Source organism: Agrobacterium sp. SORGH_AS_0440, assembly GCF_031453135.1.
In the GTDB taxonomy this organism is placed as follows: domain Bacteria; phylum Pseudomonadota; class Alphaproteobacteria; order Rhizobiales; family Rhizobiaceae; genus Agrobacterium; species Agrobacterium pusense.
The window spans coordinates 459,166-689,851 of record NZ_JAVIYR010000002.1 but is presented as its reverse complement, the minus strand read 5'-3'; the positions used below and the strand labels follow the sequence as shown (position 1 = coordinate 689,851).

The following is a 230,686-nucleotide window of genomic DNA, read 5'->3' as shown; positions in this document are numbered from 1 at the left end:
AGAACGAGGTGGATGATATTATCAGCCGCGTCGTGTTCACCCCAGGTGATGAAAATCTTCTGGCCGAAGATGCGGTAGGTGCCGTCACCATTGCGCTCCGCCCGGGTCTTCAGGACACCAAGATCGGAACCCGCATGCGGCTCGGTCAGGTTCATCGTACCGGTCCATTCGCCGGAGACGAGTTTCGGCAGATAGCGTCGCTTGAGATCGTTGCTGCCGTGGGCAACGATGGCTTCCACCGCGCCCATTGTCAGCGTCGGTGCCAGCGCAAAGGCCATGGAGCCGGAATTCCACATTTCGAGCGCTGCAACATTCAGCATATGCGGCAGGTTCTGGCCGCCGAATTCTTCCGGGGCAGTCAGGCTGTTCCAGCCCGCCGCCGCCCAGCGACGGTAAAGATCGGCCCAGCCATCGGGCGTCGTCACCTTGCCATCGGCAAGTTTTGCGCCCTGACGGTCCCCGATTTCGGCGAGCGGCGCGACCTCTCCGGTGGCGAAACGTCCGGCTTCCTCCAGAATGGCATCGACGAGATCTTCACTCAGATCTCCCAGCACACCCCTGGAAAGCGCGTCTCCGAGACCCGCTACATGTTTGAGTGTAAAGGCGATATCATCCACCGGCGCGCTATACATGCTGCCTCCTCCCGAAGCTCTTGTATCCTGCTACTGCCTTCGGGCTAAATGATTTTTACGTAAACGTCAATTTGAAAATTCCCGGTATTTCGACGGGCTTGTTATAAAACTGTCATATGAATTTGCTCAGCATGTTGACGGTGCCCTGACGCGCTCCTTTCGCCTCCTCCTGGTGCGACGGGCACCCATCTCCTCCCATCCCGCCGATCAGGACTGCCACGATGGACCTCATAACGCCCACCATTCCCGGCCTCGTGTGGGCCTATCAATTTCAACCCGGGAAGGCCCCATGCCGCAGGCTGGCGCCCGATGCCGGCTTTGACGAGATGGCGGGACGCGATGGGTTCTTCTGGCTGCATCTCAATCTCGCCGATCAGCGCGTGGCGGGCTTTCTGGAGACGGTTGAGGGGCTCGATCCGGCAGCACGGGCAAGCCTCACCACCCACGAAACGCATCCGTCCATTGTTGTCGACGAAAAATCGCTCTACGGCACCCTGGTCGATTTCCAACGGGAATTCGACAAGGAAACGCGCGATTTCGGCTGGCTGCATTTTGCGGTGAGCGACCGTTTCATCATCACCACCCGCCTTCAGCCGCTGCATTCGGTAGACCGGCTAAAGGCGGCAGTCGACAAGAACTCCAACCGCTATCTCACACCTTCCCACGTCTTCGAAGGCCTTGTCGCCGAATTCCAGCGCTCGCTGATCAATCTGGTCATGGAGACGACGGAAGAACTGAACGCCATCGAGGATCTGGTCTATGACAGCGAGACCCGCGACGAAAGGCGACGACTCGCACCGCTGCGCCGCACGGTGGTGCGCCTGCACCGGCATTTGCGCACCGTCCTCACCCTGATGCGGCGGGCTTCGGCCGCGGATGACGACGAGATGCCTGACGGTTTCGAGGATGTCGCCTCACGGCTGATGGGGCGCCTCGAGGCTGTCGATCATGACGTCTATGCCCTGCAGGAGCGCGCAAGGCTGCTTCACGAAGAAATCGATTCAAAACTCTCGTCTGAAACCAACCGGCATCTCTATATACTGTCGCTGATGACGGCGTTCCTGCTGCCACCGTCGCTGGTAACCGGCTTTTTTGGCATGAACACGGATGAGCTGCCGTTCACGGTCGGTACCGGTGGCACCATGGCGGCCAGCATCTTCATCGTCATCTCGGTCGTGCTCGCCTGGTTCGTATTGAAACGCGCGCGTATCCTGTGACAGCAAAAAGCCGTCCGGTCGAAACCGGACGGCTCTGTCAATCTCGGTCTTGGCCAACCTATCAGCCGTAGGGCGAATAGCAGGTCTGGCGCGGACCGTTATACGGCTGGAACGTGTTGCTATAGGCGTCGTAGGAGCGATAGCGGCCATAGCACCAGTTCACATGCGCCTGGCTCATGCCGCCACGGCGGACCGGACGATACTCACGATAGACCGGGCGCGGGCGATATTCCGGCACCGGACGGTAGACTTCGCGCGGCTGCGAAAGAGCGCCGCCGATGATTGCGCCCGTTGCAAATGCTGCGAGCGGGAACCAGTAACCGTCATGGTGGCGGTAACCCGGACGATAATCGCGGTAACCGCGGTGACCGCGATACCAGCCGCGACGATCGCCCCAGCCGTCACGGTCACGCCAATATTGCACGTTCACGATATTCTTGCTGGCATCGTTGCCCGAGGTCTGAACGCTCTTCGGCGCTACAGGCAGGGGCATGGCGGCTTCGGCCGGAACAAACGCTCCTGCAACCACGATTGCAGAAAGACCGACAGCCAGGATATTCTTCACATAGCTTTTCATCTGACTTCCTCCATTCACGACGGTCGACAGGCCGTAAGACGTGAATTTCTGTTGTTCTATTCCGCCTTTGTCCGGGCGGTGTCGTATACTTCTACAGCCTAGGGACGTGTGGCTGAACCTACGATTAACGGTCCGATCACGCTTCGTTTATCAAAACCACGGCGTTTCAGGGCCAGACAAAAGCCCGGTAGAGACCGGGCTTCTGCTTGTGCGATTAGCGGCTGTAAGGCGACACGCAAATGCGGCGCGGACCGCTGTTGGGCTGGTAGGTGTTGTCGTAAGCACGATACGAGCGCCAGCGATTCTGACACCAGGATACATGGCTACCGCCATAGGCCGGACGGGGTTGCTGAATCGCGCCGCCGATGATGGCGCCGGTGGCGAAAGCGGCAAGCGGGAACCAGTAGCCGTTATGATAACGGTAACCCGGACGGCGGTCGCGGTAACCACGGTGGCCATTATAATAGCCGTCACGCGGCGGGCGCGGGCGATACATGCGGTCGCCGTGACGGCGATCGTGTCGACGGTCCCATTCGCGATATTGCACCTGCACGACATTGTCGGTGGAAACCGCCGGCTTCTGGATCGGCACAGGAACCTGGAACGCCTGCGACGGCGTAAAGCTGGTCAGGAACACGACGAGGGCCGTGGCGACACTCGTTGTCCGGAAATTTATCATGATCTTCCTCCGTTTGCTTCAGCGCGTTGACCCACGCTTTTCACCCACTCACTCTTTTCGGAGATTAGGGTCAGCCCCGCTTCATGCCCGAGAAGAATTGGATGACGTGCAAACGAATTTACGGAAATTTGGTTCCAGACAATGGTGATGGAAGGAAAGCCTCAAACGCCTGCCGGCATCATGCCTCCACCTTGACATCGGTCAAAGGCCGCGAGCAGCAGGCGAGAATATAGCCCTCCTCGATTTCCTCATCGAGAATGCCACCATTGTGGTTCATCTCCACCTCGCCGGAAAGTTTCAAGACCCGGCAAGTCCCGCAGATGCCGGATTCGCAGGCTGCGCCGATCCGCACACCGGCTGCACGCGCCGTCATCAGAACGGTCTGCCCGGGCTGGCAGGGCATTTCTTTCCCGGAAAGGGTAAAACCCACCATCGACAACGCTTCGCCATCATCGGTGAGAACACTCTCGCCGACGGCGACGGGAGCAGCAGGCGAGAAGCTTTCCTGATGGTAACGGCCCATGTCGAAGCCGGAGGCTTCAAGCATGGAGCGGACGGCGGCCATGAACGGCTCCGGCCCGCAGCAGAAGACGGTACGCTCCATGAAGTCATGGGCGAGCAGCGCGATCTTGGCCTTGTCGACCATGCCCTTCAGGCCGGACCACAGATCGGTGCGTCCACATTTCTCGACAATGAAGCCGAGCGACAGGTTCGGCATGAAGCGGGCGAGATATTCCAGCTCGTGACGGAAGACGATATCGCCGGGTGTACGCGAGCAATTGATGAAGGCAATGTCGCTTTGCGGGGCGCGGTCGCTCATGTCGCGCACCATCGACATCATCGGCGTGACGCCGGAGCCCGCGGAGATGAAGAGATACTTGTCCCCGGGATGCTTGACGTAGGAAAAATCGCCGAGCGGACCAAGCGCCCGGATCTTCATGCCGGGCTTCAGATTGTCGAACATCCAGCGCGTGCCGATACTGTTGGCCTGCGCCTTGACCGTGACCGACAGCGAATAGGGCCGCGACGGGCTGGAGGACAATGTGTAGGTGCGGTAAAGCGGCTCCTTGCCCACCGGCAGTTCCAGCGTGACGAACTGGCCCGGCAGATAACGGAACCAGTTCTGATCCTCGGAGCGGAACAGGAACGTCATCACATCCTGTGTTTCGGGGGTTACCGAAATACATTCCAGCAGCTGGAGCTTGTCGCTCCACGGCTTCATCTCGTCAATATGCTTATATGTCACGACCATGTTCATCTTCACGCTACAGCCGAAAGCCGGGCCTTGTCGCCGGACAGCCGGTCGATCATGAAATCGGCGTACCAGTTGACGAACTGCATCACGCCGCCCTCGTCCTCCATGGAGTAAGGGCCGGGCTCATAAGCGGGCGAGCGGATGCCGAAGGCATTTTCCTCGACGATGCGGCGGTCCTGATCGTTGGTTTCGTTCCAGACATGGGTGAGATCCTCAAGATCGTAATCCACGCCCTCCGCCGCATCCTTGTGCACCAGCCATTTGGTGGTGACCATCGTCTCGTTGGCGCTGAGCGGCAGCACGCGGAAGGAGATGGTGTGGTCGCCGAGGAAGTGGTTCCAGGTCGTCGGGTAATGGAACAGGAGCAGCGCGCCGATATGGCTGATGCTGACATCGTCCGACAGCGGCCGGCGCACGGCGCGTTTTCCCGACATTGTGTAGCTTTCCGCTTCGCCGATCAGCGGCATGCGCGCCACGCGGAACTGGCCCTTCGGGTCAATCTTGAAACGGCTGGGCAGGCCGGCTGCTTCGCAGCGTGCCCAGTGGCCGCCGATCTCGGGGTCGCTTGCCCCGCCATCCGTTCCCGTCACGCTCGGGTTTTCGGGATAGGTACGGCAGAGTTCCGGATGGTTGGCGGCGCAATGGTAGCACTCGCGGTTGTTTTCCCAGACGAGCTTCCAGTTACCCTTTTCGATGATGGTGCTCTCATGCGCGACCTTGGCTTCCCATATGCGGTGCGGCGCCATGTAGCTCTCCACTTCGGCGCGCATGGGCTCAAAATCCGCCGGCTGATCGGCGAGGCAGATGAAGACGTAGCCAGCGACGGTTTCGCAGGCGACAGGCTTCAGGCCGAAATCGCCCTTGTCGAACTCCTCGCCCATGTGGCGGGCAAAAAGCAGCTTGCCGTCAAGATCGTAGGTCCACTGGTGATAGGGACAGACCAGACGCGCCGACTGGCCCTTCTGCGTGGTGCAGACGCGGGAGCCGCGATGGCGGCAGGAATTGTGGAACGCGCGGATTTGCCCGTCGCGGCCACGAACGATGACAACCGAATAGGCGCCGATCTGCACGGTGAAATAGCTGCCGGACTTCTGTACCTCACAATCATGGCCGACAAACAGCCAGTCGCGATACCAGATGGTTTCCATATCCAGCTTGAAGTAATCCGGGTCCGTGTAGAAGGGCTGTTCCAGGCTAAAACCTTCGCGGCGGTTTTTCAGCTGGCGCAATACGGTATCACGCAATTCCATGGCCAAATCCTCGATCAAACCGCCCTGCCCGACACCATTTGCGGGGGCTGCGGAAGCATGTCCTCATCTAATCATCGGCGGTCATTTGCGGCAGCACAGACAGCGACATCGGCTTCCGCATTGGCGACAAATTGCGACATGTCCGAACGGCGTCTTCAGGCCATTCCACTGCAAAATCCGGCAACTATTTACCGCCTGCAACGACGTCGCAATATGACGCATGATGGCGCAGCCACTGCCCACCCATCAAAAAACAGGGGCTGCAGCGCAACGGAGTATTAACGCACCCTAAATTATCTTACCGGATCGACAGCAACGAGGGTGTTCCCGGTGGAGAAGGCGACACGCATACGCTATTTCGATGCGAGCAGGCATTCGGTCACACCGATACGCTCGAAGACCGCGCATTCCGATTTTTTGCGGACAGGGCGCATCAGCCGTTACGAAGAGCGGTGGCTGCCGAAAGAACGCGTCTACTACAGCCATGACGAAGTGGCTGCGCTGACCGGGCGAAAGCTGGAAGCTGCCGCCGATGCCACCCACAGCCGCCTGAACGGTTTTCACCAGTCCATCCGTTTTCCGAAAATGGTGTTTCACCATCTGCTGAATGACCGGCCGCATCTGGGTTATTGCCACGTCACGGCGGCGACGACCAGCTTCGATGCAGAGCGTCACGTGCTATGGTCCTTCTATTTCGCGAATTTCTTCGCGGAACTGAGCGGTGCCGAAAACTTCTTCGAAAATATCGATGCGCGTTATTCGCGGATGTATTTCGCTGTCGCCATCAACGCCCTTCCCGATCAGGAAATCGCCGTCGATACATCCGTCCATCGCGGCGGCCTGCTGTTCCAGACACACGATCCGCGCGTGGCGCTGAAAAACGTCCTCATGCTCGGCGCGCGCTCGGAGGAGATGCGCAGGATCATCAAGGCGATATAGCAGCGACAAAGCCCCCAGGGACTTCATCTTTCATTCTTAGGCATGTCGTTCTCCCGAAACCGACGACCCGTTTCGGACAATGTGCATTAGCGCTTTCCATTCTGCCCGGAAATACGCTATTGACCGCCCTGAAAGGCAGCATCATGGCGCGTCACATCCATATTGAAAACGAGCGGGAAACCGCCCTTCAAGCAGCCGTCACGGAGCTTGCCGCCGGCCAGCCGATCGCCCTGCCGACGGAAACCGTTTACGGCCTTGCCGCCGATGCCACCAACCCTGCAGCCATTGCCCGTATCTACGAGACCAAAGGCCGGCCGCAATTCAACCCGTTGATCTGCCACATGGCAGATATCGCCATGGCGGAACGTTACGCCATTTTCGATCCCATATCGCTTGATCTTGCAGAGGCCTTCTGGCCCGGCCCGCTGACACTGGTGCTGCCGCTGAAACCGGCAAGCGATATTCATGCGCTGGCGACGGCCGGGCTCGATACGGTCGGCATTCGCGTACCGCAAGGTTTTGCCGGCGATCTTATCCGCCGGTTCGGCAAACCGCTCGCAGCCCCCAGCGCCAATAGTTCCGGCAAGATCAGCCCGACAAGCGCCGCCCATGTGGAGGCCGATCTCGGTCAGAAAATCAACCTCATTCTCGACGGCGGGGCGGCTTCGGTCGGCGTCGAATCCACCATCGTCAAGGTGGAAGAAGATGGAAGGGTGCGCCTGCTTCGTCCTGGCGGCGTCGTCACGGCCGAAATAGAGCGTGTTGCGGGCAAGCGGCTTGAACGTTCTGAAAAAGCGTCGGCGGCCATCGAGGCGCCAGGCATGCTCGCTTCGCATTATGCCCCCGGCGCCGCCGTGCGCCTCAACGCCACATCGGTTTCGCCTGGCGAAGCGTTGATCCGGTTCGAAGGTATCCCGGTTTCGGGTGAAGAGACCGCCCGCGCCGTTTTCGATCTCAGCCCCTCCGGCGATCTTTCCGAGGCCGCCGCCAACCTGTTCGATTACCTCAAGGCCGCCGATGCAAGCGGCGCAGACAGCATCGCCATCACCAGCATTCCCACTCACGGTCTTGGAGAGGCGATCAATGACCGCCTTTCCCGCGCCGCCGCACCGCGGAGCTGAGGCCCGCCGACCATTCGCCCACCGTTTCAAATGACAGAGAGACGCCTGATGACAACCGTCCCCTCCTCCGACATCCTCGACCGCTTTACCGCCATTGTCGGAGACAGGAATGCGGTGCGCGATGCGGCAGAGATGGCGCCGCGGCTGGTGGAAAATCGCGGGCTTTATCGTGGCGCTTCGCCATTGCTCCTCAAACCCGGATCGGTCGAGGAAGTATCGGCCATCCTGAAGTTCGCCAGCGAGACGGGTACCCCAATCGTGCCGCAGACGGGCAATACCGGCCTTGTCGGCGGGCAAACGCCCCGCGCCGGGGGAACTGACATCATTCTTTCGCTGGAGCGCATGAACCGCATTCGCGATATTGATCCCGTCGCCAATATCATCGTTGCCGATGCCGGCTGCATTCTCGATGACATCCATAAAGCCGCCGATTCGGTTGAACGCATGTTTCCGCTGTCGCTCGGCTCTCAGGGGTCCTGCCGCATCGGCGGCAATCTCGCCACCAATGCCGGCGGCACCGCAGTGCTTGCTTATGGCAATATGCGCCAGCTCTGCCTCGGGCTCGAAGTGGTGTTGCCGACAGGCGAGATCTGGAACGGGCTGCGCCGGCTGAAAAAGGACAATACCGGTTACGATCTGCGTGATCTCTTCATCGGCTCCGAAGGCACGCTCGGCATCATCACCGGCGCGGTGCTGAAGCTTTTCCCGAAGCCACTCGGCCATCAGGTGGCCTTCGCCGGGCTGACCTCAACCGAAGATGCGCTGAAGCTGTTCGAGATGGCGTCAAACCTCTGCGGCACGGCGCTGACCGGCTTCGAGCTCATGCCACGGATTGGCGTGGAGTTTACCGCCAGACATATTCCCGGCGTGCGCGATCCCCTGGAACAGCCCCATGACTGGTACGCACTCATCGACATCTCCACCTCCGATTCGGCCGAGACGGCGGATACGATGATGCAATTGCTGCTGGAGCGTGGTTTTGAGGCCGGACTGGTCGAGGATGCCGTGATCGCCGCCTCCGAAGCCCAGCGTCAGGCACTGTGGCACATGCGCGAGAGCATGTCGGATGCGCAGAAGCCGGAGGGCGGCTCCATCAAGCACGATGTCTCCGTCCCGGTTTCCAGAATACCGGAGTTTATGGCGACGGCGGAAAAGGCGGTTCTTGCTGCCATCCCGGGCGCCCGTGTCTGCGCCTTCGGCCATCTGGGCGACGGCAACATCCATTACAATATTTCCCAGCCGGTGGGGGCGGACAAGGCGCAATTCCTCGCCCGCTGGCGGGACATGAACGAAATCGTGCACGGCATCGTGCTGTCGCTGGGCGGTTCGATTTCCGCCGAACACGGCATTGGCCAGTTAAAGCGCGACGAACTGGCCGCCATCCGGCCCGGCATCGAAATGGAGCTGATGCGGCGCATCAAACACGCATTCGATCCCGCCGGAATCATGAACCCCGGTAAGGTGCTGGCGGAATAACCCTTCCCGCCTCAGGCCGAAGCCCGCAATGCCCAGGCGGGCACCATTTCCGCATTCAGCCGGCGCGGCTTCTGCGCGCCGACAAATTGCGTCAGGCTCATGCCCGATTTCGCAATCGACATCGCGTGCTTCTTCGGCAGGAGATAACCATGCTCCAGCGGCGGGGTGCGGCGCAGGACACGGCTGAAAACATTCCGCCGGTGATAACGTGATGGGGAAAAGCGCGCTGGCTGTTCGCAGATCGCGACATATTCCAGGATTTCATCGATCCAGCCTGCCTGCGGGCGTGCGCCCGGCTCGATCAGCAGCAACCAGCCGCCACGCGCGGACTTGACGATATCCTCCAGTTCCCATTGCCCATAAAAACGGCAGCCGGCCGCAACGGCCACACGCGACGATCCATCGCGCGAACCGTGATCGAGAATCACAACATCGCTTACAAGCCCTTCCACGGCACCGGTGACAAGCGCAGACAGCGTATGCGCCAGTTCCGGCTCCTGATCCCGGCATTCCATTATGACTGTCAACATGTGCATAGCTCTAACGCATCGCACAATAAATTGCCACCATGCTCGTCGCGGTAAAATCCGCGGGGGTTGATGTCGCTCTCCGCGATCTCAGGTGCCGGCGTGCCCGTCCTGGCGCTGGCCCCGGCAGTACAAAAGGAGCCAAATTTACAATTTTGTTCTTGTAATGTTCTCATTCGTGATGTAGGAATTTAATCATTCGAGGGGCGATGAGGCCTCTCAGGATGGAAACGGTTTAGGGCGTTCAGCGTGCCTCGAAAGGCGTGCGACGTCTTGGGAGCATCCAGATGAGAAATCATTCGCTTTCGGGGCAGGCTGCCTTCCAGCCGAGCCATATGCCTGACATTGCCAATGCGCTGGCCGATGCATCCGGCCTGCGCATCGAGATTGACCGTCGCCGCGGCCGTGGTGCGGGGCTCAATCCCGACGGACGTTTCGAAGCCTTGCAGCGTGAGGTCTTCGACGATGGCTGGCAGACGCTGGAAGAGATGCCGGAGTTCCGCACCGAGGTGCAGGTGGAAAAGCCACGCAGCATCATCACCCGCAATGAATCGCCCGATATCCCCTTCGATCGTTCCATCAATCCATACAGGGGCTGCGAACATGGCTGCATTTACTGTTTTGCCAGACCCACTCACAGCTACATGGGCCTTTCGGCCGGACTTGATTTCGAGGCCAAGCTGTTTGCCAAGCCTGATGCGGCCAAGCTTCTGGAACGGGAACTGGCGAAACCCGGCTACAAGGCGCGGGTAATCGCCATCGGCACCAATACCGACCCTTACCAGCCGATTGAGCGCGAATGGCGCATCATGCGGCAGATACTGGAAGTGCTGGCCAAAGCTGATCATCCCATCGCCATCGTAACCAAATCGGCGCTGATCAAGCGGGATATTGATATTCTCGCGCCAATGGCAAAAAAGGGGCTCGTCAAGGTCGGCATTTCCGTCACGTCGCTGGATCGCAAGCTTTCGCGCACGATGGAGCCGCGCGCCGCCACGCCGGAGAAGCGGCTGGAGGCCGTCAAGGCGCTGACGGATGCCGGAATTCCGGTGGCGGTGATGATGGCACCCGTCATCCCGGCGCTTAACGATCATGAAATCGAGCGCATTCTTGAGGCCGGCAAGGCTGCTGGCGCGACCGAGGCTTCCTATGTGCTTTTGCGGCTGCCGCTGGAGGTAAGCCCGCTGTTCCGTGACTGGCTGCTGCGCAACTATCCGGACCGTTACCGTCATGTCATGTCGCTGGTGCGCTCCATGCGCGACGGTAAGGATTATGACGCGGAGTTCGGCAAGCGCATGAAGGGTGATGGCCCTTATGCCTGGCAGATCGGCAGGCGATTCGAGATGGCGACCAAAAGACTTGGTCTCATCCGCCGCGGCATCAACCTGCGTGACGACCTGTTCGTGCCTCCGGGCGGTGCCGGGGTGCAATTGTCTCTGCTTTGAGAGCCGCATGGTGAAAGTGACTGAAGGTAACGAATGCCCGTGATGAACCAGACGCTACCCTCGGGCTCGCCCTTGGAACGTGAACCGAGCGCGACAGGATCTCGGGTCAAGCCCGAGAGGACATCGAACATGGGGGATGACTTGCCGACAATACGAGGTGCTGTGAGCTTTTAATAAACGGAATTCAAAATGACAGGAGCAACCGTCTCATCGTGTTGCTCTCGACGAAATGCCCGGCTGGTTTTCCCTGGCCCGCCGGACATCGCCCCTGGAACCGCCGCCTCGCGTGCGATCGTTTTTCCTCCGCCGCCCTGCTGGAGGATAAAAGGTCATGACGACCTTGGGCACGGTGAGCCACGCCCCTTGACCCCGGCTCATCGTGCCTGTCATCGCCCGCTTCCGGGGGCTTGCAGGAGATCGGGTGTGTGTGCCAGTTTCGCCGCATGAAACGCACGGCCACACCCGATTCTCCTGCCCTTTTTGATCTTGCCGATACCGGCCCGGATTTCTCGTTCGAACTGGAAGCGCGAAAGAAGGGCCTCTGGCCGGTCGCCGGCACGGACGAGGCAGGGCGTGGCCCGCTCGCCGGCCCTGTGGTTGCGGCCGCCGTCATTCTCGATCCGGACAATATTCCTGACGGAATGGATGATTCCAAGAAACTGACGAAGCAAAAGCGCGAGAGCCTGTTCGTCCAGATCATGGAAACCTCGATCGTATCGGTCGCCTCCTCCGGCCCGGGCCTGATCGACACGATGAATATCCTGCGCGCCAGCCTCGACGCCATGCGCCGCGCCGTCCTCGGCCTCGAAATTTCCCCCGCCCTCGTACTGGCCGACGGCCGCGACAGGCCGCCAGGCATCACCTGCGAAGCCAAGGCCGTCATCAAGGGCGATTCCCGCTCCCTCTCCATCGCCGCCGCCTCAATCGTCGCCAAGGTGACCCGCGACCGGATGATGGAACGTGCGGGTGTCGTGCATTCATCCTATGGCTTCGAAGGGCATGCCGGTTACGGCACACCGGCCCACCTGCGCGCCATCGAAAGCCACGGGCCTTGCGCGCTGCACAGGATGAGCTTTCGGCCACTGAAGCGGGATTGATGACAAATGGTGAAGTTCTGGCCGCAGCGCGGACGTGACGGCGGCGCCACCTGAGGACATCTCTAGTCCGGCAGTCCAAAGAAATGCTCACTTCATTTGCTTTGAGACGCGGTGATCACTTGGGCCGGAGCAATGTCCTCGGCCAGAAGCGCGCTAACGGAATCCCCCGAATTAATCCGGCGCATTGCTTCGGCGAGAGCCGGTGCGACAGACAACACGGTAAGCTTGGGAAGGCGCTTTTCGGCAGCGATGGGCACCGTGTTGGTGCACACGATCTCAAGCACGTCCGGTTCCGCGGCAAGCCGGGCAACTGCAGAGCCAGCGAGAATTCCGTGCGTGGTGGCGATCCGGATGGTGCGTGCGCCGTGGGCCCGCAGATGTTGGAGCAGCTCAAGAATGGAGCCACCGCTGGCGATCTCGTCATCGAGCACAATGACGTCGCGATTTCGGATATCGCCGATCAGCGCCGAGATGCGCACTTGGGTATCGCTCACCCGTTCTTTGGCGCCGGCCGCGACAGGCACATTCAGCCGCTTTGCAAAGGCGGCCGCGTTCTTGGCATTGCCAAGGTCGGGGGAAACGACGACGGCCCGGCTGAGATCATAACGGAAGAAATAATTGGCGAGCTCGCCCAAGGCGTGGAGCTGATCAACAGGCACGCTGAAAAAGCCGTGGACCTGGGGGGAATGCAGCGTCATGGTGAGCACGCGGCTGGCACCTGCCGTAACTAGGAGATCTGCGACCAGCCGACCGCCGATGGAGATCCTTGGCGCATCTTTCTTATCGGAGCGAGCATAGGAAAAGTGCGGAATGACTGCGGTGATGCGTGAGGCCGACGCACCACGCGCCGCATCGAGCATCAAGAGCAGCTCGATCAGGTTTTCCTGCACAGGCGCACTGAGCGGTTGGACGATAAAGACATCTTGCTCCCGGCAGTTTGCCTGCAGCTGGACCTCAAGGCAATCGTTGGAGAAGCGCTTAGTGCGCACCGGATGCAACGGCACGCCGAGGTGGGAACAAATTTCCTTCGCAAGTTCGGGATGCGCACTACCGCTGAAGATGGCTATCTGGTTCAACGAGAACTCTCCCCTTAACTGTCCGGCTTATGATAGTTGCCTCTGTCATAGTCAACCCTTTGCGGGCAGTGTTTGCTAAGGGCCTTCCGATGCTTTCGGTGCGTCCAAACCATGCCAAGTATTGGAGCAAAGCGATGAGAAATCTGCATCAAAAACATTGCAGCCAGTTACCGCCACCCTAAGAGAAATGCCTGTTAGCGAATGCCGCATTTTCGTAGTGCAGGCGGCACCCAATCCTAACCAGCTTTACCATCTCAAACAAAAAACCCCTCGCGGCGGGGCCGGAGGGGTTTTGAACAATACCGAGATAAATCTCAGTTCAGCTTCGACTTCACTTCGCCGATCGTGGCGGTGAAAAGCTTGGCCTTTGCGGCAGCTGTCGTCTTCTCCGCCAGCAGCTTCTCTGAAGCGGCAATGGCGATGTCGACGGCGGCGGCGCGGACGGCGCCGATGGCGTCTTCTTCGGCCTGCTTGATCTTCTGTTCCGAAAGGGCCGTGCGGCGGGCGACGAATTCTTCCGTCTTCTGCTTGGCCTCTTCCGTCAATGCGGCGGCTTCGCGTTCAGCGGCGGCAACGATGCCGGCGGCTTCGGCTTCGGCTTCCTTGCGCTTGCGCTGATATTCGGCCAGCAGGTGCTGGGCCTCTTCACGCAGGCGCTTGGCTTCGGCCAGTTCGTCCTGAATGTTCTGCGCGCGCTCGTCCAGAGACTTGGAGAGCATGCCCGGAACCTTGAGATAGGCGATCAGGACGAAGAAAAGGACGAGACCGACGAGAGCGAAAAATGATGCATCAAATGCCATATCAGGCTCCCTTCACGTTCGAAGCGGCGGCAATCGCTGCCTTGACGTCCGTGTCCTTGACCTTTGCGCCAACCAGCTGGTCGACGATTGCGGTCGCGGTTTCTTCGGCGATGGCGCCGACGTCGGCAAAAGCCTGGTCCTTGATGCCGGCAATGCGCTTTTCGGCGGCGGCAAGCTTTTCGGCGAGACCGGCTTCAATAGCGGCGCGATCGGCATCGGCCTTCGCCTTGGCGGCGTCACGGGCCGCGGCGCCGATCGAGCTTGCCTTGGCGCGGGCTGCCGCGAGTTCTTTTTCATAGGTTTCGACGGCCGCGTCAGCTTCAGCTTTCAGCCGTGCCGCTTCGTCGAGATCCTGTGCGATGCGTCCATGACGGTTTTCCAGAATGCCGCCGACGCGCGGAACGATGACCTTCTGCATGAGCAGGTAGAAAAGGCCAAACGTAATCGCCAGCCACAGGACCTGCGATGCATAAGTAGACTGGTCGAACGGCGGGAAAACGCCGGAAGAACCGTGCTCGGCGCCATGCGCTACACCGGTTTCCGTGTGCCTGGCTTCCGGTTGCGGCTGGCCAACGGCCGGAGTTTCCGTATGCGTTTCACCTACGGTCGGTGCTGACTGGGCATAAGCCTCGGTCACGAACATGCTCACCTCCAGGGGGACTGCAAATGCGAAGGATCACGGCACGCTATGTTGCGGGCCGTGATCCAGACCTGATGCCGATATTAGACAGCGAACAGGAGAAGGAGAGCAACGAGCAGCGAGAAGATGCCCAGAGCTTCCGTAACGGCGAAGCCGAATACCAGACGGCCGAACTGGCTGTCGGCAGCAGAGGGGTTGCGCAGTGCGCCGGACAGGTAATCACCGAAGATACGGCCGAGTGCGAGGGACGTACCAGCCATGCCGAGGCATGCGAGACCTGCGCCGATGTACTTTGCTGCTTCCGCTTCCATGTGAGACTCCTTGAGATATTGGTTGTTGCGGCTGTTTTTGACGCCCGTTGCCGGGGCCAGCGACTTTACTTCTCAGTGACCACCATGCACGGCGTCGTTCAGGTACATGCAAGTCAGTACCGCGAAGACGTAAGCCTGCAGGAAGGCAACGAGAAATTCGAGAGCGGTCATGGCGACCGTCATGATGAGAGGCAGGACTGCACCGCCGACGCCGAGCGCGCCAAGCGCGCTCATGGAGGCGACGAAGCCTGCGAAAACCTTGAGCGTGATGTGGCCGGCCAGCATGTTCGCGAAAAGACGAACGGAAAGGCTGATCGGGCGCGACAGGAAAGAGATCATTTCAATCGACGCCACAAGCGGCAGAAGCGCCTTGGGCACGCCGGAGGGGGCGAAAATGCCGAAGAAATGCAGACCGTGCTTATAAAAACCGTAAACCACGACCGTGCCGATGACGAGGCAGGCGAGCGCGAAGGTGACAATGATCTGGCTGGTGACCGTGAAGAAATACGGGAACATGCCGAGCAGGTTTGCCGTCAGCACGAACATGAACAGCGAGAAAACAAAGGGGAAGAACACCATGCCCTTCTTGCCGGCGCCTTCGCGCAGCATGGAGGCGATGAACTCATAGGACATTTCGGCAACGGACTGCATGCGGGTGGGGATCAGGCCGCGGTTCGACGTTGCGAAATAAAGAAAACCCGAAGCAGCAGCCACGGTCGCGACCATGAAGAGCGACGCATTGGTGAAGGAAAAATCGACGCCGCCAATTTCGATCGGAATGATCGGCTGCACCAAGAACTGATGGGTCGGATCGTTTGCCACCGGCTGCCCTCTTTACCTGTCGCCGCCTGTCGCGGCATCTCAACTGTAAGGAAAAACAGCCTCAAAGGCCGCGTTTTCCACCCTCGTCTCGTCTGTCCGCCTTCTCAAGCAGCGGCGGCTTGGCCACCGCGCCCGTCGAACGCAACACATTCAATACGCCTGCGCAGAAACCGAGAAGAAGAAGAACGATCATCCCCCACGGCGTCGTGCCGGCAAAATAGTCCAGAAGATAACCCAGCATAGCGCCGACCACGATGGCCGAAATGAACTCCGATGAGAGCTTAACCGCCATCGCAAAGCCCTTCCGGCTCTCCGCAGCGTTGGTCTCCGCCCTCACTTCCGCCTCATCCTCCGCCTTCACCTTTGCCAACTCGTCAGCAAGGCGTTTGCGGCGCTCGTCCAGACTATCGTCACGGTTGCCAGTCATCCTAAAATCCCACCCATTTTCTCCGTTCCAGCCATGCCAGAACCCTTTGGAGTTGTAAACGGTGACGGATTAAGCCTGTTCCAGCCCGCTCTGAAGTCGCGCGCAACATAGTTTTAGGGGCTTCTCTAGTCAAGGCACTGCGAGCGGTTGTTTAGGCACAAATTAATCATGCAAAAACAATGGCTTGACTAGAAATCACGGTTTGAGGGCGATGTTTCACCTGGGAATCGGCATTTTTGACACGCAAAATGCGACAAATTGGCGGTGGTATCAGCTCCAGCCGCCACCATAGGTACGGTAAAAGACGTGGAGGCCGATTCTGCCGACCTTCTTCATCGACTTGCCCCAGGCGGGACGCACGTAAACGGCGTGATAGTGGGTGGCAGAGCCAACTTCCTTCAGCCAGATCTTGCCGGCCGTGGTCGCCATGGCCACTTCGCGGGCCATCTTCCAGTGGCGTTCGGAATTCACCCGGTCCTTGATATTATCGCAGGCGAAGGAGAACTGGCAGCGATTGCGCCAGTCCTTGTTCTGGTAGACAACGCCGCAGATGGTTTTCGGATAGGCCGGATTGCGCACCCGGTTGAGGATGACCTGCGCCACCGCCGCCTGACCTTTAACGGACTCACCGCGCGCCTCGAAATAGATGCCCGATGCAAGGCACTGCTGTTCGGCCGGAGAAAACACGGCTGCCGGCAGCGGCGTTGCGGCCCAGGCGTGGTCATCTGGGTTGATCTGCGGTACGAAGCGGCCGGCCTCGGGCTTCTTCAGAATGGCGTCGAAGGGAGACTCGCGGGCAAAATCCGGTTCGGCGGGCGCATAGGCAGTCGCCAGGATGTCCGGCGTGCGGTTAGTGACGAGTTCCGCCAGCATCGGCGAGACGCTCTTGTCCGCCTTCTTTTCCTCGCGGCGGAAATAGAAAGAGGCGAGTTCGACATCCTTGCCGCGCTTCGGCTTGACGAAGGCGGTGCGATCCTTGCGCTTCAGCGGCTCGATATCCAGCATCGAGGTGCGCTGCAGCACCGAACCGGCGGTGAAGGCCTTCGGCGGCTGCATGATTTCGGTGGCGACGATGCGGCCCTTCTTGGCGGCGCGGTTCACCCGCTCGCTGTCCGGCGTCGTTGCCTCGCCCTTCTTGTTGGTGACGAACGCGACCTTGCTGCCATTTGGCAGGGTCATGCCGCCGCCATGCAGCGCCTCGTCCCCTTCCGCATCGTTGAATGTCAGGGAGGCGTTATGCGTCGAGCCCGCCGGGGAGGCAGTCAGCACCATGCGCCATTGTTCGCCGCCCTTGTCGAGGCCCGCCAGAAGCGAGGCGAGATCGGCACGCGCAGCGAGGGAGGGAAAGACAAGCCAGGCGGCCAGGCCGAAGACGACGGGTGACGTCCACTTGGACGCCCATCCCTGAAAGGACACGGGGGACCGACGACGCATTACTCTTTTCGAACGCAAAACCAGCACTCCGAACACCGACAACCGAATTTTCTACAGGTGTTCGAGAATCTCTTATTAACCTTGATGGTTGGTTAACGCCGCGCAGGAAGGTGTCTTCACGTTAATGTGTGAGGGAATGCTAATGAGTGTGGCGTGGAGTCGAGTTCGCATGTGCCGATCAGAACTGCGCCGCAGGGCATCTCCTCATCCGTCATTCCGCCTCGAGCCGGAACCAGCCGTCGCGCGTCGGCGCGGCGTAAAGACCCCTTCACCCCAAGGACTTGGGCTGGCTGGATACCGGCTCAAGGCCGGTATGACAGAGAGAACGAGATCGCCCAGCTACATTGAGGGCATGCCACTTCGTCACACCACGACGTGCGAACCGAGTTCCACCACCCGATTGGCAGGCAGGCGGAAATAGTCGGAGGGATCGGCTGCCGTTTCGGCGAGCGCGATGAACAGGCGGTTCTGCCAGCCCGGCATGCCCGATTTCGGATCTGGAACCAGCTTGCGGCGACCGAGATAGAAGGAGGTCGACATGATGTCGAACTTGTAGCCCGTGCGGCGCAGATAGCCCAGCGCCTGGGTAACATTCTGGGTTTCCATGAAGCCGAAATGCAGCTCGACCACGGCGAAACGGTCGCTCATCTTCGTCAACGTATAACGATCTGCCGGATGAACGCGCGGCTGATCCTCGGTGCGGATCGTCAGGATGACGTTCTTGTCGTGAAGGACGTGGTTATGCTTCAGATTATGCAGCAAAGCCGCCGGCGCCGTTTCCGGATCGCCGGTGAGGAAAATCGCCGTACCCGGTACGCGCACCGGCGCATGGGCGCTTTCCTTTTCCACCGAGGCGATGAAGGCCTTCAGCGGCACATCGATGCGGCGCGTCTTGGCGAACAGGATTCTCGAACCGCGCTGCCAAGTCGTCATGATGACCGTGAAGGCAATCGCCAGCAGCACCGGCACGTAACCGCCATCGTGAATTTTCAGAAGGTTTGCGCCGAGGAAGATCAGTTCCAGCACCAAAAGCGGGGTCAGCACCGCAAGGGCAAGCCAGATCGACCATTGCCAGCGTTTGCGCACGAACTCGAAGAACATCAGGCTGGTGACGACCATCGCACCGGTGACCGAAATACCATAGGCGGTGGCCAGCGCATCCGAGCTCTTGAAGGTGAGCACCAGGGCAACGACACCGAAAAGCAGGATGGTGTTGACCGCCGGAAGATAAATCTGCCCGGTATTGGTTTCCGAGGTGAAGAGAATTTCCATGCGCGGCAGGTAGCCGAGGTGAATCGCCTGGCGAACCAGCGAGAAGGCGCCCGTTATAACGGCCTGGCTGGCAATGATTGTCGCGGCGGTCGCCAGAATGACGGCGGGCAGGATCGCCCATTGCGGGAACATCAGATAGAAGGGATTGGACATGGCCGCCGGGTCTTTCAGCACCAGCGCGCCCTGCCCAAGATAGTTCAGCGTCAGCGCCGGGAATACCAGACAGAACCACGCCCACTGGATGGGGCGGCGGCCGAAATGGCCGAGGTCTGCATAAAGCGCTTCTGCGCCCGTGATCGTCAGGAACACCGCGCCGAGTACGACAATGCCATAAAAACCTTCATTCGCCAGAAACTCGACCGCGTGCCACGGGTTGAAGGCAAAGAGAATGCTGAAGTCGTCAGCAATATGAATGAGGCCTGCAAGGCCCATGACGATGAACCAGACCGCGGTGATCGGTCCGAAAAATTTTGCCACCGTGCCGGTGCCGTGGGACTGGATGGCGAAGAGGCCAATCAGGATGCCGACAGAGATCGGAATGATGAAGGCGTCCATCTCCGGGGTGACGAGCTTCAGGCCTTCCACCGCCGAAAGCACTGAAAGTGCCGGGGTGATCATGGCATCGCCGAGAAACAGCGCCGCGCCAATCAGGCCAAGCACGATAAGAACGCTGCGATGGGTGCCGGCCGTCTTCATCAGCAGCGCCAGCAGCGACAGCGTACCGCCCTCGCCGTCATTGTCGGCGCGCAGCAAAAGCGTGATGTATTTGAAGGTGACGATGATCGTCAGAGACCAGATCATCAGCGATGTGAGGCCGATGACCTCTTCCTGCGTCACCCCGTCATAGGCGATGGGCCGCAGGGCTTCGCGAAAGGCGTAGAGCGGGCTGGTGCCGATATCGCCGTAAACGACGCCAATCGAACCAAGGATAGCGGCGTAAAGCCCCTTGTTCTTGTGAGCGTCGTCTGCATCCGGCTTCTCGGCAACATCCTTGTCAGCGATCTGGGACATGATGATCCTGGCTCCTCAGAGCCAGCCCTTCCAACGAAAAAAGAGAAACGGGATGATTGCGGACATCACCATGACGATCAGCGCAAGTGGATAACCAAATGTCCAGTTCAACTCCGGCATGAGCTGAAAGTTCATTCCGTAAACCGAAGCCACCAGCGTGGGCGGCAGAAAAACCACCGAAGCGATGGAGAATATCTTGATGATGCTGTTCTGCTCGATGTTGATGATGCCGAGCGAGGCATCCAGCAGGAACGTAAGATTGCCGGAAACGAAGGATGCGTGCTCCGTCAGTGACTGTATGTCACGGGAAATCGACTTGCCCTGTTCCCTCGCGCCCTTGTCTTCCCGAACCTGGCTGCTGGTGGACAGGAAGGTCTGCAGGCGCGCCAGCGATGCGAGGCTATCGCGGACCTTCGAGATCAGCCGGTGATACGCGGCGATGTTGGTCAGGCGGTCTTCGAGATAACGCGGCGCCTTGCGCTTGGAACGGGCCTGGCTGCCGAGAATGTCTGCGGCGAGATTGTCGATGCCGGCGACCGAGTTCTCGAGAATTTCGGCCGTGCGATCGACGATTGTCTCGAGCAGTTTCAAAAGCAGCGCCGTGCCGCTGCGCATCTCGTGCGGCGCGCGGGTGATGGCGGCAATGAAAAGGTGGAATGATTTCGGCTCCGCATAACGGATCGTCACGAGGCGCGTGCCGGCGAGGATGAAGGCGACATCTGTGAGGCGGGGGTCGTCCGAATCCGCCTTCCACACCAGCGATGCGGTCATGAAAACATTGCCGTCTTCCATGTAGAGACGGCTGGAGGGCTCGATATCCTTCAAATCCTCACGCGTCGGCAGATCGAGCTGCAGCAGCTTTTCCACATGCTGCTCTTCCGCCCTGTCCGGGTTGACGAGATCGATCCAGACGATGTCATCAGGAATCTGTACGGAGCCGTCGTCTGACGACAGGCTGATCGCCTCGCAATTGGCGCGATAGGCTTTTATCAATCCGTTTCTCCGCTCCACATTGCAGGCCTTAGCCGCAATGCTGCTTAACATATCCTGTTTGCTGTCGGCAAACCTTTGGACGACACTTCAGGGACCACCGAAACAGGCGCAACGTCATATCGCGCCAGCCCGATGGACCAAGAGCCAAACGGCGCAGGCGTATGCGCCCAAAGCGAGATGCAATCAAGCAATATTTTTTCGCGACAGCTTTGCAGACGAAGCACTTCTGGATTTCATGGCCAGAAACCGCACCGTTACTGGCCACCAATCTTCTGTTTTTACAGGACTATTCACAGCGCAGGTGCGCTTTGCGGTTTTTCCGGCCGTCCGTAGCTTATTCGAAAACGATCTTTGGAGCCGCTTTTCTTTCACCGGCGCCAATACGCTCCCAGACTTTTTTCGCTATCTCGCGGTAGATCGCAGCCTGTGGACCATCCGGGTCGGCAACGACGACAGGCGTTCCGGCGTCCGACATTTCGCGGATGGCGATGGTGAGCGGCACCTCGCCGAGGAACGGCACACCGATCCTTTCGGCTTCCGCCTTCGCGCCGCCGTGGCCGAAAATATCGTAGCGGGCGCCGGTATCAGGTGCGATGAAGTAACTCATGTTCTCGATGACGCCGAGCAATGGCACCTCCACCTTGCGGAACATGGTGATGCCCTTGCGCGCGTCGAGCAGCGCGAGGTCCTGCGGAGTGGAAACGATGACCGCGCCGGCAAGCGGCACCTGCTGGGCGATGGTCAGCTGCGCATCACCCGTGCCGGGCGGCATATCCAGCACCAGCACGTCGAGCTCGCCCCAGGCGACTTCACGCAGCATCTGCATCAGGGCGGACTGCACCATTGGCCCGCGCCAGATCATCGCGGCCTCCTCATCCACCAGAAACCCCATGGACATGACCTTCAGCCCATAATTCTCCATGGGAAGAATGATGCGGTCCTCCTGCTGTTTCGGACGACCGGAAATCTTGAGGAGCCGCGGCAGCGAAGGCCCGTAAATGTCCGCATCCAGCATGCCGACCTTCAGGCCAAGCGCCTGAAGGCCGAGCGCAAGATTGACTGATGTCGTCGATTTGCCGACCCCGCCCTTGCCCGATGCGACGGCGATGATGGCGCGGACGCCGGGGACGCCCACCTTGGACGAGCCCGGCTGCTGTGTTGGCCGGCCCGCTGCCGCGGCGGGACGCGCCGGCGCCGGCTGCTGTTGGCCGGGCTTGCGATCGGCAGTCAGCGCCACGACCGCGCCGACGATACCCGGAACGCCCTTCGCCGCCCGTTCGGCGGACAGGCGCAACGGCTCCATCTCGGCCGCCCTGTCGGCCGGGACGGTGATCGAGAAATAGGCCTTTCCATCTGCGATGAAGATTTCCGAGACCATGCCGAGGGAAACGATGCTTCTGCCGCTGCCGGGATAGATGACGGCGTCCAGAGCCTTTTCCACCTGGTTCTTGCTGACCTCTGCCATTGTCTTACTCCGTTACATCGTCCGGCCTGATCGGGAAATAATTTGCGCCATCCATAGACAAGCGGGAGCGGTTCGCCAATGCCAAAGCGCAAACAGGAACCATTCGCGACGATTTAGCGCTGCGATTTCAAATCTCGTCATCCATATCGAGCGTCTCCGGATCGAAGACGCGCCCGTCGAAGAAACAGTCGGGTCCCAGAACGAGGCCGGTGCGCGATGCGCCGACATGAACAGGTTCCCTCAGCGTGCCTTCCAGCTTCAGATTGGCGCCTGGCACCGGCACGAAAAGTGGTTTCATCGCCTTGCGAAAAATATCCGGCCTATACGCATTGCGTGCGGCTTCCACCACCGCGGCATCGAAACGGCAACCGGCGGGTATTTCCCCCCAGCGCAACATCTGGCTGAAGAACCAAAGAGCCTGGCTTTGCCATGGAAAATTCGCCGCTTTCGCGCTGATGACGAAAAATTCCTGAAAACGCTGCATGTCCTTCTGCGAAGTCGAAATATAGCCCGTCAGGGCCGGAAGCAGGAATTCGCCACTGACGTTCATATAATGGGGGGCGGCCAGAATACCGGCAAGTTCCTCGATATTGGCGGGGTTGGCGCACCACTCGCCCGCGCGGTAAAGTGCGCGCAGCAGCCCCTCCAACAGGCTGGCATTCGCATCAGCCCAATCTCGCTTCACGGCAAGTATTTTTTCCGGGGCATTGTGCCAGATGAGCGCGCCCGTCGTCACGATACGCCCGGCGCCACCCAGCACCGCTGCGCTGCCCGCGGGTTCAGCAGAACAGAGCGCATCGACGTCGCCGCTTTCCAGAAGCCCGGGCATCGCCTTCGGCAGCGCTTCGACGATTTCCATGTCACGGCCAAGCAGCACACCGCAGCTTCCGAGCAGATAACGCAGGGCATAAAAGGAGGTCGAGGCGATATCCTCAACCGCGAAGACGGGCGGATTTTCACCCGCGGCCCGGCGTGCGGCGCAGACGCGGGCCATCGCACGGCCGAAAGCCGCCGGGTCCGGCAGCTTCAGTCCCTCACGGTAAAGTTCATCATAAAACCCAGGGGAAACGGTGGTCGCGGAGCCGCCGAGGGAAAGCGTGAAAACGCCGATGATATTGGCCGGCATATCATGGAGACCAACGGCCGACCCCACGGGAACGGGAGCGGGCAAATGCGCGATCTGAACGCCGTCCTCGCCGAGCACCGAAAGAACACCACGTGCGGACTGCTTTCGGACCAGTTCCAGTTCTATGCCTTCATCGGCGGCAAAGCCTTTTTCGGCAGCGACTATCAGCACGGCGCAATCGACAGTCGGAGAAAATCCCGCTTTTACACTATGCCGCTCCGGCAACGATTTCTCCTTTCCGGTGATTCGAAAAGAGGATCGCCCAGGAAGGGCTTTATCACAATGATAAAATTGCGAGTTTCGCTATTTAATCAGTCCGACGCGCAGGGCCTTGGCGACCGCCTGGGTGCGGTTGACCGTATCGAGTTTTTTCGTCGCGCGGTTCAGGTAGTGATTGATGGTATGCTCCGACAACATCATGATCTCGGCGATTTCGGCACTGGTCTTTCCGGCTGCCGTCCAGTTCAGGCAGTCGATCTCCCGTTCGCTCAATGTTTCCGGCACGCGGAGATCGAGACGGCGGATTTCGGACAGCCGGGCAAAGACGTGGCTGGAAATGTAAAAAAGCTCCGCAAGCCGGGCTTCCGGCAGGGCCGTCTTGTTGCCGGAAAAGGATACGGCGCCGCGCCTGAGGGTGACATCATGCACCGGGAACCATACGGAATTTATCATCTCGAACCGTTCGAAAAGCGCGACCACGTTTTTCTTCAGGACATGCCCCTCGCCTTCGACCAGGAAATCCAGCGACACGGAAAAGGGTACAGTGGATTTTCTTAGCCGCGCCATGACGCGGCTGTTCTGCAACTCGCCTTCTTCATCATAGCGTTGCAACAGTTCGGCCGGCCAGCTGGTGATGACGGTATAATGCGACAATTCGCTTGAGACCTCTGTAGTGAGGTCGAGTACCATGAAGGCCCTGAATTCCCACGCCTCCGTCAGCCGCTTCAGGAAGCGGAATATATCGAACTGCGTATTAAGATTGGCGATCTCGCGAACGCAATCAACACCAATCGACTGAACGCTGGCCGTTTCTGTTTTCTGCATGAAAGCTGTTCTTCGAGCATGAGGAAATGCCGCCGCAAAGGCCCGCCTCTGCCCGGAATTTTGAGGATGTTACTCAGCAAATCGATTCATGCAAACAAAAGTTGAAAATTAGATCAGAATATTCGAAAATTAGCGTTATCTCGCGTAAGCCGGTCATGTCTCCTCTTTTTCGCGGGCGGGCATCCCCATAAGCGGCATCGCCTTTTCGTCAATCATCCGCAACCGGCGATAAGCGATAGACAAGTTCTGCCGAAATTTTATCGGCGGTTGCACGCACCAGCGGCGCCCAGGCGCGGAGCTGTTCCACATCCACCCTGTAGGCGGGGCCGGTCACTGAAATCGCCGCGCGGAAACTGCGTCCCGGGGCCGGTAACGGCGCCGCAACGCAATGAATGCCGATCTCGTGCTCCTGAAGATCGAAACCGTAACCGAGGGTGCGAATGGCCGAAACATCCTCCATCAGGGCCTGCGGTGTGGTGATGGTGTTGTCCGTGAAGCGCTTAAAATCCAGCCCGGCCGCGAGATCTTCGAGATCGCCGGCGGGTAGCAGCGACAGCGCGGCCTTACCCACGCCTGTGCAATAGGCTGGCGAGGTCTTTCCAACCTGCGAATGCATGCGCAAGCTGTGCTTGCCCTCAATCTTGTCCAGATAGGTCACTTCGCGGCCGATCAGAACCGCGAGATGCACCGATTCCTGCGTTGCCTCCTGCAGCGCCGCCAGGTGTGGGGCGGCTATGCTGCGCAGATCGTTGCCACTCCAGGCCTTGGCTGCAAACTGCAACAGCCTCAGGCCAACAACGTAGGTCTGGTCGGGGGCCTGCTCTATCAGGCCTTCGGCAAGCAGATGTGCGAGCTGGCGATGGACGGTGCCTCGCGGCTGCCCGCACGCTTCCACCACATCGGTGAAACGCATCTGCCTTTCAGAAAGGGCGATCAGTTCTAGGAGCGAGATGGCCTTACCAAGTGTACCGGTGTCGCTATCGGTTTTTTGCCGCGCGGCTGGAACTGCGCTGCGCATCCTCCCATTGGGTATTTTGGTATCAGGCATGGCAACATCCATTGTCATTCACCTTGACATGAGGCTTGCGCCAAGGGAATAATTCCATTTATTAAAATCTAGTTCCAAATAATGGAACAATCAAGCCCCTGACGGATGAGATCATGCCGATGACGACAGCCCAATTTCCGGACCTCAAGGATGCGGGCGTGCTGATCACCGGCGGCGGTTCCGGCATCGGGGCTTCGCTCGTGGAAGCCTTTGCCATGCAGGGCGCAAAGGTAGCATTCATCGATATCGCCGAAGAGCCGAGCGAAGCGCTGGTCCGGCGGCTTTCCGGGGTGTCGCCCCACCCGGTCCATTTCTTCAGGGCCGACCTGCGCGACGTGGCGGCCATAGCCGTGACCGTCACTGAGGCGGCCGCGGCGATCGGCGGTATCAAGGTCCTGGTCAACAACGCCGCCTGGGACGACCGTCATGACATAGATGCGGTGACGGAAGCCTATTGGGATGCCAACCAGGCGGTCAATCTCAAGCAGATGTTTTTTACCGTTCAGGCCGCGCTTCCCTACCTCCGGCTCGCGAAAGACGCCTCCATCATCAATTTCTCGTCCATCTCGTTTCTGCTCAACATGGGCGAACTTCCCTCCTATGCGGCGGCGAAGGCAGGTATCATCGGGTTGACAAAAAGCCTTGCCGGCCGGCTGGGGCCAGAAAATATCCGCGTCAACACGCTGCTGCCGGGCATGATCGTGACCGAGCGGCAGAAGGAACTGTGGCTGACGGATGAGGGCATTGCGACGACCACGGCGCGACAATGCTTGAAGCGCATGCTCGTCGCTGCCGATTTGTCTGGGCCATGCCTGTTTCTCGCATCCTCGGCATCAAGCGCCATCACGGCGCAATCCATAATCGTAGACGGAGGCCTTCTATAATGTCTGAACCCGCTTTTATCGCCGTTGACTGGGGTACGACCAGTTTCCGGCTCTGGCTCATGAGCCGCTCGGGTGCGGTGCTGGCGGAGCGCAGAAGTTCGGAAGGCATGACCACGGCCATGCGGACCGGTTTTGCCGAGGTTCTGCAAGCGCATCTCGACGCCATCGGCGCGCCTGAAGATTTGCCGGTTCTCGTCTGTGGTATGGCAGGCGCGCGGCAGGGTTGGGTCGAAGCGGGTTACATCGACGTGCCGGCATCGCTGTCGTCGGTGCTGGATGGCGCGGTTCGCGTGCCGGGTCAGGCGCGCGATGTGCGCATTCTGCCGGGGCTGGCGCAGCGGGATAAAAACGCGCCCGACGTGATGCGTGGCGAGGAAACGCAATTGCTCGGCGCTCTTGCCTCCTCGGACACCGGCGAGAAACTTGTCTGCATGCCCGGCACGCATTCCAAATGGGTGACCGTTCGTGATGGCGACGTCAACGGCTTTGCCACCTTCATGACCGGCGAACTGTTCGAGGTCATTTCCAAGCAGACGATCCTGTCCCATGCGGTGGCCGAGGCGGAGCCTTTCACCGGCCAACACGAGGACTTCAGAGCGGCCGTGCTCGACATTTACGCCAATCCGCAGCTCGCCAGCAACCGGCTGTTCACACTGCGCTCCGGTCAATTGCTGCATGGCCTCGCCGCCACGGATGCCAAGGCCAGGCTTTCCGGCGTCATGATCGGGCTGGAGATCGCCGGCGCGCATTCGACGGCGCGGCGGGAGACACCAGTGGTGCTGATCGGCTCCGGCGCGCTTGGCGCGCTTTACGAAGGTGCCTTCACCGCTCTCGATATCCACTATACGGTCATCGACGCAGACGAAGCCGTGCGGCGCGGATTGCTGGCCGCTGCAACAGCCATCTGGCCATAAGAAGAAAGATCGACCATGCGTATTCCCTTCCCTTCCATCAAATATCCGCTGATTGCCATCCTGCGCGGCCTGAAACCCGAGGAGACAGAAGGCGTTGTCGGCGCGCTGATCGAAACCGGCTTCCGCGCCATCGAAATTCCGCTGAACTCCCCCGATCCGTTCCGCTCCATCGAGATCGCGGCAAAGATGGCGCCCGCCGATTGCCTGATCGGCGCCGGGACCGTGCTGAGCGTGGAAGACGTCGCATCGCTGGACGCGGCAGGCGGCAGGCTGATGGTTAGCCCCAATGCCGATGCGGAGGTCATTACAGCTGCACGTGAAAAAGGCATGGTGACGATGCCGGGCGTTCTCACCCCCACCGAAGCGCTGGTGGCCGCAAAAGCCGGTGCGACCGGGCTGAAGTTCTTCCCCGCCAGCATCATCGGCCCCGCCGGCATCAATGCGATCCGGACGATCCTGCCGAAGGATCTGGTCATCGCCGCGGTCGGCGGTGTCTCGGATAAGAATTTTGCCGACTATACATCGGCCGGCATCATGGCGTTCGGGCTAGGAACCAGCCTCTATAAACCCGGCATGACCGCAGCGGAGGTACGCGAACGCGCCACTGTCACACTGTCGGCCTATGATGCAGCCATCGGAGGATAAGAGCTTGGCGACTGTTTTTCCCTTTACCGGACGTGTTCTTGACGAGACGCCGATGCTGCTCGGCGAAGGCCCGACCTTCGACCCTGCGACCGGCACGGCCTGGTGGTTCAACATTCTCGAGCGGGAATTGCATGAACTGCGCCTCGCCTCCGGCCGCAAGACCGTCCATGCCCTGCCCTTCATGGGCAGCGCTCTGGCGAAAGTCAGCGACAGCCAACAGTTGATCGCCTCCGATGACGGGCTTTTCCTGCGTGATACGAAGACTGGTGTGCTGACTCTGCATGCGGAGCTGGAAAAGGACCTGCTCGGCAACCGGTCCAATGACGGGCGCATGCACCCTTGCGGCGCGCTTTGGATCGGCACCATGGGCCGAAAGGCGGAAACCGGCGCGGGCAGCATCTATCATGTTTACAAAGGCACGGTGACGAAGCTGTTTGCCGATATCAGCATTCCGAATTCGATCTGCTTCTCGCCCGATGGCGCGACCGGATATTACGTCGATACCAAGGTGAACAAGCTGATGCGCGTGCCGCTCGATCCCGAGACCGGCCTCCCCTCCGGCAAGGCTGAAGTCTTCATCGATTCGACAGGAGTCGATGGCGGTATCGACGGCTCGGTCTGCGATGCCGAAGGGCATATCTGGAACGCTCGTTGGGGCGAAGGCGCGGTTGATCGTTATGATACCGACGGCAACCATATTGCCCGATATGCGGTGCCCGCGGGACAGACGACCTGCCCGGCCTTCGTCGGCCCGGAAGCATCGCGCCTTCTCGTGACGTCGGCGCGTGAAAATCTTGACGAGGACGCCCTAGCCGCCAATCCGCAGCACGGGTTGACGTTCGAACTGGGGGTTGAGGTCAAGGGCCGGTTTGAACCGCTTTACAGGCTCTGAGACGAGGCACGCACCGCCTTCGCCTCATTCCCGTGCTTGTCGCAGGAACCTAGCCAGCCGAAGTCTTGGACCGAAGGGACTCTCTTCGCCGCGCAGACGCGCGTCGGCCGGGTTCCCGTGACAAAGACAGGAATGAGGGGTGTTGGGGGCGTCCCCACCACCTCGTCCAAGGTCATTCCGTTTCTCAGGAAATATCCGACAATATCTCGCGGTAATTCTCGTGTAGATACCGCTGGGTCGCCGCGGCGTCGGCGGGGCGGCCGTAGAAGTAGCCTTGTCCCATGGCGCAGCCGAGCGCGCGCAGTTTTTCCTCTTCCGCCCGCTCCTCTATCCCTTCGGCCACGACTTCAAGATCAAGCCCTTCGCACATGGCGACGATGGCCTTGATGATATGTTCGGAAGGGCGGTCGCTGCTGATGCGCGAGACGAAAGCGCGGTCGATCTTCACCTTGTCGAATGTGAAATCCCGCAGGCGGCCGAGGCTCGATTGGCCGGTGCCGAAATCGTCGAGAGAAATACGAACGCCCGCGCTCTGCAACTCGCTGATGATCCGCTGGGCGGTATCGGCGGAGGTCATGACCGCCGTTTCGGTGATTTCAAGCTCCAGCCGGTGCGGGTCGAGGCCGACACGCGAAAGTATGGACAGAATATTGTCGGCCGTGCTGGGGTCCATCAGTTGCGCGGACGACAGGTTGAAGGACAGAAAGAGCTCACGCGGCCAGAAAAGCGCCGCTTCCGCGGCTTTTCTGAGCAGGGCCTCCGAAAGCGCATCGATGAAACCGCGTTCTTCGGCCAGCGGCACAAAAACCGCAGGCGATACGAAGCCGAGATCCGGATCGTTCCAGCGCGCGAGCGCCTCGAAACCGATGACCTTCGCCTCCTCCAGCCGGACGATGGGCTGGAAATGCACGTCGATCGCGTCGGTGATGATCGCGTTTCTGAGCGCCTGCTCAAGCTGCGTGGCGCGCTTCATCTCCTGCGCAATCTCACGCGAATAGACGGTGATCTGGCCGCGGCCGCGCCGCTTGGAGCGGTAGAGCGCCGTCTCGGCGCTTTTCAGCAGATCCTCAAAATCATCGCCGGCGAAGGGATAGATGGCAAAGCCGAACGAGGAGGAAAGCCGGACGTTACGATCACCAAGATCATAGGGAGCGGAGAGCACGTCCTTGATCATGTTGCCGACACGCTCGGCACCGGTGCGTTCGAACACCAGCGGCAATACGAAAGCGAATTCGTCGCCATCATGGCGCGTCACGATGGCGCCATCGGGAATGCAGGCTTTGAGGCGGTGAGCAACCTGGCAGAGGATTTCATCGCCCGCCTGCACGCCGAAAAGGTCATTGATGGGTTTGAAGCCGTCTATATTGGCAATGCCGACCGTGAAGGGTGCTGGATCGCTGGAGCGTTCGCTGGCGAGCATGCGGATCTTGTCCCGCAAACGGTAGCGGTTGCCGAGCCCTGTCAGCGGATCGCTGTAGGCCATCGCCTGAAGCTCGTTCTGGCTAACCTGCAACGTTTGCGGCTCTGCCCGTTTCATTCCTGCATCTCTTGAATCCTCTATCGACCGCGATCACAATGCAGGGCAAGTATTAAAAAAGCCATAGAGCGACGAACCGAAAAACGCAGACCGCCCTCGTTGAGACCCGCTGCCAGCGCAAAACGGCCGAGGCGGCGGCAATTAATTGTATGTTTACGCCACGCGGTTCGATGGAGGGGGCTATCACGCCTGCAGCTGCAGCACGTCCTTGCCAAAAAGCCGCACAAAAACAGCCTCCACCATATCGGGGCTGACAGGTTTCAGCAGCATGTCCTCCATCCCGGATGCGAGGCATTTGTCGAGGTCGCCTTCGAATGCGTGGGTAATGACGCCGACAACAGGAATGCGCTTTTCACCCGAAAGATCGCGCATGCGGCGGGCGACCTCGAAGCCGTCGATATCGGCAAGCGTCGTGTCAAGCAGGACGACCGACGGAGCCTGTTCCACGAAGAGACGCAGCGCTTCCTCGCCCGACGTGGCGAGCCGCCAGGAAAGCCCGAGACCCTCAAGTATCTGCGAAAAAACGATCTGGTTGACCCGGTTGTCCTCGACGAGAAGAACGTCGCACACGCCGCCGTTGCTGAGGATTTTGGGCAGGTCCTGCGTCATGATCTCCCAGTCCTCCTCTACCGATTTCTCCTTCGGCACCGAATGGAGCCCTACAGCCACATGATGCAACAACGACGCGTCAATCTCGTCCTCCTCGATGCTGACGACGGGCAGATGGTGTGCCGCGGCAATATCGAGGCATGCGATGCTCATCTGGGCGTCGATGACAACAACATCGATGGCAACCCCGGCGGAGGCGGCGACATCGATAAAGGCGCGCTGCTCTTCCTCGCTCGTCACCGCTGCATGGTCCATGCCACCTGCCGTGAGCTGGCGGCCGGCGGCCTCTGCAAAGCGGCTGTTTTCGGAGACGACCAGCACCGCCTTGCTTTTCAGCAAGCCGTTACGGCCTTCCTTCTCATCCTTTCCATAGGTTGAGGACACAAATGCCACATGCTCCAGAGAAGGGATGACGGGCATGCCGTTCGCATCAAGCGTGGCGAGCGCAGTCACATCCTCCATCGTCGTCACCAGGAAATAACGGCCTGGCCGTCCTACGCGCTGTTTGCGCGTGATCGTCAGTATCTCTTCGCCGTTCAGGCGTCTCACCCTTTCCGGAATGACGCTTGGCGTGCCGCTCTCCAGTACCGTCCGGTCGGCCGCATCGATCCGCCCCGCAACCTTGCGTGAATGGAGATCGAAGACCGTGCGTCCGAGCAGGCTCTCGGGGCTGGTTTCGACCAGGGTGCAGGCGGATTTATTCACGGCGGCATAGGCCAGGTTCCGGTCCTTGACGAAGACGGGAAACGGCAGATTGTCGAGAATATCCTCGAGGAGCTGTACGCGCTCGAGATCGATACGCCATTGTTCTTCGCGCTTCTTCTGTTCAGAAATATCCGCGAGGACACTAATGCCGAGACCGGATGGCAGGCGGTTCATGACAAAGCGCAGGAACCTCTCCCCCTTCAGCCGTTCGGTTTTTTCAGACCGTTCCTTCCAGTGCAGAGCCAGCCGTTCGCCGATCCACTCTTCCCGACCGAGCTGGCGGGCATTGGCGACAGGATTTTCCGTCTCGATATGGTAACAATCGTACAGGGCGCCCAGATAATCGCGCAGGCGCGCGCCGGGGCCGATGACGGCCTCTTCCAGCGGGAAAAAACTGAGGAGCTTCCGGCTTGCGAAAATAATGTGATCGTTACGGTCGTAAACGACGATCGCCGCGCCAAGCGCGTCGCAAAGGGCATCAAGCATCACCGTATGAACGCCCGCGCCGGAGGACGCCAAATCACTCAACTGCAAACTCCCGCCTGTTTTAATGGGTCAGGCTTTTGTTTCTATTGGAATCGTCCAGGGCAGATGCCGGGATGAAACGAAAATTCCGGAAAACAGACATCAGGGTTTGCCGCTTGAAGCAGTCTTGAGGAGAAGATGACGCTCACCCATAGTCGACGTCACACACCACCCGGCAGAGGTGGCCCCGTTTCTGCGGTCATTTCAAGCTGCCCCACCATAAACAAGGGCGATTAAGGGCGGATTAACGCTTAAACTGCATTGGCGGAAATGGTCCGATGCCATGCAACCCGCAAAACATGTGCAAATTTCCGCGGTCTCAGTTTTTTGCTTTCGAAGCCGGCGCGAATCCGCGAAAATGGCGATCATGGCCATCAAGCAGCTCTCAGAAACCCTTATCAACCAGATCGCCGCCGGCGAGGTCATCGAAAGACCCTCCAGCGCCACGAAGGAACTGGTGGAAAATGCCATCGACGCCGGGGCGACGCGCATCGAGATCGCCACGGCGGGCGGCGGCAAGGGGCTGGTGCGGATTACCGACAATGGCTGTGGCATGTCTCCGGCCGATCTCGAGCTTGCGGTCAGGCGGCACTGCACCTCGAAGATTTCCGATACACTTGACGATATACGCACGCTCGGCTTCCGCGGCGAGGCACTGCCCTCCATCGGCTCCGTGGCCAAGCTGACGATCACCAGCCGCCAGCAGGGCGCGGAGCAGGGTTCGGTGATTTCCGTCACCGGCGGCAAGGTTTCCGATGTGAGGCCGGCCGCCTCGAATGCCGGCACCATCGTCGAGGTGCGCGACCTGTTCTTCGCCACACCGGCACGGCTGAAATTCCTGAAGACGGAACGCGCCGAAGCGGCCGCAATCACCGAAGTCGTCAAACGCATGGCAATCGCCTTTCCGCATATCCGCTTCGTGCTGTCAGGCACGGATCGGTCGACGCTCGAAATTCCGTCGACGGGTGACGATCATCTGGCCCGCATGGCGCAGATTCTCGGTGCGGACTTCAAGGACAACGCCATTGAAATCGATGCCGGGCGTGAGGATGTGACGCTGACGGGCTTTGCCGGCGTGCCCACCTTCAACCGTGGCAATTCGGCGCATCAATATGTCTTCGTCAACGGCCGTCCGGTGCAGGACAAACTGCTTTTATCCGCCATTCGCGGTGCTTATGCCGAAACCGTGCCGCATGGGCGATATCCTGTCGCGGTGCTTTCCATCACGCTCGATCCCGCCTTTGTGGATGTGAACGTACACCCGGCGAAATCCGACGTTCGTTTTCGCGACCCCGGGCTCATTCGCGGGCTGATCGTCGGCGCGATCCGCCAGGCGCTGACGCGTGACGGCGACAGGGCGGCAACGACGGGCGCCAGCCAGATGATGAACGCCTTCCGCCCCGGCTATAGCCCTTCTGGCCTCAGGCCATCGCCTTTCACGACCGCTCCCGCGCCATGGTCCGCCGCGACCTCGCCGTCACGGCCGCTCGCCGTTTCAGGCGCAACGCAGTTTTCGGAGGCGGTACAATCACATTTCTCGGACATCACCACCCCAACGGCGCGGGCCGAGTCTCGGGAAACTTATGAAGCCGGCGCGGGCTCCTCGCCCGAGCCCACGCTCTACCCGCTCGGGGCTGCGCGGGCGCAGCTGCACGAGAACTACATCATCGCGCAGACAGAAAACGGCCTTGTCATCGTCGACCAGCATGCGGCGCATGAGCGGCTGGTTTTCGAGCAGATGCGGAATGCACTGCATTCCAAACGGCCGGCTTCGCAGGTGCTGCTCATCCCCGAAATCATCGATCTGCCGGAAGAAGATTGCGACCGGCTGATGGATCACGCCACCGGTTTCGATGCGCTGGGGCTCGTCATCGAGCGTTTCGGGCCGGGTGCCGTCGCCGTTCGCGAAACCCCGGCCATGCTGGGTGAGGTCAACGTGCAGGGATTGGTGCGCCAGCTTGCCGACGAGATCGCCGAATGGGACGCCGCCTCGACGCTTGCCAACAAGCTGGAATATGTCGCCGCCACAATGGCCTGCCACGGCTCGGTGCGTTCCGGCCGGCGCATGCGGCCGGAGGAGATGAATGCGCTTCTGCGGCAGATGGAAAATACACCGGGTTCGGGCCAGTGTAATCACGGCCGTCCGACCTATATCGAACTGAAGCTTTCCGATATAGAACGGCTCTTCGGCCGCAGCTGACGCCCTCTTACATGCAAGGGCGTCGGGGCTGGCCTTGCGCCACGCCGGCCTATATAAATTCAGGATACTGGAGCATCCGGATTGTTCAGGAAAACGCTACGCCGTTTCGGACTGGGTGCCCCGACAGGACAGAGCAGGAGACGAAAACGGATGAACAGATTTGAAGGAGGCGGCAATCGCCTCGCCGTCATCGAATATCTCGACGGTGACTTCCGCATCGTCCAGACCGGCTCGCATGTCATCTGCGCCATGACAGGCAAGAGCATTCCGCTCGATGAGCTGCGCTACTGGAGCGTGGCGCGGCAGGAGGCCTATGTGGATGCCGCGGCTTCTCTGGAAGCCGAAAAGAAGGCCGGTACTTTGCCGGCATAAGGAGGGAAGCGACGCGTTGAGTGTCGCGCGTGTGCCTCCCTCGTCCCTGTGCTCGTCACGTCAGTGAGGAGAAACCGGCGCACGACGGCTTGTCTTTTTCGGTGCCTTATAGCGACGTCCGCGAATTATCCCGAAGCAAACGGGCGCGGCAGTTCGCCACGGCCGTATCGATAATCGTTCCAGCCGCATTGGGATCGTCGAACACCATGTCGACCTCGATCACCAGGCTGTTCCAGAGCAATTCCTCTGCCCGGCCGTGGTGCCCGTTAAGCCGCACGGCATCCTTGGCCGTGGTGACAAGTTGCAGATCCGCCTTGCCTGCGTCCTGCAGAAGATCGGCAATCTCGTCATCGCTGAAGTGGTGATGATCCGGGAAAGAGCGCTGCATCACGATATCGCCGCCGAGCGCTTCGACGGTTCGATAAAATTTGGCCGGGTCGGCTATGCCCGCATAGGCCAGCACACGCCTTCCCCTGAAATCCTGCGGCTCCTGCGGCGTGATCGCCGCAACGAAAACGGGTTTGGCAGCCTTTGCGGCTCGCCGCACAAGGGCATCGGCCGCGTGACCATTACCGACCTTCAGGAGCCCGGTCATATGCCGCATCTGTTCGGCGAGCGGGGCTCTTACCGGACCGCCCGGCACCAGATGGCCGTTGCCGATGCCGCGCATTGTATCGATGACGACAAGCGCATAATCCAGCGTCAGACGCGCGCTCTGAAACCCGTCATCCATGATGATGAGATCGACGCCCTCTTTGATCAGGCGATGCGCACCCTCAACGCGGCGGCGCGAAATCACCGTCACCGCTTCGCGCGCCAGAAGCAACGGCTCGTCTCCGACATCGGCAGAGCGATGATGTGCGGGATCGACAAGGGTGGTGACATCCAGTGTGCCGCCATAACCGCGGCTGAGAAATCCGGGTTTCAAGCCTTTCGCAACGGCGGCCCTTGCAATTGCCATTGCCGTCGGCGTCTTGCCCGCGCCACCCACGGTAAAGTTGCCGATGCAGATGACTGGAACGGTGACACTTGCCCTTTTTGCCGTCCGCATGCGCCGGCCGGCGACCTTGCCGTAAAGAAGCGAGAAAGGAGACAGGAGCCACGCCTGCCAGCCCGCTTTCTGCCACCAGAAGGGCGGCGCTTCAGAAACCATCTATTCCCGCTCCCGGCCGGGTCGCCCACGGCATTGCGTTCGCCATTTCACGTCTGGGAGGTTGTTTGCCAGAAAAAACCGTAAATTGCAAAATCCGAATAGACGGCTTTACGCACCGGTGCTGATACGGACTGGCCGTGATTTAACATGGAACTTCAATCTGCGCGCCGCGATATCCATTTTCTCCGTCATACCGGCTCAAGGCCGGCATGACGGGACGTGGAGAGTGCCGCGACAATGCAAACCGTGCGGCACCGCTTCAAACAGCCCGTTCCGGCAGCAGCGCTTCGAGCCCGGTGATGTCATCGAAACAATAATGGGCATCCGCACCCAGGCTTTCGCGAGAGCCGGTGCCGGTGAGAACGGCGACCCTTAGACCCGCGCCGGCGTTTTTCGCCATATGCAGATCGTGGTTATTATCGCCGACGACGGCCACGCGGTCGGGAGAGATACCGATCGCCTGACAGAAGCCGAGGACCATGCCGGGCTGCGGCTTGGTGCCGTAACCGCTGTCATATCCCGCAACGAAATCGATATCGTTTTCGAAACCGAAGCGGATGGCCGTCTGGCGGATGGAGTTTTCGTTGTCGCTGGAGGCGATACCGAGCTTGTAGCCGCGAGCCTTCAGCCTCGCGAAAAAACCCTTGAGATCGGTCACCGGCACGGATTTATCCGCGGCCTCGGTAAAAAGCCGGTCGAGACGTTGCGTGAGCTCGACAACATCGCAGGGCGAGCCGGCGGCGACGAGACCGGCGGCGATCTCCGCCGTGTTGCCGGCGGCCAGAAGACTGTCGGGCACGACATGACCGGTAACGGGATCCATGCCGCAGGCGGAGAGAAGCCTGTCGGCGAGGACGGGATCTCCCTTGGCCGCAATCGACGCGAGTTCGCGGTTCACCGGTCCCCAGCTTGCGTCATAGCCCAGCAGCGTGCCGTCCTTGTCGAAAAGCACTGCGGCGATTGACTGCGCGGCGTTGAGTTCTATATCCGCTACCATGATCCGATGGCGCTCCGCGGCTGCAGCTTGGCGGAAACGGTGAGCGGGTTGATATAGGGCTCCAGCGCCTTCACCGTGGAGGACAGCGCGCCGCGCATATCCTGAATGACCCGATTGCCCGCATCGATCATCTTGTAGCGCTCATTATCGTTGACCAGCAGATAATGCACCGCCTTTGCCAGCATCTCCACATCACGGATGATGCGGCCACCACCTGCGCGGATCAGCTTCTGATAGGCCTCGCGGAAGTTCTGCACATGCGCGCCCGACAAAACCGCACAGCCAAGCATGGCAGGCTCCAGCGGGTTCTGCCCGCCTTCGGCCGTCAGCGAGCGGCCAACAAAGGCAAGCTCGGTCAGCCGCAGGTAAAGCCCCATTTCCCCAATGGAGTCCCCGAGGAAAATATCGGTTTCAGGCGTTATCACATCATTGCGGCTGCGGCGAGCAACGGAGAGATTCATGCCCTTCAGCATGGCCTCCACCTCATCTCCACGCTCGGGATGGCGCGGCACGATGATGGTCAGTTGCCCGTTGCGCGACTTGATCGCCGCATGCACGGTGGCCGCGGCCTTCTCCTCACCGTCGAAGGTTGAGATCGCCGCCCATGTCTTGCGATTGCCGACCTGCTTGCGGTAGCTCTCCAGCAGCGCCTCGTCACAGGGCGGCGGGTCGGTGTCACCCTTGAGGTTACCCGATATCACCACCGGCCAGGAGCCGAGATCGCGGAAACGTTCGGCATCGAGATCGGATTGGGCAACCACCAGCGCCAGCTTGGAAAACAGCGATTCAGCAATGTCGTGGCGAGCTTTCCAGCGATCGAAGGAACGGTCGGAAAGGCGTGCATTGACCCGGATCTGCGGAATGTGCCGACGCTCCAGTTCCATCATCGTCACCGGCCAGATTTCGGACTCGGCCGTGATGGCGGCATCGGGTGCCCAGTAGGTCAGGAAACGGTTGACCGCGATCTTGATGTCGAGCGGCACATATTGGTGGATCACGTCATCGCCGAGCCGGGTGCGGGTCAGTTCGGCCGAGGTGACCGTACCCGTGGTCAGAAGCACGAAGATGTCGCGTTTGCGGATTTCGCGGATGAGCGGAATAAGCGCCAGCGTTTCGCCGACACTTGCGGCGTGGAACCAGACGAGCGGCCCGCGCGGGCGCTCGGCACTCGCATAACCGAAACGTTCGAGCCGGCGGCGTTTGTCTTCCTTGCCCTTGGCGGCCCGATAGGAAAGATAGGGCTTGGCAAACGGGTAAGCGGCGATACCGGCAATGCGGTAACCGGAAAGAGCGAAACGTGCGATACGGCTGCTCATGACAGTCTGCCCTTGATCATTCCGCGCAATGCCCTGCCCCTGTTCTGGTTGTTATCGCCGCCTACTTCTTCTCAAATTGCGTCATTTTTTGTCATCGGAAACGAAAGCGCGATCACATTTTCTCGTAACGGCATTCCCGGGCCGCGCCGCTCGCGCAGGAATCACGGGAAAGCGGGCTTTCATCCAATAGTATTACAACGCAAGGGCAAAGGGACTCAAATTTTGTCGTCAGGATTGAGAAGACGGTGCATATGCACGATAAAATAACGCATATGGGCGTTATCGACAGTCATCTGTGCCTTCGACTTCCAAGCCGTGAGCGCGGAGGCGTAATCTGGATAGATGCCGACGATGTCGAGCGCGCTCAAATCCCGGAACTGAACATCCTGAAGGTTTTCCAGTTCGCCGCCGAAGACGAGGTGCAGCAGCTGTTTCGGTTTGCCAGTTTCCGTCATGTCTTATCTCTTTCTTGAACTCTGAGAGAGGCCTTCATCTGCGGGATTTCCCGCCAAACGTCAACTGCCAGACGGATGTGAAAACGCTTTCAAAAGTGCAGGCAGCGCATAATTTGCTGCGGCGCACAATGCGGGGTGGTTCACCCGGCGGCGATTATACATCAGAGGTTTGCCATCCAGACCGGCAAGCCGGCCGCCGGAGCGTTCGAGAATGAGATCCGCCGCGGCCAGGTCCCACTCGTGTGAGTTGGGCATGACCAGCGTACCGTCGATACGACCATCCGCCACCATCGCCAGCCGGTAGGCCAGCGACGGCACATGCGGGACACGCTCGACATTGTTGCGCATCGTTTCCGGCAGATGCGTGATCGCCTCTGCCGCGGCGGCGAGATGGAAGGTGCCGGTATTGCCGCCGCTTGCGGAGATGGGGCTTCCGTTTTTTAACGCCACGCCACCCTCTATCGCGGTAAATTCCTCCGACAGCGCCGGTGCGACGAGCACGCCCACCACCGGTCGCCCTTCATGCACCACGGCAACGCTGATGCACCAGGTATCCCTGCCGCCAATGAAGGCGCGGGTGCCGTCGATGGGATCGACCACAAAGACGGTGGAACGGGAAAGCCTGTCCGTATCGTCATCCGTCTCTTCGGAAAGCCAGCCATAATCCGGCCGGGCGGAGCGCAGAATGGTTTCGAGGATTTCATTTGCGGCGTAATCGGCCGCGCTGACCGGCGAAAGCCCGCCATTCTTCCACCAGACCTCGGGATCCTTGCGGAAGAAACCGAGGGCTGTCTCGCCCGCCTTGCGGGCGGCTTCGAGGACCAGCCTCAGATCGGAGGCCCAGCGGGCCTCATCCATGTCGTTCATCTTGCCGTCTTTTCCGCGCGCCTCAGATGGCGCGCCCGTTTTTCTGTTCGCACTTGCATATGAAGCGCCAGCGAAAACCCCGCAGGTCGCCTCACTTGCCTGCGATCGTCATGCCTTCGATGGCGAGCGTCGGGGCCGCGATGCCGTATTTGCGATCAATATCATTGGCTGGCGTGATCCGCATGAACATGTCCTTCAGGTTCGAGGCAATCGTGACCTCGGAAACCGGAAAGGTCTTTTCGCCGTTCTCGATCCAGAAACCGCTCGCGCCGCAACTATATTCACCAGTGATCATGTTGGCACCGTGGCCGATCAGCTCGGTGACGTAAAAGCCCGACCCGACCTGCCCCAGCAGGTCCTCCGGCGAGAGATCGCCCGGCTCCAGAGCAAGGTTGGTGGAGGCCGGCGAGACCGAAGTGCCGCCACGCACGCCGCGGCCGTTGGTTTCCAGGCCGAGTTCCCGTGCCGCGGAGGTGGAGAGGAACCAGTGCTTCAAAACGCCATCCTCAATCATCGTCATCTTTTCGCCGCGAACACCTTCGCCATCGAAAGGACGAGAGGAAGGGCCACGCACGATCTGAGGATCGTCGGTGAGGTACAGGCCATTTTTCAGCACCTGCTGGCCCATCTTGTCGCGCAGGAAGCTGGTCTTACGGGCAACGGAAGCGCCGTTGATCGCGCCTGCAATCGCACCGACGAAGCCGCGGGCGATGCGTGGATCAAACACCACCGTGATATTGCTGCCGGTATCGACCTGGCGCGGACCGACGCGGCGCACGACTTTTTCACCGGCGCGACGGCCTATCTCTTCGGCGGCATCGAGATCTGCATAATAAAGGCGGCTGTCGAAATCGTAGTCGCGCTCCATCTTCGTGCCTTCGCCGGCGATGACACTGACGGAACGGCTGAAACGGCTGCCCATATAGCTGCCGGCAAAGCCATGCGAGGTGACCAGCACGAGCCCGCCCATGCCGCTCGACGCGCCAGCACCCGAGGAATTGCTGACGCCCTTGACCGCCAGCGCCGCCTCTTCCGAAGCAAGGGCCGCCTCGCGCAATTGATCCGCAGACACGTCCGTTGCATCGAAAAGCTCGAGATCGTCATAGGAAGTTGCCAGCCGTTCCTTGTCCGCAAGGCAGGCAAAGGGGTCTTCCGGCGAAACCTTCGCCATGGCCACTGCCCTTTCCGCCAAGGTCTTCAGATCGAAGCCGGGATTGGCCGAAACGCTTGCCACCCGGCGGCCAACGAAGACACGCAGGGAAAAATCGTCGCTTTCGGAGGATTCGGTGCTTTCCACCTTGCCGAGCCGCACGCCGACCGATTGTGAGCGCGAACGCACGACAACAGCATCCGCCTCATCCGCGCCGGCGGCCCGGGCAAGATCGACAAGCTGGCTGGCGCGCTCGAGAAGTTTGGAAGAATCTATTTCTGAGGACATGAGTTGGCCTTTCATTCCTGTTCCATTTATTGTGCCAGCAACCCCGCATCAAGGGCGAAACGTCGCTTTCTCCGTCCAGAGGGCGCCATCGCCACCCTATTCGAAAGTTCGCCCGCATGACCGAGCACGACGCTCTCTTTTCCGAACCCTTGCTGCTTCTGGCCGGCGCGGTCATTGCGGCCTCCGTTTTCCGCAAACTCGGACTTGGCACCGTGCTCGGGTATCTGGTGGCCGGCATCGTCATCGGGCCGTTCCTGCATCTGGTCACCGATGCGAAGGACATCTTCAACGTCTCGGAACTCGGCGTCGTTTTCCTGCTCTTCATCATCGGGCTGGAACTCAAGCCGTCGCGCATCTGGCAGATGCGGCGCGATATTTTAGGGCTGGGGCTGGCGCAAGTACTGGTGACGGGCAGTGTGCTTGCGGCGATTGTATGGTGGGCGGGGCTGATCGACTGGCGCGGCAGCCTCGTCGCAGGTTTCGGCCTTGCGCTTTCCTCCACCGCCTTTGCACTGCAGATCCTTGCCGATGACGGCGACATGAATACAAGGCACGGCAACCGGTCCTTCTCGATCCTGCTGTTTCAGGATCTCGCCATCGTGCCGCTTCTTGCCCTTGTCACCATTCTTTCCAACCGGCCCGATGTGCCGACGGACTCCATGGTGTCCGATCTCATCGCCTCCGTCGTCGCGGTGGCCGGAATGATCCTTGCCGGGCGGTATCTTCTCACCCCCATGTTCCAGATCATCGCCCGCACCGGCGCGCGGGAGGTGATGATCGCCGCCGCCCTCTTCGTCGTCATCGGCGCCGCCGCGATCATGGAGGCGGTCGGCCTGTCGATGGGCATGGGCGCGTTGCTGGCGGGGTTGATGCTGTCGGAATCCTCCTATCGGCATGAGCTGGAGGCCGATATAGAGCCGTTTCGCGGGTTGTTCCTGGCATTGTTCTTCATGGCCGTCGGCATGTCGCTGCACGTCCATATCGTTTATGAGAACATCGTGCTTATCCTGATCGCCGTGCCTGTCATGATGGCGGTGAAGGCGGCGCTGATCTATGGCCTCTGCCGCATCGCAGGCTCATCGCGTTATGCATCGAGCCGCATCGCGCTGCTTCTGGCGCAGGGCGGCGAATTTGGTTTCGTGCTTTTCACCACGGCTGCCGCCTCGGGGCTGTTTCCGCAGGCAACGGCCTCGATCCTCGTTGCCGTCGTTACGCTCTCCATGGCGCTGACGCCGCTTCTTGCGGTGATTTCACGCCGGCTGACGGCGGAGGATGCGGAAGAAGACAAGCTGGAAGAGGATTTCGACGGAGCCGGCGCGGATGTGCTGATGATCGGCTTTTCCCGTTTCGGTCAGATCGCCTCGCAAATCCTTCTCGCCGGCGGGCGCGACGTGACCGTGATCGACAGTTCCGCCGATCGCGTGCGTCAGGCCGCCCGTTTCGGTTTCCGTATCTTTTTCGGTGATGGCACCCGCAAGGACGTGCTGATCGCCGCCGGCATCGAACGGGCCGATCTGGTGGCTGTCTGCACCCACAAGAAGGAAGTCACCGACCGTATCATCGACATGATCCAGTCGGAATTTCCAAGCGTGCGCATCTATGCCCGCTCCTATGACCGCATTCATTCGATCGACCTTAGAAAGAAGGGCGTGGAATATGAGCTCCGCGAAACGCTGGAATCCGGCCTGCTGTTTGGCAGGCGCATTCTCGAGGGGCTCGATATGGATGGCGACAGGGCTCTGGCGATTGCCGACGACATTCGCGAACGCGATGAGGAGCGACTGCAGTTGCAAGCCGTGGAAGGCCTCGCCGCCGGCCGGCAGATGCTGCACAACAAGCCGGTACGCGAGGTGAAGCCGGAACCGCTGATGAAGCCGAAGAACAAGGCGGAAAAGCGGGAGGAAGAAGAGGATATGGAGGACAGCGAGACGGAGGTGTCGTTGTGAAATGCGTTCTTCGTAGTGGCTGGGATAGCGCCACTTGTCTCTTCTCCCCGCCGGGCAGAAGTCCGCGGCAGCGGGATGAGGGGGCAAGGGTTCTGTCAATCGCTGGCGTTGCCCCCTCATCCGACCCTTCGGGCCACCTTCTCCCCGGCGGGGAGAAGAAATGCGTGGTACCCGCTCGTTCCTAGCGAATACTCAGGGATTGCTGCTTAAGCCTCCACGCCGTGCCCGCGATGAAACAGCTCCACCTGCAGCTCGATCTGCCGTTTGAGATCGTCCTTGATGCCGGACGACGCGTTCAGCACCTCTTCCGACTTCAGGAAGTCCAGCACGCCGAAACGGTGAACCGGAGGGCGTAGGAAAATGTGTGGCGGGCGCAGTCTGAGCTTCAGGGCAATCGCCGCCTGCATCATCAGCTGGCTGGCGCCGAACAGGCTTTCCAATCGGCTGGGCATGGTGGTTCCATCCCCTTCCGGGCCACCGACGACATCGACGCCGATAACGATATCGGCGTGATCCAGCAAATGTTCATAGGGAACCGGATTGAAGATACCGCCATCGATCATGATGCGGCCATCGATACGAACAGGCATGAACAGCGCCGGAATGGCGGCGGAAGCCGCCAGCGCCTGGATGATCTCGCCGCTCTCGACCACCACTTCGGTCTGGGCGTAATAATCCGTGGTTATCACTTTGAGCGGAATGGCGAGTTCGGAAAAATCCTTCGGCAGCGCCTGTGGCATCAAGGCGTGGAGAATGAGTTCGAGATTGAACTGGCCGAGACGAAAACCGTCCACCGCATGGCGCATCGATGCCGGGCCGAGGCTCCAGAGCCGGTTGGCGACCGAACCTTTGCGTCCCATGAGTTCCAGCGTGTATTCGCGGATTTCGCGGCCAGACATGCCGGCCGCCATGCCCGCGCCGATGATGGAGCCGATGGACGAACCGGAAATTGCCACGGGCCGGATGCCGAGTTCGTCGAAAGCCTCGATAACGTTGATATGGCAGATGCCGCGTGCGCCGCCGCCGCCGAGCGCCAGTCCGAATGTCGGCTCATGATTGCCCGCACCATCGCCTTCGAGAACTTCTTCTCCGGCGCGGACGATCGTGACGCTTTCGTTCCCAGCCTGATCCATGCGAAACACCCAAAACTGGTTACCACGGTGAAGGGGTCTGCCTATCCGGCAAACAAGACAAGACCGTGGCGTGACGGGGCACTCCCCGTCAGGGCTCGTAGCGGTAGAAATGCATCTTCGTGTCGCCGAAGATACGGCTTTCAAGCAGCTTGAACGCCGGATCGACATTGACCGTCACATCGCCGCGCTCTTCCAGAATGGCAAGCGCGCCGGCGTTGAGCCAACCGCCACTATGGGCAGCCGCGAAAGCCTTTTCGCCATGGCCATAGCCATAAGGCGGATCGGCGAAAAGAAGATCGAACGGCTCGATATTGTTGACGCCACCGAGCTTGGTGGCATCACGCCGCAAGATGCGGGCGCGGCCATGCAGACCCAGCGCATCGATATTTTCCCAAAGCAGCCCCCTGCCCTCGACGCCGTTTTCGACGAAAAGCGCCACACGACAGCCGCGCGAAAGCGCCTCCAGCCCGACCGCACCGGTTCCGGCGAAAACGTCCAGAACGCGCGTGCCATCCAGACTTTCCGGATAGGCATGGCTCAGAATGTTGAAGAGGCTTTCCCGCGTCCTGTCGATGGTCGGACGAATGGAATTTGTTTTCGGCGCGGCCAAGGTCCGGCCGCGGAACTCACCGCCTACGATCCGCATTACGTGTCATTCCCCTGCCTCCAGAAGGTTTGCCACCCGGGCCCTTGCCGCCCGGCTTATTACCGCCGGGGCCCTTGCCGCCAGCGCCTTTTCCGGAAAACCCCGAACGTTCGCCACGCTCGCCCGATTTTCCGAAGGACGGCTTGCCAAAGCCGGGTTTGCCGCCCGGCTTGCCGCCGCGGGGCTTGTCACCCGCTGGCCGCTCGCCGCGGGCGCGATCACCGTCGTCACGGGGTCTGTCTCGGAACGGACGGTCACCAGCGGGTCTTTCCCCCCGGGCGGTGCGATCGCCGAAACTCTTTTCGCCACGTGGGCGGTCGCTGCGCGGACGGTCACCGTCTTCGCGCGGGCGGTCACGGAAGGGCCGGTCGCCAAAGGGTTTGTCGCCCCGGGCCGGACGGTCACCAAACGGCTTGGCACCACGCGGGCGGTCGCCATCTTCACGGGGACGGTCGCGGAACGGCCGATCGCCGAACGACTTGCCGCCGCGTCCGCCACGATCGCCAAAATTCTTCTCGCCACGTGCGGAGCGATCGCCACGGCCCTGCCCGCGGTCATCGTCGCGGGTGGGTTCGGAACGAATCCACTCACCGTCTTCATCGGCATGGCGCACGAGGCTGCGGCGGGCTTCGTCCTGCGCAGAAGGCTTCTTGAACAGGCTTTCCGCCTCAGCACGGGCCGAAGACTTGCGTTCCTTGCCGTCACGGGTCGGCTTCGCACCAGGCGCCATCCAGACATTGGCCGTGCGGCTTGTGCCGGCAGGCTGGCGGGGGCGGCGGTCGTCACCCTCGTCCTCGGTGCGGCCCTTGGCGCCGAACTTGCCGGCAGGCTTGGAGCCGAACTTGCCGGCGGGCTTGTCGCCCCGCTTGGTGTCGAGGCGGCCAAGCGCCTTTTCACGGCGGTCCTCGGACTTGCCGCCTTTTTCGAAGCGTGGCTTGCCTTCCGGCGCATCGCTCTTTGCCCATTCGGCCTTCGCGGGCCGCTTCGGCGCGTTGTCTTCCGCGTCCTCAACGGGGGCATTGTAGATCGGCGCATCGAAATTGGCGCCCGCCTGTTCGATCAGGCGCGGGCCGAGCTGGTCGCGCAGCATCCGGCCACGCACTTCCAGCACCTTGCCTTCGGGCAGATCACCCAGCTGGAACGGACCGTAGGAAACGCGGATCAGACGGTTGACCTCGAGGCCGAGCGCGCCGAGCACGTTCTTGATCTCGCGGTTCTTGCCTTCGCGCAGGCCCATGCTGATCCAGACGTTGTGGCCCTGGGTACGGTCAAGCGTGGCGTCGATCGCGCCGTAGAGCACGCCATCGACGGCGATGCCTTCCTTCAGCTTGTCGAGCGCCGCCTGATCCACCTCACCATGGGCGCGCACGCGGTAACGGCGCAGCCAGCCGGTGGTCGGCAATTCCAGAACGCGGGAAAGACCGCCATCATTGGTAAGCAGCAGCAAGCCTTCGGTATTGATGTCGAGGCGGCCGATGGAGAGGACGCGCGGCAGGTCGCTCGGCAGATTGTCGAAAACGGTCGGGCGGCCTTCCGGGTCGGAATTGGTGGTCACCAGACCGGCGGGCTTGTGATAAAGCCACAGCCGCGTGCGCTCGGCGCCGCGAATCGGCATGCCATCCACTTCGATCTTGTCCGACAGCGTGGCGTTGACGACAGGCGTATCCAGCTTGACGCCGTTCAGCGACACGCGGCCCTCCATGATCATGCGCTCGACATCGCGGCGCGAAGCCACGCCGGCGCGCGCCATGATCTTGGAAATGCGCTCGGGCTTCGAGGCGCCAACGGTTTCAGGCACCGGGGCGGCCTTTGCCTCGGCAGGTTTCTTTTCGCGCTCGGCTGCGGGTTTGCCGGGGCCTTTCGGCTTCCTGTCTCGGCTAAATGTCTTGCCGCCGTCACGCTTCGGCTTGTCTTTAAAAGTCATTTGCTGTTTGCCTGTTGTTTGGGCTGTCCTATCAGGTCCAAGCACAAGGGTTAAGAGGAAATTGAAACGCAATGGCCGAAAGGACGCATTTCATGGAGCTGGCGCTTTGGGAAGCCCGTGCCGCCGGCGAGCGGCAGGAGGTTCCAATCGGCGCCGTACTGGTACTGGACGGTCGCGTCATCGCCCGTTCCGGCAACCGCACCCGTGAATTGAACGATGTGACGGCGCATGCTGAAATCGCCGTGATCCGTATGGCCTGCGAGGCGCTGGGACAGGAACGCCTGCCCGGTGCCGATCTCTATGTGACACTGGAGCCTTGCACCATGTGCGCGGCGGCAATTTCATTTGCCCGTATCCGTCGGCTCTATTATGGCGCGCAAGACCCGAAGGGCGGTGCAGTGGAGAGTGGCGTGCGGTTCTTCAGCCAGCCGACATGCCATCATGCGCCGGATGTTTATTCGGGACTGGCGGAGAGTGAAAGTGCTGACATCCTGCGGCAATTTTTCCGCGGGAAACGTCTCGACGACTGAGCGACTCGCGGGAGGCGTAAGCCTTCCCGCCAGCCATCAACCATTCGCCATTACTGGAAGGGGTTCCACCAGCTCTTGCCGGTGCCGGCCATTGCCGCTTCTTTCTTGCGGCGCTTTTCCTTTTTCTGCTCCGGCTCGCCGAGATCGGTCAGCTGATCCTGCGGAACGCTGCGATATTCGGCCGGCGGATCGGTGAGGAACTTGCGCTGGGCGTTGACCACAGAGCCGCCCTGGGCTTCGGCCTTGGCCTTGCGGAAGGCTTCCCACTTCTGGCTTTCCGTCATCTGACCGGCGGTGCCGTTGCCGGCGAGCAGCGGCGAACGATAATGCGGGTTGTTCTTGTTGGCATCCGCCTCATCGCGCAGGCGTTCGCGGGTTTCTTCCGGCGATTCGACCCATTGCGGGTTGTTTTCGCGGCTCGCCATGTTCTGCTGCGGCTGAGCCAGCTGCTCGGCACGGGCCTGGGCGGGAACGACGAGGCCCGGGCGAGGACCATATTTCAGGTTGCGCTTGGTCTGGTCGCCGGTGATCGAGGTTGCGTTGCCGAGATCGTCGACAAGCTGTTCGGCTGCCGTCTTGCCCGTACCGTAGGTCGGGCTCGTGCACGCGCCGAGCAGCACGCCTATCGTCGTGACGCCAACCACCGTGCGAAACATGCCCAAACCCTGCGCATTACCCTGCATCGTCTTCATTGAAACCCTTCCAGCCGTCCGTCCCACTTCGCCAGACATCGTCTTTCGGCAGGCGGCAGCCCGCATTGCCCTGTAAATCCGGCCATTTTCAGGCAGGTGTACCGGATGAAGAGGCAAAGCGCAATTCATCCGGCCATTTTCATTATGCCAGGGCCGCAAGCTCGCGCAGGGCGGCCGCATCGCGCGCCGATACATCGGGATAATCCGGATCGGAGCCGACATCGGTGGTGATGCGCCACGAACGCGCGCATTTTTCACCTTCCGCGAGCTTCTGCTCGACCACGACCTTCGGAACTTCCGGCAGGCGGAAACCGTCGGCAGGGCCTTCGTCACCCACAACCGTGATGGCCGAGGTGATGCAGATTTCGGCGAAGTCCTGATCCTTCAGCGCGGCCAGAAGATCGGCGTCGGCGATGTGGACGACCGGAGCCGCTTCCAGCGAAGAACCGATGCGCTTTTCACGGCGCTCGACTTCAAGCGCGCCCGTCACGACGGTGCGGACCTTGCGGATTTTCTCCCACTTCGCTTCCAGCGCATCATTCTTCCAGTTTGCCGGGATTTCCGGGAACTGGGCGAGATGCACAGACTCCGCATCCGGGTAGCGCGACAGCCATGCTTCTTCCGTGGTGAAGGGCAGCATGGGGGCAAGCCACGTCACCAGGCAATCGAACAGCTTGGCGATGACCGACAGGGCCGCGCGACGCTTCAGTGACGACGGCGCGTCGCAATACAGCGTGTCCTTGCGGACGTCGAAATAGAAGGCCGAAAGCTCGACATTGGCAAAGTCGATCAGCGCACGGGTGATCTTCTTGAACTCGAAGCCGTCATAACCTTCGCGAACAACGCCATCCAGTTCGGACAGGCGGTGCAGCACCAGCTTTTCCAGCTCCGGCAGATCGTCATAGGCGATCTCCTCACCCTTGTAATGGGCGAGCGTACCGAGCATCCAGCGGATGGTGTTGCGCAGCTTGCGATAGGCATCGACATTGGTCTGGATGATGGCCTTGCCGAGGCGCTGGTCTTCCCAGTAATCCGTGGTCATCACCCACAGGCGCAGGATGTCGGCACCCGACTGGCTCATGACTTCCTGCGGAGCAACCACGTTGCCGAGCGACTTCGACTGTTTACGCCCCTGCTCGTCCATGGTGAAACCGTGGGTCACAACGGCATTGTAAGGCGCACGGCCGCGCGTCGCGCAGCTTTCGAGCAGCGACGAATGGAACCAGCCGCGATGCTGGTCGGAGCCTTCGAGATAGACATCCGCCGGCCACTTCAAGTCCGGGCGGTCTTCCAGCGTGAAGGTGTGAGTGCAGCCGCTGTCGAACCAGACGTCGAGGATGTCCATGACCTGCTGCCACTTGGCATGGTCGTGGTCATTGCCAAGGAAGCGTTCCTTGGCGCCTTCGGCGAACCAGGCGTCCGCGCCTTCGGCCTCGAAAGCCTCGAGGATGCGGGCGTTGACGGCTTCGTCGATCAGAACTTCACCTTTCTCGTCGGCGAAGACGGCGATCGGCACGCCCCAGCTGCGCTGGCGCGACAGAACCCAGTCCGGGCGGCCTTCGATCATGGCGCGCAGGCGGTTCTGGCCGGAAGCCGGCACGAAGCGGGTCTGGTCGATGGCGGAAAGCGAACGGGAGCGCAGCGTCGTGCCGTCGCCCAGTTCCTTGTCCATATAGACGAACCATTGCGGCGTGTTGCGGAAGATGACAGGCTTCTTGGAGCGCCAGCTATGCGGATAGCTGTGCTTCAGACGGCCGCGGGCAAACAGGTTGTTTTCCGCGATCAGCGCCTTGATGACTCGGTCATTGGCGTCACCCTTCTTGCCGTTATCGTCCATGACACGGGCGGCACCGCCTTCGGCCGACGGGCCGAAACCGGGGGCGTCTTCGGTGTAGAAACCGTCATCGCCGACCGTGAACGGGATCTTGGACGAGATGCCGCGCGCTTCCAGATCGCGCGCCTGCGCCATCCACGCGTCAAAGTCCTCGCGGCCATGGCCGGGGGCTGTGTGCACGAAGCCGGTACCTGCATCGTCGGTGACGTGATCGCCATCGAGAACCGGAACAGGGAAGGTGTAACCCAGCGATGCCAGCGGGTGGGCGCAGGTAACAGCGGCGAGCTCCTCCGCCTTCACATCGCGCAGGCGTTTGAATTCGAGCTTCGCCTTGGCAAAGCATTCGGCTGCCAGCTTGTCTGCGAAGACGAGCTTTTCGCCCGGCTGCGGTCCGAAATCATTGGCCGCCGCCGTGACCTCATAAAGGCCATAGGCGATGCGTGACGAAAACGAGATGGCGCGGTTGCCGGGGATCGTCCACGGCGTGGTCGTCCAGATGACGATGGAAGCGCCATCAAGCTCGGCAGAGCCTTCAACGACCGGGAACTTCACCCAGATCGTGTCGCTCTCGACGTCATGATATTCGACTTCCGCTTCCGCCAGCGCCGTGCGCTCCACGACCGACCACATGATCGGCTTGGAACCGCGGTAGAGCTGGCCGCTCTTGGCGATCTTCAAAAGTTCGCCGGCGATGCGGGCTTCCGCGTGGAAATTCATCGTCGTGTAGGGGTTTTCGAAGTCACCCTCGATGCCGAGGCGCTTGAACTCCTCCGACTGGACCTTGATCCAGCCGGCCGCAAACTCACGGCACTCCTTGCGGAATTCGTTGACCGGAACCTCGTCCTTGTTCTTGCCCTTGGCGCGGTAGGCTTCCTCGATCTTCCATTCGATCGGCAGGCCATGGCAATCCCAGCCGGGCACGTAATTGGCGTCGTAACCGCGCATCTGGAACGAGCGGGTGATGACGTCCTTCAGGATCTTGTTCAGCGCATGGCCGATATGGATGTTGCCGTTGGCATAGGGCGGGCCGTCATGCAGCACGAATTTCTCGCGGCCGGCGGCCGAGGCGCGCAGCTTCTTGTAGAGACCCATTTCCTGCCAGCGCTTCACCGTTTCCGGTTCTTTCTGCGGCAGGCCGGCGCGCATCGGAAAATCCGTCTGCGGAAGATAGAGGGTGGTGGAGTAGTCCAGTTTTTCTGCGGTGTCGCTCATGATCATACCGTTGTTGCGCGCCGTGCGGGCCGCGCCATATCAATTGCAAAGAGGGCAAATTCGGAAAGCGCCACGTCCGTCTGTCACAGAAGCGCCAAAATCCCGGACCTTCCGGCTCTCTCAGAGCGGGCGGAAGGCCGGGCCAATAATTCGGCCAATCTGAACTGCAAATTTCAACCGGTATTGGGACATGGCCGGTTGTTTATGCGGTTTTCCGGTAAAAAGGAAGAGAAAAGCGACGGCAAGGGGCGGGCGAATAAGGACATGCCCCACAGCCTGCTCAAAACGCGATCTTCGCATCCACTTCGCTCAGCGGCTGCACACCCGACAGCATCGCCCTCGCCTCTTCTTCATCCCGCTTGATCTGCGCCACGAGCGGATCGAGACCATCGAATTTCAACTCATCGCGCAGATGCCCGAAGAAAGAGACCGAACAGACCTCGCCATAAAGATCACCGGAGAAATCGAAGACGAATGTTTCGAGCAGCGCCGCGCCGTTGTCCGTGACCGTCGGGCGATAACCGAAGCTCGCCACGCCGTCGCGGATCGAGCCATCGGGTCGGCGGAAGCGGACGGCATAGATGCCGGCCTTCAGTTCCGTTTCCGGCGCCAGCGCCATGTTGGCGGTGGGGTAACCCAGCGTGCGGCCAAGCTTCTGGCCGCCGATGACTTCGCTTTCCACCGTGAAACGGTAACCAAGCAGGCCTGCGGCGCCCGCCACATCACCCTCGCACAGAAGCGAGCGTATCCGGCTGGAAGAGACGACATCCGCGCCCTCGTCGCGGAAAGCGTCCACTAGCGTCACATCGAAGCCATGGCGTTTTCCGGCTTCCATCAGGAATGCCGGCCCACCTTCCCGGCCCTTGCCGAAATGGAAATCGAAACCGGTGACGACGGCGCTCGCATGCAGCCAGTCAATCAGGATGGACTGGACGAACTCTTCCGCCGAGCGCTGCGAAAACTCGCGGTCGAACGGATATTCGATGACCGAGCGGAAACCGATGGCCTCAAGGATGCGCGCCTTCAATGGCGCAGGCGTGAGGCGAAAGACCGGCGTATCGGGCCTGAACACGGAACGGGGATGCGGCTCGAAGGTCAGCACCAGCGCGGGGACGCCGCGGGCTTCCGCCAGTTCCAGCGCGCGATCCAGCACGGCCCGGTGGCCGCGATGCACGCCATCGAAATTGCCGATAGCGACGACGCCGCCACGAAGAGCTTCGGGCAGCGGCTCTTTTTTTTTCATTGCGGTGAAAGACGGTCATGACAGTCGATCCATTCCAGCGCCAGCTATTCCCGAGGCGAGACGTAGAAATGCGTCCTCAGGCAAGTCGGGGCATCCACCAGCCGGGTGAAGCGCCCTGCCCCTTGAGATAGGCATTGAGAAGCGCCTCGTCCGTCTGGCCGTTCAGCGTATATTCGGCGACGTGAATACCGCCGCTGATATAAAGAAGGTTGAGACCGCTCGCAATCGCGCCCTTCACATCCGTCGGCATGCCGTCACCGATGGCGAGAACGCGATCCTTGGCGAAGGCGCCGCGCACTTCCTTGGCCGCTGCAAGGCACGCCTCATAGATCGGCGCATGCGGCTTTCCGGCGATGCGAACCTCGCCGCCAAGCTGTTCGTAATAGGCGGCCATGGCGCCGGCGCAGGGAATGATGCGCTCGCCGCGCTCCACCACCAGATCCGGGTTGGCGCAGATCATCGGCACGTTGCGGGCAATAAAGCCCTTAAGCATTTCGGTATAGTCCTCCGGCGTCTCCGTCTCGTCGTCGAAGAAGCCGGTGCAGACCACGGAGTCCGCGTCGGCCTCGCCAACCACCTCGACATCGAGACCCTCCAACAGCGGCATGTCTCGCTGCGGTCCCAGCAGGAAGACTTTTCTGGGGCCTTCCGCGATCAGGCCACGCGTTACATCGCCCGAGGTGACGATGCGGTCATAGGCCTCGTCGGGCACGCCGAGCACACGCAGCTGGGCGATGACGCCGGGCGCGGGACGCGGTGAATTGGTGATGAGAACCACGGTCTTGCCGGCTTCGCGCGCGCTTCTCAGGGCAATGGCCGCGTCCGGAAAGGCGCTGACGCCATTGTGCAGCACGCCCCAGACATCCGACAGGATAACGTCGAACCCATCAGTGATTTCGCCGAGAGTTTGAATGCGGTGGGCCATGAGATGCTTTCCGGATGCGAGAAGAGTGTGTGCGTCACATCGCAAAGCGGGACGCCGATGGCAAGGAAAAAAGCGCCGCCGGTCCGGGCTTCGGACTGAACGGAATGGCGCGTCACACTCGACGTCATCCTCAGACTTATCCCGCGCATCCAAACCCGTCACGAAAATCAATGCGTTGTCAGATCATATTCACGGGACAAGCCTGAGGAAGACAGCAGCGCGCTTTTCGAGCCTTCCAGCCTCCCGATGTGAAGCTTCATAGCATCGCGCAGACATAGAAATTCCTGTCATGGAACGCTGGTAACCATAAGCCATGAAATTTTTCAGACAGGGCGTTCTTGACTCCGGAAGAAGCCCTCCTTATCTCGGTTCCGCTGGCACTCGATAAACGAGAGTGCTAACACCCATCAGGCGAGTTCCAAAAGCTCGCGCAGTCATTTGATCGAGGGATTAGACAATGACAAGCACCAATTTCCGCCCGCTTCACGATCGCGTCGTTGTTCGTCGCGTTGAGTCCGAAGAAAAGACCAAGGGCGGCATCATCATTCCCGACACCGCCAAGGAAAAGCCGCAGGAAGGCGAAATCGTCGCCGTCGGTTCCGGCGCACGTGACGAAGCCGGCAAGGTCGTCGCTCTCGACGTCAAGGTTGGCGATCGCGTTCTGTTCGGCAAGTGGTCGGGCACCGAAGTCAAGCTCAACGGCGAAGACCTTCTGATCATGAAGGAAGCCGACATCATGGGCATCATCGGCTGATTTCGGCCACCCCATCCTTCCTTAAATTTCAAGCCGGACCCCGTCCGGCCATTCGAAACCAGGAGTTTTGAAAATGGCAGCCAAAGAAGTAAAATTCGGCCGCACAGCACGCGAAAAGATGCTCAAGGGCGTCGACGTTCTTGCTGATGCAGTGAAGGTAACCCTCGGCCCGAAGGGTCGTAACGTCGTTATCGACAAGTCCTTCGGCGCTCCGCGCATCACCAAGGACGGCGTTTCGGTCGCCAAGGAAATCGAACTGGAAGACAAGTTCGAGAACATGGGCGCACAGCTCGTTCGCGAAGTTGCCTCCAAGACCAACGACATCGCCGGTGACGGCACCACCACCGCGACCGTTCTGGCCCAGGCCATCGTTCGCGAAGGTTCCAAGGCAGTTGCTGCCGGTATGAACCCGATGGACCTGAAGCGCGGTATCGATCTGGCCGTTGCTGAAGTCGTCAAGGACCTTCAGGCCAAGGCCAAGAAGATCAACACCTCTGAAGAAGTTGCGCAGGTCGGCACGATCTCCGCAAACGGCGAACGTCAGATCGGTCTCGACATTGCTGAAGCAATGCAGAAGGTCGGCAACGAAGGCGTCATCACCGTTGAAGAAGCCAAGACCGCTGAAACCGAACTCGAAGTCGTCGAAGGCATGCAGTTCGACCGCGGCTACCTGTCGCCCTACTTCGTGACCAACCCTGAAAAGATGGTTGCGGACCTCGAAGACGCCTACATCCTTCTGCACGAAAAGAAGCTCTCGAACCTCCAGGCCATGCTGCCGGTTCTCGAAGCTGTCGTTCAGACCGGCAAGCCGCTCGTCATCATCGCTGAAGACGTCGAAGGCGAAGCTCTTGCAACGCTCGTCGTCAACAAGCTGCGTGGCGGCCTCAAGATCGCTGCCGTCAAGGCTCCTGGCTTCGGCGACCGCCGCAAGGCCATGCTGGAAGACATCGCCATCCTGACCGGTGGTACCGTCATTTCCGAAGACCTCGGCATCAAGCTCGAAAACGTTACGCTCGACATGCTCGGCAAGTCGAAGAAGGTTTCGATCTCCAAGGAAAACACCACGATCGTTGACGGCGCCGGCCAGAAGTCCGACATCGAAGGTCGTGTTGCCCAGATCAAGGCCCAGATCGAAGAAACCACCTCCGACTACGACCGCGAAAAGCTGCAGGAACGCCTTGCCAAGCTCGCTGGCGGCGTTGCCGTTATCCGCGTTGGCGGTTCGACGGAAGTCGAAGTGAAGGAAAAGAAGGACCGCATCGACGACGCTCTCAACGCGACGCGCGCTGCCGTTCAGGAAGGCATCGTGCCTGGTGGTGGCGTGGCTCTGCTGCGTTCGTCCACGAAGATCGCCGTCAAGGGCGAAAACGACGACCAGGAAGCTGGTATCAACATCATCCGCCGCGCCCTGCAGGCTCTGGTTCGCCAGATTGCAGACAACGCTGGTGACGAAGCTTCCATCGTTGTTGGCAAGATCCTCGAGAAGAACGAAGACAACTACGGCTACAACGCCCAGACCGGCGAATATGGCGACCTGATCCAGCTCGGCATCGTCGACCCGGTCAAGGTTGTCCGCACGGCTCTGCAGAACGCAGCTTCGGTTGCTTCGCTGCTGATCACCACCGAAGCCATGATCGCCGAGCTTCCGAAGAAGGACGCTCCGATGCCGGCAATGCCGGGCGGCGGCATGGGCGGCATGGACTTCTAATCAGTCCTGTCACCGGAATAATGAAAGGGCGGTCTTCGGATCGCCCTTTTTCGTTGGCCGCCCATGCCCCTTGAGTGGTCCGGCGTCGCCAGCGCGCCGGACGGGCGGCAGGGACTTCTAATCAGTCCTGTCTCCGGAATAATGAAAGGGCGGTCTTCGGATCGCCCTTTTTCGTTGGCCACCCATGCCCCTTGAGTGGTCCGGCGTCGCCAGCGCGCCGGACGGGCGGCATGGACTTCTAACCAGTTCTGTCATCGGAATAATGAATGGGCGGTCTTCGGATCGCCCTTTTTTCGTTGGCCGCCAATGCCTCTTGAGTGGTCCGGCGTCGCCAGCGCGCCAGACGGGGCGGCATGGACTTCTAATCAGTCCTGTCATCGGGATAATGAACGGCACTCGTCGGGTCGGCCTTGTCCCCTGACCGAAGAGAAAAGAGCGCAGTTTGTGAACCTCGACGCCAGACTGAGCAGAACGTCGGCACTTCCCAGAGAGATGCCTCGTAAAATCAACCGGTTGCACAATTTCGAAGGCCCACGCGGAAGGGCTCAAATATTGTCCCGTTTTGGAACAGCGCCGCATTTATCCCGCCGTTTTTTTGCGGCTCATGGAATATTGCGGTGGCGCTGCTGCGAATCATCATCACCACGGGACTCGATATCGGCGCCAAGTGACCTGTAAGTACGCTATTTAGTTGTGGCTTTTCACAAGTCTCGCGGTTTTGAAGAAGAAATACATATTATTTTTATATTTCTCACTGACTGGTTGTTGTAGGTAGAAGAAAATAAACTATAAGCAGCCCCCGTAAGGGTGCCGCGACGGGACGCAAGCATTGAAGGGGTTTCGATGCCTGGCAGATACGTCCGACTGCGGATGGCGGTGGAAGTTCGACCCGGCGATAACGCTTCAAAAGCGGCGCCGGCGCGATGTTCATACGGGGGCGCGAATTGTTCGAAATATCAAGACGCAACGATGCTTTGCCCGCGGCGGCTCCCACCACACCGGATCCACGGACTTTGGCGCGTTTCTTCATTTCGGAAGAATGGAGCAGTGAGCTTTCGAGCGGTGTCATCCGGCTCGGCGAACACGCATCTTTCATGCATGGGGTGCCGCCGGGTGAGTGCGGCCTGCTCAGCCTCGTCCGCTGTTACGACCGCGCTGACCACGCCCGGGTGCTGGAACTATTCGAACAGGCTTCTTCCGCCCCCTCGCGTTTCTGCTTTTCAACCGGCATCTCGATGTTGCCGGCCCTGCGGCAACCGGTCATCTGCATGGGTGAATCCTTCAATTTTGAAGATGGCCAGCCCGGTCGTATCACGGGACTGTTCCTGTTTCCCCGTTTCGAAGACATGCGCTTCGCCGCCTGATATCCTGTTTCCAGTTTCACCATCGTTCACAAAATAAAGACAATTCGTCTTCTGTTGTTCATCTTTATGGGCGAATGATTTTCAGTCATTGATATCTCCAGACATTGCCCCAACCGGCGAAACGCCGATCATTTACCGGAGATTTCCATGTCCAGCAGCCAGAACGTTCTCGTTCTTATTGCCCGCATTCTGCTATCCTTCATCTTTATCTATGCCGGCTTCGGCAAGCTTACCGATCCGGCCGGTACGGCCGGCATGATCGCCGGTGCCGGCATGCCTGCCGCAACCGCGCTTGCATATCTCGCAGGCCTCTTCGAACTCGTGACCGGCCTTGCCATTCTCGTCGGTTTCCAGACGAAAATCGCCGCCTGGGCGCTTGCCGTCTTCTGCGTCTTCACCGGCCTCGTTTTCCACAGCGGCACCGTTGCCGTTCCCGGCTGGCCTGACCCGGCGCTTGGCTGGATCAATGCGCTGAACGGCATCATGCTGATGAAAAACATCACCCTGGCCGGCGCTTATATCCTGCTCGCCGCCTTCGGTCCCGGTGCTTATTCCGTCGATGCAAAGCGCGGCGTCGCTCTGGCTCACGCTTGATTCAGGCGTCCCGCTAACGAAAAAGCCGCTGGAGCGATCCAGCGGCTTTTGTGTTTTGACGCTCAGACCGCCGCCCTGATGCGCGACGCTATCTCCTCAATCCTTCCATCGCCGTCATGCTCCGGTTTGCGGGCGCGGACAAAGCAGGCTTCCGAACGCACGATGATACCGTCGGAGAGAATTTTCAGATGGTTGGCTTTCAGCGTCGAACCCGTGGAGGTGATATCAACGATGATATCCGCCTGCCCCGCCGCCGGCGCGCCTTCGGTGGCACCGAGGCTTTCGACGATGCGGTAAAGCTGGATGCCGTGCTGGCGTGAAAAGAACTGCTGCGTCAGCCGCCAGTATTTGGTGGCGATGGCGAGCCTTCGACCATGGCGGGCGCGGAACTCCGAAGCGACATCACCCAGATCTGCCATGCTGTCCACATCCAGCCAGATTTCCGGCACGGCGACCACGACGTCGGCATGCCCAAAACCGAGACGGGCGCAGAATTCCACCTGCGCATCGGCATTGGTCAGCCCTTCACGCACAAGGTCCTCCCCGGTCACGCCGAAATCCACCGTGCCGGCGCCGATCTCGCGGGCGATTTCTGACGCCGACAGATAGGCGATCTCGATATCGTCGCGCCCTTCGACGCGGCCGCGATAGGAACGATCATTGCCGACGGCAGCGACTTTCAGCCCGGCGCGTTCGAGAACGGCGGAGGAGTCTTCCTTCATCCGGCCCTTGGAGGGCAATGCGATGGTGATCATGGCTTACTCCCGCGCACCGTTTCGATGCGATCCAGCCAGAGCGAGAAGCCCACGGCCGGTATTTTTTCCTGTGCGCCGAGCAGCGTCAGCAGCCGGTCGAAACGGCCGCCACCGGCGAGAACACTATCTCCACCCGCTTCCACCACCTCGAAAACAAGGCCGGTATAATAGTCGAGCGGACGACCGAATGCCGCGCCATAGGTGACGGTTTCGAGGTCAACGCCAGCGTTAGAAAGAGCTGCGACACGCTTATCGAAAGCGGAAAGCGCCCCGTCCAGTTTCAGCTTCGCCTTTGCAGCAAAATCGGCCAGAACCTGCGAGGCTTGCAGCAGAGGCGCCTTCAAAGCGAGGAACTGCTTCAGCAGCGCAAAACTGTCATCCGGTAGACGTGTGCGCCGCAAGGGCCAGTTTTTCCCTCAGGCGGCGGGCGATTTCCTGTGGTGAACGGCTTGCATTGGTGGAGTAGCCGGTTTCCTGCATCACCGTATCGAGATAATCGACCAGCACCGCCTCATCCCCGGTCGCCAATAGCCCGGCGACGCGGGCGTCCAGCCCGGTCATCGGCTTGGGATGCATGAGGCTTTCCAGCAACGCGTCAAGCTGCGCCATGTCACCGAAGGCCTGTACCAGCCGCTTCTGCCAGCCGAGCGGCAGGCCAAGGGCGGCAACAACCGCCTCGAACACCTGTTGATCGCCCAGGGTGACGGCAAGCGCCCGGCCCGGCAGCAGGCGCTGCAGAATCCCGGTGGCATCGATGACGGCACGCGCATCGGCGGCAGCAATATCGGTATCGCCGAGATCCTCGATGCCGGCCTGATAAAATTCGTTCGCACCTTCGCGGCGCTGGCGGAAGACTTCACCGAGATAGGAATAACGTTTGGGTGTGCCGGTCGCCGTCTCGATATGGCGCAGGCAGACGGGAATGGTGAATTCGGGCCGCAGGCACAGGCTCTCACCCGTCTCGCTTTCCGTCATGAAGATACGGCGGCGCAAATCCTCGCCAGCCATATCCAGAAACGGTTCCGCAGGCTGGATGACGGGCGTGTTCACGCGACTCGTGCGGCGCGCGGCGAATTCTTCCAGTAGCTCTCCGGAAAACTCCGGCATGTCGATCAGGGGCATGGAACGGTACTTTTCGTCACGGTTCGAGCGGCTGCATCATTTCGATGCGGTTTCCGAAGGGATCATGGACATAAAACCGGTGATATCCCTCAAGCGGTTCATCCTCAACCACATGGCAGCCCGCTGTTTCAAGTGTTTTTCGCAAGTCTGCCAAGTCATCGACCAGAAACGCCGGATGGGCTTTTTTCGCCGGTCGGAAATCCTGCTCGATGCCCAGGTGCAGTTTTATCGAACCCCGGCTGAACCAACAGCCGCCGCGGGCAACCAGATTGGCCGGTTTTGCCTGTTCCGCAAAGCCGAGCAGGCTCCCGTAAAAAGCCCGCGCCTCTTTTTCACGGCCAGCCGGCATCGCCAGTTGAACATGGTCGAGCGCCAAGATCCCCATGGCTTCAGCGCCCTTCGGCGGCGCGGCGAACGTCCTCTGCCTGATGCTCCAGAATCTCGCGGACCTTTGCCACCAGCTCGGCCTCCGGCACGCTGACCTGGGCCACACGCGCCTCGCGCCAGCTGGCATTGTCCTCGATCTCGCCGGAGAGGCGCTTGCCTTCGATCAGGTCCTTGATCTGCACCACGCCTTCGGCGCGCTCGTCACCGCCCTGAATGATGGCAATGGGGGAACCGAGGCGGTCGGCGTATTTCAGCTGGTTGCCGAATTTCTTCCAGTTGCCCTGATACATTTCGGCGCGGATGCCTTCGGCCCGCAGCGCCTGGGTGAAGCGCTGATAACGGCTCATACTCTCCACATCACCATCCATGACGGTGATGAGAACGGGTGCGAGCGGCTTCACCTGGCCGAGCTTACCGAGGTTCTTGAGCGCCGTCATCAGGCGAGAAACGCCGATGGAGAAGCCCGTGGCGGGAACCGGCTGGCCCATGAAGCGGGAGACGAGGCCGTCATAACGGCCGCCGCCGCCGACGGAGCCGAACACGACCTTTTCGCCCTTTTCGTTGGTGACGTCGAAGGTGAGCTCGGCCTCATAGACCGGGCCTGTATAATATTCGAGGCCGCGAACGACCGAGGGGTCGATCTTGATGCGATCCGCATCGTAACCGGCACTGGAGACCAGAGCGCCGATGATGTTTAGTTCATCAACGCCCTCCTCGCCTTTCGAGGTGCCCGCGACCAGTTTCGCCAGATCATCGGCGCTCGCCGCATAATCCTTGATGCCGACGAAAAACAGGACCTTTTCGATCTGCTCGTCACCGAGACCGGCACCCTTAGTAAAGTCACCGGACTCGTCCTTGCGGCCGGGGCCGAGCAGCAGCTTCACACCCTCAGGGCCGAACTTGTCGAGCTTATCAATAGCGCGCAGCACGTTCAAACGACGACCGGCATTTTCCTCGCCACCGAGACCGATGGCTTCCATGACGCCATCGAGCACCTTGCGGTTGTTGACTCGGATAACGTAATCTCCGCGCTTGATGCCGAGTGCTTCCAGCGTATCTGCCATCATCATGCACATTTCGGCATCCGCCTGCACGCCGGATGCACCCACCGTATCGGCATCGAACTGCATGAACTGCCGGAAACGGCCGGGGCCGGGCTTTTCATTGCGGAAGACATAACCGGCGCGATAGGTGCGGTATGGCAGCTGGATTTCGTTGAAGTTTTCAGCCACATGGCGTGCGAGCGGCGCCGTCAGATCGTAGCGCAGGCTCATCCACTGGTCGTCGTCATCCTGCAACGAAAACACGCCCTCGTTCGGACGATCGCTGTCCGGTAGGAACTTGCCGAGCGCATCGGTATATTCGAACTGCGGCGTTTCGATCGGGTCGAAACCGTAAAGCTCATAAACCCTGCGGATCTTGTCGATCATCTCGTTGGTGGCATGGATATCGGCAGCCGAGCGGTCCACGAAGCCGCGCGGCAGGCGGGCTTTCAGTTTCTGAGGCTTTTTTGCTTTTTCGCTCATGGTGCCGATCCGATATTTTCCTGAAATTATGCCGGTGTTAAAGCGCGCCGCGCTTTAAATTCTGTTTTTACGCATGTCTTTATCCCAAAACCGCTGCGCACTTTTGGGAGACATGCTTTAGAGGATGAAGCCCTGTGCGGCAAGCCGCAAAGGCTCCGGTTTTACTGGCCGCGAAGGACAAGCGATGCTATATGGGATGCATGTATCCCATTTTAGTCGGAAAGGACGCAAGCGATGAGCAAACAGACGGCCATCCGCCTCCCGGATGAGACCTATGAGCGGCTGAAAGCGCTTTCCGAGCGCACCGGACGCACATCTGCCTATTACATTCGCGAGGCGATCGAGAAGCATATCGAGGACATGGAGGATCTCTATCTTGCTGAAGAGGCGACGCGGCGCCTCCAGCGCGGTGAATCAAAGGTGATAAGCGCCGAGGAGTTCTGGCGTGATCTGGACAATTGAATACGATAGTCTTGTCCAGAAAGAGATGCGGAAAATCGATCCGCAGGCCCGTCAGCGTATCCGCGCTTTCCTTCAAGAGAGAGTAGCGGCGCTAGACAATCCGCGCCAGACAGGTGCCGCCCTGCAAGGTTCCGAACTTGGAAATTTCTGGCGTTACCGGGTGGGCGATTATCGCATCATCTGCGATATACAGGATCATAAGCTCGTCGTGCTGGTGGTCGAAATCGGCCATCGCCGCGAAATTTACCGTTAGGCATTCATGATCCTCGAAGCCCTGCAATATGCCGCGACACGCGCGGTCACGCCGAAAGAATTCCGGCCGCATATCCGCTATTCCGTCAATCTCTGGGCACGCGCCAATCGTTGCGCCAAAGCCTGGGCGGAGCATGAAAACAACAGCCGGCAGTTCGTGCTGCAATCGGCGAGAAAGCTGAAGCAGAGACGGACCGCCGTGGTGCTGGGGTCCGGCCTGTTGCGGGATGTACCCCATGAGGCGCTGGTGGCGATGTTCGATACCGTCGTTCTGGTCGATCTGGTACATCTCGCCAGCGTGCAGGTGAAGTTGCGGCTCAACGCCAAAAAGAATGTCCGCGTCGCCAATCGCGATCTTTCCGGCTTCGATGATCTCATAGCCGGCCGACCGGCGGAACCGCTCGATTTCCTGCGGCGGGTGCCCTATCTCGATTTTGTCGTCTCGGCCAACCTGCTGTCGCAGATCGGTACGGGTGCACAGCATCGGCTGGAACGACAGAAAATAGCGGCTGCGCCTGATGATCTCCTGCCGAAACTCATTCATACGCATCTCGATGCGCTGGCCGGTCTGCCCTGCAAGGTGTGCCTCGTGACGGACACCGCCTTTGACGTCATCGGCAAGGATGGAAGCCTGCACCAGCACGAAGACCTGCTGCACGGCATTGAGCTTCCCGCGCCAGCCGCTGCATGGGAATGGCCGCTCGCGCCGCTTGGCGAGGAAAGCGGGGACTATCGCATCGTGCACCACGTCATTGCACGCGAACTTACCTGATCGTCATGCTTATTCCATAATTTCAGCGGTAACTTCACATCATGTCCCATGTGGTCCGCACATTGATGTTCCTTGCCTGCCTGCTTTACGGCGCGATGCCGGCGCAGATGGCGATGAGCATGCCGACAGGCATGGTTGTTTCCTCGCATTTGCCGATGAAACATCAAGATACCCAATCACACCCGCAAGGTCACGGTTCTCAAACGCCTGCGGAGAATGCCGCTCATGAAGCGGGAACGGGCGGTTGCTGCCCCCACGGCAACGATGCTTCGCATCCGGATTCCTGCGCCGCCTGCCTGATCGTGGTTCCACGAATGATCTTTGCCGATGCCGGGCGGATGGCATTCGCCTATGCGAAGCCGCAACGCGGCACTATGTTTGACGGCAAGGCTTTCGCGCCGCCGCTACCGCCTCCCCGCGCCTGACCACAGATTTTTCAGACCGACTTTCGAAAAATCCGTCAGACACAGGAAGGATAATCCATGTCTATCAAGACCATTACGCTCGCCGCCGCTTTTGCGGCCTCTCTCGCCATGCCCGCTTTTGCACAGGACGCGGGCGGCCATGCCGGACACGACATGTCAAAAGGCAGCATGAGCGACAGCGCCTCCACCCAGGCGTTCATGGAAGCCAGCAAAAAGATGCATGGCAATATGGCAATCGATTATAGTGGCGATGCCGACGTCGATTTCGTGCGCGGCATGATCCCGCATCATCAGGGGGCGATCGATATGGCCAAGGTCCAACTGCAATACGGCAAGGACCCGGAAATCCGCAAGCTGGCCGAAGAAGTGATCAAGGCGCAGGAAGGCGAAATCGCCATGATGAAGGCCTGGCTGAAGTCCAGGGGCAAGTGATTGCTATTGTTGAAGGGGAGCGCCGGCTATGGCGCTCCTCCGGCAACTTTGCTGCATATTTCTTCCCCCGGCGGGGAGAAGAAACTTGCGACAGCTTTCCCATACAACGGCGAACGCGCGAACGCCGCCTGCCACCCCGCGCTTTACTATAACCCCGCAAGACCGGCCTTGTAATCCTCCGATGCCGCGCGGCTGAGGCGTTCCAGCTCCATGGCTGCCCGGCTGGTGTGGCGTTCCTTGTGGCGCAACAAAGCGAAGTTGCGGGCGGGCAGATCAATACCAGCGCGAACGAGCAGCCCTTGCCGCAGGAAGAGGGATGCCACTGAGGCTGAAACCGCCGTCGCAGCCCCGCCGGAGCGTGCCGCCATCACCACCGCCTCGTTGGACGGCAGTTCAAGCATGACCGAGAGTTCACCCGGATCCACGCCCATCTGCCGCACCGCCGCCTCGAAGGCGGAGCGGGTGCCGGAGCCCTGCTCGCGCAGAACCCATGAAGTGCCGTAGAGGATATCCAGCGCGGTGAGATAACGGCCATCGGCAAAGGGGTGGGCGGAGCCCGTGACGACCAGAAGCTTGTCAGACACCACCGGCTGCACCATCAGAGCCGGCTCATCGATCCTGCCTTCAATGAAACCCACCTCCGCAAGACCGTCCAGCACAGCCTGCGTCACGGTCTTGGTATTACCGATATCCAGCCGCACGGTGACACCGGGATAGAGCTTCTTAAACTGCATCAGGATCGGCGGCAGCCAGTAGCTCGCAATGGTCTGGCTGGCGCAGACGGTGATTTCGCCGCGCGTCAGCCCGCCCATTTCGGAGAGAATTAGTTCCGCATTGCGCACACGCGCCAATGTCGCCTTTGCTTCACCCAGAAAAACCCGGCCGCTTTCAGTCAACTCAATGTTGCGTCCGACGCGGTGGAACAGTTCGACATTATAAAAGGCTTCGAGATTTTTGATGGCGGAGCTGACGGCGGAGGCGGTCAGACCGATGGCTTCCGCAGCCCTTGTGAGGTGCTCGCGTTCGGCTACGGCTATGAAAATACGGAGCTGCTCAAAGGTCATGGTTTTTCATTCGATTTTATCGAATAATATATGCCATATTATTTGATAGAATAAAACAGGCTGCTGCGGCATGGTCTGGTCATGGCCCAACATCGCACCCTTGCTCATCCCTTCCAGTTTTCGCTCCGCTGGCTCGCCCCGCTTCTTCCGGGCATTCTCATCTGTTCGGCCGTCAGCTGCGCCGCCATTCTGGCGGAGCGCTTTCAGGTGCGGCTTGCGGGCCATGCCTGGCTTGGCGATCTCGTTCTCGCCATTCTGATCGGGACCATGCTGCGTTCGCTGGTGGCTCTGCCCGCAGCCGCTTCCGCCGGCATAAAGTTCAGCGCCAAGACCCTGCTTGAAATCGCCGTGGCGCTTCTCGGTGCATCACTCAGCCTGTCCATCCTCAAGGGCGCGGGCGGTCTGCTGATAGGCGGCATTGCGCTGATCGTCGCGCTGTCACTGGTCGTCAGCTATGCCGCCGGGCGGATGCTCGGCCTCCCGCCCAAGCTCGCGACGTTGATTGCCTGCGGCAATTCCATCTGCGGCAATTCCGCCATTGCCGCTGCGGCACCTGCCATCGGCGCCAAGCCGGAAGATGTCGCCGCCTCGATTGCCTTTACCGCGGTTCTCGGTGTCGCCGCCGTGCTTTTGATGCCATTCCTGCCGCAGCTTCTCGGGCTCGACGCCACCCAATACGGCATCTTCGCCGGGCTTACGGTCTATGCCGTGCCGCAGGTTCTGGCCGCCACCGCCCCGCTTGGCGCGATTGCCGTGCAAACCGGCACCATCGTGAAGCTCATCCGCGTGCTGATGCTGGGACCTGTCATCGCCACCCTCTCCGTCGTCCACGGCCGGTCCGACAAGGGACGCCTCAGATTGCAGCAGATGGTTCCGTGGTTCATCATCGGCTTCGTGCTGATGATCATGGCCCGGTCATTCGGTCTCATCCCTGAAGTCCTGCTTGCCCCCGTCGCCTCTCTCTCAAACATCCTCACCATCATGTCGATGGCGGCGTTGGGCCTGTCGGTCGATATCCGCAGCCTTCGCCACGCCGGCGGCAAGGTCATCCTCGCTGCCAGCCTGTCTCTCTTGCTGCTGGGTATCCTGAGCTTTGGCCTGATCGTATTAACCCAGACGGCCTGAGCCAGCTTCCGGCTTTATTCGCCGGCGCTGACAGTAAGTGTATAATGCGCACCGAGCCCGCGGCGCGGCGAACCGAGAATGAGCGTCGGGCGAATCAACCACTCGGTATCTGCCTTTGGTGTCAGCGTCGCCACCTTGCCCTGGGAATCGCTGAAGAAAATCGCATCTTCATCCGGGGTCGAAAAATCGAAGATCGCCATCAACACGAATTCGCTCGAGGCGGCAAGCTCGACCTTCACCGTCTGCCCTGCCTTCACCTTCAGACGATAAACATCGCCGCGCCCGCGGCGCGTCCAGCCCTCGAGCTTCAGCGGGCCGGCCGGTGGCAACGCCACCTCCTTAAGCCTTTCGCCGTCATCCAGCCAGATACCGTCGACGTTGCGGCCTTCCGCAAAGGAGGGGTGCGGCACGGCGGCCATGGCCATGGCAAGCGCCAGGAGAAGGGGGGTTACCTTCATGGACGTACAAACTCCCGCCGCATGACCTCTATCGGCTGGCGGCAATGACAGCCTTCGATATGGTCGTTGACCATACCCATGGCCTGCATGAATGCATAGACGGTCGTCGGGCCGACAAAGGTCCAGCCCCGCTTCTTCAGATCCTTGGAAAGGCGGATGGAGGCGGCGCTAGTGGGATTGGCCCTTAAAGTCGCATAGTCCAGCCTTTGCGGCCTTTCTGCGGCAGCCGGTTCGAAACCCCAGAAATATCGGGCGAGCGACCCGAACTCGTCCCGCAGAGCCACGGCGCGGCGGGCGTTGTTGATGGTGGAAACAATCTTGCCGCGATGGCGGATAATGCCCTTGTCGGCGAGGCAGCGCTCGATATCGGCCTCGCCGAACTCGGCCACTTTTTCGAACTCGAAATTGGCGAATGCAAGACGGAAAGCCTCCCGCTTGCGCAGCACCGTCAGCCAGGAGAGGCCGGACTGAAAGCCCTCCAGGCAAATTTTCTCAAACAGGCGGCGATCATCGGTGACGGGATAACCCCATTCCTCGTCGTGATATCGGCTGTAATCCGCAAGCCCCTGCTGCCAGAAGCACCGAACAAGGCCATCCGCGCCCGTTTCAAGTCCCGCCTCGATCATTTCCGCGACCACCTTTTCCACTCCGCCTGCGACCACTTAAAGACTGCACTTACCACTCATTCACCACGTTTCAAAACGGGGTGCTAACCCTAAAATCAGCTTTCCTTAATCAAGCGCTTTTTAATGAACAGCCATTTACGATTCGCTGGCGTCAAGGTGCGAACGTGTTCGGCAAAGCGGGAGAATGATCCCGCAAATCCATAGTTGCGACGTCCCGCAGAGAGAGTCCACCCGATGACGATGAAGTCCGTTTTCCTGGCGTTGAGCCTTGTTTCCACCCTCGCCGTCCCTGCCGCCATGGCCAATGAACGTTATCGCGAGCGTCCGCCCGTCGTCGTCAGCCCGGATCTTTCCGCGCCATGGGTAACCCAGCTCGGCGGCCGCGGCAACGTGCGCCCCGTTGTCTATCCGCGCGCACCTGCCGCGCGCCAGCCGTTCTTCCAGCAGCGTCAGGCCGCAATGCCGCAGCGACCCAGCTCCGGCGTCACATCGCAGCGCCCGGCACGGGTGCAGAATGCCGCCGTACGCCCCAATCCGCCGGTGCGTACCCAGATCGCGCCGCAATTCCTGCCGCAGATCGTCACCTATCCGACCAATGAAAAACCCGGCACTATCGTCATCGATACGCCGAACCGTTTCCTCTATCTCGTGCTTGCCGATGGCAAGGCCCGGCGTTATGGCGTCGGCGTCGGCAAGCCCGGTTTCGAATGGGCTGGAACTCACAAGGTGACCCGTAAGGCGGAATGGCCGAGCTGGACCCCGCCGAAGGAAATGATCACCCGAGAGGCGGCAAAAGGACATTACCTGCCGGCCTTCATGGAAGGCGGCCCCGCCAACCCGATGGGCGCGCGCGCCATGTATCTCGGCTCGACGCTTTACCGGATCCACGGCACCAACCAGCCCTGGACGATCGGCAGCAACAATTCCTCCGGCTGCATCCGCATGCGCAACGAGGATGTCACCGATCTCTATGAGCGCGTCAACGTCGGAACCAAGGTCATTGTGATATGACGGCAACGGTTCAGCCTTTCCGGCCGCTTCGGAACGGGCGTATCGGCTTATCCGCTTGAATTACCGCCCTGCGGCGGTACAATCCGGCTCACTTCAGCGGAATGAGACTTGGCGGGGGACGCCAGGCGCCGAACCTCTCTCAGGGGGATGACGGAACGGCCTTAAAGCGGGTGGTCAATCGACCGCCCGTTTTTCGTTTCTGTCATTCAAATGTTATCAAAAAACGGTTTGGTGAATTACTGATATCAATCTGGATTCACTTCATGCCGCGCCATACTTCATTTGTTTGCGCCCTGCTCTTCAGCGGCGTTTCCTTCTCTGCCGCAATCGCGGGCGAATTCGAAATTTCCGGTTACGGCGGCTGGCAAAGCGCACCGCACAGCGATGTGAAAGTTTCCGACGGTCCGGATTTCCGCGCCGGATGGGAAGGCAAGTCCTTTTCCAACCCGCCCTACTGGGGCGTGCGCGGCACCTACTGGTTCGATGAGGGTCAGCTCCGGAATTTCGGTATCTCGCTCGATTTCACCCATGACAAGGTCTATGCCGATGACCAGACGCTTGCCCGCTCAGGCTGGTCGCATTTCGAATTCACCGACGGCCTGAACCTACTGACGCTGAACGCGCTCTACCGCTTTCCGCTGGAATCCCTGCCGATCACCCCTTACGTCGGCGCCGGCGTCGGCATCAACGTGCCGCATGTGGAAGTGTACCGCCCCTCCGGCAAGACTTTCGAATACCAGTTCGGCGGCGCAACGCTGCAGGCGCAGGCCGGCCTCAGCTACCGCATCACCGACAGCTGGTCGACCTTCGTGGAATATAAGGGCACCTATTCCTTCGTCGATGTCGATATCGACAATGGTGGCTCGTTGAAGACCGACATCATCACCAATGCGGTGAATTTCGGTGTGGCGTATAAGTTTTAGTGGTGGCTTGGGAAGCGGGGCACATCTGGCAGCCGATGGGCATCCCCTCAACCTCATTCCTGTGCTTGTCACAGGAATCTGGCCGATGCGCGTCTGCGTGACGGAAAGAATCTTCTCGGCCCAAGGACTGGCTGGATCCCAGTGACAAGCACAGGGATGAGGAAACGAGAGCGACGACGCTCAGGCGAAACTTTTCTCATGCACGACGGGCTTTACTGGTGCGCGGCGTTCTAAACCGAGAGTCTAGCCGGCTTCGGCCCGCCATAAGCCCAGTCCAAAAGCTCGACAGTGTGCAGGATCGGCATGTCCGTGCCGGTTCCGATCTGCGTGATGCAGCCGATATTTCCTGTCGCGATGACATCTGCCCGCGTGGCCTCGATGTTCTTCACCTTGCGCGCCTTGAGCTTGCCGGAAATTTCCGGTTGCAGGATGTTGTAGGTTCCGGCCGAGCCGCAGCAGAGATGCCCTTCCGCCGGATCACGCACGGCAAAACCCGCCGCCTTCAGCAGTTGTTTCGGCGCAAGCGTGATCTTCTGACCGTGCTGCATGGAGCACGCGGAATGATAGGCGACCGTCAGCCCCTGGCTTTGCTGTTGCGGCAGATCGAGCGTGGCGAGGTATTCGGTGATGTCCTTTGCCAGAGCCGAGACCCGCGCGGCCTTTTCGGCATAGGCCGGATCAAGCCGAAGCATATGGCCGTAATCCTTGATGGTGGTGCCGCAGCCCGACGCGGTGATGATGATGGCGTCGAGACCGCCATTCTCCATCTCGCGCGTCCAGACATCGACATTCCGCCGAGCAGAAGCCAGCGCCTCTTCCTCCCGCCCCATATGATGCACCAGCGAACCGCAGCAGCCCTCCCCTTTCGGCACAACGACCTCGATACCGAGCCGCGTAAGCAGCCGCAGCGTCGCCTCATTGATACCGGGATCAAGCACCGGCTGGGCGCAGCCGGTGAGAATGGCGACGCGCCCGCGCTTTTCACCTTCGGCCGGTCGAGCGCCCGGGCGGCTTGACGCCGACGCTGGAGGGACCGCGGCCGGCGTGAGAGCAAGCATGGACTGCAGCGGTTTCAGCGCGGGAGCCTTTGCAAAAAGACCGGCGAAAGGCCGTGCCAGACGGGCCAGATGCAGGGCCAGCCGGAAACGGGCAGGATGGGGTAATATGCCGACCAGAAGATTGCGGATCAGCCGATCCATGAAGGGGCGCTTGTATGTCTGCTCGATATGGGCGCGGGCATGATCGACCAGATGCATGTAATCCACGCCGGAGGGACAGGTGGTGGTGCAGGCAAGACAGGAAAGACAGCGGTCGATATGGGTGACCACCTCGCGGTCGGCCGGACGGCTGTTTTCCAGCATGTCCTTGATGAGGTAGATGCGGCCGCGCGGGCCGTCCAGTTCGTTGCCAAGCGTGACATAGGTGGGACAGGTGGCGGTGCAGAAGCCGCAATGCACACATTTGCGCAGGATTTTTTCGGATTCCGCCACATGTGGATCGGCCAGCTGCTCAGGCGTGAAGGATGTTTGCATGGTTCAGACGGCCCTTTCCATCGTTACGGCCATCTTGCCGGGATTGAAGATGCCCACGGGATCGAGCTTTTCCCTGATACGCGCGGAAAGCAGCGCTTCCGCCGCCGGGCGCGGTTCGAAGGCCGCGACTTTGGCGCGCACAGCATCGCTCGCCCTTACCAGCGTGGCATGGCCACCGCCGAGCGCACGGATTGCGCCGCGCAGCAGATGGGCTTCGGGGTTCGCCTCCATCTGCATCCAGACCAGGCCGCCCTGCCAGTCATAGAAGGCGTCGATGCCTGCCTCCATGCGCAGCGCCGCAACAAGCTGGTGGCCCATCGAAGGCGCTACCGAGACTTTCCAGAGCGGCTTGGCGGATTGGCCGGCATAGGGCGCGACATCCCGGACCTGCCGCCACAAAAGACTGCTTTCCTCGCCCTCCAGCAGCGCCCAGGGTCCGACGCGATCCATGACCGACAGGAGTTTAGCCGTGCGGGCCTCCACCGAGGCCGCAAGGCCTTCCAGACGCAGAATGGTGGCCGGTCCTTCCGGCAAGCCGCCATCGATAAAGCGGGAGCGCACGCTTTCAGGCAGATGCGCCGCGCCGGAGACCTCGACGCTCATCGCCATCGCCGCCGCCATGATGCGCGTCGCCGCCTCGTCATCAAGGCCGGACACGACAACGGTTTTTTCGACGGGCGGTTTCGGCAGCACGCGGAATGTGACTTCGGTGAGGAACCCAAGCGTGCCGAAAGAACCAGCGAGAAACTTCGACAGATCGAGACCGGTGACATTCTTCATCACCCGGCCGCCGGCCTTGATGATCTCGCCGTTACCATTGACGAAACGGATGCCCAAAAGGCTGTCACGCGCCGCACCCGCCACATAGCGGCGCGGACCGGAAACATTGGCGGCAAAGACGCCGCCAATGGTCGGTTCGCCATGGGTGCCCATGATGGGGCGATGGTCCATCGGTTCGAAGGCCATCATCTGGCGATTTTCTGCCAGCGCCGCTTCCACAGTTGCGAGCGGCGTGCCACTCTTGGCAGTCATGACCATTTCGGCGGGGACGTAGGAAACGATACCGTTCATCGCACGGGAGGTTAGCACGGTCTCCGCCGTCACCGCATTGCCGAAACCGGAGCGAGTGTTGCCGCCGAAGATTTTCAGCGGGGTTTTGCGCGTGGCATGATCGCGGATGATGTCGGCGACCTGGGTTTCTGCGTAGGGCGTCAGCATGCGATTATTGCCTTCGAGCAAGTGATACCCCCCTCTGCCCTGCCGGGCATCTTCCCCTCAAGGGGGGAGATCGATATGCCGCACTCACCCGTTCCATGGGCAGGGTGTTCTCCCCTTGCCGATCTCCCCCCTTCAGGGGAAGATGCCCGGCAGGGCAGAAGGGGGTAAGCCACACCCTGCAACATCATAAAACCAGCGCCCATCAACCCCTCCCCTCAAGCGGAAACACCTTGGAAGGGTTCATCAGCCAGCCCTCGTCAAAGGCTGCCCGCACCGCCATCTGCTGTGCGAGATCGGCCTCGCCATATTGGTGGCGCATCAGGTCACGCTTTTCGATGCCCACACCATGTTCACCGGTCAAACAGCCACCGGCATCCACACAGAGCTTCAAAATTTCGTTGCCCGCTTCTTCCGCACGGGCCGCATCGTCAGGGTCATTGGCGTTGAACAGGATCAGCGGGTGCATGTTACCATCCCCCGCATGGAAGACATTGGCGACGCGCAGGCCGAGGCGATCGGTGATCTCACTCGTCTTTTTCAGCACATGGGAAAGCTGGGAGAGCGGCACCGTGCCGTCCATGCAGATATAATCCGCGATACGACCCGTTGCGCCAAAGGCGGATTTGCGGCCTTTCCAGATCGCCGCCGCCTCCATTGCCGACTGACATTCCTTCACCGTCTTCACGCCATGTCGTCGGGCAATGGCCACGATATCGGCCAGCATGGCGTCCATTTCCGCCTCGGAGCCTTCGACCTCCACGATCAGAAGCGCACCGACGTCAAGCGGATATCCCGCTTTGGCGAAGGCCTCGCAGATTTCGATTGCCGGTTTGTCCATGAACTCGATGGCAACAGGGATGATGCCCGCGCCAATGATATCCGCGACGCAGGAGCCCGCTTCTTCGGAAGTTTCGAAACCGAACAGCACCGGGCGCGCGCCCTCCGGCTTGGCGATGAGGCGCACCGTTGCCTCCGTCACGATACCGAGTTGGCCTTCGGAGCCGCAGGCAAGCGCGAGCAGGTCGTAACCTGCAGCATCCAGATGCTTGCCGCCCAGCTCCAGCACCGTGCCATCGACCAGCACCATCTTGACGCCAAGCAGGTTATTGGTGGTGACGCCATATTTCAGACAGTGCGCGCCGCCGGAATTCATACCGATATTGCCGCCGATGGTGCAGGCAAGCTGCGAGCTGGGGTCGGGTGCATAAAAGAAACCCTCCGCGCCTGCGGCATCGGAGATGGAGAGATTGGTGACGCCCGCCTGTACCCGCGCCGTGCGATTGTAAAAATCAAGCTCAAGGATCGCACTCATTTTCGACAGGCCGATCACCACGGCGTCTTCCTGCGGGATAGCGCCGCCGGAAAGCGAGGTGCCTGCCCCGCGCGGCACGACCGGAATGCCGGAGCGATGGCAATATGTCATGACAGCCGCCGCCTCCTCCGTCGTTCTCGGCAAAGCGACGGCGAGCGGCAGACGGCGATAGGAAACGAAAGCATCGGTCTCGAAAGGCACGAGTTCGCGGGGCTCGTGCACAAGACAGTCATCAGGCAGGACGGTCTTGAGGTCGGCGATAATTCGTTCGCGATCCGCCAAGACCTGAGCGCGCGGCTCCAGAAACTTTATAGGCTGCGTCACCGCCGCTCCTCCGTGCCGATAACTGGTATTGTTTCTTTACCACTTTGAAGTCGCGCAATCAAATGTTATGGATTTTTTCTATTCTGGAAACAATCGAGGGCAACTATGACAAATCTGGGTGATCTCGAAGTCTTTGCCAGCGTTGCCGCCTCCGGCAGCATGTCGCTTGCTGCCAAGGAGCTTGGTTATTCGCCCGCCGTCATTTCCAAGCGCATCAAGCGATTGGAAGAAAAGCTCGGTGCCCGGCTGTTCCAGCGCACCACGCGACAAATCTCTTTGACCGAAGCGGGGCAAGGCTTTTACGAACGGGTGCTGGCTGTTCTCGAAGGGCTGGAAGAGGCGGAGGATTTCGTCTCCGGCCGGGCCAATACCGTCAACGGCACGCTAAAGATTTCCGCACCCACCTCTTTCGGGCGCATGCATATCGCGCCACATCTGAAGACATTCATGGAGCGGCATCCGGACCTGTCGGTCAATCTGGTGCTGAGCGATGAGTTCATCGATATTATCGAGGGCGGTTACGATCTGGCGATCCGTATCGCCGATCTCAACTCCTCCAGCCTCGTGGCCCGCAGGCTGGCACCGGTGCGGCGCGTGCTTTGCGCCTCGGCGGAGTATGTAAAGGCGTACGGCATGCCGGCCACGATCGAAGACATCAGGAAGCATCGCTGCCTGCCCGCGCATAATAACGACATCTGGCGACTGGAAGGACCCGGCGGCGCGCTCAGCCTTCGCCCGGAGGGGATGCTCATCACCAACTCAAGCGAGGTGATCCGCGAGGCCGTCATATCGGGCCTCGGCATTGCGCTGCGCTCCACATGGGATATCGGCCACGAATTGCGCAGCGGGAAGCTGGTGCAGGTCCTGCCTGACTATGAAGGGTCGCGCAACGTGACGCTGTCTGCGGTCTACCCAAGCCGGCAGTTTCTGCCGGCAAAGGTGCGGCTGTTCATCGATTATCTCGCTGCGCTCTACGGTCCTTCACCCTATTGGGAGCAGGGCTGACACTCAGTGCCCGCCCTCCGCATGAGAGCGGCGGATGCGGCGCACTACCCACCAGACGCCAAGCACGGCGAAGGGCACAGAAACGCCGGTGACCACGGTCGGGTCGACCGGCAGCACATCATGGCTGATTGCCTTGGTGAGATAACCGATAAGCCCGACGACATAATAGGAGATGGCGGCGACAGACAGGCCTTCCACCGTCTGCTGCAGGCGAAGCTGCATCGCGGCGCGCTTGTTCATGGTGTTGAGCAGCACGGTGTTCTGCCGTTCCAGCTCCACATCGATCCAGCTTCGAACCAGAGCCGTGGCGCGATAGAGCTTGCGCGACAGGTTGGCCTGCCGCTCTTCCACCGACTGGCAGGTGCGCATGGCGGGCGCCATACGCCGTTCCAGAAAGCTGCCCATCGTCTCATGGCCATGAACAGGCGTTTCCGCGAGCGCCCGTATGCGTTCGCGCACGATGCCGTCATAGGCGCGGCTGGCGCCAAAACGATAGAGGCTGAGGGCGGCATTGGCTTCGAGTTCCGCAGCAAGCCGGGTCATTTCGGCCAGCAGCGCATCCGCCTCGTCACGCGCGCCGTTTTTCATGCGTTGGGTGATGCCCGTCAAGCCATCCTCGATGCGGCGGATTTCCGGCGAGAGCGTCTGCGCCATCGGCAGGCCGAGCATGGCAAGCGTGCGATAGGTTTCAATATCCAGCAGCCGCTGCACCAGCGCGCCGCGGCTGTAATCGCTGAGGCCCCGGTCGATCACCAATATCTGCGTCAGCCCGTCGCGATCCTGCCTGAAATCGGTGAGGATGGCCGCCTGACCGTCGCGCACGTCGCTATGACAGAGGCTGGTCGGCTCGAAGATTGTTTCCGCCTGCGAGGTAAAACCACTCTCCGGCCGAATTTCCAGCCGCACGCCCGAGATCAGCGAGCCGGGCGGCGAAAAGCCGTCACCGAAGGGATCGCCGGCAATCTCCCCGCCAAATTTTTCCGGCGCAGGGCCATCCCAGAACCAGGTCGAAAATTCGGTATGTCGCTCCCAGCGCAAGGTCCCCTGCCCCCACGGCATGGCGTGGTGACGCGCATCGCGTTCCGGCGGCGCAACACCGCGGCTGCGCGACATTTCCGCAATGACGGAATGGTGCACGGCCGAGCCGCCATCCATCATGAAGGCAAGCTGGATGATGATGCGCGACGGGGCAAGCAGCACCGTCGGCCGCGCATGCACCTCGCCCAATGCCAGCGACCGTTCCGGCGCGCTTGCGAATGCAAATCTACCCTTTGCCATTGCGATATCGTCCCCGCTTTTATGGCTGATGTCTAAGGCATCGTTTGTGATGACAACACCACGATCGACGCCGATGTCACTGTTTTGATCCACCTGACAGAAAAATCCGCTGTAGTGCCCCTGTCGGGACCGCTTTAACAAAAGCCAATTCAAAAAGGCAGATGCCGTGTTGCCGCAGGCATTGATACAGCGAGCGAGAGAACTGGACAGAATATTTGACCAGTGCGAGACTTGCCTGATACTTTATACGATATCAAACACGGGCGGATTTCGCCGGGGACTTCTGCGATGGACGAAACGCTTTTTGCGCGCATCGAGCACAGCCGCACATCGCAGGAGGTGATCTTACGTTTCGAAGAACTGATACTCGACGGCATATTGCGCGATGGCGACCGGCTGCCCGGCGAGCGGGAACTGGCGCAGAAACTCGACGTCTCGCGGCCTATTCTTCGGGAAGCGTTGAAGGAACTCGAAAGCCGAGGCCTTCTCGTGAGCCGGCATGGTGGCGGCACTTATGTCGCCGATATTGTCGGGCCGGTCTTTTCCGATCCCTTGAGCGCGCTGATCACCCGCCACAGCCGGGCGACGCGGGATTTTCTCGAATATCGCCGTTATATTGAAGGCATGACCGCCGAACTTGCCGCGCAGCGGGCGACAGAACCGGACAGGCGCAACCTTGCCGCCATTGTCAACCGGATGCGCGATGCGCACGAGGCAGGCCGCTTCGAAGAGGAACTGGCGGGGGATGTGGAGTTTCACAACGCCATCGGCGAATCGGCGCACAACATCGTCCTTATGCACACGCTTCGCTCCTGCTACCGGCTGTTGAGCGACGACATCTTTTATAATCGCCACATCATCTTCAGTATCGCAGGCGCCCATGACGAGGTGCTGAGACAGCATGTCGCCATTTACGACGCCATCGTCGCCGGCGATCCGGCATCGGCACGGGCGGCGGCAGAGGCCCACATCGACTTCATCGTTGAGACGACATCCAGGGCGCATCAGGCGCGGGAATGGGACCGGATTTCCCGTTTGCGGCAGCAGCAGCGGAGTAGTTAAAAACGCCCTCAGGCGAAATACGCAATCCATTTTATTCAGGTTTTGATGGAACCTTTTGTGCTCTTTGGTCTTTTTATCGGGTTAATTGGAAAAATTTACCAAGATGGGACCCATGACAACCACGAGCGAAACTGAACGCTATCCGCGGATAGCTCTCATATCGACGCATGGCTATGTCGCCGCGCATCCGCCACTGGGCGCGGCTGATACCGGGGGGCAGGTGGTTTATGTGCTTGAGCTTGCACGCAAACTCGGCCAACTCGGTTATACCGTCGATCTTTATACCCGGCGCTTCGAAGACCAGCCGGAATTCGACGAGGTCGATGAGCGCGTCCGCGTGGTGCGCATTCCCTGCGGCGGGCGTGACTTCATTCCCAAGGAATATCTGCACCGCCACCTGATGGAATGGTGCGAAAACGCCCTGCGTTTCATCAAGAAAAACGATCTCAACTACTCCTTCATCAACAGCCACTACTGGGACGCAGGCGTCGCCGGTCAGCGGCTTTCCGAGGCGCTGAAAATCCCGCATCTGCATACGCCGCATTCACTGGGCATCTGGAAAAAACGCCAGATGGAAACCGACTATCCGGAAAAGGCCGATACGTTCGAACTGGAATTCAATTTCAAGGAACGCATCCAGCACGAACTCATCATCTACCGTAGCTGCGACATGGTGATCGCCACCACGCCGGTGCAGCTCGATGTCCTCATTGAAGACTACGGGCAAAAGCGCAAGCACATCCACATGATCCCGCCGGGTTATGACGACAACCGCTTTTTCCCGGTATCGGATGCGACACGGCAGATGATACGCCAGCGTTTCGGATTTGAAGGCAAGGTGGTGCTGGCGCTCGGGCGACTTGCTACCAACAAGGGCTATGACCTGCTGATCGACGGCTTCTCGGTTCTTGCCGAGCGCGAGCCGGAGGCCCGCCTGCATCTTGCCGTGGGCGGCGAGAACATGGACGAGCAGGAAACCACCATCCTCAACCAGCTCAAGGAGCGGGTGAAATCGCTCGGACTGGAGGACAAGGTGGTATTCTCCGGCTATGTCGCCGATGAAGACCTGCCCGACATCTATCGCGCGGCCGATCTCTTCGTGCTGTCCAGCCGCTACGAGCCCTTCGGCATGACGGCCATCGAGGCGATGGCAAGCGGCACACCGACCGTTGTTACCATTCACGGCGGATTGTTCCGAGCCGTCAGCTATGGTCGCCATGCGTTATTCGCCGATCCTTTCGACAAGGAGGATCTTGGCATCACCATGATGAAGCCGTTCAAGCACGAGCGACTCTATGGACGCCTCTCCCGCATGGGCGCGCATAAGGCGCGCAGCCTCTTCACATGGACCGGGATTGCTCAGCAGCTTCTGGCCGTGGTGGAAGGCAGGACCATGATGCCGGTCCTCGAGGAAGCCGACTGGGCCGAACCATGGAATGACGGCGATTGAAACCGCTTCGCCTTTTTTCAACGGATCTCGATGGCACCGTCGTGGGCGATAATGACGCCACGCGGCGGTTCCGGGATTTCTGGCAGTCATTGCCGGACGATCGCCGTCCGGTTCTGGTGTTCAACAGCGGCAGGCTGGTGGATGACCAGCTCGCCCTTCTGGAAGAAGTGCCGCTGCCCCGGCCCGATTACATCATCGGCGGGGTCGGAACCATGCTGCATGCCAAGGAGCGCAGCGACCTGGAGAGCGCCTACACACATTCCCTCGGCACCGGATTCGACCCAAAGAAAATTGCCGATGTAATGAGCGCTGTTCCGGGCGTGACGATGCAGGAGGAGCGTTACCAGCATGGCCTCAAGTCCAGCTGGTTCCTGCATGACGCAGATGAAGCGACACTGGCCGATATCGAGGCTGCGCTGATCGGGGCCGATATCGAAGCCCGGATCGTCTATTCCAGCGGGCGCGATCTGGATATATTACCGAAGGCCGCCGACAAGGGCGCGGCGCTCGCATGGTTATGTGGACAATTGCGTATCGGCCTCGACGAATCAGTGGTCGCAGGCGATACTGGCAATGATCGGGCGATGTTCGAGTTAACGGACATTCGTGGCGTCATTGTCGGCAACGCCCTGCCGGAGCTTGTATCGCTGGCTGATCTCGACAGCCGTTATTTCCGCTCGGGCGCGTCCGAAGCGGACGGCGTGGTTGAAGGCCTGCGCCATTGGGGACTGCGCCCCGCCTGAAGCGTTCCGTTATCGATGCTTTGGTTGCGAGCGGTGTGAAAAGGACGCATCCGTGAGACCGCAATCGGGCTGTTCGGCCGGGGAACCACCCGGTCGAAACTTTGTTCGCAAATCTGCCGCATCATCTTTTCCGCAGGCTTCATCAGCGTGAAGACAGTAGTGGGTTATGGAGGTTGGGGGATTGGCGGAATTTACGGGATATCTATATTAGCAATTATCATAGGCAGGCAAAGAAGGACCTATTCGGATTGAAGATTTTGAATCGATTGGCGACAGATGTTGGCTTGATGTTGCGCAGACCGCCGCGGCAGCAATATGCGGCGCTGTGCTATCGGTTCTCCAAGAAAAATCCGGGGCCTGAAGTGCTGCTGCTGACAAGCAGGGATACGGGACGATGGGTCATTCCCAAAGGCTGGCCCATGGCGCATAAAAAGGCCCATGCGGTAGCCGAGCAGGAAGCCTATGAGGAAGCAGGCGTCAAGGGCACGGTGGAGAAGGCCCCCTTCGGTTACTACGAATACGAGAAAAAACTGAACAGCGGCATCAATGTGCCATGCAGGGTTCAGGTGCATCTGCTCGAAGTTTCCGAAATGCAGGATAGCTTTCCTGAAAAGGAATCCAGGCGACTGGAATGGGTCAGCCCCCAGGAGGCGACCAGACGGGTCAATGAGCCGGAACTGAAAGCGCTGATGCTCGCTTTCGACAAACGGATGACGCATTCAAAATAGTGCGGCCGCCCCAGGTGTGGCAATTTGCAGTTTGTTTTTCCAACACGGCTTTTATCGTCTTTCCTTTTGGAAAGATGTACGAGATGTAACAGTCTTTCTGTAAATTGCCTTCAACCTGCGACACTGCCGGACGAAAGGGAATGCTGGCAAACGAGGTCTGAATGGCATTGAAGCCGCCATCAAACATGAAGCCGACGCTCGACAAGGATCTCGACAAGATTACCCGTGTCGAAGAAGCGACGCTGCATGTCACACAGCAGCTTGCGGGCCTTGGCGCCGGCTTCATGTTCGTCGTTCTGGCGGCGGTCTTCGCCGGTGCTTTTGTCGTGGGCACTTCGGGCGCCGTCATCATCATCGCCGCCGTCGCCATCGGCGCCTATATGGCAATCAATATCGGCGCCAATGACGTGACGAACAATGTCGGCCCCGCGGTCGGCGCCAAGGCGATGCCGCTTGCCGTCGCGCTCATCATCGCCGCGATCTGCGAGATTGCGGGGGCGCTGATCACCGGCGGCAATGTCGTCGAAACCATTTCCAGCGGCATCATCAACATCGAGACCATTCCCGACAGAACCGTTTTCTCCTGGGCAATGCTGTCTGCGCTTCTCGCCGCCGGCCTTCTCGTCAATATCTCGACCTGGACCAGAGCACCGATTTCAACCACTCATACGGTCGTGGGCGGAGTCGCGGGCGCGGGCATGGCCGCCTACGGAGCAAAAGCGGTGGACTGGCTGTCGCTCGGCAGCATCGCCTTCGCATGGGTCCTCGCGCCTTTCATCAGCGCCGCCATAGCCATCATCATCCTTGCTTTCATCAAGGAATTCATCATTTACCGCGAGGACAAGATTGGCGCGGCGCAGCGGTGGGTGCCGGTCCTCATCGGTTTGATGGCGGGTGTTTTTACGGCTTATCTCATCTGGGTCGGGTTGCGGCAGCTCATGCATGTGTCGCTTGGCCACGCCAGCCTGATTGGGCTGGTGACCGGGCTTGTCGTCTGGCGGCTTGGCGTGCCAATCATCCGCAAGCAGTCGGAAGGACTGGAAAACCGCAACCAGTCGCTTCGCATCCTGTTCCAGTGGCCGCTCGTTCTCGCCGCCGGCCTGATGTCCTTCGCGCATGGGGCTAATGACGTTTCGAACGCCATTGGCCCAGTCGTGGCCATCGTGCGGGCCCTGCATGACGAGGCGGTGAGCACCTCTGCACGTGCGCCGCTGTGGGTGATGCTGGTCGGCGCCTTCGGGCTCTCCTGCGGTATCCTTCTTTATGGCCCGCGCCTCATCCGCCTCGTCGGTGAGCAGATCACCAAGCTCAACCCGATGCGCGCCTTCTGCGTTTCGGTGGCAACTGCGCTCACCGTTCTCGTCGCCTCGCGTTTCGGCCTGCCGGTCAGCACCACCCATACGGCGATCGGCGCGGTGTTCGGCGTCGGCTTTTTCCGCGAATGGTACACGCAATCGTCCCGCAGGCGACAGGATCTGGTCCAGGTTGGTGACGGCCGACCCCGCCGGTCTGACAAATATGCCGACAATCCTTCGGAGATACGCCGCCGATATCTTGTCCGCCGCTCCCACTTCATGACGATCATCGCCGCCTGGCTGGTCACCGTTCCCTCCAGTGCAGCGCTCGCGGCGCTGCTCTACTGGTTCATGTCCTTCCTCTTTCTCTAAAGCCGAAAAATCCCATGCGCGCCAATTTCCGGATGCAACGCCTGTATATCGAAGCCAGCCTTGCCGAAGGCGTCGCGCTGGAGGCGACCGCCGAACAGTTCAACTATCTCGCCAATGTGCTGCGCATGACCGATGGTGCGGAAATCCTGCTGTTCAACGGTCGCGACGGCGAGTGGAGAGCGAAACTTGCCTTTCCGAGCCGCAAGAAGATCGTGCTCGTCCCGCTCGAACAGACGCGGCCTCAGCCAAACCCCGCGGACCTGCATTATCTTTTCGCGCCGCTGAAAGTCGGGCGCATGGATTACCTGGTGCAGAAGGCGGTGGAGATGGGGGCCGGCCTGTTGCAGCCGGTGATGACACAGCATGTCCAAGGCAAGATTCACAACACCGAAAAATTGCGCGCCAACGCCATCGAAGCCGCCGAGCAGTGCGGCATACTGTCCCTGCCCGAGGTGGCCGAGCCGGTGAAACTGAAGGACATGCTGGACACCTGGCCCCACGACCGGCGCATCATCTATTGCGACGAAGGCGACACGGGGCAAAACCCGCTGCCGATCCTGCAGGCAGTGAAGGAACGCAAAATCGCATTGCTGGTCGGTCCGGAAGGTGGATTTTCGGAGGAAGAAAGGGAGCTTCTGCGCAGCCTCGACTTCGTCACCCCCATTCCGCTCGGGCCGCGCATTCTGAGGGCAGATACGGCTGCGGTTGCCGCACTGGCGGTCATTCAGGCCACGGTCGGCGACTGGAACTGAATGCTCCGTTGCTCTTCATGCATCTTTAAAAGAAATTCATTTGCCTCCAGCTACGATACGGCCCTATCTGCCAATCATATGCCTCGCCGCAACAGAGACGTCATAACAAGGTAAGCCATGGCACGCGACACGACCGACCAGACCCCCCTTTCCTCCGTTACGGAGCTTACAGATTATCTGGCGGGCGGTAACAAAGCTGAAGCCGATTTCCGCATCGGCACCGAGCACGAAAAATTCGCCTTTTTCCGCGAGGACAACCGGCCGGTTCCTTATTTCGGCAATGCCAGCATTTCCGCACTTTTGAAGGGCATGCAGGAGAAGCTCGGCTGGGACCCGATAATGGACGGTGAAAACATCATCGGCCTCGGCGAACAACACGGCATGGGTGCCATCTCCATCGAACCGGGCGGGCAGTTCGAACTTTCGGGCGCGCCGCTTGAGAACCTGCACCAGACCTGCAAGGAATCCAACCAGCATCTGGCGACGCTGCGCGAAGTGGCAGAGCCGATGGGCATCCGTTTCCTCGGCATCGGCGGCAGCCCGCTGTGGACCTTTGACGAAACGCCGCGCATGCCGAAATCGCGCTACGCGATCATGACGCGCTACATGCCGAAAGTCGGGACCAAGGGTCTCGACATGATGTACCGCACCTGCACCATTCAGGTTAATCTCGACTTTTCATCCGAAGCCGACATGCGCCAGAAGATGCGCGTTTCCATGAAGCTGCAGTCTCTGGCAAACGGCGCTTTTCGCCTCGTCGCCCTTTACGGAGGGCAAGCCGAACGGTCTTCTCTCGTGGCGCGGCGATATCTGGCGCGATACTGACAATCGCCGCTCGGGCGTCTTGCCCTTCACCTTCAACGAGGATTTCGGGTTCAAGGACTATGTGGAATGGGCGCTCGACGTGCCGATGTATTTCATCGTGCGCGACGGCAAATACCATGATTGCACCCATGTCACCTTCCGTCAGTTCATGAATGGTGCGCTCAAGGGCGAAATCGCCGCATGGGAACCGACCATGGGCGACTGGACGAACCATCTCTCCACCCTGTTCCCCGATGTGCGCCTGAAGCGTTTTCTGGAAATGCGCGGCGCCGACGGCGGCCCGTGGAGACGCATCTGCGCCCTGCCAGCCTTCTGGGTCGGCCTTCTCTACGATCGGCAAGCGCTGGACGCTGCCGACGCACTGACGGCGGCCTGGAGCTTCGACGAGGTTATCGCCCTTCGTGATGCGGTTCCGGCCAAGGGACTGAATGCCGAAATCGCCGGCAAGCCACTTCTCGGTATCGCGCGCGAAGTGCTCGATATTTCCCGCACCGGACTGAAAAACCGCAACCGGCTGAATGGCGAAGGTCAGGACGAGACCGTATTCCTGTCCTCGCTGGACGAGGTATTGGCGAAGAAAACGACACTCGCCGAAGACTTGCTGGCGCTTTACAATGGCCGCTGGGGCGGCTCGGTTCTTCCTGTGTTCGAGGAATACCAGTATTAAAACCAGCGGAACCGCTTCGGGTTTCGCGAGAGCGCCAATCGCAGACATAAAAAAAGCCCGGTGCGGCCGAGGGGGCCTGACACCGGGCAAAGGCAGGGCTATTGGCAAATCACCCTGCGGGGAAACCTTTCGGCTGGAGGGCCTCTCCGGCAGCTGGAGGCCTGCCGGATGGCGCTATTTCAAAGGGTCTTGAACCGTGTTACGGCCCGTCGACGTGCCGCGCGGGTCAGATGAGCGGTGGGATCTTCCAGCAGGCCCGTGTTGAGGGCGTCGCTGACGTCCGATCTTGCCAGGCCGATATCGGCGAGAAGACGATCATCCAGCTCGGTGAGGCCATTCGCCACGATACGATTGTAGATGCGCTGCACGAAGGTCTTGACGGGGAAAGCCACGCGGCGGAACGTATCGTTCGGCCGTGCTGTTGCAAGTTCCAGTTCCATTCTCCGTTCTGCCGTGCGCATGACACTTATCCTTTCGTAACGGCACGATGCGGCACCGCCCCCGGCGCACCACGCGCGAGAAGCTGCCTCGGGTTGGGGGCCTGACGTTTCGCCGGCCCGGGGTTGAGATTGATTTGCTTGGTGGCAAAATGTCGCAAGACTATTGATCAGTCCAACGAATGTTTCTAATGTAAGACATCAATCATTCTGATGGATGACCATCCATGTCCGCACCTCTCGACATAGACCAGCTGCACACCTTCATCGCCATCGTCGATACGGGCAGTTTCACCAAGGCCGCAGACCGCGTTTTCAAGACACAGTCCGCCGTCTCGATGCAGATGCGACGGCTGGAAGAACGCATCGGCAAACAGCTCTTCGCCAAGGACGGGCGGGGCAACCGCCTGACGGCGGAAGGCGAAAAGCTGATGAACTATGCCCGCCGTATCATCCGCCTCAATAACGAGGCGATCGCCGCCTTCGATGACAACCGGCTGGAGGGCACGCTGCGCATCGGCACGCCCGATGACTATGCCGACCGTTACATGCCCGAGATCATCGGGCGTTTCGCGAAGACTCATCCGAATGTCGAGCTTTACATCGTCTGCGAGCCGTCGGTTAGCCTTGCGGAAAAAATGGCGCGCGGCGAACTGGATATCGCTCTCGTCACCCACAATCCGCGGGCCCGCTCGTCGGATGTGGTGCGCACCGAACCGCTGTGCTGGGTCGCTTCCGCCAACCATCCGCTGAAGGACGATGCCCCTGTGCCCCTCGCCGTCGGACGACGTGACTGCCACTGGCGCCAGCTCGCCTGTTCGGCGCTCGATGCCGACGGGCGCGATTACCAGGTGCTTTTTACCAGCTGGTCTTCAACCGTCGTTGCCGCCGCCGTGCTGGCGGGCATGGCTGTTTCGGTGCTGCCGGAATCGGCGCTGCGCACCGGCATGAAGGTTCTGACCGGCGCAGACGGCTTCCCGCCGCTGCCGCCGGTGCAGATCGGCCTTATGAAACGACCGGGCCTTTCCCCATCGCTGGTGAATGCCATCACCGACCATATCACCGCCTGCCTCGACAATATCTCACCGATGAGCGTGGTCGACGAGATGGACAGCGATGTGAAGACCTATCCGAAGATGCCGCGCCTGCGCGCCGGGAATATGCTGCCGGGCTGGTAGTCCGGCGGCGGATCGTGGAGCGCCCCCTGCTGACAAGCCGGTCTGAACGCGCCTATCGCGCGCGCAGCGTCGCTACCGCCAGCAGCGTATCGCCGCTGATTCCCGCAGAGCCGCTGCCATTGAACAGCATCATGATGGGATCTGTGGTGTTCTGCGCGTTGTCATACATGACGGTAAAACGCGCGACGAGCTTCTTTACCTTTTCCGGGTCCTGAAAATCCTTGATGTCGAAATATTTCTTCATCATCGCCACCTGCGTATCGACCGGGGCATTGCCGAGTTCGTCAGGAATGCCGAAGGTGGTGTTGATGAAACTCTGGATCGCGGTATCGGCAAGAATGGAATAATAGGACGTCGTGCCTGCCGCGATGCGCTTGAAATAAAGCGCCAGACGGACGCCGGCATTCTCTTCGCCCGCCTGCGTCTCCAGGGTCTGGGTCAGATAATTGTCCAGTGTCTCGTAGAGACCGCGCCGTGTCTGGATCAGGCTGCGGTCTTCGTGAAGGATATTGCCGTCAGAATCGAAGTTGAAGGCGGTGACGAGACGGCGGAAGACCGGATCCATTTCCTTGTTGAGATAGCTTTCGCCATCATCCAGTTTCGACGAGAACATCTTCTGCAGCTGTTCCTTCGTCACAGTTTTGGGATCGATGCCAAGCGATTCCATCGCGAATTCCGTGAGACGATCATTGCTCAGAAAATCCTTGAGCGTCTTGATCTTCTGCATCTCGCCCGTGAAATATTCCGCCTCCTTCTTGGCGGTTTCCTTGTCTTTCTCAGTGCCGAAAGCCGACTTCTTCTTGATGTAGTCAGCCGACATGGTCTGCATCTCGATTTCCGACTGTGCCAGCACCGGGGAGCCCAGACTTCCGTCCGGTGCGAAGTTGAAAAGCTCCGCCAGTTTGACATAGCGCTCGTCTTTCAGCGTATAGACGTAGCTCTTTTTGTCCTGAAGGTCGCTGGTGAGGACCTTGCGGATATCCGCCGCATTCACCTTGGCCGGATCGAGGCCGACGGCCTTCAGCGCATAATTATAGACTGCGCTGCTGTCGAGGAAATCCTTGACGGACGTGACGCTTCTAATGTCACTCTTGAATAAGGTCAGCGCCTTCTCGTCGGCGGCGTCATCCTTTTCGCCGTAATGGGTCATGTAGCCGCTTGTCGTGGTCGCGGTCTGCAGCGTCGTCTGCGGCGTCGTGCCGTCGGCAAGTGTTCCGTCCGTCTTGAAATTGAACGCGTTCCTCATGGCGAGGTAGCGCTTGTCGTTCTTGCCGAAAGTCGCGATGTAATTGTTCGGGTCGTTCAGGTCGCTGGTCAGGATGTTCTCGATCGTCGCCGTCACGATCGTCAGGTCGTTAAGGTCAAAGGCAACCTTGATATAGTTGAGGAGACGCGTATCCGAGAGCAGTTCGTCCACGGTCTTGATCGAACCGATCTTCGATTCGAAATAGTCGCGGTTCAGCGTGGCGACCGTCGGTGTCACGCGCGGTGCGCTGCTGATGTAGGCATCCGTCATCACCTTGATATTGTCAGCTTTCTGCGCTCCGCCGGCGGCAACGGTGCCATCGTTTTTGAATTCGAAGGCGGCGGCGAGCTGTGCCATCTTGTTATATTGGGTAACGGCATTTGAAAGCGTCGTCTGTTCTGCGGTGATCGCGGCAAGCTTCGCTTCCCACTCGCTCTTGGGTGGCAACACGGCTTCGAGCTGCGTCAGCTGGTCCTGCCTGGTAACTTTTTCCGCCTCGAGCGCCGTGCGCTGCTCGTCTGTCAGTTCCGTTCCCGCGAGCGAAGTGTCGATTGCGGCGATCCGCGCCGTGACCTCCGCGTGCAGTTCGATATTACCTTTCATGGTCAGCTTTTCGACCGCATCATTATAGGCAGCGCCAAATTTCTGATTGAGGTAGCTGTCGGGATCGGCGATGTCGCTCGTCATCAATCCCCGGATATGGGAATAGGTATAGGTCTTCTCATCGATGCTGAAGACCTGAAATATATAGGCGCGGGCCCTGTCGTTCTGGAGCAGCTGATCAACGTTGGTGACCGTGCCGATGATCGCCTTGTAATAGCGGGTCTCTTCGGCAAGGCTGTCATCCATGTCGGTGATCGACGTCCCGTAGAGCCCGATCATCTTGTCGAGCTGTGCCTCCGTCTGAACCGTCTTTGTCGACGCCGTGAAATTGAAGGCAGCGGCGAACTCCCGATACCGCTCGTCGGTCAGCTTGTTGGCGAAGCTGTTCTGGTCGTTCAGGTCGCTCTCCAGCACCTTTTTCATGAAAGCCTTGGCATAGGTCATCTCGCCGAGGCCGAAGGCATCCATGGCATAGGAATAGAGCTGATAGTTATCGAGGAATTCATCGACGCTTTTCACATTGCCGATGTTTTCCTTGTAATATTTCGTCTGACGCTCGGTGATTGCCTGCTGCGACACGCGTGAAATGCTTGTCTTCATATCGCGGTTGATGAGGTCGTAGCTGAGATAAGTCGATACCATCCGAATGCCCCCTGGAGCCTCGCTCGTCCCCGTGGGACGTCGAAACTCCGCTTGAATCCGCCCCACCATGCCTCCATCCGGAAGCGCGGCAGGGCCCGACGCGACTATGCAGGACGCGCCTTGCCCGGAGCTTGAAAGAGCACAATTTCGACCGGGATAAAAACCGCATTGTCCCGATCTCCTTTACCCAAGCGAAACCATGCCACAGTGTGTTTTGCTAACCATTTGGGAATGCAAAGTTTTCTTAACCGCGATTTTTAAGCAGTCTCGAACAGGCGGCGGATATTCTCCTGACATCAGAGGACGAAAAGTCCCGATGAGAAGACCGGAAACCGGCTCTCAGGTAAAACAAGGGTAGAATAAACATGACCAAGACCGTTCTGAAGCCCGACTGGGCCGTCGCCACTCTCAGGTTAGACCCGGCACGTTTTCCGCAACAGGTCACCTATGGAAAAGGCAATGGCGCGACCGATGTCGCCGTCACCCTCGATGAACGGGGCGCCGTTCTGAGAAAGGTTCTGTCCTCTTCCGGCCTGCCTCTGTCCTTCGCCCTGCCTGCCCGCGCCTTCAAGGGTGTTGCCGCCCGCGCCATCGACCATGGTGACGGGCAGGTGACGGTGACTCTCGAACTGCATCACGACGATCCGGATCTTTGCGTTCCGCTTCTCGTCGCCCACGATCTGTGCGATATCGCCGCCGACTGGCGCAGCTGGTCCGAGGCCTACCGCATTCCCATGCTGATGGTGGAAGCCGATGGCGTCGCCCGTCCGCTGGAAGAACATCTCGGCAAGGTGCGCACCCAGAATACCCGTCCGCGCCGCCGCCATTCCTATTTCGCGGAGCGCCGCCCGCGCTTCCTCGTTCGCCGTTCCACCGGTTCGCTCGGCATGAGCATGAAGATCGAGGGCAAGGAAATCATCGCCCGCAACTGATCTTCTTCAATCCAGAACACAAAAGCCCGGCGCGGATGACGCGACCGGGCTTTTTCGTATTCGCTATTCCAGCAGCTTACACCAGCAGCAGCGGCAGAATGAGCCCTGCGAAAATCAGCACGCCGACGCGGTTGTTGGATTTGAACAGCACGAGACACTGGTCAACGTCATCGATATCAAGCACCCATACCTGCCGGAACAGCATGAGAGCCGCGGCGGCAAGTCCGCTATAAGCAATGACGTTAACACCCGCCGTCCAGAACGACAGGAACATCATGGCAAGGGCTGTGCCATAAAGGAAAACCAGCCAGCGATGTGTGTTTTCTCCAAACAGGAGGGCGGTAGAACCGATGCCCACCGCCGTGTCATCTTCCTTGTCCTGATGGGCGTAGATTGTATCATAACCGATCGTCCAGGCGATGGAGCCGACATAAAGCAGGACAGCCGGCCAGGCAATTGATCCGAACTGCCCCGCCCAGCCCATCAGCGCGCCCCAGGAAAAGGCAAGACCGAGGAAAAATTGCGGCCAGTTGGTGAAGCGCTTGGCGAAGGGATAGATCGCCACGAAGAACAGCGAGAACATACCGGTTGCGATTGCGAAACTGTTGAACTGCAGGAGGACGACCAGCCCGGCAAGCGCCTGCAGGACGATGAAGACCTTGGCCTGTCCGCGGCTCACCCGGCCCGACGGCAGCGGTCGCGAGCGGGTGCGCGCCACTGCCATGTCGATCTTGTGGTCGGCCAGATCATTATAGGTGCAGCCCGCGCCGCGCATCGCCACCGATCCGATGAAGAACAGCACTAGGTGCCAGAGCAGCGTGCCCCAGGAAAAGCCGCCGGTCGACACCGCCGCGTTGGCCGCGAGGGCTGCGGACCAGAAGCATGGCCACATCAGCAATTGCCAGCCGATGGGTCGATCCCACCGGGCCAGCTGCGCATAGGGCCAGAGGGGCCTCGGCAAAATCCGATAGACCCAGTTATTGGATGGCGCGTCGGAGACGCGGTCTGACAAATCGCTGTGGTGAACCATGGGATGGTTCTACAGCATCAGCCGCAAAATCGGAATGGATTTCAGCAGCCGACCGTACACGCAGAAAAGCCCCGCAGCTGTTCGCGGCGGGGCTTTTCAGGAGCATATCTCCACTCGTGTCAGGGCAGGGAGAAATTGAATTTGTAGCTCGCCTGAACCCCGATGATGAACTGGTTCTTCGAACCGCGCTCGCGCACGAGCGAACTGTCCGCGGCATCGCCGGTCAGGCGGCGATATTCCGCAAAGGAGCCGACTTCAGCATTTTCGGTGACTTTCCAGGTGATGGCGGCGCCGATACCGGCCGAATGCAGGCCGCCGCCCGGGCTATAGGGCGATGGCGCGCCGGCGGCCGTCTGTGCCGCACTCACACCGTAATAACGTTCATTGTATTTGCTGCTCACCCACGTGGCGCGCGGGCCGGCCGAAATCTGGATGCCGGGGGCGATATCGGTGAAGGCATCGACAGCGACATCTCCGACCACGCCGCTGTGGCTGCGGATGCCCTGACGAACTTCGCCGCGAACGCGCAGCCAGTCGGTCGGATAAGCCTCGGCAAAACCACCAAGCTCGCCGCCGCGCTTGATACGCGTCATGCCCTTCAGATCCGCAGAATCACCCTCATCACGTGGAGAAATCAGGCGGCCGGCGAGACCCATGCTGATCGGACCGTTATCCAGAAGCGAGATGGAGGCGCTGTCGTTCCGGGAGGTGAAACGGGCGCCCTGCCCCTGACGGCCGAGGGAAATGATGGGCGAAAAGCCGAATTCATTCTTGTTATCGCCCTGATATTTCGGCGCAGTGAAACCCGCGCCGCCGAGTTTCAGATACCAGTCGCCGGAAAACCAGCCATCCGCATGGGCATTGCCCACGGCAAAAAGCGACAGGATACAGGCGGCGGCTGCCGCTGATGGCTTGAACATGAAAGAACCCCAGAAACGCAATACAGACAGGTGTCCGTAGAATTAGAGGGATTGTCTTTCCATTCGATTAACCAGTGCGTTAAGAAGCAGACGCCACTGCGAGGCTCACGACACGGCGCCAAACCTCTCGTTCGTCATGCTCGGGCCTGTCCCGAGCATCTGCGACCGAAGGACTTTACGCAACGTGGATAGATCCTCGGAACAAGCCCGAGGATGACCTCGAGATAGCGGAGACGCTTGTCAACACTCTCCGCAATTCGGTCACTCGCCGCCCACACCGTCGTCAGAATGTCACCTTCTCCAGCGGCGCCCGAGTCTTCTCAAACTCCAGCAGCTTTGCCTCGTTCTGCGCAATGTAGTCGCGATTATGCGGCACGGCATCCCGGTCCTTGGCGATCTGGATCTGGAAGATGTGGAAGTTCTCGTGGGTGAAGGCCATTTCCGACCCCGCCAGATAAAACTCCCACATGCGGAAGAAGCGCTCGTCATAAAGTGCTATCGCTTCCGCCTTGCGCGCCACGAAACGCTCGCGCCAGTGTCGCAGCGTGTGGGCATAGTGCATGGGCAGAATTTCGATATCCTTTACCAGCAGCCGCGACTTCTCGAGGGCCGGCAACACTTCCGCGAGCGATGGGATATAGCCGCCGGGGAAAATATATTTTTCGATGAAGGGGTTGGTCGCCAGTGCCGGATAGGGCTGACCGATGGAATGCAGCACCATCACGCCCTTGTCATCAAGCACCTCCGCCACCTTCTCGAAATAGTCGCGATAATGGGTCGGCCCGACATGTTCGAACATGCCGACGGAGACGATGCGGTCGTATTTTTTAGAGGCAGGCAGATAACGATAATCCTGCAACTCGAAGCGGACATTGCCCGCAAGACCGCGTTTTGCGGCTCGGTCACGGGAAACGCGCAGCTGTTCCTCGCTAAGCGTGATGCCGGTGACATCGGCTCCGGCGCTCTCGGCGATATACATGGCCATGCCGCCCCAGCCGGAGCCGATTTCCAGAACACTCTGGCCCGGCTCGGTCATCAGCTTGGCGGCGATGTGCCGCTTTTTCGCGACCTGCGCCTCATAGAGGCTGATGCCGGGCGGATTGAAATAGGCGCAGGAATATTGCCAGTCCTCATCGAGAAAGAGGTCAAACAACTTTGCGCTCAGATCATAATGGTGGGCGACGTTGCTCTTGTTGTGATTGACCGGCAGATGCATCTTGATGCGGGCGGCGATGATGCGAGCCATGCCACGCCAGATCATGCCGAAGGACAGGGCTTCGCTCAGCGTATTGCTTTTGACCAGCGCCAGAAAATCATAAATGTCGCCTTCCGCGACCTTCACGCGGCCTTCCATGTACATTTCAGCAAGCTTGAGCGCCGGATCGGCGGCAATCTCCTGCATGGCGGCTTCGTCGGTGAAGTCGAGAACCACCTTTTTTCCGGCACCATTGCCGAATGTGCGGCTGCCGCCGGGGCTGTTGACGGTCAGATCACCGTTCTTGATTATCTTTTCGAGAAGAACATGCAGAGACGACGCCATGGCACCCCCAATTGCTAAGTCTCACTTATCAATTTTGCTGACCGTATTCCTTTCGGCATAAGTTGCAAGATAGTCTTATTTCAAAAAAATTGAACGATTTCATCAAGCAAAAAGCCCTGCCGAGGTGTATGGCAGGGCTTTACTCAGAAAAATCATTTCAACCGCAGGTCAGCGCCGCTTCATGGCTTCAGCCAGGGCAGCTGCCAGTGCACCACCGGATTGCGACCCCTCGTTGCGATCTTTGGGCTTGGCTGTCGCGTGGCGCATGGCGTTTGTATTGCCCCTCTCCCGCATCGGCTGCGGCGCAGCCTCACCACCATCCTTACGCATGGTCAGCCCGATGCGCTTGCGCTTCACATCCACTTCAACGACTCGCACCTTGACGACATCACCCGCCTTGACGACCTCATGCGGGTCTTTGACGAAACGGTCGGCGAGCTGCGAGACATGCACCAGCCCGTCCTGATGCACGCCGATATCCACGAAAGCGCCGAAGGCAGCCACATTGGTAACGGTGCCTTCCAGCAACATGCCGGGTTTCAGATCGGTGATCTCGTCCACACCCTCGGCAAAGGTCGCGGTCTTGAAGCTCGGGCGCGGGTCACGGCCGGGCTTTTCCAGTTCGGCGATGATGTCCTTGACGGTCGGCAGGCCGAACTGCTCATCGATGAACTTCTTAGGGTCCAGCGACTTCAAGGTGGCGCTATCGCCCATCAGCGAGCGCAGATCGCGGCCGCAGGCGGCGACGATCTTCTTCGCCACGCCATAGGCTTCCGGGTGAACGGACGAAGCATCCAGCGGCTCCTTGCCGTTTGGAATGCGCAGGAAGCCCGCGCATTGTTCGAAGGTGCGCTGGCCGAGGCGCGGCACTTTGAGCAATTCCTTGCGGCTCGCGAATGGACCGGTCTGATCGCGATGGGCAACGATGGCATCGGCAATCGAGGCACCGAGACCGGAAACCCGCGCCAGAAGCGGCGACGAGGCCGTGTTGAGGTCTACGCCGACGGCATTCACGGCATCTTCCACGACAGCATCGAGCGAGCGGCTGAGGCGGCCCTGATCGACATCGTGCTGGTATTGACCGACGCCGATAGATTTCGGCTCGATCTTCACCAGTTCCGCCAGCGGGTCCTGAAGGCGGCGGGCGATCGAGACCGCGCCGCGCAGCGATACATCGAGATTGGGGAATTCAGCCGCCGCCCGTTCCGAAGCGGAATAGACGGATGCGCCCGCCTCCGACACGATTACCTTGGTGGGCTTTGTACCTGAAGCGGAAGCCGGCATCTGGGCCAGAAGATCGGCCACCAGCTTTTCCGTCTCGCGGCTGCCGGTGCCATTGCCGATGGCGATCAGCTCGACATTGTGCTTGCGAATGAGCAAGGCGAGTTCCGCCTGCGCGCCGCGCACGTCGTTCTTCGGCTGGAAGGGGTAAACCGTCGAGGTGTCCAGCAGCTTGCCGGTGCCATCGACCACGGCCACCTTGACGCCGGTGCGGATGCCCGGATCGAGACCCATGGTGGCGCGCGATCCGGCGGGGGCGGCCAGCAGGAGATCCTTGAGGTTCCGTGCGAAGACATTGATCGCCTCTTCTTCCGCCCGCTCACGCAACTCGCGCATCAGGTCGAGCGATAGCGACATGGAGAGTTTCACGCGCCAGGTCCAGCCGGCGACCTCCATCAGCCATTGATCGGCGGGGCCAGCATTGCGGATATCGAAGGCGGCGGCGATGGTGCGCTGCGCCGGCTTCACCGGTGCGGGATCGTCTGCATCGACATCGATCGTCAATGTCAGAATTTCCTCGTTCCAGCCGCGCAGCATGGCGAGCGCCCGGTGGCCCGGCACCGTCGCCCAGCGTTCGGAATGGTCGAAATAATCGGAAAACTTCTCGCCGGCCGCCTGTTTGCCATCCACCACCTTGGCGCGGAAGGTGGCGTTCTGGCGCATGTAATCGCGCAGGCGGCCAAGCAGATCGGCATTTTCCGTCATGGTTTCAGCCACGATGTCTCGCGCGCCCTCGAGCGCCGCCTTCACATCGGCCACCTCGCCCTGCACATAGGCCTCCGCCAGTTTCGCCGGATCGGCGGCGCGGTTTTCCCATATGGCTTCGGCAAGCGGGCCAAGACCCCTTTCGCGGGCGATTTCGGCACGGGTGCGGCGCTTCGGCTTATAGGGCAGGTAGAGGTCTTCCAGCTCGGCCTTGGTGCCCGCCTGCATTATCTTGACCATCAGCTCATCGGTCATCTTTCCCTGCCCGCTGATGGAATCGACGATGGAAGAGCGACGGGCATTGAGTTCGCGCAGATAGACAAGGCGTTCGGAAAGCGTGCGCAGCTGGGTATCGTCAAGCCCTCCCGTCACTTCCTTGCGGTATCTGGCGATGAAGGGAACGGTCGCGCCCTCGTCCAGCAGGGTCACCGCCGCCTTTACCTGATCGGGGCGGGCGTTGATTTCGGAGGCGATGAGCGTGGCGAGGCGGGCGTTGTCTGCGGTCATATGGGTCTCTGCTGTCATATCTGGAGCGGCGACCATAATGTCTGATTGTGGCGTGACAACAAGAGGCGACAACGATTCCACAGGAAAGGCTGACTTCAGGGGAAAGACAGGCAATTCATCGTAGTGACCGCGGCGTCTCGAAAAGCGATTTCTGATGCAGAACGGCACCATCCGCACACAGTCACCCCGGACTTGATCCGGGGTCCAGTGCAATCAAGTCCTTGATCGCTTAAGACTCTTTCACGGCGCAGACGCGCCGTGGCTGGATGCCGGATCAAGTCCGGCATGACGGAGGAGGGATTTGCAGCCTCTATTCGCAGGCTAAACGCGCGGCAATCGCCACATATTCGTCTTGACCTTTCGCCCCCCTGCCCTTAACGCCCCTGACACAAGGTTACTGGCGAATTTTGCAGGGGTATTGACCATGAAAGTTCTGTTGATCGGTTCCGGCGGACGCGAACATGCGCTGGCGTGGAAAATCGCCCAGTCTCCCCTGCTTGATGCGCTCTACGCAGCCCCCGGCAATCCCGGCATCGCCGACCATGCGACGCTAGTGGAGCTGAACGTGGAAGATCATGCTGCCGTCATCGCCTTTGCAAAAGAAAAGGCAATCGACTTCGTCGTCATCGGCCCGGAAGCGCCGCTGGTCGCCGGTCTGGCGGATGACCTGCGTGCCGCCGGCATCGCCACTTTCGGGCCATCGAAAGCGGCAGCGCAGCTGGAGGGTTCCAAGGGTTTCACGAAGGATCTCTGCGCGCGCTACGATATTCCGACCGGCGCTTACCAGCGTTTCAAATCCGCAGAGCCGGCCAAGGACTACGTCCGCGCACAGGGTGCGCCCATCGTCGTCAAGGCCGACGGGCTTGCCGCCGGCAAGGGCGTGACCGTGGCCATGACGGAAGCGGAAGCGCTTGCCGCGATTGACGACTGCTTCGACGGCGCTTTCGGCGCGGCCGGCGCCGAAGTGGTGGTGGAGGCCTTCCTCGATGGCGAGGAAGCGAGCTTCTTCTGCCTTTCCGACGGCAAGACCGCGCTGGCGCTCGCAACCGCGCAGGATCACAAGCGCGTCGGTGATGGTGATACCGGTCCGAATACGGGCGGCATGGGTGCCTATTCGCCCGCCCCCGTAATGACCGCGACCATGGTGGAGCGCACCATGAAAGAAATCATCGAGCCGACGATCTCGGGCATGGCGAAAGATGGTAATCCCTTCTCCGGCGTGTTCTTTGCTGGACTGATGATTACCGCCAAGGGCCCGGAACTCATTGAATACAACGTGCGCTTCGGCGATCCAGAATGCCAGGTGCTGATGATGCGCCTGAAAAGTGATCTCCTGCCCATCCTCTACGCCACGGCCACTGGCACACTGGACAGGGTTGACGCGGAATGGCGCGACGAGGCTGCGCTGACCGTCGTCCTGGCTTCCAAGGGTTACCCCGGCGCATACGACAAGAACACGCCGATCGCGCATATTCCTGAAGCGAGCGAAGAAGCGAAGGTGTTCCATGCCGGGACTGCGTTGAAGGACGACAGGCTGGTGGCTACGGGTGGCCGCGTGCTGAACGTTACCGCCCTTGGAAAGACCGTTACGGAGGCGCAGGCCCACGCCTATGCGCTGGCGGACAGGGTGGAGTGGGAAAACGGCTTTTGCCGGCGCGATATCGGCTGGCAGGCTGTGGCGCGCGAAAAGGCCTGATTTTTAGATCAAACGGGCCGGCAACGAATATTTCGTTCAATTTTTACCAAGTTTGCTGACCCGATGGAAACGAAACGCCGGTAATACTTGCCCGAACATGGAATGGCGCACTTTGCCCGTATCACGAGGCGGCGCCGTTATTTGGGGGCTTTTTCGATGCGGCGTCTTCTTCTGACAGCGATTGTCGTGCTGACCGGCGGGTCTGCCATGGCGTCTTCCATCGAATATATCAACGGTGTTCATACCACCAATGGCAGTTTCATCCGTCGCGACTGCACGGGTTGCCAGCAGATCAAGGAGAAAACCGCGGCGCAGGTTTACAGTATTCCCTCCATAGAACCCGGGACCCAGCACACGGAAATGCGGGAAGTGGATGGCAAGCAGACGCTGGTGCGCACGGAAGCATGGCTCGGCGGCGCGCCCGTGACATTTGTCAGCACCAATCCGGCATGGATGCCGAAGGAAGCGTCTGGCACCGCAATCGCCACCTATGACGACGTGGAGCCAACGGCGCACACGCAGGAAACCGCTGCGACGCCCGGCGGTATAGACATGACGACCACCACTGCGGCTACGAGGGAAATTTCGAGTACCGATGCGGCGGCCTCCTCACGCGCGTCTGCCTTGCCCGCTCCGACCAACTTCCCGGACTTCCAATTGCGCGGCAACTGACCTGCGGATTGGATGACGCGTCAGCGCTGTATTTTTCACGGCCGTCAGCAACCATTTGGGGAATTAAGAATCCTCGAGGGGTTATTCCGCCGGCTGGCTTGATAAAGCTTCCACTAATTAAATATATCTTCAAATTTTTGGCTGCTAAGTCATCTCATGGTGCAATGCAGCACAGCATGAGGCCTTGGGCGGATACCGCTCTTCGGGCCCTTCCCGGCGCATCATGCGCTTCTCCCTTTTCCGAAACACCGGCAGCGCGCGGCAAAGCGAGGCGCGCGAGGCCAAACGCTTGTGAGCGCCCATGAAGAACCTTTCCATTTCCCGTCAGTTGATCGTTCTCGTAGTGGCCCTGATGGCCGCCTTCGCCGTGGCAACCTTCTACCAGCTGAAGTCCGCCACCGACGCGATCTATGAGGAACGCTACGGAATGCTGCGGACTCAGGTGCAGTCGGCAATCTCCATCCTGCAATCCTTCCACGACAAGGAAAAGGCCGGCACCCTTTCGCGCGACGAGGCCATGAAGCAGGCTTATGCAACCGTCAGCGCCATACGCTTCACCCCGGATGGCTACCTCTTCGGTTATGATTACGATGTGACGATGAAGTTCCATCCCGATGCCAAGCGCGTCGGCGAGAACTTCAAGGGCAAGCCTGACAGCAAGGGTTTCGCTTATCGTGACGAGCTGGTGCGGCTTGGTCGCAATGGCGGCGGCCAGACAGATTTCTACGGCCCGAAGCCCGGCATGGAAGGCAATGACTACGCCAAGAGCTCCTATGCACTTGCCTTCGAACCCTGGCAGGTGGTGGTCGTGACCGGCGTTTACATCGATGATCTGAACGCACAGGTGCGCGGCGAGGTGATGAAGGCGCTATCCATCGGCGCGTTGATCTTCGTGCTGGCGCTTGCAGCCGCTTTCTATGTCATCCGTGGTATCTCGAAGCCCCTCGGCGATATTCACCGCGCGCTTGGCGAAGTCGCCAATGAAAACGTCTCGCTCGCCATTCCCCATACTGGCCTCACCAACGAAGTGGGCATGATGGCGAAGGCTACTGCCTCGCTTCAGGACAAGGTACGCGAGCGCCATGCCATGCAGCGCCGTGAGGAAGAACAGCAGCAACAGCTCAATGCCGAGCGCCAGAACAACCTCGACATGCAGCGCGACGAGGCAGAATTGCAGGCGCGTGTGGTCGCCACCATCGGCGAGGCGTTGGAAAAGCTGGCCGGCGGTGATCTGACCGTGCGTTGCGGCGATCTCGGCAACCGATACGCAGCGCTGCGCGCCAATTTCAACGAAGCCCTGACCCATCTCGATGCCGCCATGGCCAAGGTGAACTCCAAGAGCATCGACATTGGCGGCTCAAAGGAAGAAATCCGCAAGGCCTCCAACGAGCTATCACAGCGTACCGAACGGCAGGCTGCCAATCTGGAAGAGACCTCCGCAGCGCTTGACGAACTGACCGTTGCGGTGCGCCAGACGGCGGAAGGAGCAGCTGACGCCGCCAAGCGTGTCACCACCGTCAGCTCGGAAGCCACGCGCAGCGACCGTGTGGTGGAAGAAGCGATCATGGCGATGAGCGGCATCGAGCAGTCTTCCGACCAGATTTCCAACATCATCGGCGTGATCGACGATATCGCCTTCCAGACCAACCTTCTGGCACTGAATGCCGGCGTCGAAGCTGCTCGCGCGGGTGAGGCTGGCAAGGGCTTTGCCGTGGTAGCGCAGGAAGTGCGCGAACTCGCACAGAAATCCGCGGCTGCCGCCAAAGAGATCAAGGACCAGATCGCCCGCTCTTCCGCCCAGGTGGAAAATGGCGTGCGGCTTGTGGGCGAGGCCGGCGATGCACTGAAGCGTATCTCCGACCAGATCAAATCCGCTAACGAGATCGTCAGCAAGATCGCCCACTCGGCAGCCGAGCAGGATACGACGCTGCGCTCGATCTCCTCATCGCTCAACCAGCTCGACGTCGCCACCCAGCACAATGCGGCCATGGCGGAAGAAACCACGGCTTCGGCGGAAGCGCTTGCCGTGGACACCGAAGAACTGCTGAACCTCATCCGCGGCTTCCGCGTGTCGTCCGGTCACCAGCTTCATGCCATGGCGCATGAGCTGCGCATGGCGGGGTGATACGCCGCAAGACTATCGATGAACAAAGGCGCCGGGGAACTCCGGCGCTTTTCTTTTAACGGGTCAGCATATCCAGCCTGTCGATATCGGCAGGTGAAAAAACGGCAATACCGGCTTTTTCGAGCAGCGCCGCCGTCACCCCATTGCCCGCATGTTTGACGCCAGAAAACGAACCGTCATAGATGGCAACCGACCCACAGGACGGGCTGCCATCGATCAGAAGCGCGTATGTGCAGGCATTGGCCCTCGCAAAGGCCAGCGCTCTTTCTGCGCCGGCAATGAATTGCGCCGTGACATCGCCGCCGGTCACCTCCAGCACGCGGGCGCGGCCCTCCAGCACATCGAGACCGGAGGCACCATCTTCGATTTCCGCCGGCGGGCGCGGCACGGGCATACCGCCCGCCATCTCAGGACAGATCGTCACCAGCCTACCCTCGCTTCGCCAGCGGTCTATCGCCGGGTGGGCGAAGGGTTTGCCTCTGCCGTCGTAACGGACAGGTTGGCCGAGGAGGCAGGCGCTGATGAGGATTTTGGAGGTGGGGTGGGTCAATGGGAGGTTATCCTGCGGGAGTTGAGGCTGTGGCTTACCCCCCTCTGCCCTGCCGGGCATCTCCCCCTCAAGGGGGGAGATCGGCGAGAGGAATGCTCCCCGCTCTTCCCGAAACGTTCAATGTGGCTGAGAGCTCGCCACAGGTCGATCTCCCCCCTTGAGGGGAGATGTCCGGTCGGACAGAGGGGGGGTGAACCGCGCACACTGACATGTACGGCTGCCCCAACCCCATCACCCCGTAATCTTCGAGAAATCCGCAACCGTACCAGTCGCTTCGCGAATAGCCTTCAGCAGCGCCAGACGATTTGCACGAATGGCCGCGTCCTCATCGTTGACGAGCACATCCTCGAAGAATTTATCGACAGGCGCGCGAAGCGTCGAGAGCGCCTGCATGGCAGAGCGGAAATCTTCGCCTGCAACAGCCTTTGCGGCATCTGCAGAGGCGGTCTTGATTGCCGCATAAAGCGCCTTTTCGGCATCGAGCTTCAACAACTCTTCCGAAACGCCATCGGCCACCACGGTGCCCTTCTTTTCTTCCGCTGCAAGCAGTTGCGTGGCACGCTTTGCGCCTGCCAGCAGGTTCTTGCCATCCTCGCCGGTGATGAAGGCGGTGAGCGCCTCGACACGGCGGGCGATCATCAGCAGATCATCGGATTCCGGCGTCAGAACGGCGTCGATCAGATCATAACGCGCGCCGAGATCGCGCAGATAGACCTTCAGGCGGTCGTGGAAGAAGGAGAGAAGGTCGGGGTCCTTGGCAACGCTCAGCAAAGGCAGGCGCACGTTTTTCTCAAGCAGAATACGCACCACACCCAGCGCCGCACGGCGTAGCGCGAAGGGGTCCTTCGAGCCGGTGGGCTTCTCATCGATGGCCCAGAAGCCGATGAGGGTGTCGAGCTTGTCGGCTAGAGCGACCGTGATCGCCACCTTATCGGCCGGCAGGCGGTCGGAAGGGCCTTGCGGTTTGTAGTGATCTTCGATGGCGGCGGCGACGCTTTCGTTTTCGCCCTGAAGCGCCGCATATTTGCGGCCCATCAAGCCCTGAAGCTCGGGGAATTCGCCGACGGCTTCGGTGCGCAGGTCGGCCTTGGCCAGAACAACGGCGCGGTCCACCAGCGCGGCATCGGCGCCGACGATCGGGGCCAGCGTCTTCGCCAGGTCGCGGATGCGGGATACGCGCTCGCCCTGCGTTCCGAGCTTGGCGTGAAAGGTGACGTTGAGCGCATCGAGCTTCGCCATGCGCTGGTCGAGGGGCTTTTTAAGATCGAGGCCGAATTTTGCAGCCGAGTCCTTCAGCGTCTCAAGATCGGGCAGATCACCCTGGTCACGGGTCCAGAAATGGCGGGCATCGGACAGGCGCGCGCGCACGACCTTGCCATTGCCGTGGATGATTTCCTTGCCGCCATCACTCGCTTCGATGTTCGAGACAAGGATGAAGCGGTTGGAAAGGCCCTCTTCCGCACCCTGGTTGCGGGTGACGAAACACTTCTGGTTGGTCTTGATGGTGAGGCGGATGATTTCTGCGGGGATTTGCAGATAGTCCTCTTCGAAAGTGCCCATCAGCACCTGCGGCCATTCGACCAGGCCGGAAACTTCTTCCAGCAGGCCTTCGTCTTCCACAAGGTCGAGGCCGTTGGCGAAAGCGAGGTCCTTGGCGTCGTGCAGGATGATGTCCTTGCGGCGCTCGGCATCGAGAATGACCTTCGCCTTTTCGAGGCTCGAGACATAATCCTCGAAACGGCGCACGGTGATCGGACCCGGCGCATGGAAACGATGGCCATAGGTGACGTTACCGGCAACGATACCATCGATGGCAAACGGGATGACCTGCGTTTCATCGTGTTCGGGGCCGAACAGGCAGACAATGGATTGCAGCGGCCGCACCCAGCGCAGGCTTTCCGAACCTTTGCCTTCGATACCGGCATAGCTGGAGCCTTTCGGCATCGAAGCGGGGCCGGAGCGCATGGATTTCGGCCAGGGGAAAGAGCGGATGATGCCGGGCATCACCTCGGCGATGATCTCTTCCGCCGGACGGCCCGGCTTGTTGATGATGGCGATGTAGAAATCACCCTTCTTCGGATCGGAAACAACCTGCGCTTCCGAGATATCGTTGAGGCCCGCGCCACGCAGAAAGCCTTCGATGGCCTTTTCATTGGCATCGGTGCGCGGACCCTTCTTTTCCTCACGCACATCGGCCGAGCGGGCGTTGAGGCCACGAATATCCAGCGTCAGGCGACGCGGTGTCCAATATTCGCGCGCACCTTCATAGGTCAGCCCTCTCTCCACCAAGGCATCGGTGACGAGTTTCTTCAAATCGCCCGCCGCCTTGCGCTGCATGCGGGCAGGGATTTCCTCGGAGCGAAGTTCAAGCAGAAGATCGGGCATGGGATAAGGACTTTAATCTGTTGCAAAAGAGTGTCGCGGACTTAGCAAGACCAGCGGCAAAAGTCACCAGCTATCGGTTAAATTACCGCGGCAGGCATCACCAGCCGCCGCCACCGCCACCGCCGCCGCCAGAGCCGGAAAAACCGCCCCCGCCCCCGCCTGAGAAGCTGGAGCCGGAAGAGCTGACAGGCTGCGGAATGGTGGAGGCGATTGTGCTTGCCATAGAGGTTGAGAACCCGCCGATCCTGTCGCCAAAGCTGCCGTAATTGCTGCCCAGGTACCAGCCCGGCGCATAACTTGCCGCGGCGGCACCGGCGGCGGCGGTCGCGAGCCAGGTCTCGAACGTACGGCTCCAGGGCTTTTCGACGCCGAGCGCCACGGCATAGGGCAGCAGCGTTTCGAAATGTTGCGGCGACATGGCCGGCGCGCCCGCCATGTTCATCCGGTCCTTTTCGGCCAGCGTCAGATAGGTCCGCAGGCCTTCGATGCCATCCATCAGCTTGCGGCCGAGCGGCGTCGGTGCGCCCATCAGAAACAGGAACAGCGCATTGATGAGCACGATTCCGCCGATGGCGGCGAGCGCCAGTGACTTGGTGTCATGTGTAACGTCAAGCAGGATTTGCGTGGCGATGCCGCCAATGGCCGAAAAGGCCACGAAACCGGCAAAGGCGAGCATGACGATGCCGCCGATCCGCTTGCGCAGCGGTGCGCCGCGCGAAAACTGCCGGCCGATGCCAATCGAAAGGATGCTGAAAAAGAAAGCAAAAAAGCCAAAGACCAGCACAGCGGCGATGGCGCTCTCATCCAGATCGCCGAAGACCAGCGTCGCAACGATGAGGGCGAGGCTGAGGAAGATACCGAACACGGTGTAGCCGGCATTGCTGCGGTAATACTTGCCGCGATGTTCTTTCTCTATCGCTGCGCGAAACTGTTTGCCGACCTTCTCGACCTCCGCCCCATGGGCCTTGTCGATGGTTAGCGTCTCCCCCGGCCCACCGATGGAGGAAAGCAGCGTCTTCTGTCCCGTCGGCAGGTTGTCGGCCGTCGCCTTTTGCGTGCGGCGGATGACGATGGCGTTCTTCAGGTCCTCCAGAACCACATAACCTTTTACGGCCAGATCAAGTGCCGAAGCGGAAAGCGCCGTCCAGCCTGCGCCGGAAAAACCGCGGTTATCGACGTAATTGACCAGCGCCGGGGAAAGTCCATCCGGCGCGTCCCAGCGCGGCACGACGACGCCTTTTGCCGGATCGCGGCCCACGGCGAACCAGGCTCGCAGATAATAGAGGAGCACGACGAAGAGACCGCCGCCCGAAAGGAGGATGGCGAGATTGTCCCGCAGCCACCACCCCGCCTCCTGCGTGGTGTCAGGAGCCGTGATAGCCCCCTTGGGCAGTTTCACCGCAACCGTCATGCCCTCGCCCACCGAAAAGGGGCGAGTGGAGGCGAAGAAAACCTCGTTGCCCTCACTGAGGATGCGGGCGTCCTTGCCTTTTGCGCCAAGCGGACCGGTGAAGACGGCGGTATCCGTCGCCTTGACACCATCAGGCAACGTGATGGTAGCGGAAATCTCGCCCATGGGGAATTGCCAGCCATTGCCGGTAACATTCCAGGTCAGCTCGTCATAATCGCTGAAATAACGGATCTGCCGTGCGGTGGTGTAGGTGATCTGGAAGATATGTTCGCCGGTCGGCAGAAAACGGTCGGCGCTGCCGGTATAGATGCGGATGCCGCCATCGATATTTTCGGTGCGCCAGTTCTCGGGCGCACCATCGCGCTCCACCGAAACGACGCTGAAATCCACCTTGGTGCGGCGGTTATTCGCATCCAGCGCATAAAGCGGAAAATCGCGGAAAATGCCGCGCTTGATGTTCTGGCCTTCGGCGCGGGCGGTGATGGTCTCCGTCACCGTCAGCTTTCCGTCTCGCGCAACCTCGATGACGGAATGATACGAACGGATGAACTCTTCCGCGAAAGCCGGGAAGGCCGCGCCCAGGAAGACGAACAGCGCGAGAAATCTTGCGGCGATGGTCTTCACGAGCGATCCCTCCTCAATGGCTCAGTGCTGCGGCTCGGCAGCGCTTTCCTTTTCGGTATAGTCGACGCCCAGCGAGGCGAGCGCCTTCCAGTAACCGGGATAGGTCTTGCCCACGCAGGCCGGATTCTGGATGGCAATGCCGCCGATCTTCAGTGCGGCCAGCGCAAAGCTCATGGCGATGCGGTGGTCGGCGAAAGTGTCGATGGAGGCCTTGACCGTCTGGCCCGCAAGCGAGGGATCGGAATGCACAATCAAGTCGTCGCCTTCCTCATGCGCCAGACCATCGCGGATTTCGTTGAGGCCGAGTGAGACGGCGCGGATTCGGTCGCACTCCTTGACGCGCAGATTGGCGATGCCGACGAAACGCACCGGCGTTTCGTTAAAGGCGGCGAGAACCGCAATGGTGGGAATGGCATCCTGCATCTGCGAACCGTCGATTTCAGCGGGCAGGTGGGGAAACTGCGCCATGACCTCATGGGCCTTGGCATCCGGCTGGGTGAACTTATCGGCCGGCGTGCCGATATCGATGGCGCCGCCGGTCAGAAGTTCAGCGCCCCAGAGATAGGTGGCGGCGGAGGCATCCGGCTCGATGTGGAAATCGGTCGCCGTGTAGCCGGTCGGATGCACGCGCCAGATGGCGTTGCTCACCCGCTCCACCTTTGCACCGAAGGCTTCCATGGCCGATGTGGTGAGATCGATATAGCCCTTCGCGCCGATATCCTCACCTTTGAGGATGATATCGACAGGCTTGTCGCCGCAGGCGGCGGCCATCAGAAGTGCGGACACATACTGGCTGGAAAGATTGGCGTCGATCGTGACGCTGCCCTTCGGGAAGCCAGTACCCTTGCCGCAGACGGTGACGGGCGGGCAGCCGGTCGGCGCCTCCGCCTCAACGCCGAGGGAGCGCAGGGCTTCCACCAGCGGCATGATCGGGCGTTTGCGCATATGCTCGTCGCCATCGATGATGACGGCGCCATCCACAAGGGCGGCAGCGGCGGTGAGAAAGCGGGTGGCTGTGCCGGCATTGCCGAGGAAAAGCGGCTTTTCCGGCTGATGCAACCCACCTGAACTCTCCACCACGAAGGTGGTGGCGTCAGGCTCGGTTACCTTGACACCCATCTCACGCAGCGCTTCTGCCATGTAAAGCGTATCGTCGCTTTTCAGCGCGCCCGTGAGACGGCTTTTGCCCTTGGCGAGCCCGGCCAGCAGAAGTGCACGGTTGGTAATGGATTTGGAACCGGGCGGCTCCACCTTGCCGGAAAGCGGGTGGCCGGGCGGGGTGATGGTCAGTTCGATCATGATCGTCGTCTTGTCAAAGAATGCGGCGCAAAGCCGGGCTATCGGAATATCGGCGGGAATTTGTGAGCCGGTGCTTAGAACTTCACCGTCGGCACGGCGCGGTCGGCCGGGTTGTCGATCTCGAAATAGGGCGCCTTGGCAAAACCGAACTGCCCCGCCACGAGATTGGACGGGAAGCTCTCCACCTTGACGTTAAGATCGCGGGCAGCGCCATTGTAATAACGGCGCGACATCTGGATCTCGCTTTCGATGGTTTCGAGCGAGCGCTGCAATTCCAGAAAGTTGGTGTTGGCCTTGAGGTCGGGATAGGCTTCGGCAAGTGCAAAAAGCTTGCCGAGCGCCTGCGACAGCAGCCCTTCCGCCTGGGCGCGGCCTTCAACGTCTCCCGCCGGTACGGCCTGCGCCCGGTTGCGCAGGTTGATCACCTCCTCGAAGGTGCTTTTTTCATGGGCCGCGTAACCCTTCACGGTCTCGATGAGGTTGGGGATGAGATCAGCGCGGCGCTTCAGCTGCACGTCGATGCCTGACCACGCCTCTTCCTTCATCTGCCGCGCCTTGACGAGACCGTTATAGATGAAGACGACATAAAGCGCGATTGCCGCGATGATTGCCAGCGTGATGAACATTCCCTACCCCTCCTCAAGAGGTGCGGACACCAGAACGGCGTCCGCACGTTAGACTGTTGCCCCGCCTTACATAAAGGTTCAGGCGGCCCTGTTCCAGTTCAGCCCGCCGGCATCCGTCAGCAGGAAGGCTTCGCCGCAGGCTTTCGCCAGCGTGCGCACACGCAGGATGTAGCTCTGGCGCTCCGTCACGGAGATCACGCCGCGCGCATCCAGAAGGTTGAAGACGTGGCTAGCCTTGATGCACTGGTCATAGGCCGGGAACACACATTTGTGCAGGCGCTGATTATCGTTGTCACCGGGCGCACCGGCGGCGAGAAGCGCCTGGCATTCCTTTTCGGCGTCGATGAAATGGCGATGCAGCATGGCCGTATCGGCGAATTCGAAGTTGTGGCGGGAATATTCCTGCTCGGCCTGAAGGAAGACGTCGCCATAGGAAATCTTCTCTTCGCCCTCGCGGCCATTGAAGTTCAGGTCGTAGACATTGTCGACGCCCTGGACATACATGGCGAGGCGTTCCAGACCATAGGTCAGCTCGCCCGCGACCGGCGAGCATTCGATGCCGCAGACCTGCTGGAAGTAGGTGAACTGCGAGACTTCCATGCCATCGCACCAGCATTCCCAGCCGAGGCCCCACGCGCCAAGCGTCGGGCTTTCCCAGTCGTCTTCGACGAAGCGCACGTCATGCAGCAGAGGGTCGAGGCCGATCGCCTTCAGCGAACCGAGATAGAGTTCCTGCAGGTTCGAAGGGTTGGGCTTCAGGATAACCTGATACTGGTAATAATGCTGCAGGCGGTTGGGGTTTTCACCGTAACGGCCGTCGGACGGGCGGCGCGACGGCTGCACATAAGCGGCCTTCCACGGCTTGGGACCAAGCGCGCGCAGCGTCGTCGCCGGATGAAACGTACCAGCGCCCACTTCCATATCGTAGGGCTGCAGCACCGCGCAGCCCTTGTCGGCCCAGTAATTATGCAGCGTCAGGATCAGCGCCTGAAAGGAACGCTTCGGGTTCATATGGTCGGGAACATCGGTCATTTGCAGTCATCGCGGCGTTAGGAGGACAAGTAAGCATTGACTTACTTCGGATGCGGACACGTGCCACGGCATGGCCTGAGGGTCAAGGTTTTATGCGAAGCGGCGATCAGCCCACGGCCTCGGCACGTTGACCACCGATGCCACGGTCTGCGAATTTCCTGAGAAGCCTGATCACCGGTTTTTCAAACAGGAGATGTGCTGCAACCGAGACAGCCAATGCCGCAAAAACAACCACGATCCCCGCCGTAGGGCCCGGCGCTATGATCTTGTAGACCACGGAAATAACCAGCCCGTGCAGGAGATAAAGCGCATAGGAGGCGTCCCCGATTATTTCAAAGGGCTTCAGCCACGCGATGGGCCAGCCACCCGCTCTTTCGATCCACACAAAGCCTGCCACCAGCAGAAAGGCTGGCACGCCCCAGCTCGCGATGCGCAGAAGGCCGGATTGCTCACCGATACCGGCCGCGAAAGCGAAGCCGACAAAAGAAAGCACGAGGGCCGCAGCGCCGCTGCGCACGCCCGCAAAGGCAATCTGCGACAGGACAAGACCGGCGAGGAATTCCAGCAGCAGCGGCGAGGCCCAGATCTGCATAAAGGGAGACTGCCAGTCCGCCAGTTGCCCCAGGCAGACCATGCCCGTCAGGACAATGATCGTCACGGAAATGGGCGCGCGCAGTGCAAGACCCAACGCAAAAACGAGATAAAAGAACATCTCCATATTCAACGTCCAGCCCACCATCACGAGAGGCGTGACCTGGCCCGAAGCATCCGCATAAGGGATGAACAGCAAAGATTTCCAGAGATGGTCCATGGTAAAGGTGAATGTGGAAAACACGCCTGCCAGCGCGCCAAGGCACATGAGCAATGTAACGGCCCAGTAGAGCGGCACGATACGGAAAAGCCGATGACGCAGGAATTTGGTGGGTGTCGCCTTATCGCCGACCATGCCCATCACAAATCCCGATATTACGAAAAACACATCCACCCCGGCGGCGCCTATCGTCAGAGGCGCCCCGACAATGTGAAAAAACATGACGGAAAGCGCGGCGACCGCCCGCAAAAACTGAATGGAATGAACTTTTTGCAAAACTACCCCGTCCGGCTGCGCAATGCGAGACTTCAGCCGGCTTAGGCCGAAGCAAAGCAGATCACCCTAAAATTTGTGGATCACTAATCGCACAATCGGGACGAAAATACTCGGCGAATTTCAGGGCTGTCCCGAAAAGCTGATTTTTGGGTTAACCCCCAATCCTTCAGGACTGGCAAACGAGATTGTCCGGGATGACTGCGCCTTACGCCTCATCCTCACGCTTCACGCGGTACTCCCCCGTCTCGGGATCCTTGATCAGCGTGCCGATCGCTCCGGTCTCTCGTTCCTTCTCGCGCTGTTTCGATTTTGCCGAGAGCTTTTCCGCATCGCGAACGAAGCGGCGGTAGAGGATGATGGCCCCCACCACCAGAAGAATGATTGTAATAAGCTGCGCCATAAGGCTTTATTCCCGCGACATCATAGACCGAAACGCGACCACAATGCCTTTTCTTCGGCAACCTCCGCAAGACCCGCGACGGCGCCCGCCGCCAGCTTTGGGGTGTCGAGGCCAAACGCAGCATTCACACCAGGTACTTTTTTACCGAACAAAGTGCGCCCGCCGCTGACGAGCTGGAGCTTGACCTTTTCACCATAACGGCGGCGCAGAACCTCGCGCATGTCACCCAGCCCATCGATCAAGCCAAGGTCGAGGCCACGCATGCCGGTCCAGAACAGGCCGGAGAAGATCGCCTCGTCGCCCTTTAGCTTGGAGCCGCGGCGCATCTTGACCATATCAATGAAAACATTGTGGATTTCGACCTGAAGCGACTTCAGGTAATCGATGTCGCCTTCCTTTTCCGGCTGGAAGGGATCGAGAATGACCTTGTTTTCGCCGGCCGTATAAACGCGCCGCTCCACACCGATCTTCTTCAACATTTCCGGAAAACCGAAGCCGCCGGAGACGACGCCGATCGAACCCACGATTGAGGTGGGGTCGGCGATGATCTCGTCGCCGGAAAGAGCGATCATATAGCCGCCCGAGGCCGCGACGTCCTCCACGAAGATGAGGACTTTCTTGTCCTTTTCCTCGGCAAGCTGGCGGATACGGTTATAGATCATCCGCGCCTGCACCGGCGAACCACCGGGCGAATTGAGCGAAATGGCGACGGCCGGAGCATCCTTGACGGCGAAGGCCTTTTCGAGAAGCGGCGCATAGGAAGCGAGATTGAGGGCGGGGCGGAACTGGTTGCCGCCGGCCATGATCGCGCCATGCATGCGCACCACGGGAATGACGAGCTCTTTTTTACGAAAGCGTTTCGGCACAAGAAGCTTCAGCAAACCCACCAATCAATCCTCACAGCAATGACTTCATCGACACGGATGTATGTATCACCGGGCAAAACACAATGGCATGCGGCTAGCGTCACAGTGATTTTATAAGCCGGGTCTGATTGCCCTTACATTACGGGAATAGGCCGCACGACCATTGTTGAGGTCATCAACGAAGGGGGTGAAGGCGTGGCTGCCGGTCTCATGCATGATGAGCGGCGCGCGGAAGGACAGCCGTGCGCGCGATCCCTTGATGGCGGTTACGAGCATACGTACCGCATCCTCGCCGGGACGCGGATGGATGAGGGTGATTTCGATACCGCCGAACCGGCTGCCGCAGGCAGCAATGATCTCCGCCACTGATTGCGGCCTCGAAATCAGGGAAAGCTGCCCGCCCGGGATCATGATCGCACCCGCGGTCCTGATCCAGTCTTCGAACAGACCCTCCGTCATCGCATGGGCCTCGGCCTTCAGAGCATCCGGCGTGCGGCGGTCGCCCGCATCATTATAGGGCGGATTCATGATGACGTGATGGAAATGATCGTCGGGCAAACCCGCTTCCACACGGGCTTTCGCGCGCAGCGTCACATCCGCTTCGCGCACCTCGACGCGGGCCGAAAAGGCTGCATTATCAAGCAGTTCCAGACTGCGGCGGGCAAACTGCGCCATTTCCGGCGAGCGCTCATAGAGCGTCACCCTGGCCTTTTCGAGCCGCGCCGCAACCGCCATGCCGGCGGCACCGGCACCGGCACCCAGATCGGCAATCCGGCAGGGGCGGTCATCCGCCACCAGCGAAGCCAGAAGCATGGCGTCCATGCCGGCCCGATGCCCCCTGCCCTTCGGCTGGATGATATGAAACCGGCCCCGATGAAAGGCATCGATCGTTTCGGAAATGCCGTCGTCCACCGTCCTTCAAGCCTCTTCGTTGCGCAACTCGTCGCCGAGCCCGGCATCGATGAGGATACGGCGGGCCTGAGCCGCCCGATCTTCCTCTACCAGAAACCGGCGGGGCAAAAGGCCGAGAGATCCCTCCAGAATGCTCATTGCCTGATCGGCAATGAGGCAATGGATGCCGGCATCCTTCATCAGGCTTTCGGCGAAGGAGAGCAGCACGGCATCGTTGGTACGGATCAGTTCACGCATGGATAGACCTTAAATTCCCATCTTTTTGAATGGCTAGCGGCAATTCGCCCCTTGCCGCGCAAGGCGTCAGTTTTTATTGTCGAATTCAAATTCGAACTGGAGTCCTGTCCCTTGGGCGTCGTCATACCGCTTGAAGAAAGCAAAAACAAACTCGCATCCGTCAAGCCGCTTGTCGACCTGACCCGCCCCGACATGGAACGGGTGAACCAGCTTATCCTTTCCAAGGCCGGTTCCGACGTGCAGATGATACCTGAGGTGGCCAACCACCTCATCTCGTCCGGCGGCAAGCGCCTGCGGCCGATGCTGACGCTCGCCTCGGCCTCGATGTTCGGTTACGAGGGCGACAACCACATCAAGCTCGCCACCAGCGTGGAGTTCATGCACACGGCGACGCTTCTGCATGACGACGTGGTGGATGAAAGCGATCTGCGTCGCGGAAAATCCACCGCACGCACCATCTGGGGCAACCAGGCAAGCGTTCTCGTCGGCGACTTCCTGCTTGGCCAGGCCTTCCGCATGATGGTGGATGTCGGCTCTCTCGATGCCCTCGACGTGCTCTCCACCGCCGCCTCGGTCATCGCCGAGGGTGAGGTGCTGCAGCTTTCGGTCGCCAAGAACATGGAAACGACCGAGGACGATTATCTTCAGGTGATTCGCGCCAAGACGGCTGCCCTCTTCGCCGCCGCCGCCGAAGTCGGCCCCATCGTCGCCAAGACCGACAAGGCGACCCGCAGTGCACTGAAGTCCTATGGCATGAATCTCGGCCTCGCCTTCCAGCTGGTCGATGACGTCTTGGACTATGGCGGCAAGTCCGCCGATCTCGGCAAGAACACCGGCGACGATTTCCGCGAAGGCAAGATCACTCTGCCGGTCATCCTGTCCTATCGCCGCGGCACGCAGGATGAGCGTGCTTTCTGGCGCAATGCCATCGAAAATGGCGAGAGCAGCGACGAGAACCTCGAAAAGGCGCTCGGCCTGATCACAAAATATAACGGCCTCGGTGATACGATAGGCCGTGCAACGCATTATGGCACCATTGCCCGCGATGCGCTTGCACCGTTGCCGCAGAGCCCCTGGAAAAATGCGCTTCTGGAAGTGATCGACTTCTGCATCGAGCGTCTGAACTGACGCCGCAGGCCAGGCGAAAGGCGGATGGAACACAGCATCCGCCCGAGGTTGCGGGCCTGACTCTCCGCGAGGCGTGATTGTGGCCGGGGCCATAATTTCTTGCGGGGTTGCTTCAAAAAAGCCATTCTGTAGTGACCAAACAATGGAAACTGATTTTTCCGTGCTTCTGCACAAAGGCAAAGGTTCCCTCATGCGGCGTAAACCAGCACTCCGTCTTCTCTGCAGCGCGGCTCTTGCCGCCGCTCTCGCAATCGGCGCGGGTGCAAGCCCCGGCTTTGCGGAGACGAAGGCGACACCGGAAGACAAGGCCGTTACGTTCGACCCCGGCAAGGTCAACACCTTCTCCGGCGCCTTCCTCGCCGGACGCAATGCCGATGTCGATCAGGATTATCCCACCGCAATTTCGCTCTACAAGAAGGCGCTGGAATTCGACCCTGCCAACTCGGAAATCCGCCAGCGGCTGATGATCGCCGAACTTCTGAGCGGCAACTTCGAAGCCGGCGCCAAGATCGCCGATTCGATGAAGGACGATACCTCGGTGGAACGCGTCACGACCATCGTGCGTGGCCTCGACGCCATCAAGGACAAGGAATTCGCCAAGGCCGAGAAAATCCTGAAATATTCCGGCCCGAACGATCTGGACCGCATGGTCAACACGCTTCTGACCGCCTGGGCGCGCGCGGGTTCCGGCAAGCCGAAGGAGGCTCTGGCGCTCGTCAACAACATGAAGGGCCCGGGCTGGATTTCGATCTTCCAGAAATACAATGCGGCAGCCATCGCGCTTGTTTCCGGCAACACCGAGGCCGCCCGCAAGAGCCTGAACGAAGCGGTAACCGACCGCGAAGGCGGAGCGACCGCCTCCGATACCTATATGCGCGCAGTGATGGCGCTCGCAAGGCTGGAGGCTTCCGCCGGCAACAAGCAGAAAGCGCTGGATGCGATCGCGGTCGGTGACACTTTCGCGCCGAATTACGCACCGCTGAAAGCGCTCCGCCAGTCCATCGAAAAGGGTGAGAAGCCGGAGCAGCAGATCACCAATGCCGTGGAGGGCGCCGCCAGCGTCATGTTCTCCATCGCCGGTGCGTTGAACCGCGAAGGCGCCGAAGAGATCGTCACGCTTTATCTGCAGACGTCGCGCGCGCTCGATCCGAAGAGCCCGGATACGCTCATTCTTCTCGGCGGACTTGCAGAAGCCATGAAGAAGCCGGAACGTGCCATCGCCTTCTATCGCGAAGTGCCGAAGGACTCGCCGATGTATCGCATCTCCGAGCTGCAGCTCGGACTGACGCTGGCGCAGACCGAAAAGGTGGAAGAGGCACGCAAACACCTCAAGTCGCTCCTCGAATCCGACCCCAAGGATATTCGTTCCTACCTCGCCTATGGCAGCGTGCTGTCCGATGCCAAGGACTACAAGGCCATGGCGGAGAATTACGACAAGGCCGTTGAAGTGATCGGCGCCGTGCCGCAGAAATCCGACTGGACGGTGTTTTTCCAGCGCGGCATCGCCTACGAGCGCCTGAAGCAATGGGACAAGGCCGAACCGAATTTCAAGCGGGCGCTGGAGCTGAACCCCGAGCAGCCGCAGGTTCTGAACTATCTGGGTTATTCCTGGGTGGACAAGGGCATCAATCTCGATGAAGGCATGAAGATGATCAGTCGTGCCGTCGAGCTTCGTCCGAATGACGGCTATATCGTCGATTCGCTCGGCTGGGCGCATTATCGCCTCGGCGATTTCGGCGATGCCGTGACCGAACTGGAACGGGCAATCGAACTCAAGGCCGGTGATCCCACCATCAACGACCATCTGGGCGATGCCTATTGGCGCGTCGGCCGCAAGATCGAGGCGGTCTATCAGTGGAACCGCGCATTGATCGGCGACAGCGACGACGTGGACAAGGCCAAGGTGAAGGAAAAGATCGCCAACGGCCTGCCGCCAGTCGAAAAGGATGCCGAGAATACGGCCAAGAAGGAAGTCGCGCCGCAGCCGCCGGCTCCTCCGGCCCCGGCGACCCCTGCTCCGGACAAGAAATCCTGACGCCGCATGGCGATGCAGGGAATTTCCGGGGCGGCCGAGACAGTCGAGGCGGCCCCGGCCAAGGTTAATCTGGCACTCCACGTCACCGGGCAGCGGGCGGATGGCTACCATCTGCTTGAATCGCTGGTGGTGTTTACCGAAGCCGGCGACACGATCCATATCCAAGACGCCGATGTCGACAGCTTCTCCATCTCAGGACCGTTTGGCGATCTTCTACACGCCGGCGACGGCGGCAATAACCTCGTCACCCGGGCCAGAGATTTACTGCGCAACGCGCTCGCATCAATGGGTCAACCAGCGCCCCCGGTCGCCATTCACCTTGAAAAGAATCTGCCCGTTGCATCAGGTATAGGGGGCGGCTCGGCGGATGCGGCGGCAACGCTGCGGGCGCTTCTGCGCCATTGGCGTGCCGGGATGACAGCGGATAGGATTTCGTCCATAGCGCTGACGCTCGGCGCGGATGTGCCTATGTGTCTTGAAAGCCGATCGCTGATCGCACGCGGCATCGGCGAGGACATCGAACCGGTCAATGACCTGCCGGAACTGTTTCTGGTGCTGGCCAACCCGCTGAAAGCGGTCTCGACGCCGGAGATTTTCCGGCGATTGCAGAACAAGGCCAACCCGCCTCTGCCGACGCGCAGCCAAGGTTGGCGAGGTGACAATCGGCTGGATGGATTTTCTCGCGGAAAGTCGCAACGATCTGCAACCGCCGGCCCAGACGCTTCTGCCTGACATCGGCGAGATCATCGGGTTGCTGTCTGAGGAGGGCGCCACCCTTGTGCGCATGTCCGGCTCCGGGGCAACCTGTTTCGGGATTTTTCATTCCTTCGATGCCGCCCAAAACGCGGAAACATCGCTTCGGAAGAAGCGCCCAGGCTGGTATTTTCAGGCAACGCGGACCATTTGAGGGCCGGATATTTCGAGGACAAGGCCATGGCAGGCGATAGACCCTTCATTCCCCTTGGCATTGCGGTTCTGACCGTTTCGGACAGCCGCACGCTGGAGAATGACAAATCAGGCGATACGCTGATCGCAAGGCTGCAGGAGGCAGGCCACAGGCTCGCCGCCCGTGCCATCGTGCCTGACGACAAGGCGGCGATCGCAGACACGGTGCGCGAATGGACGCTCACTGACGGCGGTGGATGTGGTCATCACGACAGGCGGCACCGGCTTTACCGGCCGCGATGTGACACCCGAGGCGCTGGAACCGCTGTTCGAAAAGCGCATGGACGGGTTTTCGGCGCTGTTCCATCGCATTTCTTATGACAAGATCGGCACCGCCACCATCCAGTCACGCGCGACCGGTGGTGTGACGAATGCGACCTTCATCTTCGTGCTGCCGGGATCACCGGGGGCTTGCAAGGATGCGTGGGATGGCATCCTCAAGGCGCAACTCGATTATCGTCATCTGCCGTGTAATTTCGTGGAAATCATGCCGCGGCTGGATGAGCATTTGAAGCGTGGGGCTGGTGGGGTTTAGGGCCGGATTCAGGGTTGTTGGACCGAAGATGCGTGGGGTTCACCCCCCTCTGCCCTGCCGGGCATCTCCCCCACAGGTGGGGAGATCGGCAAGGAGCGCTTTCGCAGCTCAATCCTCAAACATCGAGATGGCCGAGACATCGCCGCAGATCGATCTCCCACCTGTGGGTGAGATGCCCGGCAGGGCAGAGGGGGGTGAACCCTACGCACCTTCGGTCCATTGTCAGTTGCCAAACCTGTCCGCCTCCCCCGCCGGCGAGAAGAACAGCTGCCCGCTCAAAACCCAATCACCCCAGATATTTCCTGAAAAACTCCACCGTCCGCCCCCAGGCGAGATCAGCAGCCGCCCTGTCATAGCGCGCCGAAGACGTGTCATTGTTAAAGGCATGGTTGACGCCGTCATAGACGAAAATCTCGAAGGTCTTGCCGTTCTCCTCCAGCGCCTTCTTGTAAGCATCGATGCCGGCATTGATGCGCTCATCGAGACCGGCATAATGCAAAAGCAGCGGTGCCTTTATGGCCGGCACATCGGCCGCCGGGACCTGCTGACCGTAATAAGCGACGCCGGCATTCAGGCCCCCCGATTTGGTGGCGAAACGGTTGACCAGCCCGCCGCCCCAGCAGAAACCGATGGCGCCGACCTTGCCATTCGCCCCTTGCCTTGCCGCAAGCCAGACCCGTCCCGCTTCGGCATTGGCGACAGTTGCATCCATGTCGAGACCACTGAACATCTGCCGCGCCTTCTCCTCATCAGCGGGCGTACCACCCTGCGGCGAGAGGAAATCGACCGCGAGCGCCCGAAATCCGGCGAGCGCCACGCGTCTGGCCACATCACGGATATGGTCGTTGAGGCCGCGGTTCTCGTGAATGACGATGACGGAACCGATGGGGCCGGACGCCGATTTCGGCGTGACGAGATAACCCTTCATCTCGCCCCCGGGCGCCGGATAGGTCACGTCTTCCGCGACAATGCCAGCATCGTCAGGCGCGACGATGGCGGCGCGGGCGCTGTTGGCGGAAAGAAGGGGCGCAATTGCCGCCGCCGCCGCGCCGGAGCCGGCCAGCACGGTGAGCTTTTCCATGAATTTGCGGCGATCAAGGCTGAGATGGGTATACTCATCATAAGCGTCGATCATGGCCTGCGTAATCTTGGGCTTGTCCATCGCTCTATCCTCCTTGGACGCACGGATGCGGGAGGATAACGCAGATCTAAGGGCGGGGAATAAGGCAGTCGGAAGGGGCGCCACACATTTGCGTGAGCGCCGCTTCCGGATTTTCACATCAGGCGGCGAGGTCCACGACGATACGGCCGTCGATCTTGCCCTCTTCCACGCGGTGGAAGATATCGTTGATGTTTTCGAGCTTATCCCACGAGAAGTGAGCAGCTACCTTGCCTTCGCCGGCGAAGGTCAGCGCCTCCTCCAGATCCTGTCGTGTGCCGACGATGGAGCCGCGCACCGTGATGCGCTTCAGCACGGTGTCGAATACCGGAATGGAGATGAAGCCCGGCGGCAGGCCAACAAGCGCCATGGTGCCCTTGGAGCGCAGGAAGCCATAGGCCTGTTCCATGGCCTTCGGCGATACCGCCGTCACCAGCGCACCATGGACACCGCCGGTCGCCTTCTGCACCTGCTCCACGGCGTCTGGCGCACGGCCGTTGACGACGACATCGGCGCCGAGTTTTTTGGCAAGCGCCAGCTTGTCATCGAAGATATCGGCGGCAACAACATGCATGCCCATGGCCTTGGCATATTGCACGGCCATATGGCCAAGCCCGCCAATGCCCGAGATGACCACCCATTCACCGGGCCTGACTTCGGTTTCCTTCAGACCCTTGTAGACGGTGACGCCGGCGCAAAGGACAGGTGCGGCCGGGCCGAAATCGAGATTATCCGGCAGGCGGCCGACGAATTTCGGATCGGCAAGACCATATTCGGCGAAGCTGCCGTTGACGGAATAACCGGAATTCTTCTGGCTCGGGCATAGCGTTTCCCAGCCCGTACGGCAGGGGACGCAGCATCCGCAGGCCGTATAAAGCCAGGGCGTGCCGGCGCGATCACCTTCCTTGATGCCCGTGACGCCAGCGCCGATCTTTGCGACATAACCGACACCTTCGTGGCCGGGGATGAAAGGCGGGTTGGGTTTGACCGGCCAGTCGCCCGGTCGCGGCGTGCAGGTCGGTGTGGCAAATGCCCGTCGCCTTGTAGTTGATGAGAATTTCACCGGGGCCGGGATCCGGTATCGCCACTTCCTCGATGGTCAGCGGTTTTCCAAATGCGCGGACGACTGCCGCTTTCATTGTCTTAGCCATGACATACTCCCTAATCTCTGCTCGCCTGAAATCCTCGACGGCGAGGCAGAGATTAACGGGGATGGGGCGTCATGGAATTGACCCATCGCAAATCGCACCATTTTGCAGGCCGGGATTGTCTCACTTATGAAGCAACCTCACGGTGCTGATTTACTCCAGCGCCAACCATATGGCGAGCCATCCCCACAGGCAGACGACCAGCGCAAAACCAATACCAAACAATGCGCCGCGCTGACGCAGGCGGTTGCTGGTGACGTGGACATAGGAATGAGCATAACGCGAAAGCACAAAAAGCCATGCCAGGACAACGGTCACGATATTGTCCGCATCCGTGATGTAGAGCAGCAGGCAGGCGATGTGGAACAGGACCGGCACTTCGAACTGGTTGGCGATGTTGCGGTTCACCAGACGGCTTTCGCGTGCCTCCTCGCCGTGATCCCGGAGGCGGATCGCCGATTCGCGATCCTTGAATGCATATTTGTTGCGCCGAACGATCAGAAGCGCGTAAAGCCAGAAGACCAAAACGACATGGGCGATCATCGGCCAGAACATTGCGGTCGTGGGTGACATGCTTTTCTCCAATCATGAAAACGCTCCCCGATCCGGCATGAATCGGGGAGCGCCAAATAACTAGCCTATCTTTTTACGGATTCGGCTCGAAAGATCAAACCGCGCCGGGGTAGTTCGGGCTTTCGCGGGTGATTGTCACGTCATGGGCGTGGCTTTCACGCAGGCCAGCGCTGGAAATGCGCACGAAAGTGGCGCGTTCCTGGAATTCCTTGATGTTGCTGCCGCCAACATAGCCCATGGCAGCCTTCAGGCCGCCGGCCAGCTGGTGCAGAACGCCGGAGACCGGGCCCTTATAGGGAACCTGGCCTTCAATGCCTTCAGGCACGAGCTTCAGTGTGTCGCGCACTTCAGCCTGGAAATAACGGTCGGCAGAACCACGCGCCATGGCGCCAACGGAACCCATGCCGCGATAAGCCTTGAAAGACCGGCCCTGATACAGGAATACTTCGCCCGGGCTTTCATCCGTGCCGGCAAGCAGCGAGCCGATCATGACAGCCGAGGCGCCGGCGGCGATCGCCTTGGCCAGATCGCCCGAAAACTTGATGCCGCCATCGGCGATGACGGGGATATCAGCCGCGTTGGCGACTTCAACCGACGACATGATCGCGGCAAGCTGCGGCACGCCGACGCCGGCGACGATGCGGGTGGTGCAGATGGAGCCGGGGCCGATACCGACCTTGACGGCGTCCGCGCCGGCATCGATCAGAGCCTTGGTGCCGTCGGCAGTGGCGACATTACCGGCGATGATGCGAACCGAGTTCGACATCTTCTTGACCTGAGAGACGGCATCCAGCACGCGCTGCGAATGGCCGTGCGCGGTATCGACAACCAGAAGGTCGACGCCGGCATCTATGAGGCGCTCGGCGCGCTCGATGGCGTCAGCACCAACGCTGATGGCGGCAGCGGCGCGAAGGCGGCCCTGCGCATCCTTGGTGGCATTGGGGTTCAGCTGCGACTTCTCAATGTCCTTGACGGTGATGAGGCCGACGCAATTGCCCTTGGCGTCCACCACCAGCAGCTTTTCAATGCGGTGCTTGTGCAAGAGGCGGCGTGCTTCCTGCTGATCGACGCTGCTTTCCTTGACCGTGACCAGGTTTTCGCGGGTCATCAGTTCGTAAATCTTCTGCTGCGGATCGGAGGCGAAGCGCACGTCGCGGTTGGTCAGGATGCCAACGAGGCGGCCGTTCTTGTGGCCGCCGGCGCCGCCGTTTTCAACCACCGGGATGCCGGAAATGCCGTGCGCCTTCATCAACGCCTGTGCTTCTGCAAGCGTCGCATCCGGGCCGATGGTGACGGGGTTGACGACCATGCCGCTTTCGAACTTCTTCACCTGCCGGACTTCTTCGGCCTGTTCGATAGGGGTCAGGTTGCGGTGGATGACGCCGATGCCGCCGGCCTGGGCCATGGCAATCGCGAGGCGACCTTCGGTGACCGTATCCATGGCGGAGGAGAGAATTGGAAGGTTGAGATCGATATCGCGGGCGATGCGGGTGGCGATATTCGTCTGTCCCGGCATGACTTCGGAATGTCCGGGCTGCAGCAACACATCGTCAAATGTGAGAGCGTCCAAACCAGTGGGTGTTTGAATGATGCGTGCCATGACCAAATTCCTTCATACTGAAAATGCGTGGCCGCTCCGGAACGAAAAGTTCACCCCGGCGCCCTGCAAGGATTGCTTGGAAGTTGGCGAGGGCTGGTAACACGTTCATGACAGGAAGGGAATAGAAAAAACCCGGAATCGGCTTCCGGGCTTTTCCTGTTGCTGCATTGCAGCAGATATCAGATATCAAACTGGTAAGATTTCGGCACGAAACGATAGCCCGTATCCAGCTTCTCTGCGTAACCGACAGACGGGAAAGGCATATGGTAGCCGAGGAAGGGCAGCCGGTCGGTGGCAATCATGTCGAAGACCTTCTTGCGGGTCGCAGCGGCTGCCGTCTTGTCCATGTCGAACTTAACTTCCCAGTCAGGTCTCTGCAGCGACAGGACGAAATGATTGGCCGTATCCGCCGTCAGGATCAGCTGCTTGCCTTCCGATTCGACACGGAAAATCATGTGCCCCGGCGAATGGCCGAAGGCTGCGATGCCTGTGATGCCAGACACCACATCTTGACCGTCGCCGATGAAGGTCGCCTTTTCGGCCAGCGGCTTCACGTTGGCGAGAACACCCTTGTGACCGCCCTCTGCCGGCGTGCCGACGCGCTTTTCATCCGTCCAGAAATCATATTCCGTCTGGCCGAAAACATAACGTGCCTTGGAAAAGGCCGGCGCGCCCTTCTCCATCAGGCCGCCAATATGGTCGCCATGCATGTGGGTCAGCACCACCACTGTCACATCTTCAGGTGCGTAACCGGCGGCTGCCATGCCCTCGATCAGGCGACCATTGCCCGCACCGCGCCCGGCCTCACCGAAACCGGTGTCGAACAGCACGAGGTCGGACCCTGTATTGACGAGGACGGGGGAGAAGGAATTGACGAACTGGTCCGTCGGCAGAAAATTGTCTTCCAGCAATTTACCGACCGTCTCGGCCGACTGGTCTGTGCCGAAGGTCTCGCCGGGATTGGGGGCCGCGCGCGCGCCATCCTTCACCACCAGCACTTCGAAATTACCGAGCTTGAAGCGGTTGGTTTCGGGCGGCATGGCGTGCTCTATCTCCATCGAGGTCTGCGGCTGGTTGGTCTGGGCATTTGCGCTGCGCGCCATCAAAAACGGCGCGCCGAGAACGCTCGCGCCGGCCGCACCGATGAGGCCGCGTCTGCTCATGTTCAAGGATTGGGTCATCATCTTGTCTCCGATATCGCCAACTGGCCGTGATTGCCAACTGAACTCACCCAACGGACAATAGAGCGAGAAAGTTGCAAGGAAACCGGCCTCACGCAGGTTTGATCGGAACATCAGAAATTGGTAATTAACGTGTTGGCAAGCCCGCTTATCAGGCGTAGGACGGACGGCGATATCCCTTGTCGCAGCGGAAAGCCGCAGGCAGCCTCATGAACCGCATCATTCCCCTCATCCTGGCAGTCGCTCTCTTTATGGAGCAGATGGACTCCACCGTCATCGCCACCTCGCTTCCGGCAATTGCCGCAGATCTCCACGTCGGCCCGATTACGCTCAAGCTGGCTTTAACGGCCTACATGGTGGCTCTGGCGATTTTCATTCCCATCAGCGGCTGGATGGCCGACAAATACGGCGCGAAGAAAATCTTCCGTTTCGCCATTGGCGTCTTCGTCGTGGGGTCAATCTGCTGCGCGGTCTCGTCTTCGGTGTTCGAATTCGTACTCTCGCGTTTCCTGCAGGGTATGGGCGGAGCGATGATGACACCCGTGGGCCGCCTTGTGCTTTTGCGCACGACGAAGCGCAGCGAACTCGTCTCCGCCATGGCGCTGCTGACAATACCGGGGCTCGTGGGGCCGCTGACCGGTCCGCCCATCGGCGGTTTCATCACCACCTATTTTTCTTGGCACTGGATCTTCCTGATCAATGTGCCGATCGGCATCATCGGCATCTGGCTTTCGACGATCTTCCTGCCGGAAATCGAAACCACCAACCCGCCGCCAATGGACGGAAAGGGTTTCGTGCTATCTGGCATCGCCGCCTCCGGCGTGGTGTTCGGCCTCTCCGTCGTCAGCCTGCCTGCGCTCCCGCCAGCCATCGGCATCGCGTCGACCATCATCGGTTTCATCTGCGGTTTTCTTTATATGCGCCACGCTGCGCACCACCCCGCCCCCATTCTGGACTTTCGAATTTTCCAGAACGCGACCTTCCGGGCCGCCTCCGTCGGCGGCACCATCTTCCGCATCTCCACGGGCGCCATTCCCTTCCTGATGCCGCTGATGCTGCAGATCGGTTTCGGATTGAACCCGTTCCAGTCGGGCATGATAACTTTCGCCGGCGCCATCGGGGCGATCACCACCAAGTTCATGGCCAAGCGGGTGTTTGCGGCGACCGGATTTCGCTCGACGCTGATCGGCGCGGGCATCGTCGGCGCGTTCACGACGCTCGCCAACAGTTTCTTTACGCCGGAAACGCCATACCCGTTGATCATGATCTTTCTTGTGACGGCCGGATTTGCCCGGTCCTTCTTCTTTACCGGATCGAACGCGCTCAGCTATTCCGATATCGAGGACAGTCAGGCGAGCCAGGCAACGTCCATGGCCTCCGTGCTGCAACAAATCAGCCTGGCGCTCGGCGTTGCATTCGCCGCTTCCATTCTGGAAGTCAGCAGCATGATGTCGGGCACGCATCTGCAGCTCGCCGATTTCCACATCGCCTTCACCATCGTCGCGCTGGTATCGCTCTTCGCCATCGTGCCGATCATCCGCATGGACGCACAGGCGGGTGCGGCCGTTTCCGGCCACCGCGGCAAGGTCTCGCAACCGGCGGAGTAATCAGTCTTTCGAGGCCTCTTCGGCTTCAGATGCATCCGCCGCCTCGGTCTTGCGACCCTTGAAGTGTTTGGCAAGCAGGAACATTTCCACCGATTCCGAGCGTGACGACGCCGGCTTGATGTGGAGAACCTGCTTGAAGTTCTTCTTCAGCATATCCAGCAGCTGCTTTTCCGTGCCGCCCTGGAAGGTCTTGGCAAGGAAATGGCCACCTTCCGCAAGCACCTGAACGGCAAAATCGGCCGCGACTTCGCATAGGTGCATGGTGCGGATGTGGTCGGTTTTCTGGTGCCCGGTGGTGGGTGCTGCCATGTCCGACAAAACAAGATCGGGCGTGCCACCAACGGCCTCCATCAGCTTTTCCGGCGCGCTCGGGTCGAGGAAGTCGAGCTGCAGAATTTTCACGCCGGGAATGGGATCGATCTCGAGGAAATCGATCGCTGCAACGCGGATATCGTCCTCGGTCGAATCCGTCACCTTGGCGGCGATCTGCGACCAGCTTCCGGGGGCGGCGCCAAGGTCGATGATGCGGGTTGCCCCTTTCAAGATCTGGTGCTTGTCGTTGATTTCCAACAGCTTGAAGGCGGCGCGGGCGCGATAGCCTTCCAGCTTGGCGCGCTGCACATAGGGGTCATTGATATGACGTTCGAGCCAGCGGCGCGACGAGGCCTTGAGCTTGGTCTTCTTGACCTTCTGGCCGATCTTGCGGCCGGTGCGATTGGTGCTTGTTGGCGCCTTGCTCATGTCAAACCTTCCGTCCTGTCCTGCCGTACCATCTGCATGCGCCTTATGCGGTTGCGCCGCCATGCGCCGTCATCCGCCATCATATCCGTCAGCAGGCCTTCGCGCAGACCGCGATCCGCCACGCGCATTCGGCGCGCCGGCCAGCGGCGGCGAATGGCCTCGAGAATCGCGCAGCCGGCGAGAACCAGATCGGCCCGGTCAGGCCCGATGCAGGCATTGGCGGCGCGGCCGGCGAAATCCCATGCAAGCAACTTGTCCTGCATCGCCGTCACCTCGGCATCGGAAAGCCAGAGACCATCCACCTTGCGGCGATCATATCGCGGCAGATCGAGATGAACGCCCGCAAGTGTCGTCACCGTGCCTGATGTGCCGATGAGGTGAAAATCCTCGTGATGCGTTTGCGGCGCGAGCGGCGGGCAATGGAAGGCGTCGAGCAGACCTTCGACTTCCCGCACCATCGCAGCAAAAACGTCGGGCGTCACATCACGGCCGCCATGGCGTTCGGAAAGCGTGACAACGCCGACGGGCAGCGAGGTCCAGTGGGTGATGTGGTTGGCAAGCCGGTTCGAGCGATTCTCCCCGACCTTGATGACGGCGATCTCCGACGATCCGCCGCCGATATCGAACAGCACGACGGAACGCGCTTCACGGCCGACGAGGGAGGCGCAGCCCGAAACCGCAAGGCGGGCTTCCGTCTCGCGGCTGATGATTTCGAGTTTAAGCCCCGTTTCCCGCGTAACACGCGCCAGAAACTCCTCGCCATTCGACGCAGCGCGGCAAGCCTCGGTGGCGATGAGCCGCATGCGCCGGATCGGGCGGCCGGAGAGTTTTGCGGCGCAGACCTTGAGTGCTTCAACCGCGCGGTCCATCGCATCATCGGAAAGCCGGCCGCTCGATACCAGCCCTTCACCCAGCCGCACGATGCGCGAAAACGCATCGACCACCCGGAACTGGCCGGGCCGCGTCGGCTGCGCAATCAGCAGGCGGCAATTGTTGGTGCCGAGATCAAGCGCGGCATACATATCCGCCGGCGCGTCCGGGCCATGCTCGTGCTGCCGCCCTGGGTGACGGGCTGATGTTTCCGATTGCTGCCGATGCTGGTCCTGAACGGAGCCGCCGGCGCGACCGTTCTGCTTGCCAACGTGTTTCGGTGCATGGCTGGGGACAAGCGGGCGGCCCTGTGGATCACGTCCACGCGGATCGCGATGCCCGCGTTTGCGGTTACGCGACTTACGCCCGCCACCGGGTGGTACGGAGGATGGATTGGCCGGGTCAATTGCAGCTGAAGCCTGCACCTGCACAGGGGAAGCCGCAGATGCCGGCTGAGACGCACCTTTGCCTCGAGAACGCCTGCGACGTTTTCTCTTGCGCGGCTCGGCATCCGGCTCGAGCGCCGATACATAGGAGGAACCGGCCGGAACATCCGCGGCAACATCATGCAACAACACAGAGGCGTCACGGGGCTTACCGTCACGCTTGTGTTTCTTGCCACGACGGGAACGCTTCGCTTTCCCCTTGTTTGCCACCGACGCCCCTTGTTCCGACGGCTTTGGGCCGTTTCCGGGGTCGATCACTGTCTTGTCCATTTCGCCGCGCACAAGCGTAGACGCTATGCTGCAGGCTTTCATAAGGTTTCGTTGGGCAGACAATACCAGCGCAAGAGATTTTAGCCAAATGGTTTTTGCCGGACTGAAACCGCAGGGCCCCTGACACGACCGCGCGCCGTGTGACCGCAAAGATTATTTTCCGGGAAAACGGGATATCTGACCAGCGGCGGAACAGACTTTCCCCTCTCCCGGTAAGTCCTTGTGACATATAAACTTACTGGGAGAGGGGAATGGTACGGTTGAGTGGGGTCGAACCACCGACCTCAGGTGCCACAAACCTGCGCTCTAACCAACTGAGCTACAACCGCACATCAAACGCCAAAGCGGCGCCACGGGGGGTCACATAAAAGGTGTTTTTCCCATTTGCAAGTCCCTATCCGAATTTTGCGAAAAAAGGCAGCGAAAGGCAAGCGCTTTTCCAGCGCGGGCTGACACCGGAAAGCCGGCATTGAGGCTGTTGATGTTAACTCTATTTGGCGATTCATAAGCCGGGCGGTGGACCCGGCGACCCTGTGAAGTTATTTAAAATTCTGTTAACGTGATGCCTCGGCGGGTTTACGTTTCGGTTTCATGAGGAAGCCGGGAGCCCGCAAGGTCCGGTAGTGCCAGAATAGGTTTCGACATGCCCGCCGTCCAGTATCCCTTTATCGATATCGCAGTGCATGAACGGGTGCGTGAAGGTTTCGGGCGCGGTGAAGCGATGGCTTTGTTCTCGCTCGATCTTGGACATGTTCTATGGGCCAATGGACGCGGCGCTGCCCTGTTTGGCACGCCGATGGTTTATGACTTTCTGGAACAGGGACCGAAGCGGCAGGACGTGACGTTCCGCCAACTGGCGGCTACGGCGGCGCGACTTTCAAAGACCGGCGACAGCCTGCCTTTCACGATCCGCATCACCTCCGGTTTCCGCAGCATTGCCGCAACTGCGCGCGCGGAGATCATTGAGGCCGAGCCCGGCCAAACCGCGATACTCTTTTCTGCCCGCGCCGATCAGGCCGAGCCCGACATGGCGGAATGCGCCCGGCGCATGATCGAAGGCTTCGACGACCCCGATATCCATATGGCAGTCACCGATGGCGACAACCGGGTCGTTGCCGCCTCGCCCGGCTTCTCTACACTCGGCATCACCCCGCATACGGCCAGAACACTGGTTGGAATGGCGGCGCGCCAATCGGGGCATCTCGTCAAACGCCCGGTACCCACCGGAAAGGGTTATCTGCCCGCAGCCGCCGGCCAAATCACCACCACGCCCGAACTCAACCTGATCTTCGTGGTCGAAACCGCACTGGGCACACTCGACCCCGATGGTTTTGCCGAGGACAAGCCGCAGGACGTCCCGGTCGCCGAACCTGCGTCGCCGGTTGCAGAGACGGCGCCTGTTGTCGCAACGGCTGCCTCTTTCGACGCCGTTCTCGATGCTGTTGCAGACATCGAAGAGGTGGAAGACCCGCAGGAGCAGCCGTCCGACGCGGAGGAAGAAGCGGTATCCGGACAGGATGAAGACAGGCTTCTGCCCTTTGCGGAAGAGAAGCCGGAGGTCCCCGCAGCGCTTTTCACGCAGGACGCCGATGCGGCTGCGGACGTGGCGATGACTGACGACATTGCCGATCTTTTTGAACTGGATGAGGATGAGGCGGAGGCGCCCTTCACCAAGAAGACGGACGACGAACCCGCCGAAGAGGCTCTCGATGCGGAGAGTTTCGTCGCAAAGGACGAGATAACCGAAAACGCGGCATCCCCGGTTGCGCCACCGGCGGACGAGGATGCTGCAATCGAGACCGAAGCAGTCGAACAGGCCCAGCCTTTTGCCTTCAACGCCGGCGCCCGTGCATCCCGTTTCGTCTGGAAAATCGACGCTGAAGGACGGTTCAGCTCCATCTCTCATGAATTTGCCGAGGCCGTGGGTGCCAGGGCTGCTGCGGTGGAGGGCATGGGCTTTGCCGACGTCGCCGCCCTGTTCAATCTCGATCCCGACGGAAAGATCCGAGAGCTTCTAGGCCGCCGCGACACGTGGTCGGGCAAGACAATCCATTGGCCCGTGGAAGGCACATCGCTGATGGTGCCGATCGATCTCGCCGCCCTGCCTACCTATACCCGCTCACGGGAATTTGACGGTTTTCGCGGTTTCGGCATCGTGCGCCTGGCCGACGCCACAGAGGACCCGCACGCAATCGGCCTTACCTTCTTGAAGGGCGAAGAGTCTGATCCGGCGGAGGCTTCTCCGGAGCCAACCGTCGACAGCACGAGCCATGAATTGCTGGCCTTCATCGATGAGGATGACGATGCGGAGGACACTCCCGGATCGGCTACTGACGATGAAATCCCGGCCGCGGAGGTCGGAGCGGCAGACGATGCAGCGGACGACGTTTCGACCGACGAACAGCATCATGATTATACCCCGCCCGAATTCGAAGCCCCGGCAACTGCACCGGAACCGTCTTCCTCCGACAAGATCGTTCGTCTGGAAGAGCGCCGTTCGCGCTCCCGCGAAGGCCTGACCGCCGGTGAGCAGGCCGCCTTCCGCGAAATCGGCCGCGCCCTGGCGCCAGCGGATACTGCTTTCGAAGACGGCCGGGAAACGGATGCGGAAACCGTTTCCATCGATTCGGACACGCATGATATTAAACAGGACATGGATACGCATGCGCCTGACAGCGCACCTTCCGATACTGACCTCAAGGCCACGGCGCCAGCCCAGGACGACGATCTTTTTGCCGACTATGTTCGGGGTGAACAGCCTGCGGCCGTCAGCGAACCCGTGGCGGAAAGCGGTTCGGACGAAATGCAGCAGCAGGCCATCGGCGAAGAGCGGCCGGTTGCCGAAGTCGCGGCAGCAATGGTCAGTCCTGTACCTCGCCCCGCCGACGCGCTGACGGCCGAGACGCTGGACCAGATGCCCGTTGCCCTTCTCGTGCATGCCGGCGACAGGCTGATCCACGCCAATCCGGATTTCCTGCGGCTGACGGGCTATGACTCTCTGGCCGAACTCGAAGAAGTGGGTGGGCTGGAAGCCCTGCTGCAGAGGCAGGAGCTCGAAGACATGCCTGACAATGAAGGCGGCATGGTGGTTGTCAGCGCCGAAAACGATATCATTCCTGTCAGAGCGCGGCTGCAATCCATCCGCTGGGAAGAGACGAAGGCGCTGATGCTTTCTCTCGTTCCGCTGGAAGAAAAAGCAGGGCCGGTTGCCGCCGCCAATGAAAACACCGCGGCGCAGAGCGCGCAAGCCGCCCTGCTTCAGGGCGAAGTCGAGGAACTGCACTCCATTCTTGAAACGGCCACTGACGGCGTAGTGCTTTTGGGCGACGAAGGCGAAATCCGCTCCCTCAACCGCTCGGCCAGCGCGCTGTTCAACTATGACAATGGCGAAATTGCCGGCAAGCCTTTCGTCACGCTCTTTGCCCATGAGAGCCAGCGCGCCGTGCTGGACTATCTCTCCGGCCTCGCCAATAACGGTGTTGCGAGCGTGCTGAACGATGGCCGCGAAGTGATCGGCCGCGAAGCATCCGGCGGTTTCCTGCCGCTGTTCATGACCATCGGGCGGCTCAAATCCTCACATGGCTATTGCGCCGTAATCCGCGACATCACCCAGTGGAAGCGCACCGAAGAAGAACTGCGCAACGCCAAGCGCGCGGCGGAAACCGCCAATGCCCACAAGACCGACTTCCTGGCGCGCGTCAGCCACGAAATCCGCACGCCGCTCAACGCCATCATCGGCTTTGCGGACATGATGGCGACCGAACGTTTCGGGCCGATCGGCCATCCGCGTTATGTGGAATACGCCAATGATATCGGCCGTTCCGGCCGGCATGTGCTCGATATCGTCAATGATCTCCTCGATATATCCAAGATCGAGGCGGGGCAGATGGATGTCGATTTCATCGCCGTCCCGCTCAACGAAACGGTGGCCGAAGCGGTCTCGCTGGTGCAGCCGCAGGCAAACAACCAGCGCGTCATCATCCGCACGGCGCTTGCGCAATCCGTGCCGCAGATCGTCGCCGACCTGCGATCGATCAAGCAGATCGTGCTCAACATCCTGTCGAACGCCATTCGCTTCACCCCGTCAGGCGGGCAGATCGTTGTATCCACCGCCTATGAGGCCAATGGCAGCGTGTCGCTTCGCATCCGCGACACCGGTATCGGCATGACGCGGGCGGAACTGGAACAGGCGATGAAGCCGTTCCGGCAGGTGGCTTCTTCCGGCAAACGTGTACGCGGTGACGGCACCGGGCTCGGCCTGCCGTTGACCAAGGCCATGGTGGACGCCAACCGGGCGAATTTCTCCATCACCTCGACACCCAACGAAGGCACGCTGGTGGAAATCACCTTTCCGTCACAGCGGGTCCTTGCCAACTGAGGTCATGCGGGCGTAGCAATGCGAAAGCCGCCGGCTGGAGAACCAGCCGGTCAAGGCCTATGCAGGACAGCAGGCTCGCATGCCCATGACGGTTCCCCTTCCCGCGACAAAACGCGTTTCTCTATTGCCGATTGCGGCCATCATTGTTTCGGCCATCGCCGCCATGCCAGTTCTGGCGATCTTCTGGCTGGCGCTGACCGGCAGCACGGAGGGGTGGCGACATCTTCTCGTCAACGTCCTGCCGCGAGCCGGATTTCGTACGTTCATGCTGCTCGGAGCAACGGCAGCGACGACCGCTTTCTTCGGCATTGTCTGCGCCTGGCTTGTCACCACGTTCGAGTTTCCGCTGCGGCGGCTGCTGTCGGCGGCGCTCGTCCTGCCGCTCGCCATTCCATCTTATCTCGCCGCTTATGCGTTCGGTGAGTTTCTCGACTTTACCGGGCCCGTGCAGAGCTTATTGCGTGCTGCTTTCAGCTATCACAGCATACGCGACTACTGGTTTCCTGATATCCGTTCCCTCGGCGGTGCGGTCATCGTCCTGAGCTCGGTGCTCTATCCCTATGTCTATCTCTCGGCCCGTGCCGCCTTTTCCATGCAGGGGCGTTTTGCAGCCGAAGCCGCACGCACGCTCGGCGCAAAGCCTCTCGACGTGTTCTTCTCCGTACAATTGCCGATGGCGCGACCGGCGATTGCCATCGGGCTTTCTCTGGTCTTGATGGAGACCCTCAACGATATCGGCGCGGTCGAATATCTCGGCGTACAAACGCTGACCTTCACCATTTACGAGACCTGGCTCAACCGCGGCAATCTCGCCAATGCAACGCAGATCGCCGCCGTCATCCTCATCATCGTCGGCGCGCTCATCGTAATCGAACGCAACGCCCGGGAAAAACAGCGCTTCGGCGCACCCAAGGCGACAAACATGAAGCAGCGCCATCGGCTGAAGTCGCTGACCGGCTGGCGGCGCGGCGCGGCAACTGTTTTCTGCTTCCTGCCCGTGACGAGTGGCTTTCTCATTCCCGTCATCGTGCTGGGTGGTTACGCGGCCAAACGGTTCGATGCGCTGCTTGCGCCGAAACTTCTCAAAGCACTCGGGCACAGCCTCGAAGTTTCCTTTGCCGCGGCCCTGGTAACGCTGGTTGCGGCTTTCGTCTTTTCATACGCAATCCGCACGGGGCGGTCACGAACCTCGAAGTTTGCCGCCCGCTTCGGCTCCATGGGATATGGGGTGCCGGGAACGGTGCTCGCCATCGGCGTGCTCATTCCACTCGCGGCTCTCGACAATGGGGTGGACGGGTTCTTCCGTACACATTTCGGCTTTTCCACCGGCCTGCTGCTCTCCGGCACCGCGTTTGCCATCATCTATGCGCACACCGTGCGTTTCATGACCATGGCGGAAGGCACGCTGGATGCCGGTTTCCAGAAGCTTTCGCCGCATATCGACATGGCTTCGCGAACGCTTGGGCGGAACCGGGCGCAGACGCTGTTCAGGGTGCTGTTGCCCAATATGCGGCCCGCGGCGTTGACCGCTTTCCTTTTGGTCCTGATCGAATCCATGAAGGAGTTGCCGGCAACCATCCTGCTGAGACCCTTCGGCTTCAATACGCTTGCCACGCTTGTTTACGAGAATGCCTCACGCTCGAAGGTGCAGGATGCCGCCGTACCGGCGATCATCATCATCATCGCCGGGCTTGTCCCCGTCCTTCTCGTTTCCAGGTCGATGGATCATCCTGAAAACCGATGAACGTCCCGCCAATGAGACAAAAAAAGAAAGGCGGCCTTGCGGCCGCCTGGATAAGGTGTGCTTTTCAACGAGAGAAAGGGGGACAATCTCGCCAGATGGAAATTATCAATCCCGGCCATCAGACATATGACGACCCTGCGTTGGATTTACTTTCCGCCAACTCCCATTAACAAGCAGTTAAAACCAGAATCGATCAATCACCGACGAAAATTCCTATTCTGGAACCGTAAAGCCCCGAAACTAAATTACAGGTTTCTGATTTTATTGGCGTTTCAACAGTAACGCGAAAAAATCGTAGAATTCTCTCCGGTCAGTTTCGCGCCGCGGCGTGTTCATCGCGCATCCGCTGCAACTCCGTGCGCTTCGAGGCGATTGAGGCGACGATGACGCCGACGGTCACAAGCCCGATCAGGATGGTGCAGATGGCGTTGATTTCCGGGGTCACGCCGAGGCGAACCTGCGAATAGATCTTGATCGGCAGCGTCGTCGCACCCGGTCCGGTGGCGAAGCTGGCAATGACGAGATCATCGAGCGACAGGGTGAAGGCCAGCATCCAGCCGGCAATAACGGCGGGAAAGATCAGCGGCAGGGTGATACGGAAGAAGGTCTTGACCGGTGGGCAACCAAGATCAAGCGCGGCTTCCTCGAGACTTCGATCAAAGGTCAAAAGACGCGACTGCACCACAATCGCCACATAACACATGGTAAAGGTGGTGTGCGCAATGACCACCGTCCAGAAACCGCGATCCACTCCGACGGCCACGAAGAGCAGCAGCAGCGACAGGCCGGTAATCACCTCCGGCATGACGAGCGGGGCATAGATCATGCCGGAAAACAGCACCCGGCCCGGAAAACGCGCAAAGCGCGTCAACGAGAGCGCCGCGAGTGTCCCGAGGATGGTGCCGATGGTGGCGCTGAGGATACCCACGCGCAGCGTCACCCAGGCGGCATCCATCAACCCTTCATTCGACCACATGGACCTGTACCATTGCAGCGAGAAGCCGCCCCAGACGGTGACAAGCTTGGAAGCATTGAAGGAATAAACGATCAGGATGATGATCGGTATGTAAAGAAAGGCAAAACCGAGTGTGAGGACGGTGATGTCAAATTTTCCGCGCTTCATGGCCTCACCCCACCTTCTTTTGCTGGTTCTGGAAGATGGCGATAGGCACGACCAGCAACAGCAGAAGCAGCACGGCAACGGCTGATGCCAGCGGCCAGTCGCGGTTGCCGAAGAATTCCGTCCAGAGCGTCTTGCCGATCATCAGCGTCTGTGCGCCGCCGAGGAGATCGGGGATGACGAATTCACCTGTTATCGGGATGAAGCAGATCATCGAGCCGGCGACGACACCCGGCAGGGAGAGCGGGAACGTAATCTTCCAGAAGGCTTTCCAAGGCGGGCAACCCAGATCGGCGGCCGCTTCCAGCAGCGTATTGTCCAGCTTTTCCAGCGCGGAGTAAAGCGGCAGTACCATGAAGGGCAAGTAGGAATAAACGATACCGATGAAGATCGCGGTTTCGGTGCGGAAGATGTTGACCTGCTGGTCCGGCCCGAGCAATCCGAGCCACTGGAACAGCACCGTCAGCAGGCCTTCCGGCTTCAGAATCCCGATCCAGGCGTAAACGCGGATCAGGAACGAAGTCCAGAACGGCAGGATCACCAGCATAACCAGCGTCGGCCGCACGGAAGACGGCGCGCGGGCCATGGCCAGCGCCATGGGATAACCGATCAGCAAAAGCAGGAAGGTGGAAATGAAGGCGATGCGCAACGACGACAGATAGGCGTCGATGTAGAGCGGGTCTTCCGTCAGGAAGAGGTAATTTTCGAAATCCAGCTGCGAAAAGAAATCACCGAGCCTCGAGAAGCCTTCGAAGACAGGGGTATAGGGCGGCATGGAGATCGCCGTATCCGACAGCGAGATTTTGAAGATGATGAAAAAGGGGGCCGCAAAAAACAGCAGCAGCCAGAAATAGGGAACCGCGACGACCAGCCAGCGCCAGGGGCTTTGCCGGTTTTCGGGAGTGGTGATCGCCATCGAAGCCTCCCTCAGCGCGTCAGGACGAGGCCGGAGTCCGGCTTCCAGTTCAGCCACACCATATCGCCGAAGGTAATCGGGCGATCCACGAGACGCGAGACATTTGCCTGTGCGGCGCGGATGACGCGGCCATCGGCAAGCTTGACGATGAAGACCGAGAAGTCGCCCAGATAGCCGATATCCCATACCTCGCCATAGGCGGAGTTAATGCTGCTATCGGCAGGCTGATCGAGCGAGATGCGCACCTTCTCCGGCCGGATGGCGAAAGCCACCTGGCTACCGGCGGCAGCGGCACATTCCTGCTCAACCGCCACCTTCAGCCCGTCGCAATCCAGTGTCACGAGGCCGGGCCTGCCGATATCGGAAGCATTGGCGACGACATTGGCGTCGAAAATATTGATGTCACCGATAAAATCGGCCACGTAGCGGCTGTTCGGCGCTTCATATATCTCGGCGGGCGTCGCCACCTGCACGACAATGCCCTTGTCCATGACGGCGATGCGGTCCGACACCGTCATCGCCTCTTCCTGATCGTGGGTGACGATGAGGAAGGTGAGACCGAGATTGGTCTGGATATCCATCAGTTCGAATTGCGTTTCCTCACGCAGCTTCTTGTCGAGCGCGCCGAGCGGCTCATCGAGGAGAAGCACCTTCGGCCGCTTGGCAAGCGATCGGGCAAGCGCCACGCGCTGCCGCTGCCCGCCGGAAAGCTGGCTCGGCTTGCGTTTGGCGAATTCCGTGAGCTTGACGAGGCGCAGCATTTCCTCGACGCGGGCGACGATATCCGCCTTGGGCAGGCCATCCTGCTCCAGACCGAAAGCGACGTTCTTTTCTACCGACATGTGCGGGAAAAGCGCATATGACTGGAACATCATATTGGTCGGGCGCTTATAGGGCGGCACGCCGGAAATATCCTTGCCCTGCAGCAGGATACGGCCCTCGGTCGGCTCCTCGAAACCAGCCAGCATGCGCATCAGCGTGGTCTTGCCGCAGCCCGACGGACCAAGCAGCGAGAAGAACTCACGCTCGTAAATATCAAGCGTCAGATTGTTGACGGCGACGAAATCACCAAAACGTTTGGTGACGTTTTCAAAGCGGATGAAGGGCACCGCATCGGGATTGTCCCAGGGGCTAAATTTGCGTTTGACCGGCCCTAGAGTTTTCGCCATTCACCCTACCCTCAAATCCCGTTGGTCTGTCGATCGATGCTTCGGGGCGGGCAATACCGGCAGGTAACGGACCTGCCGGCAAAGTATCAGAGGAACAGGCCCGCCGGCCGTTCCTCAACCAGCGGGCGGAGGTGTCAGCTGCCGGTCTTTATCTGCGTCCAGACGCGGTTCAGCACGCGCTGTTCCTTCGGTCCGTAAGGCGAGATCGTGAAGAGCTTCTTCATCGTCTCGGCATCGGGATAGACTGCCGGGTTCTTGGCAACAGACTCATCCATCAGCGCCTGCGAAGCAAGGTTGCCATTGGCGTACTGAACGTAGTTCGACGCCTTGGCAATGACTTCCGGCCGCATCAGATAGTTGATGAAGGCGTGCGCTTCTTCGACATTCTTGGCATCCGCCGGGATGGCAAGGTTGTCGAACCACATGTAGGTGCCTTCCTTCGGGATGACGTAATTCACCTCGACGCCATTTTTGGCTTCCTCGGCGCGGCTCTTCGCCTGGAGGATGTCGCCCGACCAGCCGATGGTGATGCAGCTGTCGCCATTCGCCAGTTCATCGATATAGGCGGAGGAGTTGAAGGTCTTCACATAGGGGCGGATCTTCATGTAGACATCGCCGCCCGCCTCGAGATCGGCGGTTTCTTTGCTGTCCGGGTTCTTGCCGAGATAATTCATGGCAATGGCGAAGGTCTCGTCCGACGCATCGAGAATATTGATGCCGCAGGATTTCAGCTTTTCAGCATTTTCCGGCTTGAACAGAATATCCCAGCTATCGACCGGAACATCGCCCAGCGCAGCCTTCACCTTGGCGACGTTATAACCGATGCCGGTGGTGCCCCACATGTAGTTCACGGCATATTCGTTGCCGGGGTCGTATTTCGCCAGACGCTCGGAAACCTCGGGCCACATGTTTTTCAGATTCGGCAATTTGGACTTGTCAAGTTTCTGGAACACGCCGGCATTGATCTGGCGGGCGAGAAAGGGGCCGGTGGGCACGACGACATCATATCCGGAGCTGCCGGCCAGCAGCTTGGTTTCCACAAGTTCATTGCTGTCGAAAACGTCATAGACGACCTTGATGCCGGTTTCCTTGGTGAAATCGGCGAGGATCGATTCGTCGATATAATCCGACCAGTTATAGACGTGGACGACCTTTTCCTGGGCCATTGCCGAGCCTGCTGCAACGAGCGCGGTGGTGAGAGCCAAGGTCAGGCGGAGAGAACGGTTTTTCATGATGTCTCCTGTTAACGCATCCTCACGACGGGAGCGTGATCCCCTTTTTTCGGAGAGACTAGAAAGGAAAACAGAAGGGAGCAAGGGGGAAATGTGCAGCACAGCATTTTCAACCAAATGTGTTCCGGTCGCAAAAAAGCGAATGAAAACACCTACTGGAAGTCGAAAACACTGAGGCCGGTGACCATTTCATCCAGCCCCAGCGGCCGCGTGAGCGGCGCTTCCGCCCGCGAAAGACAGCCCTGTCTTTCGCACAGCCGGCACGAAGGACCGACGGCGACGGGCGCAGCGCCCGAAGCGGCCGGGCCATAGACGGTCTCTGCCGCCTGAGCGAAATCGCAGCCCAGAAGCACCGCCGTTCGCCGCACCCTCTCGCCGAAACCAGCCTGCGGACCTTCCAGCGTGCGCGAAACCGTGAGGAAAGCATCCCCGTCGGGCATCTCGACCGCTTCCACGAGCACTTGTCCCGGCTGGGCGAAAGCCGCATGAATATTGAGACGCGGACAGAGGCCGCCAAAACGCGCCCTTGGAAAACCGCCGGCCCCCGCAAGGCGAAAACGGTTACCGGCATTGTCGATTTCCATCAGGAAAAACGGGATCGCCGCGGCTGACGGCCGCTGCAGGCTGACGATGCGATTGGCCGCCTGTTCGAACGATACGTTGAAGCGCGACCGCAAGACTTCGAGATCGTACTTCGCCCGCTGGGCGGCGCCGAGGAATGCGCCATAGGGCATCATCAACGCATGAGCGGCGTAACGCGCCAGTTCGAAGCGGGCAATGCGTCTCGCCTCTTCCCCTTTCAGGCCAAGCCCTTCAAGCTCCGTACCGATTTCTTCGCGCAGCGCCAGAAGGCAGGTCTCCATCGCCATTTCCCTCAGCTGATCCGGCTGCGACAGGCGCTCGGATAAAAAAAGCCGCATGGAATGCCGGTCGTAACGTCGCCGGAGGTTCGGCATAGCGTGAACCGGCAGGGTGCGGACCACGATGCCGTGGTTTTTCTGGAGCCATGCGCGAACGCCGGAGGCGAGATCATCGCCCGTCGACAAATGTTTGTGGAGGTCTTCCGCAGCCGCATCGATGGAATGGAAGTAGGCCGGGCGGTTTTCAATGACGTGTCGCACCTCGTCGATCGGCAGGCGGGTGGAGGAAAGCATCGTTTCATGACCCTCCCGCGCCAGAAGATCGGAGAGATCGGAGAGGCGCTGCGCCTGTTCCCGGTAAGCCCGGTATAGCTTGAGAACACCGCTTGCCGCATTGGGCGCGGCATCGGCAACCTCAATCAGTTCCTGCGGCGACGGCACTTCGCCGACCAGCAGCGGATCGGCGAAGACCTCGCGCAGCTGCCCGGCGGAACCGGCGCTTTCGCCCTGCAGGTCATCCAGATCGACCTTGTACACAGAGGCGAGCTTCAAAAGCAGCTGCACCGTCAGCGGCCGCTGGTTGCGCTCGATGAGATTGAGATAGGACGGCGAAATCGCCAGCGCCTCGGCCATGGCCGTCTGCGTCAGCGCGAGACCGTTGCGAATGCGGCGCACGCGCGGGCCCGCAAAAATCTTGTTTTCCGACACAGCCTTTCCCCTCCACCCCTGTCAACACATACAATTCCATTACAAAATAGACGGATCATACCCTTTTACAAAATTTACATTTTTACAGCGTCGCTTTGTCACGCACACTACAGGATAACCTCTTTCAAGTCACTGTTTTTATGTTTGTTCTGGCGATCAAATCTCGAAAAATGTAAATGTAGTCACATCAAGCGGCGCCATATGATGTTCAAGACGGCCCGCTACGAAAACCGCATTTATCATGGGAGAGAGAAGTATGACGGATTTTTACAAACTTGTTCCGGGCGCACCGCAGGGACGTTTCGACGGCATCGAGCGCACCTATACCGCCGCCGACGTGGAGCGGCTGCGCGGCTCCGTCGAAATCCGCCATTCGCTGGCCGAAATGGGTGCGAACCGGCTGTGGAAGCTGATCAACGAGGAGAATTTCGTCAATGCGCTGGGTGCGCTCTCGGGCAACCAGGCCATGCAGATGGTTCGCGCCGGGCTGAAGGCGATTTATCTCTCGGGATGGCAGGTTGCAGCGGATGCGAACACGGCCTCGGCCATGTATCCGGACCAGTCGCTCTATCCCGCCAATGCAGCGCCGGAGCTGGCCAAGCGCATAAACCGCACCCTGCAACGCGCCGACCAGATCGAGACCGCGGAGGGCAAGGGCCTTTCTGTCGACACCTGGTTCGCGCCGATCGTTGCCGATGCGGAGGCCGGTTTCGGCGGGCCGCTCAACGCCTTCGAGATCATGAAGGCCTTCATCGAGGCAGGTGCAGCAGGTGTTCACTATGAGGATCAGCTGGCATCGGAAAAGAAGTGCGGCCATCTCGGCGGCAAGGTTCTGATCCCGACGGCGGCGCACATCCGCAACCTGACGGCAGCGCGGCTTGCGGCCGACGTCATGGGTGTACCAACGCTGGTCATCGCCCGCACGGACGCGGAGGCCGCCAAGCTTCTGACCTCTGACATCGACGAGCGCGACCGTCCCTTCGTGGATTACGATGCCGGGCGCACCGTTGAGGGCTTTTATCAGGTCAAGAACGGTCTGGAGCCCTGCATTGCCCGCGCCGTGGCTTATGCGCCCTATTGCGACCTGATCTGGTGCGAAACATCAAAGCCGGATCTGGAACAGGCGCGCAGGTTTGCTGAAGGCGTGCACAAGGTGCATCCGGGCAAGAAGCTCGCCTACAATTGCTCGCCGTCGTTCAACTGGAAAAAGAACCTCGACGACGCGACGATTGCGAAGTTCCAGCGCGAACTAGGCGCGATGGGCTACAAGTTCCAGTTCATCACGCTCGCTGGCTTCCACCAGCTCAACTACGGGATGTTCGAACTGGCGCGCGGCTACAGGGACCGGCAGATGGCGGCTTATTCCGAGCTTCAGGAGGCGGAATTCGCAGCAGAGGCCAATGGTTACACCGCCACCAAGCATCAGCGCGAAGTCGGTACCGGCTATTTCGACGCCGTGTCTCTGGCGATCTCTGGCGGCGCGTCGTCCACCACAGCCATGAAGGAATCCACCGAGCACGACCAGTTCCGCCCGGCGGCCGAATAAATCAAGAAAACCGCCCTTCCCCATCGCGGGAAGGGCTTGCAAAGCAGATCAAAAACCCCTGACAATAACGAGAGGAGAAATGCCATGAACGCCCACAATCCCATCAAGACGCACGTCAAGGAACGCGCCGAGGAGCAATCCTCCGCCATGACGCAGGATCAGCAGGCTGCCATCCGCATGCTGGCCAATGACCTGCACCGCCTCAACCAGGCCGTCATGAAAGCCGTCGAGGCCGGCGTTTCCGTCGAGCTGGTCCGCTCGGCCCGCCACCATGGCGGCGGCGGCAACTGGGGTGATCTGCTTATCCCCGTCATCGTTGCGCAGGGGCGTGACGCCGCGTGAAACGAAAGACCGGAACATCATAATCGATGTTCCGGCCTTCAGTGCAAACGTCAGAAGTGGCCGCCTCAGAAGCTCGCCGACACGGAAACGCCGATGCTTACATTGACGCCCATCGCCTCCACGTTACCCTGGAGTTGGGGCGCATAGGGAGCGAAGCAGGCAAGTTGCGTCAGGGGAATCGGGTTCAGAACGGCCGGCGATTCCCACGCCAGATGCATCGCCACGCCTCCCACGAGCTTTTCCCAGCCTGCGATCTTGGTGCCTGAGGCTGCCGGCGCAATTGCCGTGACGGATTGCGAAAGAGCATCGGCAACAACTGCCGCGAGCCCCTTACTGACTGCTGCATAAAAGAGCTTTGCTGCTTCTTCCGGCGTTCCTGCTGCGGACATCGCATTTACGTATGATGCTGAAATTATCATGGCGGCCTCAACCTGAAAGGGTTAAACTTACGAAAAGCAACCTATGAATATTTTGATGCGCACGCAACTATAAATTATTAAAATTTATTTATACAACTGAACGTGATTTCATCTATGCCGGGCGGCCCTTGCGTCCGGCGTAGAGATCGGAATGGCTCTTGATCAGACGGGTCATCCGATCCGCCACCGTCCTGATATCGGGTCGGTGGCGATCGTCATTATTCATGACGATCCATTGATTGTGGCGCAGCGGTTCGATTTCGCCGCCCTCCCGGACGATGCGCGCATCCGCATCGCCCACGAAACAGGGAAGCACCGCGATCCCCGCCCCTGACAGGACAAGATCGAGAAGCGCCGTTGGCCGGTTCACCGTTACGACGATCTCGTTGCTCCGGTTTTCATGCGGCCAGCGAAGATAGGTTGAAATGGCGTTTTCCTCGGCTACCGACAGCCAGCGGTCAGCGACAGTGGCGGCGGCATTGCGCAGCCTGTAGGGAGCGTAGGCAACCTCCCCCGTCTTGATGGCGGCGAGATTGCGCTCCTGCGGCTCGAAAGCGCGGATACCGATATCGTTTTCGCGATGCGCCAGAGACGCCCTCTGCTCGGCGATAAAAAGGTCGATGCGGAAATCATCGCGATCCGTGCAGATAGCGGAGAAGTTGCTGGTCAAGAGCCAGGCATTCCAGGTGCCCACGGCAATCCGCACGATGGACGAGGCCGATGACGCCTTCTGCCACCCCTCGATATCCCTGGCCGCATTCTCCATGGCCTGAAGTCTGTCGAACAACGCACGGCCGTCCACTGTGAGGGCGTATCCCGTCTGGCTGCGCTGGAACAGCGCCTTGCCGATCCGCTCCTCCAGCTCGACCATGCGCCGCCCTATGGTCGCGGGGCTTAAGCCCGTCAGCGCGGCGGCACCCGTCAGGCCACCGCTGCGTGACACATCGAGGAAAAGCTGGTAGGAATCCCAGGTGACGTTTTTCATAATTGAAAAACGTAGCGCATTTTCTTGCGCAGATAAATCAAAAAACGGCGTGCATCATGGCCCTCCGCAGTAAGAAGGAGAGCGAACATGCACGCGATTTTTGCCGCACGGGCCATTATTGAAAATCAGCGACCGCGCACACGGCGTGAAGCCATTCTGCAGGAAGAAAAGTTTTACAGGGATATGGCCGAGGCATCACGGATGTCACGGTTTTTCAGCGCGCTTATCAACTTTGTGAAGGCGAGAAGCCGTCGATCAATGGAAGAGGGCGATAAGGGCTGCGAAAGCACCGGCTGCGATGAGGCTCAGCCGAAAGGCCAACTGCCGGCTCTCGTTGTCAGTGCGGGCGATGGCAATGGCGCGAGGGCGGCGATGTGCAGATCTGTTCATGCGCGGGCTCCAGACGAAAAACTCAACCGACCCATGCCCTGTTAAGGGCTTCCAGCGTGACATCATGTGCAGCGGGATCATTGAGCGATCCGGCCTTGCTGGCATTCGGTCAGGATGACTCCTCCCCCGTTAACAGATTATTAAAAAAGCGAGGAAGGGCCACAACTTTACCAACTGAACTGGGTTGGCGAACAGGTCTCATCAGCTCCGTCACCCCGGACTAGTTCCGGGGTCGAGCGCGATCAAGTCCTTAATCGCGAAAGACTCCTTACGGCGCAGAAGCGCCATGGCTGGATGCCGGATCAAGTCCCGCATGACGAAGGAGAGAGGTCCGATCTTTTCCACGGCCAGAGACGATCACGCGAATTCGCCGGCCGCCTGGCCGGACGCCCAGGCCCACTGGAAATTATAACCGCCGAGCCAGCCGGTCACATCGACACATTCGCCGATGAAATAGAGGCCGGGCACGGATTTCGCCGCCATGCTGCGGGAATCGAGGCCGGTCGTGTCCACGCCGCCGAGCGTGACCTCCGCGGTGCGATAACCTTCCGAACCGGCGGGCTTGATCTGCCAGTCCTGCACCTCTGCCGCCAGCTTCGCCAGAGCCTTGTCGGACATATCGGCAAGATGGCCGGTGAGGCCGGATTGTTCGACGACATGCTGGGCGAGCCGCTTCGGAAGGATCTCCGACAGGGCGGTCTGGGCGGACTGACGGCCGTTTTTCTGTTTGGCCTGCTTCAACACCGCGGCCAAATCGCGATGCGGCTCAAGCTTCAGGCGGATGGGATTGCCCTCGCGCCAGTATGAGGAGATTTGCAATATGGAAGGACCGCTCAAACCGCGATGGGTGAACAATAGCGCTTCCTCAAACGAGGTTTTGCCATGGGAAACCTCAGCCGGAACAGCGACACCGGCAAGCGGGCTCAGCTTCTCCAGAAGACCGGGATCAAGCGTCAGCGGAACGAGGCCGGGGCGGGTTTCAATGAGCTTGAGGCCGAACTGTTCGGCGATCTGGTAGGCAAAACTGGTCGCGCCCATCTTCGGGATAGACTTGCCGCCTGTCGCGACGACGAGGCTCTCCGCCTCGATGACGCCACCCGAGGTCGACACCCGAAAACGGCCGCCGTCATGGGTCACGGCGGAGACTGACGTTTCGAGCCGAAGCTTCGCATTCACCGCCTGCATTTCAGCCAGCAGCATGCGGATGATATCCTTGGCGCTGTCATCACAGAAAAGCTGGCCGAGCGTCTTTTCGTGCCAGGAGATACGGTGTTTTTCGACAAGGGCGATGAAATCGCGCGGCGTATATCGGGCAAGCGCGGATTTGGCGAAATGCGGGTTGGCAGAGAGATAATTCCTCGGCCCGGCGTAGATATTGGTAAAGTTACAGCGACCGCCGCCGGAGATGCGGATCTTTTCGCCCGGCGCTTTCGCATGGTCGAGAACGACGACGGAGCGGCCGCGCTGGCCGGCGCGGATGGCGCACATCATGCCGGCGGCGCCCGCCCCCAAAATCAGCACGTCACATTTATCTGCCATCATTCCATCCGTTTCGTTTCCTTTCCTCTTTTCCAAGTGCCGCCGCTTGTCAATGGCGCTTTCCCCCTCGCCAATTGCCAAACTACGGTTATGATGGCGACAGTCGAAACACAGACCCGGTGATACATGCCCGCCAAGAAAACCATGCTCCGCCCGAAAAAACAGGCAACCATGGCAAAGAAGACCCCTCCCCTCGACCTTTCCTCCACCCGTGGCGTTTCCTCCTGGCGCGAAGCCGCGCAATGGCTGAGGGCGCGTGGGATAGAAGACATAGAATGCATCACGCCCGACCTTGCCGGCGTACCGCGCGGCAAAATGATGCCGACGGCGAAATTCACGGGCGATACCTCGCTTGCTCTACCCTCGGCGCTCTACCGCCACACGATATCGGGCGAATATCCCGATGAGACCGCCAATTTCCGCTACGAGCCGCGCGACAGCGATCTGAAGCTGGTGCCTGATCTTTCTACCCTCTCCGTCGTGCCCTGGGAAACCGACCCGACCGCGCAGGTGATCTGTGACGTGGTGGATGCGGAAGGCAATTTCGTGCCCTACACGCCGCGCAACGTTTTGAAGAACGTGCTTTCGCTCTATACCGAAAAGGGCTGGAAGCCGGTGGTGGCACCGGAAATCGAATTCTACCTCGTCGCCATGAATGACGATCCGGACTATCCGCTGCATCCGCCAAAGGGTCGGTCGGGACGCTCCATCGTTGGAGGTCAAAGCTATTCCATCGCCGGCATCAACGAGTTCGACGAACTGATCGACGATATCTATCACTTCTCCGAAAAGCAGGGTCTGGAGATCGATACGCTCATCCATGAGGAAGGGCCGGCACAGCTGGAAATCAACCTGCGCCATGGCGATCCGATCGAGCTTGCCGACCAGGTGTTCCTGTTCAAGCGCACCATTCGCGAAGCCGCGCTGAAGCACGGCATCTATGCCACCTTCATGGCCAAGCCCATGCAGGGCCAGCCGGGTTCGGCCATGCACATCCACCAGTCGGTGGTAGAAATCGATAGCGGCCGCAACATCTTCTCCAATGAAGATGGCAGCCCCTCCAAAGAATTCTTCTCCTTTGTCGGCGGCATGCAGCGTTACGTTCCGAATGCGCTGGTCATGCTGGCGCCCTATGTGAATTCCTACCGCCGCCTGACGCCTGACATGGCCTGCCCGGTGAACAATGCCTGGGGTTACGACAACCGCACGACGGCCTTCCGCGTGCCGATTTCCGGCCCGCAGGCGCGGCGCGTCGAAAACCGCCTGCCGAGCTCGGACGCCAACCCCTATCTGGCGCTCGCGGCCTCGCTCGGCTGCGGCTGGCTCGGCATCGTCAACAGCATCGAGCCGACCGAACCCACCGCCGATACGGCCAATGAGGGCTCGATCGACCTGCCGCGTGGCCTGCTTGAAGCGGTCGCCTTGCTGGAGGGCGAAGCACAGTTCGACCGGATCTTCGGTCACGAATTTGTCGGCCTTTATGCCGGTCTGAAGCGGGGGGAATTCGAGACCTTCATGCAGGTCATCAGCCCCTGGGAGCGCGAGTTCCTGCTTCTCAACGTGTGAGGAATCCCGAGCATGACATGGCAAAGCCCGATTGCGCCGGGACTATCCTGGTATCAGGCAACCATCGGTGAGCGGCCGGACTATCCCGCGCTCGATGGGTCGAAGCAGGTGGATGTCGCGATCATCGGCGGTGGTTACACCGGTCTTCAGGCCGCCTGTAATCTCGCTGAAAACGGCGTCTCGGTCGCCCTCATCGAAGCGCATCGTTTTGGCGATGGTGCTTCCGGCCGAAATGGCGGCCAGTTCGGCACCGGCCAGCGCTCTTTCCCCGATGAGCTTGAGGAAGAGATTGGCTTCGAGCAATCGAAGCTGCTGTTCGACATCGCCGAAAACGCCAAAAATTATGTGCGCGATTTCGCAAGCAGCCGCGGCATCGACATGGATTATCTGCCGGGCCAACTCTATGTGGCGCACAAGGCAGGTTACGAGGACGACTATCGCCGCAGCGTCGATGCGATGAACAACCGCTACGGCTATCCGCATATTTCCTACATGGAGCGTGGCGAAGCGCGCAAACGCGTCGGCTCCGCTCATTATTTCGGCGGCACCCGCGACACCGGCACCGGCCATATACACCCGCTTAAGCTGCTGGTCGGGCTTGCGAAAGCCGCGAAAGATGCGGGTGCTCAGATTTACGAGATGACGCCTGCGAAATCCATCCGGCAAGTGGGCGGCAAGACCATCATCGACACCCCTTTCGGCACCATCACTGCGCCACGGGTGTTGATTGCGACCAATGCCTATATCGGCAATCTGGAACCGATAACGGCAGCCCATATCATGCCGATCCGCTCCTTCATCGGCGCAACCGCACCGCTGGATGCCTTCCCCGGCATCATTCCAGACCGGGAGGCCGTGGCGGATTCACGGTTTGTGGTGCGTTACTTCCGCAAGACGGCCGATAACCGGCTGTTGTTCGGCGGCCGCGAAGCTTACACGGCAGATACGCCGCGGGATATTTCCAGCCACATCCGCCGGCAGATCGCGGAAATCTATCCCGAGCTGAAGGACATCGACATCACCCATTCCTGGGGCGGCTCCGTCGGCATCACTCTACCGCGCAAGGTCTTCGTGCGTGAGGTCATGCCAGGTGTCACCTCCATCGGTGGATATTCAGGCCACGGCGTGATGCTGTCGAATTATTGCGGCAAGCTTTATGCCGATCTGGTGCTCGGCAAAAAGGACATGCTGGCGCCATTCGCGCGGCTTAAAGTGCCGGCCTTTCCGGGCGGAACGTCACTGCGCGCGCCGCTGCTTTTCCTGGCGCTTTCGTGGTTTGCATTGCGAGACAGGTTTTAGTCCAATGTTTACAGTCCATTACCGGCGGCAAGCACACCGGCAAAAGCAAAATTCATAATTTCACATAACTGAGTCTGGCATTTTTAAATCGATTAGATTATTGATGCCCCAACCCTTGAAGATCGAGAGAATCGATATGAGCAGTCAGATCATTCCTGTTGAACCTTTTGATTGTGTCGTTTTCGGCGGCACGGGCGATCTTGCCGAGCGCAAGCTTCTGCCGGCCCTTTATCACCGGCAGATCGAAGGGCAGTTCACGGAGCCGACCCGCATCATCGGTGCGTCGCGTTCGGTCATGACCCATGAGGAATATCGCAAATTCGCACAGGACGCCCTGAAGGAGCATCTGAAGGCCGGCGAGTATGACGACGCGCAGGTTGCCGTGTTCCTGAACAGGCTTTTTTACGTGCCCGTTGACGCCAAGGGCAACAATGGCTGGGACGTGCTGAAGAAGCTGCTGGACGAAGGTAAAGAGCGCGTGCGCGCTTTCTATCTCGCCGTCGCGCCCGGAATTTTCGGCGATATCGCCGACAAGATCCGCGAACACAAGCTCATCACCCGCTCGACCCGTATCGTCGTTGAAAAGCCGATCGGCCGCGACCTCGCCTCGGCGCAGGAACTCAACGACACCATCGGCCATGTCTTCAAGGAAGAGCAGATCTTCCGCATCGACCACTATCTCGGTAAGGAGACGGTGCAGAACCTGATGGCGCTGCGTTTCGCCAACGCGCTTTACGAGCCGCTGTGGAATTCCGCGCATATCGACCACGTGCAAATCACGGTTGCCGAGGCAGTCGGTCTCGAAGGTCGCGCCGGTTATTACGACAAGGCCGGCGCGTTGCGCGACATGGTGCAGAACCATATTCTCCAGCTGCTCTGCCTCGTCGCCATGGAGCCGCCGGCTTCCATGAACGCCGAAGCCGTGCGCGACGAAAAGTTGAAGGTTCTGCGTTCGCTGAAGCCGATCGACACCAGCAACGTCGAAAAGCTGACGGTTCGGGGCCAGTACCGCGCCGGCGCTTCCGCAGGTGGCCCGGTCAAGGGCTATCTGGAAGAGCTCGAAGGCGGCGTTTCCAACACCGAAACCTTTGTCGCCATCAAGGCTGAGATCGCCAACTGGCGCTGGGCCGGCGTTCCCTTCTACATCCGCACGGGAAAACGCCTCGCGACCCGCGTCTCGGAAATCGTCGTCACCTTCAAGCAGATTCCGCATTCGATCTTCGACGACGCGGCCGGCAAGATCGAGGCCAACAAGCTGGTCATTCGCTTGCAGCCGGATGAAGGCGTCAAGCAGTCGCTCCTCATCAAGGACCCCGGTCCGGGCGGCATGCGCCTGCGCCAGGTGTCGCTGGACATGAGCTTTGCCGAAGCCTTCAACGTGCGCAGCCCCGACGCCTATGAGCGCCTGCTGATGGATACCATCCGGTCCAACCAGACGCTGTTCATGCGCCGCGACGAGGTCGAGGCCGCATGGGACTGGATTGACCCAATTCTCAAGAGCTGGGAAGAGCTTGGTCAGGGCGTGCAGGGTTACACGGCAGGAACCTGGGGGCCGAGCGGCTCGATCGCACTGATCGAGCGTGACGGTCGTACCTGGCACGATGCCGACTGAGGGCGCGCGGATGAGCGAAACAATCCACGCCTTCGATAGCGCCTCCGATCTTGCCAATACGCTTGCGGCTGATGTCGCCCAGCGGCTCGACGCGGCAACCAAGGAACGGGGGACCGCAAGCATTGCGGTCTCTGGCGGCTCTACACCGAAGCTGTTCTTTCAGGCGCTTTCCCAGCACGATCTCGATTGGCCCAATATCAGCGTGACGCTGGTGGACGAGCGTTTCGTGCCGCCGGAAAGCGATCGCTCCAATCATCGTCTCGTCGCCGAGAATCTTCTGCAAAACAAGGCGAAGGTGGCTTATTTCGTGCCGCTGTTCCAGCCGGCGGCCTCGCCGGAGGATGCGGCAACGCTTGCGACCGTAAAGACCGAAGCGATCTGCGATCCCTTCGATGTTGTCATTCTCGGTATGGGAACGGATGGCCACACGGCCTCGTTCTTTCCCGGTGGAGACAATCTCTACGAAGCGCTTGATCTCGATGAGCCGCGCGGCGTTTTGACCATGGCGGCCGAGAATGCCGGCGAGGAACGGTTGACCTTCAACTTCTCCAGCCTGCACGATGCCGGTTTCCTGGTGCTGCACATCGAAGGCGCCGCCAAGAAGGCGACGCTGGAGAAGGCGCAGTCGGGCGAGGATGAGGAAGAAATGCCCGTCCGTGCCGTGCTGAACCGGGCAGAAACGCCAGTGGATATTTACTGGGCGCCGTAAGCCGACGCGACGGCCGCTCCTGCGGCCCGCGACAAGCGCCCCGAAGACATGAAGACTGAAACACGACAACCGGCATTCGCCTCCCGGAACGCCGGTTGTCGACCAACGAACAGGATGAACGCCCATGTCCGCCGATTCCCGCATTCAGGCCATCACCGCCCGCATCGTCGAACGTTCCAAGCCCTATCGTGAGACCTATCTCGAGCGGCTGCGGCTGCAGGTCTCAAAAGGCGTTCACCGTTCCGTTTTGTCCTGCGGCAATCTCGCGCATGGATTTGCGGTCTGTTCCCCCGCCGACAAGGACATCCTTGCCGGCGACCGGGTTCCCAATCTCGGCATCATCACCGCCTATAACGACATGCTGTCGGCGCACCAGCCCTATGAGACCTTCCCAGCCATCATCCGCGATGCAGCCAAGGAAGCGGGCGGTATCGCTCAGGTTGCCGGCGCCGTACCTGCCATGTGTGACGGCGTCACCCAAGGGCAGCCCGGCATGGAGCTTTCGCTGTTTTCCCGCGATGCCATCGCCATGGCTGCGGGGATCGGCCTCTCGCACAACATGTTCGATGCCGCCCTCTATCTTGGCGTCTGCGACAAGATCGTGCCCGGCCTCGTCATCGCCGCACTCGCCTTCGGTCACCTGCCCGCAGTCTTCATTCCTGCCGGTCCGATGACATCAGGCCTCCCGAATGACGAGAAGTCGCGTATTCGCCAGCTTTACGCCGAAGGCAAGGTCGGTCGCGCCGAGCTGCTGGAAGCGGAATCCAAATCTTACCACGGTCCCGGAACCTGCACCTTCTACGGCACCGCCAATTCCAACCAGATGCTGATGGAAATCATGGGCTTTCATATGCCCGGTTCCTCCTTCATCAATCCCGGCACGCCATTGCGTGACGCGCTGACCCGCGAGGCTACCAAGAGAGCGCTCGCCATCACCGCGCAGGGCAACGAATTCACCCCCGCCGGCGAGATGATCGACGAACGATCCATCGTCAACGGCGTCGTGGGTCTGCATGCGACCGGTGGTTCCACCAATCACACCATGCATCTGATCGCCATGGCGCGCGCCGCAGGCATCATCCTCACATGGCAGGATATTTCTGATCTCTCTGACATCGTGCCGCTGCTGGCCCGCGTTTATCCCAACGGGCTGGCCGATGTGAACCATTTCCACGCTGCAGGCGGCATGGGCTTCCTCATCAAGCAGCTCTTGAAACAGGGCTTCGTGCATGACGATGTGCGCACCGTCTTCGGACAGGGTCTGGCCGCCTACACCGTGGATGCACTACTGGACGAGAAGGGCGCGGTCACCCGCCAGCCCTCCCCCGAGCAGAGCCACGATCCGAAGGTGCTTTCCAGCATTGAAACACCGTTCCAGCCCACCGGCGGTCTCAAGATGCTGACCGGCAATCTCGGCAAATCCGTCATCAAGATTTCCGCCGTCAAGCCGGAGCGCCATATCATCGAAGCACCCGCGATTGTTTTCCACGACCAGCAGGAGCTTCAGGACGCCTTCAAGGAAGGCAAGCTTAACCGCGACTTCATTGCGGTCGTCCGCTTCCAGGGGCCGAAGGCGAATGGCATGCCTGAGCTACACCGCCTGACACCGCCGCTCGGCGTGCTGCAGGACCGCGGCTTCAAGGTGGCGCTTGTGACGGACGGGCGCATGTCCGGCGCATCCGGCAAGGTGCCGGCCGCGATCCATGTTACGCCTGAGGCTTCCGATTGCGGGCCGATCTCGCTCATCCGCGATGGCGATATCATCCGTCTCGACGCCGTTTCCGGATCGCTCGAAGTGCTGGTGTCCGCCGCCGAACTGTCAAAACGCGAACCGGCGCGCGCTGATCTCTCCGGCAATGAATGGGGCATGGGCCGCGAACTTTTCGCCCCCTTCCGCCGTAATGCCGGTCCTGCCGATCAAGGTGCCAGCGTCCTGTTTCATTGATTTCCAAAGGCGAAGGCTGGATGCGGCTTTCGCCTTTAAACCCCGCTCTGCGGCATCGTCCCACCGCACTTTCACGCCCGGGACGGGCGGACGCAGAAACAGCTTTATTTCCCATGCCTTAAACGCCAAACTTGTCATGCGGCTGTGATGATCGCCTCTTAAGGCGTTTCCGACCAGCCGTGGGATGACGGCGCAGTTTCGGATAATGGGGCATGACATGACGATTTTTTCAAGCAACCGCCGCGATGTGCTGAAGCTTATGGCGGGCACCGCCATGCTGCCGCTGATGGTAGTGGCCATGCCGGCAGCGGCGCAGGATGTAGCCCTGCGTGCCATCGTCATCTCCGATCTGCATTCGGCCTATGAGCGTATCGGCCAGCTTCTCGCGGCCATCGAAACGCGTATCGCGGCCGACAAGGCGCCCCACATCATCCTGCTAAATGGCGACCTTTTCGAACTCGGCAACGCGGTGGCCACACGTTCGGCCGGCGAAATCGAATGGACCTTCCTTGCGGCGCTCGCCAATCTTGCCCCCACGGTCATCAATATCGGCAATCATGAGCCCGACATTGACAATGACCTCGCCAATTTCGTCAGCCGTGCTCAAGCCCTCGGCATCACCGTGCTTTCCAACATCATCGACAAGCGAAGCGGCAACCCCTATGCGCCGTCCAGTGCCGCGGTGAAGGCCGGCGAACGGGCGGTCATCGTCGCGGGCCTCGCGACCAATGCGATCAATACCTATCCGAAGGCGACGCGCGAGATGCTGGACATTCCTCAGCCGGTGGAATGGGCGAAGGCCAATCTGCCCGAAATCGTCAAAGCGGATGCGATCAATATTGTTCTGAGCCACGCCGGCGTTGTCGCCGACCGCGATATTCTGCCGGTGCTGCCTGACGGCACGCTGCTGGTGGGCGGCCATGACCACCTGAATTTCGTGCACGAAGAGGGCGCGACGCGCTATGTCCACACCGGCTCCTGGTGCACCTCCATGACGGTCGCGACAATTACCGGTCCCGGCAAGGCCGCCGCCATTGAGACGGTCACCATCCATCGTGATGCTCCCGCCTCGCCGGCTCTCAAGACCCTCATCGAGCAGACGCTTGAAAAGCACCTGACCGCAGAAGAACGGGAAGTTGTCGGCAAGGCCGCCAAGGCGATGACCGTCGACGAAGCAGGGCGCCATGTGGCGCATCTGATCGCCGCGAAGACCGGCGCCGATGTCGGTTTCATCGGCCACACCTCTTTCGGCGCAGGCCTGCCTGCAGGCGATATTCGCCGTTATGATTTCAACGCCTCGCTGCGCTTCGACGGTAAGCTGATGGTGACCGAAGTGGACAGCGAGACGCTCGTCCAAATCCTAAAGCGATGCAATCAGGACAGCAACATTCCGCTCGCCGCACGCACGGGCGACTATCTCTACGCCATGCCGGAAAAGCCGGAGAAGAAAGGCCGTTACAAACTGGTCTGCAACGACTGGTCCGCTACCAACCAGAAATCCTATTTCGGCCGCAGCGATCTCGCCTTCATCGAAGTGCCGGATGTGAAGCTGAAGCAGACCGTTCTGGGCGGGCTTTCCTAAAGCCGCAAATCGTCAGGGTCTTAGAACGACCGGATATCCAGCTTGCGGTCCTTGTGGGCCGGGTGCGTGCTGAACACGAAAATTCGATCCAGCTCCTTCTGCGTCAGCATACGCAGGAAGCGGACATGGATGGTGTTGTTGGCGTTGACGCGCAACATCACGCAGCCGATCTTGGTGATGCGGGCATCGGGGATATCGAGATAGAACTGGTTCGGCAGGTTGTATTTGGTCAGTAGCGCCAGCACGGCCTCTGTCTGGGAGATGCGAATGACGTCGCAGCGGCGTGCCGCCATGTGCATCACGGCCTTTTCGGTATATTCGATGCGCGCCGCGTTCATGGTGTCTTCCATGCGGAACCGGCTTTCGCGGTCATACATGAAGGACTCTTCCTTGCTCAGATAATGATTTCTGATGACACCCGCACCGCTCTGCACGCCCGAACTCCCAATGCTTACCAATAGGACGAGACTAGGCCATAGTCTTTAACAATTCATATCAGCGTCAGCTTAAACAGGACGGAAGCGGGACATTTCCGACGTTTTTCCACACGGCTGATAAGCAGTAAAAAGCCCCGGAACGGACAGTTCCGGGGCTTGTTTCAGTATCGCCACTGTTTACTTGCGGTAGGCTTTGCCTTCCGCATCGAAAAGATGAAGCTTCTCCTGCAGGGCGGCAAAGCGCAGGGTTTCACCCTTACCCACGGGAACAATGCCCGGCACCTTTACGATGATCGGCTCCTGGCCCTTGGGCGCTTCGAGATAAAGCAGGGTCACCTCACCCAGGGCCTCCACGATCGCGACTTTTCCCTCGAATAGATAGTCGTCGCCCGTCGCGATGCTCAGGTCTTCCGGCCGAACGCCAAAGCTTGCGGCCTTGCCCTGCTCAGATGCGGATGTGGGAACATCGACGACCAATGTCTTGCCGCCGGCAAGTTCGATGGAGGTCCGTTCACCCGTGCCGGTCACTTTCGCACCGATAATATTCATGGCGGGCGAGCCGATGAAACGCGCCACGAAAAGATTGGCCGGCCTCTCATAAAGCTCAAGCGGCGCGCCGACCTGCTCCACCCGCCCAGCGTTCAAAACGACGATGCGGTCAGCGAGCGTCATCGCCTCCACCTGGTCGTGGGTAACGTAGATCATCGTTGTATCGGCCATCTGCTCGTTGAGCTTGGCGATTTCAATGCGCGTGGCAACACGCAGAGCCGCATCGAGGTTCGAGAGCGGCTCATCGAACAGGAAGACCTTGGGGTTGCGGCAGATCGCGCGACCGATGGCGACACGCTGACGCTGGCCGCCGGACAGCGCCTTTGGCAATCGCTCCAGATATTGCGTGAGCTGCAGGATTTCGGCGGCGGCGCGAACGCGGCGGTCGATCTCCTGCTTGCTTTCCTTGGCGATCTTCATGCCGAAGGCCATGTTGTCGTAGACAGTCATGTGCGGATAAAGGGCATAGGACTGGAACACCATGGCGATGCCCCGACGCGAAGGCGGGATTTCGTTGACAAGCTGGCCGTCAATATACATCTCGCCGCCGGTGATTTCCTCCAGCCCGGCGATCATGCGCAGAAGGGTCGATTTTCCGCAGCCAGAGGGGCCAACAAAAACGATGAATTCGCCCTGTTCGATATCGAGATCGATGCCGTGCAGCACCTTCACCTGCCCGTATGATTTACGGATATCCTTGAGAACGAGACTTGTCATGGGTGTTCCTCCCTCATCTGTCAGGCGTAACGGGCGAAGAAAGCGCCCCATGCCGGAAGTTCGACGCTTCTGCCCTTCAGTCCGCTTGCAAAGCCATGGCCTTCAAGAACCTGCCAGCTCCCTTCCGGCAGCGTGGCCTCTGCTGGCGTCGCTGACAAGTTAAAGACGCAAAGAACGGTTTCGTTGCCCAGCTTGCGGGTATAGCTCAACACCTCACCCTGCACGGGCTGAAATTCGATGCCGCCTTTTGCGAAAGCCGGGTGCTGCCTGCGGAACGCGAGGAAGCGGCGGTAATGCTCCAGCACCGAAGCCTCATTGCCCCGCTGGGCGCTCACGGCGCGCTGCTTGTGCTCGGTCGGAATCGGCAGCCACGTCTTGTCGGCCGTCGAGAACCCGGCCTGCGCATGGCCGGCGTCCCATACCATCGGCGTACGGCAACCGTCGCGGCCCTTGAATTCAGGCCAGAACTGAATGCCGTAAGGATCCTGCAAATCTTCGAAAGCGATATCGGCTTCGGTGAGGCCGAGTTCTTCGCCCTCATAGATGCAGACGGAACCGCGCTGGGTCATGAGAAGTGCCGACAGCACCTTCGCAAAAGCATCCTTGTCCTCGACATGCTCGCCCCAGCGGCTGACATGGCGCACGACATCATGGTTGGAGAAAGCCCAGCAGGCCCAGCCTTCCGGTGCAGCTCTCGCAAAATCCGCCTGTACATCGGCAACACGCTGCGGGGTCAGCGCATCGGGCGCGAGGAATTCAAAGGCGTAGCACATCTGCATCTTGTCATCGCCGGAGGTGTATTCGCCGACGATTTCGAGGCCACGCTGGCTGTCGCCCACTTCGCCGACGGCGGCGATATCAGGGAATTCGTCCAGCACCGCGCGGAAGCGCTTCAGGAAGGCGATGTTTTCCGGGCGGTTCTTGTCGTAGAGATGCTCCTGGAAGTTATAGGGATTGACCGCAGGTGCGGTGGAGGCATTGCGGCGCTCCGGCGCCAGCGCCGGATTATCGCGCAGCTCAAGGTCGTGGAAATAGAAGTTGATGGTGTCGAGGCGGAAACCATCGACGCCGCGCTTCAGCCAGAAACGGGTGATGTTCAACAGCTCTTCCTGAACTTCCGGATTATGCAGGTTAAGGTCCGGCTGCGAGGTCAGAAAGTTGTGCATGTAATATTGCATGCGGGTCGGATCCCACTGCCAGCCCGAGCCGCCGAAAATCGACAGCCAGTTATTGGGCGGCGTGCCATCCGGCTTGCTGTCCGACCAGACATACCAATCCGCTTTCGGGTTGTTGCGGCTGGCGCGGCTTTCCACGAACCAGGGATGCTGGTCCGAGGTGTGCGACAAGACGAGGTCGATCATGACGCGGACGCCGAGGCGGTGGGCTTCGGCAATCAGCCCATCGAAATCGGCAAGCGTGCCGAACATCGGGTCGACATCGACATAATTCGAGACGTCGTAACCAAAATCCTTCATCGGCGAGGTGAAGAAGGGCGAAATCCAGATCGCATCGGCACCGAGGCCTGCGATGTGATGGAGGCGATCGGTAATACCCTTGAGATCGCCGATGCCGTCGCCATTGGAGTCCTGATAGGAGCGCGGATAGATCTGATAGATAACAGCGCCGCGCCACCAGTCCTTGTTGGGCGTCAAAGCGGAAGTCACCGAAGCGGTCATGGAAGTGTCCTGTGTGGTATGGGCGTTCATGGAATGATCAGCCTCCCTTGACGGAGCCTGCCAGCAGGCCACGCACGAGATAACGTTGAAGAGCGAAGAAGACGCCGAGCGGCACGACGATGGTGACGAAGGCCGAGGCGGTAAGAATTTCCCAGTTGCCGCCGCGCGAGCCGAGCAGCGCGTTGAGTGCACCCGTCAGTACCAGCTCGTCCTTCTGTGTGCCGAGGAACACCATGGCGACGAGCAGGTCGTTCCAGGTCCACAGGAACTGGAAGATGGCGAAGGAAGCGAGCGCGGGGAAAGAGAGCGGCAGGATGATCTTGACGAAGATTTCGAAATCGCTTGCGCCATCGACACGGGCGCTTTCGATGATCTCTTTCGGCAGGCCGGAAATATAGTTGCGCAGCAGATAGATGGCGAGCGGCAGGCCGAAGGCGGTGTGCGCCAGCCAGATACCGGCATAGGTCTTGGATGGCACGCCGAAGATGGTGCCAATTTCATTATACAGTCTCAGAAGCGGGATCAGCGACATCTGCAACGGCACGACGATCAGGCCCACCACCATGGCAATCAGCAGATTGCGTCCGGAAAAGCTCATCCATGACAAGGCATAGGCGGCAAAGGCGGCGATGAGTATAGGGATGACGGTTGCAGGTACGGCGACCGTCAGCGAGTTGACGAAGGACTGGCCGATGCCTTCCGATGTTAGAACCGTACGGTAGTTGTCGAGAGTGAAGACGGGCGGCGTTGCGACAGAGATGTAGACGCGCTTGCCGCGCGAACCCTCGAAGCTTGCGGCTTTGCTATATTCGTAAGTGCCGTCTTCATTGATAAGCAGCGTCTCGCCATCGCCGATGTCAGCGGCTTCACCTGCCTTGAAAGCTGTCGGCTCCTGCACGCGCACGCCGAAGGCCGCAACCTTTCCGCCCTGGCCGTTTTCGAAGACATTGCCTGATATGACGTAGCGGCTGCCATCCTGCTTCTGAGCCGAGGCATCGGCCAGACGAACGGCTTGCGTTTGTTCGGAGCTCGAAAAAGCGGTCCACCAGCCCGACACCGTGATCTGATCCTTGTCGCGCAGCGAACTCACGAGAATGCCGAGCGTTGGCAAGAGCCAGAGCAGCACGACGATCAGAACGCTGGCGTGAACGATGAGCCGCGGCAGGCCGACGCGGCGGAGGCGTTTGACAATATCCATCTCAGCGGCCCTCCATCTCGCGGTTTGCCTGGCGGATGTTCCAGACCATGATCGGGGTGACGGCCGCCATGATGATGAGCGCGATAACAGCACTTCGGCCGCTATCACCGCCGCCGCGGAACATCCAGTCGAACATGAGATTGGCCAGAACCATGGTGTTCCATTGCCCGTTGGTCATGGTCAGCACGATGTCGAAGACCTTGAGCACGAGAATGGTGATGGTCGTCCAGACGACGGCGATAGTGCCCCAGATCTGCGGAACCATGATCTTCCAGAAGATCTGCCAGCCATTGGCGCCATCGATGACAGCCGCCTCGATGGTTTCTTCCGGAATACCGCGCAACGCCGCCGACAGGATGACCATGGCGAAACCGGTCTGTATCCAGATGAGGATGACCATCAGGAAGAAGTTGTTCCAGAAGGGCATGGAAATCCAGACCTGCGGATTGCCACCGAAAAACTCGACGATGGCGTTCAGCAGGCCGATCTGCACCTGACCCTCGGCGCGGTATTCATAGATGAACTTCCAGATGACGGAAGCGCCGACGAAGGAGATCGCCATCGGCATGAAGACGATGGACTTGGCGATGTTGCCCCACCAGATGCGGTCCGTCATGACGGCGATGACGAGGCCGAAGAAGGTGCAGGCGGCCGGCACGACGGCGAGCCAGAGAATGTTGTTAAAGATCGACTGGCGGAAACCGGCGTCGAAAAACGCCCAGCGATAATTGGCGAGACCGACGAATTCACTGCCCGTCCGGTCGTAAAAGGAGAGGATCAGCGTCGCGATGACGGGATAAACCAGATAGACAAGCAACAGGATCAGCGCAGGGCCGACGAACAGCCACGGCCGGACGGCGGCGCGGCGGTTTAAGTTGCGGGATGCGTGAATGACGTCTCCCGAGCGGACGGGAAAGATTGCCTGCAACGCCTTATCGGATAGCCAGTAATAGGCAGCACAGGCAAAAACGCCCGCTACCATAACGCCGATGGCGGACACCAGTTGTTGAGCCATGTTCCCTCCCTGATCCTCTCCGCGCCGCGTTGATTTATGCAGCTGTCGGGCCGTTCCTGCGGAAGAGGCCCGGCAGCGAGCCGCCAGGCCTCGTCTTAATCCGTGTTACTTCAGGCCGTCCCAGGCCTTCTGGATATCGGCGGCGACCTGATCGGCAGACTTGCCACCGACGAAATCGATCATGCCGGTCCAGAAAGCGCCGGCGCCGATCTTGCCGGGCATCAGGTCGGAACCGTCAAAACCGAAGGTCGTCGCCGTGGTCAGGATTTCACCCTGACGCTTCATCTGCTCATTGGCATAGGTTTCGACGTTCACACCCTTGTACGGCGTCAGGAAGCTGGACTGCGCCATCCACACTTCATGGGCGATCGGCGTCTGCAGGAATTGTACGAATGCCTTGGCAGCGGGCGCTTCCTTAGTGATGGTGACGAGCGTGCCGGCACCGAGAACCGGCTTGCCGAGGTCAGGCTTTGAGGCATAGGTCGGCATATAGAAGAAATCCGCATCCGTTCCAACCTTGGTGCCCTCAGGGAAAAAGGAGGGAATGAACGATGCCTGATGGTGCAGGTAGCACTTCGGCGGAATGTCGAAGAGGCCCTTGGGGCTGTCGCGGAAGTCGGTTGAGGCCACGGCCGCAACGCCGCCACTCACATATTTTTCGTTCTTGGCGAATTTGCCGAATTCGTTGATCGCGGCAACCACGGCCGGATCGGTGAATTTCACCTCGTTGGTCGTCCACTTCTGGTAGACATCCAGCGGCTGCGTGCGCAGCATCAGGTCTTCCACCCAGTCGGTTGCCGGCCACCCGGTCGCACCACCGGAGCCGAGACCAATGCACCAGGGCGTGCCGCCATCAGCGACGATCTGATCGGTGAGCTTGAGCAGGTCTTCCATGCTCTCGGGAACTTTATATCCCGCTTCCTCGAAATTCTCGGGCACATACCAGACGAGCGACTTCACGTCGGCCTTGAAGGGGAAAGCGAAATAGGCCTTGTTGCCGTCCTTGCCCTTATAACTGCCGAGATCGACCCAGGATTTACCCGCGCCGTAATTTTCCTCGACCCATTTGGCCGTGTCGTCGCCGAGCGGCACAAGAAAACCCTTGGCGGCGAGATCGGCGAGAAGGCCAGGCTGCGGCAAAATGGCAATATTGGGCGGCGAGCCGGCCTGTGTGTCGATGACGATCTGCTGCTCGTAGTTTTCCGACGAGGAATAACGGACATTCACGCCTGTCGCGTCAGCAAAATAGGCGAGAACGGACTGGAACAAAGCCTCGTCCTCACCACGCCACGGGCCGAAAATCGTCAGCGTCTGGCCTTTAAGGTCAGCATGGGCCGCCTTGAAGTCTTCGTAGCTTTTCCAGTTGAACTTGGCGTCCTGGCCCGGCGCGAATTTCAGATCGGCGGCAAAGGCCGAACCCGACAGCAGCACGATTGAAGCAGCCGTCGCCAAAAGGGTCTTCCGCATGTGATTTACCTCCCATCACATAAAAGGCTCAAAGCGTCCTCTCCAATCAAAGCGCTTTGGCTGCCTATTCATCTCATTGTCATCAAGATGGAGTCAAGAGGCTCTTTATTCGGAAACGCTGCCTAACCTTCGAAATAGTCATATTGATTTAGGAAGGCGGCTATCATTTTCGATTGAGAAAAGCGGATGGGGCTGTTAAAAATCTAAAGCGCTTTGGGAAAATGAGGAGTGGCTTTTGGCCTTTTCCGGGCGCGCGCATGGAGGAATGACAGACATGAACCTGAAACAGCTGTCGCAACTGCTGGGCATTTCGCAGACGACCATCAGCAGGGCGCTCAACGGCTATCCCGAGGTCAGCGCGGAAACGCGCCGCCGCGTCATGGAAGCCGCGGAGAAGACGGGATATCGCCCCAATGCCGCGGCACAGCGGCTGGCAACCGGCAAGGTCGGCTCCATTGGGCTCGTGATGCCGATTGGCGAACATCACCGTTCGGATGTGCATTTCGGCGAATTCCTGAGCGGTCTTGGTGAGGAAGCCTCGCGCAGCGGCTTTCATCTCGTCATCATGCCCACCGAGCCGGAAAAGGAACGCGAAGCCCTTCGTGGGCTCGCCGCTAGCGGCAGCGTCGACGGCATCTATCTCGCTTATATGAAGAATAACGATCCGCGCATCGCCATGATGCAGTCGCTTTCCCTGCCCTTCCTCGTGCATGGCCGCTCCATCGGCCTGGAGGAGGATTATCCCTACCTCGACGTGGACAATGAAGGCGCCTTCCGTGATGCGACCCAGCTTCTGCTTCAGCTTGGCCATACGCGCATCGGGCTGCTGAACGGTCCGGAAGGCTATGATTTCACCTATCGGCGCTGCCTTGGGGTGGAAAAGGCGCTGGCGGCAAACGGCCTGGCCTTGCATGCAAGCAATAAGAGACACGGCAGCATGACCGACGAGGAAGGTTATCTCGGCATGGAGGCCCTGCTTTCACGCCCGGAGAAACCGACCGCCATTCTCTGTGCCAGTACCGCGCTCGCACTTGGCGCGATCCGCTCGCTCAACCAGCGAGGCCTGAAACCCGGCAAGGATATTTCCCTCATCGCCCATGACGATGTGCTGCCGCTTTTGAAACCCGATAATTTTTCCGTGCCGCTCACCACCACGCGCTCGTCGCTGAGAGCGGCAGGCGTCCGCGTGGGCCAGCGCCTGATCAATCACATCAAGAACGACCAGACGGAGCCCTATCAGGAACTCTGGAAGGCGGAACTGGTGGTGCGTGCCTCGACGGGGCCGGCTCCGAAAGCGTAGCCGGCCGGTTTCAACCGCCTAGAACTTCGGTGCCGCCAGGCCTTCGGCGCGATGAGCGGCGATGACGGTGTTGGCCATCAGCATCGCGATCGTCATCGGGCCGACACCACCGGGAACAGGGGTGATGGCCGCGGCAACGGCGCTTGCTTCATCATAGGCGACGTCGCCCACCAGCTTCGTCTTGCCTTCACCCTTTTCGGGTGCGGGAATGCGGTTGATGCCGACGTCGATGACGGTCGCGCCGGATTTCACCCAGTCACCCTTCACCATCGCCGCGCGGCCAACCGCCGCCACCAGAATATCCGCCGTCTTGCAGATGCCGGCCAGATCCTTGGTGCGCGAATGCGCCATCGTCACAGTGGCGTTGGCATTGAGCAGGAGCTGGCCCATGGGCTTGCCGAACAGGTTGGAGCGGCCGATGACAACGGCGTTCAGGCCGGAAAGGTCGTCTCCGTGAATGCCGCGCACCAGAAGCATGGCGCCTGCGGGCGTGCAGGAAATGAGACCGGTGGCAAGATCGCCGGTCGCGAGCTTGCCGGCATTTAGCACGCTGAGGCCGTCGACATCCTTCTCGGGCAGGATCGACTGGATTATCTCGTCTGAATTGAAATGTTTCGGCAGCGGCAGCTGAACCAGAATGCCGTGGATGGAGGTGTCGGCGTTCAATTCGCCGACCAGCTTCAGGAGGTCAGCCTGTGTGGTCTCCTCCGGCAGCGTGTGCTGGATGGAATTGAACCCGCATTGCTTGGCCATCTTGCTCTTGGAGTTCACATAAGCGTGGCTGGCCGGATCATTACCGACGATGACGACCGCGAGACCGGGCTTGACGCCCTTTTTCGCCTCAAGCGCTTCTACCGATGCGCGGACCGCCTCCGTTACCGAGGCCGCCTTCGCCTTCCCGTCAATCACAACTGCCATGCGTCCTGCTCCTCATGGGTTACGTAGGCTCCGTATGGTGCCCCCGTCGCAGGAATGCAAGCTAAAATGCGGCGTTTTCAGGCGGTTTTGCGGTAGTCTTCTTGGTGGTCGGCATAATCGACGAGACGCTCCCTCAGGAGCGCCAATTCCCGTCGCAATTCCATCAGCTCCTCCGCTTCCGCCTGGGCATGATCGGCATGGCCGGCAAGCGCATCAGCCAGCAGCGGCGGCAGCGCGGACGGTGCCTGACCGGCGATCCCAACGGTGCGGTTGCCCATCAGAACCTGCCTTACACGCTCGTCGAGCGGCATGCGCTCATCGTCGTTAACCGCACCGCCGTAATAATCGGCGAAGCTCTCCTCGTCGTGGCCAGCATCCAAGCCGGCCGTTTCGGCATCAGGAGATTGCAGATCGTCAAACACAGCCGGTTCGATTGGCTCGAATTCCGAAAATTGCGCGGGTTCCTCCTCGGGGAGCCGGATTGCCGCTTCCGGTTCGAAGGCGGAGGCATCCTGCTCTTCCTCGTCATGGCGACGATACGTCAGAAGATAGAGACTGCCCAGCAATCCGATCAGGCCGCCGCCGCCCGCCATCATGGCGGCCTGGGCAAGATCACGCGACAGCTCTCCCGGACCTGCCTTTTTAGCGAGGCGGGTCTCAAGGGCAGGCGTCGCAGCAGAGGAGAGATCGCGGCGTTCGCTCGCCTCCAGATAGGTGTTTCTCGCCGTTTCGAGCTCCCCCTGCAGTCTGGAGAACTCTCCCGGAGCAACACCGAGACCATTCAGGCGATCAAGGTTCTTTTTCTGCTCGGCTTCAGCATCGGCGATCTCCTCAGCGAGGCGCTTCTCGTCCGCTCGCAGTGCGTCGAGCAGTTGGCGCAATGCTGGAGCAGCGAGTGCCTGTACGGCATCCACCGCGTTCCGCGCGGCGATGTGTCGGGGATGTTTCGGGCCGTAATCGACCGAGATGCTGGAAAGCGCCATACTGGCGGCGGCATGTTTCTGCCTGATGTCCTCGAGTGCAGAAAAGGCAATGCCGGAGGGAAGCGGTTTGGAGAACAGATCGTTGGGTTTCAGGGCCGAAGCCGCCGCCAGATCCGACTGCAGCGACTGCTGTTGTCGGGTCGCCGCGGCGATTCTGTCGTTCACGTCACGCAATTGCTGCTCGAGCTGCTGCACCTCGGTAATCACCGCATCGCCATGGCGCATCTGGAAACCGCTTAGCGCCGCCTCGGCCTCGTCCATCCTTGTCCGCGCCCGCTCCATCTCCCGCATAGCGGGCGTCATGGTGCCGGCCTTGCCGTCCGCCATGATACGCATCGAAAGATAGTCGGTAAGCCGCATGGCCGCTTCTGGCGTCGCAGCCCTTGAAGTCACGATCAGCGTCGTCTCGTCGGGCGACAGTTCAAGCCCTATCCCATCTCCGACCGCGCTGTTAAGCGCCTCACGCGGGGAGAGCGGACGCGCATCCGCGCCGGTCAGAAGATCGACAAGCAGGTGAAATTCACCCTGTTTGCGAACGCCGACCAGATCGGCAGGCTTCAGCTTGAGATCGCTGCTGATCCGGTCCAGCCCGCCAGGTGAAAGCAGGGTGCGCCGCGCCATCGCCAGAAAGCGGGTCGCATCTGGTGCATCATAAGCGGTCTGTGATACCTCGATCTGCGCCTGCGAAACATAGCCGCGAAAACCGGAATCAACGAGCAGCAGCGGCAGGGCTGCGCCGGTTACCGTGGCGGCCGCAACGCATCCGGCGGTCAAAAGCCGAAGACAATGCCTGCGCCACTGCGACGCGGGCGCGGCAATCTCATCCCCTTCCGGGCGGGTCGCCGTCATATCTGGACTGTGATCAACCATCTGAAGCCGTCTGCCACCTTCGCCGCCGCCCGCGGACGGACAGCTGTCAAAACCTTACGAGAGGTTAAAGGATCGTGGCAAACAAATGGTTAACGGACCTTCGCCGAACTCGCCTCAGCCCTTGCCAAGGGCGATATGCCAGGGTTCGGCGCAAAGGCTGTAAAGCCAGCTCATATGCAGCCTGCGGAAGATTTCAGGCATGCCTGCCACTTCGGACGATAATATCTTGAAAAGCGGCCCGACTGCGATGGCGACTCGCGCGTCCTCGCGGTTGACGGTGCGATGCAGCCACATCTCCTGATTTTCCTTCGTCATTCCCGCCAGCAGCATATCCACTTTCACGCCGGACGTCTCGCCGCTCAGCATGACGAAGTCGTGCCAGGGCGCATGGCTACGCAGCTTGGCAAGAACGACACCGAGCTGGGCTGCATCGTCACCCGCAACGCCGATCCGTTTCGGTACTGCCATATAGGTGAGAAGCGCCATGACAAAGGCAACGCCATCGATCACGACCGGCAGAGGCTCCCCATGTGCGCGCCGCGCGGCAGCGTTCAACGCCTTGCCCTGCGGGAAAAGCAGGCAGCTTTCGAGGACCTGCCGATAGCCGATGTCCTTGAGTGAAAGCTTTGCCTTTTCAAGGGTGAGAAATGAGAGCGACGTGTGGCCCTCAGAGGCGGAAGCCCTGTCGCTCACATGTTCCAGCGCTGCGTTCCAGTCGAGGTCGCAGAAGTGCAGCCCGTAAATGTCCCGCTGCTGTCCCGGTCGTGCAAAACCCGTCGTACGTTCATACCCAGCCCCCGATGCAAGCCCCGCCCGTCACGCGCAGGTTTCTGCGGGTTCGCGGTTCATGGACCGTTTATACATGTGCTGGTTGAATTTACGCTGAAAGCAATCAATAGAATTCCAAGGCCCACGCGAAGGAATGATTAACCACGTGGATCACGCGACCGTCCCTTGCCTCTGGCCATGCCGAAGGCACGAAGCGGGGCGGCGCTATCAGTGGCCTGGCGCGGCGGCCGCTTCCTTGCCGGCGTCGGCTTTTTCACCTTCGACGATCTTGATGGAACGGGGTGTTCCATTCCCGTTCTGCTCACGAATGTCGGCTTTGGACAGATAATCGAGTTGCTCGATCAGCACGTCCTCGACCACCTCGTCATCGAGCCTCTTGTTCAGCCCCTCGCGGATGCGCTGCTTGAAGGCGTCGGGATCGAAGGTAGAGATATTGGCGATGTTGACCATGGAAGAACCCGCCAGGAGCGTGAACAGCTCATCGGTCATCAACTGGGTTGCCGGCAACTCGATTTTCGCCATCTTGTCCTTGTCGACGCGCAGCGAAATGCGGCTTAGGAAATAACCGTTTACCCCGCCATCATTGATGACGGGAATGGTGATGCTTTCGCCCTTGACCAGTTGCAAGCTGGCCTTTTTTGCGCCCGCCTCATCCGGCGCTGGCGCCGTCGCCATCTGGACGGAGAAATACACCGCGCCGAGCGTGACGGCGCAAACCCAGACGCCGGTGAGAAGAAGCTTCAACATCAGGAGGCTGCGCCGTACATGAACTGTTCTTGGGAGTAGGTACCGTCCGTGTCGGCTTCCTGGATTGCGTTCTTCAGGAGGTCGGCGACCGCACGAACTGCATTCAGATGTGCCTCGACGCGGCTGGCATTGGTGGCGAGCTTGGACTTGATGCCCTTGACCTGCTCCATGTAACCGGCAGCGATTTCCTCGCGCGGGGTATCCCGGAACAGCATCGTCAGCTCATAAAGGCACCGGCTCTTATGGGCATTGGAGACCTTGAAGTCGAACCGCGGGTCCTTACCGATATTGTCGTTCTCATGGTCGATGATCATTTCAAGGCGGCCGAGAACGGATTGGATACGGTGGTCGTTCGACATAAGGTCCATGCTTGTCTCCTCGTTAGGGTTTTTCATTCTCAAGCCTCGTCCGTTTTCTCATTGGAAACGCCGAGGACCTGCCGCTCGAACTCCGCCACCATCCGAATTGCAGCATTATGGTCTTTTTCATTCATCGATACGTCGGTTATGCCTTTGCTTTCGGCCTTCCGAAGCGCATCCTTGTATGCCTGCTCTGCAATGCCGACACCGCCATTTCTGGAGATCGTGTCGGCAAACTGTTCGGCCATCATGCTCTTCCAGATTTCGCCGGCATTACCTTTGCCGTAAACTTCCTCGCTGTCTTTCGGCAGCATGTTGGCTACGAAGGTCTGGAGGACAGAGGCCTCATATTTGCGATATGTTTCAGGAATTTCGGTGCGCGCCGCGCGAATATTCGTATTGCCAAGGCCCGCCTTCGAGGAGGCGCCATCCAGCATATCCACCGCGGCGCCAAAGCCCTTGCCCGCATCTGCAAGGCTGGTTGCGGCAAAAGCCGCCTTATTGGCCTTGAGTTTCTCCTGGGCAACCTGGACTTCCTGGGGGTCCGCAGCACGCACCACATCCATCACCAGATCACTTATAACCGATATCGCCACGTCCCGATCTCCCGAGCTGACGAACGCGCGGCACGAACCGGCACGTTCACCCAATCAAGAAACATCGCTTTAGGCGTCCTCAAAAAAACGCCCGCGATGCAACAATGGAGCAGACTATGAATCGCCAACCTTGCTGGAGGCTGGTGTCCGGGAAGCATTCGTAATTTCTAACAAATCATAGATTGCATTGTCGTCGGCCTCACGATCCTCGAGATCACGGGCCAGGTGCATCCTGTCCTCCAGCCTGTCGGCCTTGGTTTTTTCTTTGAGCACCCTGTTTTCCTGCAATTGCTGCACGCCGGAGAGCTGACGGTCCTTGACGACCAGACGGCCGTAACGATCCGAATAATGCCTCGAGAATGTCTGATGCACCGGCTCCATCGAACTCATGGCTTCCAGCACGCTGTCCATCGATTGCGCCACTTCGCTTCGCGTGCGTGTGGTGTCGGCCAGTTCGACCTCGGCCATTTTTTCCATGTGGCGCTGGACCGTGACCAGACGCTTGAGTTTCTCCGACCGCTTGTCTAAGGCCACCGCGTTTCTCCCGATCAAAAGCCGATGAAGACCGGGCCGAAGCCATCCACGAACTGGCGGATGAGGGCCGCGACCGACAGATAGAGCATGAAGATGCCGCCAGCGAGAACAAAGGGCGTCGATATGAAGTAGACGGGGATTTGCGGTGCAAGCTTGTTGATGAGGCCGACCGCGACGTTGAACATCAGACCATAGATCACGAAGGGGCTAGCAAGCCGAAGCATGATCGAAAACGACGCCCTCAGCGTGTCGGTCAGTGTAATCAGCATCTTCTGGCCGCTGATGAGCGCGCCGACCGGCGTGGCGGTATAGGAATCCACAAGGGCCTTGAGGACGATGTGGTGAAAATCCAGCATGAACAGCACCAGCAGTCCGCCGAAGGTGATGAAGTTGGATATCTGGTTTTCCTGGGCGTCTTCGATGACATCGGCGCCGCCGGGCGCACTGAGGCCGACCGATGCGCCAATAAGGGCGCCGGTGAACTGAAAACCAAGCGTGTAAAAGCGCGCGATCAGCCCGTACATCGCACCGATCGCGATCTCCGTGGCGATGAGGCCGACGACAGTGCCCTGATTCGCGCCGGAAATTTTCGGATAGATCGTATCCCACAACACCGGCAACAGGGCCATGGACACAGCCACACACAGCAACATGCGAATCTGCGGTGAAATGCGCGAGCTGGAAAAGCCCGGCATGGTCATGAAACAGGCGCCGATACGGCAGATGGCAAGGAACAACGCGATAATGGTTCCCTGCGGGTCGGTTATCATGAAATGGCGCCCAGGATCTTGATCTCCAGCCCCTTGGCAAGTTCCACATGCGAGAGAACCGGCAGGGTCGCGAAGAGTCGCTCGATAATCATGCGCACATAGGACCGCGTTTCCGGTGAGGTTACAAGCACAAAGGGCAGGCCGCGATCCATGAATTCACGGATAACTTTCGACGCCTGTTCGGAAAACTCCTCGAGATGGCGGGGGTCGATATCGAATTCGACGATTTCGCCCTTCTGGTCGCGCTTCAGCGCCTGATGGAAGACCATGTCCCACTTGTTACCGAGACGCAGGACGCGGAGTACGCCATTGTCGGCCAGATCACCGCAGAGCTGCTGCGACATGCGCACCCGCACATGTTCGACGATCTGTTCCGTCTTGCGCACATGCGGCGCAAGTTCGGCGACGGCTTCGAGAATGAGATGCAGGTTGCGGATCGACACACGTTCGGCAAGCAGCAGTTTCAGCACGGCCTGCAGGCCGGAATAGGACATGTGCGACGAACAAATCTCGTCGGCGAGCTTCTTGTATTCGGGATCCAGCCTGTCGATGAGAATCTTGACGTCCTTGTAGGACAGAAGCTGCGGCAGATTGTTGCGAATGACTTCGCTCAGATGCGTCAGCACCACGGAGACGTTATCGATCGGATGAAAGCCTTCGCGCTTGAGATCCTCGGTGAAGGTTTCGAGGATCGATACGGCCGGCATGCCGAAAGCGGGTTCGCGGATTTCGTCGCCCGGAATGCTCGGCTTGCGCCCTGCCCCTGTCACGACGAGAACATCTCCGACGCGCAGATTGCTCGATGCGATGGTCGTGCCGTGAACGCGGATCTGATAGGCCTTCTCCGGGATCATGATGTCGTCGGAAACCTTGATCTCCGGCACGACGAAACCGTATTGCGTTGCGAATTTCTTGCGCATCTTGCCGACGCGGAAAGCCAGTTCCTGATGCGCGCCGAGAAGGCGGGTCGAAACCTGTTTGCCGAGCGCCAGTTCGATCTCGGCGGTTTTCAGAACCTGCTTGACCGAGTCTTTTTCCGCCTCTGTCGTCTGGAGAATCTTGCTCTCCTCCTCCTGGCGACGAAGCGCGCTTTCGGCTTCAGCCTGGCGCGGAATATACCAGCTGCCGAACGCCATGATGCCACCGAGGAACATGAAAGGCAGGAAGGGCAGGCCCGGAATAATGGCAAGCAGGCCCATCAACATGGCAGAAACCATCAATGCGCGCGGATAACCGCTGAGCTGATTGACGACCGCCTGATCCGTGGACCCCGCCGTGCCGCCACGCGACACGAGCAGGCCGGCTGCCAGCGATACGATGAGGGCCGGAATCTGCGAGACGATACCGTCACCGACGGAAAGCTTGACGAAAACATCGGCCGCTTCGCCGATCGGCATGCCGTGCCGGAAATAACCGATGATGATGCCGCCGAAAATGTTGATGGCGGTGATGATGAGGCCCGCAATCGCATCGCCGCGGACGAATTTCGAGGCGCCGTCCATCGAGCCGAAGAAAGAGCTTTCCTCTTCCAGCTCGCGGCGGCGGCGCTGCGCCTCCTTCTCATCGATGATGCCGGCGGACAAGTCCGCATCGATCGACATCTGCTTGCCGGGAATGGCGTCGAGGGTAAAGCGTGCGCCGACTTCAGCGATACGCGTCGCACCCTTGGTGATGACGATGAAGTTGACGGTGATCAGGATCAGGAAGACGATCAGACCGATAACGAAATCACCTGACATGACGAGACTGGAAAAGCCGGCGATTACACCGCCGGCCGCCGTCGGCCCCTCATTGCCGTGGGAGAGGATGACACGCGTCGTCGCAATGTTCAGCGACAGGCGGATCATGGTCGCGATCAGCAGCACCGTCGGGAATGACGAGAAATCCAGCGGCCGTTGGATCCAGAGCGCCACCATTAGGATGAGGACCGAAAGCGCGATGGAAAACGCCAGGCCGATATCCACCAGAACGACCGGAATGGGCAGGAACAGAACGCAGAGGATCGCCACGATGCCCAGTGCGAAACCGATGTCACGCGTGCTCGGACTGACCTTGGGCAAGGAAATGACTGGTGGTTGCGCCATAAATTTCGTCCTGTCTCTTCATGAGAAGGGCGACGGAAAAGCCGCCGCACGGTTCCGCGGCATCGTTTCGCGAAATCGCTCACGCAATTCGGCCCGATGCTTCAACCTATCCCTAGCCGCCGAAGCTTGCGCGAGGATGGCATCCTGGCCGGATCGATATCAGAAGCCCGATTGCACGCGTGAAAAGACGAGATTGGAAAAAAGCGCTATCTGCGCGCCCACAAAGGGGGCGGCAACGCCGAGGACAATCATGATCGTGACGATCTTGGGAACAAATGTCAGCGTCATTTCCTGAACCTGCGTCAGGGCCTGAATGAAGGCGATGGCGACACCGACGATCATCGCAGCGAGGACCGCAGGACCGGCCGCGACGAGAACCGTCCACACTGCCGCCTGCATGATATCAAGCGCATCGGCCTCGTTCATCGTCGCATCCCTCGTTCCAGAAAGGCGGCATTATACCGCCTTATCAATATCAGGAACCAGCTGGCGTATCCGAATCGGTTCCGCTATCAGATTTATCCGTGATCGGACCGTTGGAGAAGGTCACACCGGCCTGCAGCAGCACCTTGTCACCAGCTTCGGTGATGGCAACGACGCCGTCTGAATAGACCTCGACTTCCTTTACCACGCCCGTGACGGTATCGTCGGCGCTCTTTACCGTCTTGCCGACCAGATCCGACGCACGGGTCAGTGCTTCGGCCTGCAGCATGCTCTTCAGATGGGTGTTCGTCTTGATGGTCTGCTCGACCTGCGAAAAGCTTGCAAGCTGCGACATCTGCTGACCAGCATCCATCGGGCTGGTCGGATCCTGGTTCTTCATCTGGGCGATGAGGAGCTTCAGGAAGCTGTCATAGTTCAGCGAGGCCGCGTTCTTGTCGTTGCTGCTCGCCCCGGCATTCGCCCAGGGGTTTGCCGCCGCCGCATTGACTGCATCTACCGCCATGGTGCGATCTCCTTGCGAATCTGTTCGATCGTTGCAGGGGTCATTTCCTGATTGTTGAGGATTTTCTCCTCGATCGGGTAAAGGCCGCGGATGGCCTTCAGCGCTTCGAAAGCCTTGCCGGAGGCAACCAGCCCGTCGATGCGCTTGAGCTCCGCAAGGACCTCGTCATGCTGGAAGCAATTCAAGAGCATGCTCACGGACTTGCGGAACATGTTGGTGGACTGTTCCCGCCCCTCCGGATTGATGAGAATCATCTGCGCGATGAAATAAAGCTGTCTCAGCGGGGTGGTAGCCTGGTCGGGCTGCAATACGTGGTTCTCGAGCAGGAACGTGACATCGTTCAGGAATTCCAGCGCCACCTTGCGATCCACACGCAGAACTGCGCCGTTGATGAAAATCTTTTCGCCCGACTTCAGCGAAATTCGAAGTGTACTTTTCATTTCAGTCCATCCCTGATGATGGTTGTCACGTCAATTATGCCCTGGAAATTCGTCGACTGACGTTTCCGGATCAGTTCGCACTCTTTCAGTATCCAGATCGCGATCGAAATCAGATTGGCCCTCAGTTCCATGGCCAGTTGATTATCCGGCTGCTTGAGATCCTCAATGAAGCGGATCCAGACCCGTCGAGTGTAAAAAAGCGCTTCGATCGTGTGCCGCTGAGAAGAGGAGTCCTTCGCCTCCGCAAGCAGTTCGATCGATTTGGTCAACGCCTGTCGCTCGCGGTCTTTCGCGTTGGCGACACCATCCTCCATGATTTCGGCGTAGGAAAACTGGTACATTCATGTATCCTTTATCTGCCGCCACCCCTGTTCATCAGAGGTAGTTCACCAGACTCATTTTTTGCAGACGCGACGTGAGGCTGTATGCGATCTCAATCTGCTGCTGCAGCAGATCGAGACGGGTCTTCGCCTCGTAGGTATCGATCCCCTCGATATCCAACAGATGTGTTTCGATGATCTTCTTCTGGGCAGCCAGAGAGTCATTCGACTTTTTGACGCGCTCCTGCGAAAGGCCAAGACTGCTTGCCTGCTGGTTCAGCCCACTGATCGCCTTGCCGATAGTCGTCACCGACTGGGTGGCGACCGCCTCGCGGACCGTGCTCGAAACATTGTCCTTGAGGAAGGTCATCGCCGTGATTGCCGTCATCGCGAAGTAACGCATGCCCTGCGAATTACTGTTGGTCGACGTTTCGACCACCTCGTTCTGGCTGATCCGGCTCGTCATGTTGGTATCGCTGGCGTTGGAACCGAACCTCGTCCAGAAATCGACATTCTGTCCCACAGCGAGACTGCTGTGCGGCGGGTTGGTTACAGTCGTCGTACCGTTGAATACGCCTTCCATATGCGTCATGAAGGCGTTGACCTGATCTTTGGACAGGTCCGAGATACTCCCCACGGCCGGCGTCTGTGTCGCCATGAAATGGTTCAGTTCGGCGTCATAGGCGGCTTTCAACGGCGAACCGTCGGCGAAATAGTCCTGGACCGGCTTCACATCCGTATTCGTACCGGAAAACAGATACTCACCATCTACGGCCGTATTGGCAAAGCTGGTGAAATTGTTGAAGGCGATCGTGATTTTCTGGTTGACGGTGGCAAGCGTGGGCTGCTCGCTGCTCGTATTGGGCACCAGAACATTGAGGATTTCCTGGGCGGCCTTTGCCATACCGTCCAATGCGGTCTGCGACGATTCAAGACGCTGTGTGGCGAAGGAGTTGACCGTAACGAGCGAGGAAATCCGCTCCACGTCCCTGTTGAGATCGAGGCTGCGGGCCGTGTTGGCACCCAGCGTCACACCAAGATCCGCGTGCTTGCCCGTTGTCAACTCGGTATTGAGATTCGTCATCTCAAGCTGAGCCTTGAGGATGGTGCTGCGCATGCTGTTCTGCATCGCCAGCGATGAAATGAATGACGTTTTCATCCTTTACCTCACCATGTCCATCAAGGACTTGAGCATTTCATCAACGGTCGTCACCAGTTTCGTGGCCGCCTTGTAAGACTGCTCGATATCCATGAGCAGCGACAGCTCCTCGTCCAGGCTAACCGCCGTATTGTTCGAATAGGATGTCGCAGAGCGCTCATAAAGCGCGCTTTTCGCTTCGTTTGCCGAAGTCGCACCGGACCGTTCCTGTTCGAGCCAACCCATCGAGTTGGTGCCGTATTTCAGGATGCTGGTATTCGTATCGATACGTGTCGACGCGGCGAAATTCATGGGCGCGTCGAATGCGGTCACATAGCTGTCGATCAGAGCGGAAAACCCGGTTCCGCCCGTAGCTGCGGGATTGACTATATAAGCGGTACCGTTGATGCCGCCGTCGCGCAACAATTCCGGATTGCCACCTTGCGAAATAATTAACGCGGAGTTGACGGTAATGGTCGCAGCGAGCCCCGGGACGACGACGCCGGCGGGAGGAATCTCGCTCGTTGCGGTTGCCGTCGACCAGGTGAAAAGGCCGGGCTTCGCCGTCAGAGGCGGCGCAGGCGGCGCCGGCTGGGTAATCGGCTTTTCCGCAAACATCGTGATCAGGCCGCGCGCGATTTCGTCGAGCTGGCTCTGCATGGTCGGCGCAAGTTCATCGCGAACCTGCATCAAACCCTGAAGCGATCCTTCCGCCGTCGTGTTGCTGCCGCTGCCGGCCTTGAGCGCCACACCGTCCACATAAATCGCGTTGCCGGTGGTCGTCGCGTCGTAGCCCGGCTGCGCCTTGAAGGTTACCGGACGCGGTACGATCTCGAACAGCGTGGCGCCGTCGGTCGTGTAAAGCGCGACGTCATTATTCGGGCGGTTGACGACATTGATGCCGATGATGGACGAGATGTCCTTCAGCAAGGTCTCGCGCTGATCGAGTGCGTCACTCGGATCGCCGCCGATCGCTGTCTGCGCCTTGACCTCGTTATTGGCTTCCTCGAATTTCGCGAGCAGGCCGTTCAGCTTGTCGACCTGAAGGGAGATTTCTTTGTCGGCACGCAGACGCATCGCCTGCAATTCGGCAGACGCCTTGTTCAATGAGCTGGCGACATCCGCGGCGGAAGTCACGGCCGTTGCGGCAAGAGCAGCATTGCTCGGCTTGGCGGCATAGCCGCTAAGGCTCTTGAGCAGTTCCTTCATGTAGGTGGACGGCGCGCTCTCGTAGTCGTTGCCGCCGAAAATGCTCTTCATCTCCTCGAGACCGGTCAGAACAGTGTTCTGCCCGGTGGCCAGCGAGGCGCTGGAAATCGTCTGCCTGAGAAGACTTTCATTCTGGGCACGGCCATTGGAGACGATACTCGCTCCGGCCATGGTCGTGCCGAGAATGGCGGTTCGCTTGACGTAGTTCGCATTGCCGACATTGGCAATGTTTTTCGAGGTAACGTCCGTCTGCTTACCTGTATTATTGAAAATCGACTGCGCAGTATTCATTGCTGACGTGAGCGACATTCATCTGTCCCCGTAGGAATTACTATCTCTTCAGATTGATCAGGACGTCCATCAAATCCGATCCAGTCTGGAAGACCTTCGAATTCGCGGTATAGATGCGCTGGGATTCAATCATGTCGGTGAGTTCGCTGGCGATATCGACGTTCGAGCCTTCCAGCGCGCCCTTCTGGACGTAACCAAAGCTGCCCGATTGCGGGAAGCCGATGGTAACGACACCGGACTCGTTGCTCGGAAGATAAACGTTGCCGTTCTGCGGGCTCAGGTTGTCGACGCTCGGCACGGTGGCCAGCGCCAGCTGGTAAATGTTGCGGCGGCCGCCATCCTGGTAAACTGCCGTCACTACGCCATCCTTGCCGATTTCGACATCCTTGATCTGGCTCGGACCGTTACCGTTCAGGATCGCCGTGCCGGGCGTGAACTTCGACGAAAACTGGGTCATGTCGGACAGGTCGATGTTGATCGCCTGCGCCACGCCGCTGTTGTTGTCGTCGATGGTGATGGATTTGGGAGACGTAGTCGTCAGCTTGTTGGTCGCAGGATCGAAGGTCAGCGTGACGCTTTCCTGCACAAGGGATGCCGGCGCAGTCGCCGTATAGGGGAAGCCACCATTGGTCGACTGATCCTGACGGTAGACCGCCACTTCCCAGGTGTTGTCACCAGTCTTGGTGTAATAGAAGTCGTAGAGCACCTTCGCGCCGCCGCTATCGAATGCGGTCAGCGAAGTCTTGTTGCCGAACTTCGCCGTTGCGGAGTTGGTGCTGGGGAGCGACGCCGCCGCTACGGCCGTATCGTCGCGATTGAGGTTGGCCGGGAAGCTTCCCTGCGTGGAGGGCGATGCCGTCAGGCCGAAATTGTTGACGTTAATGGCTTCAAGACCTGTGAAGCCGTTAACGACGGCAGCCGGCGGGTTGGAACCGTAGGGGTAACCCATCAGCTGGAAGCCAGCGGCGTTTTCCAGATAGCCTTCCGAGTTTTTCACGAAAGAGCCGGCACGGGTGAGATAAGGCGTGCCTGCACCATCCTGGACAACGAAGAAACCGTTGCCCTGAATGGCAAGGTCAGTACCCGAGGTGGTGTAGGAGAGGTTGCCCTGCTCCGAAATGCTGTAGCGAACGTTGGACTGCACACCGCCGGAAGCGTAGCTGCCCGACGAGGAGGGCAGAACGAGCGACGAGAACGACGTCGATGCACGCTTGTAACCGGTGGTGCTTGCGTTGGCGATGTTGTCGCCAACGGTGCCCAGCTTGTTCGCCTGTGCATTCATGCCGGACACGCCGGTTCGCATAGTGCCGAAAATACTCATTCAAAAACCCTCGTGGTCATCTTTCAAGGTGAAGGTAAAGCGTTTGGCTTGCGTGAAGCTGTCTGAAATACCGCGTTTGAAAAAGACCACGCGGGTCAATGAAAATCATTGCCAATCAATGCTGTAGCCGAGGAACCGCTTGGAATCGACCGGGTCGTAGCCAAGTTTCTTGCGCAGCTTCTTGCGCAGCTTGCTGATGTGGCTTTCGACGACGTTTTCTTCGACGTCATCATCGAAGATGCCGTAGATGGCATTGAAAATCTGCGCCTTGGAAACGCGGCGTCCGCGATTGGCGATCAAATATTCAAGAATGCGGCGCTCGCGGCGCGGCAGGGGAAATACCTCGCCGCCCACTTCCGGGTCGCGTCCATCGGAGAAGACCCGGATCGGACCGGCGTCGGTGAAATTCGAAATGACCTGCAGCCGGCGGCGAATAGCCGCCGCACGTGCGAGGATTTCCCGAGGGTGAACGGGCTTGCGCACGACATCATCGACGCCGCTGTCGAACAGCGCGAGTGTCGCTTCCAGCGAGGGCTGGTCGCTCACCGCGATGACAGGCGCCGTCGTGCGATCCCTGATCGCCTTTGGCAAGGAGAAGCTCCGGTCGCCCTGGCCGATCAGGAAGGCTTCCACAGCCGCAAGATCGCTTTCCGCCGCCGTCGAGACCCATTCCCCGAATTCGACCGGATCGAACCCGGTCGAGGGAATGCCCTCACGCCCAAATAGAGATGTATAGCCGTCTTTAACGAGCTCGCGCTCATCAACCACTACGATCATTCGTCCGCCTCCGAATCAGTGTGGTGTTTTCCAATGAGGCATTGGTACGAATCGGGGGATTCAGCGACAACTGTAGGAAATCATCGATAGTTATTAATAATTGATTAACCATTTTGTGCCGATTTGATCTATATATAGTGGGTATTAACCATATATGGCACAAAATTTTTGTGTAAAAATTTCCGAAATCGCTAAAAAACGCTTGAAACGCCTTTTTTCGGGCTTTGTCTCGCCACATTTCCGATAACGAGTCCCAACCCCTGATAAAGCAATTTCAGGTTGTTATCCTTCGCAGAAATTTTTAGCGTTGGGCGTCCATTTCCCGTAGCCCGTCGCCACCAGATTGGCGATGACCCGGCAGACATATTTCTTCTGGGCCGGGTCATTATTGGGCCCTGCGTGATAGCGGGCAACCGCCATCGTCCAGGTCTCGTGCCTGTTGTGGAGGTTACGCAGGAACATGGCGGCATATTCGACATTGCGACGCGGATCGAACATTTCGCGCGCAGATGTGAAATTTTCGCCGTGGAAATAATGATTTATCTGCATGCATCCGAGGTCGATGAGCTTGGCGCCATTGCGTTTGGCAGCCTCAAAAGTCATCAAGGCCTCTTCGGTAGAGGCCGCAAATACCGGTTTTCCTTCGATATTCATGGCGTTGGGGTCGAGCCGCCCCTTGCGGCCAGTCTCCGTCAGGCCCACTGAATAGAGAATTCCCTCCGGCACGCCGTACTTGCGTGCCGCAGACTGGATCTCTCTTTCACACACGCCTGACGTTGCCGAGGCCGATGCGTTTTCAGAGATAGACGCCATTGTCAGCAGAAGTGCGGGCAGAGCCAAGAGCGCCGTCCATGCCTTCATTATGCACCCCCAAATTATCGCCATTGCCTTGCCGGCCGCCTCGTGCACCGGACTCGTCACGGTTGCGGCCCGCAGCCGCCTGCTGGCCCTGTTGCTGCGCCTGCTGATTTTGCTGATTGTTGGCTTGTGTGCCCGTTTGGTCACTCTTATCGGAAGAAGCGATGCTGATCGTGATGTTATCGACCGTCAGACCCTGCGCCTTGAGGCCATCAAGGATGCTCTTGCTGTCTTCCTGGAGCTTTTTATAGGCCGCGACGCTCTCCACAGTCATGTGCACGGCGAGTTCGTCACCGGCAAGACGCAGTGACATCGTCACCGATCCAAGCTCGATCGGCGTCATATGCAGCTTCAGCGTATGCACGACCTTGCCGGTGCTGGTCTGGGCGGCTGCGTTGGACAGCGCTGAACCGGGCTGCATGGCGCTGACCCATTCCGGATCATTGGCGATCAGGCCGGTCAGAGCCGAGGCATTGGAGGAGGGCGCCAGACCGATGAAGCGCCGGGAATCGAGAACCGTTACGGTATCGGCCGCCTTGCCGCTGCTTTCCCGCGTGTCGAACTCCACGCGTCCTTCGCGCTGAACCGTGCTCATATCGAGAGCGCGGGCTGCACCCGAACGCGGAGACGCGAAGCGGAATGACGAGGCATCGCCTTCGTTTTCCGAAGCCGAACCCGCCGCATCATTGGTAGCTGCAACCCCAGTCGGCATGTCCTTGGCCGGATGTTCAGCCTTGCTGCGGACAGGTTCAGCCCTGTCGGACTTGACCGTGTCGGTCTTGCCGGCAATTGCCTGCGCAATTTCTTCCAGCGGCGTCTTGGCCGTGGCCATTGCCCCGGCGCTGGCCGTAACCAGCTGCAGTTCGGCGAGCTTCGGATCGAGAGTATCCGTTATCGCCTCGGCATCCTTATCCGCCTCATCTTTGAGCTTCTTGCCAGGCTTGCCGTCCCCCAATTGTGCCCGCGAGGATTTGACCGCGTTCTGGAACTCAGCAGCTGTGTCGTGAACTCGACCGTCCCCGGCATGCTCGTTGACGATGACATTCAGGAAGGCTGCAGGCCGTTTGACCGGGACATCCATCTTTTCCCCCTCGCCGTCGGCCTGTCCGTGCTGTTGCCCTGCTGAACCAGAATCGTCTGACCGCGAATGCGGCGCCTGCGGCGGTCGCTCGTCACGAACCGTGGAAAGGGCATCGCCAAAGCTGCCGCCTCTCGCCTCGTCACGTGCGGCAGCACTGCCTGCGCGCGGATCGGACGGTGGCGCATTCGTTAGCGCATTGATGGTTGCGTCGATCATGGTGCCCCCTCGCCTTTCTTCAACAGGCTGTCGATTTCATCGAGCTTGCTGCGGCCGCTTGTCACGAGCTGCCGGACATTCTCACCGCCATCGTCGGCCTTGTGGGTTTCAACCCGCCATATGCTTTTTTCCCCGCCAGCCACCGCATCATTTTTGGCTGCGTTCTGTCTGGCGCCCTGCGCCGCCGCGTCGACATCAGCACCTGATAGCGAGGGAGGACGAACCACCTGTTCGGCGATCGCCCTTGCGGCATCTCTGAGGGCCCTGTCCCGGTCCGAAAGCTGCGTTTCGGGAATTTGTCCGATCGTCTCGATCGCGCTCACCACATCGGGTGTTCCAATGTTGGAAAGGCTTTCGTAGAGATTGGCCTGCGCTTCCGGTTGATCCGGCGCGGCGGACGACAGCGTCTTCGCTTTAAGCGCCGCCATGCGGGCCAGCGAATCCTTGCCGCTGATCGCCGCAAGACGCGAAAGACGCAGATAGGCTTCCTTCTGCCTTTCCGCATCCATCATCGCGAAGGTCTCCACTATCGCGTCTTCGCCGAGGGAATCAGAGCGTTTGACCACCAGCGAGACCAGAAGATCCGCGAACTGGCTTGCATAGGGCGAATGCAGGAACCGCCGCGCGTAACGCTGTGCGTATTCGACGCCGCGTTTTGCATCGCCGTCTTCAACCGCAATGGCGAGCGAGCGGCGCAATGCCGCCTCCTCAACGATTGTCCCGGGCGCTTCAAGCCGGGCAATGTCGTAAAAGCCGAGCGCGGCCAGAGGATCGCGCGGGATCGTCACATTGCCACCGATCAGCGCCAGATAGGCGCCTATCCGGGTGCCGCGATATTCAGGCACCATTGCCGCGATGCTCTGCGCCACCAGCGTCCCCTTGCCTGACAGATACTTGCGCAGGATATCGGCGACGCGGCTGTCGAAATTGCCGTCCACATCGCGCGCGACCAGCAATTCAAGCGTGGCGGGATTGCCGCCGCTCATCGCATAGATCAGCGCCGCATCGACATTGCGTGGGTCCTTGAAGATCGCCGAGGGCGCGCTTTTCAGCCGCTCATCTATGGTCTGGAGCAGGAACCGCTGCATTTCCGTTGCCGAATGGTCTCCCTTGGCAACCGAATCCTGCACGAATTGCAGGGAGCGCAGCATGGCATAGGGCATGAGATTGTCTTGCGACTGCGAAAACGCCTTGAATGGTCCGGCACCGAGACCACAAAGCGTCGCCGCAAGAAGAAGCCAGCGTTTCGAGGTTTTCGTCACACTCACCCCCGATCAGCCTCAAGCAGGATTTCGATACGGCGGTTGGCATCCGCCAGGGGATCTGCCGGGACCTGTAATCTGCGGTCCGCAAACCCAGAAACCTGCTTTACCCGCTCTTCCGACAGGCCGCCGCGCACCAGCATGTAATAGGCGCTGTGCGCGCGGTCCATGGAGAGGCGCCAATTGTCGTTGGCCTCGCCCTTGAACTGCCGCCCATCCGTATGGCCGCGGATTACCACGCTGCCACCGCGCTCCTGAAGCAGTTTGCCGATCTTTTCCATGGCGAGAACCATTTCGCGCCGGGGAACGGCCGATCCGATATTGAACATCGGTGTTTCCGTCTGGTCGGAAATGGTCAGCAGCAATCCGCCTTCCGCAGGCGTCACGACCAGCCCTTCCGAGAGCCTGCCGGTTATGCCGGATATCTGTTTCTCGATTTCTTCGCGCAGCGTATCGGCCTTTTCCCATTCAGCATCGCTCGCCTTTTGCTGAACATCCTTCGCCTCTTGCTGCTGCTCGGGCCTGGGCCGTACAAGCGCTGCCTGCTCGGCGGCATCCGGCCGTTGCTGCGGTACAACCGCGGCGACGTCCATGGGCCTGCCATCTTGCGCCTTGTCTTCCGGCGCCTGAGACGATTTAACCGCAACGGCCTGAGCGCTTTCGGCAGCATTCTCCTGCTTGTTTTCGGCGGCCTGCTGCTCAACCGGTTTTTGTTGCTGATCGGCGCGGGTGATTTTCACCTGCTGCGTCCAGAAATCAGGATCGAAGGGATCGCGATAGGCCTCGCCGCCGCTTGCGCCGGTTGCAGGACCGGAATCGGCAGCACCGCCCTCGCCCTTGGCGCTGACATTGGCCTGCTGCCCGACCTGCTGGGCGATTTCCGCCAGCACGGAATAGGGATTTTCGAAAAAGTCCGCTTCGGAGAAATTCGACTGTTCACCTGTCTGGGACGTCAGGTCTTCGCCCGTCGCCGCGGCGGATCCCTTGGTCACTTTCTCTGCCTGAATGTTGGACTGGTCCTTTTTCTGGACGCCCTCTTCCTTGTCCACGGGCTTTTCCAGCCCCTTGGACGAGGGTTTCTCATCGGACAGTTTTATCGGATTGAAATAGCTCGCGACCGAGGCCTTGGTTTCCTCATTGGCGGCATTGACCAGCCACATGACGAGGAAGAACGCCATCATCGCCGTCATGAAGTCGGCATAGGCGATCTTCCACGCACCACCATGCGCACCATCGTGGCCACCTTTATGGCGCTTGACGATGATGATCTCGTTTTTGCCGTGGTGATGGTTTTCGCCTTCACTCATTTCATCACCTTGCGAAGACTGGAGGCCCAGGCGGACATGCGCGTCACGAAGACGCTCTCACCCAGCTCGACTGAAAGATCGATATCGGCGGTCTCGGTAAACTTCATCGTCTCTTCTTCAAAGCCGGGCTGGGTCTTCAACTGCTCGAACAAATCCTTCGGACCTTTCAAGACAAGCGTGACGGCGTCACCATCCGGCATGGAAGCGCGCACCACATCCGCCAGCGCCGAGACTGCTTTAAGCGACAGTTCTTCCGTCAAAACCGGAGCAAGGATTGCGGCGGTCTGTTCGCTGAGGGTGGCGGCAATCGCATCAATGCCCTCTCGCAGCCCGCGCGACAGAAAGACCGCGATTTCCTCGAGATAGGCGGATCGCAGCGCCTCCAGCTCAGCCGAATGGGCGGCCAGCAGCTCGTCGCGTTCCGCCTGCATCTTTTCGGTGATTTCGCGTGTCGCATCCTCATGGCCACGGGCGTAAGCGGCCTGCCTTTCACTCTCCACGTCGACGGATTCGAATTCATCGAAACCGGATGCAGCGTCGGCAAATGGCGAAACGCCATCGGTATCCGCCAGGGGATCGCCGAAGGCCAGTCCTGCCGGCTGAGCGTCACCGAAGTCCTTCAGATATCTTGCGATGGAGGTGGTCATGCACGCCCCCGGCAAAACAGGGGACGAGACATGTTTCGCTGCCTGCGATCTGGAACGTTCCGTCGCATTTCCGGGCGGAAAACCGAGGTCCGCTTTTCCTGGAAATGCTCTAAGCCGTTTGGCGGCACCACCGTCATCCTTGCTACCCTGCCCGTCTCTTCCATGATTGCCGGAGGACCGCGCCATGCGATCCGCCCCCATATTGCCCCGACGTTAGGTGTTCAAACTTGTGCGAGGATGAAGGCGGAACTGTTCAGCACGTCTGCGCCACGTTTCCGCGCATGCCCGTGCGAGGAAGCTCCATTACTTGAAGAGCTGAAGAATATTTTCCGCATTGGCGTTGGCGATGGAGAGTGACTGGATACCGAGCTGCTGCTGTGTCTGGAGCGCCTTCAGCTTGGTCGATTCCTCGTTCATGTCAGCATCGACAAGACGACCGATGCCCTTGTCGATCACGTCCATCAGGCTCGACACGAAGTTCTCCTGCATGTCGATACGGCTCTGCAGCGAGCCCAAGCTGGACGCCGCGCTGGTCATCGCTTCGAGCTGGCCGTCGACAAAGGACATCATCGCATCCAGCACGTCGGCTTCGGTATATTGCTCTCCCGTCATGGTTCCCATTTTCTGGGCGAGATCGGTGAGCTTGTTGATGTCGAGCGTGGAGACGGAGATTCCGAGTTTACGAGTGTCGGGGTCAATTGCCGCAGTGACATCGTAATACCAGTTGGTGCTCGGCGATGTCGTGGTCGCGACGGGGGTCGTGCTGTCGGTCGCCGGAGCGCCTGCCGCTGCCGGATCGGTGGAGGTGAGCTTTACCCACACACCATCACCGATCTTCAAATAACCCTCCGTATTGGCGGCATTGGTATAGATGCCGGTCGCCTTCACGGAAAAACCTGCCAGTGCCGCCACTTCGCTATCCTTCAGCGTCGGAACGACATAATCCTTGTCGGTGACGGTGGGAGCGGCGGGTGCCGCGGGCGTATCGGTCGTGCGCATCGTCACGATCGTCTCGTTCTTGCGCAGGAATCGCGCTTCGGTGTCGAGAATGCCGAACTTGCCGCCGCTCAGATCGAAAAGCACCGTGCTCGAATCGAGTGAATAATCGACCGTCGTCACCCCGACTGCGCCTGCGGCGGTGCGGGTAAATGAAGCGACGATCTTCTTGATGACCGGCTCTTCCGCGGGCGGCGTCTTGCCGTCGCCGATCTTCGCCTGGAGCCAGTTTTCGCCGGAGAAAGACGCCGATTCGGAGATGCTCTTCAGCTGATCCTGAAGCTGCTTGATTTCTTCCTGGATCTTCGTGCGGTTGCTGCCCACGCCATAGGCGGCAACCAGCTTCGCCTTCAGCGATTTGACCGTCTCAATAGCACTTTCCACGGCTTCGAAGGCGGTGTCGACCTTGGCGGCGCCGAGACCAAGTGCGTCCTGAACGGCCGAAAGCGCCGCATTGTCCGAGCGCATGGTCGTGGAGATAGACCAATAGGCCGCGTTATCCGCTGCCGTCTCGACGCGGTAACCGGAGGAGACGCGCGCCTGCGTGGTCTCGAGGTTCTTGTCGATCATGCGCAAGGTTTGCAGCGCGGCCATTGCCGCCGCATTGGTCATAATGCTGGTCATGGGTTCCACCCAATTCAAAATGTAAGAAATAATCCGGCGCTGCGCCGGAAACGAGCAGAGGCATCATGCGCATCGGCGGTGGTTGAAATGATCCACCGCGACCTGCCGTTCGTTAACAAATCGTTAATTCGATAGGTACCAAACAACAACGCTGATTTGCAAGGCGTTCCTCGCTTTCCCATAACGGTTTTGCGCGCGGTGGCAGGCTTCGGGCAAGGTCGGGTGAAAAAGCGATCAGGCAAAACCGTCGCGACCGCCGTTTCGGCAGTCGCAACCGGTCATCGGCTGGATATTCGGCGGATGGTTCAGGCCGCTTCGCCCTGGTGGGTCGAAACGAATCGGGCGGCCATCAGGCTATGGCGGAGGAACTCGGTGTTTTCGTCGGGATTTTCCGAAGGGTTCTGAAACGACACATGATTGATTTCGACCGCCGCATGTTCATTGGCCAAGATCAATTGTGCATAGACCGTGGCGCCGATCGGTTTGATTTCGAGATCGAGAACGATCTCCGGCGCGCCTTCCCATTCGAGTTTATATTCGCCGCCGGCGCCGAAATTGATCGTACCGGGATGATAATAAAGCTCCGCAGCCGATGACACGAGATCGGCAATGCTGCCGTAGCACTCGAATCTGAGCAGCGAAATCAGGTCGGCCGGGTCTAGCAATCGTAGTTCTGTAGCGATCGGGTTGATCGCCTCTGCGACGATCATTTCCCGCTGTTCAGAATAGGCGGATTTTTTCATTGGTCTTATTGAACCCGTATTTTCGATGACTTCATGGCGTAAACCCGATGAACAAGCTCAGCCACAGCCTTATAAAAGGCTGGTGGAATCACACTATCGATCGAGACTTGCGCAAACATGGAGCGCGCAAGCGGTGGGTCCTCAAAAACGGGGATATTATTTTCTTCCGCAATCTCGCGGATTTTCAATGCGATAAGGTCCTGGCCCTTGGCAACGACAACAGGCGCGTCGCTTTCTTCACGCACGTAACGCAGCGCCACCGCAAAGTGTGTCGGGTTGGCGATGACGAGGGTCGCGCGAGGCACGTTGTTGATCATACGGCGGCGGGCACGGTCGCGGGCAATCGATCGCTGACGGGATTTGACAACCGGGTCGCCCTGCGACTGCTTGTATTCTTCCTTCACCTCATGCTTCGTCATTTTCAGCTGGGTGAACCAGTGATGGCGCGTCCATAAAACGTCCACGGCGGCGAGCAATGCGGTCGAAAGCAGGATTACGATCATCATCTTTTTGACGATCTCGACGACCCGGACAAAAATAACCTGCGGATCGGAAAACATCAGATCGATGAGGCTGTAGAACTCGCCGCGCAGAGCGAAGAACATGATGGTCGAGACGATCATGATCTTGAAAACGGACTTTCCGAATTCCACGAAACCCTGCTTGCTATAGATGCGCGTGAAACCCTTGGCGGGCGATACGCGGGACCATTGCGGGCGTACCCGTTCCAGCACCGGCGACGGCAGGTTCTGGAAAAACGAAGAGGCGAGGCCGAAGACGATGAACATGATCATGGCCGGCATGAGCAGATAGGCCATGGACGTGCCGAGGAAGTACAAAAGCGACAGGGCGTCTGGCCTGGTGCTCAGGTCCCATTGTTCGGGCTGGCCGAACAGGTCCTTCAGCGTCTCGCCGATGCGGCCGGCACCGTCGGGCAGAAAGAAAACGAGATAACAGTAAAAGGCCAGTGACGACGCGAAGATCGGCACTTCACGGGAAAAGGGCAGATTGCCCTTTTCCGCCGCATCACGGAGTTTTTTCTCCGTTGGGGCTTCTGTTTTACTGTCCTTGTCCTGATCGTCTGCCAAGGCACGTTCCCGGGATAAAAAAAGGCCCGCCGATCCCGGCAGGCCGTCGTCCCGAAACTAGCGCCGGGGGCTGGCCACCGCAATGGCCGCCTGCAGCAGATGGGCCGGTTATCAACCGGCTTCCACTCAGGCCGCAGCCGATTGTTCTTCCGCGGCAGCGTCCTTCAGCTGGATCTGGCCGGAATTGGCCAGCCGGATCGCCTCCTGCGCAACGGCACGGCGGGCAATCGCCACTTCGCGGGTGTTGATCGAGGCCTGCGGCACCGCAAGGTCCGATTCGATCATGCGGCGCTGGCGCGGACTGATGCTGGAAAGCACACATTCCTTGATTTCCATCGTGGCGCCGCGCAGCGCCATCGTCAGAACATCGGCCGACACATCGTTCAGCAGCATGACACGGCTGCGCTGCGGCATGAACATGAGGTCGTCGAAGAGGAAGATCTTCGGCTTGACCTTGTTTGCGGCTTCCTTGCTGAGCGTCTCGAGCGAGCTGAGCAACGTATCGACCTGCGGCTTGTCCAGTTCGTTCATCAGGTCGGCAACCTTCGTGGAACCGCCGGCATTGCGCTCGGCTTCGATTTCGTTGATGAGGTTGACCACACGCTTCTCGATGATCTGGGCGGCCGTCGGGCTCACCTCCTTCATGTTCACCGTGCGGTTCATGATATCGGCGCGCTGCTCTTCCGGAATGGTCAAAAGAACCTTGGCACCGAAGGACGAGGGCAGCATGGAGAGAATATAGGCAATGGTCTGCGGATGTTCGCGCAGCAGGAACTTGCCGACGAATTCCGGCTCTGCTTCCTGCAGGCGGTCCCAGATCGATGCTTCATAGGCCTGGAACGCTGCGCGGCGGCCGAGAAGGCTGTCCACTTCTTCAGGGGTCAGACCTTCTTCGAGAATGCTCTCGATTGCCTTGGCATTGTCCATCAGACCCGTTCCTTCGGTGAACAGGTCCTCGAACTCGGCCACGATCTGCGCAAGTTCATCGGGAGGAATGACGCGAAGGGTCTGGGCCGAGGAAATGATCATCTGCAATTCGTGCTGCGTGAAAAACTTCAGCAGCTTGCCGGCGACGCCCTTGCCCATGGCAAGAAGCACCGCGGCCGCCTTGTCGGCCTGAGACAACGGCTTGCCCGCAATTGGGTTACCGAAATCTTCAAAGTCCATCATGGTCTTTCCTCTCCGTCCCCACAGGGATCAGGCTTTCTTCGTACTCAGTACTTCAATCAATTTTACGCCGAAGCGCGTATCGTCGTCTTCCAGAACCGTTATTTCACCGCGCGCAATACGGCGGCCATTCACCATGATCTCGACCGGCTCGCCGATCTTGCGGTCGAGTGCGATCGTCGCGCCCTCCTCCAGGCTCATCAGCCCCGAGACGAGCATTCGGCTGGTGCCGAGAACGATCTGGACATCGATCGGGATATCCATGATCAGGTCGATGTTTTCGGACAGGCCGCTGCCCAGCGGTGCCTTTACGCCCGCAACCTGCGGGGCGGCGGCAAAATCGTCCATCGCAAAATCGGCCGCTCCGCCACCGAAGGCGGAAAGGTCGGTATCCGTAGAAACCTCGTCCGTACTTCCGAAATCGCCGAAGTCGCCAAAATCGGAGAGCGAGCCTTCCGCATCCGTCTTGAGGACGCCACGCAGATCGCCGATAGCCTGGTCGAGGTCGCCGCCGTCTTCAAACGACGGCAACGCCGCATCATCGGTCACAGGTGTTTTCTTCGTAGCCATGCGCTGATTATTCCCTTTGAAACTTGCGTCAGCCTGCCCAAACCCAAAAAGGTCGGGCAGGATTTTAACCCATCAAATGTCGTAAGATCTCGTCGTCCGTGCTGACATTGTTCTTTACCCGAACCATGTAGCGGTCGCCTGACTTGCCGAATTCGCAATTATAGAGCTTGGAACCGTTAGCACTGACCTCAACGCCGATATCGTCCTGGTTGAGGGCCTGAAACGGAATGACATCGCCGGCCACCAGCTTCGAAATCGTACGGAGTGTCAGCGTTTCGAGCTTGATGCGCGCCTCAAGCGTGACCTGCGATCTCTTCACCTGTTCCGAGATCATCTCCATCCACTCTTCCTGCTTCTTCAGCGCCTGCGCTGAAGCCTTGGGAGCGACGATGGATGTCTTGAGCAACGGACGCTGCGGTATGATCAGCGAGAATTCCGACGACACTTTGCCAATGTCGATTTTCATGCGGATGTTAACGCCGTAGAGGCCCGCAATCATCTCGTCGAAGGCACTTTTGCCATTGGAATTGAACGGCGGCTCGATAGCCGCTTCAAAACCGCCCGGCGCATTGACTCCGGAACGGAGCACGCCGCCGATACGTCCTAGGACCATGGCAGCCAGATCGAGCTCGATATGGGAAAGACTGCGCTCATCGGGTTCGCCGATGCTGTCCGGTGCTGCACCGAGCATGCGCTCCATGAGCGCGATGACGAAGCCATTACCGACCGTCATCATGAAGTTCGGGCACCAGTTGCGCAGGGAACAATCGGCCACCGCGACATTCTGCCCGACATTGGCGATCAGGTCGGTCATGAGCCCCGATTCGGAGCCGATATATTCGACGTCTATCGCAATGCCGGTCTCGCTGTGAAAAATATCCGGCAGGAATTCGCTGTAGAGGTGGCCGATATCGGAACCGATCTTCGCGATCGTCCTGCGGTCGGAAAGCCCGCCGGTGAGTTTCGCGAGCAAGGCGGTGTCGATGGCGGGAGCTTTTTGCGCTGCAGCTTTTGCCATGGTCATGCCGCCTTGTTCTCGCCGCCGGGATTCATCATCTCCTGCTCGACGGCGTCGATGGACGGCCGCTCGTAGTTGGAGATGGTCTTGCGGCCATATTCAAGCGCGACCTGCGGCACCGAACCGTTCATGTAGGCGATCAGCGTCTGCTTGACGATGATGTAGAGGCGATGCTGCTTGGTGCGGACGATCTTGACCTGCGAGGCGAGCGGATTGCAGATCGAATAGGACAGGATGATACCGAGCATGGTGCCGACCAGCGCGGCACCGATGAGGCCGCCCAGCACTTCAGGCGATTCATTGATCTTGCCCATCGCCTTGATGACGCCGAGAACCGCTGCGACGATACCGATGGCAGGGAAGGAATCGCCCATCGTGGTGATCGCGTGGTAAGGCTTCAGCTTGTCGTGGAGGATGGTCTCGATTTCTTCATCCATCAGCGCCTCGATTTCGTGGCTGCGGGCATTGCCGATGATGATGAGGCGGACATAGTCACAAATGAACGAGGTCAGTTCCTTGTTCTTCAAAACCGATGGCGCGCTCTGGAAGATCGAGGAATCCTCGGGATTGTCGATATGGGCCTCGATCTCGTTGCGCGATTTCGTGCGCAGGTCGCGCATCAGCGAATAAAGCACGCCGAGCACGTCGAGATAGTTGCGCTCCTTCGGAACCGAGTGCTTGAAGGCCTCGCCGAGCGCCTTGCCCGAATCCTTCACGACCTTCATCGGGTTCGCCATGATGAAGCCGCCGAGACCGGCGCCGCCGATGATCATCAATTCGAACGGCTGAATCAGCACGTCCAGATGACCGCCCATCGCCATGTAGCCGCCGATGATGCAGCCGAAGGTGATTATAAGTCCAATTACAATATTCATTGATCGACCACGCCCGAACAGTGTTCCATGCCGCCATGTCTAAAAAATGTGGCTTGCGTGAACCTGTCCGCAAAGCCTCTCCGCGCTTCAGCCTCCAGCCAGTTTCGCACAAGCAAGCCGCGGCACTATGCCGGCAAAGGCGGACGTGCGCCTTGAGATCGGGATCAAACGAGAGCGGCGGTTCAGTGACTTCCACCTACACCAGCTACAGACTGATCAGTCAGGATATCGGCAAGTCGCTTGAGCGGGTGTCGAAGCAGCCGGACGTGGCGCGCGAGACCGAATATTACCGCGCAAAGATCGGCGACGTGAAATCCATAGACGATTTCATGGCGGATACCCGCCTTTACAATTACGCGCTCAAGGCGCACGGGCTCGAGGACATGGCCTATGCGAAAGCCTTCATCCGCAAGGTCCTGACAGAAGGCGCGACCGACAAGAATGCCTTCGCCAACAAGCTTTCCGACAGCCGTTACGCGGATTTCGCGAAATCGCTGAATTTCGCAGATCTGGGTGCGGCGGCGACTTCGGTCGATGCAGCCCAGTCGGGCGTCATTACCAAATACACCCGGCAGACGCTGGAACAGGAAGCGGGCGACGACAATAACGGTGTTCGTCTCGCCCTTTATTTCGAGCGCAAGGCGCCGACGATCAAATCCGGCCTCGACTTTCTGGCCGACGATGCGCTCGCGCAGGTGTTTCGCACGGCCTATAACCTGCCCGACGAATTCGCCGGGGCAGATGTCGAGAAACAGGCCGCCCTCATCGAAAAAACCATCGACGTCAAGGACCTGCAGGATCCTGAAAAGGTCGGCAAGCTGCTCGAGCGTTTCACCATCATGTGGGAAATGCAAAACCCCTCGACGACCTACGATCCCCTCGCCGTCTTCGGCTCCTCCAGCGGCTACGGTATCTCCGCCGATCTGCTGATATCCATCAACTCCCTGAAACTCGGAGGCAAATGATATGCAATCCGGACTATACGTCGCCTTGTCCTCGCAGATCGCGCTGGAGCGTCGTCTTACCACCATTTCCGACAATATGGCGAATGTGAACACCGTCGGCTTCCGCGGTTCCGAAGTGAAATTCGACGAAATGGTCGCCAAGAACCATAATGACATGAATGCCAAGATCGCCTTCGTGTCCCAGGGCAACGACTATCTCTCCACGCGCCAGGGCGCTTTCGAGCAGACTGGCAATTCCTTCGATTTCGCCATCAAGGGCGATGCCTGGTTCTCGCTGGATACGCCTGACGGTCAGATTCTGACCCGTGACGGCCGCTTCACCATGCGGCCTGACGGCGCGCTCATCTCCTCCAGCGGTTACCCGGTCCTCGACGCCGGCGGCGGCCCGATCCAGCTCAATCCGAATGGCGGCCCGATTACCGTGGGTCTTGACGGAGCCATCAGGCAGAACGAAAACATCGTCGCCACGCTTGGCATCTTCCAGGCGGATTTTTCGCAAGGTTTCCTGCGCCACCCCAATAGCGGCGTGAAGCCCGTGGCTCAGCCGGTCCCCGTCGTCAACAATCACGAGGTCGGCGTCGTTCAGGGTTATCTCGAACAGTCGAACGTCAACGGGATTTCCCAGATGACGCAGCTCATCCAGGTCAACCGTGCCTTCGAAAGCATCTCCTCTCTGATGCGCGATACCGAATCGACGTTCGGCGAGGGCATCAAGACGCTTGGTGGCGCGCGCTGAGGAACTGACCAATGACAATGCCGGTATCCATGCTTTCGGCTGAAGCCATTTCACCGAAGCTCGCCCAACTGGCCGGCCTTGCCGGACATTATGCCGATCCGGAATTTTCGGTGGCGCCGGGCGGCCACGTTCGCACCATCGCAGCCGGGCACTATACCGTGTCCGGCCTGTCCCGGCATGTGCGGCTCGGCGAGTTTGTTGCCCATCGCAGCCCGACCGGCATCCATCTCGGCGAAGTGGTGCGCGTTGAGCCGGATATCTGCTACGTGTGCCCTATCGAGCCGGGCGAACCGATCGGCATTCACGATACCGTCATCCGCAAGGGCGCCTTCCGTGTCGCGCCTGATGATAGCTGGTGCGGACGCACCATCAATGCGCTTGGTGAACCTATCGACGGCCAGGGACCGCTTGCCGCGGGCATTGAACGCCGTTCGATTTCCAACAATGCGCCACCCTCAATGACCCGCAAGAGGGTGGAGACCCCGTTCAAGACCGGGGTGCGGGCAATCGATATTTTTTCGCCGCTGTGTCTCGGCCAGCGCCTTGGCATTTTCGCCGGCTCGGGCGTCGGCAAATCCACGCTGCTGTCCATGCTTGCAAAGGCTGACGCCTTCGACAAGGTGGTGATTGCACTGGTCGGCGAGCGCGGACGTGAAGTGCGCGAATTCATCGAAGACACGATGGGCGAGAACATGAGCAAGTCCATCGCCGTTGTCGCGACGAGCGATGAAAGCCCGATGCTGCGCAAGATGGCGCCACTTTCCGCCGTCACCATTGCAGAGCATTTCCGGGATCAGGGCGACAATGTCCTCCTCATCATTGACAGCGTGACGCGATTTGCCCATGCGATCCGCGAAGTGGCCGTTGCTTCGGGTGAACCGCCGGTGGCACGCGGTTACCCCGCCTCCGTCTTCACCGAGCTGCCGCGTCTTCTCGAGCGGGCGGGACCGGGCGCCGAAGGCACCGGCACCATCACCGCCATCGTTTCCATTCTGGTGGATGGAGACAATCATAACGATCCGATCGCCGATTCGACCCGCGGTATTCTCGATGGTCACATTGTGCTCGACCGCAGCCTTGCAGAAGAAGGCCGCTACCCGCCGATCAATCCGCTCGCCTCGATCTCGCGTCTCGCCAAGAAAGCATGGACGCCGGATCAGGAAAAGCTGGTGTCACGCCTCAAGGCGCTGGTGCATCGCTTCGAGGAAACGCGGGATCTTCGCCTCATCGGCGGTTACCGGCCGGGCACCGACCCAGACCTCGACATGGCGGTGAAGCAGGTTCCGATCATCTATGAAACGCTGAAACAGCTGCCGAACGAACCGGCGGCACAGGATGCCTATGCTGACCTTGCGACCGCATTGCGCGGCGGCGCGCAGAACGGCCAGCCGCAGGTAACCCCCGAGAATGAGAGGCTGACCGTGAAGAAAAAGCGGAATAACGATAGCTACGATGAAGGCGTGCTGCCCAAGCCCGTTTTCTTCACACCCGACCGTATTCTGGCATGGACAGGCATCACGCTTGCCGCTGCAGCGGCCTTCTTCCCCTGGTACGTGTTCTTCAACGAGGAAAAATTCGGCATGAAGGTGGCTGGCGGCGACCGCACCCGCGATCTGCCCCATACCGGCCCGCGGGAAGTCTTCAGTGTTTCTCCGATGGCGATGACCAATCGCAACAAGGAAGACACCCCACCGCCGGCCGAACTGCCCGACATGCTGACGACGGCGACCGTGAACGCAGGCGGCAAGGAAAAACAGAACAATCTCGCAGCCGGGGTCGAGGACCAGCCCTTCCCCGGCCAGACCGCCTTCCGTCTGCTGCATGTCTCCAACGGCCGCGCCCTGATCGAAGACGGTTCGGGCATGTATATGGTGAGGGTCGGCTCGACCCTGCCTGATAATGCGCTGCTGACGAAGATCGAGCAACGCAACGGCGAGTGGTTGATAGAGACATCCTCTGGAAAAACCTATCACCCCGAAAAATAAAAGAATTTTCTTCCGATCAAAAGGCGCGCGGCATCTGCTGGTGCGCCTTTTTTCTTTTTGCAGGCCGCGCATCCATGTGCCTTTTCCCGTCGTCGCACCCCTTCGTCTTCTCCGCAAGTCTGACGCAAGATTAGCCCCGTAGGTTCGGGGCATACGAGATGGAGAAGTCTATGCAACCGATTCAACTGTTCGAACTGGCATCCCGCCAAGCGGAATGGCTGAGCGTGCGGCAGGAAGTCGTGGCGACCAACATCGCCAACGCCAACACACCCAAGTTCCACGCCAAGGATGTCAGCCCATTCGAAGCGGTCATGCAGGCCACCAGCCAGCAGGTCGGCATGGCGAGGACCAACCCTGCCCACTTCGGCGAGAGCACACTCAGCGACAATATCGCGGTGCGCGACAACCCGGTCAACAACGAGATCGGCATGCAGGAATCGGGCAATTCGGTCGCGCTTGCGGAAGAAATGACCAAGACCGGCGAGATCAAGCGGCAGTACGAGCTGAATGCCAATCTCGTCAAATCCTTCCATCGCATGATGCTGATGACGGTTAAGAGGTAAGCCATGGATCCCTTGAGTGCGGCGAGCAAGATCGCCGGCAGCGGCCTGGAAGTGCAGTCCACCCGACTGCGCATCGTGTCTGAAAACATCGCCAATGCCAGATCGACGGGTGACACACCAGGCGCGGACCCCTATCGCCGCAAGACAGTCACCTTCGGTTCGGAACTCGACCGTGTCAGCGGCGTCGAGCGCGTGACGGTGAAAAAGCTCGGCGTCGATCGCGGCGACTTCATCAACGAATACGACCCCGGCAATCCGGCCGCCGACGCAAACGGCATGGTGAAGATGCCGAACGTTAACATCCTGATCGAAATGGCAGACATGCGCGAAGCAAACCGCAGCTACGACGCCAATCTTCAGGTCATCCGCCAGACACGCGACCTCGTCGCCTCCACCATCGACCTTCTGAAGGCATCGCAATGATCGACGGCATCAAACAACTCGGCTCCCTCTCGCTGACGCGCGGCGCCGGCAGCGTTTCCTCGCTCACCGACAATATTTTCGGCAGCGAGAAGACGACACCAGCGCAGCAGACCGGCCAGAGCTTCGCAAGCGTTCTCGGTAATGTTTCCGTTGACGCGATGAACAACCTCAAGAAGGCCGAAGTCGCTTCTTTTGAAGGCATTCAGGGCAAGGCGAATACGCGTGAAGTCGTCGATGCCATGCTTTCGGCCGAGCAGTCGCTGCAAACCGCCATCGCGCTCCGAGACAAGATCGTGTCGGCCTATCTCGACATTACCAAGATGCAGATCTAGCCCAGCAGGAATATTGACATGAGAGCTCTTGCCATCGCTGCCACTGGTATGGACGCCCAGCAGACCAATCTGGAAGTCATCGCCAACAACATCGCCAACATCAACACCACCGGTTACAAGCGCGCGCGGGCGGAGTTCACCGATCTTCTCTATCAGACCGAGCGCATGCAGGGTGTGCCAAACCGCGCCAACCAGGCGATCGTGCCCGAGGGCGCCAATATTGGCCTCGGCGTGCAGACCTCGGCCGTGCGCAACATCCACACCCAGGGCAACCTGATCGAGACCGGCAACAAGCTCGACGTCGCGATCATCGGTCAGGGCTGGTTCCAGATCGAGGCGGCCGATGGTTCGACGCTCTACAGCCGCGCCGGCGCCTTCAACAAGAACGCCGATGGTAATCTCGTGACGGTGGATGGCTATAACGTCATTCCGAATATCAATATCCCGACCGACGCGCAGGACATCACCGTTACCCGCACGGGTCAGGTGACGGCCCGTATCGGCAACGCCGCCGACTTCACCGAGCTTGGCCAGCTGACCATCGCCAACTTCGCCAACGAAGCCGGCCTGAAGCCGCTCGGCGACAACCTCTTCGCCCAGACACCGGCTTCCGGCGACGCCGTCATCGGCGTGCCCGACGATCCGAGCTACGGCTATATCAAGCAATCCTACCTCGAAGGCTCGAACGTCGACGCCGTCAAGGAAATCACCGACCTCATCACGGCGCAGCGCGCCTATGAGATGAATTCCAAGGTCATCACCACCGCTGACGAAATGGCTTCGATTGTCAGCAAGAACCTGAAGTAAGAACGGAAAGGCAGGCGAACATGAGGTTTGGCCGGAAAAATAACAGCTGCAAAAGGGCACTCGCCCGTATGTGCCTGGCGTCTGCCTTTTCAATCGGCGCTTTCGCGCCTGCCTTCTCCCAGGCGCCAATGGCGCTGGTTCCCGTGCGTACCATCTATCCGGGCGAGACGATCACGTCCGAACAGGTGAAGCCGGTGGAGGTGACCAATCCCAATATTTCCGCGGGTTACGCGAGCGACATCAGCGAAGTGGAAGGCATGATCTCCAAGCAGACCCTGCTTCCCGGCCGCACGATCCCCGTTGCCGCCCTGCGCGAACCCTCGCTCGTCACGCGCGGCACCAGCGTCAAGCTCGTCTTCACCATCGGCAATATGACGCTGATGGCTTCGGGAACACCGATGACTGATGGCTCGCTCGGCGAAGTCGTACGGGTACGCAACATCGATTCCGGCGTCATCGTCAACGGCACGGTCATGAAGGACGGAACCATTCAGGTGATGGCGAAATGAGAGTGCTTCGTATCCTGGCCGCGGCCATCCTGTTTTCGGCCCAGCCCTTCCTTTCCGTTCCGGCAGCCCATGCGGATACGTCCCGCATCAAGGATATCGCATCGCTGCAGGCAGGACGTGACAACCAGCTCATCGGTTACGGTCTCGTGGTCGGCCTGCAGGGCACGGGCGACAGCCTGCGTTCTTCGCCGTTTACCGAGCAATCCATGCGCGCGATGTTGCAGAATCTCGGCATCACCACGCAGGGCGGCCAATCGAATGCCAAGAACATCGCCGCCGTAATGGTGACGGCCAATCTGCCACCCTTTGCGAGCCCCGGCAGCCGCGTCGACGTGACGGTGAGCTCGCTCGGCGATGCCTCTTCGCTGCGCGGCGGCAACCTCATCATGACGTCGCTTTCCGGCGCCGACGGGCAGATTTACGCGGTCGCGCAGGGCGCACTGATCGTCAACGGCTTTTCGGCGCAGGGCGATGCGGCAACGCTGACCCAGGGTGTCACCACGTCGGCGCGCGTGCCAAACGGCGCGATCATCGAACGGGAGCTGCCGTCGAAGTTCAAGGATTCGGTCAATCTGGTCCTTCAGCTGCGCAACCCCGACTTTTCGACGGCCGTGCGCGTCGCAGACGTCGTCAACGCCTTTGCCCGCGCCCGCTATGGCGATCCGATCGCCGAACCGCGCGATTCGCAGGAAATCGCGGTGCAAAAGCCTCGCGTCGCGGATCTCACCCGGCTGATGGCGGAAATCGAAAACCTGACCGTCGAGACGGATACCCCGGCCAAGGTCGTCATCAACGAACGCACCGGCACGATCGTCATCGGTGCGGATGTGCGGATTTCGCGCGTCGCCGTCAGCTACGGCACGCTGACCGTGCAGGTGACCGAATCACCGCAGGTCATTCAGCCGGCACCCTTCTCGCGTGGCCAAACGGCGGTACAGCCGCAGACGGATATCATGGCCATGCAGGAAGGCAGCAAGGTCGCCATCGTCGAAGGGCCTGACCTTCGCACGCTGGTTGCCGGTCTCAACAGCATCGGGCTCAAGGCGGATGGTATCATCGCCATCCTGCAAGGCATCAAATCCGCCGGCGCCCTTCAGGCGGAGCTTGTGCTGCAATGATGGAACGTCAGACCAAAAATCCGCTTTCGAATGGCCTCGTCCGCTTCGCGGCGGTCGCGTCGCTGCTGTTCCTGCTGCCGGCCGCCGGCGCGGAGAGCCAGCAGAACGTGGTTTCAGAACTCAGCACGCAGGATGAAATCCAGAAATTCTGCACCAACATTGCCGATGCGGCCCGGGATCAGCGTTACCTGATGCAGAAGCAGGAGCTCGAGAAGCTCCAGTCCGACGTAAACGAGCGCATTTCCGTGCTGGAAAACCGCAAGGCTGAATATGAAGACTGGCTGGCGCGCCGCGAACATTTCCTCAACCAGGCCAAAAGCAACCTCGTCGACATCTACAAGACGATGAAGGCGGATGCCGCCGCACCGCAGCTCGAGAAGATGCATGTGGAGATTGCTGCTGCCATCATCATGCAGCTGCCGCCGCGTCAATCCGGCCTCATCCTCAGCGAGATGGACGCGCAGAAAGCTGCCACCGTCGCCGGCATCATGTCGCAGGCAATCGACAAAAACACTTCGAAGGATCCTTCATGAGCACGCGTCGTCTTCCGGCCCTCCTCCTGCCGCTCGCTCTCCTGGCAGGCTGCCAGAACAACCAGACCCTGAAGGAAATCGGTAACGCACCGGCGATGAGCCCGATCGGCAGCGGTCTGCAATTCAGCCAGACACCGCAGATGGGCATGTATCCCAAGCAGCCGAAACACATGGCAAGCGGCTATTCACTGTGGAGCGACAGCCAGGGCGCACTTTTCAAAGACCTGCGCGCGCTGAACATCGGCGACATCCTGACCGTCAACATCCAGATCAACGACAAGGCCGATTTCGACAACGAAACCGAGCGTAACCGCACCAACTCCAGCGGCTTGAACTGGAAGGCCAAAGCCCAGATACTTGGCTGGACGCCGGACGCGGATTCCAACATCAAATACGGCTCCGACACCGATACCCAGGCCAAGGGCAAGACCAAGCGGTCTGAAAAGCTGACGCTGCTCGTGGCCGCCGTCGTGACGGGTATTCTCGAAAACGGCAACCTCATCATCAGCGGCTCGCAGGAAGTGCGCGTGAACCATGAAATCCGCATCCTCAACGTCGGCGGCATCGTCCGGCCGCAGGATGTGGATGCTCAGAACATGATCTCCTACGAGCGCATTGCCGAAGCGCGCATCTCCTACGGCGGTCGCGGCCGTCTGACGGAAGTGCAGCAGCCTCCGGTCGGGCAGCAGGTCGTGGACCTGTTCTCGCCGCTCTGACGCCGCACACGGGGAACGGACTGATCCATGGAAAACGAACAGGCAGAGGGCAAGAAGAATTCCTCCCCTCTGATCATGACCATCGCAGGTGTTGTGATCCTCACCTTGCTCGGCGCGGGCGGAGGCTGGCTCGTCGGCGGCATGATCGCACCGAAGATTGCCGCAACGGAGGCCCATGCCACCGCTGCGGCCGGTGGTCATGGCGAGAAGAAGGAAGAGGGTGTCGAGAAAATCGCGGCCGAACCGAACGGCATCGTCCAGCTCGATCCCATCACCACCAATCTCGCCTACCCCTCGACGAACTGGGTGCGGCTGGAGGTGGCGCTGATGTTCAAGGGGCCGGTGGAAGTCGGACTGGCCGAGGATATCCATCAGGATATCGTGGCCTATGTCCGCACCGTTTCCCTTCAGCAGCTGGAAGGGCCGCGCGGCTTTCAATATCTTAAGGATGACATTCAGGAACGAGTTGACCTGCGCTCTCAAGGGCGCGTATCCAAGGTCATGTTCCGGACCTTTGTCATCGAATGATTCGATTTCTTGTAACCATCGCCGTCCTCCTCGCTTTGCCGGGCCTTGCCAATGCCCAGCAATTTCCGTCCGATCTGTTCAACACGCAGATAGACGGGTCTGTCGCGGCATGGATCATCCGCACCTTCGGGCTTTTGACGGTTCTTTCCGTCGCGCCCGGCATCCTGATCATGGTCACGAGCTTTCCGCGCTTCGTGATCGCTTTCTCTATCCTGCGCTCCGGCATGGGGCTCGCTTCCACGCCGTCGAACATGATCCTTCTGTCGATGGCGATGTTCATGACCTTCTACGTCATGTCGCCCACCTTCGACAAAGCCTGGACCGATGGCGTGCAACCGCTGTTGCAGAACCAGATCAACGAGCAGCAGGCCGTGCAGCGCATCGCCGAGCCCTTTCGCACCTTCATGAACGCCAATACGCGTGACAAGGATCTGAAGCTGTTCGTGGATATTGCCCGCGAACGCGGCCAGGAAGTGATGACCGACAACGTCGTCGATTATCGAGTGCTGGTTCCGGCCTTCATGCTGTCGGAAATCCGGCGCGGTTTCGAGATCGGTTTCCTTATCATCCTGCCGTTCCTGGTCATTGATCTGATCGTCGCCACCATCACCATGGCCATGGGCATGATGATGCTGCCGCCGACTTCCATCTCCCTGCCCTTCAAGATCCTGTTTTTCGTGCTGATCGACGGCTGGAACCTGCTTGTCGGCAGCCTCGTCAGATCGTTCAACTGACGGGCATTCGTGCCGAACTGACACCCATTAACCCTGTTTCTTAACCCCGCGTGCCCAAGGCCGCGGGGTTTTGGCGTTTTAAGACTTTGGTTACCAGCTTCGCTAGCGGATGAATAACTATAATTTTAAATTAAAAACTTACCTTTCATAAAAACAAACCAGTAACCATATGTATTTTCTAATATTTCTTCATTCGTAAATTAATAATTATGCAAGTTTTGACTGCGAAATTCGCCTCACACACAGCGGGTTTGGTTTCCAGAAGCAAGTAATTCTGAACCGAGTGGCATGAAGCCGAAACGTTGTGACCGGTAATACACAGTCCGGAATGTCCCCAACTCCAGTATCTCGTAAACACAAGGGACAAATACTATGGCAAGCATTCTCACCAACGCCTCCTCTATGGCTGCACTCCAGACCCTGCGCTCTATCGGCCAGAACATGGAAACGACGCAGGGCCGCATCTCGACCGGCCAGAAGGTAAGCTCCGCCGCCGACAACGCTGCTTACTGGTCCATCGCAACGACCATGCGTTCGGACAATTCCGCCCTTTCCACCGTTTCCGACGCTCTCGGCATTGGCGCCGCCAAGGTCGACACTGCCTATGCGGGCATGGAAGCCACCATCAAGGTCGTTCAGGAAATCAAGGACAAGCTCATCCTTGCCCAGGACCCGACCGCCGACAAGAAAAAGATCCAGAAGGAAATCGGCCAGCTCCAGAAGCAGCTGACCTCCATCGCCGACTCCGCAACCTTCAACGGCGAAAACTGGCTGAAGACCAAGGCGTCCAACGATGGCGTAGCGTTCGCTGCCGGCACCGACGACGCGGCTATCGCAAACCTGAAGAAGCAGGTTGTCGCATCCTTCACCCGTGACTCCGCTGGCGCCGTCAAGGTTCAGCGCGTTGACGTGCAGCTCAGCGGCTCGAACGTTTTGTTCGACACCGGCGCTGTAACGGACGGCAAGGGCACGGGCATTCTCGACAAGGCTGCAGTCGCAGACGGTGTAAAGCAGTCCATTTCGAACCTCGATATTTCGGACCTGTCGATCTACAAGGGCGCTGGCGCCACGATGCTCGGCACCGCCGCTGCCACGGACAACGACATCCTCGACAAGCTCATCAGCCACGTCGACAAGCAGCTTGAAACCCTCAACAGCGCCGCTGCTGATCTGGGTGCAGTCTCCAACCGCATCTCCATGCAGGAAGACTTCGTTACCAAGCTGTCCGACACGATGGAAAAGGGTATCGGCCGCCTGGTCGACGCCGACATGAACGAAGAGTCCACCCGCCTCAAGGCTCTGCAGACACAGCAGCAGCTGGCAATCCAGGCTCTCTCGATCGCCAACAGCGACTCGCAGAACATCCTGTCGCTCTTCCGTTAATCGGATCGTAAATGACGAAATGCAAGCCGCGCCCGAAAGGGCGCGGTTTTGTTTGTTGCATACTGCCAAATCCCCGGCAGAATTTGTTTACCATCCTTATTTTCGAAGGATTTACCACGATCCCAGCAAGGGCTTTGGTACTCGTCTAAATTAGTGATTTGGAAAGCACCGGCTGTCAGATTTTACCCATGGACAGCGGATAGCCGCGACCAGAATGACATGAATGACGCGATTGCAAGCGGGGGCTGACCGTCTCGCGATCGCGTGAATGGGGCGAGTGCAAGGGAGGCTGACCCGAGCACATCACCTGTCGACAAAGCCGCATCCGGCAACGGGTGCGGCTTCATTTTTTTTTAAACATTTCAGAATACGCGCGCGCACGCGTAAGGGTTGCAAAACAAATCTTCGGAATGCATTTTTTAGAAAATCCTTAGGTGTTCATTAACTATATAAAGGTTAGCTAAAGCCATCGAAACGGTGAGCTAACCTTTAAAAATCAGCCGGTTAGCAGGCATGATGCTGTGCGCCGTTCCCGGTGAGTCCGGAATGTCCCTTTTCTAATCAGCCATTCAAGGGGCAAATCTACCATGACGAGCATTCTTACTAACGTCGCAGCTATGTCTGCACTCCAGACCCTGCGTTCTATCGGCCAGAACATGGAAACGACGCAGGACCGCGTTTCCTCCGGCCAGCGCGTCGGCGAAGCTTCCGATAACGCTGCTTACTGGTCGATCGCGACCACGATGCGTTCCGACAACGGCGCCCTTTCTGCCGTGCAGGATGCCCTCGGCCTCGGCGCTGCCAAGGTTGATACCGCCTATTCCGGTATGGAATCGTCCATTGACGTCGTTAAGGAAATCAAGAACAAGCTGGTCGCTGCTCGCGAACCCGGCGTAGACAAGTCGAAGATCCAGGAAGAAATCTCGCAGCTTCAGGATCAGCTGAAGTCGATCTCCAGCTCCTCTTCCTTCTCCGGTGAAAACTGGTTGCAGGCAACCATCAGCAACGGTGCCGGCGAACTGAAGAACGTCACCAAGCAGATCGTTGGTTCCTTCATTCGCGATGCCGCCGGTAACGTCTCCGTAAAGACCGTTAACGTTGACCTGAGCCGCAACACGGTACTGTTCGACACGTCTTCGGGCGCTGCAAAAGACAAGCAGGGCGTTCTCGACTCCTATGCCTACTTTTCTTCCACCGGCAGCTACAAGCTGTTCGAAATCACCAATGACTCGGACGGCGCTGGCGCCGCACAGCCGGTAACCAAGGTTGCCGCAGCCAAGGTTTACACCGAAGCTCAGCTGAAGGGCCTGAAGGAAGCAACTGCCGGTACCGCCGTCACCTTCACCACCGCCGCCGCAACGGGTATCGTCACGATCGCTAACGCCGACACGACAGTCCCCAACGTCAACGGCACCTACTTCAATCTTGGCAACGACCAGTACGTGAAAATCAACACGACTGCGCCGACAGCTCCGGCAACCAAGACCAGCATTGCCGTGGGCCTCGACGGCACCACCAAGATCTACCTGGAAGAAGGCGCTGACGCCCAGCTCGCAACGCAGCTCACCTACTCGCTGACGTCGCTGGACATCACCAAGGACCTGACCGGCACGTTCAAGAACAGTGACGGCTCGGCAGTCTCGGAAAACCAGTATCTCGACGCGATGGTTTCCTTCGTCGACAAGCAGCTCCAGAGCATGACATCCGCCGCCGCCGACCTCGGCTCGGTCAAGATGCGCATTGAACTGCAGGAAAACTTCGTCAACAAGCTGACCGACTCGCTCGACAAGGGCGTTGGCCGTCTGGTGGACGCGGAAATGAACGAAGAATCGACTCGCCTCAAGGCTCTTCAGACCCAGCAGCAGCTCGCTGTTCAGGCCCTGTCGATCGCCAACAACGACTCGCAGAGCATTCTCTCGCTCTTCCGTTAATTCCGACACTCAATCGTCAAATGCGAACCGCGCCCGAAAGGGCGCGGTTTTTTTCGTTTTATCGCCCGCGTTTCAAAGCGATGACCCTGGAGGCCGTTCAAGGCAGCCCGTCCGGACACCGATGGCAAATATTACGTTTCAGTTTTTTAGATGGTATGCACGTATAAATTCTATCGCGAGATTTTTACTACTTTAAGTATTTGTTAACCATAAGGCAGTTAGCTAGAGCCATCGAAGCGGTGAGCTAACCTTTTAAAATCAGCCAGTTAGCAGGCATGATGCTGTACGCCGCTCCCGGTGAGCCGGAATGTCCCTTTTCTAATCAGCCATTCAAGGGGCAATTTATTATGACGAGTATTTTGACAAACGTCGCAGCCATGTCTGCACTCCAGACCCTGCGCTCCATCGGCCAAAGCATGGAAGCCACGCAGGACCGCGTATCCTCCGGCCAGCGCGTCCGGGAAGCTTCCAACAATGCCGCTTACTGGTCCATCGCGACCACGATGCGTTCGGATAATGGCGCCCTTTCCGCCGTCCAGGACGCCCTCGGCCTCGGCGCTGCCAAGGTCGACACCGCCTATGCCGGCATGGAATCCTCGATCGAGGTCGTCAAGCAGATCAAGAACAAGCTGGTGGCCGCCCGCGAAGCAGGCGTCGACCGGACCAAGATCCAGGAAGAGATCTCCCAGCTGCAGGACCAGCTGAAGTCCATCTCCAGCTCCTCCTCCTTCTCCGGTGAGAACTGGCTGCAGGCCAAGATCAGCGATGGCACGGGCAACCTCTCCGACATCACCAAGGCGGTCGTCGGCTCCTTCATCCGCGATAACAGCGGCAACGTTTCCGTCAAGACCATCAATGTCGCATTGAGCAACGAGACGGTTCTGTTCGACACCTCGTCCGGCGCGGCAAAAGACAAGCAGGGTATTCTCGATGCCTAAGCCGTCTATTCCTCGACGGGTTCATACAAGAACTTCGAAATCACGACAGGCGTCGGCGCCGCAAAGGCCACCACGGTTAAGGCAGCCGTCGTTTTCACCGAAGCACAGCTTAAGGGCTTGACCCCTGCCGCGGCTGCAACCCCGGTCACTGCGATTGCGGATGCGACTACCGGCTTGGTCGTTGTCGCCAACGCTTCGGCCGCAGAGAACGGCGCATACCTGAAAATCGGTGACGATCAGTATGTCAAGGTCATGGGCGACGGCACCGCAGCGACTGCCTCGACGGGTACCGCCGCCATCGACACAGCTCAGAAAGCGCTCGGCACCTCCGCAATCGGCACCACGAAAGATGGCCAAAACGTCTACCTTCAAACCGGCGCCAACAATCAGCTCGCAAAGTCACTGTCCTACTCCCTGACCTCGCTGGACATCACCAAGGATCTCGTTGGTCCCGCCACCGTGACCCTGACGCCCGAGCAGGCGCTCGACGCCATGGTTTCCTTCGTCGACAAGCAGCTCCAGAGCATGACATCCGCCGCCGCCGACCTCGGCTCGGTCAAGATGCGCATCGAACTGCAGGAAAACTTCGTCAACAAGCTGACCGACTCGCTCGACAAGGGCATCGGCCGCCTCGTCGACGCGGAAATGAACGAAGAATCCACCAAGCTGAAGGCCCTTCAGACCCAGCAGCAGCTCGCTGTGCAGGCCCTGTCGATCGCCAACAACGACTCGCAGAGCATTCTCTCGCTCTTCCGTTAATTCCGACACTCAATCGTCAAATGCGAACCGCGCCCGAAAGGGCGCGGTTTTTCGTTATCGTTAATAGAAATTATTATTTCCTAATTTTATTAATACAGGTTTAGGCTTTGTTAACCATTCGCGCCCTAAAAACTGGTCATCGAAACGATTGGTTAACCAAGACGAAAAAGAGGTTAACAGGCATCAAGCCGCTCGATCGTTCCCGGCGGCAATCCGGAATGTCCCTTTTCATTTCAGCCAATCAAGGGGCAAATCATTATGACCAGCATTTTGACCAACGTTGCGGCCATGGCCGCCCTCCAGACTCTTCGCGCCATCGGCAGCAACATGGAAGAAACCCAGTCGCGCGTTTCCTCCGGCATGCGCGTCAAGACCGCATCCGACAATGCCGCCTACTGGTCGATCGCGACCACCATGCGCTCTGATAATGGCGCCCTCTCCGCCGTACAGGACGCTCTCGGCCTCGGCGCCGCAAAGGTTGATACCGCCTACTCCGCCATGGAAACCACCGTCGATGTCGTCAAGGAAATCAGCAAGAAGCTGGTTGCCGCCCGCGAAGCAGGCGTTGACAAGGCCAAGATCCAGGAAGAAATCCGCCAGCTTCAGGACCAGTTGAAGAGCATTGGCGAATCCGCCTCCTTCTCCGGTGAAAACTGGCTGAAGGGCAAGATCAGCGACGCCTCCGGCAATCTGACGCCCATCACCAAGCAGGTCGTCGGCTCCTTCATCCGTGACGGTGCAGGTAATGTCGCCGTCAAGACCATCAACATCCAGGTCGACAACAAGACCGCGCTTTTCGATACGACCACCGGCGCGACGAAAAACGGCATTCTCGACAGCGCCGCCTATTACTCCGATACCGGCGCTCTTCGCGATTTCGAGATCACGACAACGACGCCCGCAGGTGTCCCCACAACAACACCCTATACCGCAAAGGTGTTTACCGAAGCGCAGCTTCTCGGTTTCCCCTCGGGCACGACAACCACGGTTTCCGCCGCAGACCCGGTAACCGGCCTCGTTACAGTCGCTGCCGCCACCACTGCACGAAACAACGGCACCTACTTCAAGATCGGTGAAAACGCCGCCGGCGAAGCGCTTTACGTGAAGGCCAACAACACGGCGCCGACACCTGCCGGCACCACGGTAACCGCGATCGGCACCGGCGGAACGTCCGGCAACAATATCTATCTGGAAACCGCCGCAGCGGATTCGCAGATGGCGCAGAAGCTCGACTACTCGCTGATCGACCTCGACATCACGAAGGACCTGGCCGGCCTGACCAATTCAAAGGGACAGCCGCTGACCGAAAACGAAGGTCTCGATAACATGATCCAGTTCGTCAACACCCAGCTGGAATCGCTCATCAGCGCAAGCGCCGATCTCGGCTCGATCAAGATGCGCCTCGATCTGCAGGAAGACTTCGTCTCCAAGCTGACAGACTCCATCGACAAGGGCATCGGCCGCCTCGTCGATGCGGACATGAACGAGGAATCCACGAAGCTCAAGGCTCTCCAGACGCAGCAGCAGCTGGCGATCCAGTCGCTCTCCATCGCCAATACCAGTTCCGAAAATATCCTGTCGCTATTCCGTCAGTAAGCGGCGCCCGTTGGCTACGGGCGGTTTCGTCCCGCTCTGGCAGCAACAGAATATTCGGATGTGGAAACCGCGCTTCGCAAGGGGCGCGGTTTTCCCGTTTGCGAAGCTTTCACGAAGCGACAACACTCCGGAATGCGGTGAGCAACATGCAGGGTGTAGGGCTTGAGTAAGCGCGCAACTTCTTGAATTGTTGAGGTAAAATGGTGCTGCTAGAGAGATTTGAAGTTTCTCAAATCTGCCATATGTATTCGTAAAAACAAAAGCTTATGAGGTGCTCGCTGTTTTGCACTGTAGCACCTTACTGTAGCATTTACCAGACTGTATAAATTGTTAGCAAATTCCCGCCTTCAAGACCTCTCAATTTTGGAAGGCGCCCAGTTGGAGCAGTGGATAAATCCTGTAGTTGCGTTCGCCTAACTAGACCAACCGGCAAGGATATGATGGGTTAATACAGACATCGGGGGGAAAGCATGAGTAATGTTACTAGGCATGCACTGCGAGTTTACGCCGCACTCACAGAATTAAAGGGTGAAGACCACGATGTACTCGACGCGCTCATCCCGTTCTTTGAACCGATTTTAACTTTACTCAACGGCCACATATTCAACCCCCACGTCTTTGCCGCTGGTGTGAGGAGGCTATACCGTTGGAGATTCACCGGAGACATCGCGGAAGCCTTTATCCCGCGACTCGAGAAGCGCGGCATTTTGCAGCGCCAAGTTTCTGCCTCTGGGGGTACTGTATGGGGTGTTCGGTACAACGCCGCTCCCCAAGAGCCCTCATCCGGTATCCTTAGAGCCTTCGATGAGATTATTGACGAATTCGAAAAATTTCCTCCGAGGGTCACGGACCTACTGTCCTACCAGCGCACCCGAGATGAGCTACAAGACATCTTAATTCGTTTTCTCGTGTCGATGGATAGCTCCGGTGAAGGTGCTTACATGCCTGAGTTAGGCGGGCTGGAGCAAGATGGGCAGGCTCGCGAGTTAATCGCGGACCTCCCGGAAGGCGGAAGGCCGCTTGAGCCAGATGACCGTTACATGTGCGCGAGATTTATCAAGCATCTCATGCGAACAAGGCCGGAGTTCAGCACCCACCTAGCAAGATTAGCATCGATCGCGCTGTTAACAGAAGTCGTCGAAGATTTCGTAAAGCCTACGCATGTTGAGGAAAACGTTGAACTTACCATTGCGCTAGATGCACCTATAGCATTGGATTTTCTCGGATGTTCTGGAACGGCCTTTCAAGAAGACATACAGGCGATAGTGAAACCGTTACAACGGATTGGCGTGAAATTCATTGTGTTTCCAATAAGCTGCGTTGAAATGCAGCGAAACCTTCGTAGCATGCTGGCGCTTCCACCTGAGCAACGGCGTGGATACACCCACAACGCGCTAATCAAGCGTGAGGTAAGCATCGATTTTGTTCAAGCAGTTGCCAATAATCCTGAGCGCGCGCTTGAAAATGCGGGCATATTAGTAAGGCCGATTGCCTTAGACGCTTTTCCTCATTCCCACCGATATTTCACAATGGAGCAATACGAAGATTTGTTTTCGTCAATCACGTGGGGCAACCTCGTGGCGGCTAGAGAGCACGACGCAACTTGCACAGCTCTGATTATGCGTCTACGCGAAGCTCAACATAGCAGTGATATTTTCAAGTGCCGATACATAATGGTTACTAGAAACTCGGCATTTGTCCGTCACGCGCGAAAATATTGCCTTCAAAGTCGGATGATTAATCAGGTCCAAGAAGGGCCTATTATGTACCAGCGCGAACTTGCGACGTTAGCGTGGCTTCGCACCGGCCTCGGTGTGGAGGAGACGATACCTCGCGGTCATCTCATCACTGTTTGTGATCGCGTTTTACAAGTGCGGCCTGAGGTAAGAAATGCCGTTGCTGCTCAGCTTGCAAAAATAACTCCGGCCCGCCTTGAGCAGTTGAACCTTCTTATGCAAGACGCGCGGAGCGTCCAAAAACTAGCAGATCAAACGCTTAACGATGAGAGAGTAGTGACGGCTGACAATGTCGAACACCTGCTGGATGTGATGCGCGAAGCTACGGCAGAAGAGCTAAAAGAACGCCATGCCGCTGAACTAGAATCTGCGCATTCCGCAGCTTTGGAGGCCCAAACAACTGCGAGCTTGCAAATATCCGAGCTGGAGCAGCAACTGGAAAACGCGCGGCGAGAAAAACTCGAACAAGAAATTCGCTTGGGGAAACAACTCGAAAACCTAGTTCAGACCTTCAATTCAAGAGCCACGATCGTTCAACGTGTTGTAGTCACGGCAATGCTGTTTTTCGGACTGTTGGCGACAGTAAATTACTTCACCCACTATCTTGAAGGGTTCGTCTTTTGGACCGTCCTTGGCATAGTTTTGGGAACGATCGGCCTTGTAAGGACTGCTTACGGGCTTCTTGAATACCCAATGCCGGGGTTGAAAACCCTCATCAATAAGATGGCGCATCGTTTTCTTGAGCAGCAAGCACTCAAGCTGCACATCCCCGTGGACGTAATACACCAGAATGTGCGGGTGTCGGGTGATAGGCTAGTTCTGGATAAGACTGAACCAGCGTAACCTTGTTATTCGCCCGCTGTGTCCGTTGACCTGCCACTGCGAATTTCCTCCAGATTGGATTAGAGTCCGGCCTATCAAAGGACGGACGAATGAAGAAGCAGAGAGCTACGGAAGAGCAGATTATTGCGGTGCTGAAGGAGCAGGACGCTGGTACACCGGTCTCGGAGCTTTGTCGCAGGCACGGCGTCAGCGATACCAGCATTTATAAATGGAAGGCTGAACTGCCCGCCATTCGCAGGCTGGTGGATCAAAGGCCTACCTATGGCTAACGGCGAGCCGCCGATAAGCCTGTCGTCAGCGCCAAGCGGGTCAACCTGAACTGACTGTGCAAATTGTGGTCGGTCACAAGCCGCAAAGTGTTGCTGCGAGCGTCTATCTGGGGGGGCTATCTCCCGAACAATTGACGCAATGTGTGGAGGCCGTGCAGTTGCCTCGAAAGCGGGCCGAAAAATCGGTCGGTTATGGAATAAGATAGGAACCGACTCCGCATTTGCCCGCTCGATATGGTTTAGTTCGCGGGACGCCACAAGTAATCGTTGTTAAACCATTCACTCATTAGATTATCGTTGTTAGAGTGAGCGAAAAACAACGGGGTCTCATGCTGTCTCCTTACGATACGAAACCTAAGCCTCTTTTCACTCGGCTGGCGACTGTCGGAGGCGCGGAAGAGCAGGCCTACTGCGTGGGCTTCGAACTTGAGAAATGGCGTTGCGACGCTTTTGCAGACCATATGATAGAATGGATCATCGACTACGCCCTTAAATCGGATGAGATTAAGACACTTTCCCACGGCAATAGCTACTTGCGATTACGGCAAGCAGCAGCACGTATTTATAAAAGTGAAGCATATGAAAGACGTGGTGAAATTGGGGAGATATCGTTGCATGCCATTTGCCGCGAATATTTCGGAACAATTCCGTTTGCTCCAAGAGTTTTCTATCTCACGTCTTCGAATGAAGTCGTAAAATCTTTCGACATGGTTCATGTTCGCTACAAAGATGAGAGTGTCGAGCTTTGGCTCGGAGAGGCAAAATTCTTTAAGGACCGTGATAGTGCCATAGCTAATGCTGTAGCCTCAGTTAAGAAGCACATAGACCAGGGTTTCTTGAAAAACGAAAAACTTATCCTTGGTCCGCAGGTCTCGACAGATATTCCTCACTACGAAAAAATTAGAGAGATTCTTTCAGAAGAGGCCCCTCTAGATGGTAAGCGGCAAGCTGAGGCCGTTCAGGCCTTGTAGCTCCACGGCATAAGGACATCGATTTCGCTACTAGGCCAGCCATTTGCGAGGCGCTCGAGTGTTTGCGTCAGCCAGGCCTGGGGATCGACAGAATTCATCTTTGCAGTCTGCAGCAGCGTCGCGATTGTCGCCCATGTCCTGCCGCCGCCATCGCTGCCGGCGAAGAGGCTGTTCTTTCTCGTAATTGTCTGGGGCCTGATTGCGCGCTCAACTATGTTGTTGTCGAGCTCGATGCGGCCGTCGGTGAGAAAGCGCTCGAAGATGGAGCGACGCGAGGTGGTATAGCGGATCGCCTCGGCCAGCTTCGACTTGCCGGAGATCCGCGGTAGCGTCTTCTGCCAGAGGGCGAAGAGCTCCGTGACAACCGCAGCAGATGTCGCCTGGCGCGCGGCGACACGGGCGTCAGGGCTTTGGCCGCGGGCCGTTTCTTCCACCTGCCAGAGCTTCGCCATCAGTTCCACCGTCTCGGTGGCGATCCTGGAGCTGTCTGAGGCGTGGAGCTCGTAGAACTTGCGCCTGCTATGGGACCAGCAGTAGGCCAGCATCACGCCGTCATTGCCTCCGTCAGATCTGGCAAGCTTGTTATAGGCACCATGTCCGTCAACCTGCAGAATACCGCGATAGCCACTCAGATGCCGGGCGACCCGATCGCCAGCACGGCTATCTTCGAAGCGATAGGCAACCATCGGCGGGCTACTGCCACCAAAGGGTCTGTCATCCCGGGCATAAGCCCATAGCCAGGCCGTCCTGGCCGATCCGGATCCGGGCGCGAGTGTCGGCAACGTTGTCTCGTCAGCGAAGATACGCTCAGCCTTCTTGATCTCGGCGAGGATGTAGTCGGCCAGGATATCAAGTTCAAAGCCGAGCTTGCCCATCCATTGAGCCATCAGCTTCCGGTCAAGCTCGACCTTGTCGCGGGCATAGATTGCCTCCTGCCGATAGAGCGGAAGGCCATCGGCATACTTCGAGACCGCGATCTGGGCGAGAAGCGCTTCCGTCGGAATGCCGCCCTCGATGATGTGCGCGGGTGCGGCTGCCTGAATGACACCGTCTTCATCTTTGAAGGCATACTTCGGTCGGCGGGTGACGATGACGCGGAACTTCGCCGGCACGACGTCCAGTCGCTCCGAGACGTCTTCTCCGATCAGCACCTTCTGTTTGCCGATGTGTTCGGGCAGTTCATCCGGCTCGATCACCACTTCGACCCGCTCCAGATGAGGAGCAAAGCCCTTGCGCGGTCGCGGCGGACGCTTTTCGGTATGGGCGGCACCCTTGTTCACCTTGGCTCGGATCGCCGCGATGCCGGTCTCGATTTCCTCGAAGACAAAGGCCTGCTGCTCATCATCGATGCCTGGAGAGCCGAGCTTTTCCGATCGCCGGCCAAAGCGGGCACGATCGAAGGCTTTCAGGATCTGGGTCAGTCGTTCGATGCGTTCATCAGCATCGGCGTTTCTGGCTTTCAGGTCTGCGACCTCGCTCTCAAGAGCATCGGTGCGCGCGGCCTTCTCGGCCATGGCAAGAACCATGGCTTTCAGGGTATCTACATCATCCGGGAGCTGCAGATCGGGCGGCGTCATGACGTCTACCAGAGCATATTTTGCTCCGGTTTGCCTGCCCTTTCAGGCGGGTGATTCACTTTGCCGCAGGCATTTACCCAACAATCTCCGGCGGCTTCACCGCCACCGAGCGCACCCGTTTCCAGTCCATGCCGTCAACGAGCGCCATGAGCTGGGCATGGTTGAGCTGGACTCGGTTGTGGCCTATCCGCGGCCAGCAGAACTGCGCCTTCTCCAACCGCTTCGAGTAGAGGCAGACCCCGGATCCATCCCACCAGACGATCTTGATCCGGTCGGCCCGTTTGGCCCGGAAGACATAAAGCGAGCCGTTGAACGGATCACTGCCAGCATCGCGCACCAGCGACAGCAGGCTGTCCGGCCCTTTGCGGAAGTCGATGGGATGGCTGGCGAGGAAGACCTTTACACCTGCGGGGATCATGCTGAGCGAACCGCTCGGATGACACGCTGCAGATGCACTTCTTCGACATGCCGGCCGGCCCGCACGACGATACCGTCAATGACGATTTCGACGACGGGGTCGGGGTCAGGTGCGACGCTCTGCGGATCAACTGCCGCTGGTGCTTGTCCAGGCTCATCACTGCCCAACAATTCTCTACGCCAGCGGTAGAGTTGAGACGGCAAGATCCCGATCTGCCGCGCCACTGCCGACATGTTCACACCGGGCTGACAAGCCTGCTCAACCGCTGTGGCCTTGAATTCGTCGGACCAGAACCGTCGCAACTGTCGCGGCGACCCGTCAAGACGATCGGGCACCGCCTCGATCATTCGCATCAACCCAAGGCTAGCCGCAGGTCTAGACATAGATCCTCACATTCAGAGAACTCCTACGCCCGAAATACCCTACTCAGCATCAGCCGCGCCAGATGGGGTTTCCTTGCCGCTTACTCTAGATGTCCTCTTTCAGAAATCAATTTTTCCAATTCTCATTGCGGCTGACAGCTCCTCAACTACATCGCATAATCAATTCGGACAGGCCTATGAGTCCGACATTTCCGAAGAACTAATTGCTCTTTCGGAGGCCATCAAAGCATCTGGACTGAGATCGAAGATAAAAATCTTACTGATCTATGTACCTTTAGGATCAAAAGATGCTTTGGCAACTGCGTTCGACAAACGTTTGAAGGGATTGACGCCTTGAGCACCCCAATAGCGGATTGGAGACGCATTTCTACCCTTCAAGGGGATGCTTTGCGTGGCGAGGTCTTTAGGGCAATTGGGAGCGCATCTCGTCGTATTCAGATTGGCGAGCAGGATGACCCTGCAATCTTGGAAGTTATTCCGAGATTGGTGGAGTTGTTGAATAATAGATATGACGAGCTTTCTTCGTTCAATGAGATAATAAGCGGGTTGGCTAGAGCTAGCGGCCTATGGAATTACATAGATAAGGAAACAGCAGATGTCGCAGACTCCTTAGTAGCTGAAGCTGCCACGTCTGACGAGCTCGGCGGTATTACTTTTCATCGGGAACAAGTAGTCGCTCTTAATGCACTAGCCAGTGGGAAGAATCTCATACTAAGTGCACCCACGAGTTTCGGTAAAAGCTTGTTGATTGACGCGTTACTTGTCACGGGACGATACAAGCGTGTGGCCATCGTTTTACCAACAATCGCTCTCTTAGACGAATTTCGGAGGCGCTTGTTGGGGCGTTTCGGGCATCGCTTCCAACTCATTATGCACCCTTCCGATTCTCCCGGGACCGGCCCTGTTATTTTTCTTGGCACGCAAGAGCGACTGATTCACCGTGAAGACATCGGCTACTTAGATTTGGTCGTTGTAGATGAATTCTATAAACTCGACCCTTCTAGAAAGGACGAGCGAAGCGTTGCTCTGAATGCTGCCGTCTATCGACTTCTCAAGCGGTCCAAGCAGTTCTTTTTTCTTGGACCAAACATCGACAATGTTGCAATATCGGACAACATTCGATGGCGCTTCGAGTTCCTAAAGACACGGTTCTCGACAGTCGCGGTCGATACACTCGATCTTCAGGCTGAGCCGAACAAGCGTCAGCGCCTTATCGATGAGATTGGTGAGGACAACAACTGGCCCGCCCTCGTTTTTGTCTCGTCGCCTGATAGGGCAAACAGTCTGGCTGCCGAGCTCGCTGAGGAAATGGCGGTCTCAGACGTCAGCTCGGGATTTGCAGAATGGTTACAGGTCAACGTAGGTCCGAACGGGTTACTTGGCCGCACCGTGTATTACGGCTTTGGAGTTCACCATGGCCGGGTTCCGAGAGCTATAGCCGCTAAGATGGTGAGGATGTTCAACGAGCAAAAGCTACCAGTTCTTTTTTGCACTTCGACCCTTATTGAAGGCGTCAACACCGCAGCGAAAACTGTGATGATTTTCGATAAAAAAATAAATCGTGTTGATTATGATTTTTTCACTTTCGCAAATATTCGAGGCAGAGCGGGTCGGTTGGGCCAACACCAGATAGGTCGAGTTCTGGTTTTCAACGAGGTACCCGAACAAGAGGAGCTGGAGGTTGCACCTACAGTATTCAACGAAGATGATGACTTGCCCGATGAGTACATTGTCTATGTTGAAGATAGACCTGATAGCTCTAAGGCTGAGGAACGTGTTCGCGATCTTCGTATGCGGCTTGGACTTGATGAAGCACAGCTGCGCCTTCTGTCGCCGATTGGCTTGGAAAGAGCAGCAGAGCTTAAAGGATTTACTGAGGCGGCCTTCAAGGATGGTGCCGATTTAGTTTGGGAAGGAATTCCGACTTACAAGCAAATCAAGGCATGCATTGAAGTGATCTGCCGCATCCAGAGGCCACATTCGTTCGGGGCGTGGTCCGCACCTCAGCTCACCTTCTATATCGACCAGCTTCGAAGATCGAAGACTCTCCGTGCCTTTCTTCTAGCTAGAGACGAGGACTACACAGGAAAACCCGAAGGCCACGACGCGATTTTCAAGTTTTTGCGTGCTTGTGAGTATGGTCTTCCGCAATTTTTCAATGCCGTCGAAATGTTTGTTCAACAACTTGATCCACTAGCTGACTACCAGTTGTTTATAGGGAGCTTGAGTAGCTGGTTTAGAGCGGAAGTTCTGAAGGAATTGGATGAAGAGGGTATTCCCGTGCAAATCGCGGAGCGTTTCTATGCCGACGGAGATAGCAAGAATAGACTTATAGAAAAGCTCAAAGACGCGAGTTCTTCCTCTGAAGACAAACTCACCGACTTCGAAAAGGAGTGGTTGGCGGATGTCTTGCTCGGCGATTAACGATGGCCGGTGAGTGTGGCGCGATGACGTGGCGGCTTCACGTGCTACCTACTGCCCAGTATAGCAAAGCGCATGCTGAGAAAAAAACATAATGCCTCCACTTGGAAGCAAGCGCGAAAATCACGCAACAGACGGTGACGATTTTTTTGCAAGCCGGGACAGTGTAGACCGGGAACATCCGGTAGCTGCTACGATACTATTCCAACTCATGCCGCTATCCAGCATCTTCCGAATCGCAGCATTGCGTTCGGTGTCTTCCGGCCTGCCTCTGTAGAGACCATCTTCCTTCGCTTTGGCGATACCCTGAGCCTGCCGCCGTCTACGGTCTTCGTAGTCTTTGCGGGCGATAGCAGCCAGCATGTCCAGCATCATTCCATTGATGGCGTCAAGCATACGGCTTTGAATGTCGTCTTTGTTTCCATCGGCAAGCATCCATGAGGTGGGTAAGTCGAGCGCCACGACCCTCACGCGGCGAGTCCGTATCTCAGTCTTCAGTCTTTCCCAGTCCTCGGCGTTCAAGCGGCTCAAGCGGTCAACCTGTTCCACCAGCAACACGTCACCGGCATGACAATCACCTAGCAACCGGAATAGCTCGGGACGCTTAAGCGATGCCCCACTTTCATTCTCCAGATAGGTCGCAGCGATCTTAAGCCCGCGCTCCTCAACGAACCGAAGCAAATCGTCCTTTGCGCGGCTGGCGTCTTGGTCCTTGGTGCTGGCTCGAAGGTATGCGCGGATATGCATGAAAACCACCTAAGTTCGTTTTAAGTGGTTCCCTTATTATCGGTTCGTTTTGAATTGTCAATCAGACTTATCGAACCAGCGAATATCAGGTTCTCATGAGGTGTACTCAAATGACACCACCTCAAACCCTGACCTCGATATCGCCTCTGCGCCAGACACTAAGGAGGCGCTCAAGAAAGGTTCGCCCCTTCCCGGTTAACTGAAGGACCGTAATACGGGCATCATGTGGTGCTGGCCGTTGCTCCACCAGATCAAGACCGGGAGCACCGTGCCGATTGATAGCTGTCAGGGCTACGATGTTGCGGGACATGCCCGACTGACTAATATCCATGAAGCGCAATAGCTCGCCCTGCGATATCCCCGGCTTCATTGCAATGAGGAGGAAGACAGATGCCATTTGCATGGGCATTTCTGGGTGTATTTCTCGGAACGTCTCAATCAACTGAAAGACGTTGAAGGCGTCTGCTTTATCAGCCACTTCCATCTGGCACGTAATCTCCTCATTTGAATTTGTCATTAGAATGCAAGGATTTATGGGACGGTCAAGAGTCGTCTCGTCTGTGTGGAAGCTCCGGGGGCCGAGGGGGGAATGCCGGGTGCCTTATATCTGATTTGGGGTCTCAGATTTTTTCACTAAACATTCCACCTCCCGCATTACCATGCCGAAAAACTCGACGAGACATGGCAACGGGGAGGAGTTGAACTGCTTTCTGAAGCGGTGGGGCCATTCAAGCGGCGTTCCCGGTCGGGATGCATGAGAACACCGGAAAACTGAAAACGCCGGTAGAGGGCCTTTACCGCACCACAAAGCTACTACTTATTGGCCCATGCGCGGGACCGCATCGGCTTAGGCCATTCATAGGGCTTTGCCTGCCGCTGTCCGATGGCCGTTGAATAGCCCTTCGAGCGTTTCTTTTCCGGGCTATCGCTGGTTGCCTGCGCTTCCTTCGCGGCTTCCCGCTTGGCGGAAATCACCAATGAAGGAATGCGCGAGCTGGATGAAGACTCGGCAGCCTGCCGGAACATCGTAGCCGTAGCCGTCGATGTGGGCTTTGAGGTCGATAGCTCTGCGCCGGAAGCGGTCTCATTTGACGGTCGAGGCGCGGGTGTCGGAACGGAGTAAGTCTTCTTGGTCTTCTCCATCTCTTCCTTGGTTTTCGTGTGGTAGGACTTTCCCTGCCACTTGAATGTTGTCTTCCCGGCAGTGCGGGCAGCTTTGAAGGCGTCTCCGAAAGAGGTCATAAATTTCCTGTCGATTGATTGTTTAGGCTGCCAAACGCTTCACTGCCGAAGCTGCCAGCCGCTCGTGATCACCCTGGGTAATTAGCGACACGGGGCCGATGATCTCGCCTAGATTGTCAACGCGGCTTTCAATGAAATCGATGCCTTCAGCGATAAGTGCGGTGCGGAAGTCTCCGCCAGAGTCAGCATCAAGACCGTACAAGGGGCAGATATCCAGAGCCAGATAATAAGCTCTTCCTCCAAGGTCGATCATTCGCCATTTCAGCGGCGGCTCTTCATCATGAGAATCAATCGTCAGAGTTTTAATGCGGGGATAAGTCATCTGTTATCTCTTGGTTGTGATGGTGTAACGAGAGGTAATCAACCGACACGCCAAAGCGGACGGCTCAGAAACTTGCTGAAGGACGACTCTGGGAGACGTGGAAGGTCACGGTTATTGCGCTGCGATTCAGCAGCCGCATTGCGCCAATCCAGCCCCGCACCTGCGATCCTCAAGCCTGCGTCCCAGAAGGACGGCTTAGCGGCACGCTGAACCGAGTTGATGCGGTCCTCAGTGTTGGCGCGGATGCCCTTCATTTCGTTGTTGAGCTGCGTCATGCTCCATTCGGTATTCTGGTCGATGCGGTCGTTGGCCTCAGCGGCTCGGCCGTCAAACTCCCTCAGGAGGGCATCGACCGACAGGCCGGTAACGCCCGCCTCACCGGCTGCTACTGACGCTGTTGCTTTGGCTGCCCTCGCCTCGCGGGTGTTGTCGATCTTCTCGGCGGCTGCTGCCTCCTGTTCCTGCAACATGCGCTGTTGCGTCTGGAACATCTGATCACGGGCATTCTGGTTCGCCCTTGCCGCGTTCTCGCGGTAGAGCTGGTTCTGTTGCTCGGCGGCTGCGACTTGCCCTTGGTAACTGACGACCTGAGAGGCCGCGCCGATTGTGAAGCCGAGCATAGATAGCGGGTCGCACACTACGCGGCCTCCCGAGAAATCCCGCACCACTCGCGGTAGCGGGCAAACCGAGGTCCGTGCGCTTCTCCTTCGGCAACTGTGGTAGCCGCCGCTTTCACAAGGTCGCGAATGAGAAGGCGAGGATATGGCCGGTCACCATCCCAAACCTCAAGCGGGCCATTCAGACCGAGGGAGGCCAGATGACGGCAGGCCGCCCCTGTCGGGTTCAAGGTCGCCGGAATAATCGTGGCACCGTCATAAGAGACGGTATAAAATTGCCCCCGCATTCCACGTTTGCAGGGTCTGATGTTGATGCGGTGTGGACCGCCAGCGGGGGGAACTGGCACAGCTTCGCCGCCGCCTTTGTTAAGGTCGTTATCGTGCATGGATTTTCTCATGTATGGTGGAAGTCATTTTGTGGGTGGCGGAAACAGGAAAGCCCTCTCGTCAGCAGGGAAGCGACAAGAGGGCCTTAGGTCCACCACGACCACGAGAACAAAGACCAACTATTCGCCGGTCAACGCACTCTCAGATGTTGAGCGTCTAAAGAGACTGTGCGCGGATATTAAAGGAGACCTGAAGGTTATATAGAAAGGCCTCTGAGGTTTATTGGAGGTGGGTTGAAGGTGTCATTCCACCATCATCCATCATGAAGGAAATGTAGGGTCATCCTGATTTCATCAATCCCCCTCTACTCCCTTTCATTGGTCTTTCCGCCCTTCGGGCTTCTCCTTAAGGGTGGGGTAATTTCAGGTTGTACCTATAGGGAATGACAACCTTTTCGTAACGCATTGAGTGACCATTGCCCGTCACTTCGGTAGCGGTGACACGGCCTGTAGCTGAGGTCGTCTGCTCCTCAAGTTCCATCCAGCGATCGATAACGCGGGCGCTGCCTGCGGGGCTTGATTGCGAATTAGGTCAGCGATTGCCTGAACAAGAGGGGCAACGATCTTCTCTTGGGTGTCAGCCATGTACTTAGCCATCATGGTCGAAACTTCGGTGGCCGTCATTGGGGTAGCGGCCTGCTGGCTCCGTAGCTGCGCCTCCATGGCATTGAACTGCTCAATAAACGCGACCTTGAACTGTAGAGCCTTCTTGCCTGTGAAGCCCATGACGAGAAGAGCAAAGCCATCACGGGTCATCTCGAAGGCAGGTATCTTTCGTTCACCGAACCCCGTCTTCTGATTAACCGTGACCGGCGTAAACCATACTCCCGAAATTTCGGGACTAAGCTCGGCGGCAAGGATGCGAATGGTTTCGAGGACATGAGCGTGTGTCTTACCGAAGTGGGACGCAACGATGCGGCTGTGAGTGACTGCTTTGTTGTTCTTGATGGCGACGAGGCGCTTGGTTTCAGTTGTCATTGAAGTGTCCTGCTAAGCGCCCTCTCAGGGTGCGCGTTCATGATTTGCTTAAGGGTGGGGTAATCCCCCTTCAGGGATCACTGAAGCAGGCGTCGGCGTGTCGTGAGATACTTTCTCGGCCTAGCGGTCTGCCGGAGCTTCGACCGTATCGCATCAACGATAAGGGCCTCTCTGCCTTCCAGGACGCTCCCATCGAAAGGCGCAAGGCCGAGTCTCAGTGCCTCGACAACGGCCATCTGAGGCTGTGTCTCTCGGTAGTACTTCCGAAAGGTCACGACCACTAAGCGGTCAACCATTGCAGCCCTGCGGCCTGTCGAGAAATGGCAGATAGCCCGGGCCTGATCTTCGTTAAGATAATACGCATCGCCGTCCCTGTGCATGAGGCCACAATTCGCCAGAATGTTGCCGAGCAACTTCATGGTGCCGGTTCGAATGTTGATAGGGCGGCGCATGCCGAGGACAAAGGCTAGATCAAGATCGAGAATACGCGGCTCTCCCGCGATAATGTAAAGGGGGATTTCAGACATGGTGTATGTTCCCATGAACGGCAGGAAGAAGGCCCCGCGCATGGTCGCTAGCAGGGCCGAGGGAGGTGTAGCGCCCAGATTTGGGCCGAATGCTATCGCCGCTCGATAACCCAATGACGCCACCTCCCAGACGGCCACTGGTACCAGTCCTCCCGGCTCCACGCGAACTCATGGTTAGGCGTGAAGATGTAAATGGCACCGGGACGGTAGACGATTTCGATGGAAAGGCCGATTAGAGGTAGCTTGATTTTCATGTGATGGCGTCTCGAAAATGGAGTTGATTTGCGTCGTCCCGGCCAGAACAATGACGCTTAGACTCCAGCTAGATTCCGCCGTCAATAGGATAAAATCATTATTTTTCAATTGCTTAATTCACGCGTGAGTAGATTGACGGTAGGCGATTGAAAGAGTTCCGAAAATCGCTGTGACGCGTGGATAGGTTTTTTCTCCCTCACGATGAGGAGAAGGTGACGACCGGCGTCTTAGAAAGTCTTCCAGAAATCCGCCTGACATTCGCCAATTGCTTTCGCCGCCATTTAAGCTGAAGCGTAGGCGATATAACAGAGTACTTTGACTAAGCGCGAGACACTAATCATCGTGTCGGGCTACTCGGCCCGATCTCTGGCAGGGCTTACAACCAGTATCTTGCACAATAGAGCGCAGCCCTCTATCTTCCAAACACTCACGCCATAAGCTGTGAGGCCCCTTTGCTAGAGGGTTAGAAATAGGGTCACGGCGAGGCGCGCCGTGGCCTTTTTTGTTTGACGCTTAGCGTTTCATGAGGCCGGACAGATCAAGCCCCGCATAGCTCAGCTTTTGCATTTCATCATTGAGCAACTGCAATCCATACAAGCCGTTACCATATCGCCCCGCCATACCCTTCTCGGCATGACCTTGGAGGGCATTCATGAAATCGCTCGGAATGCGGCTGTTGCGGCAAGCATCCTCGAAGTTGTGCCGGAAGCTGTGAAACGAAATCTTGCCGTGCTTGATGTTGACAGCCCTCAGCGTGTTGCTGAACTTAGTTGAATAGGAAGTGGAATAAGTACCGTCAGTAGATTTCGGCAACTCAGGGAACAGGCGAGAAAAGCCCCGCTTCCGTTGCCGCTCTACGAATCTTAGGAAACCGAGGTCCACCAGCGTCTTATGAATTGGCACACGCCTGAAGGATGCTGCCGTCTTCAAGTTGAGGTCTTCGCCGTCATCGGTTACCTGAATGAAGGGTATACCGCCCTCAACGCGTATATCTTCAAGACGGAGCTGAATGATTTCCCCAGAACGGCAACCGCTAAACAGACCGACCAAGGGCACCCAGTAGATACCACTGTCAACCGGTAACAGGTCACCGGGAGTGTTGTGATACCGCAGGCTTTTACAGCCGACGAAGAGCGGAGAGCTGAATATCTTTTGCAGTTCTTCAATCGAGAACGGCAAACGCTCTTCCCGCGCCTTCCCGCTTATCTTTACATTCATGCCGTCGAAGGGATTGGCAGCTACGTCATCGTGATTGACTTTCGCCCAGTTCCAGAAAGCTCGCAGGAAGCCGAGAACCTTATTGGCGTTCTTGCTACTCATTGGAGCGATCCCCAGAGCTTCCGCTTGAGCCGCTGCCTCCTTGATTGGCAAACCGCCGATTGCCTTGTTCTTCGTCCAGTTGGGGGGCAGCTTGAGGAGAATGGTTTTGAACTGTCGAGCGTCAGCTTTGCGGTATTCGTTGGCTGGTCGATCCCCTGCAACGAGGGCAAAGCGCTCCGCCCACAAACGATTAGCCACTAACGTCGAGGTGGTCCATTCCCCACCAGCGCGGCCCTTTTCCTTCGCCCATTCGTCAATCAATGTCGAAAGAAGAGGCGTTGCATTGACGGGCTTTACAGCTTCCAACTGAGGAGTCTCAATCGGGTCACCGTTGTTTCGTTGACGGCGCAAACCTGCTGCCTTTATCGAGACACGTTGCAACTCACGAACAAGAAAGACCCAACTTGGAGAGGATGGCTCAAGCCGTAGATTAACAGTTGACCACGTCAGAACCTCCTCGGCCTCTCCAATCATAAACTCACTTAGATGCCCTCTCGCCCAGTCACCTCGGTTTATCGCCTCGATAGCTTCTAGCTGGTCGGCATCCTCATCGAAGTCTCGATCTTCAAACCCGCTCAAACGGATTTCCTCATCCTCCTCAAGCAGATGGATGAAATACACTTGGCCGATGTGCTTGATTTGCGCGTCTGTCAGTTCCGCCAAAGCAGGCTCTCGGTCGCGTGTAAGTTGGCGTCGATGCTCTTCGAAGCGCTCATCAACTTCCGCTGACGCCTTGCGCAGTTTTCGCAACGCATCCTGATAATCGCTTGTCTTGAGAGAAAAGGTTTCCTCCCGCTTCGGGTAGGTACCTTGAATGTCTTTCGGGATCGAACACCGGAAATGGTAGACGTTACCACGGCGCATCAAACGAGGAGGGAGGGGCATATCACTCATGGCTCCGCTGTAGCAGTGTGCTGTAGCGAACAAAACCCTAAGCCGTTGATTTTACGATATCCTATTGATTTCTTTAGGATATTAATGGTGCTGCTAGAGAGATTTGAACTCTCGGCCTCTCCCTTACCAAGGGAGTGCTCTACCCCTGAGCTATAGCAGCATCCGGTGCCGAAGCGATCGCTTCAGCATCAAGCGTGGCGGCCTATTGCCACAGGTTTTTGACGAGCGCAAGTCGCAAAACGATATTCTTCATCAAGCGGCGCAAAAAAGCGCCCCCCCTGTTGAAAACAGCATTTTTCAGATATTGCTGAATCTATGACCGAACATCACGACAAACAGGTGAAGACAGCGTTCTGCGGGGACTTTTCCGCGGGCGCATCCGACGCGGCGCCCAGCGGCAAGCCGCAGGCGGGGCCCGGCGAAAAGGCGCGCCAGCGCGAGGCGGAACGGAAGGCGCGTGCCGCGAAGAAACTTCGCGAAAATCTTTTGAAGCGCAAACAACAGGTTCGCGCGCGCCGTGCTGGCGACGCAGACGACACCATTGGCCTGCCTGCCGCAAAAACGGACGAATCATCCTCATAGAGAATTCACAGCATAAAATTGAAACGCCGCGGAAATTCGTCTAAGGACGCGCCTTTCCGCAAGGCACGATAAAGAAAGGCGGGCACAGGCCCGTAGGGACGCATGGATCGCATCAGAATTACGGGTGGCAACAAGCTCAACGGCATCATCCCCATCTCCGGCGCCAAAAACGCCGCCTTGCCGCTGATGATCGCATCGCTGCTGACCAGCGATACGCTGACGCTCGAAAACGTGCCGCATCTGGCTGACGTGGAGCAGCTGATCCGTATCCTCGGCAATCATGGCGTGGATATTTCCGTGAACGGCCGCCGCGAAAGCCAGGGCGAAGCTTATTCCCGTACCGTGCATTTCACCTGCCGCACCATTGTCGATACCACCGCTCCGTACGAGCTGGTCTCCAAGATGCGTGCAAGCTTCTGGGTCATCGGCCCGCTTCTGGCGCGTGAGGGCCGCGCCCGCGTCTCCCTGCCTGGCGGCTGCGCCATCGGCACGCGTCCCGTTGACCTGTTCATCGAGGGCCTGCAGGCGCTCGGCGCGACGATGGAGATCGATGGCGGCTACATCAATGCCTCGGCCCCCAAGGGCGGCCTCATCGGCGCGGTCTATACCTTCCCCAAAGTTTCGGTTGGCGCGACGCATGTGATGCTGATGGCTGCAAGCCTTGCCCGCGGCACAACCGTCATCCACAACGCCGCCCGCGAGCCCGAGGTTGTCGATCTGGCGCACTGCCTGATCGCAATGGGCGCGAAGATCGAAGGCGCCGGCACCTCCACCATCACCATCGAAGGCGTCACCTCGCTTTCCGGCGCGCGCCACCGGGTTTTGCCCGATCGTATTGAAACCGGCACCTATGCCATGGCAGTGGCCATGACCGGCGGTGATGTGGTGCTGGAAGGCACGCGCGCATCGCTGCTCGACAATGCACTTGATACGCTCAGGCTCGCGGGCGCCACGATCAGCGAGACGGAAACCGGCCTGCGCGTGGTGCGCAACGGCAATGGCATTCAGCCGGTCGATGTCGTCACTGAACCGTTCCCGGGCTTCCCGACAGACCTGCAGGCGCAGTTCATGGCGCTGATGACCCGTTCCCAGGGCGTTTCCCACATTACCGAAACGATCTTCGAAAACCGCTTCATGCATGTGCAGGAGCTTGCCCGGCTCGGTGCGAAGATTTCGCTTTCCGGTCAGATGGCCCGCATCGAAGGCGTTTCCCGCCTCAAGGGTGCGCCTGTGATGGCGACCGATCTGCGCGCTTCCGTGTCGCTGGTCATTGCCGGCCTCGTGGCCGAGGGCGAGACCATGGTGTCGCGCGTCTATCATCTAGACCGCGGCTTCGAACGCCTCGAGGAAAAGCTCACCCGCTGCGGCGCGTTGGTCGAGCGCGTCAGCGATTGATCCATTCATCGCCGCTCATCCGTTTTCTACCCGTTGCACAGCGGGCCGGGACTGCCTATTTCCATTGTAAGTCATGGAAATAGCGGTCCGCACCGCACAAGAAGGAAGAAAAAGATGAGCGGCCTGAAATTGCTCGCGCTGGATACTGAAGATCTCTCCGTCATCTCGACCCATATGCAGGACAGTGTCTTCAAGCTGAAGGATGTTGCCTTCGAGCCGAAACACGGCCAGTTCACCTTTTCCGCCAACCGTTTCGTCTGGGAAAGCGCCGATAAAAAGCACCTGCCACCGGAACGCTGCCGCACAGTTGTTTTCCTGAAGCGTGTCTCCGCCGTTCGTTCGCAGTCCATCAACCTGGCCGACAGGGAGCAGGTTCTTTCGCTTCTGGCGATACGTTTCACACCGAATGGCGAAGGCCCGGATGGCCTTGTGGAACTGGCCCTTTCCGGCGGCGGTACCATCGCGCTTGATGTCGAATGCATCGAGGCGCAGTTGACTGATGTGAGCGGTGCGTGGGAAACCGCCACCAAACCGCATCATCCCGACAGCGAATAAGCTTTCCGGACTGTCGGGACGGTTGCCTTTCCGTCCCGTTTCGATTTATGCCACATACCAGAGCCGCAATCGTTCTGCGGTAAGTCGTGCACCCCGCGGGGACAATGAAAGGGTAATGGCGTGGCAATCTGGCTGGAGCAGGCATCGGCTGATTTCGAACAGAAATTCGCTGCCTTCCTGACAACCAAGAGAGAAGTTTCCGAAGACGTCAATGCGACCGTTCGCGACATCATCAATGATGTCCGACATCGCGGCGATGCGGCCCTAGCCCATTACTCCCGGAAATTCGACGGCATCGATTTTGCCGCGGTGCCGATGCGGGTAACGACTGATGAAATCGATGCGGCGATTGCCGCCGTCGACACGAGCGTGATCGAAGCGCTTGAACTCGCAGCCCGGCGTATCGAAAAACACCATGCGCGACAGATGCCGAAGGACGATATTTACGAAGACGATATCGGCGTCGGCCTCGGCTCGCGCTGGACCGCAATCGAGGCCGTGGGCCTTTATGTGCCAGGCGGCACGGCCAGCTATCCAAGCTCAGTGCTGATGAATGCCGTGCCCGCCAAGGTTGCCGGTGTGGAGCGCATCGTCATGGTCGTGCCCGCGAATGGCGGCGCGGTCAATCCGGCCGTTCTGGCTGCCGCGCGTATTGCGGGCGTCGAGGAAATCTATCGCATCGGTGGCGCGCAGGCCGTGGCGGCACTGGCTTATGGCACTGAAACCATCGCGCCGGTCGCCAAGATCGTCGGCCCGGGCAATGCTTATGTGGCGGCCGCCAAGCGTCAGGTCTTCGGCACTGTCGGCATCGACATGATCGCCGGCCCTTCCGAAGTGCTTGTCATCGCCGACAGGGATAACGACCCCGACTGGCTTGCTGCCGATCTTCTGGCGCAGGCGGAGCATGATCGTGGTGCACAATCCATCCTGATCACCGATGATGCCGAGCTCGGCAAGGCGGTGGAAGCAGCCGTCGAGCGGCAGCTGAAGCGTCTCTCGCGTTCCGAAACAGCAGCGGCGAGCTGGGCGGATTTCGGCGCGATCATTCTGGTCGAAAAGCTCACCGATGCCATTCCGTTGGCCAATCGGATCGCCGCCGAACACCTGGAACTTGCCATCGATGACCCGGATGCGCTAATGGCCCACATCCGCAATGCCGGGGCGATTTTTGTCGGGCGCCACACCCCCGAAGTGATCGGCGATTATGTGGGCGGTTCCAACCATGTTCTGCCGACGGCGCGCTCGGCCCGTTTTTCCTCAGGCCTTTCGGTGCTGGATTTCGTCAAGCGCACGTCCATCCTGCGCCTTGGTCCGGAGCAGCTGCGCCAGCTTGCGCCGGCAGCCATCACCCTTGCCCGTTCCGAGGGGCTGGACGCGCATGCGCGCTCCGTCTCCATCCGCCTCAACCCGGAAAGTTAAACGATGGCGTCAGGCGACTTCCGGCTCTGCGACGTGGTACTGGACGACAGCATCGGCCGGTCCACGCCCGACGTGGAGCATGAACGCGCCGTCGCTATTTTCGACCTGATCGAAGAAAATACCTTTGAGCCTGCCGGACATGACGGCGGGCCGTACCGGCTTTATATATCGCTCGTCGATTCCAAACTGGTTTTCTCCATCAAGACCGAGGACGACAGGGATGTCTCCACCCATATCCTGTCGCTGACGCCGTTCCGTCGCATCATCAAGGATTATTTCCTGATCTGCGAAAGCTATTACGAGGCGATCCGCTCTTCCACGCCGAGCCAGATCGAGGCGATCGACATGGGCCGGCGCGGCATCCACAATGACGGGTCGCAGACGCTGATGGACCGGCTGTCCGGCAAGATAAAGGTGGATTTCGACACGGCGCGCCGGCTCTTCACCCTTGTCTGTGTGCTTTATTGGCGGGGTTAGAGATGAGCGATCCTGCCGCAGCGCCAAACGAGGGACGAGCGCCGAAATCGGTCCTGTTCATGTGCGGCATGAATTCCATCCGCTCCCCCATGGCCGAGGTGATCGCCAAACGATTGGTCGCGCCCGGCATCTACATCCAGTCGGCAGGTGTGCGGGCTGGCGAGCGCGATCCCTTCGTGGATGCGGTGCTGGAGGAGCAGGGTTTTTCGCTCGGCAAGCACAAACCGCGTACTCTGGAAGAGATCGAGGATGATTTTTTCGATCTGATCATTACATTAACACCAGAAGCTCATCACGCCGCACTGGAACTGACGCGCTCGAACTCTCTCGATGTGGTCTATTGGCCCACCATGGATCCGACGGTGGTTACTGGCACGCGGGAGCAAATACTCGACGCCTATCGTGAGGTGCGGGACCATCTTGCAAAACTGATTGCCGAACGCCTGCCGAAGCGGCAACAGCCGGTGGCGGATACGCTTTCAAAAGACTGAAAACTGCCTCGGCCTGTTAAAATCGATCGCGATTTTCAAGCCGATGCTTTAGAGGTTCACAAATGTGCCGGGATTGTGTAGTTTCCGCGCAATTTTCCCGGACAGGACACGGTCCGGCACTATCAACAGGAAGAAAACCCTTACATGACAAAAGAAGAAGTCCTTGAATTCCCGGGCATCGTAACCGAATTGCTGCCGAACGCAACATTCCGCGTGAAGCTTGAGAACGACCATGAAATCATCGCCCATACGGCGGGCCGCATGCGTAAGAACCGCATCCGCGTTCTCGCAGGCGACAAGGTTCTGGTCGAAATGACGCCTTACGACCTGACCAAGGGCCGCATCACCTATCGCTTCAAATAATCCGTTTCCGCATCCTACGCCCGGCAGCGCAATGACGAATTCAAAACAAAAGCTCGTTCTGGCTTCTGGATCGCCGCGGCGTCTGGAGCTGCTGCATCAGATCGGCATCGAGCCGGCTCGCCTGATGCCGATGGATATTGACGAGACGCCCGTCAAGCTCGAGCATCCGCGAACGCTCTGCCGCCGTCTTTCCTTGCAGAAAGCGGAAGCGGCGCAGGCGGCGCTGAAAAACGAGCAGGCCTGGAAGGACGCCTATGTTCTGGGGTCCGACACGGTCGTTGCTGTCGGTCGACGTATCGTGGGCAAGGCCGAATATACGGAAGAGGCTTCAGCGGCCCTGCATCTTCTTTCCGGGCGCAGCCATTGGGTCTATACCGGCATCTGCCTCGTAACCCCGGGCGGCAAGATCCGGCAGAAAGTGGCGGAGACCAAGGTACGCTTCAAACGCCTGTCGACCCGTGAGATCGATGCCTATATCGCGTCCGGGCAATGGCGCGGCAAAGCGGGCGCTTATGGTATTCAGGGCATCGCCGGCGCGTTTGTGCAGAAATTGACGGGCTCTTACACCAATGTCGTCGGTCTGCCGCTCTATGAGACCATGTCGCTTCTTGCCGGTGAAGGGTTCGAGGTGACGTCTGGCTGGCTGGAGGGATAGGCTGTGGCAAAATCCTCCACCGAAGGCGCTGGAAACGTTACGCCGCTCCGCAAATCCCAACCGTGCCCGGAATGCGGCCGACCATCGACACGGGAAGACTACCCGTTCTGCTCGGATCGCTGCCGCTCGCTCGATCTCGCCCGCTGGCTGAACGGTTCCTACGCCATTCCCGTAGCGGATGATGAGAGCAGCGCCGGCGGACGGGATGGTGACAAGAATTCCTCCGACTGAGGACATCCGCCGGACATTCCGGCGGAACCAGATATTTTAGAACTTTTACTCGCAATTGATATTCGCCGGACCGCCAATGGTCCGATAATTCGCTCCAAACCGGCTGATGCCTATAACAGACAGCCAACAAGGTCCCATGATGGACGCAGGCCCGCAAAAGAGAGTCAGTCTCCGCGCGCTGCTTGTTGCGGTGCTCGTCGTCTGTTCCGCCATATCGGCAACGGTTCTGCTCGCCAATGACAAAAAGCATCTCAGAAGCCTGCTCACCTATCTCAATCTGGCGCCCGCTCCTCTTTCCGCCGTACCATCTGCCAGGGCAAAACCCGTCAAACGGCAGAAGCCTGCCGCGAGAACCATTTATCTGCCACCTCACCTGCTGAAATTCGAGCGCAATGGCGCCAGAGCGTCTTTCGCCCGCGGTTTCATCATCTCCGGTAAAGACCTTTGCGACCGGTTCACGGCCAAAGGCTTCTCCAGCCCGCAAGGCTGGCACCCTAGCCCGGTGAATAACCGCAGCTTCGAATGTATGGCTGATCTGGGCGAGGCAACGATGGCTGACCCGGCTGGCGCGGGATCGCTTTTCCTGGAAATCCGCGGTGAGGTTTCCGGGGAAATCCGGTCCGTCAGGCTGAAGGCAGTTGCGCCGCAGACATCCGCCGGACGCGCTATCAACGCGAAGCTTGCGGCAGCACTTGCCATGATTATCGAGCAGACCCGTTGGAGAGATATTGGCTCGATGCTTGAACCGGCGCAGAAGATGCAACCGTATCAGGCGCGACACTTCGGCATTTCGGCTTCCGTGAAGCCGGAACCCACCGCGCCGCACCGCGTGAATGTGATTTTGCTCGCGACCGAAACTTCGGCCGGACTGAAGCTGACACGCAGCTTCTTCGATCGTGATCGATGGCTTCGCCCCGCCAGCGCGTCAGACCGCCCGACTGACTATCGTTCAGTCAAGAAAAACAGGGCAAGGTGATGCGCAGCCGGTTCATCCTATCGCCGCCAGTTTACGCCGTATTGGAGGAATCATCTCGTTTTTCTGGGCCTGGCGCTTGGCCTCCCATTGCAACGCGGTGCGGACGATGGTCGAAAGATCGTTGAAGCGCGGACGCCAACCAAATTCTGACTGGATCCGTCCCGAATCCGCCACCATGGTGGCGATGTCGCCGGCCCGGCGCGGACAGTGGATGATCGGAAAATCATGTCCGGATTCCCGCTGCACGGCATGCAGGACGTCAAGCACCGAATAACCGACGCCATAACCGCAGTTGAGCGTTCTTGTGCCGCCGCCGGCGCGCAAATGGGCCATGGCCAGCATGTGCGCTTCGATGAGGTCGCTGACATGGATATAGTCGCGAACGCCGGTGCCATCGGCTGTCGGATAATCCGTCCCGTAAACCTCCACGTGATCCCGGCGCCCGGTTGCAGCTTCGCATGCCACTTTTATGAGATTAGCGACGCCTGTTGGCGAAGGTCCGGCGCGACCCTGGGGGTCGGCTCCGGCCACATTGAAGTAACGCAACGCCACGTAGTTGAAGTCATGTGCGCGCACGACATCGCGCAGCATGATTTCAGAAGCGAGTTTCGACAGACCGTAGGGATTTTCGGGGCTGAGGACCGCCGTTTCCGGCACCGGGCCTTCGAAAGGCTGGTTTCCATACACAGCGGCTGTCGAGGAGAAGATGAAATTGCGGATATCATTCCGCACCGCGGCAGCGACAAGCGCGCGGGTAGTGCCGGTGTTATTTTCGTAATATTCGAGCGGCCGGCTGATGGATTCGGGAACGCTGACGGAGCCGGCGAAATGGAAGATGGTCTCGATCTGATTTTCTTCGAAAATCTGGTCGAGCAACGCGGGATCCGCCGCATCGCCGAGATAAAAACGCGCCGCTGGCGCGACGGCCCAGCGCGATCCGGTCGAAAGCCGATCGACAACGACGACTTCTTCCCCGGCATCGAGCAAAGCCCACACCATGTGGCTTCCTATATAACCGGCCCCACCCGTGACCAGAACAGCCATGACACTACTTCCCTGTTTGCTTTTCTTGAGCTCATCAAAGCCAATAATTCTTCATCATTGATTACTTGCACAGCGAATACCCAGCCAATCCTCCGCCTCTGTGAAAAGGTGGCTTACGATTGGTTAGTGCGATGCAAGGCATTTTATTTATTGTATGAAAATGTTCTCATAGACGGAACGAGGGCGCATTAGCACAAAAAAACCCGCACGTCGATGGCTACGCCGTGGGGTTGTAATTTTCGCGCTTCGGCGTGATGCCCTAAGGCGAGCCGGACAGAGGCGTGCCGATGCTATGTAGGCGCCGCGAAAGGGCAGAGATGCCGGCGAGCGAGGCTTACCGACTAAGGATGTAAGAGGCCAGCCTGTCGGCCGCGTCTTCTATCTGCCTGGGGTTGCGCAGGAAGCAGGCGCGGAGGAACAATTCTCCCCCCGGGCCGAAGGCAGTTCCGGGCGCAAGGCCGACGCCGGTCTTATCGACGATATCAATCGCGGTTGCGCGGCTGTCCGTCACTCCATCGATCTTGAGGAAGGCATAAAGAGCGCCATCCGGTTTCAGAGTTTCGACGCGGTTCGTTGCAATCAAGGCGTCACAGAGAATATCGCGTGAGGTCAAAGCGCGCTCGTAATTCTCGCGAATGAAACCATCGCCCTTGTCGAGGGCCGCGACCGCGCCGCGCTGCATGAATTGCGCCACGCCTGACGTGGAATATTGGATAAGGTTTTCGATCACCTGGCCGATGACTGGCGGAGCGACAAGCCAGCCGACCCGCCAGCCGGTCATCGACCAGTTCTTCGAGAAGGAATTGGCGAAGACGATCTTGTCGTCCGGCTCCATCACATCGAGGAAGGACGGCGCGCGGCTGCCGGAATAATGATAAAGCGCATAAATCTCGTCGGCGACGATCCAAAGATCATGTTTGCGGGCAAGCGCCAGAACATCACGGAGATTGTCTGCCGTCGCCGTCCATCCAGTCGGGTTGGAAGGCGTATTGATGAAAAGCGCCTTCGTCTTGCGGGTAATCGCGCTTTCCAGCCTGTCGATATCGAGATCCCAGCGGCCATCACGAAAATCGATGCCGACCGGAACCGCCTTCGCCCCTGCCACACCGATGGCGGCAACGATATTCGGCCATGTGGGTGAAAGATACACCATCTCGTCGCCCGGTGACGTCAATGCCTGAACGGCAAGCACAATCGCCTGCATACCTGAACCGGTCGCATAAAAATGCTCCGGCGGCAGCGATGCCGCGAAATGGCGTTCGTAATAACGGCTCAGCGCCTGGCGCAGTTCTGGAATACCGCGCTGCCAGGTATAGAAGGTCTCGCCATTGTTCAGACCATCGATGGCGGCCTGATTGATGAAGTCGGGGCTTGGCAGATCGCCTTCGCCAACCCACAGCGGCAGGAGGTTGTCCCGCCCCCGGGCGTAATTCACGACTTCGACAATACCGCTCTCGGGAGCCGCCAGAGAGCGTGCACTCAGACTGTTCAAAATGGACATTAAAGACACTCCGTTTGGTGCCTTCTTATCGCATCGCACCCGCCATGTGCATGATAATCCGTGAGGCGGCCATGGATTTTCTTTATGGATCATCCCGGCAGGAGATCGCCGGCCGCATGGGCCGGCGGTTAAACCAGATTTATCTGGCTCAGCGCGTCTTCAGCAGATCGCGAATTTCGGTAAGCAGCCTCACGTCCTCCGGCGGCGGGGCAGCTGCCGGCTTTTCCTCGACCTTCTTGCGTTCGACGGAATCGCGAAGCTTATTGACGCCCTTCACCATCAAGAAAATGATCCAGGCGAGGATGAGGAAGTTGATGAGAACGGTCAGAAAGTTACCGTAAGCGAAAACGGCGCCCTGCTCGCGGGCTGCGGCGAGCGAGGTGGCATTGACGTTAGAGCTCAGTGGCAGGAAGTAGTTCGAGAAGTCGAACCCGCCGAAGATTGCGCCGACGATAGGCATGATAAGATCGTTGACGACGGAGTCGACGATCTTGCTGAAAGCGGCACCGATAATAACACCCACGGCAAGGTCCATGACATTGCCGCGGGCAATGAAGGTTTTAAATTCGTTAAGCATTCAGATTGTCCCTCTCGTGCTTTGCGAGCTGAAGCTATGTGACTGTCCCTACACCTTCAACCATACAGATTCCCTTACACTTTTGGAATTCGTCAAGATTGCATTTATCGGGTTTTTTGCGCGCTGATCTTGAACTTTATGATCAGACCGCGCTCATTCTCAATGGCGCGGATTTCGCCTATGCTTGATATCAGGAAACTCTTGCATGGGAGGATGCGTGCTTCCTGGGTGGATCATATTCGGTTCGGCTTTCGCCTATATCCTGCTGCTGTTTGCTGTTGCGAGCTACGGGGACAGGAAGAGCCGTAAGAGAAACGCGCCGAAAAAGGGGCGTCCGTTCGTCTATGCGCTCAGCCTTGCGATCTATTGCACCTCCTGGACCTATTTCGGTGGTGTTGGGCTTGCAGCCGACAAGGGACTGGAATTTCTTGGCATCTATACCGGGCCTATCCTTGCCTTCACCCTTGGCATGCCAATCATCCGACGCATCGTTGAGCTTGCCAAAACGGAAAAACTGACCTCGGTTGCAGACTTCATTGCCGCCCGTTATGGCAAGAATTCCACCGTGGCGATGATTGTCGCCATCATCGCGCTCGTCGGCGCCATTCCCTATATCGCGCTGCAGCTGAAAGCGGTTTCCAGCTCGGTGGCGACGATGGTCGACCCCGGTGATTACGGCATCGGCAGCGGCAACCTCTATTTCCTCGATCTGCCGCTTGTTGTCACCATTGTCATGGCGGGCTTCGCCGTCATGTTCGGCACCCGCCACACGGATGCAACCGAACATCAGGACGGGCTCATACTGGCGATCTCGATGGAATCGCTGGTCAAGCTCGTCGCCATGTGCACCGTCGGCTTCTATGTGCTCTTCGTGCTCTTCGATGGTCCCGTGCATCTATGGCAGCTCGCCTCCGCCAATGAACAGGCGATGCAGGCCATCTCCTATCACACGCCCGTCAGCCGCTGGATCGTCATGACCCTGCTTTCCGGCTTCGCCATCATCCTGCTGCCGCGTCAGTTCCATGTCACAGTCGTGGAAAACCGGACGCCAGAAGAGTTGCGCATGGCGGGGTTCCTGCTACCGCTCTATCTCATCGCCATCAACATCTTCGTACTGCCGATCGCTCTTGCCGGCATTCTGACGCTCGGCGCCAATGGCGACGCCGATCTCTACGTGCTGCAATTACCGCTCAACCATCAGATGCCGGTCGT

Annotated in this window: 206 protein-coding genes, 2 tRNA genes and 9 pseudogenes (2 of these 217 running past the window's edge); 88 read left to right on the top strand and 129 right to left on the bottom strand. The window is 59.2% G+C overall.

All coding sequences use genetic code 11. The features are described from left to right. Positions 1 to 632, bottom strand: partial view of an acyl-CoA dehydrogenase gene (locus QE453_RS12590; RefSeq protein ID WP_309777161.1) — the 5' end (the start) only. It extends 1,153 nt beyond the left edge of the window; the window shows 632 of its 1,785 coding nt (coding positions 1-632); it begins with the start codon at positions 630 to 632; its stop codon lies beyond the left edge, outside the window. Between the two features lie 221 nt (positions 633 to 853). Between QE453_RS12590 and QE453_RS12585 the strand changes: the two genes are divergently transcribed. Beyond that, positions 854 to 1,849, top strand: a complete 996-nt coding sequence (locus QE453_RS12585; protein WP_004440300.1) for a transporter — start codon at positions 854 to 856, stop codon at positions 1,847 to 1,849. Positions 1,850 to 1,910: 61 nt separating this feature from the next. Here QE453_RS12585 and QE453_RS12580 read toward each other — a convergent pair whose 3' ends face one another. The 4 genes from QE453_RS12580 to QE453_RS12565 form a co-directional block, all read right to left on the bottom strand. After that, the gene (locus tag QE453_RS12580) at positions 1,911 to 2,426 is read right to left on the bottom strand and encodes a BA14K family protein (RefSeq protein WP_309777160.1); all 516 of its coding nucleotides are present in this window, start codon (positions 2,424 to 2,426) and stop codon (positions 1,911 to 1,913) included. A gap of 214 nt (positions 2,427 to 2,640) precedes the next feature. Next, complete coding sequence (locus QE453_RS12575) at positions 2,641 to 3,105, bottom strand: BA14K family protein (protein WP_004440296.1); 465 nt, start codon at positions 3,103 to 3,105, stop codon at positions 2,641 to 2,643. 178 nt (positions 3,106 to 3,283) lie between these two features. Continuing rightward, on the bottom strand, positions 3,284 to 4,357 hold the full coding sequence (locus tag QE453_RS12570) for a hybrid-cluster NAD(P)-dependent oxidoreductase (RefSeq protein ID WP_004440293.1): 1,074 nt from the start codon (positions 4,355 to 4,357) through the stop codon (positions 3,284 to 3,286). An 8-nt stretch (positions 4,358 to 4,365) separates the two neighbouring features. Then, the gene (locus tag QE453_RS12565) at positions 4,366 to 5,610 is read right to left on the bottom strand and encodes an aromatic ring-hydroxylating dioxygenase subunit alpha (RefSeq protein WP_309777159.1); all 1,245 of its coding nucleotides are present in this window, start codon (positions 5,608 to 5,610) and stop codon (positions 4,366 to 4,368) included. Positions 5,611 to 5,940: 330 nt separating this feature from the next. Here QE453_RS12565 and QE453_RS12560 point away from each other — a divergent pair, with 330 nt between their 5' ends. From QE453_RS12560 to QE453_RS12550, 3 genes are all read left to right on the top strand, one after another. Beyond that, the gene (locus QE453_RS12560) at positions 5,941 to 6,549 is read left to right on the top strand and encodes a DUF6656 family protein (protein WP_004440288.1); all 609 of its coding nucleotides are present in this window, start codon (positions 5,941 to 5,943) and stop codon (positions 6,547 to 6,549) included. Between the two features lie 143 nt (positions 6,550 to 6,692). Continuing rightward, complete coding sequence (locus QE453_RS12555) at positions 6,693 to 7,670, top strand: L-threonylcarbamoyladenylate synthase (protein WP_153776761.1); 978 nt, start codon at positions 6,693 to 6,695, stop codon at positions 7,668 to 7,670. Positions 7,671 to 7,718: 48 nt separating this feature from the next. Then, positions 7,719 to 9,146: an FAD-binding oxidoreductase gene (locus QE453_RS12550; protein ID WP_022555711.1), complete on the top strand. Its 1,428-nt coding sequence runs from the start codon at positions 7,719 to 7,721 to the stop codon at positions 9,144 to 9,146. A gap of 11 nt (positions 9,147 to 9,157) precedes the next feature. Here the strand turns inward: QE453_RS12550 and QE453_RS12545 are convergent, their stop codons facing one another. Further along, positions 9,158 to 9,676: a glycosyl transferase gene (locus QE453_RS12545; RefSeq protein ID WP_309777157.1), complete on the bottom strand. Its 519-nt coding sequence runs from the start codon at positions 9,674 to 9,676 to the stop codon at positions 9,158 to 9,160. 284 nt (positions 9,677 to 9,960) lie between these two features. Between QE453_RS12545 and QE453_RS12540 the strand changes: the two genes are divergently transcribed. Beyond that, complete coding sequence (locus tag QE453_RS12540; RefSeq protein WP_309777155.1) at positions 9,961 to 11,118, top strand: PA0069 family radical SAM protein; 1,158 nt, start codon at positions 9,961 to 9,963, stop codon at positions 11,116 to 11,118. A 443-nt stretch (positions 11,119 to 11,561) separates the two neighbouring features. After that, positions 11,562 to 12,215 (top strand): ribonuclease HII, encoded by a 654-nt coding sequence (locus QE453_RS12535; protein ID WP_072494030.1) that lies wholly within the window; start codon positions 11,562 to 11,564, stop codon positions 12,213 to 12,215. A gap of 92 nt (positions 12,216 to 12,307) precedes the next feature. On the opposite strand, the gene QE453_RS12530 is transcribed toward QE453_RS12535, so the two are convergent. The 13 genes from QE453_RS12530 to QE453_RS12470 form a co-directional block, all read right to left on the bottom strand. Beyond that, positions 12,308 to 13,291: a ribose-phosphate pyrophosphokinase gene (locus QE453_RS12530; RefSeq protein WP_004440272.1), complete on the bottom strand. Its 984-nt coding sequence runs from the start codon at positions 13,289 to 13,291 to the stop codon at positions 12,308 to 12,310. A 314-nt stretch (positions 13,292 to 13,605) separates the two neighbouring features. Then, positions 13,606 to 14,091, bottom strand: coding sequence for a F0F1 ATP synthase subunit B (locus QE453_RS12525; protein ID WP_004440269.1), 486 nt, complete (start codon positions 14,089 to 14,091; stop codon positions 13,606 to 13,608). A gap of 1 nt (position 14,092) precedes the next feature. Then, positions 14,093 to 14,734 carry a F0F1 ATP synthase subunit B gene (locus QE453_RS12520; protein WP_309777154.1) on the bottom strand — a complete coding sequence of 214 codons (642 nt, stop codon included), beginning with the start codon at positions 14,732 to 14,734 and terminating at the stop codon, positions 14,093 to 14,095. An 80-nt stretch (positions 14,735 to 14,814) separates the two neighbouring features. Then, complete coding sequence (locus tag QE453_RS12515; RefSeq protein WP_003494147.1) at positions 14,815 to 15,042, bottom strand: F0F1 ATP synthase subunit C; 228 nt, start codon at positions 15,040 to 15,042, stop codon at positions 14,815 to 14,817. A gap of 72 nt (positions 15,043 to 15,114) precedes the next feature. Then, on the bottom strand, positions 15,115 to 15,864 hold the full coding sequence (locus QE453_RS12510; RefSeq protein WP_004440258.1) for a F0F1 ATP synthase subunit A: 750 nt from the start codon (positions 15,862 to 15,864) through the stop codon (positions 15,115 to 15,117). 61 nt (positions 15,865 to 15,925) lie between these two features. After that, positions 15,926 to 16,291 (bottom strand): AtpZ/AtpI family protein, encoded by a 366-nt coding sequence (locus QE453_RS12505; protein ID WP_022555707.1) that lies wholly within the window; start codon positions 16,289 to 16,291, stop codon positions 15,926 to 15,928. Between the two features lie 270 nt (positions 16,292 to 16,561). Continuing rightward, positions 16,562 to 17,725, bottom strand: coding sequence for a cell wall hydrolase (locus QE453_RS12500; RefSeq protein WP_035209376.1), 1,164 nt, complete (start codon positions 17,723 to 17,725; stop codon positions 16,562 to 16,564). Between the two features lie 363 nt (positions 17,726 to 18,088). Then, positions 18,089 to 20,008: a potassium transporter Kup gene (locus tag QE453_RS12495; RefSeq protein ID WP_004440255.1), complete on the bottom strand. Its 1,920-nt coding sequence runs from the start codon at positions 20,006 to 20,008 to the stop codon at positions 18,089 to 18,091. 15 nt (positions 20,009 to 20,023) lie between these two features. After that, positions 20,024 to 21,001: a magnesium/cobalt transporter CorA gene (gene corA / locus QE453_RS12490; RefSeq protein WP_309777153.1), complete on the bottom strand. Its 978-nt coding sequence runs from the start codon at positions 20,999 to 21,001 to the stop codon at positions 20,024 to 20,026. A gap of 334 nt (positions 21,002 to 21,335) precedes the next feature. Continuing rightward, positions 21,336 to 22,466 carry an Mrp/NBP35 family ATP-binding protein gene (locus QE453_RS12485; protein ID WP_184285272.1) on the bottom strand — a complete coding sequence of 377 codons (1,131 nt, stop codon included), beginning with the start codon at positions 22,464 to 22,466 and terminating at the stop codon, positions 21,336 to 21,338. 127 nt (positions 22,467 to 22,593) lie between these two features. After that, positions 22,594 to 23,817, bottom strand: coding sequence for a CmpA/NrtA family ABC transporter substrate-binding protein (locus QE453_RS12480; RefSeq protein WP_309777152.1), 1,224 nt, complete (start codon positions 23,815 to 23,817; stop codon positions 22,594 to 22,596). Positions 23,818 to 23,895: 78 nt separating this feature from the next. Further along, the gene (locus QE453_RS12475) at positions 23,896 to 24,636 is read right to left on the bottom strand and encodes an autoinducer binding domain-containing protein (RefSeq protein WP_004440251.1); all 741 of its coding nucleotides are present in this window, start codon (positions 24,634 to 24,636) and stop codon (positions 23,896 to 23,898) included. Between the two features lie 208 nt (positions 24,637 to 24,844). Beyond that, positions 24,845 to 25,684, bottom strand: a complete 840-nt coding sequence (locus QE453_RS12470) for an IclR family transcriptional regulator (protein ID WP_107339382.1) — start codon at positions 25,682 to 25,684, stop codon at positions 24,845 to 24,847. 113 nt (positions 25,685 to 25,797) lie between these two features. Between QE453_RS12470 and QE453_RS12465 the strand changes: the two genes are divergently transcribed. Genes QE453_RS12465 through QE453_RS12450 form a run of 4 tightly spaced genes read left to right on the top strand, consistent with a single transcriptional unit; the run spans position 25,798 to position 29,019 of the window. Then, positions 25,798 to 26,568, top strand: coding sequence for an SDR family NAD(P)-dependent oxidoreductase (locus QE453_RS12465; protein WP_045532630.1), 771 nt, complete (start codon positions 25,798 to 25,800; stop codon positions 26,566 to 26,568). After that, positions 26,568 to 27,482, top strand: a complete 915-nt coding sequence (locus QE453_RS12460) for a 2-dehydro-3-deoxygalactonokinase (protein ID WP_045532632.1) — start codon at positions 26,568 to 26,570, stop codon at positions 27,480 to 27,482. The genes QE453_RS12465 and QE453_RS12460 overlap by 1 nt, the downstream gene beginning before the upstream one ends. Before the next feature lie 15 nt (positions 27,483 to 27,497). Then, positions 27,498 to 28,127 (top strand): 2-dehydro-3-deoxy-6-phosphogalactonate aldolase, encoded by a 630-nt coding sequence (locus tag QE453_RS12455; protein ID WP_004440240.1) that lies wholly within the window; start codon positions 27,498 to 27,500, stop codon positions 28,125 to 28,127. Positions 28,128 to 28,131: 4 nt separating this feature from the next. Continuing rightward, the gene (locus QE453_RS12450) at positions 28,132 to 29,019 is read left to right on the top strand and encodes an SMP-30/gluconolactonase/LRE family protein (protein WP_045532633.1); all 888 of its coding nucleotides are present in this window, start codon (positions 28,132 to 28,134) and stop codon (positions 29,017 to 29,019) included. Positions 29,020 to 29,203: 184 nt separating this feature from the next. Here QE453_RS12450 and QE453_RS12445 read toward each other — a convergent pair whose 3' ends face one another. Both QE453_RS12445 and QE453_RS12440 read right to left on the bottom strand, forming a co-directional pair. After that, positions 29,204 to 30,556, bottom strand: coding sequence for a bifunctional diguanylate cyclase/phosphodiesterase (locus tag QE453_RS12445; protein ID WP_004440238.1), 1,353 nt, complete (start codon positions 30,554 to 30,556; stop codon positions 29,204 to 29,206). A gap of 183 nt (positions 30,557 to 30,739) precedes the next feature. Beyond that, positions 30,740 to 32,356, bottom strand: coding sequence for a response regulator (locus QE453_RS12440; protein ID WP_309778139.1), 1,617 nt, complete (start codon positions 32,354 to 32,356; stop codon positions 30,740 to 30,742). 406 nt (positions 32,357 to 32,762) lie between these two features. On the opposite strand from QE453_RS12440, the gene mutL reads away from it, so the two are divergent. Both mutL and QE453_RS12430 read left to right on the top strand, forming a co-directional pair. After that, on the top strand, positions 32,763 to 34,595 hold the full coding sequence (gene mutL, locus QE453_RS12435) for a DNA mismatch repair endonuclease MutL (protein WP_174150710.1): 1,833 nt from the start codon (positions 32,763 to 32,765) through the stop codon (positions 34,593 to 34,595). A gap of 150 nt (positions 34,596 to 34,745) precedes the next feature. Continuing rightward, positions 34,746 to 34,967 carry a DUF2093 domain-containing protein gene (locus QE453_RS12430; protein ID WP_004440232.1) on the top strand — a complete coding sequence of 74 codons (222 nt, stop codon included), beginning with the start codon at positions 34,746 to 34,748 and terminating at the stop codon, positions 34,965 to 34,967. Between the two features lie 106 nt (positions 34,968 to 35,073). Here QE453_RS12430 and lpxK read toward each other — a convergent pair whose 3' ends face one another. The 6 genes from lpxK to QE453_RS12400 form a co-directional block, all read right to left on the bottom strand. Next, the gene (gene lpxK, locus QE453_RS12425) at positions 35,074 to 36,120 is read right to left on the bottom strand and encodes a tetraacyldisaccharide 4'-kinase (protein ID WP_045532635.1); all 1,047 of its coding nucleotides are present in this window, start codon (positions 36,118 to 36,120) and stop codon (positions 35,074 to 35,076) included. A 259-nt stretch (positions 36,121 to 36,379) separates the two neighbouring features. After that, positions 36,380 to 37,117 (bottom strand): HAD family hydrolase, encoded by a 738-nt coding sequence (locus tag QE453_RS12420; RefSeq protein WP_004440228.1) that lies wholly within the window; start codon positions 37,115 to 37,117, stop codon positions 36,380 to 36,382. Beyond that, a complete protein-coding gene (gene waaA, locus QE453_RS12415) occupies positions 37,111 to 38,433 on the bottom strand; it encodes a lipid IV(A) 3-deoxy-D-manno-octulosonic acid transferase (protein ID WP_006699512.1) in 1,323 nt (440 codons plus the stop codon). Before waaA ends, QE453_RS12420 begins: the two co-directional genes overlap by 7 nt. Positions 38,434 to 38,648: 215 nt before the next feature. Continuing rightward, positions 38,649 to 38,888 (bottom strand): DUF4170 domain-containing protein, encoded by a 240-nt coding sequence (locus tag QE453_RS12410; protein ID WP_004440223.1) that lies wholly within the window; start codon positions 38,886 to 38,888, stop codon positions 38,649 to 38,651. Positions 38,889 to 38,948: 60 nt separating this feature from the next. Then, complete coding sequence (locus tag QE453_RS12405; protein ID WP_004440221.1) at positions 38,949 to 39,755, bottom strand: 3'(2'),5'-bisphosphate nucleotidase CysQ; 807 nt, start codon at positions 39,753 to 39,755, stop codon at positions 38,949 to 38,951. Positions 39,756 to 39,846: 91 nt separating this feature from the next. Further along, positions 39,847 to 41,193, bottom strand: coding sequence for a TldD/PmbA family protein (locus QE453_RS12400; RefSeq protein WP_034496291.1), 1,347 nt, complete (start codon positions 41,191 to 41,193; stop codon positions 39,847 to 39,849). Between the two features lie 116 nt (positions 41,194 to 41,309). On the opposite strand from QE453_RS12400, the gene QE453_RS12395 reads away from it, so the two are divergent. Beyond that, a complete protein-coding gene (locus QE453_RS12395) occupies positions 41,310 to 43,139 on the top strand; it encodes a monovalent cation:proton antiporter-2 (CPA2) family protein (protein ID WP_004440219.1) in 1,830 nt (609 codons plus the stop codon). 206 nt (positions 43,140 to 43,345) lie between these two features. Here QE453_RS12395 and QE453_RS12390 read toward each other — a convergent pair whose 3' ends face one another. From QE453_RS12390 to QE453_RS12380, 3 genes are all read right to left on the bottom strand, one after another. Continuing rightward, a complete protein-coding gene (locus tag QE453_RS12390; RefSeq protein ID WP_022555695.1) occupies positions 43,346 to 44,272 on the bottom strand; it encodes a patatin-like phospholipase family protein in 927 nt (308 codons plus the stop codon). A gap of 88 nt (positions 44,273 to 44,360) precedes the next feature. Then, a complete protein-coding gene (gene rsmD / locus QE453_RS12385; protein WP_022555694.1) occupies positions 44,361 to 44,918 on the bottom strand; it encodes a 16S rRNA (guanine(966)-N(2))-methyltransferase RsmD in 558 nt (185 codons plus the stop codon). Further along, positions 44,899 to 46,842 carry a pseudouridine synthase gene (locus QE453_RS12380; RefSeq protein ID WP_004440215.1) on the bottom strand — a complete coding sequence of 648 codons (1,944 nt, stop codon included), beginning with the start codon at positions 46,840 to 46,842 and terminating at the stop codon, positions 44,899 to 44,901. Before QE453_RS12380 ends, rsmD begins: the two co-directional genes overlap by 20 nt. Positions 46,843 to 46,913: 71 nt before the next feature. Here QE453_RS12380 and QE453_RS12375 point away from each other — a divergent pair, with 71 nt between their 5' ends. Continuing rightward, on the top strand, positions 46,914 to 47,372 hold the full coding sequence (locus QE453_RS12375; protein ID WP_004440213.1) for a nucleoside deaminase: 459 nt from the start codon (positions 46,914 to 46,916) through the stop codon (positions 47,370 to 47,372). A gap of 50 nt (positions 47,373 to 47,422) precedes the next feature. Here QE453_RS12375 and QE453_RS12370 read toward each other — a convergent pair whose 3' ends face one another. From QE453_RS12370 to QE453_RS12355, 4 genes and pseudogenes are all read right to left on the bottom strand, one after another. Next, on the bottom strand, positions 47,423 to 48,064 hold the full coding sequence (locus QE453_RS12370) for a hypothetical protein (RefSeq protein WP_004440212.1): 642 nt from the start codon (positions 48,062 to 48,064) through the stop codon (positions 47,423 to 47,425). Between the two features lie 142 nt (positions 48,065 to 48,206). After that, a complete protein-coding gene (gene ileS, locus QE453_RS12365; protein ID WP_309777146.1) occupies positions 48,207 to 51,110 on the bottom strand; it encodes an isoleucine--tRNA ligase in 2,904 nt (967 codons plus the stop codon). A gap of 280 nt (positions 51,111 to 51,390) precedes the next feature. Next, positions 51,391 to 52,372, bottom strand: a pseudogene (locus tag QE453_RS12360) (bifunctional riboflavin kinase/FAD synthetase). 57 nt (positions 52,373 to 52,429) lie between these two features. After that, complete coding sequence (locus QE453_RS12355; RefSeq protein WP_004440197.1) at positions 52,430 to 53,278, bottom strand: TIGR01459 family HAD-type hydrolase; 849 nt, start codon at positions 53,276 to 53,278, stop codon at positions 52,430 to 52,432. A 457-nt stretch (positions 53,279 to 53,735) separates the two neighbouring features. Here QE453_RS12355 and groES point away from each other — a divergent pair, with 457 nt between their 5' ends. The 4 genes from groES (at position 53,736) to QE453_RS12335 (ending at position 57,698) form a co-directional block, all read left to right on the top strand. Continuing rightward, on the top strand, positions 53,736 to 54,032 hold the full coding sequence (groES, locus tag QE453_RS12350; protein ID WP_004440196.1) for a co-chaperone GroES: 297 nt from the start codon (positions 53,736 to 53,738) through the stop codon (positions 54,030 to 54,032). Between the two features lie 73 nt (positions 54,033 to 54,105). Further along, positions 54,106 to 55,740 carry a chaperonin GroEL gene (groL, locus tag QE453_RS12345; protein ID WP_004440194.1) on the top strand — a complete coding sequence of 545 codons (1,635 nt, stop codon included), beginning with the start codon at positions 54,106 to 54,108 and terminating at the stop codon, positions 55,738 to 55,740. 923 nt (positions 55,741 to 56,663) lie between these two features. Continuing rightward, on the top strand, positions 56,664 to 57,104 hold the full coding sequence (locus QE453_RS12340) for a hypothetical protein (RefSeq protein ID WP_222857004.1): 441 nt from the start codon (positions 56,664 to 56,666) through the stop codon (positions 57,102 to 57,104). 147 nt (positions 57,105 to 57,251) lie between these two features. Next, positions 57,252 to 57,698 carry a DoxX family protein gene (locus tag QE453_RS12335; protein ID WP_004440191.1) on the top strand — a complete coding sequence of 149 codons (447 nt, stop codon included), beginning with the start codon at positions 57,252 to 57,254 and terminating at the stop codon, positions 57,696 to 57,698. A 62-nt stretch (positions 57,699 to 57,760) separates the two neighbouring features. Here the strand turns inward: QE453_RS12335 and hisG are convergent, their stop codons facing one another. The 4 genes and pseudogenes from hisG to hisS form a co-directional block, all read right to left on the bottom strand. Next, the gene (gene hisG / locus QE453_RS12330) at positions 57,761 to 58,453 is read right to left on the bottom strand and encodes an ATP phosphoribosyltransferase (RefSeq protein WP_004440190.1); all 693 of its coding nucleotides are present in this window, start codon (positions 58,451 to 58,453) and stop codon (positions 57,761 to 57,763) included. Further along, positions 58,450 to 59,575 (bottom strand): annotated as a pseudogene (locus QE453_RS12325) (ATP phosphoribosyltransferase regulatory subunit). The gene hisG and the pseudogene QE453_RS12325 overlap by 4 nt, the downstream one beginning before the upstream one ends. Positions 59,576 to 59,591: 16 nt before the next feature. Further along, the gene (locus QE453_RS12320; protein ID WP_137068389.1) at positions 59,592 to 59,960 is read right to left on the bottom strand and encodes a VOC family protein; all 369 of its coding nucleotides are present in this window, start codon (positions 59,958 to 59,960) and stop codon (positions 59,592 to 59,594) included. A gap of 4 nt (positions 59,961 to 59,964) precedes the next feature. Continuing rightward, positions 59,965 to 61,488 carry a histidine--tRNA ligase gene (gene hisS, locus QE453_RS12315; RefSeq protein ID WP_072494018.1) on the bottom strand — a complete coding sequence of 508 codons (1,524 nt, stop codon included), beginning with the start codon at positions 61,486 to 61,488 and terminating at the stop codon, positions 59,965 to 59,967. Positions 61,489 to 61,722: 234 nt separating this feature from the next. Here hisS and QE453_RS12310 point away from each other — a divergent pair, with 234 nt between their 5' ends. From QE453_RS12310 to QE453_RS12290, 5 genes are read left to right on the top strand one after another with little or no spacing between them, the layout of a single operon-like run. Then, positions 61,723 to 61,950 (top strand): DUF6290 family protein, encoded by a 228-nt coding sequence (locus tag QE453_RS12310; RefSeq protein WP_107339072.1) that lies wholly within the window; start codon positions 61,723 to 61,725, stop codon positions 61,948 to 61,950. After that, positions 61,934 to 62,203 (top strand): type II toxin-antitoxin system RelE/ParE family toxin, encoded by a 270-nt coding sequence (locus QE453_RS12305; protein ID WP_184285262.1) that lies wholly within the window; start codon positions 61,934 to 61,936, stop codon positions 62,201 to 62,203. Before QE453_RS12310 ends, QE453_RS12305 begins: the two co-directional genes overlap by 17 nt. Positions 62,204 to 62,209: 6 nt before the next feature. After that, complete coding sequence (locus QE453_RS12300) at positions 62,210 to 62,974, top strand: hypothetical protein (protein WP_112766541.1); 765 nt, start codon at positions 62,210 to 62,212, stop codon at positions 62,972 to 62,974. 41 nt (positions 62,975 to 63,015) lie between these two features. Further along, positions 63,016 to 63,399 carry a hypothetical protein gene (locus tag QE453_RS12295; RefSeq protein WP_234904862.1) on the top strand — a complete coding sequence of 128 codons (384 nt, stop codon included), beginning with the start codon at positions 63,016 to 63,018 and terminating at the stop codon, positions 63,397 to 63,399. A gap of 57 nt (positions 63,400 to 63,456) precedes the next feature. Then, positions 63,457 to 63,831: a DUF305 domain-containing protein gene (locus QE453_RS12290; RefSeq protein WP_004440183.1), complete on the top strand. Its 375-nt coding sequence runs from the start codon at positions 63,457 to 63,459 to the stop codon at positions 63,829 to 63,831. A 146-nt stretch (positions 63,832 to 63,977) separates the two neighbouring features. On the opposite strand, the gene QE453_RS12285 is transcribed toward QE453_RS12290, so the two are convergent. Further along, positions 63,978 to 64,895 carry a LysR substrate-binding domain-containing protein gene (locus QE453_RS12285; protein WP_004440182.1) on the bottom strand — a complete coding sequence of 306 codons (918 nt, stop codon included), beginning with the start codon at positions 64,893 to 64,895 and terminating at the stop codon, positions 63,978 to 63,980. Positions 64,896 to 64,976: 81 nt separating this feature from the next. Between QE453_RS12285 and QE453_RS12280 the strand changes: the two genes are divergently transcribed. After that, complete coding sequence (locus QE453_RS12280; RefSeq protein WP_072494016.1) at positions 64,977 to 66,020, top strand: YeiH family protein; 1,044 nt, start codon at positions 64,977 to 64,979, stop codon at positions 66,018 to 66,020. Between the two features lie 14 nt (positions 66,021 to 66,034). Here QE453_RS12280 and QE453_RS12275 read toward each other — a convergent pair whose 3' ends face one another. Both QE453_RS12275 and QE453_RS12270 read right to left on the bottom strand, forming a co-directional pair. After that, positions 66,035 to 66,478 (bottom strand): hypothetical protein, encoded by a 444-nt coding sequence (locus QE453_RS12275; protein ID WP_004440178.1) that lies wholly within the window; start codon positions 66,476 to 66,478, stop codon positions 66,035 to 66,037. Then, positions 66,475 to 67,104, bottom strand: coding sequence for a DNA-3-methyladenine glycosylase I (locus QE453_RS12270; RefSeq protein ID WP_004440176.1), 630 nt, complete (start codon positions 67,102 to 67,104; stop codon positions 66,475 to 66,477). The genes QE453_RS12275 and QE453_RS12270 overlap by 4 nt, the downstream gene beginning before the upstream one ends. Positions 67,105 to 67,338: 234 nt before the next feature. Here QE453_RS12270 and QE453_RS12265 point away from each other — a divergent pair, with 234 nt between their 5' ends. Then, entirely contained in the window at positions 67,339 to 68,115 is a 777-nt protein-coding gene (locus tag QE453_RS12265; RefSeq protein ID WP_112766546.1) for a L,D-transpeptidase, read from the top strand. Positions 68,116 to 68,378: 263 nt separating this feature from the next. Next, positions 68,379 to 69,038, top strand: a complete 660-nt coding sequence (locus QE453_RS12260) for an outer membrane beta-barrel protein (protein ID WP_004440172.1) — start codon at positions 68,379 to 68,381, stop codon at positions 69,036 to 69,038. Positions 69,039 to 69,268: 230 nt separating this feature from the next. On the opposite strand, the gene glcF is transcribed toward QE453_RS12260, so the two are convergent. From glcF to QE453_RS12245, 3 genes are all read right to left on the bottom strand, one after another. Continuing rightward, on the bottom strand, positions 69,269 to 70,570 hold the full coding sequence (glcF, locus tag QE453_RS12255; RefSeq protein ID WP_309777145.1) for a glycolate oxidase subunit GlcF: 1,302 nt from the start codon (positions 70,568 to 70,570) through the stop codon (positions 69,269 to 69,271). A gap of 3 nt (positions 70,571 to 70,573) precedes the next feature. Continuing rightward, positions 70,574 to 71,788 carry an FAD-binding protein gene (locus QE453_RS12250; protein ID WP_309777144.1) on the bottom strand — a complete coding sequence of 405 codons (1,215 nt, stop codon included), beginning with the start codon at positions 71,786 to 71,788 and terminating at the stop codon, positions 70,574 to 70,576. 202 nt (positions 71,789 to 71,990) lie between these two features. After that, complete coding sequence (locus QE453_RS12245) at positions 71,991 to 73,424, bottom strand: FAD-linked oxidase C-terminal domain-containing protein (protein ID WP_113380960.1); 1,434 nt, start codon at positions 73,422 to 73,424, stop codon at positions 71,991 to 71,993. A 105-nt stretch (positions 73,425 to 73,529) separates the two neighbouring features. On the opposite strand from QE453_RS12245, the gene QE453_RS12240 reads away from it, so the two are divergent. Next, complete coding sequence (locus QE453_RS12240) at positions 73,530 to 74,429, top strand: LysR family transcriptional regulator (RefSeq protein ID WP_113380959.1); 900 nt, start codon at positions 73,530 to 73,532, stop codon at positions 74,427 to 74,429. A gap of 3 nt (positions 74,430 to 74,432) precedes the next feature. On the opposite strand, the gene QE453_RS12235 is transcribed toward QE453_RS12240, so the two are convergent. Beyond that, on the bottom strand, positions 74,433 to 75,707 hold the full coding sequence (locus tag QE453_RS12235; protein ID WP_113380991.1) for a DUF3422 family protein: 1,275 nt from the start codon (positions 75,705 to 75,707) through the stop codon (positions 74,433 to 74,435). A gap of 288 nt (positions 75,708 to 75,995) precedes the next feature. On the opposite strand from QE453_RS12235, the gene QE453_RS12230 reads away from it, so the two are divergent. The 7 genes and pseudogenes from QE453_RS12230 to QE453_RS12200 all read left to right on the top strand — a co-directional run bounded on the left by QE453_RS12230 (position 75,996) and on the right by QE453_RS12200 (position 83,601). Further along, positions 75,996 to 76,769: a FadR/GntR family transcriptional regulator gene (locus QE453_RS12230; protein WP_309777143.1), complete on the top strand. Its 774-nt coding sequence runs from the start codon at positions 75,996 to 75,998 to the stop codon at positions 76,767 to 76,769. A 103-nt stretch (positions 76,770 to 76,872) separates the two neighbouring features. Beyond that, positions 76,873 to 78,219 carry a glycosyltransferase family 1 protein gene (locus QE453_RS12225; protein ID WP_168247074.1) on the top strand — a complete coding sequence of 449 codons (1,347 nt, stop codon included), beginning with the start codon at positions 76,873 to 76,875 and terminating at the stop codon, positions 78,217 to 78,219. Further along, complete coding sequence (locus tag QE453_RS12220) at positions 78,216 to 78,962, top strand: HAD-IIB family hydrolase (RefSeq protein ID WP_184285253.1); 747 nt, start codon at positions 78,216 to 78,218, stop codon at positions 78,960 to 78,962. The genes QE453_RS12225 and QE453_RS12220 overlap by 4 nt, the downstream gene beginning before the upstream one ends. A gap of 287 nt (positions 78,963 to 79,249) precedes the next feature. Next, positions 79,250 to 79,690, top strand: coding sequence for an NUDIX hydrolase (locus QE453_RS12215; protein WP_034495984.1), 441 nt, complete (start codon positions 79,250 to 79,252; stop codon positions 79,688 to 79,690). Positions 79,691 to 79,851: 161 nt separating this feature from the next. Then, positions 79,852 to 81,357: an inorganic phosphate transporter gene (locus QE453_RS12210; protein ID WP_006699491.1), complete on the top strand. Its 1,506-nt coding sequence runs from the start codon at positions 79,852 to 79,854 to the stop codon at positions 81,355 to 81,357. A gap of 14 nt (positions 81,358 to 81,371) precedes the next feature. Beyond that, a complete protein-coding gene (locus tag QE453_RS12205) occupies positions 81,372 to 82,109 on the top strand; it encodes a 16S rRNA (uracil(1498)-N(3))-methyltransferase (RefSeq protein ID WP_006699490.1) in 738 nt (245 codons plus the stop codon). A gap of 117 nt (positions 82,110 to 82,226) precedes the next feature. Beyond that, a pseudogene (locus tag QE453_RS12200) lies at positions 82,227 to 83,601 on the top strand (glutamate--cysteine ligase). Between the two features lie 179 nt (positions 83,602 to 83,780). On the opposite strand, the gene QE453_RS12195 reads toward QE453_RS12200, so the two are convergent. Further along, positions 83,781 to 84,062: a DUF1127 domain-containing protein gene (locus QE453_RS12195; RefSeq protein WP_309777142.1), complete on the bottom strand. Its 282-nt coding sequence runs from the start codon at positions 84,060 to 84,062 to the stop codon at positions 83,781 to 83,783. 203 nt (positions 84,063 to 84,265) lie between these two features. Between QE453_RS12195 and QE453_RS12190 the strand changes: the two genes are divergently transcribed. Then, the gene (locus QE453_RS12190) at positions 84,266 to 85,216 is read left to right on the top strand and encodes a LysR substrate-binding domain-containing protein (RefSeq protein WP_309777141.1); all 951 of its coding nucleotides are present in this window, start codon (positions 84,266 to 84,268) and stop codon (positions 85,214 to 85,216) included. Positions 85,217 to 85,268: 52 nt separating this feature from the next. Here the strand turns inward: QE453_RS12190 and QE453_RS12185 are convergent, their stop codons facing one another. After that, complete coding sequence (locus tag QE453_RS12185; protein WP_022555670.1) at positions 85,269 to 87,707, bottom strand: DUF1217 domain-containing protein; 2,439 nt, start codon at positions 87,705 to 87,707, stop codon at positions 85,269 to 85,271. Between the two features lie 365 nt (positions 87,708 to 88,072). Between QE453_RS12185 and QE453_RS12180 the strand changes: the two genes are divergently transcribed. Beyond that, on the top strand, positions 88,073 to 88,639 hold the full coding sequence (locus tag QE453_RS12180; protein ID WP_004440141.1) for a DUF6101 family protein: 567 nt from the start codon (positions 88,073 to 88,075) through the stop codon (positions 88,637 to 88,639). A 76-nt stretch (positions 88,640 to 88,715) separates the two neighbouring features. Here QE453_RS12180 and ubiA read toward each other — a convergent pair whose 3' ends face one another. The 4 genes from ubiA to QE453_RS12160 form a co-directional block, all read right to left on the bottom strand. Then, on the bottom strand, positions 88,716 to 89,669 hold the full coding sequence (gene ubiA, locus QE453_RS12175) for a 4-hydroxybenzoate octaprenyltransferase (protein WP_060942504.1): 954 nt from the start codon (positions 89,667 to 89,669) through the stop codon (positions 88,716 to 88,718). A gap of 119 nt (positions 89,670 to 89,788) precedes the next feature. Beyond that, positions 89,789 to 90,589 carry a MipA/OmpV family protein gene (locus QE453_RS12170; RefSeq protein ID WP_035209063.1) on the bottom strand — a complete coding sequence of 267 codons (801 nt, stop codon included), beginning with the start codon at positions 90,587 to 90,589 and terminating at the stop codon, positions 89,789 to 89,791. Between the two features lie 283 nt (positions 90,590 to 90,872). Further along, positions 90,873 to 92,129 (bottom strand): cyclopropane-fatty-acyl-phospholipid synthase family protein, encoded by a 1,257-nt coding sequence (locus QE453_RS12165; RefSeq protein WP_045532680.1) that lies wholly within the window; start codon positions 92,127 to 92,129, stop codon positions 90,873 to 90,875. Between the two features lie 168 nt (positions 92,130 to 92,297). After that, a complete protein-coding gene (locus tag QE453_RS12160) occupies positions 92,298 to 94,622 on the bottom strand; it encodes a Tex family protein (protein ID WP_278067245.1) in 2,325 nt (774 codons plus the stop codon). A gap of 424 nt (positions 94,623 to 95,046) precedes the next feature. Between QE453_RS12160 and purD the strand changes: the two genes are divergently transcribed. From purD to QE453_RS12145, 3 genes are all read left to right on the top strand, one after another. Then, a complete protein-coding gene (gene purD, locus QE453_RS12155; RefSeq protein WP_309777140.1) occupies positions 95,047 to 96,318 on the top strand; it encodes a phosphoribosylamine--glycine ligase in 1,272 nt (423 codons plus the stop codon). A gap of 156 nt (positions 96,319 to 96,474) precedes the next feature. Next, positions 96,475 to 96,990 (top strand): plant virulence effector HPE1-like domain-containing protein, encoded by a 516-nt coding sequence (locus tag QE453_RS12150; RefSeq protein WP_309777139.1) that lies wholly within the window; start codon positions 96,475 to 96,477, stop codon positions 96,988 to 96,990. Between the two features lie 301 nt (positions 96,991 to 97,291). Next, entirely contained in the window at positions 97,292 to 99,115 is a 1,824-nt protein-coding gene (locus QE453_RS12145) for a methyl-accepting chemotaxis protein (RefSeq protein WP_184285243.1), read from the top strand. Positions 99,116 to 99,170: 55 nt separating this feature from the next. Here the strand turns inward: QE453_RS12145 and QE453_RS12140 are convergent, their stop codons facing one another. The 11 genes from QE453_RS12140 to QE453_RS12090 form a co-directional block, all read right to left on the bottom strand. After that, positions 99,171 to 99,665 carry a DUF523 domain-containing protein gene (locus QE453_RS12140; RefSeq protein ID WP_244405223.1) on the bottom strand — a complete coding sequence of 165 codons (495 nt, stop codon included), beginning with the start codon at positions 99,663 to 99,665 and terminating at the stop codon, positions 99,171 to 99,173. A gap of 231 nt (positions 99,666 to 99,896) precedes the next feature. After that, entirely contained in the window at positions 99,897 to 102,050 is a 2,154-nt protein-coding gene (glyS, locus tag QE453_RS12135; RefSeq protein WP_309777138.1) for a glycine--tRNA ligase subunit beta, read from the bottom strand. 97 nt (positions 102,051 to 102,147) lie between these two features. Then, the gene (locus tag QE453_RS12130; RefSeq protein WP_113380950.1) at positions 102,148 to 104,085 is read right to left on the bottom strand and encodes a DUF2207 domain-containing protein; all 1,938 of its coding nucleotides are present in this window, start codon (positions 104,083 to 104,085) and stop codon (positions 102,148 to 102,150) included. Positions 104,086 to 104,106: 21 nt separating this feature from the next. Beyond that, a complete protein-coding gene (gene aroA, locus QE453_RS12125; protein WP_022555660.1) occupies positions 104,107 to 105,384 on the bottom strand; it encodes a 3-phosphoshikimate 1-carboxyvinyltransferase in 1,278 nt (425 codons plus the stop codon). A gap of 74 nt (positions 105,385 to 105,458) precedes the next feature. Further along, positions 105,459 to 106,010 (bottom strand): LemA family protein, encoded by a 552-nt coding sequence (locus tag QE453_RS12120; RefSeq protein ID WP_006699477.1) that lies wholly within the window; start codon positions 106,008 to 106,010, stop codon positions 105,459 to 105,461. 78 nt (positions 106,011 to 106,088) lie between these two features. Next, positions 106,089 to 107,021: a glycine--tRNA ligase subunit alpha gene (locus QE453_RS12115; protein ID WP_006699475.1), complete on the bottom strand. Its 933-nt coding sequence runs from the start codon at positions 107,019 to 107,021 to the stop codon at positions 106,089 to 106,091. A 127-nt stretch (positions 107,022 to 107,148) separates the two neighbouring features. Further along, complete coding sequence (locus QE453_RS12110; RefSeq protein ID WP_309777137.1) at positions 107,149 to 108,129, bottom strand: acyltransferase; 981 nt, start codon at positions 108,127 to 108,129, stop codon at positions 107,149 to 107,151. 205 nt (positions 108,130 to 108,334) lie between these two features. After that, positions 108,335 to 108,529, bottom strand: a complete 195-nt coding sequence (locus QE453_RS12105) for an NfeD family protein (protein WP_004440115.1) — start codon at positions 108,527 to 108,529, stop codon at positions 108,335 to 108,337. Between the two features lie 20 nt (positions 108,530 to 108,549). Beyond that, positions 108,550 to 109,416, bottom strand: a complete 867-nt coding sequence (locus QE453_RS12100) for a S49 family peptidase (protein WP_404977893.1) — start codon at positions 109,414 to 109,416, stop codon at positions 108,550 to 108,552. Positions 109,417 to 109,506: 90 nt separating this feature from the next. Continuing rightward, positions 109,507 to 110,307 (bottom strand): tRNA1(Val) (adenine(37)-N6)-methyltransferase, encoded by an 801-nt coding sequence (locus QE453_RS12095; RefSeq protein WP_045532704.1) that lies wholly within the window; start codon positions 110,305 to 110,307, stop codon positions 109,507 to 109,509. Positions 110,308 to 110,313: 6 nt separating this feature from the next. Next, the gene (locus QE453_RS12090) at positions 110,314 to 110,544 is read right to left on the bottom strand and encodes a DUF2007 domain-containing protein (RefSeq protein ID WP_004440111.1); all 231 of its coding nucleotides are present in this window, start codon (positions 110,542 to 110,544) and stop codon (positions 110,314 to 110,316) included. 111 nt (positions 110,545 to 110,655) lie between these two features. On the opposite strand from QE453_RS12090, the gene QE453_RS12085 reads away from it, so the two are divergent. From QE453_RS12085 to moaB, 4 genes and pseudogenes are all read left to right on the top strand, one after another. Then, positions 110,656 to 111,672, top strand: a complete 1,017-nt coding sequence (locus tag QE453_RS12085) for a polyprenyl synthetase family protein (RefSeq protein ID WP_004440110.1) — start codon at positions 110,656 to 110,658, stop codon at positions 111,670 to 111,672. A gap of 142 nt (positions 111,673 to 111,814) precedes the next feature. Then, positions 111,815 to 113,707, top strand: a complete 1,893-nt coding sequence (locus tag QE453_RS12080) for a tetratricopeptide repeat protein (RefSeq protein WP_309777136.1) — start codon at positions 111,815 to 111,817, stop codon at positions 113,705 to 113,707. A 6-nt stretch (positions 113,708 to 113,713) separates the two neighbouring features. Next, a pseudogene (locus QE453_RS12075) lies at positions 113,714 to 114,614 on the top strand (4-(cytidine 5'-diphospho)-2-C-methyl-D-erythritol kinase). 26 nt (positions 114,615 to 114,640) lie between these two features. Next, positions 114,641 to 115,187: pseudogene (gene moaB / locus QE453_RS12070) on the top strand (molybdenum cofactor biosynthesis protein B). 286 nt (positions 115,188 to 115,473) lie between these two features. Here the strand turns inward: moaB and QE453_RS12065 are convergent. The 5 genes and pseudogenes from QE453_RS12065 to QE453_RS12045 all read right to left on the bottom strand — a co-directional run bounded on the left by QE453_RS12065 (position 115,474) and on the right by QE453_RS12045 (position 120,848). After that, positions 115,474 to 116,349 carry a dienelactone hydrolase family protein gene (locus tag QE453_RS12065; protein WP_309777135.1) on the bottom strand — a complete coding sequence of 292 codons (876 nt, stop codon included), beginning with the start codon at positions 116,347 to 116,349 and terminating at the stop codon, positions 115,474 to 115,476. A 118-nt stretch (positions 116,350 to 116,467) separates the two neighbouring features. Further along, positions 116,468 to 117,497, bottom strand: a pseudogene (gene adhP, locus QE453_RS12060) (alcohol dehydrogenase AdhP). 150 nt (positions 117,498 to 117,647) lie between these two features. Next, entirely contained in the window at positions 117,648 to 118,049 is a 402-nt protein-coding gene (locus tag QE453_RS12055; protein WP_034496309.1) for an MAPEG family protein, read from the bottom strand. A gap of 112 nt (positions 118,050 to 118,161) precedes the next feature. After that, entirely contained in the window at positions 118,162 to 119,667 is a 1,506-nt protein-coding gene (gene guaB, locus QE453_RS12050) for an IMP dehydrogenase (RefSeq protein ID WP_004440097.1), read from the bottom strand. Between the two features lie 179 nt (positions 119,668 to 119,846). After that, positions 119,847 to 120,848 carry an MBL fold metallo-hydrolase gene (locus tag QE453_RS12045; protein ID WP_004440094.1) on the bottom strand — a complete coding sequence of 334 codons (1,002 nt, stop codon included), beginning with the start codon at positions 120,846 to 120,848 and terminating at the stop codon, positions 119,847 to 119,849. A 209-nt stretch (positions 120,849 to 121,057) separates the two neighbouring features. Between QE453_RS12045 and QE453_RS12040 the strand changes: the two genes are divergently transcribed. Beyond that, positions 121,058 to 122,455 carry an MDR family MFS transporter gene (locus QE453_RS12040; protein WP_004440092.1) on the top strand — a complete coding sequence of 466 codons (1,398 nt, stop codon included), beginning with the start codon at positions 121,058 to 121,060 and terminating at the stop codon, positions 122,453 to 122,455. Here QE453_RS12040 and QE453_RS12035 read toward each other — a convergent pair whose 3' ends face one another. The 3 genes from QE453_RS12035 to QE453_RS12025 all read right to left on the bottom strand — a co-directional run bounded on the left by QE453_RS12035 (position 122,456) and on the right by QE453_RS12025 (position 125,111). Further along, positions 122,456 to 123,196 (bottom strand): RlmE family RNA methyltransferase, encoded by a 741-nt coding sequence (locus tag QE453_RS12035; RefSeq protein WP_037090861.1) that lies wholly within the window; start codon positions 123,194 to 123,196, stop codon positions 122,456 to 122,458. Continuing rightward, positions 123,193 to 124,824, bottom strand: coding sequence for a Ppx/GppA phosphatase family protein (locus tag QE453_RS12030; RefSeq protein WP_162749557.1), 1,632 nt, complete (start codon positions 124,822 to 124,824; stop codon positions 123,193 to 123,195). The genes QE453_RS12035 and QE453_RS12030 overlap by 4 nt, the downstream gene beginning before the upstream one ends. Before the next feature lie 210 nt (positions 124,825 to 125,034). Next, a tRNA-His gene (locus tag QE453_RS12025) sits at positions 125,035 to 125,111 on the bottom strand. Positions 125,112 to 125,425: 314 nt separating this feature from the next. Here QE453_RS12025 and QE453_RS12020 point away from each other — a divergent pair. Continuing rightward, positions 125,426 to 129,160 (top strand): ATP-binding protein, encoded by a 3,735-nt coding sequence (locus tag QE453_RS12020; RefSeq protein ID WP_309777133.1) that lies wholly within the window; start codon positions 125,426 to 125,428, stop codon positions 129,158 to 129,160. 79 nt (positions 129,161 to 129,239) lie between these two features. Then, positions 129,240 to 130,904, top strand: a complete 1,665-nt coding sequence (locus QE453_RS12015) for an iron ABC transporter permease (protein ID WP_309777131.1) — start codon at positions 129,240 to 129,242, stop codon at positions 130,902 to 130,904. A gap of 310 nt (positions 130,905 to 131,214) precedes the next feature. Here QE453_RS12015 and QE453_RS12010 read toward each other — a convergent pair whose 3' ends face one another. The 5 genes from QE453_RS12010 to QE453_RS11990 form a co-directional block, all read right to left on the bottom strand. After that, positions 131,215 to 132,027 carry an ABC transporter permease gene (locus QE453_RS12010; protein WP_004440083.1) on the bottom strand — a complete coding sequence of 271 codons (813 nt, stop codon included), beginning with the start codon at positions 132,025 to 132,027 and terminating at the stop codon, positions 131,215 to 131,217. A gap of 4 nt (positions 132,028 to 132,031) precedes the next feature. Then, positions 132,032 to 132,940, bottom strand: a complete 909-nt coding sequence (locus QE453_RS12005; RefSeq protein ID WP_004440081.1) for an ABC transporter permease subunit — start codon at positions 132,938 to 132,940, stop codon at positions 132,032 to 132,034. Between the two features lie 11 nt (positions 132,941 to 132,951). Then, complete coding sequence (locus QE453_RS12000; RefSeq protein WP_022555646.1) at positions 132,952 to 134,109, bottom strand: ABC transporter ATP-binding protein; 1,158 nt, start codon at positions 134,107 to 134,109, stop codon at positions 132,952 to 132,954. A gap of 134 nt (positions 134,110 to 134,243) precedes the next feature. After that, positions 134,244 to 135,341 carry a polyamine ABC transporter substrate-binding protein gene (locus tag QE453_RS11995; protein ID WP_037090882.1) on the bottom strand — a complete coding sequence of 366 codons (1,098 nt, stop codon included), beginning with the start codon at positions 135,339 to 135,341 and terminating at the stop codon, positions 134,244 to 134,246. A 152-nt stretch (positions 135,342 to 135,493) separates the two neighbouring features. Further along, entirely contained in the window at positions 135,494 to 136,909 is a 1,416-nt protein-coding gene (locus QE453_RS11990) for a short-chain fatty acyl-CoA regulator family protein (RefSeq protein WP_244405251.1), read from the bottom strand. Between the two features lie 256 nt (positions 136,910 to 137,165). Between QE453_RS11990 and aceA the strand changes: the two genes are divergently transcribed. Beyond that, positions 137,166 to 138,455 carry an isocitrate lyase gene (gene aceA, locus QE453_RS11985; protein ID WP_022555644.1) on the top strand — a complete coding sequence of 430 codons (1,290 nt, stop codon included), beginning with the start codon at positions 137,166 to 137,168 and terminating at the stop codon, positions 138,453 to 138,455. Positions 138,456 to 138,539: 84 nt separating this feature from the next. Then, a complete protein-coding gene (locus tag QE453_RS11980; RefSeq protein ID WP_004432604.1) occupies positions 138,540 to 138,797 on the top strand; it encodes a hypothetical protein in 258 nt (85 codons plus the stop codon). A gap of 65 nt (positions 138,798 to 138,862) precedes the next feature. Here the strand turns inward: QE453_RS11980 and QE453_RS11975 are convergent, their stop codons facing one another. The 4 genes from QE453_RS11975 to QE453_RS11960 all read right to left on the bottom strand — a co-directional run bounded on the left by QE453_RS11975 (position 138,863) and on the right by QE453_RS11960 (position 142,133). Beyond that, positions 138,863 to 139,186 (bottom strand): hypothetical protein, encoded by a 324-nt coding sequence (locus QE453_RS11975; RefSeq protein ID WP_006698168.1) that lies wholly within the window; start codon positions 139,184 to 139,186, stop codon positions 138,863 to 138,865. Positions 139,187 to 139,328: 142 nt separating this feature from the next. Next, positions 139,329 to 140,201, bottom strand: a complete 873-nt coding sequence (locus tag QE453_RS11970) for a LysR family transcriptional regulator (protein WP_309777130.1) — start codon at positions 140,199 to 140,201, stop codon at positions 139,329 to 139,331. A gap of 255 nt (positions 140,202 to 140,456) precedes the next feature. After that, the gene (locus QE453_RS11965) at positions 140,457 to 140,591 is read right to left on the bottom strand and encodes a hypothetical protein (RefSeq protein WP_272913823.1); all 135 of its coding nucleotides are present in this window, start codon (positions 140,589 to 140,591) and stop codon (positions 140,457 to 140,459) included. A gap of 357 nt (positions 140,592 to 140,948) precedes the next feature. After that, a complete protein-coding gene (locus tag QE453_RS11960) occupies positions 140,949 to 142,133 on the bottom strand; it encodes an NAD(P)/FAD-dependent oxidoreductase (protein ID WP_309777128.1) in 1,185 nt (394 codons plus the stop codon). Positions 142,134 to 142,256: 123 nt separating this feature from the next. Between QE453_RS11960 and QE453_RS11955 the strand changes: the two genes are divergently transcribed. The 6 genes from QE453_RS11955 (at position 142,257) to QE453_RS11930 (ending at position 150,843) form a co-directional block, all read left to right on the top strand. Further along, entirely contained in the window at positions 142,257 to 143,696 is a 1,440-nt protein-coding gene (locus QE453_RS11955) for a glutamine synthetase family protein (protein WP_022555640.1), read from the top strand. 12 nt (positions 143,697 to 143,708) lie between these two features. Further along, positions 143,709 to 144,995, top strand: a complete 1,287-nt coding sequence (locus QE453_RS11950; protein ID WP_072493985.1) for an FAD-binding oxidoreductase — start codon at positions 143,709 to 143,711, stop codon at positions 144,993 to 144,995. A gap of 136 nt (positions 144,996 to 145,131) precedes the next feature. After that, on the top strand, positions 145,132 to 146,607 hold the full coding sequence (gene zwf, locus QE453_RS11945; RefSeq protein WP_004440062.1) for a glucose-6-phosphate dehydrogenase: 1,476 nt from the start codon (positions 145,132 to 145,134) through the stop codon (positions 146,605 to 146,607). A 10-nt stretch (positions 146,608 to 146,617) separates the two neighbouring features. Further along, positions 146,618 to 147,316, top strand: coding sequence for a 6-phosphogluconolactonase (pgl, locus tag QE453_RS11940; protein ID WP_309777125.1), 699 nt, complete (start codon positions 146,618 to 146,620; stop codon positions 147,314 to 147,316). 124 nt (positions 147,317 to 147,440) lie between these two features. Continuing rightward, the gene (gene edd, locus QE453_RS11935) at positions 147,441 to 149,261 is read left to right on the top strand and encodes a phosphogluconate dehydratase (protein ID WP_004440058.1); all 1,821 of its coding nucleotides are present in this window, start codon (positions 147,441 to 147,443) and stop codon (positions 149,259 to 149,261) included. A 217-nt stretch (positions 149,262 to 149,478) separates the two neighbouring features. After that, positions 149,479 to 150,843, top strand: a complete 1,365-nt coding sequence (locus QE453_RS11930) for a metallophosphoesterase (protein ID WP_309777124.1) — start codon at positions 149,479 to 149,481, stop codon at positions 150,841 to 150,843. A 20-nt stretch (positions 150,844 to 150,863) separates the two neighbouring features. Here the strand turns inward: QE453_RS11930 and QE453_RS11925 are convergent, their stop codons facing one another. From QE453_RS11925 to QE453_RS11900, 6 genes are all read right to left on the bottom strand, one after another. After that, positions 150,864 to 151,220: a hypothetical protein gene (locus QE453_RS11925; protein ID WP_034496014.1), complete on the bottom strand. Its 357-nt coding sequence runs from the start codon at positions 151,218 to 151,220 to the stop codon at positions 150,864 to 150,866. Positions 151,221 to 151,457: 237 nt separating this feature from the next. Further along, positions 151,458 to 152,546, bottom strand: a complete 1,089-nt coding sequence (locus QE453_RS11920) for a sn-glycerol-3-phosphate ABC transporter ATP-binding protein UgpC (RefSeq protein WP_309777123.1) — start codon at positions 152,544 to 152,546, stop codon at positions 151,458 to 151,460. Between the two features lie 20 nt (positions 152,547 to 152,566). Continuing rightward, positions 152,567 to 154,222, bottom strand: a complete 1,656-nt coding sequence (locus QE453_RS11915) for an alpha-glucosidase family protein (RefSeq protein ID WP_309777121.1) — start codon at positions 154,220 to 154,222, stop codon at positions 152,567 to 152,569. Positions 154,223 to 154,259: 37 nt separating this feature from the next. Further along, entirely contained in the window at positions 154,260 to 155,420 is a 1,161-nt protein-coding gene (locus QE453_RS11910; protein ID WP_006698177.1) for a carbohydrate ABC transporter permease, read from the bottom strand. Between the two features lies 1 nt (position 155,421). Further along, positions 155,422 to 156,435: a carbohydrate ABC transporter permease gene (locus tag QE453_RS11905; RefSeq protein WP_004440046.1), complete on the bottom strand. Its 1,014-nt coding sequence runs from the start codon at positions 156,433 to 156,435 to the stop codon at positions 155,422 to 155,424. A 105-nt stretch (positions 156,436 to 156,540) separates the two neighbouring features. Then, the gene (locus QE453_RS11900) at positions 156,541 to 157,902 is read right to left on the bottom strand and encodes an ABC transporter substrate-binding protein (protein WP_142181874.1); all 1,362 of its coding nucleotides are present in this window, start codon (positions 157,900 to 157,902) and stop codon (positions 156,541 to 156,543) included. Between the two features lie 274 nt (positions 157,903 to 158,176). Here QE453_RS11900 and QE453_RS11895 point away from each other — a divergent pair, with 274 nt between their 5' ends. Beyond that, positions 158,177 to 159,202 carry a LacI family DNA-binding transcriptional regulator gene (locus QE453_RS11895; protein ID WP_244405257.1) on the top strand — a complete coding sequence of 342 codons (1,026 nt, stop codon included), beginning with the start codon at positions 158,177 to 158,179 and terminating at the stop codon, positions 159,200 to 159,202. Positions 159,203 to 159,220: 18 nt separating this feature from the next. On the opposite strand, the gene folD is transcribed toward QE453_RS11895, so the two are convergent. From folD to motA, 29 genes are all read right to left on the bottom strand, one after another. Beyond that, entirely contained in the window at positions 159,221 to 160,120 is a 900-nt protein-coding gene (folD, locus tag QE453_RS11890; protein ID WP_309777118.1) for a bifunctional methylenetetrahydrofolate dehydrogenase/methenyltetrahydrofolate cyclohydrolase FolD, read from the bottom strand. A gap of 77 nt (positions 160,121 to 160,197) precedes the next feature. After that, positions 160,198 to 161,973, bottom strand: coding sequence for a hypothetical protein (locus QE453_RS11885; RefSeq protein ID WP_309777116.1), 1,776 nt, complete (start codon positions 161,971 to 161,973; stop codon positions 160,198 to 160,200). Positions 161,974 to 162,087: 114 nt separating this feature from the next. Then, positions 162,088 to 162,717, bottom strand: a complete 630-nt coding sequence (locus QE453_RS11880) for a WecB/TagA/CpsF family glycosyltransferase (protein ID WP_309778137.1) — start codon at positions 162,715 to 162,717, stop codon at positions 162,088 to 162,090. Positions 162,718 to 162,969: 252 nt separating this feature from the next. Beyond that, positions 162,970 to 163,509 carry a flagellar basal body-associated FliL family protein gene (locus QE453_RS11875; RefSeq protein ID WP_004440034.1) on the bottom strand — a complete coding sequence of 180 codons (540 nt, stop codon included), beginning with the start codon at positions 163,507 to 163,509 and terminating at the stop codon, positions 162,970 to 162,972. Next, complete coding sequence (locus QE453_RS11870) at positions 163,509 to 163,877, bottom strand: hypothetical protein (RefSeq protein WP_006698182.1); 369 nt, start codon at positions 163,875 to 163,877, stop codon at positions 163,509 to 163,511. The genes QE453_RS11875 and QE453_RS11870 overlap by 1 nt, the downstream gene beginning before the upstream one ends. 29 nt (positions 163,878 to 163,906) lie before the next feature. Beyond that, positions 163,907 to 164,464 carry a rod-binding protein gene (locus tag QE453_RS11865; protein WP_006698183.1) on the bottom strand — a complete coding sequence of 186 codons (558 nt, stop codon included), beginning with the start codon at positions 164,462 to 164,464 and terminating at the stop codon, positions 163,907 to 163,909. Between the two features lie 114 nt (positions 164,465 to 164,578). After that, complete coding sequence (locus QE453_RS11860) at positions 164,579 to 164,998, bottom strand: hypothetical protein (protein WP_282455645.1); 420 nt, start codon at positions 164,996 to 164,998, stop codon at positions 164,579 to 164,581. 14 nt (positions 164,999 to 165,012) lie between these two features. After that, complete coding sequence (gene fliR / locus QE453_RS11855) at positions 165,013 to 165,768, bottom strand: flagellar biosynthetic protein FliR (RefSeq protein ID WP_004440028.1); 756 nt, start codon at positions 165,766 to 165,768, stop codon at positions 165,013 to 165,015. Next, complete coding sequence (gene flhA / locus QE453_RS11850; protein ID WP_004440025.1) at positions 165,765 to 167,852, bottom strand: flagellar biosynthesis protein FlhA; 2,088 nt, start codon at positions 167,850 to 167,852, stop codon at positions 165,765 to 165,767. Before flhA ends, fliR begins: the two co-directional genes overlap by 4 nt. Positions 167,853 to 168,011: 159 nt before the next feature. Beyond that, a complete protein-coding gene (locus tag QE453_RS11845; protein WP_003515115.1) occupies positions 168,012 to 168,278 on the bottom strand; it encodes a flagellar biosynthetic protein FliQ in 267 nt (88 codons plus the stop codon). Positions 168,279 to 168,327: 49 nt separating this feature from the next. Continuing rightward, positions 168,328 to 168,798 (bottom strand): flagellar hook assembly protein FlgD, encoded by a 471-nt coding sequence (gene flgD / locus QE453_RS11840; protein ID WP_004440022.1) that lies wholly within the window; start codon positions 168,796 to 168,798, stop codon positions 168,328 to 168,330. Then, positions 168,789 to 169,238 carry a flagellar biosynthesis repressor FlbT gene (gene flbT / locus QE453_RS11835; RefSeq protein ID WP_004432543.1) on the bottom strand — a complete coding sequence of 150 codons (450 nt, stop codon included), beginning with the start codon at positions 169,236 to 169,238 and terminating at the stop codon, positions 168,789 to 168,791. The genes flgD and flbT overlap by 10 nt, the downstream gene beginning before the upstream one ends. Then, entirely contained in the window at positions 169,235 to 169,579 is a 345-nt protein-coding gene (flaF, locus tag QE453_RS11830) for a flagellar biosynthesis regulator FlaF (protein WP_004440020.1), read from the bottom strand. Before flaF ends, flbT begins: the two co-directional genes overlap by 4 nt. Positions 169,580 to 169,613: 34 nt before the next feature. After that, positions 169,614 to 170,717, bottom strand: a complete 1,104-nt coding sequence (locus QE453_RS11825; RefSeq protein ID WP_006698186.1) for a flagellar hook-associated family protein — start codon at positions 170,715 to 170,717, stop codon at positions 169,614 to 169,616. Positions 170,718 to 170,720: 3 nt separating this feature from the next. Then, entirely contained in the window at positions 170,721 to 172,214 is a 1,494-nt protein-coding gene (gene flgK, locus QE453_RS11820; RefSeq protein ID WP_072493976.1) for a flagellar hook-associated protein FlgK, read from the bottom strand. Between the two features lie 22 nt (positions 172,215 to 172,236). After that, on the bottom strand, positions 172,237 to 173,517 hold the full coding sequence (locus QE453_RS11815; protein ID WP_004440014.1) for a flagellar hook protein FlgE: 1,281 nt from the start codon (positions 173,515 to 173,517) through the stop codon (positions 172,237 to 172,239). Between the two features lie 105 nt (positions 173,518 to 173,622). After that, complete coding sequence (locus QE453_RS11810; protein ID WP_006698188.1) at positions 173,623 to 174,294, bottom strand: response regulator transcription factor; 672 nt, start codon at positions 174,292 to 174,294, stop codon at positions 173,623 to 173,625. A 282-nt stretch (positions 174,295 to 174,576) separates the two neighbouring features. Next, positions 174,577 to 175,107 (bottom strand): lytic transglycosylase domain-containing protein, encoded by a 531-nt coding sequence (locus tag QE453_RS11805; protein WP_374709461.1) that lies wholly within the window; start codon positions 175,105 to 175,107, stop codon positions 174,577 to 174,579. Then, positions 175,091 to 176,449 (bottom strand): flagellar hook-length control protein FliK, encoded by a 1,359-nt coding sequence (locus QE453_RS11800; RefSeq protein WP_107340476.1) that lies wholly within the window; start codon positions 176,447 to 176,449, stop codon positions 175,091 to 175,093. Before QE453_RS11800 ends, QE453_RS11805 begins: the two co-directional genes overlap by 17 nt. Then, positions 176,446 to 177,717: a chemotaxis protein MotC gene (motC, locus tag QE453_RS11795; RefSeq protein WP_022555625.1), complete on the bottom strand. Its 1,272-nt coding sequence runs from the start codon at positions 177,715 to 177,717 to the stop codon at positions 176,446 to 176,448. Before motC ends, QE453_RS11800 begins: the two co-directional genes overlap by 4 nt. After that, positions 177,714 to 179,018, bottom strand: a complete 1,305-nt coding sequence (locus tag QE453_RS11790) for a MotB family protein (RefSeq protein ID WP_045532742.1) — start codon at positions 179,016 to 179,018, stop codon at positions 177,714 to 177,716. Before QE453_RS11790 ends, motC begins: the two co-directional genes overlap by 4 nt. Beyond that, positions 179,015 to 179,665: a hypothetical protein gene (locus QE453_RS11785; RefSeq protein ID WP_309777113.1), complete on the bottom strand. Its 651-nt coding sequence runs from the start codon at positions 179,663 to 179,665 to the stop codon at positions 179,015 to 179,017. Before QE453_RS11785 ends, QE453_RS11790 begins: the two co-directional genes overlap by 4 nt. Positions 179,666 to 179,968: 303 nt before the next feature. Continuing rightward, a complete protein-coding gene (locus QE453_RS11780; protein ID WP_004440000.1) occupies positions 179,969 to 181,285 on the bottom strand; it encodes a flagellin in 1,317 nt (438 codons plus the stop codon). Positions 181,286 to 181,590: 305 nt separating this feature from the next. After that, a complete protein-coding gene (locus tag QE453_RS11775; RefSeq protein ID WP_004439999.1) occupies positions 181,591 to 182,028 on the bottom strand; it encodes a hypothetical protein in 438 nt (145 codons plus the stop codon). Positions 182,029 to 182,033: 5 nt separating this feature from the next. Further along, positions 182,034 to 183,116 (bottom strand): flagellar biosynthesis protein FlhB, encoded by a 1,083-nt coding sequence (gene flhB / locus QE453_RS11770; protein WP_006698195.1) that lies wholly within the window; start codon positions 183,114 to 183,116, stop codon positions 182,034 to 182,036. Between the two features lie 126 nt (positions 183,117 to 183,242). Next, positions 183,243 to 184,286 (bottom strand): flagellar motor switch protein FliG, encoded by a 1,044-nt coding sequence (gene fliG / locus QE453_RS11765; protein ID WP_004439994.1) that lies wholly within the window; start codon positions 184,284 to 184,286, stop codon positions 183,243 to 183,245. 27 nt (positions 184,287 to 184,313) lie between these two features. Beyond that, on the bottom strand, positions 184,314 to 184,853 hold the full coding sequence (fliN, locus tag QE453_RS11760) for a flagellar motor switch protein FliN (protein ID WP_022555619.1): 540 nt from the start codon (positions 184,851 to 184,853) through the stop codon (positions 184,314 to 184,316). Between the two features lie 64 nt (positions 184,854 to 184,917). Then, complete coding sequence (locus QE453_RS11755) at positions 184,918 to 185,877, bottom strand: FliM/FliN family flagellar motor switch protein (protein ID WP_022555618.1); 960 nt, start codon at positions 185,875 to 185,877, stop codon at positions 184,918 to 184,920. Beyond that, positions 185,874 to 186,746: a flagellar motor stator protein MotA gene (gene motA, locus QE453_RS11750; RefSeq protein WP_035209059.1), complete on the bottom strand. Its 873-nt coding sequence runs from the start codon at positions 186,744 to 186,746 to the stop codon at positions 185,874 to 185,876. The genes QE453_RS11755 and motA overlap by 4 nt, the downstream gene beginning before the upstream one ends. A gap of 185 nt (positions 186,747 to 186,931) precedes the next feature. Here motA and QE453_RS11745 point away from each other — a divergent pair, with 185 nt between their 5' ends. The 21 genes and pseudogenes from QE453_RS11745 to QE453_RS11650 all read left to right on the top strand — a co-directional run bounded on the left by QE453_RS11745 (position 186,932) and on the right by QE453_RS11650 (position 207,121). After that, a complete protein-coding gene (locus tag QE453_RS11745) occupies positions 186,932 to 187,711 on the top strand; it encodes a DUF1217 domain-containing protein (RefSeq protein WP_006698197.1) in 780 nt (259 codons plus the stop codon). A gap of 1 nt (position 187,712) precedes the next feature. Then, complete coding sequence (gene flgF, locus QE453_RS11740) at positions 187,713 to 188,447, top strand: flagellar basal-body rod protein FlgF (RefSeq protein ID WP_004439975.1); 735 nt, start codon at positions 187,713 to 187,715, stop codon at positions 188,445 to 188,447. 11 nt (positions 188,448 to 188,458) lie between these two features. After that, positions 188,459 to 189,866: pseudogene (gene fliI, locus QE453_RS11735) on the top strand (flagellar protein export ATPase FliI). Between the two features lie 2 nt (positions 189,867 to 189,868). Continuing rightward, positions 189,869 to 190,432: a hypothetical protein gene (locus QE453_RS25255; RefSeq protein WP_022555614.1), complete on the top strand. Its 564-nt coding sequence runs from the start codon at positions 189,869 to 189,871 to the stop codon at positions 190,430 to 190,432. 170 nt (positions 190,433 to 190,602) lie between these two features. Beyond that, positions 190,603 to 190,995, top strand: coding sequence for a flagellar basal body rod protein FlgB (flgB, locus tag QE453_RS11730; RefSeq protein WP_004439967.1), 393 nt, complete (start codon positions 190,603 to 190,605; stop codon positions 190,993 to 190,995). Between the two features lie 3 nt (positions 190,996 to 190,998). After that, positions 190,999 to 191,418: a flagellar basal body rod protein FlgC gene (gene flgC, locus QE453_RS11725; RefSeq protein WP_004439964.1), complete on the top strand. Its 420-nt coding sequence runs from the start codon at positions 190,999 to 191,001 to the stop codon at positions 191,416 to 191,418. Beyond that, positions 191,415 to 191,750 (top strand): flagellar hook-basal body complex protein FliE, encoded by a 336-nt coding sequence (locus tag QE453_RS11720; protein WP_022555613.1) that lies wholly within the window; start codon positions 191,415 to 191,417, stop codon positions 191,748 to 191,750. Before flgC ends, QE453_RS11720 begins: the two co-directional genes overlap by 4 nt. A gap of 18 nt (positions 191,751 to 191,768) precedes the next feature. Then, positions 191,769 to 192,557, top strand: coding sequence for a flagellar basal-body rod protein FlgG (gene flgG, locus QE453_RS11715; RefSeq protein ID WP_003503427.1), 789 nt, complete (start codon positions 191,769 to 191,771; stop codon positions 192,555 to 192,557). Between the two features lie 20 nt (positions 192,558 to 192,577). Then, positions 192,578 to 193,066: a flagellar basal body P-ring formation chaperone FlgA gene (flgA, locus tag QE453_RS11710; RefSeq protein ID WP_004439958.1), complete on the top strand. Its 489-nt coding sequence runs from the start codon at positions 192,578 to 192,580 to the stop codon at positions 193,064 to 193,066. Further along, complete coding sequence (locus tag QE453_RS11705; RefSeq protein WP_022555612.1) at positions 193,063 to 194,184, top strand: flagellar basal body P-ring protein FlgI; 1,122 nt, start codon at positions 193,063 to 193,065, stop codon at positions 194,182 to 194,184. The genes flgA and QE453_RS11705 overlap by 4 nt, the downstream gene beginning before the upstream one ends. Beyond that, positions 194,181 to 194,717 (top strand): MotE family protein, encoded by a 537-nt coding sequence (locus QE453_RS11700; protein WP_004439951.1) that lies wholly within the window; start codon positions 194,181 to 194,183, stop codon positions 194,715 to 194,717. Before QE453_RS11705 ends, QE453_RS11700 begins: the two co-directional genes overlap by 4 nt. After that, on the top strand, positions 194,714 to 195,433 hold the full coding sequence (flgH, locus tag QE453_RS11695) for a flagellar basal body L-ring protein FlgH (protein WP_004439948.1): 720 nt from the start codon (positions 194,714 to 194,716) through the stop codon (positions 195,431 to 195,433). Before QE453_RS11700 ends, flgH begins: the two co-directional genes overlap by 4 nt. A 27-nt stretch (positions 195,434 to 195,460) precedes the next feature. Next, positions 195,461 to 195,961 (top strand): flagellar basal body-associated FliL family protein, encoded by a 501-nt coding sequence (locus QE453_RS11690; RefSeq protein ID WP_309777112.1) that lies wholly within the window; start codon positions 195,461 to 195,463, stop codon positions 195,959 to 195,961. Then, positions 195,958 to 196,695, top strand: coding sequence for a flagellar type III secretion system pore protein FliP (gene fliP, locus QE453_RS11685; RefSeq protein WP_004439940.1), 738 nt, complete (start codon positions 195,958 to 195,960; stop codon positions 196,693 to 196,695). Before QE453_RS11690 ends, fliP begins: the two co-directional genes overlap by 4 nt. A gap of 372 nt (positions 196,696 to 197,067) precedes the next feature. Then, on the top strand, positions 197,068 to 198,078 hold the full coding sequence (locus QE453_RS11680; protein WP_006698203.1) for a flagellin: 1,011 nt from the start codon (positions 197,068 to 197,070) through the stop codon (positions 198,076 to 198,078). A gap of 587 nt (positions 198,079 to 198,665) precedes the next feature. Beyond that, complete coding sequence (locus QE453_RS11675; protein ID WP_045532752.1) at positions 198,666 to 200,009, top strand: flagellin; 1,344 nt, start codon at positions 198,666 to 198,668, stop codon at positions 200,007 to 200,009. A 347-nt stretch (positions 200,010 to 200,356) separates the two neighbouring features. Then, positions 200,357 to 201,706 (top strand): annotated as a pseudogene (locus QE453_RS11670) (flagellin). A gap of 258 nt (positions 201,707 to 201,964) precedes the next feature. Then, positions 201,965 to 203,302, top strand: a complete 1,338-nt coding sequence (locus QE453_RS11665) for a flagellin (RefSeq protein ID WP_004439930.1) — start codon at positions 201,965 to 201,967, stop codon at positions 203,300 to 203,302. A 470-nt stretch (positions 203,303 to 203,772) separates the two neighbouring features. Further along, entirely contained in the window at positions 203,773 to 205,881 is a 2,109-nt protein-coding gene (locus QE453_RS11660) for a hypothetical protein (RefSeq protein ID WP_309777111.1), read from the top strand. Between the two features lie 89 nt (positions 205,882 to 205,970). Beyond that, positions 205,971 to 206,102, top strand: a pseudogene (locus QE453_RS11655) (transposase); the annotation flags it as partial. A 377-nt stretch (positions 206,103 to 206,479) separates the two neighbouring features. Further along, a complete protein-coding gene (locus QE453_RS11650; RefSeq protein ID WP_309777110.1) occupies positions 206,480 to 207,121 on the top strand; it encodes a DUF1837 domain-containing protein in 642 nt (213 codons plus the stop codon). Here QE453_RS11650 and tnpC read toward each other — a convergent pair. From tnpC to QE453_RS11635, 3 genes are all read right to left on the bottom strand, one after another. After that, positions 207,109 to 208,698 (bottom strand): IS66 family transposase, encoded by a 1,590-nt coding sequence (tnpC, locus tag QE453_RS11645; protein WP_309776119.1) that lies wholly within the window; start codon positions 208,696 to 208,698, stop codon positions 207,109 to 207,111. The two genes, QE453_RS11650 and tnpC, sit on opposite strands and share 13 nt — an antisense overlap. A 73-nt stretch (positions 208,699 to 208,771) precedes the next feature. Then, complete coding sequence (gene tnpB, locus QE453_RS11640; RefSeq protein WP_309776121.1) at positions 208,772 to 209,116, bottom strand: IS66 family insertion sequence element accessory protein TnpB; 345 nt, start codon at positions 209,114 to 209,116, stop codon at positions 208,772 to 208,774. Further along, complete coding sequence (locus tag QE453_RS11635) at positions 209,113 to 209,499, bottom strand: transposase (protein WP_309776123.1); 387 nt, start codon at positions 209,497 to 209,499, stop codon at positions 209,113 to 209,115. The genes tnpB and QE453_RS11635 overlap by 4 nt, the downstream gene beginning before the upstream one ends. Before the next feature lie 333 nt (positions 209,500 to 209,832). Between QE453_RS11635 and QE453_RS11630 the strand changes: the two genes are divergently transcribed. Continuing rightward, positions 209,833 to 211,923 carry a DEAD/DEAH box helicase gene (locus QE453_RS11630; RefSeq protein WP_162763585.1) on the top strand — a complete coding sequence of 697 codons (2,091 nt, stop codon included), beginning with the start codon at positions 209,833 to 209,835 and terminating at the stop codon, positions 211,921 to 211,923. Between the two features lie 120 nt (positions 211,924 to 212,043). Here the strand turns inward: QE453_RS11630 and QE453_RS11625 are convergent, their stop codons facing one another. From QE453_RS11625 to QE453_RS11585, 9 genes are all read right to left on the bottom strand, one after another. Further along, positions 212,044 to 212,667, bottom strand: coding sequence for a recombinase family protein (locus tag QE453_RS11625; protein WP_113555508.1), 624 nt, complete (start codon positions 212,665 to 212,667; stop codon positions 212,044 to 212,046). Between the two features lie 121 nt (positions 212,668 to 212,788). Then, the gene (locus tag QE453_RS11620; protein ID WP_309777109.1) at positions 212,789 to 213,151 is read right to left on the bottom strand and encodes a MarR family winged helix-turn-helix transcriptional regulator; all 363 of its coding nucleotides are present in this window, start codon (positions 213,149 to 213,151) and stop codon (positions 212,789 to 212,791) included. 329 nt (positions 213,152 to 213,480) lie between these two features. Continuing rightward, complete coding sequence (locus tag QE453_RS11615; protein ID WP_309777108.1) at positions 213,481 to 213,909, bottom strand: hypothetical protein; 429 nt, start codon at positions 213,907 to 213,909, stop codon at positions 213,481 to 213,483. Between the two features lie 22 nt (positions 213,910 to 213,931). After that, positions 213,932 to 214,231 (bottom strand): hypothetical protein, encoded by a 300-nt coding sequence (locus tag QE453_RS11610; RefSeq protein ID WP_309777107.1) that lies wholly within the window; start codon positions 214,229 to 214,231, stop codon positions 213,932 to 213,934. 38 nt (positions 214,232 to 214,269) lie between these two features. Further along, positions 214,270 to 214,869, bottom strand: a complete 600-nt coding sequence (locus QE453_RS11605) for a hypothetical protein (RefSeq protein WP_309777106.1) — start codon at positions 214,867 to 214,869, stop codon at positions 214,270 to 214,272. A 788-nt stretch (positions 214,870 to 215,657) separates the two neighbouring features. Further along, positions 215,658 to 216,212: a Rha family transcriptional regulator gene (locus QE453_RS11600; protein ID WP_309777105.1), complete on the bottom strand. Its 555-nt coding sequence runs from the start codon at positions 216,210 to 216,212 to the stop codon at positions 215,658 to 215,660. A gap of 77 nt (positions 216,213 to 216,289) precedes the next feature. Beyond that, complete coding sequence (locus QE453_RS11595) at positions 216,290 to 216,739, bottom strand: hypothetical protein (RefSeq protein WP_309777104.1); 450 nt, start codon at positions 216,737 to 216,739, stop codon at positions 216,290 to 216,292. A gap of 768 nt (positions 216,740 to 217,507) precedes the next feature. Next, positions 217,508 to 219,208 (bottom strand): site-specific integrase, encoded by a 1,701-nt coding sequence (locus tag QE453_RS11590; RefSeq protein WP_309777103.1) that lies wholly within the window; start codon positions 219,206 to 219,208, stop codon positions 217,508 to 217,510. 85 nt (positions 219,209 to 219,293) lie between these two features. Beyond that, positions 219,294 to 219,368: transfer RNA gene (locus QE453_RS11585), tRNA-Thr, on the bottom strand. 155 nt (positions 219,369 to 219,523) lie between these two features. Here QE453_RS11585 and QE453_RS11580 point away from each other — a divergent pair. From QE453_RS11580 to QE453_RS11535, 10 genes are all read left to right on the top strand, one after another. Further along, positions 219,524 to 219,790 carry a hypothetical protein gene (locus QE453_RS11580; protein ID WP_045532828.1) on the top strand — a complete coding sequence of 89 codons (267 nt, stop codon included), beginning with the start codon at positions 219,524 to 219,526 and terminating at the stop codon, positions 219,788 to 219,790. 102 nt (positions 219,791 to 219,892) lie between these two features. Continuing rightward, the gene (murA, locus tag QE453_RS11575) at positions 219,893 to 221,185 is read left to right on the top strand and encodes a UDP-N-acetylglucosamine 1-carboxyvinyltransferase (RefSeq protein ID WP_004439925.1); all 1,293 of its coding nucleotides are present in this window, start codon (positions 219,893 to 219,895) and stop codon (positions 221,183 to 221,185) included. Between the two features lie 114 nt (positions 221,186 to 221,299). Beyond that, the gene (locus tag QE453_RS11570) at positions 221,300 to 221,740 is read left to right on the top strand and encodes a DUF2948 family protein (RefSeq protein WP_004439923.1); all 441 of its coding nucleotides are present in this window, start codon (positions 221,300 to 221,302) and stop codon (positions 221,738 to 221,740) included. 120 nt (positions 221,741 to 221,860) lie between these two features. Beyond that, positions 221,861 to 223,159, top strand: coding sequence for a histidinol dehydrogenase (hisD, locus tag QE453_RS11565; protein ID WP_004439919.1), 1,299 nt, complete (start codon positions 221,861 to 221,863; stop codon positions 223,157 to 223,159). A 3-nt stretch (positions 223,160 to 223,162) separates the two neighbouring features. Then, the gene (locus QE453_RS11560) at positions 223,163 to 223,636 is read left to right on the top strand and encodes a UPF0262 family protein (RefSeq protein ID WP_004439916.1); all 474 of its coding nucleotides are present in this window, start codon (positions 223,163 to 223,165) and stop codon (positions 223,634 to 223,636) included. Positions 223,637 to 223,638: 2 nt separating this feature from the next. After that, entirely contained in the window at positions 223,639 to 224,127 is a 489-nt protein-coding gene (locus tag QE453_RS11555; RefSeq protein WP_077986634.1) for a low molecular weight phosphatase family protein, read from the top strand. Between the two features lie 144 nt (positions 224,128 to 224,271). After that, on the top strand, positions 224,272 to 224,490 hold the full coding sequence (gene infA / locus QE453_RS11550; protein WP_003503453.1) for a translation initiation factor IF-1: 219 nt from the start codon (positions 224,272 to 224,274) through the stop codon (positions 224,488 to 224,490). Between the two features lie 31 nt (positions 224,491 to 224,521). After that, positions 224,522 to 225,145, top strand: a complete 624-nt coding sequence (locus tag QE453_RS11545; protein WP_004439909.1) for a Maf-like protein — start codon at positions 224,522 to 224,524, stop codon at positions 225,143 to 225,145. 3 nt (positions 225,146 to 225,148) lie between these two features. Next, positions 225,149 to 225,376 (top strand): DNA gyrase inhibitor YacG, encoded by a 228-nt coding sequence (gene yacG, locus QE453_RS11540; protein WP_004439907.1) that lies wholly within the window; start codon positions 225,149 to 225,151, stop codon positions 225,374 to 225,376. Between the two features lie 139 nt (positions 225,377 to 225,515). After that, complete coding sequence (locus QE453_RS11535) at positions 225,516 to 226,352, top strand: DUF6030 family protein (RefSeq protein ID WP_184285764.1); 837 nt, start codon at positions 225,516 to 225,518, stop codon at positions 226,350 to 226,352. Between the two features lie 12 nt (positions 226,353 to 226,364). Here QE453_RS11535 and galE read toward each other — a convergent pair whose 3' ends face one another. From galE to mscL, 3 genes are all read right to left on the bottom strand, one after another. Continuing rightward, positions 226,365 to 227,396: a UDP-glucose 4-epimerase GalE gene (galE, locus tag QE453_RS11530; RefSeq protein ID WP_006697664.1), complete on the bottom strand. Its 1,032-nt coding sequence runs from the start codon at positions 227,394 to 227,396 to the stop codon at positions 226,365 to 226,367. A gap of 334 nt (positions 227,397 to 227,730) precedes the next feature. Continuing rightward, entirely contained in the window at positions 227,731 to 228,897 is a 1,167-nt protein-coding gene (locus tag QE453_RS11525) for a pyridoxal phosphate-dependent aminotransferase (RefSeq protein WP_006697663.1), read from the bottom strand. A gap of 148 nt (positions 228,898 to 229,045) precedes the next feature. After that, complete coding sequence (gene mscL / locus QE453_RS11520) at positions 229,046 to 229,474, bottom strand: large conductance mechanosensitive channel protein MscL (RefSeq protein ID WP_004439896.1); 429 nt, start codon at positions 229,472 to 229,474, stop codon at positions 229,046 to 229,048. A gap of 217 nt (positions 229,475 to 229,691) precedes the next feature. Between mscL and QE453_RS11515 the strand changes: the two genes are divergently transcribed. Beyond that, positions 229,692 to 230,686, top strand: partial view of a hybrid sensor histidine kinase/response regulator gene (locus QE453_RS11515; RefSeq protein WP_244405500.1) — the 5' end (the start) only. The gene runs 2,515 nt beyond the window's last position; 995 of the gene's 3,510 nt are visible here — the first part of the coding sequence; it begins with the start codon at positions 229,692 to 229,694; its stop codon lies beyond the right edge, outside the window.

Bases quoted from the DNA above. Each gene is read 5' to 3' on its own strand.
- QE453_RS12585 (WP_004440300.1), top strand. From the start codon at position 854: ATGGACCTCATAACGCCCACCATTCCCGGCCTCGTGTGGGCCTATCAA.
- QE453_RS12580 (WP_309777160.1), bottom strand. From the start codon at position 2,426: ATGAAAAGCTATGTGAAGAATATCCTGGCTGTCGGTCTTTCTGCAATC.
- QE453_RS12575 (WP_004440296.1), bottom strand. From the start codon at position 3,105: ATGATAAATTTCCGGACAACGAGTGTCGCCACGGCCCTCGTCGTGTTC.
- QE453_RS12570 (WP_004440293.1), bottom strand. From the start codon at position 4,357: ATGGTCGTGACATATAAGCATATTGACGAGATGAAGCCGTGGAGCGAC.
- QE453_RS12565 (WP_309777159.1), bottom strand. From the start codon at position 5,610: ATGGAATTGCGTGATACCGTATTGCGCCAGCTGAAAAACCGCCGCGAA.
- QE453_RS12555 (WP_153776761.1), top strand. From the start codon at position 6,693: ATGGCGCGTCACATCCATATTGAAAACGAGCGGGAAACCGCCCTTCAA.
- QE453_RS12550 (WP_022555711.1), top strand. From the start codon at position 7,719: ATGACAACCGTCCCCTCCTCCGACATCCTCGACCGCTTTACCGCCATT.
- QE453_RS12545 (WP_309777157.1), bottom strand. From the start codon at position 9,676: ATGTTGACAGTCATAATGGAATGCCGGGATCAGGAGCCGGAACTGGCG.
- QE453_RS12540 (WP_309777155.1), top strand. From the start codon at position 9,961: ATGAGAAATCATTCGCTTTCGGGGCAGGCTGCCTTCCAGCCGAGCCAT.
- QE453_RS12535 (WP_072494030.1), top strand. From the start codon at position 11,562: ATGAAACGCACGGCCACACCCGATTCTCCTGCCCTTTTTGATCTTGCC.
- QE453_RS12525 (WP_004440269.1), bottom strand. From the start codon at position 14,091: ATGGCATTTGATGCATCATTTTTCGCTCTCGTCGGTCTCGTCCTTTTC.
- QE453_RS12520 (WP_309777154.1), bottom strand. From the start codon at position 14,734: ATGTTCGTGACCGAGGCTTATGCCCAGTCAGCACCGACCGTAGGTGAA.
- QE453_RS12515 (WP_003494147.1), bottom strand. From the start codon at position 15,042: ATGGAAGCGGAAGCAGCAAAGTACATCGGCGCAGGTCTCGCATGCCTC.
- QE453_RS12505 (WP_022555707.1), bottom strand. From the start codon at position 16,291: ATGACTGGCAACCGTGACGATAGTCTGGACGAGCGCCGCAAACGCCTT.
- QE453_RS12500 (WP_035209376.1), bottom strand. From the start codon at position 17,725: ATGCGTCGTCGGTCCCCCGTGTCCTTTCAGGGATGGGCGTCCAAGTGG.
- QE453_RS12495 (WP_004440255.1), bottom strand. From the start codon at position 20,008: ATGTCCCAGATCGCTGACAAGGATGTTGCCGAGAAGCCGGATGCAGAC.
- QE453_RS12485 (WP_184285272.1), bottom strand. From the start codon at position 22,466: ATGGCAGAGGTCAGCAAGAACCAGGTGGAAAAGGCTCTGGACGCCGTC.
- QE453_RS12475 (WP_004440251.1), bottom strand. From the start codon at position 24,636: ATGCAGAAAACAGAAACGGCCAGCGTTCAGTCGATTGGTGTTGATTGC.
- QE453_RS12470 (WP_107339382.1), bottom strand. From the start codon at position 25,684: ATGCCTGATACCAAAATACCCAATGGGAGGATGCGCAGCGCAGTTCCA.
- QE453_RS12465 (WP_045532630.1), top strand. From the start codon at position 25,798: ATGCCGATGACGACAGCCCAATTTCCGGACCTCAAGGATGCGGGCGTG.
- QE453_RS12460 (WP_045532632.1), top strand. From the start codon at position 26,568: ATGTCTGAACCCGCTTTTATCGCCGTTGACTGGGGTACGACCAGTTTC.
- QE453_RS12455 (WP_004440240.1), top strand. From the start codon at position 27,498: ATGCGTATTCCCTTCCCTTCCATCAAATATCCGCTGATTGCCATCCTG.
- QE453_RS12445 (WP_004440238.1), bottom strand. From the start codon at position 30,556: ATGAAACGGGCAGAGCCGCAAACGTTGCAGGTTAGCCAGAACGAGCTT.
- QE453_RS12440 (WP_309778139.1), bottom strand. From the start codon at position 32,356: ATGCTTGATGCCCTTTGCGACGCGCTTGGCGCGGCGATCGTCGTTTAC.
- mutL (WP_174150710.1), top strand. From the start codon at position 32,763: ATGGCCATCAAGCAGCTCTCAGAAACCCTTATCAACCAGATCGCCGCC.
- QE453_RS12430 (WP_004440232.1), top strand. From the start codon at position 34,746: ATGAACAGATTTGAAGGAGGCGGCAATCGCCTCGCCGTCATCGAATAT.
- lpxK (WP_045532635.1), bottom strand. From the start codon at position 36,120: ATGGTTTCTGAAGCGCCGCCCTTCTGGTGGCAGAAAGCGGGCTGGCAG.
- QE453_RS12420 (WP_004440228.1), bottom strand. From the start codon at position 37,117: ATGGTAGCGGATATAGAACTCAACGCCGCGCAGTCAATCGCCGCAGTG.
- waaA (WP_006699512.1), bottom strand. From the start codon at position 38,433: ATGAGCAGCCGTATCGCACGTTTCGCTCTTTCCGGTTACCGCATTGCC.
- QE453_RS12410 (WP_004440223.1), bottom strand. From the start codon at position 38,888: ATGACGGAAACTGGCAAACCGAAACAGCTGCTGCACCTCGTCTTCGGC.
- QE453_RS12405 (WP_004440221.1), bottom strand. From the start codon at position 39,755: ATGAACGACATGGATGAGGCCCGCTGGGCCTCCGATCTGAGGCTGGTC.
- QE453_RS12400 (WP_034496291.1), bottom strand. From the start codon at position 41,193: ATGTCCTCAGAAATAGATTCTTCCAAACTTCTCGAGCGCGCCAGCCAG.
- QE453_RS12395 (WP_004440219.1), top strand. From the start codon at position 41,310: ATGACCGAGCACGACGCTCTCTTTTCCGAACCCTTGCTGCTTCTGGCC.
- QE453_RS12390 (WP_022555695.1), bottom strand. From the start codon at position 44,272: ATGGATCAGGCTGGGAACGAAAGCGTCACGATCGTCCGCGCCGGAGAA.
- rsmD (WP_022555694.1), bottom strand. From the start codon at position 44,918: ATGCGGATCGTAGGCGGTGAGTTCCGCGGCCGGACCTTGGCCGCGCCG.
- QE453_RS12380 (WP_004440215.1), bottom strand. From the start codon at position 46,842: ATGACTTTTAAAGACAAGCCGAAGCGTGACGGCGGCAAGACATTTAGC.
- QE453_RS12375 (WP_004440213.1), top strand. From the start codon at position 46,914: ATGGCCGAAAGGACGCATTTCATGGAGCTGGCGCTTTGGGAAGCCCGT.
- QE453_RS12370 (WP_004440212.1), bottom strand. From the start codon at position 48,064: ATGAAGACGATGCAGGGTAATGCGCAGGGTTTGGGCATGTTTCGCACG.
- ileS (WP_309777146.1), bottom strand. From the start codon at position 51,110: ATGAGCGACACCGCAGAAAAACTGGACTACTCCACCACCCTCTATCTT.
- QE453_RS12355 (WP_004440197.1), bottom strand. From the start codon at position 53,278: ATGGCCCACCGCATTCAAACTCTCGGCGAAATCACTGATGGGTTCGAC.
- groES (WP_004440196.1), top strand. From the start codon at position 53,736: ATGACAAGCACCAATTTCCGCCCGCTTCACGATCGCGTCGTTGTTCGT.
- groL (WP_004440194.1), top strand. From the start codon at position 54,106: ATGGCAGCCAAAGAAGTAAAATTCGGCCGCACAGCACGCGAAAAGATG.
- QE453_RS12340 (WP_222857004.1), top strand. From the start codon at position 56,664: ATGTTCATACGGGGGCGCGAATTGTTCGAAATATCAAGACGCAACGAT.
- QE453_RS12335 (WP_004440191.1), top strand. From the start codon at position 57,252: ATGTCCAGCAGCCAGAACGTTCTCGTTCTTATTGCCCGCATTCTGCTA.
- hisG (WP_004440190.1), bottom strand. From the start codon at position 58,453: ATGATCACCATCGCATTGCCCTCCAAGGGCCGGATGAAGGAAGACTCC.
- QE453_RS12320 (WP_137068389.1), bottom strand. From the start codon at position 59,960: ATGGGGATCTTGGCGCTCGACCATGTTCAACTGGCGATGCCGGCTGGC.
- hisS (WP_072494018.1), bottom strand. From the start codon at position 61,488: ATGAGCGAAAAAGCAAAAAAGCCTCAGAAACTGAAAGCCCGCCTGCCG.
- QE453_RS12310 (WP_107339072.1), top strand. From the start codon at position 61,723: ATGAGCAAACAGACGGCCATCCGCCTCCCGGATGAGACCTATGAGCGG.
- QE453_RS12300 (WP_112766541.1), top strand. From the start codon at position 62,210: ATGATCCTCGAAGCCCTGCAATATGCCGCGACACGCGCGGTCACGCCG.
- QE453_RS12295 (WP_234904862.1), top strand. From the start codon at position 63,016: ATGTCCCATGTGGTCCGCACATTGATGTTCCTTGCCTGCCTGCTTTAC.
- QE453_RS12290 (WP_004440183.1), top strand. From the start codon at position 63,457: ATGTCTATCAAGACCATTACGCTCGCCGCCGCTTTTGCGGCCTCTCTC.
- QE453_RS12285 (WP_004440182.1), bottom strand. From the start codon at position 64,895: ATGACCTTTGAGCAGCTCCGTATTTTCATAGCCGTAGCCGAACGCGAG.
- QE453_RS12280 (WP_072494016.1), top strand. From the start codon at position 64,977: ATGGCCCAACATCGCACCCTTGCTCATCCCTTCCAGTTTTCGCTCCGC.
- QE453_RS12275 (WP_004440178.1), bottom strand. From the start codon at position 66,478: ATGAAGGTAACCCCCCTTCTCCTGGCGCTTGCCATGGCCATGGCCGCC.
- QE453_RS12270 (WP_004440176.1), bottom strand. From the start codon at position 67,104: ATGATCGAGGCGGGACTTGAAACGGGCGCGGATGGCCTTGTTCGGTGC.
- QE453_RS12265 (WP_112766546.1), top strand. From the start codon at position 67,339: ATGACGATGAAGTCCGTTTTCCTGGCGTTGAGCCTTGTTTCCACCCTC.
- QE453_RS12260 (WP_004440172.1), top strand. From the start codon at position 68,379: ATGCCGCGCCATACTTCATTTGTTTGCGCCCTGCTCTTCAGCGGCGTT.
- glcF (WP_309777145.1), bottom strand. From the start codon at position 70,570: ATGCAAACATCCTTCACGCCTGAGCAGCTGGCCGATCCACATGTGGCG.
- QE453_RS12250 (WP_309777144.1), bottom strand. From the start codon at position 71,788: ATGCTGACGCCCTACGCAGAAACCCAGGTCGCCGACATCATCCGCGAT.
- QE453_RS12240 (WP_113380959.1), top strand. From the start codon at position 73,530: ATGACAAATCTGGGTGATCTCGAAGTCTTTGCCAGCGTTGCCGCCTCC.
- QE453_RS12235 (WP_113380991.1), bottom strand. From the start codon at position 75,707: ATGGCAAAGGGTAGATTTGCATTCGCAAGCGCGCCGGAACGGTCGCTG.
- QE453_RS12230 (WP_309777143.1), top strand. From the start codon at position 75,996: ATGGACGAAACGCTTTTTGCGCGCATCGAGCACAGCCGCACATCGCAG.
- QE453_RS12225 (WP_168247074.1), top strand. From the start codon at position 76,873: ATGGGACCCATGACAACCACGAGCGAAACTGAACGCTATCCGCGGATA.
- QE453_RS12215 (WP_034495984.1), top strand. From the start codon at position 79,250: ATGTTGCGCAGACCGCCGCGGCAGCAATATGCGGCGCTGTGCTATCGG.
- QE453_RS12210 (WP_006699491.1), top strand. From the start codon at position 79,852: ATGGCATTGAAGCCGCCATCAAACATGAAGCCGACGCTCGACAAGGAT.
- QE453_RS12205 (WP_006699490.1), top strand. From the start codon at position 81,372: ATGCGCGCCAATTTCCGGATGCAACGCCTGTATATCGAAGCCAGCCTT.
- QE453_RS12195 (WP_309777142.1), bottom strand. From the start codon at position 84,062: ATGCGCACGGCAGAACGGAGAATGGAACTGGAACTTGCAACAGCACGG.
- QE453_RS12190 (WP_309777141.1), top strand. From the start codon at position 84,266: ATGTCCGCACCTCTCGACATAGACCAGCTGCACACCTTCATCGCCATC.
- QE453_RS12185 (WP_022555670.1), bottom strand. From the start codon at position 87,707: ATGGTATCGACTTATCTCAGCTACGACCTCATCAACCGCGATATGAAG.
- QE453_RS12180 (WP_004440141.1), top strand. From the start codon at position 88,073: ATGACCAAGACCGTTCTGAAGCCCGACTGGGCCGTCGCCACTCTCAGG.
- ubiA (WP_060942504.1), bottom strand. From the start codon at position 89,669: ATGGTTCACCACAGCGATTTGTCAGACCGCGTCTCCGACGCGCCATCC.
- QE453_RS12170 (WP_035209063.1), bottom strand. From the start codon at position 90,589: ATGTTCAAGCCATCAGCGGCAGCCGCCGCCTGTATCCTGTCGCTTTTT.
- QE453_RS12165 (WP_045532680.1), bottom strand. From the start codon at position 92,129: ATGGCGTCGTCTCTGCATGTTCTTCTCGAAAAGATAATCAAGAACGGT.
- QE453_RS12160 (WP_278067245.1), bottom strand. From the start codon at position 94,622: ATGACCGCAGACAACGCCCGCCTCGCCACGCTCATCGCCTCCGAAATC.
- purD (WP_309777140.1), top strand. From the start codon at position 95,047: ATGAAAGTTCTGTTGATCGGTTCCGGCGGACGCGAACATGCGCTGGCG.
- QE453_RS12150 (WP_309777139.1), top strand. From the start codon at position 96,475: ATGCGGCGTCTTCTTCTGACAGCGATTGTCGTGCTGACCGGCGGGTCT.
- QE453_RS12145 (WP_184285243.1), top strand. From the start codon at position 97,292: ATGAAGAACCTTTCCATTTCCCGTCAGTTGATCGTTCTCGTAGTGGCC.
- glyS (WP_309777138.1), bottom strand. From the start codon at position 102,050: ATGCCCGATCTTCTGCTTGAACTTCGCTCCGAGGAAATCCCTGCCCGC.
- aroA (WP_022555660.1), bottom strand. From the start codon at position 105,384: ATGATCGAACTGACCATCACCCCGCCCGGCCACCCGCTTTCCGGCAAG.
- QE453_RS12120 (WP_006699477.1), bottom strand. From the start codon at position 106,010: ATGTTCATCACGCTGGCAATCATCGCGGCAATCGCGCTTTATGTCGTC.
- QE453_RS12115 (WP_006699475.1), bottom strand. From the start codon at position 107,021: ATGAACCCGAAGCGTTCCTTTCAGGCGCTGATCCTGACGCTGCATAAT.
- QE453_RS12105 (WP_004440115.1), bottom strand. From the start codon at position 108,529: ATGGCGCAGCTTATTACAATCATTCTTCTGGTGGTGGGGGCCATCATC.
- QE453_RS12090 (WP_004440111.1), bottom strand. From the start codon at position 110,544: ATGCGTGAACTGATCCGTACCAACGATGCCGTGCTGCTCTCCTTCGCC.
- QE453_RS12080 (WP_309777136.1), top strand. From the start codon at position 111,815: ATGGAAACTGATTTTTCCGTGCTTCTGCACAAAGGCAAAGGTTCCCTC.
- QE453_RS12065 (WP_309777135.1), bottom strand. From the start codon at position 116,349: ATGGACAAGCCCAAGATTACGCAGGCCATGATCGACGCTTATGATGAG.
- QE453_RS12055 (WP_034496309.1), bottom strand. From the start codon at position 118,049: ATGTTCTGGCCGATGATCGCCCATGTCGTTTTGGTCTTCTGGCTTTAC.
- guaB (WP_004440097.1), bottom strand. From the start codon at position 119,667: ATGGCACGCATCATTCAAACACCCACTGGTTTGGACGCTCTCACATTT.
- QE453_RS12045 (WP_004440094.1), bottom strand. From the start codon at position 120,848: ATGACCCAATCCTTGAACATGAGCAGACGCGGCCTCATCGGTGCGGCC.
- QE453_RS12040 (WP_004440092.1), top strand. From the start codon at position 121,058: ATGAACCGCATCATTCCCCTCATCCTGGCAGTCGCTCTCTTTATGGAG.
- QE453_RS12035 (WP_037090861.1), bottom strand. From the start codon at position 123,196: ATGAGCAAGGCGCCAACAAGCACCAATCGCACCGGCCGCAAGATCGGC.
- QE453_RS12030 (WP_162749557.1), bottom strand. From the start codon at position 124,824: ATGAAAGCCTGCAGCATAGCGTCTACGCTTGTGCGCGGCGAAATGGAC.
- QE453_RS12020 (WP_309777133.1), top strand. From the start codon at position 125,426: ATGCCCGCCGTCCAGTATCCCTTTATCGATATCGCAGTGCATGAACGG.
- QE453_RS12015 (WP_309777131.1), top strand. From the start codon at position 129,240: ATGCCCATGACGGTTCCCCTTCCCGCGACAAAACGCGTTTCTCTATTG.
- QE453_RS12010 (WP_004440083.1), bottom strand. From the start codon at position 132,027: ATGAAGCGCGGAAAATTTGACATCACCGTCCTCACACTCGGTTTTGCC.
- QE453_RS12005 (WP_004440081.1), bottom strand. From the start codon at position 132,940: ATGGCGATCACCACTCCCGAAAACCGGCAAAGCCCCTGGCGCTGGCTG.
- QE453_RS12000 (WP_022555646.1), bottom strand. From the start codon at position 134,109: ATGGCGAAAACTCTAGGGCCGGTCAAACGCAAATTTAGCCCCTGGGAC.
- QE453_RS11995 (WP_037090882.1), bottom strand. From the start codon at position 135,341: ATGAAAAACCGTTCTCTCCGCCTGACCTTGGCTCTCACCACCGCGCTC.
- aceA (WP_022555644.1), top strand. From the start codon at position 137,166: ATGACGGATTTTTACAAACTTGTTCCGGGCGCACCGCAGGGACGTTTC.
- QE453_RS11980 (WP_004432604.1), top strand. From the start codon at position 138,540: ATGAACGCCCACAATCCCATCAAGACGCACGTCAAGGAACGCGCCGAG.
- QE453_RS11975 (WP_006698168.1), bottom strand. From the start codon at position 139,186: ATGTCCGCAGCAGGAACGCCGGAAGAAGCAGCAAAGCTCTTTTATGCA.
- QE453_RS11970 (WP_309777130.1), bottom strand. From the start codon at position 140,201: ATGAAAAACGTCACCTGGGATTCCTACCAGCTTTTCCTCGATGTGTCA.
- QE453_RS11965 (WP_272913823.1), bottom strand. From the start codon at position 140,591: ATGAACAGATCTGCACATCGCCGCCCTCGCGCCATTGCCATCGCCCGC.
- QE453_RS11960 (WP_309777128.1), bottom strand. From the start codon at position 142,133: ATGATGGCAGATAAATGTGACGTGCTGATTTTGGGGGCGGGCGCCGCC.
- QE453_RS11955 (WP_022555640.1), top strand. From the start codon at position 142,257: ATGCCCGCCAAGAAAACCATGCTCCGCCCGAAAAAACAGGCAACCATG.
- QE453_RS11950 (WP_072493985.1), top strand. From the start codon at position 143,709: ATGACATGGCAAAGCCCGATTGCGCCGGGACTATCCTGGTATCAGGCA.
- zwf (WP_004440062.1), top strand. From the start codon at position 145,132: ATGAGCAGTCAGATCATTCCTGTTGAACCTTTTGATTGTGTCGTTTTC.
- pgl (WP_309777125.1), top strand. From the start codon at position 146,618: ATGAGCGAAACAATCCACGCCTTCGATAGCGCCTCCGATCTTGCCAAT.
- edd (WP_004440058.1), top strand. From the start codon at position 147,441: ATGTCCGCCGATTCCCGCATTCAGGCCATCACCGCCCGCATCGTCGAA.
- QE453_RS11930 (WP_309777124.1), top strand. From the start codon at position 149,479: ATGACGATTTTTTCAAGCAACCGCCGCGATGTGCTGAAGCTTATGGCG.
- QE453_RS11925 (WP_034496014.1), bottom strand. From the start codon at position 151,220: ATGTATGACCGCGAAAGCCGGTTCCGCATGGAAGACACCATGAACGCG.
- QE453_RS11920 (WP_309777123.1), bottom strand. From the start codon at position 152,546: ATGACAAGTCTCGTTCTCAAGGATATCCGTAAATCATACGGGCAGGTG.
- QE453_RS11915 (WP_309777121.1), bottom strand. From the start codon at position 154,222: ATGACCGCTTCGGTGACTTCCGCTTTGACGCCCAACAAGGACTGGTGG.
- QE453_RS11910 (WP_006698177.1), bottom strand. From the start codon at position 155,420: ATGGATATTGTCAAACGCCTCCGCCGCGTCGGCCTGCCGCGGCTCATC.
- QE453_RS11905 (WP_004440046.1), bottom strand. From the start codon at position 156,435: ATGGCTCAACAACTGGTGTCCGCCATCGGCGTTATGGTAGCGGGCGTT.
- QE453_RS11900 (WP_142181874.1), bottom strand. From the start codon at position 157,902: ATGCGGAAGACCCTTTTGGCGACGGCTGCTTCAATCGTGCTGCTGTCG.
- QE453_RS11895 (WP_244405257.1), top strand. From the start codon at position 158,177: ATGAACCTGAAACAGCTGTCGCAACTGCTGGGCATTTCGCAGACGACC.
- folD (WP_309777118.1), bottom strand. From the start codon at position 160,120: ATGGCAGTTGTGATTGACGGGAAGGCGAAGGCGGCCTCGGTAACGGAG.
- QE453_RS11885 (WP_309777116.1), bottom strand. From the start codon at position 161,973: ATGGTTGATCACAGTCCAGATATGACGGCGACCCGCCCGGAAGGGGAT.
- QE453_RS11875 (WP_004440034.1), bottom strand. From the start codon at position 163,509: ATGTTGAAGCTTCTTCTCACCGGCGTCTGGGTTTGCGCCGTCACGCTC.
- QE453_RS11870 (WP_006698182.1), bottom strand. From the start codon at position 163,877: ATGGACCTTATGTCGAACGACCACCGTATCCAATCCGTTCTCGGCCGC.
- fliR (WP_004440028.1), bottom strand. From the start codon at position 165,768: ATGATAACCGACCCGCAGGGAACCATTATCGCGTTGTTCCTTGCCATC.
- flhA (WP_004440025.1), bottom strand. From the start codon at position 167,852: ATGGCGCAACCACCAGTCATTTCCTTGCCCAAGGTCAGTCCGAGCACG.
- QE453_RS11845 (WP_003515115.1), bottom strand. From the start codon at position 168,278: ATGAACGAGGCCGATGCGCTTGATATCATGCAGGCGGCAGTGTGGACG.
- flgD (WP_004440022.1), bottom strand. From the start codon at position 168,798: ATGGCGGTAGATGCAGTCAATGCGGCGGCGGCAAACCCCTGGGCGAAT.
- flbT (WP_004432543.1), bottom strand. From the start codon at position 169,238: ATGAAAAGTACACTTCGAATTTCGCTGAAGTCGGGCGAAAAGATTTTC.
- flaF (WP_004440020.1), bottom strand. From the start codon at position 169,579: ATGTACCAGTTTTCCTACGCCGAAATCATGGAGGATGGTGTCGCCAAC.
- QE453_RS11825 (WP_006698186.1), bottom strand. From the start codon at position 170,717: ATGAAAACGTCATTCATTTCATCGCTGGCGATGCAGAACAGCATGCGC.
- flgK (WP_072493976.1), bottom strand. From the start codon at position 172,214: ATGTCGCTCACGTCAGCAATGAATACTGCGCAGTCGATTTTCAATAAT.
- QE453_RS11815 (WP_004440014.1), bottom strand. From the start codon at position 173,517: ATGAGTATTTTCGGCACTATGCGAACCGGCGTGTCCGGCATGAATGCA.
- QE453_RS11810 (WP_006698188.1), bottom strand. From the start codon at position 174,294: ATGATCGTAGTGGTTGATGAGCGCGAGCTCGTTAAAGACGGCTATACA.
- QE453_RS11805 (WP_374709461.1), bottom strand. From the start codon at position 175,107: ATGGCGTCTATCTCTGAAAACGCATCGGCCTCGGCAACGTCAGGCGTG.
- QE453_RS11800 (WP_107340476.1), bottom strand. From the start codon at position 176,449: ATGATCGACGCAACCATCAATGCGCTAACGAATGCGCCACCGTCCGAT.
- QE453_RS11790 (WP_045532742.1), bottom strand. From the start codon at position 179,018: ATGAGTGAAGGCGAAAACCATCACCACGGCAAAAACGAGATCATCATC.
- QE453_RS11785 (WP_309777113.1), bottom strand. From the start codon at position 179,665: ATGACCACCTCCATCGCAAGATATCTGAAGGACTTCGGTGACGCTCAG.
- QE453_RS11780 (WP_004440000.1), bottom strand. From the start codon at position 181,285: ATGACCAGCATTATGACCAATGCGGCGGCAATGGCCGCGCTGCAAACC.
- QE453_RS11775 (WP_004439999.1), bottom strand. From the start codon at position 182,028: ATGAAAAAATCCGCCTATTCTGAACAGCGGGAAATGATCGTCGCAGAG.
- fliG (WP_004439994.1), bottom strand. From the start codon at position 184,286: ATGATGGACTTTGAAGATTTCGGTAACCCAATTGCGGGCAAGCCGTTG.
- fliN (WP_022555619.1), bottom strand. From the start codon at position 184,853: ATGGCTACGAAGAAAACACCTGTGACCGATGATGCGGCGTTGCCGTCG.
- QE453_RS11755 (WP_022555618.1), bottom strand. From the start codon at position 185,877: ATGACCATGGCAAAAGCTGCAGCGCAAAAAGCTCCCGCCATCGACACC.
- motA (WP_035209059.1), bottom strand. From the start codon at position 186,746: ATGAATATTGTAATTGGACTTATAATCACCTTCGGCTGCATCATCGGC.
- flgF (WP_004439975.1), top strand. From the start codon at position 187,713: ATGCAATCCGGACTATACGTCGCCTTGTCCTCGCAGATCGCGCTGGAG.
- flgB (WP_004439967.1), top strand. From the start codon at position 190,603: ATGCAACCGATTCAACTGTTCGAACTGGCATCCCGCCAAGCGGAATGG.
- flgC (WP_004439964.1), top strand. From the start codon at position 190,999: ATGGATCCCTTGAGTGCGGCGAGCAAGATCGCCGGCAGCGGCCTGGAA.
- QE453_RS11720 (WP_022555613.1), top strand. From the start codon at position 191,415: ATGATCGACGGCATCAAACAACTCGGCTCCCTCTCGCTGACGCGCGGC.
- flgG (WP_003503427.1), top strand. From the start codon at position 191,769: ATGAGAGCTCTTGCCATCGCTGCCACTGGTATGGACGCCCAGCAGACC.
- flgA (WP_004439958.1), top strand. From the start codon at position 192,578: ATGAGGTTTGGCCGGAAAAATAACAGCTGCAAAAGGGCACTCGCCCGT.
- QE453_RS11705 (WP_022555612.1), top strand. From the start codon at position 193,063: ATGAGAGTGCTTCGTATCCTGGCCGCGGCCATCCTGTTTTCGGCCCAG.
- QE453_RS11700 (WP_004439951.1), top strand. From the start codon at position 194,181: ATGATGGAACGTCAGACCAAAAATCCGCTTTCGAATGGCCTCGTCCGC.
- flgH (WP_004439948.1), top strand. From the start codon at position 194,714: ATGAGCACGCGTCGTCTTCCGGCCCTCCTCCTGCCGCTCGCTCTCCTG.
- QE453_RS11690 (WP_309777112.1), top strand. From the start codon at position 195,461: ATGGAAAACGAACAGGCAGAGGGCAAGAAGAATTCCTCCCCTCTGATC.
- fliP (WP_004439940.1), top strand. From the start codon at position 195,958: ATGATTCGATTTCTTGTAACCATCGCCGTCCTCCTCGCTTTGCCGGGC.
- QE453_RS11680 (WP_006698203.1), top strand. From the start codon at position 197,068: ATGGCAAGCATTCTCACCAACGCCTCCTCTATGGCTGCACTCCAGACC.
- QE453_RS11675 (WP_045532752.1), top strand. From the start codon at position 198,666: ATGACGAGCATTCTTACTAACGTCGCAGCTATGTCTGCACTCCAGACC.
- QE453_RS11665 (WP_004439930.1), top strand. From the start codon at position 201,965: ATGACCAGCATTTTGACCAACGTTGCGGCCATGGCCGCCCTCCAGACT.
- QE453_RS11660 (WP_309777111.1), top strand. From the start codon at position 203,773: ATGAGTAATGTTACTAGGCATGCACTGCGAGTTTACGCCGCACTCACA.
- QE453_RS11650 (WP_309777110.1), top strand. From the start codon at position 206,480: ATGCTGTCTCCTTACGATACGAAACCTAAGCCTCTTTTCACTCGGCTG.
- tnpC (WP_309776119.1), bottom strand. From the start codon at position 208,698: ATGACGCCGCCCGATCTGCAGCTCCCGGATGATGTAGATACCCTGAAA.
- tnpB (WP_309776121.1), bottom strand. From the start codon at position 209,116: ATGATCCCCGCAGGTGTAAAGGTCTTCCTCGCCAGCCATCCCATCGAC.
- QE453_RS11635 (WP_309776123.1), bottom strand. From the start codon at position 209,499: ATGTCTAGACCTGCGGCTAGCCTTGGGTTGATGCGAATGATCGAGGCG.
- QE453_RS11625 (WP_113555508.1), bottom strand. From the start codon at position 212,667: ATGCATATCCGCGCATACCTTCGAGCCAGCACCAAGGACCAAGACGCC.
- QE453_RS11620 (WP_309777109.1), bottom strand. From the start codon at position 213,151: ATGGAAGTGGCTGATAAAGCAGACGCCTTCAACGTCTTTCAGTTGATT.
- QE453_RS11615 (WP_309777108.1), bottom strand. From the start codon at position 213,909: ATGACCTCTTTCGGAGACGCCTTCAAAGCTGCCCGCACTGCCGGGAAG.
- QE453_RS11610 (WP_309777107.1), bottom strand. From the start codon at position 214,231: ATGACTTATCCCCGCATTAAAACTCTGACGATTGATTCTCATGATGAA.
- QE453_RS11600 (WP_309777105.1), bottom strand. From the start codon at position 216,212: ATGACAACTGAAACCAAGCGCCTCGTCGCCATCAAGAACAACAAAGCA.
- QE453_RS11595 (WP_309777104.1), bottom strand. From the start codon at position 216,739: ATGTCTGAAATCCCCCTTTACATTATCGCGGGAGAGCCGCGTATTCTC.
- QE453_RS11590 (WP_309777103.1), bottom strand. From the start codon at position 219,208: ATGAGTGATATGCCCCTCCCTCCTCGTTTGATGCGCCGTGGTAACGTC.
- QE453_RS11580 (WP_045532828.1), top strand. From the start codon at position 219,524: ATGACCGAACATCACGACAAACAGGTGAAGACAGCGTTCTGCGGGGAC.
- murA (WP_004439925.1), top strand. From the start codon at position 219,893: ATGGATCGCATCAGAATTACGGGTGGCAACAAGCTCAACGGCATCATC.
- QE453_RS11570 (WP_004439923.1), top strand. From the start codon at position 221,300: ATGAGCGGCCTGAAATTGCTCGCGCTGGATACTGAAGATCTCTCCGTC.
- QE453_RS11560 (WP_004439916.1), top strand. From the start codon at position 223,163: ATGGCGTCAGGCGACTTCCGGCTCTGCGACGTGGTACTGGACGACAGC.
- QE453_RS11555 (WP_077986634.1), top strand. From the start codon at position 223,639: ATGAGCGATCCTGCCGCAGCGCCAAACGAGGGACGAGCGCCGAAATCG.
- infA (WP_003503453.1), top strand. From the start codon at position 224,272: ATGACAAAAGAAGAAGTCCTTGAATTCCCGGGCATCGTAACCGAATTG.
- QE453_RS11545 (WP_004439909.1), top strand. From the start codon at position 224,522: ATGACGAATTCAAAACAAAAGCTCGTTCTGGCTTCTGGATCGCCGCGG.
- QE453_RS11535 (WP_184285764.1), top strand. From the start codon at position 225,516: ATGGACGCAGGCCCGCAAAAGAGAGTCAGTCTCCGCGCGCTGCTTGTT.
- galE (WP_006697664.1), bottom strand. From the start codon at position 227,396: ATGGCTGTTCTGGTCACGGGTGGGGCCGGTTATATAGGAAGCCACATG.
- QE453_RS11525 (WP_006697663.1), bottom strand. From the start codon at position 228,897: ATGTCCATTTTGAACAGTCTGAGTGCACGCTCTCTGGCGGCTCCCGAG.
- mscL (WP_004439896.1), bottom strand. From the start codon at position 229,474: ATGCTTAACGAATTTAAAACCTTCATTGCCCGCGGCAATGTCATGGAC.